This window comes from Microbacterium enclense (genome assembly GCA_038182865.1).
In the GTDB taxonomy this organism is placed as follows: domain Bacteria; phylum Actinomycetota; class Actinomycetes; order Actinomycetales; family Microbacteriaceae; genus Microbacterium; species Microbacterium enclense_B.
Genome location: CP116226.1, coordinates 798,784 through 1,029,469, shown reverse-complemented (window position 1 = coordinate 1,029,469; position 230,686 = coordinate 798,784). Strand labels below are relative to the sequence as shown.

The window sequence follows — 230,686 nt, the reverse complement described above, 5'->3', positions numbered from 1 at the left end:
CTCGACCGGCGATTTCCGCGGCGGAGCGTCCGGCACGCTGTACGGGCTGGGCGACGACGGAGCCCCCACGCAGGCCCTGATCAACGGCGCCCACATCACCAACACCTCGCAGAAGGCGCCCTACGGCACGCAGCACCCCAGCGGCGATGCCCTCAAGATCGAGAAAGGGTTCTTCGCCAAGAACGGCACGCAACTCGACATCTATGTGCAGGACTACTACCCCGACTGGGCCTACAACGGTGGGAAGCGCCCCGGCGACGACCGTACCTACAACCAGGCAGACGGGACGTACACGAACCAGCCCAACGGCATCTGGGACTACCTCGAGGTGGTCGAGTTCGTGACCGAGGCGGTCGCGACGCAGTCGCAATACCCCGACAAGTACGTCTTCATCCCGTTCAACGAGCCCGACGGCGGCAACTGGTACTCCGACTGGACGTTTTTCACCCAGCAGTTCCTGCCCGATTGGAAGGCGGCGGTGGACAAGATCCGGGAGGTGTACGCGCGCCATGGCCTGGGCGACCCCGTCATCGGTGGTCCGGGCGACGCGGCGTGGCGTGCCGACCGCACCGGCGTGTGGCTCGACTATGCGAAGCAGACCGACACGTTGCCGCAGTTCATGATCTGGCACGAGTTGGGCATCGACAACCTCGCGACCTACCGCTCGCACTACGCCGAGTACCGCCAGATGGAGGCCGATCGCGGCATCAGCCCGCGTCAGATCAACATCACCGAGTACGGTCTCCTGCGCGACATGGGCGTTCCGGGCCAGCTGATCCAGTGGTTCTCGATGTTCGAGGACACCAAGGTCGACGCGCAGACCGCGTACTGGAACTACGCGGGCAACTTCTCCGACAACTCCGCCCGCCCCAACGGCGCGAACGCCGGATGGTGGATGTTCACGTGGTACGGCGACCTCGCCGGCAGCAAGACGGTCAAGGTCACCCCGCCGCAGCTGAACGTCGCGGACACCCTGCAGGGCATCGGCGCGATCGACGTCGCCGATAAGAAGGCGACGGTCCTGTACGGCGGTTCGGGTGCCGACACGGTCTCGCTCGACCTCACCGGGCTCGACGCCGGAGTGTTCGGCTCGAAGGTCGACGTCGAGGTCCGCGAGGCACCCCTGTCCGGTGCCGAGGGGCTTGCCGCGACGCCGCGCGTCGTCGCGACGCTCTCCGGAGTCGCCGTCGACGGCGGTGCCCTCCAGGTGAGCGTCCCCAACTATGACCGGTACGCCGGATACCAGGTCGTCGTGACGCCCGAACGGGATGCCGTGTCCGCGACGACGCAGACCTGGTCGACGTCCGTCGAGGCCGAGGACACGGCCCTCACGGGCGCTCAGGTCTTCACCCAGTCGCCCACCGGTAACGGCGGGTGGATGTTCCTGGCTTCGCACGGCCGCGACGTGGGGGCCTTCAACAACGCTTCCTCCCGGGCGGACTGGACCGTGACGGTCCCTCGCGACGGTACGTACCGCTTCCAGGTCATCGGCGCGACGCCCGGCACTCCCGGCCGTCACGCGCTGTTCGTCGACGATGCCGATCCCACGACGGTGCAGTACACCGCCGACCTGGCGCTGAACGACAACAGCAAGTGGAAGTACCGCGGGAGCGCCGAGGTGGAGATCCCCCTGACGCAGGGCACGCACACGCTCTCGCTGCGAGCGAGCGCCGACGGCTCCACCGTGTTGCCGAACTCCGACATCACGCTCGACAAGTTCGTGCTCACCGACGTCACCGACGGCGAGGCGACGGTCTACCCGGCGTCCACGACGCGCCTCGCGGGCACAGCCGCGCTCAACTTCGCCGGCCCCGGTCGTCGCGGGACGGCGGCGGTCGGTGCGGACGGCCGGGCCGACGTCTACGCCACGGCGTTCGAGTCGGGGTACTACGACGTGAAGGTCGATTACGGCACCGCGGGCCCCTCCGACGTCGCCGTCGATCTGAACGGGCGACGCGTCGCCGAGGCGACCGCCGACACCGCGGGCACCTGGTCGACCACCGCGCGCCTGCACCTGTCGGAGGGCATCAACGAGATCGAGGTGACGTCCGCGGCGGGGATCGCGCTGGAGGCGGTGACCACGACCCGCGTCGCCTCGGCGGACTCCGCTGCGGTGAAGGTCGAGGCGGAGTCCGGCACGCGCAACGGCGGTGCGCACGTGGGGTCGTACGACGCCGCGTCGGGCACCAACGTCTCGGGTGGCGAGTTCATCGGCACCCTCGGCAACGGCATCGACAACACGCTCAGCATCCCGCGAGCGACGGGCTTCGATGCGGCCGGCGACTACGACATCGTCGTGAAGTACGCCAACGCCGAGGTGTCGGGTCGCCACGACTACAACCCGCAGGTCGTCGACCGTCGGCTCCAGGTCTCCGAGGCCGGGAACGGGCTCGTGGGCGAGGGGTACTTCCGCTACACGTACGCGTGGAACAGCTTCTGGGAGCGGACGATCCCCGTGACGCTGTCCACGAGCGGCGGGGCCCTCGTGCTCGGCAACGACGGCCCCTGGGCTCCTGACGTCGACTACGTCGTCATCGCCCCGGCACGCCTCGGCTCGCCGACGACGGTTCCGGTCGGCTGACCCCGAACGAAACGGGTGCCCGCGTCCCTCACAGGCGCGGGCACCCGTCGTGCGCGCCTGTGGGTCAACCCAGGAACTCCCGCGCCGCCACCACGAGGTTCTCGACGCCGCGGTCGATCGTCGGCTGCATGACCGGGGCGAAGAACGGGGAGTGGTTGGTGGGGATGTCGCGTTCGATCGTCCCGCCCGCCAGGGCATCCGCGAAGGTCTGCGGGTCCACTCCGCCCCAGAACCAGTAGACGAGGGGGACGCCCGCGTCGCGCGCGAACCACGACACGTCCTCGCTTCCGGTGAACATCCCCGGATCGACGACGCTGTCCTCGCCGAACGCTCGACGGAAGGCCGCGGTCAGGCGGGCCGTGGCATCCGGATCGTTGATGGTCGGCGGCAGGGTGTGGTCCGTCGTGATGGTCGGCGTCTGCTCGGCACCCGAGGCCTGCGCCTCGGCGCGGACGATGCGCTCGACCTTCTCGAGCACGCGCTCGCGCGCGGCGTCGTCGGGGTAGCGCAGGCTCAGCTCGAGCTTGGCCTCGGCCGGGATGATGTTGTTCTTCAGCCCCGCGTGGATCGATCCGACGGTCACGACGGCCACATCGCGTGGGTCGGTCTCGCGCGACACCACGGTCTGCAGGCGCATGACGGTGGCGGCGGCCATGACGACCGGGTCGATGGTCGAGTGCGGGCGCGAGCCGTGGCCGCCGCGGCCGTGCAGGACCACGGTCAGTCCGTCGGATGCCGCCATCTGGGTCCCGGGGCGCACGCCGATCGTTCCGGCGGGCAGGGGCGTGACGTGCTGGCCGAGCACGATGTCGGGCTTCGGGTAGCGGTCGAGGATGCCGTCGTCCAGCATCGCCCGGGCACCGGCGCCGTACTCCTCGGCGGGCTGGAAGACGGCGATCACCGTGCCCGACCACTCGTCGGTGGTCGCGACGAGTCGCTCGAGCGCCCCGATCATCGCGGTGATGTGCATGTCGTGACCGCACGCGTGCATCACGGGGACGGCATTGCCGGCCGGGTCGGTGCCGCGGGCGGTGCTGGCGTAGGCGAGACCCGTCTGCTCCTCGACGGGGAGGCCGTCGGTGTCGGCTCGCAGCCAGACCACCGGGCCCTCGCCGTTGTCGATGCGCGTCACGATGCCCGTGCGGCCCACGCCCTCTTCGACCTCGAGGCCGAGATCGGCGAGGTGGCGTGCGATGACCCCAGCCGTCCGCGTCTCTTGGAACGACAGCTCGGGGTGGGAGTGCAGATCGGTGTACAGGCTCTCGAGGTCGACGCTCATGTCCCGAGCCTAGTTCGCCGTCTCGCCGCGCGCCCCGCGCTCCTCCCCTCCCGCCGCCCTCCGCCGCCCCTCCCGGTGCCGCGACGGCATTGAGTGTCCAAAACACCCGGACGCTTTCCAAAATGGTCCGGGTGTTTTGGACACTCAACGCCACCTCACGGCCCGCAATCCCCGCGGCGCGTGACCTGTAGCGGCGGTATCGGCCCCGGGGCCGATACCGCCCGCGGCGGCGCTACCGGATGCCACGACCCCTGGCAACCCGTCCGGGCCGCTCAGGTGCGGCGGCGAGGCTGGCCGCATGACCGGGACTGAATTCGACTACCTCATCGTCGGCGGCGGCATGGTCGCCGACACCGCCGCCCGCGGCATCCGCGAGATCGACGCCGACGGCTCGATCGGCATCCTGAGCGACGACGTCGACGAGCCCTACACGCGCCCCGCGCTCAGCAAGAAGCTGTGGACCGACGACGAGTTCACCTGGGAGAAGGTGCCGCTCGGCACCGCCGACGACACGGGTGCCGACATCCGCCTGCGCACGCGCGCCACGGCGATCCGCCCCGAGGCACACGAAGTGGATGCCGCCGGCGAGACGTTCTCGTACCGCAAGCTGCTCCTCGCCACGGGAGGAAAGCCCGTGCCCCTGCCGATCGACGACCACTCCGACGGCGAACGCGTGCTCACCTTCCGCACGGCAGAGGACTACCGCCGCTTGCGTTCCCTCGCGGCCGATGTCGAGCGCATCGCCGTCGTCGGTGGCGGCTACATCGGCTCCGAGCTCGCCGCCGCCCTCGTGCAGAACGGCGTCGACACCGTCCTGATCCACACCGGCGCGGTCCTCGGTGACGCCGTCTTCCCCGCCGCCCTCGCCGAGCGTTTCGAGAAGCTGTTCCGCGATGCGGGCGTCGAGATCGTCGCCGGCAGCAAGGTCGCCGGGGGAGAAGCGGATGCCACCGGGGCCCGCCTCGAGCTCGAGAACGGCGACGAGATCCGTGCGGATGCCGTGGTGAGCGGTCTCGGTATCGAGGTCGCCGCGGCGCTCGCCGAGGACGCGGGCATCACCGTCGACGACGGGATCGTCGTCGACGCGCAGCTGCGGACTTCGCTCGACGGGATCTGGGCCGCCGGAGACGTCGCGAGCTACCCCGACCGCCTGCTCGGGCGTCGCCGCGTCGAGCACGTCGACAACGCCAACGAGCAGGGAAAAGCCGCGGGCCGCAACCTCGCGGGTGCCGCCGAGCCGTACACGCATACGCCGTACTACTACTCCGCGGTGTTCGGGATCCGGTATGAAGCGGTCGGAACCCTGGATGCCGACCTCGAGACGATCGAGGACTGGATCGACCCTGAGCGCGGCGTCGTCTACTACCTCGACGACGACCGCGTGGTCGGCGTCCTGTTGTGGAACGTCGAGGACGCGCGCGACGCCGCACGCGCCGTGCTCGCCGAGGCCGACACACTCTCGCGCGCGGACCTCGCGGGGCGTATCCGGTAAACCCCGCATCGGCCGATTCGGTCGGTCGCTATGGTGGTGGTGCGCTGCGTGCCGTCGGCGCGGAACCACGCCAGGAGCACCCATGCCCGAGCCGCTCGAACTTCATCTGACCCTCCCCGCCGGACCGGCCCGCGACGCCGTCGCCACGGCCCTGTCCGAACAGGGCTTCACCGTGAACGCCACGGCGACGGGTTCGCTCGACGTCTCTCGCGGGAGCCTGGGCACGACCCTCGTGGCCGGAGCCTTCGCCGGGCAGGACATGCACGTGCGCTTCGACGTGCACGTGCGAGACACCCCCGAGGGGGCGGTGGCCGAGTTCGTCCACTCCGCCGCGGGCGGATTCTTCAAGGGCGGTGCCGTCGGCGCGGTGAAAGCCGGCGACGTCGTGCGCGAAGCGGCGCACCTCGCGGGCGTCCGTCTCGCGCAGCAGGGTCTCATCGTCGGAGCCGTCCCCGTCCCCCCGGCCCCCGCGGCCGATGCGGGAGTGGCGCCGACGCCGGGAATGGCGCCGACGCCGGGTGCCGCGCCGTCGGAGGGGGTTCCGGCGTACGCCGGGGCGGCATCCATCCCTCCGCCCGTCGACTACGCCAATCGCACGAACGTCGTGGCGATCTTCGCGATCGTCCTCGGGTTCCTCGTCCCGATCGGCGGCATCATCGCCGGCGCCATCGGCCTCGCGCAGGTCAAGCGCACCGGCGAGAAGGGCCGGGGTCTCGCGATCACCGGCATCGTCGTCGGTTCGGTGATGACCGTTCTCGGCACGATCGCCGTCATCGCGTTCATCGCCCTCGTCGTCGTCGGAGGCGCAGCGAGAGAAGCCGCGAACCCGGGAGACGGGGGCGTGTTCGACCCGAACGGGGGTGCTCCCTCGCAGGTGCTCTCGCTCCAGGTCGGCGAATGCCTCGACGACGTCTCGACGGGCATCATCACCACCGACAACCTCGTCGACTGCGACTCTCCGCACACGTACGAAGTGTTCGGCGACGTGGCGGTTCCCGACGGCGCCTTCCCGGGCGAGTCCGCCATCGACACGACGGCACAGCGGTCGTGTGACGAGGCCTTCGCCTCGTACGTGGGCGTCCCCTACGACGAGTCGACCCTCGACTACAGCTACGTCGGCCCCTCCAGCGACACGTGGGACCTGGGCGACCGCCAGATCGCCTGCCTCCTCACCGACCCGGCGGGCGAGACGACCGGGTCGTTGGCGAACTCCGGGCGCTGATCGCGGCGCGCCGGGGGTCTCGCGGACGGGCCCCGCCGGGCGTCTCGCGGACGGGCCCCGCCGGGGGTCTCGCGCTCCGGTCCCGCCGGGTCTCGCGCTCCGGCCCCGCCGGGTCTCGCGCTCCGGCACCGCCGCGCGAGAGGCGCGCGCCGACGCCAGGGTGTCACGCCGGCGGCGCGTCGGCCTGTGGGGCGTCGACCGGTGGCGCTGCCACCGGGGCCGTGGAGCCGCGGTCGACCAGCTCGAACGGCAGCGTGCCCAGGCCCGGAGCGGGGTCCGCTCCGTCGAGCTCGGCGAGGGCCGCCTCGGCCGCGCGCTCACCCTGACCGCGCGCGAACTGATCGACCGTGGTCAGGCCGAACCAGCGGCCGAGCTCGTGCCCGTCGACGCCGATGATCGACACGTCCTCGGGAACCCGGGCGCCGAGCTCGCGAGCGGCGAGGATCGCCCCGATCGCCATCTCGTCCGACGCGGCGAAGATCGCGGTCGGGGGCGTGTCGCCGTGGAGCGCGCGTGTCGCCGCCGCGGAGCCGCCCTCGATGGTGAAGTCGGCGGGCTCGAACACGGCGGCGGCGCCGATGGCATCCATCGTCTCGGTGAAACCGCGCCGACGGAGCGCCGGAACCGATGATCCCGCGTCGATCGTCGGATCGGCGCCGATGTGTGTCACGCGGCGATGGCCGAGGGCGATGAGGTGCTGGGTCGCGAGGCGTCCCACGGCGCGGTCGTCGACGGTGAGCGTCGTCAGCAACGGGTTCGGGCCGCCGATCGAGACCACCGGGACGCCGAGGCTGCGCAGGAGCGACGACTCGGCGGCATCCATCTCGATCGAGATCGTGATGACGGCGTCGATCCGTCGGCGGCGCAGGTGGTCGTCGAAGACGCGACGACGGTCGCCCGGGTCGGCGCTGACGCCGTACAGCGTGATGTCGTAGCCCTCGCGCACCAGGGCGTCGGAGATGCCCGCGAGCACGGTGCTGAAGAACCACCGGTCGAGGAACGGCACGAGCACCCCGACAGCCCGCGCCCGGCCGGTCGCCAGAGTCGACGCGGCGGCCGACACGACGTATCCGAGACGATCGGCCGCGGCCAGCACGCGGTCGCGGGTCGCGGACGAGACCGGGCCGCGTCCGCTCAGAGCCCGCGAGACCGTGGCCGTCGACACGCCCGCCGCCCGGGCGACGTCGTCGATACCGGCCACGGTCTCGCGAATTCCGATCGCGGCGGCTTACGCCGCGGCGATCCAGACGGTCGTATCGGTCGGCAGACGATTGCCGTCGAGCGGACCACTCGCGACGATCACCTCGCCGGCGGGAAGCTCGACGGCGTCGCCGCCGAGGTTCGCGATGACCAGCAGCGAGCCGTTGCGGAACGCCACGACGTCGTCGCCATACGCTTCGAGCCACTCCACGTCGCCGGCGCCGAGGTTGCGGGTGCGGCGTTCGGCGAGCAGCGAACGGTAGAGCGACAGCGTCGAGGCGGGGTCGTCGACCTGCACGTCGCGCGCGAGCGCGGCCCACTCCGCGGGCTGCGGGAGCCACGAATCCCCGGTGCTGTTGAAGCCGTAGGCGGGTGCGTCGGCGGTCCACGGGATCGGCACGCGGCAGCCGTCGCGGCCGTAGCGTTCGCCGTTCGTGCGGAACCACGTCGGGTCCTGGCGCGCGTCGTCGGGGAGGTCGATGACCTCGGGCAGGCCGAGCTCCTCGCCCTGGTACAGGTACGACGAGCCGGGCAGCGCGAGCATGAGCGAGGTCGCGGCGCGGGCGCGGCGCAGACCCTTCACGGGGTCGGGCTGGCCGGGCGACTTCGGGCCGATGCCGGCGCCCTGCGGGTTCTCCGCGGTCAGCGCGAGGCGCGAGGCGTGGCGCACGACGTCGTGGTTCGACAGGACCCACGTGCTCGGGGCGCCGACGGCGCCGTACTCCTCGAGCGACTCGGTGATCACGTCGCGGAGGGCGGCGGCATCCCATTTCGTCTCGAGGTAGTGGAAGTTGAACGCCTGGTGCATCTCGTCGGGACGCACCCACAGCGCGGTCTGCTTCACCGTCGGCAGCCACGCCTCGGCGCACAGCGCGCGGTCGCCGTCGTAGGCGGCGAGCACCTCGTGCCACTCGCGCCAGACGTCGTGCACGCCGGGCTGTCCCCAGTACGGGACCTCCTCGGCGTCGCCGCCCATCGAGCCGCCGTCGGGGTCGGGAGTGAAGTCGGGCAGGCCGTCGGCCTTGATGAGGCCGTGCGCGACGTCGACGCGGAAGCCGTCGACTCCGCGGTCGAGCCAGAAGCGCAGGATGTCGCGGAACTCCGCGCGCACCTCCTCGTTGGTCCAGTCGAAGTCGGGCTGGCTCTCGTCGAAGATGTGCAGGTACCACTGGCCGGGGGTGCCGTCGGCCTCGGTCACGCGCTTCCACATGCCGCCGCCGAACACGCTCTCCCAGTTGTTGGGGGGAAGCTCGCCGTTCTCGCCCGTGCCGTCGCGGAAGATGTATCGCGCCCGCTCCGGGCTGCCGGGGCCGGCCTTCAGCGCCTCCTGGAACCACGCGTGCTGATCGCTGGAGTGGTTCGGGACGAGATCGACGATGACCCGGATGCCGCGCTCGTGCGCGCCCGCGAGCATTTCGTCGAAGTCGGCCAGGGTGCCGAAGATCGGGTCGACGTCGCGGTAATCGGCGACGTCGTACCCCGCGTCCTTCTGCGGCGAGGTCTGGAAGGGGCTGAGCCAGATGGCATCCACTCCCAGCTGCCGCAGGTCGTCGAGGTGGGCGGTGACGCCGGGCAGGTCGCCCAGACCGTCGCCGGACGCGTCGGCGAAGGAGCGCGGGTAGATCTGGTAGATGACGGCGGTGCGCCACCATTCCGAGCCGGGGGCGGACGCGAGTTCGGGTCGCGAGTCCTGCTGCGTGAAAGTCATGCGGGCTACGTTAGTGCAAGCGCTTACAGTCGCGTCAAGCACGTCCTTGCCGCCGTCGCCCGCGGCCGCGCGCCGTCGCCCCCCGCGCGCTGCCCGCTCCCCGCGCGCTGCCCGCTCCCCGCACCCCCCGCGCGCTGCCCGTGCCCGCTCGCGCTCGCGTGACTGCCCCGCGGGCGTTGCCCGCACCCGCTCCCGTGGCTGCCCGTGCGACCGCCCCGCATGGGCTCCTGTGGACGCCCCGCTCGCCCGCCCCGCACGGGCTCCCGCCCGTGAGTGTCCAAAACACCCGGACGGTTCCGAAATCTGTCCGGGTGTTCTGGACACTCAACGGGGGAAGGCGCGAGGGCCGGCGCGCGAGGGCGCGGCTAGGCTGGGGCGGTGCCCGACGCCTCCGCTCTCTCCCACGCTGAATCGCTGATCACGAGCATCCCCGATTACCCCCAGCCGGGCATCGTGTTCCGCGACATCACGCCTCTGCTGACGAATGCCACGGCCCTGCGCACCGTCGTCGAGGCGCTCGTCGAGCCCTTCGCCGGCCGCTTCGACGCCGTCGCCGGGGTCGAAGCTCGAGGCTTCCTGCTCGCGGGGGCCGCGGCGATCGCCGCGAACGTCGGCCTCATGCCGATCCGTAAGGCCGGCAAACTGCCCCGCCCCGCCGCCGCGGTCGAGTACGACCTCGAGTACGGCTCGGCCACCATCGAGATGCACGACGACAACGCCGCGGGCGCGCGGGTCCTCCTGCTCGACGACGTGCTCGCCACCGGTGGCACTCTCGCCGCGGGGCGCGAACTGCTCGAGGCCGTCGGCAGCGAGGTCGTCGGCATCGCGACGCTGCTCGAGATCGATGCCCTCGGCGGCCGCGCGGCGCTCGGCGGCGACGTGCACTCCGTCTTCCACGTCTGATCCGCCGGGGGCGCGTGCTGCTGCACGTCGATCCTCGACGTCGTGGAGCGGGGCTGCTCTGACGTCGAAAAGCGCGGCCGGCGGCGGCAACGCATCTGGGACGTAGATCTGCGTTCGCTTCACGCGGGTCGCCCGCCGGCGTCGATGCCGTCGATCAGGAGCGCTATGCCGGGCTCGAAGTCATCCTCGAGATCGTCGACGCGGAGGGCATCCCCGGCCAGGATGCCGCACAGCGTGGCGTGGTCGGCCTCGTTGATCAGCCCTGTCAGCGCTTCAGCGTAGGCGTGCATGTCAAGCGATCCGCTCGCGAGGCTGCGACGCTGGATGGCCTCGTTGCGGACGAACGCCGCCAGCGACCTGAGCACGAGGAGCGATTGCGGGGCGTCCAGTCCGGCGGGCGCGATCGCACGCAGCCCCACTTCGAGATTCGCGACCTCGTTGGGCAACAGGGGCGCGCCCGTGATGGGCACGTCGAGGAGCCACGGGTGCGCGTCGTAGATGTCGCGAAATGTTCGGCTCCAGGACCGCAGGTCATCGCGCCACTGCCCTGTAGGGTCGCTGCGATTCGGTGCGAGCTGGGCGCGGTCGGCGAGGAGAAGGGTCAGCACGGCTTTCGACGGCACGTACCGGTACAAGGTCATGGGCCCCGTCTCGAGTCGCGCGGCGACCGCACCCATGGACAGCCCCTCGATTCCCTCCGAGTCGGCGATAGCCAAAGCGGCCTCCACCACCCTCTCCACGCTCAGGCCGCGCTGCGGACCGCGGCGGGGCGGATCCATCCTGTGCCACGCCAGGTCAGCCGCGATGAGACGGTCGTCTCGCGGCTCCAGACCATCTGACATCAGAACGACTCCCCTCCAGGTTGCGACGAACAGTTACTGCGTATAACGTACGCTAAATGAACGGCGTACGTCGTACGCAATGAGGAAGAGGTGTGTGACCGATGGCAGATGTCCTGATCTCCGGAGCGAGCGTCGCGGGTCCGGCCGCGGCGGTCGCCTTGACTCGTCTGGGCCACACGGTGACCGTGGTCGAGATCGCACCCGAGCCAAGGACCGGCGGGTATGCCGTCGACTTTCGCGGCAAGGCCCACCTCGACGCCCTCTCGCGCCTCGGCGTGCTCGACGACCTCCGCGAGGTCTCGGTGCCTGCCACCAGGACGTGCTTTCTGGCAGGTCCCGGCACGAGACTGGATCTTCCCGAGGAATTCACCGGCGGCGACCTGAACGTGCTCCGACGCGACCTGACACGCGTGCTGGTGACCCACTCGGGCGACGCCGACTACCGCTACGGCATCTCGATCCGGGAGATCACCGACGACCGAGACCGAATCGGCGTCGAGTTCACCGATGGGGGAACGGGCACGTTCGACGTCGTCATCGGGGCGGACGGCATCCACTCGCGTGTGCGTCGGCTGCTCTTCGGGCCGGAGGAACAGTTCGTCACCTACCAGGGGTACTGCGTCGCCGGTTGGGATCTGCCCAACACTGTCGGCGCCACCCCTGACCTCACTGTGTGGAACGCGCCCGGGAAGGCGCTCGGCGTCAGCCGCGATCCTCAAGACCCCTCGCGTGGGCACGTGTTCGCTGTCTTCGAGGCGCCGTCACTGCCGCGAGAGCTGCGCCACGACCGGCACGCCCAGAACACCTACCTCCGCCACACGCTCTCGCAGGTAGGTCCGCTCGGGCGGCAGCTCACCGAATACCTCCCCGGGGCCTCAGACATCTATCTCGACGCGATCGCCCGGGCAGACGTTACCGCCTGGTCGAAGGGACGTTGTGTCCTCCTCGGCGATGCGGCCGCCGGCGCGACCCTCGGCGGGATGGGCACGGGCACGGCCGTGGTCAGCGCATTGGTGCTGGCCGATCGACTCCAGCACGACGAACCCGCGTCCGCCTTCCGGCGATACGAGGAGCTCGTCCGGCCCTACGCCACGGCCTGCCAGAAGGGCGGCGACACCGCCGGCCGTTTCTTCGCACCCCGATCCCGGCCAGGGATCGCCGCCCGAAACCTGTTCTTCAGTACCCCCGTCGGCCGCCGCATGCTTCTCGGGACCGGCCGCGAGCGGAGCGAAGGCCTGACGCTTACCGCGTCGATTTCCCTCGGCGGCCCCGAGAACCCCGGGCGGTGAGAGCAAGGCGTCGGGTCGGTCCAGATGTGATTGCCGCCATAGTGGTAGCTGTGTACCGGGAGTTCGCATCAAAGGCGCCAGGGGTGCTTTGCACCTGGGAGCGGTCCGGTGACGGTCACGGCTCGACGCAGATCATTCCGGACGGCTGCGTTGACATTGTCTGGTTTCGTGACGGACGGATCGAAGTAGCCGGTCCCGACACAGGATCACGTTCGGTCTCCGTGGATCCGCAGGACATCGTGGGTCTTCGGTTCGCCCCGGCGATGGCGCGGGGATTCCTTGGTGTTCCCGTCGGAGCATTGCTGGATGATCAGCCTCTCCTACGTGACCTGGGAGCACGTTCCCTGCCCGTCGCACGACGGTTGGAGGCCCAGATGACGCAATCCACCCGTGAGCGACGACAGGTGCTGGAAGGCGAAGTAACCCAAGCCGCCCTGCGATTCGACGACCTCACGCGAACCTCCATCGGCCTTATCCGAAGAGAACCGCGGATCAGGGTTGGAGCGCTGGCGGCCGAGTTGGGCGTCAGTGTCCGGCAGCTTCACCGCCGCTTCGTCGAGGAGGTGGGATATGGTCCCAAATTCTTTGCTCGGGTGGTGAGGCTCCGTCGCTTCCTCGCGGTCGTTGAAAGAGAGCGGGACTTGAGCATCGCGTCCTTCATGGCCGGATACGCCAGCCAGTCACATATGAGCGACGAAGTGCGCGAACTGACATCCCTGACCGCCGTCCGATTCGTGGAAGCGTGGGGTGGAGGCAAGAACTTAGCATCAGGGGCATGAGCAAGAGAATCGACATCGCCAGTCGTCACGTCAGCGTGGTCGTGCACGCCGAGCCCTCAGCGGTCTACGACTTCGCCCACGACGTCGTGAACCTGCCGAAGTGGGCCTCGGGGTTGGCGGCCGGTCCGATCAGACGGGTAGACGACAGACTGATCATGACGTCTCCGATGGGTGAGGTGACCGTGCGGTTCACCGAGCAAAACAAGCTCGGCATCTTGGATCACGACGTGACCCTTCCTTCAGGAACCACGGTGAACAACCCCGTCCGCGTGCTCGCACACCCCGAAGGAGCCGAGGTCGTCTTCACAGTTCGTCAGATCGAGCTCACCGAGGATGAGTTCGACCGCGACGTCAGTCTCGTCCTGAAGGACCTCCGCAAGCTCAGGGATCTCGTCGAGTCGAGCACCCCCATCGCGTGACAGAACCCGGCAGCGTCACCGGACATGCCGACTCAGCGAGGGTGCTGAACGTGTTCGCATCGGCTGACCGCCCAGCGACACGTCGCCGCCCCCGGACTGGGACGAGACCGCACGCGCGATCAACGGGCGCTGTCGTCAAAGAGCATCGTCGTCTGCCGCGCTCTCCTGGCCGATAACGTCCGGAGCGCCTCGGCTGTCGAACGCTCCTTGGGACCGGCCGCGAGCGGATCGAAGGCCTGACACTTTCCGGGTCGATCTCGCGCGCCAGCGGCCCCGAGACCCCCGGGCGGTGAGAGCTCGACGTCGGCTCGAGTGGTATGTGGGCTCAGCGTCACCTACCGGCAGGTCACCGGTGAGCGGCGCGTGTTCCTCCATCGCCGCTTAATGGACGCGGTTGCGAAGTCAGGGTGGACGACATAACGACTGTTGTGCGACCCTCGTTTCATGTTTCGAATGGAACTTGGCGCGGCAGTTTCCGGAGTGTGTGAGATCGGATGCTCGTTGGAACCGACGGCGGATCGGCGCGGTCTGGTCTCCCGGTCGGTCGTGCACCTGCGCGATTTGGCGCTGCTCGAGCGACGCCGCAACCGGGCTGAATGGCGCTGCCGAGCCGACAATGTCCGAAGCGCCGCAGTCGCTGAGCGCCTCGGCATGACGCTCGAGGGTGCGGTGCGAGGCGCATCGTCGAACAGCGGTGCTTTCCACGACAAGCAGGTTTGGGCGATTCTGCGGTCGGAGCTCTGGGCCTCCCGCTCAGGTGCTGCTCATGGGTGACCGAGTGCGCGGTGCGGGCACGCGTCGCGTTCCTCACGTTCGCCGAGTCGTGCCTGTCCTCGAGGTGGAAAGCATCGAGACGGCGCGCCGGTACTACGAGGAGATCTTGGGGCTGCGCGTCGTGATGGACCACGGGTGGATTGTGACCCTCGCTGATGCTGGGGATCCTTCAGGCTCTCAGATCAGCCTCATCACTCGTGATGCCACCGCTTCCGTCAACCCAGAGCTGTCTGTGGAGGTCGACGACGTCGACCTCGCGCACTCGGCAGCGATCGCAGCTCACACGCTCGTTGTCCACGAACTGCGCAACGAGCCGTGGGGAGTGCGACGCTTCTTCTTCCGCGACGACGACGGCCACGTGATCAACGTCTTGGCACATCTTCCTTCGGACAGCGCTGCTGACGTCTCGCACCCGGAAGGAAGTGCGTGATGACCGACGAGTCATACGCCGGGCTTACGTAGAAGGCGCCCAGGGAGAGCTCTGCGGGCTCCGGCCCGACGCCGCGTGCGCCGACGGCCCGCGCCCGCACGACCTCTCCTAGCTGCGCGTCAACTCCGCCGCGGGGGCGTCATCTGCGGCCCGGCGCCGGAATGGAGCCGCGAGCGTCGGCAGGATCTCGCGCCGGTGCACGATCAGCAACGTCACCGCGATGACGACCTGCACGGCGGAGAGGACATAGCGCCCCGCCGTGTCGGTGACGAAGAACTGCACGGCGAAGATCGCCGCCAGGGCGACAGCCGACCGCCAGTGGAACCGCAGGGCGATGATCACCGCCACGCCCATGAGAGTCTGTGTGCCGGTGAGCACGAACTCCTCGATCTGTCGCGCATCCAGCGGGAGAGCGGTGTCTCCGCCGCCGAAGAAGTGTGCCAGCGGCAGGGAGCCGACCAGCAGGCTCCACTGGTTGATCTTCGACGCGATCAGGGTGCCGATGGCGGCCGCGCCCCATCCCCGCAGGGCGAACATGACGGCGACGATGAACTCCGGCGCTTCGGATGCCAGGGGCGCGAGCCACTGCACGAGGAAGTAGCTGTCGATACCCAGCGCGGAGCCGGATGCCACGAGCGCTTCGGCGAAGGGTTCGGCGCACGCGAGGATGATCGCCGCGGCCACCACGAAGAGCGCGATCACCGTCCAGCGGCGCGGGCGCTGCGGGAGGTCGGCGATGAGCTTGGCGGGGCCGACGAACTCTTCCTCGTCGTCGCTGTGGGCCTGGCTCGCCCGCCCCAGGTAGAACGCGAACGCCGCGATGAGCAGCAGTCCGAACCAGATGGGGATGCTGCCGACCAGGGGGATCGTGAAGGCGACGACCGCGAGCACGGCGAGGAACCCGACGTCGAGGCGCGATTCTCGGGGGAGCTGCAGGAAGCTCCGGCGGGCCGGATCCCCGCGACGCAGCCCGCGGTTGGCCACCAGCAGCGCGACGATCACCACGAGGGGCCATCCGAACCCGAGGAGCAGCCGGTTCGAGCCGGTCATGTTCGCCGCCGCGAACTGCTCGTAGGCGGCATCGCTGCCCGAACGGAAGGCGTAGTACAGGTCGACGGCATACTCCGGGAGGACCGCGATGAGCGCGAGGATCGCGATCGCGAGGGGGCCGGAGATGTCCTTCTGCGCGGCCTCGGCCGCCCATGCGAGCAGGAAGCTCGCGGCCACGACAGCGGCGCCGAAGATGACGAGATCCAGCACCGGATTCGGGGCGAACCCCAGGATGCGGAAGACGATCGCGGGTGCCGCGATCAGCAGGCACAGGGCGATACGGCGCAGGAGCGCAGGGGGCATGGTGACCTCCGGTCAGTCATGACCGAAGACGGATAGGGGTGTCCTCGGCCGGGCGGGCCGAAGGTCTCGCTCGCCCGGTGGTGGACCCACGCGGGTGGGATGCCGGGCCGTCGCCGTGACGGCCAGTGTGTCGACATCGCCGCGGGCCGATGACCGGCCCGGAGCTACTCCCCTTCGCTGTGAACGAGCCTGGCCGACAGTCGGTGAAGCTGCAAAGCTCCCGCGAGGATTCTGAGCATTTCGGCCTCCCGAACCGCGTCTTTCCGCGGATCGTGAGCGGCTGTCTCCAGGGTTTCGAGCGGCCGAAACGCAGCGTGCGCGTCTGCGTGCGACCTTCCCGGAGACGCGTTTCCTTCCCGCGCCTGACCAATCTCCGATATGTTTCGGTTGCGCGAACCGGCCCGGTTGTTGCGTACACAGAGAATCGGGGCGCATTCGATGGCGAGAGTACCGTTCATACGCGGCGCGACGGTCGGCGTCCTGGTCGTTGTATCGCTCATCTCCTCTCTCATCGTCGCAGCGCCTGCGAATGCCACGCGATTCGGATGGCCGTCCTCGTGGACGAATCCTGCGGGATCCGCTCCGTGGGAGGACTGGAGTTTCAACACCTGCGGGTACGCCACAATCGGCGGTGAATCGGCCGCCCATCTCGGCGCCGACTCACAGGGCTATACCTCAGGGCCTGTGCGTTCTATCGGACACGGCTGGGTGAAGCGCTCCACGGGCAACCGGGGGATCGACTCGATGCTTCACGTCGAGTACCAATCCACGGCGGGTCCCTTCACCGTCATCTACCAGCACACCGTTCCCACCGTCGGCGTCGGAGCCGAAGTGTGGGCCGGAACACAGGTCGGAACTGTTGCAGCATGGGGAGGGAACAGTCATGTCCACGTTTCGTTGATTCCGGGGCCCTATTCCTCCTCGACCTCGAACTACGGATATCGCGGATGCCAGTCTGGAAAGGGCGCTAATCAGGGCCATGTGAATCCGATTCCGTGGCTCGCGGCCAACGGTCCGTCGGAGTCAAACGTCGCTGAGGGAGCATTTGTCGCCTACCAGAACCACGTATATCGAATCGCGGGTGGGGCGCCCATCTACGTCGGTTCGTGGAATGCAGTCGGGGGAGAGCGTCCGGCTCAGGCGTTGACGGATGATCAGTGGAACCGACTGCCCCGTTACCCGAAGGACGGCACGTTCCTGAACAGTGGCGCGACGGGCGCGGTTTTCCGTGTGGCTGGTGGAGCACCTGTGTATGTGGGGTCGTGGGATGCGGTCGGCGGGGCCCAGCCGGTCGTGACGATCGATCAGGCGGCGATCGACAATGCTGATGGTGGTGCCCCGTGGGATCACCTGCGTCGGTACCCCGCTGACGGCACGTTCCTGAACAGTGGCGCGACGGGCGCGGTTTTCCGTGTGGCTGGCGGAGCACCTGTGTATGTGGGGTCGTGGGATGCGGTCGGCGGGGCCCAGCCGGTCGTGACGATCGATCAGGCGGCGATCGACAATGCTGATGGTGGTGCCCCGTGGGATCACCTGCGTCGGTACCCCGCTGATGGCACGCTCGTCAGCAGTGGCGCGACGGGCGAAGTCTTCCGTGTTGCGGGTGGCGCGCCTCTGTACGTTTCGTCGTGGGACGCAGTCGGAGGCCCTCAGCCGGCAGTGACAATCGATCACGCGGCGATCGACAATGCGGACGGCGCTGCCCCGTGGGATCACCTGCGCCGCTATCCCGCGGACGGGACGTTCCTCACAACAGTGGCGGGGCAGGCCTATCGCGTGGTCGGACGAGCCGCGCTTCCTTTGGGCTCGTGGGCCGCCGTGGGCGGCGTCCAACCGTCGACGCTCATCGATGGCGCAGCGATCGCGCGATCAGGCTCGCCCGCGCCCTGGAATCATCTGACATCGGCACCGACGGACGGCAGCGTCGTCATGACGCAACCCAGCGCGAAGTCCTACCGGTTCAGCGCCGGGTACTGGCGGTTGGTCGCAAGGACGCCAGGTGCTGTCGTAATCGGTGATGCCACCACCTTCCCGTCTGCGGTGACCCCGCGGACGCCCACCTTCAGCGGTTCTCTTCGCGTCGGCAGCGTCCTGACCGCCAGCGCCGGTGAGTGGAAGCCAGCACCGGTCACCGTGACGTTCCGTTGGTTGCGCAACGGCACGCCTATCCCTGGAGCCACGGGCAAGACGTATCGCCTTGTCGCCGCAGACGCCGGCACGAAGATTGCGGTCGAGGTCAAAGGCACCGCTCCCGGCCTGCGCTCCGTCGCGGTGTCGAGTGCCGGGAAGTCGATTGCCACGCAGGCGTTCTCCCAAGCTCCTCGACCCGTCGTCTCGGGGAAGATGGCTGTCGGCTCTACCGTGAAGGCGTCCGTGGGAACGTGGTCCCCTGCGCCCACAAAGCTCATGTTCCAGTGGCGGCGTGATGGTGTGACCATCCCGGGAGCGACGGCCTCGTCGTACAAGATCACGACCAGCGATGCGGGGGCACGCCTCACGATGACGGTTGTGGGCACGAAGCCGGGCTTCACGAGGACATCCCGAACGAGTGAGTCCCGGCCGGTCGCCCGTCGGTAGAGCGGCTCCGTCCCCGGATCCGCGTTTACGACTGCAGGCGGGGGCTTAGCGCCCGCCTGCAGCCCGCTCGGTGTCGCGGTCGTCGACGAAGTGCTCGCGTCGCAGCCATTCGCCGAGTCCCGGGAGCGCGAGGTACTCCTCCGGTGCGCGGCGCACGGCGTCATCGTGCTCTCCGTACGCGGCGAAGACGGCGAGCTTTCGGGCCACGGCGTCTGCATCGAGATTCGCCGGCAGCGTGAACACCGGGTATCCCATGGCGTAGCGAACGATCTCACCGTCGATGAGCCCGGCGTCGACGGCCGCGGCGACGAGCCGGCCCACACCGCCGTGGTCGGGATGATCGCCCACGGCACCGGGCTCCAGACCCGGCAGATGCGCGAGCACCGTCGTCGCACTCGACCCGGAGACGAAGGCGGCGATCGTCTCGACGAGGCGCGTGACGGTGAACGTCTGGCCCGTGTCGAGCGTCGTCAGCGTCGGGATGTGTCCGCTGAGAAGGCGGGCGATGGTGCTGTACCCGGTCGCGTACCAGCCGCCGCCCGTGAGCCCCCCGTCGGGCAGGCGCAGGAAGGCCAGCCGGATGCGGTCATCGTCGACGGGCGAGGTCGTGACGACAGTGACGCCGTTCGAGAGAGTCGTCTCTCGATCCGACCACGCCGTCGACGACCCGCGCATCACGTCGTACGCGGCACGGATGCCCGTCTCGCGATCCGCCATGTACGGCGACAAGCCGGTTCCGGCGTCGGAGGCGGTCAGGAAGAGATTCCGCACACCGTGACCGTCCTGGATCGCGCGGTCGATCGTCGGTGTGGCGAAGAGGAGGTCGTCGTCATAGTGCGCCCAGATCCCGGCGACAACGGGCATCGGCATGTTCATCGGCGGGTGAAGAAGTCGAACCGATGGGCGTAGTGGGTCGGCGTCACCACATGGTCAGCGCCCGCGGCGGGCAGCACCGCCCGGTCGAAACGAGGTGCGGCGAGTGCGTCGAGGTCCGGGACGCGTCGACCCGCCATGTCGTTCCACCCCACCACGAGCCATCCGCCCGGCCGCAGGACCGCGGCCGATGCCTCGAGCCCGCGCGCGACCTCGTCGGCGGTGTTCAGCCCCCACCCGAAAACGCCGTTGCACATGACCACATCGAACGTGTCGGGAGGATAGACCGATGCCAGCTCGGTCATCGAGAGGGTGTGATGGTGGCGCCCGGCGATGCGCTGCATCGCGGGATCGACATCGATCGTGTGGTACTCGACGCCGCGGTACAGCCGAGGGTAGGTGCGGGTGTACCAGGCCACGCCGACGTCCAGCACCCGACGGACATCGTCCTGCCCGAGGAACTCGGGGACGATGACATCTTCGAGCAGTACCCGGTCGGGCGTCGCGAGCCGCCAGCGGCCGTTCTTCCACCTCAACTTGCTGTGCAGACGCACGCGGCGGGGGATCAATCGTCTCCAGATGGGGGGCATCAGCTCTCCAGTCGAGTTCTGCCCATGATGGGCCACAATGCGCACGAACGTCGACATTCCCGGCCATTTGACGGCAGATCGGCGCCGGGAGGCGGGGCCGCGCCGCCGGGTCGAGGCCGTCGGGGCGACCGGCTCAGCGCATGACGCTCGCGCCGAGCTCCACCGGGCTGCCCTCGATGTTGCCGACGATCCCGCGGATCACGCCCGTGCCGTCCTCGCGCCGCAGGCCGTCGTACCAGGCCTGCGTCGCGGCCACATCGAACGCGTGCGTCTCATGCGCACGCTTGCGCGCCCGCAGCACGAGGTCGCCCGCCCTCTCGGTGCGGATGCGCTCGTACCGCTTCAGCGAGTCCTCGACGCTGAGCGTGGTCGTGGCGAAGACGATGCCGAGCGCGAAGCTGTCCTCGAGCGCCGAACACGCCCCCTGGCCGATGTCGGGGGCGGTGTTGTGCGCCGCGTCGCCCAGGATCGCGACACGTCCGCGCACCCAGGTGTCGAAGGGATCGATGTCCCAGATCTCGACGCGATTGAGCGACTCGTCGGGATCGATGCCGTCGAGCAGCGCCCGAACGCCGGGGGCGCCCCATGACCCGAACGCGGCCTCGAGAGCCGCCATCCGGTCCTCGACCACGCCCGAGGGGCCGGGCACGTCGACGAAGAAGTAGAAGCGGTCTCCGGCGACGGGCATGACCGCACACCGCTTGCCGTCGCCGACGTACGTCGTCCACTGGTCGAGCGGTCCGATCCGCTCGTCCGCCGCGACGAGGCCGTTGTAGTTCACATACCCCGAATACGTGCGTTCGGGGCGGATGCCGGTGGGCTCGGTGACGTAGTCGCGCACCAGGGAGCGCGCCCCGTCGGCTCCGATGAGCAGGTCGGCGGTATCGGTGGAGCCGTCGGCGAAGGTGGCGGTCACGACCCCGTCGGACTCGGAGACGCCGGTCAGCTGCTTGCCGAGGTGGATGTTCGCCGAGCCGACGGCATCCATCATCAGCTGTTGCAGGTCGGCGCGGGCGACGGGGTACGAGCGTTGGCCGGTCTGCGCGGTGACGGGGGCAAGGCTGAACCGACAGAGCTCCTCACCGGTATGGCCGTCGTAGTAGGCCATGTCGTCCATGCGGCCGCCGAGGGCGGCGATCTGCGGGCCCAGGCCCAGCCAGTTGAGCACCTTCACCCCGTTCGACCACAGCGACAGCGCTGCGCCGACGGGGCGGTTCTCACGCATGCGGTCGTACACGACCACCTCGTGGCCGAGCTTCTGCAACGCGAGGGCCGCGGATGTGCCGCCGACCCCCGCACCGATGACGATGACCTTCATGACGCTCCTCAGCTGCCGCGGTAGGTCGAATAGGCGAACGGGCTCAGCAGCAGCGGCACGTGCAGGTGCGCCTCGCCCGCGACGGTGAAGGCCACCGTGACGACGGGATGGAACGAGGCGACGTCGCGCCCCCGGAAGTAGGCGCCGGTGCCGAAGGTGAGGGCGTAGTCGCCGTCGTCGAGCCGCTCGGGGCCGAGGGCGAGGCGGCCGTCGGCGTCGGTGCTGGCCGCGGCGATCGCGGTGCCGTCCAGACGGGCGAGTGCCACGGCGACACCGGCCGCGGGCGTGCCGGTGGTGGCATCCAGGATGTGGGTCGTGACGTGGGTCATTCGGCGTCCTCCGGTTCGGCGGGCGCGTCGTCTGCGAACGTCGTCCGCAGCCGGAGCAGCGCGATCTCGGCGAGCTGGCGCGTGGCCTCGATGGTCTCGCTGTCGGGGTCGTTGCCGAGGCGGCGCTCGAGCTCCGCGCGCATCTCGCCCGGGGTGCGGCCCGCCGCGCGGATGAGGAAGACGCGACCGAAGCGCTCCTCGTACGCGGCGTTGCCGGCGGCGATCGCGGCGACGTCGTCGTCTGCGGCGGTGCTCATCGATCCCTGTTCGCGACGGGATGCCGCGGCCTCCGCGCCGTCGCCCGACACTTTCGCGCCGATGCGGGGGTGGGCGTGCAGGGCGGCCTCGAGGTCGGCGGGCGACCACGCCGTCGCGAGGTCACCGGCGTAGGCGGCGAGGGCATCGACGCTCGCGTAGGGGCGGCCCGCGACGATCGCGTCGACCCATCCCGGAATGTCGGCCCAGACACGGACGACCGCCGTGGCATCCGCGTCGTCGAGGGCATGGAAGTCGTGCAGGTGCATGCCGGCCAGGCTAGGCGCTCTGCGTTACGGGGCTGTGGCGAGATGTGTCGGCGATGTTGCTGTGGCGAACATCCCAGGGTCGGGCTCGCCGTCGGGAGAACAGGGGATGTCACGAGAACAGGCCATCGTTACCGGCCTCGGCCTATTCTGGTGTCTTCCCCTGTCTTGGTGACGTGACGCCGTCTTGGTGACGCGACGCCGCGGGTGGCGAGCGGCGCCCTGCGTCAGGCGTGCACGATCAGCCAGTGCGCGACCGCGTCGACCTCGCCGGTGTTGTGCAGACGGTGGGGGACCGAGCAGGGGTAGCTGATGGCATCTCCCGCCCGCAGGATCACGCGCTCGGCCTCGAAGTCGATCGTGAGCTCGCCCGCGACGACGGTGCCGACCTCGTAGCCCTCGTGGTGGAAGAGCCCGTCGGCGCCGTGCGCGGCGGCGCCGGGCGGGTAGATCGACTCGAAGTAGTCCACCCCCGGTGAGGTTCCGGGCGTCAAGCGGCGGAAGGACACCCCGCTGTCGAGCACGATGTCCGATGCCTGGCCGGCCCGCTGCAGAGTGAAGCCCGACGGCCCGACGGGTTCGACGGGGCGATCGGATGCCGGATCGAAGGCCGCCACGAGGGGAACGCCGAGGGCGTCGGTGATGGCGATGAGGCGCGAGACGCTCGGCTGCATCACGCCGCGCTCGATCTGCGACACGGCGCTGGGAGAGATGCCGAGGGTCTTCGCGAGCGCACGCGCCGAGATGCCGCGGGCCTGACGGAGGTCACGGACGCGCGCGCCGACGGATGCCGGGGCCTCGGCCGCGGAGCCCGTGCCTGCCGCGTCGGGCTCGACGGCGTCGGCGAGGGGCGGGTGCGGCATGCCCCGAGTCTAGGCAGGCGCGAGGAGTGAAGGAGCGACTTCACATGCTCGTTACAAGAGCGAAACCAGCCGGAGCATGTGAACCCATAACTTCACATCAGAGCTCCACTCCGGCCGCGGACTCCACGTCGTGGCATCCATCGCCCTGAGAGGAATGACATGACATCCACCCCGCTCACCGGCCCCCACGATCTCGTGGAGGCCGCCGGCCACCCCCACGGGGGCGGCAACATGAAGCCCCACTACGACGAGCGTCTCGCCAACGAAGACCTCGCCCCTCTGCGCAAGCAGAAGTGGTCGAGCTACAACATCTTCGCGTTCTGGATGAGCGACGTGCACTCGGTCGGCGGCTACGTCACCGCGGGGTCGCTCTTCGCCCTCGGTCTGCAGTCGTGGCAGGTGCTGGTGGCGCTGATCGCCGGCATCGTCATCGTGCAGGTGTTCGCCAACATGGTCGCCAAGCCCAGTCAGAAGACGGGCGTGCCCTACCCCGTCATCAACCGCGTGGTGTTCGGCATCCGGGGCGCGAACATCCCCGCGATCATCCGCGGCCTCATCGCCATCGCCTGGTACGGCGTGCAGACCTTCCTCGCGGCCGAGTCGCTCAACATCATCTTCCTGAAGTTCGTTCCCGGCTCGGCCGCGCTGCTCGACGTGTCGTTCGCGGGGCTCTCGGCGCTCGGCTGGATCTCGTACGCGATCCTCTGGGTCGCGCAGTTCCTGCTGTTCTGGAACGGCATGGAGGTCATCCGCCGCTTCATCGACTGGGCGGGTCCCGCCGTCTACGTCGTCATGATCGTCCTCGCCGTGTACCTCGTCTCGCAGGCCGGCATCCAGAACATCTCGTTCACCCTCTCCACGACGCAGCTCGACTTCTGGGCATCGATCCCGGTGATGTTCGCCGCGATCGCCCTGGTGGTGTCGTACTTCTCCGGTCCCATGCTCAACTTCGGAGACTTCGCGCGCTACGGCAAGAGCTTCACCGCCGTGAAGAAGGGCAACTTCTGGGGTCTGCCCGTCAATTTCGTGTTCTTCTCGCTGCTGACGGTCATCACCGCCTCGGCCACCGTGCCGGTCTTCGGCTCGCTCATCACCGACCCGATCAAGACGGTCGAGCAGATCGACACGCCCTTCGCGATCCTTCTCGGCGGCCTGACCTTCGTCACCGCGACGGTCGGCATCAACATCGTCGCCAACTTCATCTCGCCCGCCTTCGACTTCTCCAACGTCGCCCCGAAGAAGATCTCGTGGCGTGCGGGCGGCATGATCGCCGCGGTCGGCTCGACGTTCCTCATGCCCTGGAACTGGTACTCCAACGCCGACGCCATCCACTACTCGCTCGGCGTGCTGGGCGCGCTGATCGGCCCCCTCTTCGGCATCCTGATCGCCGGCTACTACATCGCCGCCCGCCAGCGGGTGAAGGTCGACGCGATGTTCACGATGGATGCCAAGGGCCCCTACTGGTACCGCAACGGCTTCAACCCCAACGCGGTGAAGGCCGTCATCGCGGCCGGTGTGCCGACGGTCGCGATCGCGATCTTCCCGAAGCTGTTCGCCGACCTGGGCCTGTTCAACATCTCCGCCATCAGCGACTACAGCTGGTTCATCGGCTGCGGCCTCGGCTACGTGCTGTTCCTGCTCTTCGAGCGTCTCGAGCCCCGCATCCCGACGTTCGACGGCGAGACCGAGGGCATCTCCGACGGCACGGTCGACGACGTGGCCGCTCCCGCGGAGGTCGAGGTCCCCGTGCTCGCGCAGACGGCTCAGGATGCCACGGGCCCGGTGCCGGGCTCCGGGGCATCGACGCAGGCGTGGACCGCGTCTCTCGCGCAGACGGCGCCGGACGCCGTCGTGTCGGAGCCCGCTACCGCGTCGCCGCTCCGCCGGCCGGTCGCCGGGAACCCGCGCGAGGCGCTCGCGTGAGGATCCTCCTGATCAACCCCAACACCTCCCGGGCGATGACCGCGAAGATCGCGGACGCCGCCCGGGGGGTGGCGGGTCCCGACGTCGAGATCGACGCCGTGTGCCCCGCGGCCGGCGCCGCCGCGATCGAGAGCCACACCGATGAGATCGCGGCGGCCGCCGCCGTCGTGGAGCTGGTCGCGGCCGACCGCGACGGGCTCGCTCCCGCCGACGCCTATGTGATCGCGTGCTTCGGCGATCCGGGACTCGATGCGGCACGCGAACTCGTCGAGGCGCCGGTGGTCGGGATCGCAGAGGCGGCGATGCACCTGGCCGCGGTGTCGGGGCGGCACTTCGGCGTCGTCACGACCCTCAGCCGGACCCTCGGTCGCGCTCGCGATCTCGTCGCCCGGTACGGGATGGAGCGCGCGTGCGTCTCGCTCGCTGCGACGGGGATCCCGGTGCTCGACCTCGAAGACACGGAGTCGGCCGCGGTGTCGACCATCGAGCGGTGCGGTGCGGAGGCCGCCGCGGGTGGCGCCGACGTCATCGTGCTCGGCTGTGCCGGTATGGCCGACCTCTGCGCGGAGCTGACCGCACGCGTCGGCGTGCCCGTCGTCGACGGCGTCGCGGCGGCGGTGGGGGTGGCATCCGGGATGGTGCGTATGGGGCTCGGCACGAGCAAACGCGACGAGTACGCCGTGCCTCCCCGGCCGCGGGTCACTCCTCCTCCCCAGACGAGGAATGTCGAGGTGTTTGCATGAATGTTGATGACGGTTACATCGGCGAAACGCGCGGCGCTTAGCGTGAAGGGCATGAGCACACGGATCGCCGCCCGGAAGGTCTTCCTCGACGGCGCCTTCAGTCCCGCCACGGTCGTGATCGAGAGCGGGGTGATCGCCGCGGTCGAACCGTTCGACGCCGCCGCCGACACCGTTCTGCCCGGCGACGCCGTGCTGCTGCCCGGACTCGTCGACTCGCACGTGCACCTCGACGAACCCGGTCGCACCGAGTGGGAGGGCTTCGCGACCGGCACCGCCGCGGCCGCCGCGGGCGGCGTCACGACGATCGTCGACATGCCGCTCAACAGCCTTCCCGTCACCACGACGCCCGAGGCACTGGATGCCAAGCGTGCCGCCGCCGCGGGAAAGCTCGCCGTCGACGTCGCGTACTGGGGTGGCGCCGTTCCCGAGAACCTCGGCTCGCTGCGCGCGCTCGCCGACGCCGGCGTCGTGGGTTTCAAGTGCTTCCTCTCGCCGAGCGGGATCGACGAGTTCGGACACCTCGACGCCGAGCAGCTCGAGCGGTGCCTCGCCGAACTGGCGGAGTTCGACGGCCTGCTCATCGTGCACGCCGAGGATCCCGCGCACCTGCACGCGGACGGCGCTCTCGGACCGCGCTACGAAGACTTCGAGGCCAGCCGCCCGCCGCTGAGTGAGCGCGCGGCGATCCGCCGCGTCATCGAGGCCGCCCGCCGCACGGGAGCGCGGGCGCACATCGTGCACGTCGCCGACGGGGGAGCGCTCGACGACGTGCGAGCCGCCAAGGCGGAGGGTGTGCGCCTCACGGTCGAGACCTGCCCCCACTACCTCACGCTCGATGCGTCGGCCGTGCCCGACGGTGCCGGGGCGTTCAAGTGCTGTCCGCCCATCCGCGGCGGGAACAATCGCGATCTGCTCTGGGCCGGTGTGGTCGACGGAACGATCGACGCGATCGTCAGCGATCACTCGCCCTCGACCGTCGAGTTGAAGGGCAATCCCGACTTCGGCCTGGCCTGGGGCGGGATCGCCGGTCTGCAAACGGGACTCTCGGCGGTGCACACGACCGCTCGCGAGCGCGGCCTGGCGTTCGAGTCGCTGATGCCGCTGCTCACGACCGGCCCGGCGCGCATCGCGGGACTCGAGGGGCTCGGCGTCATCGCCCCCGGGGCTCCCGCCCACCTCGTGGCCTTCGCGCCCGAGGAGCAGTTCGTCGTCGACGCGGCCGCCCTGGAGTACCGCAATCCGGTCTCGCCGTGGCACGGTCAGGTGCTCACGGGTGTCGTGCGAGAGACGTGGTTGCGCGGCCAGTCCGTCTACCGCCGCGGCTCCGCGGTGACCGAGCGCGAGGGTCGAGAGCTGCTGCGCTCGGCCGAGGTGGTGGAGGCATGAGCGCCGCGACCCCGGCACCTGTCGGCCCCGCCGTCCCGATCCTTCAGCCCGGCGTCGGTCCTCTCCCCGGCGACCACTACCTCGCGGCCACCCCCGACACCGTGCTGTGGGGGCGACTGCCCTGCGCCACCGACGCTCCCGCGCTGCGCATCGCCTCGGGCGAGACCGTCACGATCGACACCGTGAGCCACGAGGGCATCCTCGACGACCAGGGCAAGGCTCCCGCCGCGTACTTCGCGGGGCACGGTGTACCGCGCGAACACGTGCTGGACGACGCGATCGAGATTGCGGCCTCCGTCTCACGCGACCCCTCCGTCGACGGGCCCCATGTCGTCGTCGGACCCGTGCACGTCGAGGGCGCGAGGCCGGGTGACCTGCTGAGGATCACCGTCGAGACGCTCGTTCCCCGTGTTCCCTACGGGGTCATCTCGAACCGCCACGGCAAGGGCGCGCTCGTGGGAGAACTGCCCCGCGGCGAGCACAACGTCAGCGTCTTCGCCGCGGTGACCGAGCGCGACGGGGTGCTGCACGGCACTCTGCCCGTCGTCGAGGGCGGGGAGCCGATCGTGTCGTTCCCGCTCGCGCCCTTCCTCGGCACGATGGGCGTCGCGGTCGCGGGCGACGAGCGTCCGCACTCCGTGCCGCCCGGCACGCACGGCGGCAACATCGACATCAACCTGCTCGTCGAGGGGACGACGCTCTTCCTCCCCGTCCAGGTCGAGGGCGCGCTCGCCTACGTCGGCGACCCGCATTTCGCGCAGGGCGACGGCGAGGTCGCCCTCACCGCACTCGAGGCCTCGTTGCGCGCGACGCTGCGCTTCGAGGTGATCCCGGCGGATGCCGCTCGGGCGGCGTTCGGCGAGGTGACCGGACCGCTCGTCCGCACGCCCGACTACCTCGTGCCGACCGGCATGGACCCCGACCTGGATGCCGCGATGCGCGCGTGCGTCCGCTCGTCGCTCGCGCTGCTCGGCGGCCGATGGGGCATGGACGAGCACCTCGCGTACGCCTACCTCAGCGCCGCGACCGACTTCGACATCTCGCAGGTCGTCGATATCGTCTCGGGTGTGCACGCGCGGATCCGCGAGGCGGACTTCGCGGGGATTCCCGCGGTGGAGCCCGAGGTGCTGGCATCGGATGCCCCCGCGGGAGGCACCCCGTGAGCCCTGCGCTGGCCGCCGCGTTGGCGCGGGCGGAGTCCCTCGGACGTGCGGCGCCCCCTCGGGCGTTCGAGGCCCCCGGTCCGCATCGACGCCTCGCGGATCTTCGCCGGTCCTCCGCGCACCCCGCGGCCGCCCACCCCCTCGCAGACGGAGCCACACGATGACGGATGCCACGACCCCGACATCCGACGCCGCGGACGCGCCGACCGCGCCGCGCCCCGAGATCCCCGCCGACCTGCGCGTCGCGTTCGACGCCTACGAGCGCGCCATCGTCGCCAACGACCTCGACGCGCTCGACGCGTTCTTCGCTCCCGGGCCCGACACGCTCCGCGGCGACCCCGCGGGCCTGCTCCTCGGGCACGACGCGATCAGCGGCTTCCGGTCGCTGCGCGGCGGGGTCCCCCCGCGCGACATCACCGAAGTGCACTACCGTCCGCTCGCAACGGCCGGGAACGACCAGAGCGCCGACGGCGATGTCGCGCTGCTCATGTCGGTCTCGCGGTTCCACGGCGGGGGCCGGGGCCTGCAGACGCAGGTGTGGCAGCGCGTCGACGGGCGCTGGCTCATCACCGCCGCACACGTCGCTCCGCGCACACCGCCGCTCGACCGGTCGATCTGGCGCAGCGTCGGCGACCCGTTCCTGCAGGGCGCCTGGGAGGGGCCGCTCGCCGGACTCACCGTCGCGGTCAAAGACCTCTTCGCGATCGCGGGCTTCCGCATCGGCGCGGGCAACCCCTCGTTCCTCGACGGCGCTCGCCCCGAGAAGGTGACGGCCCCGGCGGTCGCCGACCTCCTGCGCGCGGGAGCATCGCTGCGCGGGATCGCCCGCACCGACGAGTTCGCGTACTCGATCGCGGGCGACAACGCCCACTACGGCACCCCGCCCAACGGCGCGGTCGTCGGCGCGCTGCCGGGCGGCTCGTCGAGCGGGCCGGCTTCGGCCGTCGCGGCGGGCCACGCCGACATCGGCCTGGCCACCGACACCGCCGGCTCCATCCGCGTTCCGGCCTCGTATCAGGGGCTGTGGGGGCTGCGCACGACCCACGACCTCGTGCCCCGCCAGGGGATGCTGCCGCTCGCGCAGTCGTTCGACACGATCGGCTGGCTGACCCGCGACGGCGACACCCTGCAGCGCGTCGCCGACTGGTGCCTCAGCTACGACGGGTCGGACTCGACCGAGAACGTCTACGGCGCCTCCGCAGACGACCTCCCGTGGCGTTTCCTCGTGCCCGACGAGATCCTGGCCTGCGCGGAACCGGCGACCCGCGACGCCTTTTCGAGACTGCTGGCCGCTCTCTCGGCGTCCGACGATCCGCCACCGTTCCGCGCCGTGCACACGGGAGACCTGGACGCCGCGTTCGCGGCGTTCCGCACGGTCCAGGGCGCCGAAGCGTGGCGCAACGACGGCGAGTGGCTCGACGCGCACCCCGGGGCGGTGGGTCCGGCCGTCGCCGAGCGCTTCCGCGTCGCCTCGACGATCACGGCCGCCGACGAGGCCGCCGCACGGGCAGAACTCGACCCGATCGCTGCGCACCTGGCCGAGCTGGTCGATGGGGCCGTGCTGATCTTCCCGACGGTTCCCGGTCCGGCGCCGCAACGCACGGCCGACATCGACGCCGTGCGCGCCGCCACCCTGCGCATGACCGCGCCCGCCGCGATCGCGGGCCTTCCCTCGATCTCGGTGCCGTTGCTGACGCTGCCCACCCCGGCCGGCCCCGCGCCGGTCGGCGTCTGCCTCGTCTCTCGCGCGGGCACCGACATCGCGCTCGTCCGTCTCGCCCGTCGTCTCGCCAACCTCTCGGCATCCGTCCGCTCCCGCACCATGGAGACCCCGTGAACACTCACCTGCCCGGCCCCATCGACCCGCCCGCACGTCTGCTGATGGGCCCCGGCCCGATCTCGGCGTACCCGAGCGTGCTCCGCGCGATGGGGGCCCCGCTCGTCGGCCAGTACGACCCGTTCATGACGGCCACGATGACCGAGACGCAGCAGCTGTACCGCGAGGTCTGGGCGACCGACAACGACGCCACGCTGCTCGTGGACGGCACGAGTCGTGCGGGGATCGAGGCGGCGATCCTCTCCCTCGTGCGCCCCGGCGACCGCGTACTCGTCCCCGTCTTCGGCCGCTTCGGACACCTCCTGGCCGAGATCGCGGAGCGCGCTCTCGCCGAGGTGCACACGATCGAGGTCCCGTGGGGCGAGGTGTTCCCGGTCTCGGCGATCCGTGAGGCGGTCGAGCGTGTGAAGCCGCACCTCGTGGCGTGCGTGCAGGGCGACACCTCGACCACGATGCTGCAGCCGCTCGACGAGATCGGCGAGATCTGCCACGCGCACGGCGCGCTCTTCTACACCGACGCCACCGCCTCCCTCGGCGGAAACGCGTTCGAGATGGATGCCTGGGGCCTCGACGCCGCGACCGCCGGCTTGCAGAAGTGCCTCGGCGGACCCTCGGGCTCGGCGCCGATCAGTCTCTCCGACCGCGCCGTCGAGGTGGTGCGCTCGCGTGCGCGCGTCGAGGCGGGGATCCGCGAAGAGGGCGATGCCGTGGCATCCGACTTCATCCGCTCGAACTACTTCGACCTCGCGATGATCCTCGACTACTGGGGACCGCGACGCCTCAACCACCACACCGAGGCGACCACCATGCTCTACGGCGCGCGGGAGTGCGCGCGCGTGCTGCTGCTGGAGGGGCGGGATGCCGTCATCGAACGCCACCGCCTTCACGGTGACGCGATGCTCGCAGGCGTGCAGGGGCTCGGGCTGACGGTCTTCGGCGACGTCGCTCACAAGATGACGAACGTCGTCGCGGTCGAGATCCCGGATGCCGTGATCGGCGATGCCGTACGCGCGGAGCTGCTGAGCGACTTCGGCATCGAGATCGGCACCTCGTTCGGACCTCTCCACGGCCGCGTCTGGCGGATCGGCACCATGGGCTACAACGCCCGGACCGACGCCGTGCTGACGACCCTCGCCGCCCTCGAGGCCGTGCTGCGCCGCCACGGCGCGGCGGTGCCGGCCGGCGGAGGAGTCGAGGCGGCGCAGGACGTCTACGCGGCGGCGCGATCGTGACGCCCGCGGGCCGCGCCTCGTCCGCCCTCGCCCTCGCCCTTGCCCCCGCCTCGGCCTGCTCCGGTGACGTCGGGCGTCTGCACACCGGGGCGCTGGGTGGGCGTGCGTTCGTGGCGGGTCACGCCCCGAGCGCGGTCGCGGGAAGCTCCCGCGCCTCGGCCCGAGAGGGGCGCGCGTGAGCGCCGCCACCCGGCTGCAGGTCGCTCCGGAGCGCATCGCCGCGGCGGCGCGCCGCGTCATGGGCCGGTGCGAGGAACTCGCCCGTGTCACCGCGACCCCGGGCAGCATCACCCGCGTCTACCTCTCGCCCGAGCACGCCCGCGTCAACCGCCTCGCCGCCGAGTGGATGCGCGAGCTCGGCATGACCACGAGGCAAGATGCCGCGGGCAACCAGGTCGGACGCCTCGCACCCGCGGGCGCTCCCGATGCCCCGGCCCTCCTGATGGGTTCGCACCTCGACACGGTCCCGGACGCCGGGCGCTTCGACGGCATCATCGGCGTGCTGATGGCGCTCGAGGTCGTGCGGATGGTCCGGCGCGTCGACGACGAGGGGGTGGCATCCAGTCCCTTCCCCTTCGCGCTCGAAGTCATCGCCTTCAGTGACGAGGAAGGGACGCGCTTCGGCAAGGCGCTCCTCGGATCGTCGGCTGTCGCGGGGCAGTGGGACCCGGCGTGGTGGGAGTTGACGGATGCCGACGGTTCGACGCTGCGTGAAGCGTTCCGCGAGTTCGGCCTCGACCCCGGCCGCGTCGGCGAGGCCGCGCGTCGCCCCGACCAGCTCGTCGCCTACCTCGAGGCGCACATCGAGCAGGGACCCGAACTCGATCGCCGCGGTCAGGCGCTCGCCGCGGTGTCGTCGATCGCGTCGGCGCGGCGATTCCAGCTCGTCGTCGAAGGCGAGGCGCGCCACGCCGGCGGAACGCCCTACGACATGCGACGCGACGCGCTGCTCGGCGCGAGCGAGGCGGCCCTCGCCGTCGAGCGCATCTGCCGCGGCGAGCACCACATCATCGGTACCGTCGGTCAGCTCGAGGCGTTCCCCGGCGCGGTGAACGTCGTTCCCGGCGAAGCGCACTTCTCGCTCGACCTCCGCGGAGAATTCGACGCGACTCGCGACCACACCTGGGACGAGATCGCGCGCGAGCTCGACGCGATCATGGGCCGGCGCGGACTGCGCTGGCAGGCCCGCGAGGTGCACAGCGCGCCGGCGGTGTTCTGCGCACCCCTGCTCCAGGACGTCGTGCGCGCGGGCATCGGCGGTGAGGCCCCGACGCTGTTCAGCCGCGCCGGTCACGACGCGATGTCGGTCGGTGCGATCACCCCGGTCGGCATGCTCTTCCTCCGCAACCCCGACGGCATCAGCCACCACCCCGACGAGGCGGTGGCCGAAGCCGACGTCGCCGTCGGGATCCGCGCGCTCGCCGAGGCCGTGCTGCACCTGGGGGCGGAACCGCTCACGTAGCGTCGCAGGCATGACCGACGACGACGGCAACCCCGCCGTTCTCGTCGAGCACCGGGACCACTGGGCGATCACCACCGCGACCCTGCTGGCCGACGCCCGCGACGCGATCGCGGGGCTCGCGGGCGCCGAGACCGCCGAGCGCGACCGTTGAGCCGACGTCGAACGCGCCCTGAGCGCACCGCAGGGTCGGCAAGGCCGATTACGACGCTTACACGCGCGCGAAGACGGTGTTCTTCGACGACGTGCAGGCCGCGTTCGAGGCGTGGGCGGCGGAGCGCGAGCGGTCCACGCGAGAGTGACTGGCCTCTCGGGCCCCCGGGCGGTGTGGGCGAGAATCGTGGAATGACCGAGGCCCCTGGCATCCTGCACCTGCTCGCCTTCGCGGCCGAGCCCGGCGGCGGCAATCCCGCGGGCGTGGTGCTGGATGCCACGGCTCTCGACGACACGGACATGCAGCGCATCGCCGCCGACCTCGGCCACCCCGAGACGGCGTTCGTGGGGGAGCGAGACGGGCGTCGGGTCGCCGTGCGGTACTTCTCGCCCGACGATGAGGTTCCCTTCTGCGGTCACGCCACCATCGCGACCGCCGTGGCGCTCGCCGAAGCGGAGGGCGTCGGGACGTACACCTTCGACACGCCCGCAGGGCTGGTGGAGGTCGTCACGACGGCCGAGGGCGAGCGCATCGTCGCCGGTTTCACGAGCGTGGCGCCGTACGTCATCGACCTCGAGCACGACGTCGCCGATCGCCTGCTGGGTCTTCTCGGCCTGAGCCGTGACGACCTCGACGACAGGATGCCGCTGGCCCAGTCGTTCGCCGGCAACCTGCATCCGGTGGTCGCCGTCTCCTCGCGGGAGACGTTCGACGCGTTCACCTTCGACGGTCCGCGCGTTCGCGCGCTCCTGGACGAGCGGGGGTGGAAGGGGACCGTGACCGTGGTGCACGTCGACGCTCCGGTGGGCGACGGTGTCGTCATCGAAGCGCGCAACCTCTTCCCGGTCGCCGACATCCTCGAAGACCCCGCGACCGGATCCGCCGCGGCCGCGCTCGGTGCGTACCTGCGCGATCGCGTCGGGGTCCCCGCGCCGTTCGGCTTCACCGTGCGGCAGGGCCGGCACATCGGGCGGCCGAGCGTGCTGGAGGTCGAGGTACCGGCATCCGGTGGTATCGAGGTGCGCGGGACGGCGACGCCGCTCTGACAGCCCCGAGCCACCGGGGCGTGCCCCTCACTCTGCGAGGGCGCCGTCGAACACCCCTCCGCCGACGAGCTCGGCGCTGAAGGGCACCGAGTACGCCATGAGCGCTCCGGCCTGCGCGTCGCGGAAGATGCGCTGGATCGGCGACGACCGCAGGTACGCGCCTCCTCCGCCGAGCGACAGAGCGAGGGCCGCAGCCTTCTTGGCGACCTCGTTCGCGAGCATCTTGCTCTCCATCGCCGCGGGCATGGTCTCGGGGGAGCGGGTGTCGGCGAGCCACGCGGTCCGTTCGGCCAGGAGCTCCGCGGCGGTGACCTCCGCCCACACCAGGCCGGTCTGCTGTCGCGCCCACCCCGCGTCGGCCACGCGCGCGCCCCCGCGCGAACGGGTCGCTACGGCGGCCGCGGCATCCAGCGCGGCCTCGGCGATCCCGATGGACAGGAAGGCGAACCCGACGCTGATGAGGTTGGCGTAGTCCGCCGGCGGCGGGCCGCACCGCCGCGGGGCGGGCAGGGCCGTGCCGTCGAAGAGGATCGTGCGGCTGCGCGTCGCACGCATGCCCATCGTCTCCTCGATGGGCGGGAACGAGACGGTGTCGTCGACGGTGACGCCGAAGAAGCCCGGCTCGCCGTCCACACGGGCATTGAGGAAGAGATGATCGGCGGCCTCGGAGCCCGAGACGAACAGCTTGCGGCCGGTCAGCGTCCATCCGGCCTCCGACGGATCGGCGTCCTGCTGCGAGGCGAGGAAGTGGTTGCCGCCGGCGGGTTCCGAGAGGGCGTTCGAGAACCGTCGACCGGCGCGCAACTCCGCGGCGAAGAACGCCGCCTGCTCGGGCGGCGATGTCGTCACGAGGGCGTGGGCGGCACCGATGTGCATGAGCCAGACGGTCGCGACGGCCGGGTGCGACCGGGACAGGGTGCGCACCACGTGGCCGAGGGTCGCATACGACAGCCCCTCGCCACCGGCCGAACGCGGCAGGAATGCCGCGTCGAGTCCGCTCGCCGACAGAGCGCCGAGGTGGTCGAGGGGGAGCCTGGCCGTCAGGTCGTCGTCGGCCACGGTCGCGGCGAAACCCGCGGCGAGGTCGGAGACGAGGCGCGTCCAGCGCTCTTCGTCGGCGGGGACGGTGACGGGGGAAGGACGACGGATCATGCGGGAACCTTTCGGGGAGGGAGGTCAGGCGGTACGCCGTCGAGCGGAGTGGCGACGGAGCTCCGCACGGGAGGTGAGGACCAGCACGACCAGGGTCACCAGGTAGGGAAGCGTGGCGTAGACCTCGCTGGGCAGCTGCGTGGCGATCGACTGTGCCAGGAGCGAGAACGACTGCAGGAAGCCGAAGAGCAGCGCGCCGAGCGCGATGCCGACCGGTGTCATCCGGCCCATGATGACGATCGCGAGCACGATGTACCCCCGTCCGGCGGTCATGCCCGGCGTGAACGCGCCGATCGAGCCGAGGGCGATCGCCGCTCCTGCCACCCCCGCCAGCGTGCCGCCCAGCAGGAGGGCGCGCTCGCCGACCGCGCGCGGGCGGACGCCGCGGAGGGCGGCGGACACGGGGTCGGAGCCGACCGCGCGTACCTGGATGCCGAAGCGGGTGAATCGCGCCAGTGCCCACGCGAGGACGAGAAGGACCCCTGCGGCGTAGACGACCGGGCTCTGGGTGAACAGCACGGGGCCGATCACGGGGATCTCGCTCAGCGGCCCGAGGTCGACGCGCCCCAGTGTGTCGACGCTGACGTTGGTCGTGCCGGCGGGGATCCATAGCTGGAAGAGGTAGGTCGACAGGCCGAGCCCCAGCATCGTCACCGCCACGCCCACGACGATCTCGTTCGCGCGCAGCGCGTAGACGAGAGCATTCATGCCCGCGGCGAGGACCACGCCGACGACGGCCCCGGCCAGCAGCCCCACCCAGGGGCCGGCCGCGGCGGCGACGAAGACGCCGGCGAGGGCGCCGAGGATCATCATGCCTTCGATGCCGAGGTTCAGCCGGCCCGCCCGTTCCACGAAGCCCTCGCCGATCCCGGCGATCACGAGCGGCGCCGCGAGGGCGAGAGCGCCGACGAGGATGGACACCCACAGGTCGATCGTCATCGTCGTCCGTCCCGGGGCGAGAGAGGCGCCGCGGACGCGGAGTGCTCCGCGAGAGCTTCGGGCGCGGAGTCCGTCGCGAGGAACGGCTCACCCGATGCAGCGGTCGCGGCCGCCGTCTCGGCGGCACTCAGCGCGCCGTCGTCCGGCGCGGGCGCGGGCGCAGGGTGGGCGGGTGCGACCAGCCCGGGACGCGTCGCCGCCACCACCGCGACGCCCAGGAGCAGCACGCCCTTGATGACATCGGCGATCGACGACGGCACCGAGCCTGTCGCCGACTGCATCCCGACCGCACCGACCGCGAGGGCGGAGAAGAACACCGCCGCGGCGGCGATGCCGACGGGGAGAAGGCCACCGAGCAAGGCGACCGCGAGACCCGAGAAGCCCACGCCGCCCGAGACGGAGCCCAGCAGGCGGTCGTTGACGCCGGCGACCTGCATCCATCCGACCACCCCGGCACCCGCGCCCGATACGAGCATCGTCGAGAGGAGGGTGCGCGTCCGGGTCGCGCCGAGACGACGGGCCAGCGCCGGCCGCTCCGCGAAGATGCGCACGCGCATGGCGTGCGCGCTGCGTCGCCACAGCTCGAACACCACCACGGCCACGAGCACCAGCAGCACCCCCACGTGCGCGCGCGTGCCGGGGAGGAGGTCGGGAAGAGCCGCCTCCGCCGGCAGCGTGTCGCTCTGCGGGGTGGCGGTGTTCTCGGGGCTGGCGAGCCAGGTGCGCAGAGACCAGCCCAGCACACCCGCGGCGACGTAGTTCAGCAGCAGCGTGGAGAGGATGACGTCGACGTTCCACCTCGCGGCGAGCCAGGCCGGCAGCAGCGCGAACAGGGCACCGCCTGCTGCCCCGGCCCCCGCTCCCGCGAGCCAGTAGAGCGGCGCGGGTGCGGCGTCGCCGAGCGCCCCACGGATCGCGAAGGTCGCCGCGGTCGCGGCGATCGCGCCGATCACGACCTGCCCCTCCGCGCCGACCGAGAACACCCCCGCCCGTAGCGCCGGTACCAGGGTCAGGGCGACGATCGCGACCGGGACCGCCCCGACCAGCAGCTCGCCGACGCGGTACGGGGAGCTGGACACCCCCTCGACGAGGCCGCGCAGCCCGACGAGCGGGTCGGCACCGGCGAACACGATGAGGGCCATGGCGACGGCCGCGACGACGAGGACGACGGCTGTCGAGAGGGTCAGGGAGCGCAGCCGGGCGCGGTTCACGACGTCGCCTCGTGCTCGTGCCCGCACGCGTCGACCGGGCCCGGCAGCAGGACGTCGACGAAGCGTTGGGTGGCCGCGTCGATGAGGCCGAGCTCGGTGAGGCCGAGGTCGGGGACGACGTACAGACCGACGAACGACAGGATGATGTACGGCGAAGGGATGCGGCATCCCAGTGCATGGGTGGCCGCGTGCCCCGCCGCGAGCGCGGCCGCCGTCTCCTCGAAGGGGGCGTCGCTCATCATCCCGCCGACGGGAAGCGGGACCCGAGCGAGCACCTCGCCGTCGGCGACGGTGACGAAGCCCCCGCCCATCCGCCCCAGCTCTTCGACGGCCAGGCGCATGGACGCGTCGTCGGCGCCGACCACCGAGATGTTCATGTTCGGACAGTTCATCGTGATCGCGATGGCTCCCCGCTGCAGCCCGAACCCGCGGACGAACCCGATTCCGGCGAGCGCCTCCCCGCGGTGACGGTCGACGACGGCGATCTTCAACACGTCCTGTGCGGGGTCGGAGGTCACCTCCCCGTCGGTGGCGGCGAGTTCCGCGACGAAGGCCCGTTTGAAATAGCCGTCGTACATCTCCATCGCCCGCACCTGCACAGGCTCCGGTCCGGCGGGGGCGGGGACGGAGAACAGATCGGTCGGAAGCTCGTCGGGCAGGTGCACCGTGTCGCGCGCCCACTCGGGGATGACGTCGGTGTTGGCGAAGGTCGCTTCGCCCTCTCGCGCGACCACCTCTCCGGCGACCACGACCACGGCGGGACGCACCTCGGCGAGGTCGGGGATGACGAGGACGTCGGCGAGCCGGGAGGGCGCCAGCACCCCGAGCACCTGGTCGAGCCGGTAGTACAGCGCCGGCTGCGTCGTCGCCATCCGGTAGGCCAGCTGCGGATCGACGCCCGCACGGATGACCGCGCGCACGTGGTGGTCGATGTGACCCTCGGTCGAGAGATCGAGCGCGTGCTTGTCGTCGGCGCAGAAGCTCAGGGATCGCAGCGCCGGGGCGATGGCATCCAGGTCGGCGAAGAGGGGGCCGGTGTTGTCGGTCAGCGACGAGCCCATGACCGTGATCCGTGCTCCGAGCCGCACGCGCTCGAGCACCTCGTCGACCGTGCGAGCGTTGTGGTCGTCGCCGATACCCGCCGCAAGGTAGCCCCAGAGAGACGGCCCCGTCTGCGAGGCGGTGTGGCCGGTGAGCCGACGCCCCGCCGCCAGCGCCGCGCGGAACCGTCCGGTCGACAGCTCGCCGAGGTCGAAGGGGTTGCTCTCGCCGAGCGTCACGGTGTCGTCGTCGCGGAGGCGGGCGCGCACGACGTCCTCGGCGATCACCTGTCCGCCGCGCTCGAGATCGGCGGAGGTGGGAGTGGTGGGCGAGACCTGTTCGAAGATGTGCAGCGGAGTGCGCGTGCGGCGCAGCAGGTCCATCCCGTCGGTGCCCCAGACGTTCGCCGCCCCGTTGGGGTCGGTCAGCACCGTCGTGGTTCCGCGCGGCACCGAGAGGCGCGCCAGTTCGCCCGGGGTGAGGTTGGTGTACTCGATGTGCAGGTGGGTGTCGATGAAACCGGGGACGACGTGATGGCCGCGAGCGTCGACCTCTTCCACGGCCTCGCCGGAGCCCACGTGACCCCACGGGGTCAGTGCCGCGATGTGTCGCCCCGCGATGAGCACGTCGCGTTCGAGCCACTCCTCGGTGCCGGGCGACTGGACGAGTCCGCCGCGCACGATGAGGTCGGGGGTATCCAGGCCCGCGGCGACTGCGCGCAGGTGCACGAGTTCGTCGGTGGTGGGGAGCAGATCGGCGTAGGCGGTCATGCGGTGTCCTCGGTGGGATGCGGATCGGGCAGGCCGGCCATCGCCGCGCCGATGCGCGCGGTGCTGGCCTCGGGGGCGGGGAGGTCGGCGACGATGCGCCCGGAGTACAGGACGACGACGCGATCGGCGACGTCGCGGATCTCTTCGAGGTCGTGCGAGGCGAGGAGCACGGCGGAGCCGGCCTCGGCCGCGGCGACGAGACTCTCGCGGACGGCTTGCGCGGCCCGCAGGTCGAGTCCCTGCGAGGGTCCGTAGGCGAGCACGAGGCGAGGAGCCCCCGAGGCGGTTCCCGGCCACGACCGCCCGAGTTCGCGGGCGAGGAGGAGCTTCTGCTGGTTGCCGCCGCTCAGTCCTCCCGCTGCGAGAGCGGGCACGGCGGGGCGCACATCGAACGTGCGCAGGCGTTCCACGGCATCGCCGGGAACGGCCGCGCGGGCGGCGCCCCGGGCGACGTCGTAGACGTCGAGGGTCTGACCCAGCGACAGTGTCGGAACCAGCGCGTCCGAGCGCTCCTCGGGGATCCAGGCGACCCCGGCGGCGAGCACCTCTGCAGCGTCGGGCGCGTCGACGTCCGCGATACGGACGATCCCGGATGCCGGAGCCCGCAGCCCCGCGAGCACCTCGAGCAGCGCATCCTGGCCGCTGCCGGCGACACCGGCCACCCCGACGATCTCGCGCGCACGGACGGTCAGGGTGACGTCGTCGAGTCGGGTGCCCGCGTCGGTCGCCGCGGAGACACCGCGCAGGTCGACGACGACGTCACCGGGCGTGCGCGCGGAGCGGAGGGCGGGGGCCGGCAGCTCGCCGACCATGAGCGCCGCGATCGCGGCAGGTTCGAGACCGCGAGCGGGGCCCGTGTGCACCCGACGTCCGTGCGAGAGCACCGTGACGTCGTCAGCGACCGCCCGTACTTCGTCGAGGCGGTGCGTGATGAGGACGATGGCGGTCCCGAGGTCGCACAGCGATCGCAGGTGATCGAACAGGCCGCCGACCTCGAGGGGACCGAGGCTCGCGGTCGGCTCGTCGAGGATGAGGGTCGTCGCGCCCTCCGCGAGGGCGACGACGATCTCGCCGAGCTGGCGGTGCGCCGGGCTGAGGCGCGCCGTGGGGACGTCGAGGTCGACGCTCACCCCCGCCCGATCGAGGGTCGCGACGAGGTCGGCGCGGGCCGCGCGGCGGCGGAGGAGGCGACGTCGACCCGTGAGGAGGAGGTTCTCGACGAGCGTCAGCTCACCGACCAGGCTGAGTTGCTGCGGGACCAGATCGATGCCGTGCGCCCGACCGTCGGCCCGGTCGCGCGGCGCGTAGGGCCCTCCGCCGAGCGTCAGGGTCCCGGCATCCTGTCTGTCGACGCCCGCGAGGATCTTCGCCAATGTGGACTTGCCCGCACCGTTCTCCCCCACCAGGGCGTGCACGGTACCGGGCCGCACCTCGATGTCGACGTCGTCGAGGGCGCGGACTGCGCCGAAGTGGCGCGAGACCGACCGGGCTACGAGCGTCCGGTCGGTCTCGCGGCGGGGAGTCGTCACGGAACGGTCACGCTTCCGTCCGAGATGCCGTCGACCAGCTCGCCCACCTTCGTGGCCACGTCGGCGGGCACCGCACCGCCGACGGTGTTGATGTCCTGGTAGACGATCCCGCCGTTGGCGAGGGTCGAGGTGACGCTCTTGCCGCCGAACTTCTTCGCCTTCACCTCGTCGACCCAGCCCTTCACGATCGGGTACATGTCGATGTCGACGGTGGAGACATTGGTCTTCAGCGCCTCGGATCCGGCGGCCGGGGATACCCCGACCGACAGCTTCCCGGCTCCGGAGGCGGCGGCGCCGACGCCGGCGGCGATCCCGTCACCGGTGGTGTACACCAGCTGGGCGCCCTGGCTGATCAATCCGGTGGTCGCGGATGCCGCTGCCTCGGCGTCGTCGAAGCTTCCGGCGTACACCACGGGCAGCAGAGACGCCGAGGGGTTCGCCGCGGTCACGCCCTGCTGGAAGAACTGGTCGGTCGCCTTGACGAAGTCGAGTTCCATGCTCTCGACCCGGCCGATCGGGGTGGCCCCGGTGAGACCGGCGATGTAGCCGGAGAGGTATCCGACCTGCGCGGAGTCGTACGTCCAGGTCTCGACGTTGTCGGTGTACTTGTCGAGGATGTCGGGGCCGCCCGAGGCGGTGAAGTGCACGTCGGGGAAGTTCTTGGCGACCGAGAAGATGGCATCGCCCAGCTCGATGCCGTGTCCGATGACAAGGTCCACGCCTTGGCTGGCGAAGTCGGCGACCACCGGTTCGCTGGTCGCCGGGTCGGCCATCCCCTCGCGCAGCTCGTAGGTGATCTCGCCCTCGTCCTGCAGTTTCTGCAGGGCGTCGGCCAGGGCCTGGTTGAAGGCGCCGTCGTTGGCGTTGCCCGGTGTGAGCGCGCCGACGCGGATGACGCCGTCTCCCGCTGAGGCGGGGGCGGAGGAGGATGCCGAGCCCCCGCCGGAGCATCCGGCGAGAGCGAGGGCGCCGGCGGCGAGCACGGCGAGGAGAGCAGGACGGATACGCATGGACGGCCTTTCGGGTCGGGTGATGTCGGGTGCGACGGAGGCGACGGGTGGTCAGGGGCGGGACGAGACGGTGAAGCCGGGGGCGAGCGTTGCGCCGACGAACGCGGCGCTGTCGGGCGACCAGTGCGCGAGCACAGCGCCCGTGGAGAGATCGAAGCACGGGTCGAGGCGCACGATCGGCGCGGGGGAGTCGGGGTGCAGGGCCTCATCGTCGACGCACACCGCGTCGGTGCCGTGCACGTCTCGCACCACTCCCTCCGGCGGCAGCCGGTCGGCTCGGGCGAGGGCGAGCACGGCGGCGGTGGAGAGGAAGCCGCGCAGCTCGGTGTCGTGAGCACACGCGTTCGCCGTCTTGGTGCAGCCGGAGGTCCAGGTCACGGTCCCGTCATCGCCGAGGCGAACCGCGCTCTCCTGGGTGCCGAACGCCTCGTCGCCCTGGCCGACGACCTCGATGCGCAGGCGCAGATCGTCGTGGTCGCGCTCGATGCGGATGTGCTCGGTGTACAGGGGCTCCGACTTCATCCCCTCGACCTCGAAGCCCGTCGGCCAGGCCGCGACGATATCCGCGAGGGGGACGGTGAGCGGCTCGCGCTCCTGCGCGGCTCCCACGGCTGCGCCGCCCGCGCCGACCATCACCGCGCCGGCGACGACGGCGAGGACGACGGCGAGGCGCGATCGGATCACGACGACAGCGCTCCCGCGGTCGGTGCGGCGTGGACCTGAGCCAGTTCGGCTCGAAGGGAGGCCTTGCGGTCATCGTCGGCGAAGGACGCCTCGATCGAGCGCGCCGCGAACCCGAGCAGGTCGGTGTGGTCGAAGCCGTACTGCTGCGCGGTGACCGCCCAGTCCGCCTCGAGGCACGAACCCAGAGGGGCGGGGTCGTCGGTGTTGAGGGTGACCGCGACGCCGGCGGCGAGCAGACGCGGCAGGGGGTGTTCGTCCCACGATCGGTAGATGCCGAGCGTGAGGTTCGAACGCGGGCAGACGCCGAGACTGATGCCGTCCGCCGCGAGACGCGCGAGCAGCGCCGGATCCTCGACCGCCCGCACACCGTGATCGATGCGTTCCGCGTGCAGGAGGTCGAGCGCGTCCCACACGCCGTCCGGGCCGCTGGACTCGCCGGCGTGGACGGTTCGATGCAGGCCGACCGCGCGAGCGCGGTCGAACGCCTCGCGGAACTTCTCTCCCGTGCGCCCGGTCACCATCTCGTCGCCGTCGATCGAGAGGGCGACGACACGGTCGGGGCGGGCGGCCGCGAGGTCGTCGACCGCGTCGACCGCGGAGGCAGCCGACTGCCCGCGCAGCAGCGAGTAGGCGATGCCGACGGCGCACAGGCCATCCTGTTCGGCCTCGTCGAAGCCGGCGGCCAGGGCACGCATGAGCGCGACCTCGCGGCCCCGCCAGGCGTTCCAGTGCGTGGGATTGACGATGACGTCGGAGTAGCGCACCCCGGACGCGCTCTGACGGGCGGCGAAGGAGTACGCCACACGCGCCGCCTGAGCGGGGGTGCGGACGAGCCCGCACTGCCAGTCGAGAAAGCGCAGGAAGCCGCTCAGCCCCGCAGCCCCCGCTCCGATGCCGCCCCCGGTGCTCACCGCGGGGGTGGCGAAGGCGTCGTGGGTGGTGATGTCGAACAGGGACGCGGCGGGACCCGGGAGGTGTTCGTCGTTCTCCTTCGCGAGGAAGAGGATGTCGGCGAGCGCGAACGTGCCCTCGAGGTGGACGTGGACCTCCGCCTTGGGCAGAGCGCGGATCGCCGCCTCGTCGATGCGCGCGGGGGAGGAGTCTCGGGACATGGAACTCTTTCGTTCGGTTGTCTCGCAGGCTAGCCAGGTCGCGGCACTTGTTGACAAGTCGTCGCAGGAGCTTTCGACATCTGTAACTTTGGAGAAATGCTTTGGCATGATCGTGGGGTAATTCACCGTCACGTTCAAATCTGACGTAGTACTTGTTCACAAGGAGACATATGACAACCGAGGACACCCTGTCGTTTCCTCCCGCCGACCTTGCCCTGCTCCGGCAGAGCATCGCTCTCGCCGAACACGCTCGCGAGGCGGGCACCCACCCGTTCGGATCCCTCGTGGCGACTGCGTCGGGAGAGATCGTCAGCTCCGCCGGCAACAATTCGCTCCCCCCGGAGGGCGACCCGACGCAGCACGCCGAGTTGCGCGCCGTGGCGGCGGCCTTCCGTGTGCTCGGACCCGAGGCGATGGCGGGCACGACGCTGTACACGAGCGCGGAGCCCTGCGCGATGTGCGCGGGTGCGGCGTACTGGTGCGGCATCGACCGCGTCGTCTACGCGCTGTCCGAGGAGCGCCTCCTCGTGCTGACCGGCGATCACCCCGAGAACCCGACCTTCTCGTTGCCCTGCCGCGAGGTGTTCGCTCGCGGTCAGCGGCCCATCGAGGTCATCGGTCCGCTGCTCGAAGACGAGGCCGCGCGGGCGCACGAGGGCTTCTGGGGCTGAGCGGTCCCGACGTGCCGCGGGCGATCAGGTGCGCGGTGCGCGCGCCGCCCCTCCCCACGGCGGTCGCACCGTGCGCACGAGCGCGTACGACACCAGGGTCGGGTCGTGGTACTCGCGGCTGTGCAGGAGGCGGCGGCCACTCGCACCGATGCCGATGACCTCCAGCGTCATGACCGGGGTACCCACGGGGCGCTCGAACAGCTCTGCCAGCTCGGCATCGAGTGTCGAGACCCCCGGAGTGGCGACCTCCCAGATGATCGGCTCGCCCCAGACGCGGGCGGCGACGGTGAAGACCGACTCCTCGGGGTCGTCCGGCATCCCGTTCTCCAGCGGCACCACGTCGTCCGCGATCATCGCCACCGTGCCGTCGGCCCGCCACCGCTTGCGGACGGCCAGTGCGGGAGAGGTCGCGCCCAGCTCCATCGCCGCCCCGGACTCGGCCCCGAGTTCGATCTGGTGGATCGAGAGCGTCTCGACCTCGGCCCGGTACCCCAGGCGGTCCAGCAGTTCGGTGTGCTCGAACTGCTCCTCCAGACGCACGCTGAGGCGCAGGGCGATGGGATCGACGGTGGTGACCGAACCCTGGCGGCGCCGCACGATCCCTTGGGCCTCGAGCGCCGCCATCGCGCGGCGCAACTGCTGACGCGTGCACCCCAGTCGGGCGGTCAGGTCGAGCTCCCCGGGGAGGGGCGAACCGGATGCCGCGGCCTCGCGCACGTAGCGGAGCAGACCATGCTGCACCCGCAGGCTTTCCCCCTCGGCGCGGGGCCGGGGCAGGGGCAGGAACGCGGTCACGGCAGCCTTTCGATCGACGGGGGCCGTCGGTCACACGCTAGCGGGTGCCCGCGAGATCGGGGCCCGCGGCCAGACGCCACACGCGGTCGCGAGAGAACGGCAGCTCGTACCCGCGTCGCCCGAGCGCGCGCGAGACGGCGTTGCCGATCGCGGCACCGACGGGGTTGTACGGCGACTCGCTCATCGACTTCGCGCCGAACGGACCCAGGGTGTCGTCGGTCTCGGCGAAGTACACCTCGGTGTCGGGGACGTCGGCGAACTGCGGGACCCGATACGTGCGGAACACGGGATTCTGCACCACGCCGTTCTCGAGCATCACCTCTTCGTAGAGCGCACCGCCGAGGGCTTGGGCGGCACCACCCTCGATCTGACCGCGGCACTGGGCCGGGTTGATGACCACGCCCGCATCGGCGGACTGGATCGACTGCAGCACCTTCACCGTGCCCGTCTCGGGGTCGACAGCCACGCGGGCGGCATGCACGTTGAAGGCGAGCGAACGCAGGTCGCCGAACTCGGCACCGTCGGCGGTGAGTCCGTCGTCGTCGCGGAAGTCCGCGGGCGCCGCCGCGATGATCCGCTCCCACGACACGACCGTGCCCCCGACACGGACCCCGGATGCCACGAGCTCCGCCGCCCCCTCGCCCGCGCCGGTCGTGGCATCCGTTCCCGCCAGTTCTTCGGCGATCGCGACCATCCGCCGCCGCAGCACCGTGCACGCCGCGTGCAGCGCCTTGCCCGCGACGGTCGTGCCGGCCGAGGCGAAGGCCCCGGTGTCGTGGCGGACGGCGTCGGTGTCGGCGGCCCACAACTCGAGGCGTTGGGGGGCCGCGTCGAGCACGGTCGCGGCGATCTGCCGGTGCACCGTGGAGGTGCCGTTGCCGAACTCGGCCGTGCCGACGCGCAGCAGGTAGGTGCCGTCGGGGCGAAGCGTCGCGGTCGTGTGGGCGATGTGCCCGCGCGGAGCCATCGTGGCGATCATCGCCGCGGCCATGCCCTCACCGACGAGCCAGCCGGCAGGGGCGTCCACCCCGTTGCCGCGCCGCAGTGCGTCCTGCGTGAGATCGAGGCACTGGTCGAGGCCGTAGCTGCCCCAGATGAGGTCTTCCTCGTACTTCTCGTCGGTATCGGGGTGCAGGGGGTCGCCCTCGCGGACGGCGTTGATCCGGCGCAGGTCGAAGGGGTCGATGTCGAGCTCCTCTGCCAGCGCGTCCATCGCCGACTCGACGGCGAACACCACCTGACCGAGGCCGTACCCGCGGAAGGCTCCCGAGGGCGGGTTGTTCGTGTAGACCGCCTCCGCGTCGATCCATTTCACCGGGACGCGGTAGAGCGTCGTCGATTCGGCGCACGAGTGGAACAGCACACCGATGGCGTGGTTGCCGTAGGCGCCGGTGTCGCTGAGGACGTCGAGCTTCATCGCGGTGAGGGTGCCGACGGCATCCGATCCGAGGGTGACCCGGACGCGCATCGGATGCCGCAGCGAGGCGCGCACGAACTGGTCGGTGCGCGAGAACTCGTACGCCACCGGGCGCCCGAGCTTCAGCACGGCCAGGGCCGTGAGGTCTTCGGTGAAGATCTCCTGCTTGCCGCCGAAGCCGCCGCCGACGCGCGTGGCGTAGACGCGGATGCGATCGGGCTCGAGGGCGAAGATGTGGGCGAGCTCGTTGCGGGCGAGGAACGGCACCTGGGTGGACGAGCGGATGACGAGGCGTCCGTCGTCGTCGAGCCAGCCGACCGCGCCGTGCGTCTCGAGCGCCGCGTGCGTCACCCGGGCGGAGCGCCACTCGCCCGTGACGGTCGTGTGGCTGGCGGCCAACGCCGCGTCGACGTCACCGCCGAACCCCTCGTGGAAACCGGCGACGACGTTGCGTGCGGCATCCATCACCCGCTCGTCGGGCGTGCGGTCGGGATGCAGCAGGGGAGCGCCGGGTCGCCGCGCGTCCTCGGGGTCGAAGACGGCGGGCAGCACGTCGTACTCGATGCGGATCGCGCGGCATCCGGCATCCGCCGCCTCCGCCGTCTCTCCCACGACGGCGACCACCCGCTGGCCGACGTGGCGGACCACGTCGTCGAGCATGCGGGTGTCGTCGGGATCGTCGGTGCGGTGCTCGTGTCGGCCGCTGGAGTAGCGGATGTCGGGGACGTCTTCGTGCGTGAAGACGGCGACGACACCGGGGATCGCGAGGGCCGCGGTCGTGTCGATCGAGACGATGCGCGCGTGGGCGTGCGGAGAGGTGACGACGCGCAGCACGAGCGGGGGGCCGCCCGGCACGGGCTCGTCGAACGTGAACGGTTCGCGACCCTGGACGATACGCCGCGCGGCCTCGGGGACGACGGAGGTCCCGACGCGCCCGCTTTCCTCTCGCCGGTCCGTTCCGTGATGAGTCGCGCCACACGGTCGCGAGGGGAGGGAATCGGCGCGCACCTCGCGCGTCTCGCCGGGGGAGGGCGCCGCGCAGGCGCCGGTCTCGCGCACCGGCCCCAGCACCGACGCGCGGATCGCCTCGCGGATCGGACGATAGCCCGTGCACCGGCAGAGGTTGCCCTTCATCCGGCGGTCGAGGTCGGGGAGGTCATCGGCGGTGAGAGTGGATGCCGTGACGCTCATGCCGGGAGAGCAGAAGCCGCACTGGAACCCGAAGCCGCCGGCGATGGCCTCCTGTACCGGATGAAGCTCGTCGCCGGGGGCGAGCCCCGCCGCCGTCGTGATCGCACGGCCCTCCAGCCGCATCGCGGGCACGATGCACGAGTGCGTCGGCTCACCGTCGAGCAGCACCGAGCAGGCGCCGCAGTCGCCCGCGTCGCAGCCCTTCTTCACCTCGACGTGACCGCTCTCGCGCAGCAGCGTGCGCGCGCATTGACCCGCGCGGGGCTCGGCCTCGACCAGCACCCCGTTGACTTCGAACTTCACGCGGCTCCCTCTTCGCGGATGGGTACCCGGTGCCGGGCTCCGGAGAACATGGTCGATCCCGCTGTGTGCCGTCGGCCGGACGGCGCGTCCGCGCGTGCTCCTCCGGAGCGCGAGACGTCGACGGCGGCGCGGGAGGCGGCGGTCACGCGGCACCCTCCGCCGGCTGCGGCGCGAACCCCGCGCGCAGGCGCTCGGCGAGCACCATGCTCACCCCTCGCCGCCAGTCGGCGCTGCCGAGCGGGTCGGTGTAGAAGTCGGTGGCGGAGGCCACGGCATCCCGAAGCTCCCCGGCACCCGGCACGCGCGCGAAGCGGAGCACGCGCGGCCGACGCACCGCGGCGGTCACGACGAACACCGCTGCCCCGTCCGGGTCGACGCGTGCCGTCACGACCGCGCCCGATCGGCCGAGTTCGGCGAGGGCGATCTTCTGCAGCCCGACACGCGAGCGCAGCGCGTGGGCGGGCACGTCGAGGGCGCGCACGATCTCTCCGGGCGCGAGCGAGGTCGCCTGATTGTCGATGACCAGCTCGGCCACGGCGATCTCGCGCTCGCCGCCGTCGGGCGTCCAGACGAGGGCCGTGGCATCCAGCGTCGCGAGCATGGCGATCATCGCCCCCGCGGCGAACGCCTGGCAGACGTTGCCGCCCACCGTCGCGGTGTTCCAGATCTTGAACGATGCCAGCAGGGCATCGGCGGAGGGGCGCGCGAGCGCAAGGGAGGTCCACTCCGCGGGCGCTTCGGACTCGGCCCACGCGAGCAGGCGTGCGATGGTGCAGGTGGCGCCGATCCGCAGGCCCGCCGCACTGACCTCGAGGTCGGGCCAGTCGAGGGTCGTGAGGTCGACGAAGCCGGTGGTCGCGGGCTGCGGCTCACTCATGAGCCACGTGCCTCCGGCCATGACGACCTCGCCGGGGGCGAGCGCGAGGTCGGCGCGGGTGCGGGCCGCGCGGTACGAGGTGACGGTGGTGATGTCCATGTCAGCCCGCCAGGATCTGCCCCGACCAGCGGCCGTCGTCGAGCGTGTAGTGCTGGCGCGTGCTCTGCCCGATCGGGTCGCCGCGCCAGAACGTCAGGGTGAGGGGGCGCAGACGGAAGCCGACCCAGCGCGGCGGCGGGTCGAGCGTCGGGTGGGCCGCGTCGAACTCGGCCCACAGGTGCTGGCGAGAGGGAGCGTCGAGATGGGCGTTCTCGCGGGTGTTCAGCCAGGCGAGCAGCTGCAGGTACCGCGACCGTTGGCGGTACACCGCCGCCGCTTCCGCGGTGCTCACCCGCTCGACGATTCCGCGGACGACGAGCTGGCGGCCGACCTCCGGCCACGCCACGGCCATCGCGGCGACCGGGTTCGCTGCGATCTCGGCGACCTTCGCACTGGCCTGGTCGGTGTGGAAGGTCAGGCCCGCGGCATCCCTGTCGCTGACGAGAACGTGACGCAACGACGGGATGCCGTCGAGCCCGATGGTCGAGAGGGCGGCGAGGGGACGCAGCTCGCTGTCGTGCGACGGCAGCCACTGCACCATCAACGCGAGGGGGTCGTCGACGAGCGCGTCGGTCGCGTCGACGTCGGAACCGAAGGTGGTGCCGGCCGTGATCATGGGTGCCTCCGGGATGCTGCGGGTACCGCCGAGCGTAGGCAGCGCGCGTTTCGGCGATGTTGCCGCCATGAACATTCGCCGAAACACACGCTCCGTACACTCCCGGCCATGAGCTCGCTGCCCCTCATCGACGCGTGCCCGAAGCGCATGGAGTACGGCCCCTGCGGCGGGGTCGGCTTCGACGGCTCGTGCGAGATCGACGCCGCCCACCGCTGCGCGTTCCTGCACCGACCGACGGTGCCGTGGACGGGGATCGACCGTGCGTCGGTGCCGGCTCCGTCGCCCCGCACCGCGGCCGCCGCCGACACTCTGGCAACCCTCGGCACGCGCGCGTGGGTCGTGGCCGACCTCCCGGCGCGCGCGGTGAGCGTGGCATCCATCGACGCCTGTGCCGCCGTTCTCGCGGGAGAGGTGGATGCCGTTCTCGCCGGTGACGCGGGGAGCGCACGGGTGCAGTTTCCTCCCGCGTACCGCGCGCACCTGTTGCAGCGACGGGGGCTCGGCGTGTGGAGCGGTTTGAACATGCGCGATCGCAACCGCGTCGCGATCGAGGGGGAGCTCGCCGCGCTCGCCGTCGAGGGAGTGGCCGGGGTGCACTGCGTCACCGGCGACCACACGCGCACGGGCCACCGGCCCGATGCGGCTCCCGTCTTCGACCTCGACTCGACCGAGGCGACGGCTCTCGCGCGGGCCGCAGGGCACGTCGTGTCGGTCGCCGCCTCTCCCGCCGCCCCGCCCGTGGAGCGCCGCGCAGCCCGGTTGCGCGAGAAGCTCGCGGCCGGCGCCGATGTCTGTTTCGTCAACCACGCGGGCGGGGCGGCACCCGTGCGGCGGTTCATCGACGAGGTCGCGACGGAGACGCTGTACATCCCGTGCGTGCCCGTCGTCGTCGATCACGCCTCGGCCGCGTTGCTGGAATCGTTCACGACCCTCGTGCTGCCGGACGGGTTCCTCGACCGGGTACGATCCGCGACCGATCCGCGGGCCGAGGGCATCGCGCTGGCCGTCGCGCTCGCCGAAGAGATGCTCGCGATCCCGGGAGTGGTCGGCGTGAATCTGTCGGGCGGCCGGGAGGGCGCCGAGGAGTCGTTCGCCGAGGCGATGGCCGAGGTCGCCCGCCGCCTGCGCTGACACGCGCCCTGTCGCCGCGGGGCGCTGCGGGCACGCGCCGCGCGGGGCTGGGTGTCCAGCGCCGGGCGCCGCCGGGACGCGCCGCGCGGCGCTGAGTGTCCAGAACACCCGGACGCCCCCGAGGTTGCGTCCGGGTGTTCTGGACACTCAACGCTGGCCCCGCGCGGCTCAGCGCGAGAACGCGCGGGCCTGCTCCGCGGACGCCACCGCCTCGGCCACGGCCCCGGCGACGCGGTCGGTCTGACGCAGCGACAGCGAGTCGGACCGGGGGCGGGTGAAGGCCCCTGCCTCGGTGGTGGCGGTGAACGGGCCGATCGCGAAGAGACGCGCGTGCGGCGTGCCGTCGCGCGCGATCACCCGGCCGTCGGGGTCGACGTCGATGCGGCCGAGAGAGCCGGTGAAGGTGTGGTCGCTCACCTGCACCTCGCGGCCGTGGCGGCTGGCGAGCTCGCGCAGGGCGGGGTTGTCGCTCGCGGCGGCCCCGGTCCCGGGCAGCCACGCGTCGACGAGCGCCCGCGTGACGACCTCTCCACCGACTCGCGGGGACGACGCCACGAACCGTTCACCCTCGACGCGCACCGACACGTCGGGGCCGAGGAAGCGGACGACCCCGGCGTCGGCCAGGGCGAGGATCTCCTCGAGGCGATGCGCGGGCGGACCCGAGGCGACGTAGCTGAAGAAGGTGTGCCACGTGACCGGCAGGTCCACCGCGCGCGACCGGGCGCTCCAGCGGTCGGTCGGGATGTCGGCGAGCGCGAGGAACGACAGCAGGATCGTGAGGAACAGGGCCTGCGAGGTACTGCGCTCGGGCGCGGTGCGCAGGTGCAGATCGTCGACGATGTGCCGACGCACACGCTCGTGCGCCTCGCGCGGATTCGGGAACGTCTGACCGGCGAGCGGCAGATCCAGCGCGGGCACGTCGAAGCGGTCGAGCGGATCGGGCACGACCTCGGCGGCGGCGCGCCGCAGAGCCGCGGTGTCTCCGTCGACCTCGCGCAGCGTCTCTCGGAACCGATCCCAGGGCACGAGCACGCGCTCCGGGTGCCCGGTGAAGAGCTCCCGGTAATGGCCCCACACCAGTTCGCGGGCGATGAGCGGCCACACGTCGTCGAGGAAGTCGACGGGACCGGGTCGCGCCAGCAGGGCGGCGATCGCGGCCGGGGTCAGCACCTCGCGCGCGGGCGCGTCTCCCCGCAGCTCCGACGACACCTTGGAGCGATAGGGCACGCCTCGGCGCGAGCCGAGGTGCAAGCGGGGCTCCTTCCCCGACGGTTCGTACCGCAGCGACCCGTCGGCGGACCGGACGAAGCGGCCGCCGCGCCCCTCGGCCAGCAGCACGATGGCATCCACCGCCGCCAGTCCCATGCCGCGCACGATCACGTCGGCCCCGGGCTCCAGCACCGAGAGGTCGGCGTCGGTGGTGAACGCCGGGGGCACGTAGACGAGGCCCGCGCGTGTGGCGGCCTCGATCAGTTCCACGGTTTCGCCCACCGGTTCGCGACCGTTGTGTCCGAGCGCGTACACGACGACGTCGGCGGGCAGGCGGATGCCGTCGTCGAGGGCCACTTCGTACCCCTCGGGGGTGTCGTCGACCCACTGCACCGTGCCCGATCGCCACTGCACCTCGACTCCCGGCGGGGCGATGGCGACAGTACGTCGCCAGAACCAGTCGAGGTACGTGCTCTGCAGACGACGCGTGGGGAAGCTGTCGCCGCGCAGCGCGTGCAGCTCCGCCTCCAGGTCGGGATCGTCGATCTGCGCGTCGGGGATGCGGCCGTCGCGCACGCGCTCGGCCCACTCGATGAGGGAGGGTCCCGAACGCACGGGACCCGCGATCGTGGAGGTCTCGTCGGTGAAGACGGTGACGTCGCGCGCCATGGAGTTCAGCTTCAGCAGCGGCGACTGGGCGCGGCGCCAGATGCGTCCGGCCCCGGGCGGGTACGGATCGACGAGCGTGATGTTCAGCGGCGAGCTCGCTGTGCGGGTGCGGCGCGCGAGCAGGCGCTCGACGAGCATCACCGCACGCGGTCCCGCGCCGACGATCACGAGGTCGGTCATGACACCGCGACCCGATCCGCAACCGGCGGCAGCCCCAGCAGGTCGTGCAGCGTCGCGCCCTCGTCGTACGAGCGACGGTAGGACCCGCGCTCCTGCAGCAGGGGCACGACGCGGTCGGCGAACTCGTCGAGGCCGTGCGGGGTGACGTGCCCGACGACGGTGAATCCGTCGGTCGCCCGCTCCTGCACGTAGCGGTCGATCTCGGATGCCACGTGCTCCGGCGTCCCGACGAAGGTGTGCTTCGCGGTCAGGCGGATGACGAGCTCGCGGATGCTGAGATGCTCGGCGTCGGCCTGCGCACGCAGCTGGCTGACGCGCGCACGGATCGCGGCGTGGCGGCCCGCGAAGCCCTGGGCGGTCTCGACGCCCGTGTCGGGCTCCACCTCGGGAAGAGGGCCGTCGGCGTCGTATCCGCTGAGGTCGCGGTTCCAGATCTGCTCGAGGTAGGTGATCGCGGTCTGCGGTCGCACCTGGGCGAGGGCGATCTCGCGGGAGCGTTCGCGTGCCTCCTCGGCGGTGTCGCCGAGCACGAAGGTGACCGCGGGGAGGATCTTCAGCGAGTCCTCGTCGCGCCCGTGGGCGGCGAGACGCCCCTTCACGTCGCGGTAGAACTGCTGCGCGTCGGCGAATTCCGTGTGCAGGGAGAAGATGACGTCGGCGTGTTCCGTGGCGAAATCGCGGCCGTCGGGGGAGTCCCCCGCCTGCACGATCACGGGGCGGCCCTGCGGGGAGCGGGGGACGTCGAACACCGCGTCGACGTCGAAGAGGCGACTCTCGTGCCGCACCCGGGCGATGGCGTCCTCGCGCAAGAACGCCCCGGTCTCGGCATCCGCCACGACCGCGTCGTCGCGCCACGACGACCAGAGCGCCTTCGACAGGCTCGCGAACTCCGCGGCCCGCACGTACCGGTCGGCGTGGTCGAGGTAGCCCCCGCGACGGAAGTTCGCTCCGTGGAACGCGTCGGAGCTGGTCACGGCGTTCCATCCGGCGCGGCCGTTCGACAGCAGGTCGAGTGTTCCGAGCTGACGCGCGAGTTCGTACGGCTCGTTGAACGTCGTGTTGAGGGTGCCCACGAGGCCGATGTGCTCGGTCGCCGCGGCCAGCGCGCTGAGGATCGCGAGGGTGTTCGGGCGTCCGGCGACGTCGAGGTCGTGCAGCTGCCCGCGGTGCTCGCGCAGGCGGAGCCCTTCGGCGAGGAAGAGGTAGTCGAAGAGACCGCGCTCGGCGGTTCGCGCGAAGTACGCGAAGGAGTCGAAGTCGATCTGGCTGCCCGCATCCGGATCGGTCCAGACGGTGGTGTTGTTGACCCCCGGGAAGTGGGCGGCGAGGTGGATCTGACGGCGGGTCATGCGCCGACCTCCTGTCGGGCGTACCGACTGGCGCGTCGAGGAAGTCCGAGACGCTCGCGCAGCGTGGGGGCACCGTCGTCGGGGAACAGGATGCCGGCTGCCGCCGCCCGTGGCACGACCCGGTCGACGATCGCGTCGAGGTCGGCCGGGAGGCGCGCGGGGCGCAGGCGCACGCCATCCACCGCGGCGTCGGCGAGCGCGCGGATCTCTTCCACGAGGTCGTCTGCGGTTCCCACGACGACGCGCGCGTCGGTCGTGAGCGCGGCGCGCTCCTCCAACCGTGCCCAGACCGCCGCAGCCTCGTCCGGGGTGTCCTCGACGAGCACGAGCAGATCGGCGAAGACGCGCAGGGGCTCGTCGATCTCGCGCACCGCGTCGGAGGCCTCCGCGAGCTCGTTCCGGATGCCTCCGACCGCCGCCGCGTCGGAGGGCGTGACGAAGACGAGGTCGGCGTGCTGCGCGGCGAACCGGTAGGGCACCGTCTGATGGGCGAGCGCGGTGATCAGCGGCTGCCCCTGCGGGGAGCGCGGCACGATCGAGGCGCCGGTGACGGAGAAGAACTCCCCTTCGAACGAGACCTTGTGCACGCGGTCGCGGTCGAGGAACTTCCCCGAGGTGAGGTCGCGCACGATCGCGTCGTCCTCCCAGGAGTCGGCGAGACGACGGATGACGTCGGCGACCTCGCCGACCTCGCGGAACGCCGCGAGCAGCGCGGGGTCGTCCTCGACGCGCCCCGACGCGGGAAGCCCCGTCGGCCCTTCGGACCGACGGCCGAAGTTGGCGCGTTCCTGGGGCGTCGAGCCGGCGACGAGCCGGACTCCCGCGCGTCCGCGACTGGCGTGGTCGAGGGTCTGGAGTCCCGTGGCGAGATGGAACGGTTCGGGGTGCGTCGTCGTGGCGGTGGGCACGAGCCCCAGCCGGCGCGTGACGGGGGCGAGGAACGAGGCCAAGAGCACCGCGTCGAGGCGCCCGCGAGCGCGGTCGCGGCGGGTCTCGGCATCCGGTTCGACCGACCGACCGCCCAGGCTCAGGGCGTCCTCGATCGTCGCGAGGAGGAGACCCGCGCCGTCGGCCGTGCGAGCGAGATCGCGCCAGTACGCGGGCGACGTCAGCTCGGTCGGCCGGGCCGTGGCCTCGCGCCACGCGGCCGGGTGCCAGCCGGCGCCGTCCAGGGCGACGGCGAGGTGGATGCGGTCGGGCATCGGGGGGATCCTCTCGCGGCGGGGCGGTCCCGCTGAGAGGCCCACTGTGCCGCCGGTGTCGCGACGACACAATCACCGTCGTAACGCAGCGCCGCGAGACGTCATTGTTACGCGGTGGCGCGCTCGGTGGCGCATTCGCGCGTCGAGTGTCCAAGAAACCCGGACGCCGCGTGCCACACGTCGCGCATCTGCCGCTGGGTGTCCCAGAAACCTGGACGCCGTGTGCCACACGCCGCGCATCTGCCGTCGAGTGTCCAAGAAACCCGGACGCCGCGAAAATTCGTCCGGGTGTTTTGGACACTCAGCTGCATGTCGGGCGGGGCGGGGCGGGGCGGGCGGGGCGCGGAGCTGCGACGGACGGGGCGGGGGCGCAACGGCGGCGCGCGAGCGTAGCGGGACGCCCGCTCGCGCGCTCGTTCGTGACGCCCCGCGACGCGTCGTGACAGACCATGACGCATCACGACGGTGCGTTTCTGCCGAGGTGAGGGCGGCGCCGGCATCGTCCTACCTTCGGCTGCACTCCCGTCCCCGCCCAGAGAGGCCCGCCCATGAGCGCTTCCACCGCGACAGCCCCGCGCACGGGCCTCTCCGCCCTGCTCGACGACATCGAGCGCGACGCGCCCGACATCGAGGTACGCCCGCCGTCCCCCGAGACGTCCGCGTTCGCGCACGACGCCGCTACCGCACCGCGTCACGGCGCCGCACCGCAGGGCGGGCCCGCGGTGGCTTTCCCCGCGACCGCGGGCGAGGTCCAGCAGCTCGTGCGCCTCGCCGTCCGTCACGGTGTCAGCATCGTCCCGCGCGGTGCCGGCACGGGCTTGTCGGGCGGCGCCTCGGCGAACGACGACCAGCTCGTCATCGCGACCGACCGGCTCAACCGCATCGTCGAGATCTCGCCCGCCGACGAGGTCGCCGTGGTCGAGCCCGGCGTGCTCAACGCCGCACTCAACGAACGCCTCAGCCCGCTCGGCCTGTTCTACGCTCCCGACCCCGCCAGCTGGCGCATCTCGAGCATCGGCGGCAACATCGCGACCAACGCCGGGGGCCTGCGCTGCGCGAAGTACGGCGTCACCCGCGAGTCGGTGCTCGCCCTCGACGTCGTGCTCGCCGACGGCAGTCTCGTCTCGGTGGGCCATCGCTCGATCAAGGGCGTCGCGGGTCTCGACCTCGTCTCGCTGTTCGTGGGATCGGAGGGGGTGCTCGGCATCGTCGTGCGCGCGACGGTGCGCATCCGCCCACTGCCCGTCGCCCGCCGCACGGTCACGGCGTTCTTCGGCTCCACGGCCGAGGGCGCGGCGGCCATCGGCGCCATCACCGCCTCGCGGGTGCGCCCGAGCGTCATCGAGTTCCTCGACCAGCCCACGCTCGAGGGCATCGACGCGGCGAACGACTCCGGGCTCCGGGCGCGCGGAGCGGCCCTGCTGCTCATCGAGCTCGACGGCTTCGGCATCGACGAACAGACCGCCGAGCTGACGATCGCGCTCGAGGCGGTCGGTGCCCGCGTCCGGGTCGAGAGCGACACGGAGGCCGAGGTGCTGTGGGAACTGCGCCGGTCGGGCCGCCGCCTGGGCGAGGGAACCTGGTTCGTCGGCGGCGACGTCGCCGTGCCGAAGTCGCGTATCGCCGACGTCTTCGCCGTGTTCCCCGACATCGCCGCGCGCTACGGCGTGGCGGTCAGCGCCGTCGCCCACGCCGGCGACGGCAACCTGCATCCCGTGATCACCCTGCCGATCCCCGAGGGTGCTGACCCGACGGTCGTCCCCGCGGTGCTGCACGAGGCCGCCGACGCCCTGGTGCGCGCCGCGCTCTCGGTCGGCGGCACCGTCAGCGGCGAACACGGCATCGGCACGGTCAAGCGCGCCCTCGCCGCCGAAGAGCTCGCGGCGCGTGTGCGCACGGCGCAGCTCGCGATCAAGGACGCGCTCGACCCGGCCGGACTGTTCAACCCCGGAAAAGCCCTGTAACTCTTCCCCACAGCTCGAGGATTCCTATGACCACTCGTTTCCGACGCCTCCTCGGCGTCGCTTCCGCCCTCACCGTCGGCGCCGTCCTGCTCAGCGGGTGTGGCGCGGGGACCTCCGCCGCCCCGGCCGAGAGCTCCACGCCGAAGCCCGGCGGCGACCTCGTCTTCCTCATCGACTCGCTCGGTGCCACCTGGATCCCCAACAACAGCGCGATCTCCAGCTACCAGGGCCAGATCTGGGGCAACCTCACCGACAAGCTCGTCTACGTCGACGCCGAGGGGAACCTCAGCCCGTGGATCGCCGAGAGCTGGGACGAGAACGCCGACAAGACCGAGTTCACCCTCCACCTCAAGGAGGGCGTGACCTTCTCCGACGGCACGCCGCTGGATGCCGCCGCGGTCGTGGCGAACATCGACATCTGGGCGAAGGGGCGGCCCGACGACGGCATCAACCGCATCGGTCTGTTCCCCTCGGCGAACTACGCCGGAGCAGAGGCGGTGGATGCCACGACGGTGAAGGTGTCGTTCTCGGCTCCGACCCTGAGTTTCATCCCGACGCTGGCGTACCACGGCTCGATCCTCATCTCGCCGGCGACCCTTGCTCTGCCCGCCGCCGAGCAAGCCGACCTCACGAAGGACATCGGCAGCGGCCCGTTCGTCGTCGAGAAGGTCGCCGAGGGCGACAGCGTCGTGTTGAAGAAGCGCGACGACTACGACTGGGGTCCCGAGGCCGTCGGCCACGAGGGCGCGGCGTACCTCGACACCATCACGTACAAGCAGGTCGCCGAGCCGACGCTGCGCACCGCGTCGGTGGAATCGGGCCAGGCGCAGGTGGCGTACAACGCCAGCCCGCAAGACCTCGAGGCTCTGAAGCAGGAGGGCCTGACCGTCGAGACGCCCCGCTACCTCGGCTTCGTCAACGGCTACGCCCTCAACACCACCGTCGCCCCCTTCGACGACGTCAAGGTGCGTCAGGCCGTGCAGCACGGCATCGACCGCGACGAGATCCTCTCGACGGTCTACACCCCCGACTGGTTCGCGGCCGAGTCGCTTTTCCAGAGCACCGTGCCCGAGGCCACCGACCACAGCGCCGACTTCGCCTACGACCCCGACAAGGCTGCGGCCCTGCTCGACGAGGCCGGCTGGGTGAAGGGCTCTGACGGGGTGCGGACGAAGAACGGCCAGAAGCTGTCGTTCACGCTCTACCCCAACCCGTACCTGCAGGCCTCGCAGTCGGTCGACGAGCTCGTCGACCAGCAGCTCACGAGCCTCGGGTTCGACGTGAACCTCGAGACGTACGACGTGCCGACCTACGGCCAGAAGGTCATCGGCAACGCGACGATCCCGGCGAACGAGATCACGCGCAGCTTCGTCGACGTCGGAACCGTCGCGGGCGTGCTCACCTCGCAGAAGAAGGGCGACGAGGACTGGTTCAAGGTCGGCACCTCGGATGCCACGCTCAACGACCTGTCGACCAAGATCGCCACGGCCACCGACCGTGACGCCCGCGCGAAGGTCGCCGACGAGCTGCAGGGGTACGTGCTCGACCAGGGCTACTTCGTCCCGCTCACGCAGATCGTGCAGCGCGTCTACGTGCAGGCCCCCGAGGTGAGTGGCGTCAGCTACAACGGCCTCGCCTACGCGTACTACCTGGACACCTGGCTCAACGGCTGACACCGGTCGGGGGAGGGATGCCACGGCATCCGTCCCCCGGTCCCGTTCCCCGAGACGAGAGGAGGAGAGCATGCTCCGCACCTACGGCCGCTTCGCGCTGCGGCGCACCGGCCAGGCCATCGTCGTCGTGCTGCTGGCGTACCTGTTCACGTTCGTCGTGATCAGCATTTTGCCCGGCGACCCGATCACGAGCACCCTGCGCAACCCCGACAACGGCTTCACCGAAGACGACATCGCCCGCATCGTGGCGTACTACGGCCTCGACCAGCCGTGGTGGGTGCAGCTCGGGTCTTCGCTCGGACGCTTCGTGGTGGGCGACCTGGGCGTCTCGCTGCGCTCGAACCTTCCCGTCGGAACCCTCGTGCTCGACGCGCTCGGCTCGACTCTCAGCCTTGCGGCTGCGGCTCTGCTGGTGGCCATCGTGCTCGCCGTTGCGATCGCGTACGGCACGCAGTTCCTTCCCCCGCGCTTCGGCCAGGGCGTGCTGCGCTCGCTGCCCTCGCTGTTCCTGTCGGTCCCGAACTTCGTCATCGGCCTGCTGCTGATCCACGTGTTCGCCTTCGGGCTCGGGCTGTTCAGCATGATCGACACCGAGACGCCCTGGGGCACGTTCTTCGCGGCGGTGGCGCTCGGCATCCCGGTCTCGGCGCAGCTGGCCGAGGTGCTCATCGCCTCGCTCGACCACGAGTCGCGGCAGGAGTACGTCGCCGTGGCCCGCTCGCGCGGCCTCGGGCAGGGGGCGCTGTTCCTCCGCCACCTCGTGAAGCCCTCGGCGCTGCCGACCGTGACCGTGCTCGCACTCATCGTCGGCGAGCTGCTCGGCGGGGCCCTCATCACCGAGGCGATCTTCGGACGGGTGGGTATCGGCACGCTCGTTGAGCAGGCCGTGGCCAGCCAAGACCTTCCCGTTCTGCAGGCGGTGGTCTCGCTCGCCGCGATCGTGTTCGTCGTCGTGAACTTGATCGCCGACCTCGCGTACCCGCTGCTCGACCCGCGGGTGTCGGTCGGCTCGCGCGGGCGCACGGTCGCCGCCCCCGCTGCCGAAGAACCCGCGCCGCTGCTGCGTGAGGAGGTGAGCGTCGTATGACCGCCGCCCTCACGTCTCCGGCGCGCGTCGTGACCGCCCGCGCCCGCGGCATCCGTCTCGCCGTGCCGGTCGGCGTCATCGTCTCGTTCGTGGTCGTCGCCGTGGTCGTGGCCTTCTCGCTCGCGCCCACGCTGTTCACCTCGCAGAACCCGGCGCAGGGCGTGCCGGCCGACAAGCTGCAGCCGCCGAGCGCCGCGCACCTGCTCGGCACCGACCATCTCGGACGCGACCTGTTCGCCCGCATCGTCTACGGCGCGCAATCGTCGGTGACGAGCGCGCTCGTCGCGGTGACGATCGGGGTGGTCGTCGGCGGGCTCATCGGCCTCCTCGCGGGCTTCCTCGGGTCGTGGACCGACACCGTGCTCGCCCGCTTCGTCGACGTGCTGCTGGCGATCCCCGCGTTCCTGCTCGCGGTCGTGATCGTCAGCTCGCTGGGCTTCCAGACCATCAACGCCGCGATCGCCACCGGCGTCTCGGCCGTGGCGGTTTTCGCCCGGGTCATGCGCTCCGAGGTGCTGCGCGTGCGCTCCTCGGTCTTCGTCGAGGCGGCGCGGCTTCAGGGCGGGTCGACGCTGCACGTGCTGTTCCGGCACGTTCTCCCCAACGCCTCGCGCTCGTTGATCCCCCTCGCGGTGCTGCAGTTCGGCCTGTCGATCCTCGTCATCGCGGGCCTGGCGTTCCTCGGCTATGGGGACCCGCCCCCGGCGTCGGACTGGGGTCTGCTCATCTCCGCCGGGAAGGACTACCCCCGCGCTCCCTGGCTCGTGGTCTGGCCGGCGCTGGTCACGGTGGTCACCGTGCTCTCGATCAACCGCATCAGCCGCTGGCTCCGGAGGACGTCATGACCCTCACCCTTCCTTCCCGGGAGGCCGCGCTCGTGGCGGCTCCCTCGCTGTTGCGGGTGGAGGACCTCTCCGTCGCGTACGGCCGCACCCCCGTGGTGCACGAGGTCTCGTTCGCGATTCCCCGCCGCGGCAGCCTCGCCCTCATCGGGGAGTCCGGTTCGGGCAAGTCGACGATCGCGCGGTCGGTGCTGCGGCTCCTTCCGCAGGGCACCGGCACGGCTCGCGGGCGCGTCGTCTTCGACGGCGAAGAGCTGCTGGGGCTGTCGGGGGCGCGCTTCCGGCCGTTCCGCGGCCGCCGCATCGGTTTCGTCCCCCAGGATCCCTCGCACGCGCTCAACCCCGTGCGCACGGTGGGCTCGCAAGCCCACGAGGCCGCCGCACTGGCGGGGATCACGAATGCCGCGGCCCAGCGCGCGGCCATTCTCGACGTCTTCACCCGCGTGGGCCTGCCCGACCCGGGCCGGGTCTACGGCTCGTATCCGCACCAGCTGTCGGGCGGCATGCTCCAGCGCGTGCTCATCGGTCTGGCGGTGCTGCCGAAGCCCGATCTCCTCGTCGCGGATGAGCCCACGAGCGCCCTCGACGTGACCATTCAGAAGCGCATCCTCGACCTGCTCGGCGACCTGCGCGACGAGCTCGGCATCGGCCTGCTCCTCATCACCCACGACCTCGCGATCGCGGCGGAGCGCACCGACGAGATCGTCGTGCTGAAAGACGGGCGCGTGCAGGAGACCGGCGCCACGCGCGATGTCTTCGCCGCGCCCACCTCTGCGTACACGGTGCAGTTGCAGGCCGACGCGCCGGCGCTGAACCCCGACCGTTACCGTCGCGGCGCCGACGAGCGCGGCGTCGATGCGTGGACGATCGACACGACGTCGGCCCGCATCGACGTGCGCGAGGTCTCGAAGAGCTTCGTCGTCGACGGGGCTGAGCGGGCGGCGGTCTCGGGGGTCTCGTTCCGCGTGCCGCCGGGCACGACGCACGCGCTGGTCGGGGAGTCGGGGTCGGGCAAGACGACGACCGTTCGACTTCTGCTGGGGCTCGAGACCGCCGATGCCGGTGAGATCACGGTCGACGGGGTCGCGGTGTCGGGCCGGACGCCGGCGGAGCTCCGTGGCATCCGTCGTCATCTCCAGCTCGTCTACCAGAACCCGTTCACCTCGCTCGATCCCACATGGGCCGTCGGGAGGATCGTGCGCGAGCCTCTCGACCAGTACCGCGTCGGCACGCGCGCCGAGCGCTCGGCCAAGGTCGCCGAGGCCCTGGATGCCGTGGGCCTGCCGCCGCACCTCGCCCGGCGTCGGCCCGATGCGCTGTCGGGCGGCCAGCGCCAGCGCGTGGCCATCGCTCGCGCCCTGGTGCTCGAGCCCGACGTCATCGTGCTCGACGAGCCGACCTCGGCGCTGGATGTGACCGTGCAGGCGGGGGTGTTCGAGGTGCTGCTGCGACTTCAGCGCGAGCGCGGGCTGACCTACCTCTTCGTCTCGCACGACCTCGCCCTCGTACGGCAGATCGCCGACACCGTCTCGGTGCTGAAAGACGGGCGGGTCGTGGAGGCCGGTCGCGTGGCCGACGTGCTGTCGCACCCCCGCGAGGAGTACACGCGCGCTCTCGTCGACGCGATCCCCACCCCCGACCTCCGGAGTCCTCGATGACCCTTCTCGCCCCCACCCGACCCGCGCTCGTCCGGGCCTTCAGCGCACCGAAGGGGTTCGGCGACCAGACCCTGCGCGACCGTCGCCCCGACGCGATCGAGCTGCTCGGCGGCATCCCGGATCCCTCCGTGCTGCCCAGCGTCGAACTGGCCGAGGCCACGGCCCGAGTGCTCGCCGCGCCGGGGGCACCGTCGCTGCAGTACTCGCGCACCGAGGGCATCCCGGCGCTGCGCGAGTGGATCGCCGCCCATGAAGGCGTGCCCGTGGAGCGCGTGCTCGTGACCAACGGCGGGTTCCACGGCCTCGCCATCGCCGTGCAGACCGTGCTCGAGCGCGGCGACCTCGTCGCGGTCGACAACCCGGTGTTCCCCCTGTTCCTGCGGGGGCTCGAGCTCGCCGACGCGCGGGTGCTGCCGGTTCGGGTCGGGGCCGAGGGGCTCGATGTCGACGCGCTCGCGGCCGAGCTCCGGGCCGGCGCCCGCCCCGCGGCGGTGTACACGGTGCCCGAGTTCCACAACCCGTCGCAGTCGTCGCTGCCCACCGCCCGGCGCCGCGAGCTCGTCGACCTCGCCGAGAGATACGGCTTCGTCGTCTTCGCCGACGACCCCTACCGCGAGCTGCGCTTCCACGGCGAGGCCGAGTCGCTCGCGCCGTTCCACGACTCCGACCACGTCATCCACGTCAACACCTTCACGAAGACCCTCGGCCCGGGCCTGCGTCTGGGGTGGGTCGTGCTGCCCGAGCGTCTGGTCCCGGATGCCGTGGCCCTGCGCAGCCGCCAGGACTCGCACTCGTCGACCTTCGTGCAGGCCGTCGTGGCTGAGTTGCTGACGAGCGACGCGGGTCTGTTCGACCGGGTGCTCGGAGGCGCGCGAGAGCTGTACCGCGCGCGGGCCCATGCCCTGGCCGAGGCGCTCTCGGCATCCGGCTTCTTCGACGTCACGGTGCCCGACGGCGGGCTGTTCCTCTGGCCGCGCCTTCGGGACGACCGCGTGGATGCCGACCGGCTCGCCGCCGACGCGAGCGCCGAGGGCGTGGAGTACCAGCGCGGATCGTTCTTCCCCTCCGGCCCGGGGACCGATGCCGACCGGCACCTGCGCCTCGCCTACGGCGACACGTCCGAGGAGCTGCTCCGCGAGGCCGCGGCGCGGCTGGCGCGTGCGGTGGCGCGGCAGCGCTGACCCGCCCGCACGCCCCCTCCCCCTCCGCCACGTGCACGTCGAGTGTCCAAAACACCCGGACGCCTCGAAAAATCGTCCGGGTGTTCTGGACACTCAACTGTGCTTGCGCTCGCGTCAGGCGGGCGTCTCCGGCGCCCACCCGAGCAGCGGGCCCAGCCGGCCCGCGATGTCTTCGAGGATCTGCGCGTAGTCGTCGGGAGCGAACGAGAAGGGCAGCGCGAACGCCACCTCGTCGACCTGCGGAAACGAGCGTGACGACAGCAGCCGCTCGGCGATCTGCTCCGACGTGCCCACGAGGTCTTCGGCGAACAGCATCCCGCGCGGACCCTGGGGGATGCCGACCCGCCCCCGCCGTGATTCCGCGTAGGCCTCGTAGCGCCTCCGCTGGTCCGGCGTCGCCGTGTCGGTGGGCACCACGACGAGCCCTTGCGACACCCGGGCGTTCTCACCGTCGGGGTGCGTGTCGCGATAGAGACGGATCTGCGCGTCCTGCTCGGCGTCGAAGTCGGTCGAGTGCACCGACTGGATGACGCTGCTGGTCAGCAGGTGGAAGCCGTTCTCGGCCGCCCAGGTGGTCGAGGTGGGGCTTCCCGCGCCGTACCAGAGGCGTTCCGCGAGGCCGGGGGAGTGCGGTTCGATGCGCTCGGAGTACTCCTCGATGCCCTCGGTGCCCGCGAACGGACTCACGTGCTCCCCGGCGAGGAAGCGCCGCAGGCGCGTGAGGCGCTCGTAGCCGAAGTCCTCGTGATCGGCGGTGTCGGGGTAGAGAGCGGGGGCGATCTCGTCGAGGCGCCGGGGCGGACCCACCGAGAAACCGGGCTCGAGGCGCCCGCCGGTAAGCACGTCGACGGTCGCGAGGTCTTCCGCGAGGCGCAGCGGGTTCTCCCACCCGAGCGGGATGACGGCCGTGCCGAGCCGGATGCGACTGGTGCGCTGGGATGCCGCGGCGAGCACCGCCACGGGAGAGGAGATGCCGTACTGCAGGTGCCTGTCGCGCAGCCACGCGCTGTCGAAGCCGAGGCGCTCGCCGCGCTCGATGATCGACAACGTCGTCTCGTGCCCGGCCCGCGGGTTCTCGCGGTCGAAGAGGCCGATGGTGAGGAAGCCGAGGGAGCGCAGAGGGCGGGTCACTCCGCCACGCTAACGGCGACGCCCGTCGTGAGGGATCCGGCCGTCACGGTCCGTCATCGCCGGGCGGATTCGGGCGTGGCAGGAGACTCCGGATGCCACGGGCCGGCCGCTCAGACCAGCCGGGGTGCTCTCGAACACGGAGGACGCGGAAACAGAACCGCTATCCGCTCGACGTCGTCTGGAAACACCCCGTCGTTCTACTGGAGTGCATGGACAACGCTTCAGCGCTCGCACCGGTGGATCGTGACCGGGTCTCGACCCGTGTCAGCCTAGCCCTGCTCGGCGTCCGCAGCGACGCCCCCGTGCGCCGCACGGGTGGGGCCGGCCCCAGCGACGACGGCCACTTCGTCGTGGACGGCGAGGGGGCGGCGATCCCCCTCAACCCGAACAGTCCGTACGTGATCACCGCCTCGGGGCGCCTCACGCGCGACGGGGCCGACCTCGGCTTCGACGTCGCCCCGGTCGTCCGCCCGCGGTTCTACGACCTCGAGACCGCCGAGGGCGTGGCCTACGACAAGATCGCGAAGCTGCATGGAAAGAACGTGCTCGCCACGACCGTCGTGCAGACCTGCGTGCGCTACGACGAGAGCGAGCGCTGTCGGTTCTGTGCCATCGAGGCCTCGCTCGAGGCCGGGGCGACGATCGCCGTCAAGACGCCCGCGATGCTCGCCGAGGTGGCGGAGGCCGCGGTGCGGCTCGACGGGGTGACGCACATGGTCATGACCACCGGCACCTCCAACGGGTGGGACCGGGGCGCCAAGCACCTGGCCCGGTGCGTGCGGGCGGTGAAGGCCGCGGTGCCGCAGCTCGAGATCCAGGTGCAGTGCGAGCCGCCCGCCGACCTGCAGGCCATCACCGACCTCTACGACGCGGGCGCCCGCTCCATCGGCATCCATGTCGAATCCATGGACGACGAGGTCCGTCGGCGATGGATGCCGGGAAAATCGCGCGTGAGCATGGACGAGTACCGCGCCGCGTGGCGCGAGGCCGTCCGCGTCTTCGGGTGGAACCAGGTGTCCACCTACCTCATCGTGGGGATGGGGGAGGACCCCGACGAAGCGGTCGAGGGGGCCCGCGAACTCATCGAGATGGGGGTCTACCCCTTCGTCGTCCCCTTCCGCCCGTTGAAGGGCACGCTCGCCACCGACGTCGACAAGGTTCCCGCACCGCATCGGGCGGTCGTCGACGACATCACCTCGCGCGTCGCCGAGCTCATGCACGCGGCGGGCATGCGCGGCGAGGACCAGCGCGCGGGCTGCGCCGCATGCGGCGCGTGCAGCATCCTCAAGACGGCGGGCGCGTGATGTTCGATGTGCCCGTGCTGACCGGGTCGCGCGTGGGTTCGGCGCCGCAGTCGTGGGAGATCCGGATCGCCGACGACGCGCAGACGGCGGCCTATCGCACGATCCGCCGCGAGGTGTTCGTCCACGAGCAGGGGTTGTTCGACGCTCACGACCGAGACGACATCGACGACGACCCGCGCACCGTCGTGCTCGTCGCGACCACCCCGGACGGCGACGTCCTCGGCGGCGTGCGTCTCGCGCCCGCCACGGCCCGCGACATCGGGTGGTGGACGGGAGGCCGGCTCGCGGTGCGCCGCGGTGCCCGGCACGCCGGGGGGATCGGCTCCGCGCTGGTGCGCGCGGCGTGTCGCGAAGCTCTCGCTCACGGCGTCATCCGGTTCGAGGCGACGGTGCAGGAGCGCAACGAGCCGCTGTTCCGCCACCTGGGCTGGGAGAGCTGGGGCTCCACGAGCATCGCCGGAACGCCCCACGTGCGCATGCGCTGGCCCATCGACCGTCTCGCCGCGCTCGTCCGCGCCACGAAGGTCCCACTCGGGGACGTGCTCTCGGGCATTCGTGACGATCACCCCGAGGGGCTCGGCGGGCCGGGCTGGGTCGGTGACGACGGCGCTCTCGTCGCGGGCACCGACGTCGTGGTCGCCACCGACGCGATCCTGCCCGCCCTCATCGACAAAGACCCCGAGTGGGCCGGCTGGTGCGGGGTGCTGGTGAACGTCAACGACCTGTCGGCGATGGGGGCGCGCGCGGTCGGACTCATGGATGCCGTGTCGGCGCCCACGGCGTCGACGGTGCGCCGCATCGTGTCGGGGCTGCGCAGCGCCGCCGTGGCGTGGGGAGTGCCGATCCTCGGCGGCCATACCCAGTGGGGCGGAGCATCGTCCCTGGCGGTGACGGCCCTCGGCCGCGCCACCCATCCCGTGCCCGGGGGTGGGGGGCGCCCGGGGCAGCCGCTCGGTCTCACCGTCGACCTGCACGGGCGGTGGCGCCGGGGATTCGAGGGGCGCCAGTGGGACTCCACCTCGACGCGTACCGGGGAAGAACTGCGCCACCTCGCGGGGCTCGTCCCCGATCACCGTCCCGCCGCCGCGAAAGACGTCAGCATGGCCGGCATCGTCGGCACGACGGCGATGCTCGCCGAGGCCTCGGGTGTCGGCGCACGCATCGATGTCGCCGACATCCCGGCGCCCGACGGCGTGGCCTTCGGTGACTGGCTGACCTGCTTCCCCGGCTTCGGCATGGTCACGGCCGATGCGCCGGACGTGTCGTCACCGCTCGCCGTCACCTCGACCGTCGGCGAGCTCACGGCCGCCACCGGTGTCGTGCTGCGGTGGCCCGACGGTGTCGAGACCACCGTCGTCGAGGCGGGCGCCACGGGGCTCGGCAAGGCGTAACGCAAGCTCATTCCGGCTGAAACCAATCCGAAACAACATGGCGCGAGCCTGGTAGCAGACACGCGCTCCATCCCCGGCTCCACCGACGCGAAGGACACGACCAATGACCACCGACATCGACGCCCAGATCGCCGAGAACATCGCGAAGTCCCTCGGCGAGGTTCCGCACCCCTCGCTCCCCAAGGGCAGCAACATCTACGGCTCGACGAAGCTCTTCCCCGACTTCCAGGCCGAGGACGGCGAGACGTACTTCACGCTCATCCACGGCATCCCGCACGAGTCGTCGGTGAGTTTCGTCGCGATCCTCCAGGCCACCCGCGCCCTGCGCAAGGGCTTCGAGTCGGCGATCTACCTGTACGGCCCCGGGACCCTCGCCGCCACGGCGAACCGCGGCTTCCCGACCACGGGAGATGCGGGCTTCCCGGGTGAGCTCAACATGAACAACTCGCTCGAGACCTTCATCAAGGAGGGCGGCACGGTCTACTGCTGCCGCTTCGGCCTGGCCCTCCACGGCATCCGGGAAGAAGACCTCATCGAAGGCGTCATTCCCGCGCACCCCCTCGATGTGCAGGACGCGCTCATCTACTACGCGCGCAAGGGCGCGATCATCAACTCCACGTACAACCTCTGAGGCTCGCCATGTCGATCACCGTCGCCTCCGTCTCGGCCAACTTCACCCGGGACCTGGAGCAGAACTATGCGCTCATCGCCGACCTGGTGGCCGAGGCGCGAGCCGCGGGAGTGTCGTTCCTGGCCTTCCCCGAGGCCGCGATCGGCGGCTACCTCTCGTCGCTCGGCAACCACGGCGACACGATCAAGACCACCACGCGGTCGATGCCCCCGGCCATCCGTCTCGACGGACCCGAGATCGCCCGGGTGCAGGAGCTCGCCGGCGACATGATCCTCACGATCGGCTTCTGCGAGCTGGCCGACGACGGAGAGACGCGCTACAACGCGGCGGTGTGCCTGGACGGCGAGAACGTCTACGGCTCGTACCGCAAGGTGCACCAGCCGCTGGGCGAGAACATGTCGTACTCGGCGGGAGACACCTACGCGGCGTTCGACACACCGATCGGGCGCGTGGGCATGCAGATCTGCTACGACAAGGCGTTCCCCGAGGCGGCGCGCATGCTCGCCCTCGACGGCGCCGAGATCGTCGTGAGCATGTCGGCCTGGCCCGCGGCCCGTACCGCGACCGCCGAGAACCTGCAGGACGACCGGTGGACCTACCGGTTCAACCAGTTCGACATCGCCCGTGCCCTCGACAACCAGGTGTTCTGGATGGCATCCAACCAGTCGGGCACGTTCGGGTCGTTGCGCTACGTCGGCAACGCGAAGGTCGTCGACCCGGGCGGCAACATCCTCGCCACGACCCTGCTCGGAACCGGGCTCGCGATCGCCGAGATCGACGTCGAGGAGACCTTCCGGGCGATGCGCGGGGGCATGTTCCACCTGCGCGATCGTCGTCCCGACGTCTACGGACCCGTCGCCGAGACGACCGGCGCGCACGTCGAGGGATGGAAGGAGCTGGCCCGTGCCTGAGATGCGTTTCGCGGTGCGCTGGCCCGACGGCGCCGAGTCGTCGCACTACTCGCCGAGCCTCGTCATGCACGACTACCTCGCCGCGGGCGAGAGCTATGGCGTGGCGGACTTCGCCGCGCGGGCGGGCGAGGCACTGGATGCCGCGGGCGAACGCGTGCGCGCCGCATACGGCTTCGCGTGCACCTCGGCCATGGCATCCCGCGACGAGATCGTGCAGACGGCAGCCGCCTACTCCGGCGGCGAGGTCACGGTGCTCCGCATGGAGCCGCCCCTTTCGGCGGTGGCGTCGTGATCCCGGTCGCGCTGCGAGCAGGCGATCACTACCCCGCCGTGATCGTCGGCGGTGGGCAGGCGGGCCTCTCGGTCAGTTGGCACCTCGCGCAGGCGGGCCTGGAGCATGTGGTCATCGAGCGGGAGTCTGCGGCGCACGAGTGGCGTGACGGCCGCTGGGACAACTTCACCCTCGTGACCCCGAACTGGCACTGCCGGCTGCCCGGGTACCCGTACGACGGTCCCGACCCCGACGGGTTCATGACCCGCGACGAGGTGTACGCCTGGGTGCGTGGCTACGCCGACACGTTCGACGTCCCTCTCGCCGAGGGCGTCGAGGTGCAGCGGGTCGACCGCCGCGACGACGGGGTGTTCGTCGTGCAGACCAGCGCGGGGGAGATCACCGCCGACACCGTGACCTCCGCCACCGGGGGATACCACCGACCGATCACCCCGTCCTGGGCCGACGACCTGCCCGAGCGCATCGTGCAGCTGCATTCGCACCACTACCGCAACGCGGGGCAGCTCCCGGGAACCGTTCTCGTCGTCGGCACGGGGCAATCGGGCACCCAGATCGCCGAAGACCTCCACCTCGAGGGGCGCCGGGTGCACCTCGCGGTCGGCCGGGCACCGCGCGTCGCGCGGTTCTACCGGGGGCGCGACTGCATGACGTGGCTCGCCGACATGGGCGTCTACGACGTGCCGGCCGGGGTGCAGGCGGCGGCGAAACGCGCCGCGACCAACCACTACGTCACCGGTCGTGACGGGGGCCGTGACATCGACCTCCGTGCATTCGCCGCACAGGGGATGCGTCTGCACGGGCGCGCAACCGGCATCGCCGACGGAACGCTCGCCTTCGACGACACGCTCGCGGCCAACCTCGACCATGCCGATTCGGTGGCCGAGTCGATCAAGAACGACATCGACGCCTACATCGCCCGCGAGGGGATCGACGCCCCGACGGAGGAGCGCTATCGGCCGGTGTGGACACCCGACGGCGGCCCCACCGCGGTCGACCTCGACGAGATCGACGCCGTCGTCTGGGCCATCGGGTTCCGCGCCGACTGGTCGTGGCTCGGCGAGCTCGACGTGCTCGACGAGGGCGGGCACCCCGTCCACGAGCGGGGAGCGACGGCGGTCCCGGGCTTCTCGTTCGTGGGGCTTCCGTGGCTGCACACGTGGGGGTCGGGACGCTTCCACGCGATCGCGCGGGATGCCGAGCACATCGCCGGCTCGATCATCGCGGCGTCGCGCGATGTCCTCGCGGTGCGCTGAACGGCCACCGCGTACTCTCGGGGAATGGCATCCGTCACGATGGCTGCGGTGGCGGCCCACTTCGGTCGCGACGTCGAGCGCACGCTCGCGAAGCTCCCCGGCATCGTCGGTGACGCCCGCGGACGCGGGGTCGACCTCCTCGTGCTCCCGGATGCCACGATCGGCGGTTACCTTCTCGACCTGCACCACCCCGTCGATGAGGGCGACGGCATCCCGCACGCGGTCGAGATCGACGGGCCCGAGGTGGCGGCGATCGTCGAGCTCGCGGGCGACATGACGGTGTGCTTCGGCATCGCCGAGCGTGCGGTCGAGAACGGCGAGGAACGGCGTTACAACACCGCGGTCTGCGTGACCGGCGACGGGGTGCTCGGCAGCCACCGCAAGGTGCATCTGCCGCTGGGCGAGTCGGAGGTGTACGCGGCCGGCACGGACTTCCGCGCGTTCGACACCCCGGTCGGGCGTCTGGGCATGCTCATCGACTTCGACAAGACGTTCCCCGAGGCGGCCCGCTCGATCGCGCTCGACGGCGCCGAGATCATCGCGTGCCTGAGCGCGTGGCCCGCGAGCGTCACCGACCGCTCCGACCGCATCCGCAACGACCGTCAGGCTCACCTGTTCGACCTCTACGACTGCGCCCGCGCCGCCGAGAATCAGGTCTATCTCGTGTCGTCGAACCAGACCGGCGTACTCGGCGGCCTGCGTTTCCTCGGCCAAGCGAAAGTCGTCGACCCCGCGGGCGAGATCGTCGCCAAGACGTGGGCGAAGGGCGGTCTCGCCGTCGCCGAGGCCGACGTCTCGGCCGATGTCGCCCGCGCCCGACGCTCGCTCAACCACCTCGCGCAGCGCGCCGAGCACGCCTACCGTCTCACCGCTCCGGCATAGACCGGACCTGGAAAGGATGCCGATGCGCATCGCGCAGCTGACCTACTCCACCAAGCCGCGCGGCGGCGTCGTGCACACCCTCGCGCTGGCTGAAGCACTCGCCGCCCGCGGGCACGAGGTCGAGGTCTGGACGCTCGGGCGCGGCGACGACACGGCCTTCTTCCGCCCGGTGGATCCGCGCGTCGACGTGCGGGTCGTGCCGTTTCCCCCGGTCGAGGGCGAGGGGGTGGGCGAGCGCATCGAGCGCTCGATCGAGCTGATGGCCGCGGCCCTCGATGCCGACGCCGACATCGTGCACGCGCAGGACTGCATCTCGGCGAACGCGGCGCTGCGCCGCGGCATTCCCGTCGTGCGCACCATCCACCACCTCGACACGTTCACGACCCCGCAGCTCGTGGCCTGCCACGACCGCGCGGTGGTCGAGCCGGTCGCCCGGCTGTGCGTGTCGGATGCCGTCTCCCGCGAGGTCGAGCAGGGGTACGGCATGCGCCCCGAGGTGATCGCGAACGGCGTGGATGCCGAGCGCTTCACGGCCGCGGTGGACGCCGACGATGCGCGCGCGACCTGGCGGGCCGAGCTCGGCGCCTACGTGCTGGCGCTCGGGGGTATCGAGCCGCGCAAGGGCTCGATCGACCTGCTCGAGGCCTACGCCCGCGTTCGCGATGCGCACCCCCACCTGCGCCTGGTTTTCGGCGGCGGCGAGACGCTCTTCGACTACCGCGAGTACCGCGAGCGGTTCGAGAACCGCGCCGAGGAGCTCGGCATCCAGCCGACGATCCTGGGCCCGGTCGATGACGACGCGCTGCCGGCCCTCGTCGCCGAGGCCCGTGCGCTGGCGTTCGTGTCGACCAAGGAGGGCTTCGGTCTCGCGGCGATGGAGGCGCTCGCCGCCTCGACGCCGGTCGTCGCGCGCGATCTCCCGGTCATCCGAGAGGTGTTCGGCGACACCGTGCTCTACGCTTCGACACCCCGCCAGATCGCCGGTCAGCTCGACGCGGTCCTCCGCGGCGCAGCGGCGACCGACACGGCCGCCGGGCTCGCGCTCGCCCACGCGCACACGTGGGAGCGGGCCGCCGCAGCTCACGAGCAGTTCTACGCGCGGGTTGCGCAGCGGAGCGCGCGGTGACCGAGCGTTCATTCTCGGCGATCCTCGCCGACCGCGCGCGGGCCGACCCCGCCGAGCCGGTCGTGGTCGACACCGAAGGTGTCGTGAACGCGGGGGAGCTGGATGCCGCCGCTTCGGCCGTCGCGCACGAACTCCTCTCCCGCGGTATCCGTCGCGACGACACCGTCGCGGTGTCGCTGCCGAACGGGCGGGACATGGTGATCGCCTGCTTCGGGATCTGGCGGGCGGGTGCGACGCCCCAGCCCCTGTCGACCTCTCTCACCGCGGCGGAGCGCGCCGACCTCGAGGCGATCTCCTCACCCGCAGCTGCCGTGGGCGTGCGGCCGGTGTCGCCCGACGTCGCGTGGGTGCCCGGAGTGCGGATCGAGCCGTGGGCGGGTGACCTCCCCGATGTCGCGGCATCGTGCTGGAAGGCCCCGGCCACCTCGGGATCGACGGGGCGGCCGAAGATCGTGCGGGCGGCGGCGCCGGCGACGCTGGATCCGTCGCGCCCGGTCGCCGCCTTCCTCCCGCGGATCGCGACGCAGATCGTCGCCGGACCGTTGTGGCATTCAGCCGTCTTCACGTATGCGTTCCGGGGTCTGCTCACCGGGCACCGGCTCGTCATCCTGGAGCGCTTCGACGCGCGCGCGTGGGTCGATGCCGTCGAGACGCACGGCGCGACGTGGGGACTGCTCGTGCCGACGATGATGTCGCGCCTGCTGCGCTTGCCCGCCGAGGAGCGGAGTCCCGAGCGCGTCGCGAGCATCGAGAGCGTGCTGCACATGGGGGCGCCGTGTGCCCCGGCGCTCAAGCGTGCCTTCCTCGACTGGCTCGGCCCCGGGCGCGTCGACGAGGTGTACGCGGGCAGCGAGTCGAACGGTCTCACTCGCATCACCGGCACGGAGTGGCTCGATCGTCCCGGCAGCGTGGGGCGGGCCATCGGCGGCACCGAGATCCGTATCCGAGACGACTCCGGCGCCGACCTCCCGGTCGGGCAGCGCGGTCTGGTGTGGATGCGCCGGGGCGACGCGGCAGCGTACTCGTACGTCGGTGCGACCTCCCGCCGCGACGACGAGGGGTGGGACACACTCGGCGACGTGGGGCACCTGGATGCCGAGGGCTACCTCTTCGTGCACGACCGGGCCGACGATCTCATCAACCGTGGCGGTGACAAGATCGCGCCCGCGACCGTCGAGGCGGTGCTCGAGGAGCATCCCGCCGTCGAGGAAGCCGTCGCCTTCGGCGTCGCGGACGATGACCTGGGCCAGGTGGTGCACGCCGCCGTCCGGCTCACCGACCCCGCGGTGTCCCCGTCGGTGATGGCGCATGCGCGGTCGCGCCTGGGCGGCCGCGCCCCCGCCGCGCTGCACGTGTCGTCGACGCCGCTGCGCAACGATGCCGGCAAGGTGCGGCGCTCGGCTCTGGCGGAGCGGTTCGGCCGCTGATCCTCGTCGCGCAGTCGCCTCCGCACGTGGAGGCCGCGATGGTGCCGTGCGTGACGACGAAGTCGCCGACGCGACGACGCGCGAGGCCGGTTCGCCGCGCGCGTCGTCGCCTCATTCGGCGGCGTCGCGGACCAGCGCGGTGTCGACGAACTGTTCGAAACGCACGATGAGTCCGCCGCGAACGACGAAGTGGTGCGCGACGCGGACCGCGAGCGCCTTGCCGGTCGTGCGGTGGGTGGCGGTGTACCGGGCCAGGACGACGACGTTCTCGCCGTCGACGACGTAGGTGTCGTCGTGGGCGGTCCAGCGCTCCCATTCCTGCCCCAGGCGCTCCATGACGTTGGAGGTCACGCCCTCGGGGGTGCGGTAGGTGCCGCCGAGGGGGAAGCCCGCCATCTCGGTCCACTCGACGTCGGGCGCGAGCGTCGCGCGCAGCGCCTCGAGGTCGCCCGCCGCGGAGGCGAGGTACTGACGGCGGACGACGTCGCGCGGTGCCTCTGACACGGTGTTCTCGCTCAGCCCCATGACATCTCTCCCGTGGCGACCTTCGGGCCGATCTGAGCGGCGATCAGCATTCCCGCCGAAGGGTACCGCTCGATGAGGGTCGCGGTCACGGTCGCGCCGTCGGCGGACTCGCCGAGGATCTGCTCGAACGCGCGCAGGTAGTCGCGGGTGTAGGCGATCGCACTCGCGTCGGTCGCGGTGTCGGGCAGGCGGTGGCCGGGCACGACGAAGGCGGGCTGCAAGGTATCCATCTCGTCGAGCAGGTCGATCCACGCGGCGCGCTTCTCGGGGGTGGCGGTGTCGGCCGTCCACACGTGCTCCTGCTGGAAGAGCAGGACGCCGCCGAGGATCGCGCGGTGCTCCGCATTCCACAGGTACTGGCGGTCGGGCAGGATCTCCGACCCGCCGCGCAGTTCGAGGCGCTCGCCGTCAACGACGAGGGCGTTCTCGGTCAGCGGCGAGATCTCCACGAGACGCGTGGGGAGGTTGGTGCCGAGAGCGGCCCAGGCCTTCAGCTTGCCCTCGAACGAGTGCTGGATGTGGTCGATGACGATCGGGGTCGCCACGATCGCGGCATCCGGGAACGCGTCGGCGAGGGCCTCGAGGCCGAAGTAGTAGTCGGGGTCGGCGTGGCTGACGAAGACGGTCGTCAGCTTCTTGCCGGAGTCGAGCACCGCGGCGACGAGGCGGTGCCCGTCGGCGCGGGTGAAGCCGGCGTCGACGAGGACGGCCTCGGTCTCGCCGGTGACGAGGGTGGCGGTCTTGTTCTTCGACCCCGAGGGGAAGTCGAGATCGAGAACGGTGAAGTCCAGAGCCATGGGTTTTCCTTCCGAGCGATGCCGCGATCGCGGCGCATCAGGAAGAACATTAGCTGAGCAGTCAGCTATTCCCGAGCGCCCGAACTTTTTCGACAGCCGCCTCTACGCTGTGAGGATGTCCGCCCCGACCCCCTTCGCCTCCGCCGTGGATGCGGCCTACGACCCCCGCATCCTGCTCTTCGGGCGCCTGCTGGCTGCGGCGAACGGGTTCGAGTACCTGCTCGCGAAGGAGCTCGAGGACGCCACGGGCCTCACGCACCCGATCTTCGAACTGCTCCTCATCGTCGCCCGCGGCGGTGACACGGGCGTCTCGCTCAAGGACATCGCCCAGGCCAAGGTCGTGACCTCGGGCGGCGCGACGCGTCTGGTGCACCGCGGCGTCGAGCAGGGACTGGTCGAACGCCGCGCATCGGAGGAGGACGGCCGGGTGCAGCTCGTGCGCCTGACGCCCCTCGGTGAGCGGACCGTGCGGGAGGCGAGCGCCGTGCACGCGCGGAACATCCAGACGTTCCTGATCGATGCGCTTCCCGAGGGGAGCGATCAGACGTTCGCCGCCGCCGTCCGCGCATTGAGCAAGACGGCATCGGCCGCGCTCCCCGTCATGCCCTGATGGGCCTCAGCGCGCCCTCATCGACGACCTCTCCCGACGTCACCGGCGCGGCGACGGGGCTCACGCGGGGGTGCGCACCGACGCGAAGCGGTTGCGTCGCCGCAGGGCGAAACCGAGCCGCTCGTACGCCGCGATCGCGCCGACGTTGGTCGCCGCCGCGTGCAGGAGCGCGCGATCGCCGCGCTGCTGGATGTGGAAGGCGACGTCGAGCACGAGGCGTGAGGCGAGGCCCTGGCGACGGTGGTCGGCATCCACCGCGACCGCGCTGATCTCGGTCCATCCCGCGGGGTGGAGACGCTCACCGGCCATGGCGACGAGCCGACCTTCTCGACGGATGCCGATGTATCGGCCCAGCTCGTACGTCCGGGGCCGGAACGGGCCGGGCTGGTTGCGTTCGACGATCGCGATCATCTCGGCCGCGTCATCGGCATCCAGTTCGATCGCCTCGTCGTCGGGTCGCGTCTGCAGCGCCGGGGTCTCGACGAGCTGCACGCCCTCGCCGCCGCCGACGTACTCCCATCCCGCGGGGATCTCGCCGTCGTAGCCCGACAGGCCCACGTCGGCGCCCGGGCCGACGAGGTCGCGCAACGCGTCCCAGACGCCGGGTTCGTCCCACGTGCGCACCGCGACGAACGGCGCGACGTCTTCGGGATAGCGGCGTACGAGGTCGCCGCCGATCGCGAACGAGGCGTGGGGGCCGGCGAGCGAATGCCACGCGGCGTTGTCGAGGACGGTGGCGTCGGCGTGCGGGGTGTCGAGGGTCGAGGGGGAGGTCACCGGGTAACTCTGCGCCGCATCGCGCGCGCGAGCAACCGGGGCAGACCCGTCGCGCTGGTTTGTGACGGCGAATGAAGACGAACGTCGGTCGATGACGATCCACGACACCGCGTTTCGTGTCGCTCGCATCCGCCCCCTCCGCGGTCGCATCCTCGGTCCACGGCATCGACGACCACGGTCGAGCCGCCGCCCCGGAGAGGAAGAGAGGACCCCCGCATGAGCCCCATCCCCGCGGCTCGCGCCCTCCTCGTGCGCTACGTCGTCGCTCGACTGGGCCAGGCCGTCCTCGTGCTGTGGGCGGCGTACACGCTGTCGTTCCTCGTGCTGTACGCGCTGCCGAGCGACCCCGTCGCCCTGCTGGCCGGAGGCGACGCCACCGACATCTCGCCGGCGCAGCTCGACGCCCTGCGCCAGCGCTACGGCCTCGATCAGCCGCTGTGGGTGCAGTACCTGCTGCACCTGCGCGGCATCCTGTCGGGCGATCTCGGTGCGTCGATCTCGACGGGCCGCCCCGTCGTCGACGTCATCGGCGAGGCGGTCCCGCCGACCGCACAACTGGCCGGTCTGGCGCTCGTCGTGGCCGTGCTGCTCGGTGCCGGGATCGCGATCGTGGCCACCCTGACCCGCTCGCGACGGCTGTCGGCCTTCCTGCTCGGGCTTCCGCCGCTGGGGGTCGCCGTGCCCTCGTTCTGGCTCGGGCTGGTGCTGATCCAGTGGTTCTCGTTCCAGCTGCCGCTGTTTCCCGCGATGGGCGACAAGGGCTTCGCCTCGCTCGTTCTTCCCGCGATCACCCTCGCGGTCCCGACGAGCGCGGCGATCGCGCAGCTGCTGTCCAAGAGCTTGGCGACCTCGCTCGGCGAGCCCTACATCGACACCGCCTTTGCGAAGGGCGCGGGCCGTGTGCGCGTGCACCTGCGGCACGCGCTGCGCAACGCCGCGCTGCCGGCGCTCACGGTCACGGGACTGGTCGTCGGTCAGCTGCTCTCCGGGACGGTCGTCACCGAGACGGTGTTCTCCCGTCCCGGCATCGGCCGGGTCACCGCGCTCGCGGTGCAGCAGCAGGACGTCCCCGTCGTGCAGGGCGTCGTGCTCTTCGCCGCCGCGGTCTTCGTGCTGACCACGCTCGCCGTCGACCTCGTCTACCCGCTGTTGGACCCGCGGATCGTCCTGAGCGGAGGGTCCGCGCGGCGCTCCCGCCGACGGATCGCGGATGCCGCCGACGCGACGCCGCGCGAACCGATCGATGCCTCCACCACTCCCGTCTCCTCGGAAGGACGGTGACCCCATGTCCGAGACCGTCGCCCTGATCCCCGACCGCACGCAGCGCTCCACCGACACGTCCGCCGTGGACGCGTTCGCCGCCACCGCCGCCGACAGGTTCGACGACGCGGTGATCGCGCGCGGCGCCGGGCCGGCGGCATCCGGTGTCCGGCGTGTGCCCGCCGTGTGGCGCCGCCCCCTCGTCGTCGTCTCGCTCGCGTGGCTGGTGATCGTTGTGGTCGCCGCTGCCTGGCCGACGCTGCTCGCTCCCGGTGATCCCCTCGGCGGGACACCGGCCGACAACCTGCAGCCGCCGTCGGGGGCGCACTGGTTCGGCACCGACCAGCTCGGCCGCGACCTCTACACCCGCGTCGTGCACGGCACCGCCCTGACCGTCTCGGCCGCCGCCATCGCCGTCGGTGTCGGTGTCGTCGCGGGGTCGGTGATCGGTCTGATCAGCGGGTTCGTGGGCGGACGGACGGATGCCGTGCTCATGCGCGTCGCCGACGTGCTGCTGGCGATCCCGGGGCTGCTGCTGTCGCTCGCGATCATCACGGCCCTCGGGTTCGGCACCGTCAACGTGGCGATCGCCGTGGGAATCGCGAGCGTCGCCTCGGTCGCCCGCGTGCTGCGGTCGGAGGTGCTGCGGGTGCGCACCGCGCCGTACATCGAGGCCGCCCGCGCCTCCGGCAACGGCTGGACCTCGGTGCTGCTGAGGCACGTGCTGCCCAACTCCATCGCCCCTGTCGTCGTGCTCGCGGTGCTCGAGTTCGGCACGGCGATCCTGGCCGTCTCGGCACTGAGCTTCCTCGGCTACGGTGCGCCGCCGCCGGCTCCCGAGTGGGGCGCGCTGGTGTCGGGTGGGCGCGACTACCTGCGTACCGCGTGGTGGCTCACGGCCCTCCCGGGTCTGACCATCGCGGTGACGGTGCTCGCCGCCAACCGGCTCTCCCGCGGCCTCGACGGCGAAGGGCGGGCGCGCCGATGAGCCTGCTCGACATCGATGGCCTCGCCGTCGCCTACCGCACCCCGCGCGGTGAGATCGAGGCCGTGCGCGAGGTGAGCCTGTCCGTCGCCGCGGGCGAGACCGTCGCCATCGTGGGGGAGTCCGGTTCGGGGAAGTCCACGACCGTGCACGCGATCATCCGGCTGCTGCCGACCGCGGCACGCGTGAGCGCGGGGACGGTGCGCTTCGAGGGCCGCGATCTCGTCGCGGCATCCGACCGCGAGCTCCGCGCCGTGCGCGGGCGCCGCATCGGCTTCGTCCCGCAGGACCCCACCGTCAGCCTCAACCCCGTCGTGCGCATCGGTGACCAGGTCGCCGAGGTGCTGCGCGTACACGGCCTGGCTGACCGGCGCACGGCCTTCGATCGCGCCATCGAGGCCCTCGAGCGCGCCGGTCTTCCCGACGCGGCCGTGCGGGCTCGGCAGTACCCGCACGAGCTGTCCGGCGGAATGCGTCAGCGCGTGCTCATCGCGATCGCCATCATCGGCGATCCGCCCCTGATCATCGCGGACGAGCCGACCAGCGCGCTCGACGTCACGGTGCAGCGGCAGATCCTCGACCATCTCGACGCCCTCAAGCGCGAACGCGGGGCGAGCCTTCTGCTGATCACTCACGACCTCGGTGTCGCGGCCGATCGCGCCGACCGCATCGTCGTCATGACCGACGGACGCATCGTCGAGCAGGGCACTCCCGTCCACGTGCTCGGTTCTCCCCGGCATCCGTACACCCGTCGCCTGATCGCGGCGGCGCCGAGCCTGAACGTCGACGGGGAGCGGGATGCCACGGCAGAGCCTCGCGCGACGGTGACGGTGCGCGAGCCGGTCGACGCGGCATCCCCCGTGCTCGAGGTCGAGAATCTCGTGAAGGAGTTCGTCCTCCCGGGCGGACGCGCGGTGCAGCGGGCGGTCGACGGCGTGAGCTTCCGTCTCGACCGCGGACGCACGCTCGCCCTCGTCGGTGAGTCGGGGTCGGGCAAGACCACGACCGCGCGGCTCGCGTTGCGCCTGACCGATCCCACCGCCGGGCGCGTGCGTCTCGACGGCGTCGAGGTCACCGCGGTGTCGGGTCGGCCGCTGCGGGAGCTGCGCCGCCGCGTGCAACTCGTGCAGCAGAACCCCTACGCCGCGCTGAATCCGCGGTGGAGCGTCGAGACGATCGTCACCGACCCTCTCCGCGCGTTCGGCATCGGATCGCGGAGCGAGCGCCGCGCTCGCGCCGCCGAACTCCTCGACCTGGTGGCCCTCCCCGCCGCGGCCTTGCGGCGGCGTCCTGCCGACCTCTCGGGCGGGCAGCGACAGCGCGTCGCCATCGCCCGCGCCCTCTCGATCGAGCCGGAGCTGCTCGTGCTGGACGAGCCCGTCTCGGCGCTCGACGTGTCGATCCAGCACCAGATCCTGACCCTTCTCGCCGACATCCAGCGCGAAAGGGGCCTGAGCTACCTCTTCATCTCGCACGACCTCGCCGTGGTGCGTCAGATCGCCCACACCGTCGGCGTGATGCGCCGCGGGCGACTCGTCGAGGTCGGTGACGCCGATCGCGTCTTCGACCACCCCGCCCACGCCTACACCCGGGCGCTCCTGGATGCCATTCCGGGTCGCGCCATCCCCACCCTTTCCGTCTGAGGAGCACCATGACCACCCGACGCAGTACCTTCGTGGCGGCTCTCGCCGTGACCGCCGCCCTCGCCCTCTCGGCGTGCGCGAACACCGCCGCCGCCCCCGGTGACGACGCGGCATCCGCGACCCCCGTCCAGGGGGGCGACCTCACGTTCGCCATCGCGAACGACCCGATCTCGCTCAACCCCTCGAGCACCGGCTCGGGCAACGACACCCTCTACGTGACCCGGCAACTGGTCGACTCCCTGCTGTACCAGAACCCCGAGACGGGCGCCCTCGACCCGTGGCTCGCGACCTCGTACACCGCGAACGCGGACGCGACGGAGTTCACCTTCACGCTCCGTGACGACGTCACCTTCTCCGACGGCACGCCCTTCACCGCCGCGAACGTCAAGGCGACCTTCGACGACATCGTCGCCGCGGGGGCGCTCAGCCAGGCCGTCAGCAACTTCGTGGGGTACGCCGGCACCGATGTGGTCGACGAGCACACCGCCCGCGTGCGCTTCTCGAGCCCGAACGCGGCCTTCCCCAACTCGACCGCCGCGGTGGCCCTCGGCATCGTCGGCGACGCCACCCTCGCCGTCCCCTACGACCAGCGCGCCGACGGCACAGCGGTGGTCGGCACAGGCCCGTTCGTGTTGACGTCCTACACGAAGGACACGGCGACGGTGCTGACGGCTCGCGACGACTACGCCTGGGGCCCCGCAGCTCTCGGCAACGACGGCCGCGCCCGCCTCGACACCGTCACGTTCCAGATCGTCCCCGAGGCGAGCGTGCGCACCGGCAGCCTGACCTCCGACCAGGTCGACGTCGCCGGCAGTGTGCAGCCCAATGACGTGGCCTCGCTCGAGCAGGCCGGCTACCCGCTCGTGTCGCGGGGCAACCCGGGCATCACCTTCGGACTGTCGTTCAACCTCTCGCACCCGGTCGTCGCCGATCTCGCCGTCCGTCAGGCGATCGCGGCGGCCGTCGATGCGCAGACCGTGCGCGACACCGCCCTGAACGACTACTTCGCCGTCGCCACGAGCGCGCTCGCCGCGACCACTCCGGGATACGCCGACGAGAGCGCCGCGTTCGGGTACGACCCCGATCGCGCTGCGGCGCTGCTGGACGGTGCCGGGTGGAAGAGCGGAGCCGACGGCATCCGCGAGAAGGACGGCCAGAAGCTTCACCTGAAGCTGTGGTGGATCACCAACTTCGGACCCAACCAGACGTCGCTCGAGCTCATCCAGCAGCAGCTCAAGGCCGTGGGCGTCGATATCCAGCTGCAGAGCGGTCCGGTGCCCGACTTCCTCGAGGCGCAGAAGAACGGCGACTTCGACCTCGTGTGGGGGAACCTCTCCCGCGCCGACGGTGACGCGCTCCGCACGACCTTCTCGAAGGCCACGACCCGCTATCGCATCGACGACCCGACGCTGGAGGCGCTGCTGCAGGAGCAGTTGTCGTCGAGCGATCCCGCGGCCCGCGACGCGGTGCTCGCCGAGGCGCAGGCGCGCATCGCGAGCCAGGTGTACCAGATCCCGGTGCACGAGCTCACCTCGATCCTCGGGACGCGAGACGCGGTGCACGCCGTGACGCTCGGCGCCGACTCGCGCCTGGACTCGCTCGTGGCCGCCTGGAAGAACGACTGATCGCTACACCGACCTACGAAGGAGCAGTTCATGAGCACCCCACACCCCTTTTCCCTCGGCGTCGCCCTCGACGGCGCGGGGTGGCACCCCTCCGCGTGGCGCGAGCCCTCTTCGCACCCGGCCGACCTCTTCACGGCCGCCTACTGGGTCGATCTCGTCGCGACCGCCGAACGGGCGACGCTCGACTTCGCCACGATCGAGGACTCGCTCGCGCTGCAGTCCGAGCGATTCCTCGTCGGTGATGAGCGCACCGACGAGGTGCGCGGACGCCTCGACGCGGTGCTCATCGCCTCGCGCGTGGCGCCTTCGACCTCGCGCATCGGCCTCATCCCGGTCGCGACCGTGACCCACACCGAGCCGTTCCACGTGTCGAAGGCCATCGCCACGCTCGACTACGTCAGCGAGGGGCGCGCGGGGGTCCAGGTGAAGGTCTCGGCGCGCGCCGACGAAGCGGCCCACGTGGGCCGACGGGCGCACCCGGGTGATGTCCTGGTCGACGACCCGGCGTTCCGCGCGTTCGTCGACGACGCGTTCGAGGAAGCCGCCGACGCCGTCGAGGTGATCCGCCGGCTCTGGGACAGCTGGGAGGACGACGCGGAGATCCGCGATGCCGCGACCGACCGTTTCCTGGATGCCGACAAGGTGCACGCCATCGACTTCGAGGGCCGCTTCTTCTCGGTGCGCGGACCCTCCATCACCCCACGTCCACCGCAGGGGCAGCCGGTCGTCGCCGCCCTGGCGCACGCCGCGGTGCCGTATCGGCTGGCCGCGCGCGCCGCCGACGTCGTCTTCGTCACGCCTGCGGACGCCGTGCACGCACGGGCGATCCTCGACGAGGTGCGCGAGGCGGAGCGCGTGGTCGCTCGCGAGGGCGAGCCGCTGCGCGTCATCGCCGATCTCGTCGTGCTGATCGACACCCCCGGCGGCGAGACGGGACCCGACCGCCTCGCACGCCTCGACGCCCTCGGCCGGCCGCTCGCCTCCGATGCGCGGATCGTCGCGGGCTCGGCATCCACCGTCGCCGACGTCGTCGACGACCTCGCCGCCGCCGGATTCGCCGGGGTGCGGCTCCGCCCGGGCGTTGCGACCGACGATCTCCCCCGTATCGCCGACGACCTCGCGCCCGAGCTGCGTCGTCGCGGTCTCATCGAGCCCACGACGCGCACGACCCTCCGCGGCCGCCTCGGCCTGCCCGAGGGCTTCCCCAGCCGCTACGCCACCCCGGTCGCCTGAGAGGACGAAACCACCATGACCACGCGCAAGCAGATCATCCTCGCCGCCTACGTGGGCGGCGTCAACGAGCACACCGCCTGGGAACACCCGGATGCCGGGAGCCAGATCGACTTCTCGACCTTCCGCCACGTCGCGCAGACCGCCGAACGCGGGCGTTTCGACTACTTCTTCCTCGCCGAGGGGCTCGCGCTCCGCGCCCGCGACGGTCGCATCTTCGACCACGACATCGCGGGACGCCCCGACACCCTGCCGGTGCTGGCTGCGATCGCCGCCGTCACCGAGCATCTCGGTCTCGTCGGCACCCTGAACGCCACGTTCAACGAGCCGTACGAACTCGCCCGCCAGATCGCCAGCCTCGATCACCTCTCGGGCGGACGTGCCGGCTGGAACGTCGTGACCTCGTTCGACGCGTACACGGGAGCGAACTTCCGTCGCGGCGGCTTCCTGCCGCACGCCGAGCGTTACGTCCGCGCCGAGGAGACCGTGGCGACCGTGCGCGAGCTCTGGGACTCGTGGGCCGCCGACGCCATCGCCGCCGACAAGGACTCCGGCGTCTTCCTCCGCGACGGTCGGGCGGGGGAGTTCTCCCACCACGGCAGTCAGTTCGACATCGAGGGCCGCTTCACCGTGCCCCGGAGTCCGCAGGGCCGCCCCGTCATCGTGCAGGCCGGGGTGTCTCCGCAGGGCCGAGACTTCGCGGCATCCACCGCTGACGTCATCTTCTCGCCGTACTCGAAGCTCGCCGAGGGCAAGGCGTTCTCGGCCGACATCGCCGAGCGGGCCGTGAAGTTCGGGCGCGACCCCGAGCACGTGAAGATCCTTCCGTCGGCCGGGTTCGTGCTCGGCGATACCCGCGAAGAGGCGGAGGAGAAGGCGCGGCACATCCTCGAGCAGCAGCTCAGCGACCGCACGATCCAGGTGACCTTCGAGCAGGTGTGGAATCGCGACCTCTCGGGCTACGACCTCGACGGACCCGTGCCCGACATCGATCCCGACCCCGAGGCCCCGACCTTCATCCAGGGGCGCGCGTTCATCTTCCAGGATCGTTTCCAGACCGTGCGCACGTGGCGCGAGCTCGCCGAGCAGCGCGGTCTCACTCTCCGCGGCCTCGCGCACGAGGTCGCCCGCGGCCCGGGCTACGTCGGCACGCCCGAGCAGGTCGCCGACCAGCTCGACACCTTCGTGCAGGAGGGCGGCGCCGACGGCGTCGTGCTCGGCTCGCACGTCGTGCCGTCGGGCCTCGACGAGTTCGTCGACCGCGTGGTTCCCCTGCTGCAGGAGCGCGGATCGCTGCGTACCGAGTACTCCGGTTCCACGCTGCGCGACAATCTGGGCCTCCCCCTGCCGGATGCCGCGACCCACCTGGCTTCGACCCACTGAGGCGGCGGACCATGAGCATCGCGACGACCCCCACCCTCGACCGCGCGCAGTTCGCCCGCGACTGGGAGGACTGGCATCGCGCACACGAGAAGCGGCGCGCCGACCCGCACGGCTTCCTCGCGGTGACGGCGCTGTTCTGGCTCCCGGAGGCGGAGCAGCCCTTCCCGGGCATCCCCGGTCGGTGGCGGACCTCTGACGACGGCCCGGTCGTCGAGCTCGCGACGGGCGAGTCTCTCCGTGTCGAGGGCGCCGAGGTCTCGGGCCGCCACGCGTTCGGGCCCATCCCCGAGCGCGGGGGAGTGACCGTCGGGTTCGACGGGGGCGTGATCGAGGTGGCGCGCCGCGGGGGCCGCGACATCCTCCGCCCCCGTCGGCCCGATTTCCCCTTCCTCCGGTCGTACGCGGGTACGCCCACGTACGTCCCCAACCCGCGGTGGCGGGTGGAGGCGCGGTTCACCCGCTACGCCACACCCCGGTCCCACGAGGTGGGAGCCGCGGTCGACGGTCTCTCGCACGTGTACGAGTCGCCCGGGTACCTCGAGTTCGAGCTGCGGGGCGAGACCTTCCGTCTCGTCGCTTTCCCGGGGCACGTGCCCGGCACGCTGAACGTCCTGTTCACCGACGCCACGAGCGGCCTCACGACCTACGCCGCGAACAGGTCGCTGTCGGTGGCGGAACCGGATGCCGAGGGCCGGACGGTCGTGGACTTCAACCGCGCCGTCAACCTCCCGTGCGCCTACACCGACTTCGCGACCTGCCCGCTGCCACCGGTCGAGAACCGGCTGCCGATCGGCATCGAGGCGGGGGAGAAGACGCCTCTCGCCCGGGCGCACGGCGTCGTCACCGAGAACGGCCTCGAGCCCGAGGGGGCCGCAGCATGAGGTTCCAGCTGCTCGACATCATCCCGTTCTACGCCAACCCGCTCACCGGCGAACAGGTCAGTCCGGCCGATCGCTTCGCGGAGACGGTCGAGGCGGCCGTCCGTGCCGAGGAGCTCGGGTTCGATGCGGTGAGCGTCGGCGAACGCCACGCGGGGCGGTTCCTGTCGTCCTCCCCCACCGTGGTGCTCGGTGCGATCGCGGCGCGGACGTCACGCGTGCGTCTGAACTCGGGAGTCACGGTGCTCTCGGTGCTCGATCCCGTCCGTGTGGCGGAGGACTACGCCACCATCGACCAGCTCTCGCGCGGCCGCGTCGAGCTGACGATCGGCAAGGGCAACGAAGTCGCACAGTTCCCGCTGTTCGGGCTCGAGATCGACGACCAGTGGGAGCTGCTCGCCGAGAAGTACGAGCTGCTCCGGGCGCTCTGGCGCACCGAGAACCTCGACTGGCCGGGCGGGGAGTTCACTCGAGAGCTGCGGGCGACCACGACTCTGCCCCGCCCGTTCGATGGGCCACCGCGCGTGTGGCACGGCTCGGCCACGACGCTGTTCTCGGCCGCGCTCGCCGCGCGCCACGGCGATCCGCTCTTCAGCGCCAACGCGATCCAGCCGCTGCAGAACTACGGCGTGCTCGTCGACCACTACCGCGACGAGTACGCTCGCCACGGTCACGACCCCCGCACCGCGTACGTCGGTGCCGGTGCCGGCGCGCTGTTCCTGGCCGACACGAGTCAGGATGCGGTCGCGCAGTACGGTCCCGTGTACGAGGCGATCGTCGCCGCGACCAACGTCCCCGGCAACAACACCCCGTTCCGCGACATCCATCACGCCGTCGCCGAAGGCCCCGCCCTCGTGGGCACCGCACAGCAGATCATCGACAAGATCGCGACCTTCCACGGACGGCTCGGCCACGACCTGCAGTCGATCAGTCTGCCGACGACGGTGCCCTTCGCACAGCAGCTCGACATCCTCGAGCGTTTCGCGACGGAGGTCATCCCGGTGCTGCGCCGTGAGCTGCCGACGACGCTGTGGACGGGTGCCGATCCGGCGGGGTCGCGACCGGAGGCTGCGGCATCCGGAGCGGTGTCCTTCTCGTCTTACGGTGCGGTCGCTGAGTCGGGAGACGGGGCCGGCATCACGCCGTTGGTGGGCGCGGCGTCCTGAGCGGGTGACCGGTGCGTGGTCGCGAGACGCGAGACTCCATCGGCGTCGCTGACCACGAGCGCGATCTCCTCGGGACGCCACCCGAACTCGTACGCGAGGGGAGTGGTGAGCGCAGCCAGGCCCGCGGGGAGGGAGGTGGCGACCCCGTACCGGACGTCGACCGATGTGGGGTCGCGGTCCCGAGCCGCGGTGCGGAGCTCGTCCACGAGCTCTCGGGCGCGTCCGGGACCGTACGCCGCAGAGACGAGATCCAGATCGGCGACCGTCAGGGTGGTCAAGCTGCGCGACCGCCTCCGCGAGGCCCGTGCCGCGGGCACGATGACCAGAACGATGGCGACCGAGGCGAGCAGCTGCGTGGCCACGGCGGCGAGAAGCGACGGAGCGAAGCTGAACAGCGCCTGGCTCAGCGCGGTGTCGGGGCCCCACACCGTCAGCGTCAGCGCGCGGGCGGCGCAGTAGACGGCGTAGAACCCCATGGCCACGACGAGGAGGCCCGCGGGGAGGGCCGGCAACGCGCCGTTGTGAACGGTGAGCACCGCGCACGCCCCGCACAGCAGAGCGAGCGTCCACAGCAGCACGATCAGTGCCACCGGCGCGGACAGGAGGGCGCAGCCCAGGGCGACGATGACCCCCGCGGTCGCTGTCGCGGCGGCGGCGCAATGAGCTCGACGTTCTCGCACCATCGACACGGCGACGCACATGAGCCCGGCGGCGAGGACCAATGCGGTGGCGGGCGCCACCCCCACGCCCTGGCCGCCGTCGTAGGAGGAGCAGATCACGTACATGACGCCGGCCCCGGACGACATCGCCGCGGATGCCGCGACGACACGAAGGAAGCCGATCCGCGCATCGAACGCACGGCGCTGCGTGAAGGATGCCCCGATGATGACGACCATCGCGGCGAGGGACGTCACGACGACTCCGAGGGACAGCAGCAGCATGACACCCCTTCTGCGGTGACGCGGGTGACGACGGACAGGAGCGCCCCGAGACTCCCGGTGCCGTGGTCCGTTCCTTCGGAGGGCGGCTGCGGCGTGAAGCGAGGAGAAACGGTGAGGGGCCGTGGTGACGAAGGTAGGGCCCCCGCCCGAACCACGCCGCGGCTTGACTTCGCCCCGCCGTTCTGAATCGAAACGAAACGGGTGGCCGATCTGCGCGATCTCGTTGACCGAGCGGGCGTGTTGCCTGTCGTTTCGCCCGGGCGCGCCCGCTGCGCCCGCCGCGGCGATACGGGCGGCATGACGGCGGTGAGTGCTCCGTGGGCGATCGAGCGCGTCGAGTGGGATGACGAGCGCGCCGTGGGTCTGCGTGCGGCGATGGGCGACGAGATCAGCCCGATCGAGGTCTTCCCTCCCGACGTGCGGTTCCCGGCATCCCGGTGCTTCGCCACAGCCCTGCCCGCGGTCGGCTGAGCACCGCGATCGCGTCAGCCCTGCGCCGTCGTCGCCCGCTGACGACCGGAGCGCCCGGCCGCGATCGCGAGCAGGACGAGCGCCGCCACTCCCAACGCGACCGCGGTGAGCGATGAGACGTTCCCGTTCACGGTCTCATCGGTCCACACGCCCCACCGCGCCGGCGGGACGGTGAGCGGGCCACCGTCGAGCACCATCGTCACCACGGGACCGGTCAGCACCACGACCGCAGCGCCGATCAGGCAGGCGACCGCCGCGCGCACCTCGCCGCGGACGGGCAGATACCGCAGCACGGCGGTCACGGCTACGGCGATCAGAAGGCCCCATGCCGTCACCGGCAGCGCGATCGAGATGAACGCATCGGGGTGGCCGGTGGCATCCAGGATCACCCACAGCATGGCGACGAGTCCCGCCCCGTCCGCCATCACGCAGACGAGCGCACCGTGACGGCGTAGCCACCCGGGCGCGAAGGAGCGCACCGCGAGCGGTCCCCAGATGACGAGCACCCCGAACAGCACGCTCACCGCGACGACGGTGAAGAACGTCCCACCGACGGTGAACTGGATGGATGCCAACAGCAGACCCAGGGAGGCGACCGCCGCCCCGAGGGTGGTCCATCCCCCGCGGGCGGTCAGCAGGAGCGGCAATGTGGTGAGCGAGAACGCGAGCATCACGGCCGACGCGACGATCCAGAACCACGACAGCGTGTGCGAGACCGAGAGGTTCACGATGAGGCTCGTCACCAGCGCTGCGGCGTAGAGGCCGAGGGTCGTCCAGGTCAGCGTCGCATGCCAGCGACGATGCGTCCGGGCCGTCTGCGCGTCGAGCCGACTCCGGTTGTCCTCGCTGGCGACGACCAGTTCTCCCTCGCTCACCCCGAGCGCCCGGGCGAGCGGGGTCACCGTGGCGAGGTCGGGATACGAGAGGCCGCGCTCCCATTTCGAGACGGCGGATTCGGTCACGAACACGCGCGTCGCCAGCTGCTTCTGCGTCAGCCCGGCGGCGATGCGGGAGGACGCGACGAACTGTCCGAAGTCTGTCTTGTGGGTCTGGTTCACGTTCTTCAGGGGACCACCCCGACGCGCTCCGCACCAAACCGGGGCCCTCGACCATCTGGCCAGCCCGGAATCACGCGGGAGAATGAGGGTCCTGTCCGGAAGCGACGAGCGTGTCAACGCCCGAACGCGACGGGTGCGATCCGCCGTACGGTGACGACATGGCACCGAATCGACTGTGGCTCGTGCGGCACGGGGAGAGCGAGGGCAACGTCGCCGCGTCGGCGGCCGACCGGGCCGGCGCGCTCGCGATCGACCTGTCGACCCGGGACGCCGACGTTCGGCTCTCCGAGGTGGGAAGGGAGCAGGCGCGAGCGCTGAGTTCCTGGTGGAGGTCGGCGGGAGCGTCGGTCGACGAGTGCTGGGTGTCTCCGTACCTCCGTGCTCGCCAGACGTTGGCGCTCGCCCTCGACGGCGCCGCGGTGCCGGTCGTGGTCGATGAACGCCTCCGCGATCGGGAACTCGGCATCCTGGACCTTCTGACCGCCCGCGGTGTCGAAGAGCTCCATCCCGCCGAGGCGGCGCGTCGTCGCCACCTCGGGAAGTACTTCTATCGCCCGCCAGGCGGCGAATCCTGGGCCGATGTCTCTCTGCGTCTGCGGTCCTTCCTCTCCGACGGCCTCGCGCGGCCGGCGGAGGAGGTTCTCGTCGTGGCTCATGACGCCGTCATCATGCTCGTCCTGTCGGTGCTGCTGCCTCTCGACGAGGCCGAACTCCTCGACTTCGCGGCGAAGAACACCGTGCGAAACGCGTCGGTGACCGAGCTCGTGCGCACCCGGACCGGCTGGGAACTGAAGACCTTCTCGTCCGTCGATCACCTCGCCCGCGAGGGAGCCGACATCACGGTCCACTCGGGAGACGACGATGCCCCGCGGCCCTGAACAGGTCACCCTGGCCCTTCTGCGGGAGTGGGGACTGCCCGATCCGACCGGCTCGAAGAAGTCCCGAGGCCAGGTCGTGGTCGTCGGGGGCTCGCCACGGTCGCCCGGTGCGGTGCTGCTGTGCGCCGAAGCCGCCCTGCGGGTGGGGGCAGGCCGGGTGGGCCTCGCCGTCCCGGCGGACATCGCACCCCACCTGGGTCCGGCGATGCCCGAAGCGGGCGTGTACGTCCTGCCCGCGGGATCGCAGTCGCTCGACGACGCCCTGCGGTCGGGGATCGAGTCCGCCGACGCGGTGCTCCTCGGGCCGGGCTTCGACGATCCGGATGCCACGCACGCCGCGCTCACCGCGGTCGCCGAGGCCGATGTGCGCCGGCTCGTGCTCGACGCGTTCGCCCTCGGCATCCTGCCCGATGTGGACCGTGACACGCTCCCCGCCGACCTCATCATCAACGCGAACGAGGAGGAGGCGGCTCTGCTGCTCGGACAGGAGCTGGGCGAGGATCGCGTCGCGGACATCGCCGAGATCGCTCGTACCTATACGGCGGTCGTGCACTGCTTCGGAACCGTGGCCGCGCCCGACGGGCGGTGCTGGCAGGCCGAGCCGGGAGGCTCCGGGCTGGGCACCGCGGGAAGCGGGGATGTGCTGGCCGGCACGATCACGGGGTTCGCCGCCCTCGGCATGGAGCCCGAACGCGCGGCCGTCTGGGGAGGGTGGACGCACGCCCGCGCGGGCGACCGCCTCACCGACCGGGTCGGCATCGGCTACCTCGCGCGCGATCTGCTCACCGAGCTGACGGCGGTCGTTCACGACAGCTGACTTCCCTTGCGCTTCGACCCGCCCCGCTCCGGGCGCCGGCTCCGCCGTTCGCGCGCCGGGTCGGAAGCCGCCGGGGTGATGCGCGCACGGCGAGGATCAGGTCGGGGCCCTTCGGTGCGGCGGTGACGGCGACGCTCTCGGTCAGAGGTCGTACGCGAAGGCCCGCAGGTCGAGGAACCGCCCCGGCTCCACCTCGACGGGCTGCTCGCGGTCGGTCAGCCGCCGGAAACCGAGCTTGAGGTACAGCGCGTGCGCGCCGAGCATCTCGGACCCGCTGTTCATGACGACACGCCGCGCGCCGCGCTCGCGCGCGAGGGCGATCACGTGGCGGGTGAGGGCGGCTCCGACCCCGCGCCCGCGGGCCGCGGGCGCGACGGCCAACTGCCGGAAGTCCAGCTCTCCTTCGCGGGCCAGCGGTGACAGGCGCTCGCCCGGGCGGGGAACCCACACGGTGCCGACGATCTCGTCGCCGTCGAGGGCCACCCACACCTCGCCCTGGGCGACGCGGCCTTCCACGTCGGCGAGCGACGCGAGATAGCCATCCGTCAGACCCTCGTAGCTGGTGCGATAGGCCTCGGCGGTGACCCGGCCGGCATCGGCGTACTCGTCCGGGGCCACCGGACGGATGGTCAGGGCGTCGTCGGAGCGCGGCGGCTGGTCGGGGGCGAGCGAGGTGGTCATGGCATCCATTCGATCAGGGACGACGCGGCCCGGCCCCGCAGGACCGGGCCGCGCGCGAGGTCAGGACTTCGGCAGTCCGGGCGGGTTGATCTGCGAGGTCTCGATGCCTTCGGACTCGAGATTCCACACCTTCAACACCTCGGCGTACTTTCCATTCCGGATGAGCTCGTTGAGCGCGATCTCGACGGGTTCGATGAGGCCGTTGCCCTTCTTCGTGCCGGCCGCGATGTCGGCCTGCAGCGGCCAGCCGCCGGGGACGATGCCGACGAGCTTGGTCTCGCCCGTCTCCTTCGCCGCCCACGCCGAGGTGGCGTTGGGGCCGAAGGTGGCGTCGGCGCGACCCGACTGCAGAGCGAGCGTCGCCGCGGCGTTGTCGTCGTAGTACTGCAGCTCCGCGGGAGCCTTGCCGGCGGCGGTGAGCTCGTCGTTCCAGCTCAGCAGCACCTTCTCCTGATTGGTGCCGGAGCCGACGACCACCTTCAGGCCCGAGATGTCATCGGCCTTCTCGATGGTCGAGATCGGGCTGTCGGAGCGCACGTAGAAGCCGAGCAGGTCCTGCCGATAGCTAGCGAAGTCGTACAGCTCCTTGCGTTCCTCGGTCACGGTGACGTTCGAGGTGATGAGGTCGTACTTGCCCGACTGGATGCCGAGGGGCCAGTCCGCCCACGCCACCACGACCGGGTTGTACTCCAGGCCCAGACCCTCGGCGATGAGCGAGCCGACGTTCGGCTCCGTCCCGGCGGGAAGGGTCTCGCCGTCGGGCACGTAGCTGAGCGGCGGGACGAACGCGCCGACAGCGACGGTGAGCTTGCCCGGCTCGATCGGCTGGAAGCCGCTGGCCTTCAAGGCCGCGACCGCGTCGGGGATGGCGTCGGTGTGGACCCACTCGATCTCGCCGGTGGAGGCGGATGCCGAGGGCTCGGGGGCGGCGACCGCCTCGGCCGGACGGTTCACGCCGATCGCCACGCCGACGCCGACGACGGCGACGACCGCCGCGGCGATCACGCCGATCGCGATGCCCTGCTTCTTACTGAGTGCCATGCTGTGTCTCCTTGTGAGGGTGGGGATGCTGCGACGACGGGACGCGTCGCGGGGGTTCCGGTTCCTTCGACGGGCTCAGGGACCTGTGCTGCGCGGGTTGTGGGGGAGGTGGCGGAGCCTGTCGAAGCCACCGGGCGCGGGGCGCGTGTCGGAGCCGGGGTGTCAGCCGAGCACCTTCGCGAGGAACTCCCTGGTGCGCGGATGCTGCGGTCGGCTCAACACCTCGTCTGGCGTCCCCTGCTCGACGATGCGTCCCTGGTCGAGGAACACGACGCGATCGGCCACTTCGCGGGCGAATCCGATCTCGTGCGTGACGATCACGAGCGTCGTGCCGCTGCGCGCGAGGTCGCGGATCACGTCGAGCACTTCGCCGACGAGCTCGGGGTCGAGGGCGCTCGTCGGCTCGTCGAACAACAGCACCTGCGGCTTCAGCGCGAGTGCGCGGGCGATGGCGACGCGCTGCTGCTGGCCGCCGGAGAGCTGCCGAGGGTAGGCGTCCGCCTTCTCGGCGAGCCCGACGCGCTCGAGAAGCGCGACGGCCTGCTCGCGCGCCGCCTCCTTGGTGACGCGCTTGAGGGCGAGCGGCGCCTCGGTGATGTTCTCGAGCGCCGTCAGGTGCGGGAAGAGATGGAAGTTCTGGAACACGATGCCGACCTGCGTCCGCCGCCGCAGGATCTCGCGCTCGCGCAACTCGTGGAGCCTGCCGTGGCGCAGCTCGTAGCCGATGAACTCGCCGTCGACCGTGACCGAACCGGCATCCACGGTCTCGAGGTGGTTGATCGTGCGCAGCAGCGTCGATTTGCCCGACCCGCTCGGCCCGAGAAGAGCGACGACTTCTCCGGGCTCCACCGTCAGGTCGATGCCCGAGAGCACCTCGACGCCGTGGAACGACTTGTGGACGTTGTGGATCTCGACCAGCCCGCGGGTGGCGGTGACGGCGGTCATGCTCGGGCCCCCTTCGTCGCGGCGGTGTCGTCGGCGATGGATGCCGGGCCCCCGGCATCCGTCCCTCCCGGTGGTGCGTCGCCGAGACGCGCCCACTGCGTCCTCACCCACCGTCGTGCCCGCTGCACCGGCGTCGGGGGCAAGGCCCGCGCGGATCCCCGGGCGTAGTGCCGTTCGATGTAGTACTGCGCGATGCTCAGGATCGTCGTGATCAGGGTGTACCAGACCACGGCGACCAGCAGCAGCGGGATCACGCGGCTGTTGCGGTTGTAGATGACCTGCACGGCGTAGAACAGCTCGGGGATCGCGATGACGAACACGACCGACGCGCCCTTGACGAGGCCGATGACCTCGTTGGTGGCGTTCGGCACGATCGAGCGCATCGCCTGCGGCAGGATGATGCGGAACAGGCGGCGTGACGCCGGGATGCCGAGGGCCGCCGCCGCCTCGTGCTGGCCGGGGTCGACCGAGACGAGGCCTCCACGGATGATCTCCGCCGAGTAGGCGGCCTGATGGAGGCCGAGGCCCAGGATCGCCGCGGCGAACGCGCTGATCAGCTGGACGGTGGGGAACTCCACGATCCAGAAGTCGGTCGTGAACGGGGTGCCCAGGCCCAGGGTCGGATACAGGTAGCCGAGGTTGTACCAGACGATGATCTGCACCACGAGCGGCACGGAGCGGAAGAACCAGATGTAGCCCCACGCTGCCGAGCTCGCCAGCGGCGACGACGACAGGCGGCCGAGCGCCAGCAGCGTGCCCAGCACGAAGCCCACGATCGCCGAGATGGCGGTGAGCCCGAGGGTGTATCCGATACCGATGAGCACGGGTTCCGAGAAGAAGTACTGCGCGAACGTGCCCCACATGTAGCGGTCGTTGGTGACGAGACTCCAGGCGAACTGCGCGACGACGAACAGCAGCAGGGCACTGAGGATCCACCGCCACCAGTGGCGGGTGGGGACGACGGCGATGGTGCCGAGGTCGACCTTCTCGGCGGTCTGCGGCGAGGCGGCGGGCGCCGGCACGGTGGTGGTCATCTGACATGCTCCTCGGACTCCGGACCGGCGCGGGCCGGTGGGTGACCGAAACGCTATGTCGGGGTCGGGCGGTCGGCGAGGCGCCGTTTCACACGTCGCAACGCTCCGCCACGCCGCGCAACGCATCGCCACGCGGGGTAACACGCTGGTGGTGCGAAGCCACGGGCGCTACCCCGCCCCGACGCATGCCGAGCTCGTCGAAGGGACCGGTGCGCGGGTGCATCCGGGGGCTTCGACGAGCTCAGTCACCTCGTGCTGAGAGCCGGCTCACGCCTCGCGCAGCACCCGCGCGGTCACCCGCGTGCCGAAGTACAGGGCCTCGACCGGAACGCATTCGTCGGCCGCGTGGAACTGCCCGAACACGTCGAAATCGGCGGGCACGCGCAGGGGCACGAAGCCGTAGCCGCGGATGCCGAGCGCGGAGAGATGCTTGTTGTCGGTGCTGGCCGGGAGAAGGTACGGCACCACGGTCCCGTCAGGATCCTCGGCGGTCACGGCATCCTGGAGTACACCCACCAGCGGTGCGTCGACGGGCGCCTCGATCGCCGGGACGGCCCGGTCCCACGCGATCTCGACGTCGGGGCCGACGAGGGCTTCGAGCTCGGCGCGGAGCGTCGCGTCGTCTCCCGGCAGCATGCGGATGTCGAGACGAGCGGATGCCGACGAGGGGATGACGTTCGTCTTGCCGCCCGCGTCGAGCACGGTGGGGGAGACGGTGTGGCGCCTCCCCGCGTCGAGCAGGGAGGCCGCGAATCCGAGGTCGTCGACATCGCCGCCCGCCCGCGCGTAGACGTCGAGGAACCGCTCGAGCGTCGCCGTGCGCACCTCGGGGAAGCGGTGCTCGCCGATCGCGACGACCGCCCGGGCGAGCCGCACCACGGCGTTGTCGGCGGTGGGCCGTGAGCCGTGGGCGGCGTGGCCGCGGGCCGTCAGGGTCGCGGAGGTCACGCCCTTCTCCGCGGTCGCGACGAGATACGCGCGACGGTCGCCCGGCAGGGGAAGCGAGAAGCCGCCGACCTCGCTGATCGCCTCGGTCGCACCGGCGAACAGCTCGGGACGGTTGCGGACGATCCATCGCGCGCCCCAGACGCCCCCGGCCTCCTCGTCGGCGAAGAACGCGAAGATGAGGTCGCGCCGCGGCACGATCCCCTCCCGGCGAAAGGCCCGGGCGACCGCGAGCAGCATCCCCGCGAAGTCCTTCATGTCCACAGCCCCGCGGCCGTACAGGAGGCCGTCGTGGATCTCCGCGCCGAAGGGCGGGTACGTCCAGTTCTCGACCTCGACCGGCACGACGTCGAGGTGGGCGTGGGCGACGAGGGCACCGGCATCCGGATCCGACCCCGCCAGCCGCGCGATCACGCTGGCGCGGCCCGGAACGGGTTCGACGAGGGTCGTCTCGTAGCCGACCTCCTCGAGCTGCGCCTGCACGAACAGCGCCGCGCGTGTCTCGCCGTCGCCGATGGTCGCCGCGTCGCCCGTGTTGACGCTGTCGATGCGGATCAGAGCGCGGACGAACTCGAGGGCTTCGGCCTCGAGTGCCGAGACGGCGGGCACGGGTCAGTGCTGGTGGTCGGGGCGGGCGTCCGCGCCGAGCTTGAAGGCGAGGCGCCCGTGCGCGTAGCCACCGCCGGCCCGGATGGCGGTGGCGACCCACGCCGCCTCGGCGAGCTCGGCCTCGGTGGCCCCGGCCTTCACGGCGTTCTGCGAGTGCCCGTCGATGCAGTACACGCACTGCGTGGTGATCCCCACGGCCAGGGCGATGAGCTCGCGGTACTTCAGCGGGATCGCGCGTCCCTCTTCGGCGAACACGGCCTGATCGAAAGCGGCGAACGCGGCGAGGATGTCGGGCGTCTCGGCCTTGTAGACCTTCGTGTAGGTCTTGTCGGCGGTGCGGTCGAAGTACTCGGACATGTGCTCTCCAGGTCGAAAACGGCGGACGGATGCCTCGCCCCACCGTAACCACCGGCCTCCGGCGTGCGGCGGTGGGCGTCACGCGCGGTCACACGCGTGCGGGCGGCGCCCCGACCCGGGCGAAACTCCTGAGAAATCGGGGCGTGGCGGCTCCCCGGGGTGCGGCAGGGGGCGGTGGCCCCGGAATCTCAGGAGTTTCGCCCACACCAGAGGGCGCACGCGTCCACGCCGACGGCCGGACCGGCTCAGTGCATGACCATCCCGCCGGTGACGTTGATCGCCTGCCCCGTCAGGTAGCCTCCCGCGGGCGAGGCGAGGAAGTGGGTGACGCCGGCGACGTCCTCGGGGATGCCGAGCCGACCCAGGGGGGACTTCGCGCTCCACGCGGCGACGTCGGCCTCCGAACGGGTGTCGGCGCCCATCTCGGTGAGCACGTAGCCGGGGCACACCGCGTTGACGGTGACACCGTGGCATCCCCATTCCTGCGCGCCCGCGCGCGTCAGTGCGACGACCGCGGCCTTCGACGCGGCGTAGTGTCCCTCGCCCCCGCCGCCCTGTTTCGCGGCCATGCTGGCGATGTTGATGATCGTGCCGCTGCGGGCGTCGAGCATCGCGGGTGCGGCCGCCTGCATCGTGACGAGGGTCGCGCGGGCATTGATGTCGAGCACCCGGTCCCAGTCGTCGACGGTGATGTCGAGCAGGGGGACATGCTGGAAGATCCCCGCGCAGTTGACGAGCACATCGACGCCGCCGAGCGTCTCGATCGCCTCGCCGACCGCACGGCGGGTGTCGATCGGGTCACGCAGGTCGACGGCGACGAAAGCGGATGCCGATTGCTCCGCCGGCGCGCGCCGATCCAGCACCACGACCCGGGCGCCGTCGGCGAGGAAGCGGTCGACGATGGCGGCACCGATGCCGCCGGACCCTCCGGTGACGATGACGCGCTGAGACATGGGACTCCTCTCCTGAGGGCCGCGGCGCCCCTCGGCGTCACCGTACGCGGCGACCCGCTCGCGCCCGCGACGGCGCTGTTTCGGCGGCGTAACGGGCAGGCGGCGCTCTTGCGGGCGGGGCAGCGGCGGCACGCGGTTCGCGCGAGACGCGCGCCGGCGTGAGCACGCGGTGCGCCCCGCTGCGACCGTCCTCGTCACACCAGCGCCGCCCACACCTCCGCCGCGTCGATCTCGATCCGTGCGTCCGTGCCGCGGGTCCGCCACGCGTCGCGGTCGAACACGTACGCTCGCTCGACCTCGAAGGAGTAGAGCCGCTTGGTCGGAACGGCCAGCACGGCGGCCACGTCCTCGTCGAGCTCCGCGGCGGGGCCGGCGTCGCGCGGAAGCCGGGTCGAGAGCACGTTCCGCACCGCCGCGGCGTCGGCATCCACCTCCCGCGCGCAGAACGCGAGCTGCACGCCGTCCGCGTCGGCGAGCGCGGCCGACGAGTCGAACACGACCCCGGATGCCACTCCCGAGGCCGCGATCGCCCGGGCGTGCCGCGACGAGCGGTCGGACTCGACGTACATCCCGCGCGGAAGGAGCCGGTACTGCGCGGCCGCGGTCCAGGGACCCTCGGCATCCGCGGTCCCGATGACGACGAAGCGCTGCGCCGCGAGGATCGCGGCCGCGCGCTGTACCGGCGAGTGCATGCCCCCAGCGTGCGGGGGTCGCGAGACGCCGGTGTTTCCGCGGCGTAACGCTTCGGCGCCCCGGTCGGGCGGTCGGCATCCGAGGTCCTACGCTCGGGGCATCGTCACGCAGCCTGCGTCTGGCCGCGCCCGCCCGAGGAGCTTCCGATCGACATCGTCCACCCGGCCATCACCGATCCCCACGTCCGCGCGCACCTCGCGCGTCTCGCCGCGCGAGCGGGAACGATCCCGTCCGGAGCCACCGATGCCGACGGTGACGACACAGCGCGTATCGCCGAGCTGCGGGCGAACCCCTCGTGGGTCCGGCTTCCCGACGATGAGGTCGTCGAATCGATCGACACGGATGCCGACGGCCTCGCGCTCCGCCTCTACCGGCCCCGCGCCGCACACCGGGGGACCCTCGTCTTCGCCCACGGCGGCGGATGGGTCGCGGGCCATCTCGACAACAACGACGCCCTGTGTCGCGCGCTCGCCGCTGCGACCGGAGCCCAGGTGCTCAGCGTCGACTACCGTCTCGCGCCGGAGCATCCGTTCCCGGCGGGACTCGACGATCTCGAGCGCGCCTTCCGTTTCGCGGCCGGGGGAGCCGGCGGGCTGGTCGATCCCGCGCTCCTCGGCGTTGCGGGCCACAGCGCCGGGGGCAACCTCGCCGCCGCCCTCGCCCTGCGTTCGCGGGAGGGCCGGGTTCCCGGCATCCGGTGTCAGGTGCTGCTCTGCCCCGTGCTCGATGCCCCCGACCTCGACCGCCCGAGCTATCGCGCGCACACCGAGAATCTGCCGCTGACCGCGAAGGGCATGCAGTGGTACTGGGGGTTGTACGTGCAGGATGCCGGAGACCCTGCGCCACATCCCGAGCGCGGCGGCGCGGGAGGTCCGGTGCCCGCCGGAGCCGTCGCCGCCGTTCCCGTCGAGGCCGCGCCGCTGCGCGCCCCCGATCTCGCCGGCTCGGCACCCGCGGTGGTCGTGGCGGCGAGCGTCGACCCGCTGTCGGACGAGGCGGAGGAGTACGCCGCGCGGCTCGCGGCATCCGGGGTCCCCGTCGAGTTCGTCCGTCGAGAGGGCGTCCCGCACCTGTTCCTGGTCTTCCCCTCGACGCCCGCTCGCGACGAGGTGCTGGCCGCGATCGCCCCCGCCGTGCGTCGCGCGTTCGCCTAGCGCCCGGCCCGGCGCCCGCTGCCGTCCGTCCTGTCCGTCCGGGCGGGTGCGACGTTGAGCGTCCGAAACACCCGGACGCCGCAGAAATCTGTCCGGGTGTTCTGGACACTCACGCCGCCGTGAGCGCTGGAGGCGACCATGGCACGGCGTCGCTTCGTCGAGTGTCCAGGAAACGCCGTCACGGCCCCGCGCACAACGGCGTTTCCTGGCCGCTCGACTCCACGCACCGCAGGAACCTGCGCGGCACGCGCGCCGTCCGCAAACAACCCGGCACCCGCCTGGAACACCGCGGAAACACGCAATTGTTACCGTGATCAACATGTCGCTTCTGGTCATCAACGCACGGCTCATCACGGTTCCCGCGGGCACCGACGACCCCGGCTACATCGAGCGCGGGTACATGCTCGTTCGCGACGGCCGCATCGCCGCGATCGGTGCGGGCGACCCCGATCCGGGCGTCACCGCCGACGAGATCCTCGACGTCGACGGCAAGTTCGTCGCGCCCGGCTTCGTCTCCTCGCACAGCCACCTCTTCACGAGCGGCTCGCGCGGTCTCGGCGTCGACCAGACGCTCTACGGCTGGTGCACCTCGATGTTCAGCGTGCTCAACAACGCCTCACCCGACCAGATCTACTGGGCGACCCTGCACGGCTCGCTCGACTTCCTCGCCAACGGCGTGACCACGGCCTACAACTTCACCGACCCGCTCCTGCCCTGGGAGCCGATGGTCGACGGCAAGCGCGCCGACGGCGGCGGCATCCTGCGCGACCACGCGTGGCACACCCGGCAGGCCGACGGATGCTACGACGCCGGCCTCCGCTTCGTCGACTCGATCGCGCTGGATGCCACCGTCGGCACCGACGACGAGATCTTCGCCCGGTTCGAGGCATCCCTCGACCACGTCCTCGCGATGGACCCCGACATCGCGCTCGGCGCCTCGATCATGGGTCAGGTGCAGTGGTCGACGAGACCCGACGCCGCCGAGATCGAGGTCGCCGTCATGGACCGCTTCGGGGTCACCAACCAGGCGCACTTCCTCGAGACGTACGAGGCGATCGAGCACCAGCAGACGAAGTTCCAGCTCTACAAGAACGCCGGAGCCCTGCGCCCGGGCATGATGTTCGGCCACTTCATCCAGACGACGCCGGAGATCATCGCGGATGCCGCGGCGGGCGGTGCCAGCATGTCGTGGCAGCCCGCGTCGAACGGGCGTTTGGCGTCGGGCATCGCCCACGTGCCGGAGATGCTCGAGCAGGGCATGAAGGTCGGCATGGGCCTCGACGACCAGGCGTGCACCGACGTCGCGGACCCGTGGCAGAACATGCGCATGGGCATGTTCATGCAGCGCGCGCGCACCCACGATCCGCTGTCGATGATGCCGGAGCGCGTGCTGCGCCTGCACACCCTCGGGGGAGCGGAGATCATGGGCGTCGACGACCGGGTCGGCAGCCTCGAGGTGGGCAAGTTCGCCGACTTCGTGGTGGTCGACCCGCGGTCGCCCGACGTGGGTCCGCTGTGGAACCCGGTGCGCAGCTACGTGCTCGCGTGCGGTCTGCGCAACCTGAAGCAGGTCTACGTCGGCGGCGCGCTCGTGAACGAGGACGGCGTCTCGACCAACCCGCTCGCGGTCGAGGCCTCCCGCGTGCTGCACGAGGAGCTGCCCGCGCTGGCGGAGGAGTTCGGCGTCATCCTCTAGCCCCGCAGCCCCGCGCGCCCGCGGCCCCCGCGCGCCCGCGGCGCTCTCACCCCCGCGACTCCGCGCAGCTTCCCTCAGACTGAGTGTCCAAAACACCCGGACGTGTCGCGGCACCTTCCCGGGTGTTTTGGACACTCACCGAACGAGGACTCGCGCTTCACAGCCCGAACTCGGCCCGCACGTCGGCGATGTCACCCAGCTCGTCGCGGAGCCGGGCGACGAGTTCCCGGCCCTCGGCGATCCACCGGTCGAGGTCGGGCACCTCCTCTTCGAGGTCCCGGTTCTGCCAGTGGTCGTTCCACGCCACGAGCCGGTCCTGCAGCTCGGACGAGAGGGGCAGGACGTCGCGCTCGAACGGGTAGTTGTCCGTGTAGTTCTCCCAGAGGGGGAGGCAGCTGATCCACTCGGGGAAGACGCGGATGAGCCGACGACCGTCTTCGAGCCGTGGCGGTGTGGTGGACGTCAGCGACCGTTCCTGCCAGCTCCAGTGCGCCAAGCGCGCTCGCTGTTCCTCGGTCTCGGGCTCCATGACAGCCACCGTACGCGTCGTCCGCCCGTCGCCGCGCGTGTCCGGTCCCTTCGACGGGCTCAGCGACCTCGGTGGCGGCAGGGCCTCGGTCGTGCGCGGTGGCTGAGCTCGTCGAAGCCTCCGCCCCCGGCCCTACCGCTCTCTCACCCGCAACAACGCCTCACCCGCCGCGGCGATCGCCGCCGCCAGGGCCAGCGACACGGCGATCGTGACGAGAGCGCTCGCGGGGCCTGTCGCATCCAGAGCTGCTCCCGCAATCACACCGCCGATTGGCACGCCGAGCGACATCGCGGCGGTCGGATAGGCGAGGGTTTCGGTCACGCGGCCCTCGGGAGCGCGAGCGGATGCCACGAGGATCCCCGACACCATCACCGGCGACACCGCGAGCCCGAGCAGCAGGATCATCCCGAACAGCACCGGGACGGATCCCTGCGCGACAGGGAGCCCGACCGCGATGATCGCGGCCAGGGCTGCGAAGCCGATGTAGCGTGCCGCGGGCGACAGCTTCCACGAGCGGGCGCCGGTGATGACCGACCCGATCGCGATCGCGACGGCCAGGGCGCTGAAGGCGGGACCCGCGAGCCACGGTTGCTCGCCGACCTCGGCCCAGCCGACGAGGCTCACGTCGAACGCGCCGAACACCCCGCCCAGCGCGACGCAGGCGAGAGCGATGGGGACGACCCCGGCGGGCGGCAGGATCGTCGCGCGCCGCGGTCCCCGCGGCATCGGAGCGGGCTGCGTCCCGCGCTGCGCCGCAAGCCACACGCCCCCGATCACCCCCAACCCGAGCGAGCCGAGCATCGCCACCGCCGGATCGATCGTGGCCGCGACGGCGGTGATGGCCGGCGGACCCGCGATGAACACCATCTGATCGGCGATCGTCTCCAGCGCCAGCGCGGCGGTCCGCTGCGACTCGGGCGCCAGCACCGTCCAGCGTGCGCGCACGGCGGAGGTCAGGTCAGGAGTCGACGCCCCGGTCGCGAATGCGGCGACGAGCCACGTCCAGAACGGTGCCCCCGTGAGCACGAGGGCGAGGAACCCGGATGCCGCGAGCACGAGGCATCCGAGAGACGCCAGGATCACCCGGGCCTGGCCGTGCCGATCCATCCGCGACGACCACAGCGGTGCCGCGATCGCCATGCCGACGACGAGCGGAGCGACGACGAGACCGGCGGAGGCGAAGCTCCCGGTGGTGGCGGACACCAGCAGGATGACGCCCAGGGAGAGGGTCGCCCGGGGGAACCGCGCGAGGATGCCCGCAGCGACGAAGCTCCGCGCTCCCGGCAGGCGTAAGACCTGGCCGTAGGCGCGGACGCCCTTCGCTGGCGCAGCGACCACGCTCACGCGTCACCGCTCGGGACGGTCACGCGGTGTAGTCGAATCGGCTGATCTCCTCGAGCGCCTCGACGACGAACGAGACGCTGTCCTCGAACAGCTTCGCCCCCGCCGCGGCGTTCGCGCCCGTCGGGTCGCCGAGCACACCCGTGGGGCCGAAGTCGTTCGACAGCCACCCGAAGGTGACGGGCTTGGAGTTGAAGCCGATGTGACGGAAGTCCCCGATGTGCGCGGGGACGGTCGCGTGGAACTTCGACGGATCGACCAGCTCGGGGCGCAGGTGCATGATCATGCTCGTCTCGCCGTACCCGGCGTGGATGCCGGTGCCGTGCTCGTCCGGACCGCCGTCGGTGCCGTCGAACGAGGGCACGCGCGCTGCCGGCATGAAGAACGTGCGCAGGCCGAAGCGGCGCCGCAGCTCCCGGTTGGCCACGTTCAGCAGCGCGACGTTGCCGCCGTGGCCGTTCACGAAGACGAGCGTGCGGGCTCGCGTCGTCAGGATCGAGCGGCCGATGTCGACCACCGTCTGCAGCATCGTCTCGGGCGTCAGCCACAGCGTCCCCGGCGCCCACGAGTGCTCGTCGGACTTCGTGATCGACAGGGTCGGCAGCTGCCAGACGTCGAGACCCTGTGCCGCGGCGCGCGCGACGGCGGCCGTCGCGGAGGCCTCGGCGACGATGGCATCCGTCGCCAGGGGGAGGTGCGGACCGTGGTGCTCGATGGCACCGGTGGGAAGCACGAGGATCGAGTCCTCGGTCAGGGCCTCGGCGGCGGCGGGGCCGCTCAGTTCGGCGAGAAGCCGGCTCATCGGATCGCTCCCTTGCGTGCGCCCGTGTACTCGGGGTTGAGCTTGCCGGGGTTCAGCAGGCCCTTCGGGTCGGTCAGGCGGGCGGTCTCGACCGTCTCCTCGACGTGGAAGTCGACGTTCCACTGGTGCGGGTTGTGTACACCGACCCCGAGGGCGTTGAGGTCGGCGATGCCGCGGTAGACATCCTCCTCGCTGACGTAGGGAGCGGCGAGCATCCCGATCGGGTGCTGCTTCGTCGACTCGACGTGCAGCTTCGCGCCGGGGAACACGGCCTCGACGGCGTCGACGTTCTCGCTCAGCGGCATCCCGGCCACCTCGAGGTGGAACACCTCGTGCGGCTGGCTCTTCTGGTACCACTCGATGGGGTGGTTGTAGCTGAGCATCGACAGGCGGATGCTCGCCTGCGGCCCCTCGCGCACCGCCTCGACGCGGCCGCCCGAGCCCTCGATGATCGCGGTCACGGTGTCGATCTGTGCGGCATCCAGGATCACACGAAGGCTCGATCGGCCCTCGGGGATGGCCTCGTCAGCGGGGAGGGATGCCGAGATCTCGGGGCCGTCGCCCGACACGAGCCGCGGCGAGGGGTCGAGGTTGCCGATCGTCTGCAACACCGACAGGGTGCCGGCGAAGTCGGGGAAGCTCGCCCACAGTCCACGCCATTCGCGCAACGGCTCGAGGCGGACGGTCGCGCGGACGATGACGCCGGCGGTGCCGTAGTTGTGCACGTACTTCTGGGCCTCGTCGCCTTCGACGTGGTGGATCTCGGCGCTGCCGTCGGCGTGCACGACGTCGAGCGCCGCGACGAAACCGCGGTCGTTGGAGCCGTGCGCGATCGAGCCGGTGCCGCCGGAGCCGCCGGAGAGGAAGCCGCCGATGGTCGACTGTGCGGTCGAGGGGTACATCCACAGCGCTTGGCCCGCGGCCCACGCGGCCTGCTCGAGCAGCACCATCGGGGTGCCGGCCTCGGCGGTGATGAAGCCGTCGCCCACCTCGACGATGGCCTTGGCGCGGGTGGTGTCGACGACGAGGCCGCCCTGCATGGGGATGCCCTGGCCGTAGTTGCCGGTGCCCTTGCCGCGCACCGTGACGGGCACGCCGTGACGGGATGCCGCGGCGACCGCTGTCGCGATCTGTTCGGCGTCGGCGGCGAACACGACGAGGTCGGCGAGGCCGAGGGGGAGTTTGGCGGCGATGATCGGCGACATCGGCGATCCGTCGACGCTCGCGCGCTCGCGGACGCGGGGCTCGGTGCTGACGGCGGCGGGGCCGAGCAGGTCGAGGAGCTCGTCCTCGAGGGAGAGGACGCGGGTGGCGGTGTCGCTCATGGGGTTTCTCCGGGTGGAACGGGTTGTGGGGAAGGGGGCGGTCCCTTCGACGGGCTCAGGGACCTGGGGTGCGGCGGGGGTGGCTGAGCTCGTCGAAGCCACCGTGCGTGACGTGCGGCCCGGCCCGCACGAGGCGGACCGGGCCGAGGCGCGCGTGCGAGCCTGGCGGGGATCGAGTGGTCGGGTCGGCATGAGCCGATCCGACCACTCGGGTCAGAACGAGATGGAGGTGTCGATGAACTCGTTCGTGTAGAGGTCGTCGGCGGTCTCACCCGACGCCGGCGGGGTGCCGAGGTCGGTGTAGACCTTGGCTGCCTTCGTGTAGAAGTCCGCGAAGCGGGTGTCGTCGAAGTTGCCGTAGGTGGAGTCGGGGCCGTTGCCGACGAGGCCGAGGTCGACCTGCGTCTTCACCGAGTAGTCGGCGACGCCCTGCGTGTAGGTCCAGCCGGTGGCGTACTCGTCGACGAGCTTCAGGATGAGGTCGTTCGCCGCGGACGGGTCCTTGTAGTAGTCGATGCCGGCCTTCTGCAGCACGGGGACGAGCTTCGACAGGCACGGGGACAGCTCATCGAAGGTGTCCTTCTTCACCGACATCGACGACTGGTAGGTCTGCCATCCGGCGTCGTGGATGAGGGCGAACTTCACGGGCTTGCCCCAGGCCGAGACCTCGTTCTCGTAGACGTACGGCTCCGCCGACGCGAAGCCCTGCTGCATGTCCTTACCGCCGGCGGCGACGAAGTTCGACGGGGTGCCGTCGTACGAGCCGTCGAGGATCGAGGCGTTCGCGAGACCGGCGCTCTTGAGGTACTCGATGTACGCCGAGCCGTCGAAGTAGCGCCACACGCCGCCGTTCTTCTCCAGCGCCGGGGCGACGTCCTGGATGGTCTTGACGTCGGGGTAGGTCGCCGGGTCCCACATGACCATCGTCGGGCTGATGTCGAGCGGGGCGAAGACGGCCTTGGTGGGCGTGGTCGCCGACAGCTGGATCGCCTCGTCGGTGCTGACGTAGCCGAGCGTGATCGCGTCGTCCTGGTACATCTGCGCCGAGACGGTCTGGAAGCCGATGGCGGGTCCACCGGCGCGGATCTCGAGGTTGACGCCGGTGTACTCGCCGTCCGCCATGAGCGGGCCGGTGACGGCCTTCGTGTTGGCGTCGATCGTGTAGTCGTCCTTGATCATCTCGTAGAGGTGACCGTGCTCGGCTTCGGGGTTCCAGTCGGTCTGGACGACGATCGTGGAGGGGCAGTCGGCCGACAGGTCGACCGATCCGATCGGCTTGTCGGACGCCGGTGCGGCCTGTTCCGCGGCGCTCCCGGCGCACGAGGTCAGGGTGAGGGCGATCGCGAAGGCGCCGGTGGCGGCGGTGGCGCGAAGGAGGGTGGAGCGCTGCATGCTGGGTCGCTTTCTGTGACGAGTGGAGCTCGGGTGCGGAGATGGTGCAGGTTCACGGGTGTTTCGGGTACGCCGGATGCCGCCCCCGTGCGCCTGAGGCGGCGGGGGTCCGTGGCATCCGGGGGTCGGGTCAGCGCGTGCTGTCGTACCAGCGGCCGACGGCGACCTTCGACAGCCAGCCGAAGAAGGCGAAGATCGCGACACCGAGCAGGCACGCCGCGAGGATGGCGGCGAACAGCTCGGCGCTCTGCAGGCGCGACTGGTAGTTCGAGATGAGCGAGCCGATGCCCGGCTCGCCGCGGCGGAAGAAGTAGTCGCCGACGATCGCGCCGATGACCGAGAGCCCGGCCGAGGTGCGCATGCCGACGAAGATCGAGGGGAGCGCGGCGGGGAGGGTGAGCTTCGTCAGGACCGTCCACTTGTCGGCCTTCTGCAGGCGGAACAGCTCGCGCTGCGACTTGTCGACCGACTGCAGACCGAACAGGGTGTTCGAGACCATCGGGAACAGGGCGATCAGCACGCAGACGATGACGCGGGCGAGGAACTCGTAGCCGAACCAGAAGCCGACCAGCGGCACCAGGGCGAGGATCGGGATGCACTGGAGCATCACGGCGTAGGCGTAGGTCGAGCGCTCGACCCAGCGGGCCAGCGACATCGCGATGGCCCAGCCGATGCCGATCACCATGGCGATCGCGAGGCCCGTGAGGGCGACGCCGGTGGTGCGGAACAGCGCGATCCAGATGTCGGCACCGACCTGCGGGTCGAAGAAGCCCATCGTGAACATCTCGTGCGGCATGGGCATGAGGAAGCCCTTGCCCGAGGCGGCCAGCGCGATCGAGACGCCGTACCAGGCGCCGAGCAAGACGACCAGGACTCCGAGCGGCGGCAGGATCGACGCGGCGCGGGCGCCGAAACCCCGGCGACGCGCGGCCGGGCTCGTGCGCGGCGGGGTGGGCGGAGGAGTGGATGCCGTGGGCTCGGGCGACAGCGCGGCCACCGGCTCTGCAGACGTGGTGCTCATGAGTGTCCTTCCCGAAGGGCGTGGGAGACCTCGCCGACGAGCTTCGCGTACTCGGCCGTGTAGCGGATCTCGGGGTCGCGGGGCATGTCGAAGGGGATGTCGAAGGTGTCGACGAGGTGACCGGGGCGACCCGACATCACGACGACCTTGGTGGAGAGGTAGATGGCCTCGGAGACCGAGTGCGTGATGAAGAGCCCACCGAACTTCTGCTCGACGAAGATCTTCAGTAGCTCGTCGTTCAGGCGTTCGCGGGTGATCTCGTCGAGAGCCCCGAACGGCTCGTCGAACAGGAAGAGTTCGGGGTCGAGGGTGAGGGAGCGTGCGAGCGAGGCGCGCATCTTCATGCCGCCCGACATCTGCTTCGGCAGGTGCTTCTCGAAGCCGTTGAGACCGACGAGGTCGATCGCCCACTGCGCCTTGGGGCCGCGCACCCGCTTGGGCTGCCAGTTGAGCTCGGCCAGCAGCTCGACGTTGGACCGCACGTCGCGCCAGGGCAGGAGCGTGGCGTCTTGGAAGACGTACCCGATGCGGTCGGTGTTGACGGTCGCGGTGCCTTCGCTCGCGGTCTCGAGGCCGGAGGCGATGCGCAGGAGCGTCGACTTGCCGCAGCCCGAGGGGCCGACGACGCTGACGAACTCGCCGGCGCCGACGGTGAGGTCGACGCCGGAGAGGGCGGTGGTGCCGTTGGGGAACGTCATGGCGACGTTGCGGAAATCCAGCAGCGGCGCGGTGGGATCCGCGGTGTCTACGGGAGCAGGGGAGGCCAAGGTCACGGGAGCGCTCACTTTCCGGTCGGGTTACGGTGTCGTCGCGGATGCGGCGGCGCGGACGGGTTCGGTGGTGCGGGGAATCGCCGTCTCGGTCGAGACGGTGGTGCGGCTGACGAGACGGCCGCGGTGGATGACCACGCGATCGGCGCTCGCGAAGGCGACGGCGTCCCCGAGCGAGTCGGCGCGGATCGCGACGAGGTCGGCGCGGGCACCCGGCGCGGGTCCGGCGACGGGAAGCCCCATCACGTCGCGCGCGCCGATCGTCACGGCATCCATGGCCTCGGCGGGAGCGAGGTGCCCCGCCGAGACGAGGAGCGAAGCGGTCTCGAGGTGGTCGCAGCGGCCGACGGGGTTGAAGGGGTCACGGACGTTGTCCGCCCCGGCGGCGACGCGGACGCCCGCGGCCTTGAGGCGGCCGATCGGCGCGATCCCGCGGGGCACGGCGTGCTCGGCATCCCACCCCTGCAGGTACAGGTTGGTGATGGGCAGGGCGATGACGCCGATGTCGGCGACGCGGATCTCTTCGGCCAGCTCGGCGAGGTCGCGGACGGGCATCATGCTGAGGCGTACGCAGTGTCCCGCGGTGCGGGGGCGATGCCACCCGGTCACCGCGCGGGCATATACCGAGAGGGTGTCGGCTCCGGCGAGGCTCTCGTCAGTGTGCAGGTCGATGCCCACGTCGCGACGGCGGGCGAGGGCGATCAGGCGCTCGAGATCGGCGATCGGGTCGTCGGCGAGGTGGGGTGCGCCGCCGACGAGGTCGACGCCCGCGTCGAGCGCCGCGTCGAAGACGTCGTCGGCGATGGTCGGCCCGCCCAGGGCGACGATCTCGATGTCCATGAGGTCGTCGAGCTCTTCGCGCAGGCGCACCATCGCGCGGACGCCCGTGAGCGGGTCGTCGCCGCGCAGGAGGTCGACGTGGGTGCGGACGGACGTGATCCCGGATGCCAGCATCCGCAGCGCCGTGGACCGGGCGCGCCCGAGGGTCTCGTCTTCGTCGAGGTCGACGGCGAACGCGTGCCAGCTCTCGATCGCGCGCTCGAGGTCGCCGAACGGGGGCTGGATGGCATCCCACGATTGCGATTTGTCGAGGTGCGCGTGGGGCTCTGCGCCCGCGGCGGTGACGAGGTAGCCGGTCAGATCGAGCGTCTCACCGTCGGTGTCGGGGAGGGGGCTGCCCGCCGGCACGACCGCCAGCACCTCGTCGCCGTCGAGCGCGATGTCGACGAGCGCGCCCGCGGGGAGGCGCACGCCGCGGAGGGCGGCGATCGAGACGGGTGGAGCGGCAGACACGGGGGCCTCCGAGGAGTCGGGTAGACAGTCGTCGAGACGGGAGCCACGGCATCGGGGCGGGTCGCCGGGGGCGGCCGGCCAGTGTTCGTGTGACGAACATCTGGCGATGATCCGATGCTAGGAACCACGCGTTTCCGCTGTATTTCCTCGGCGTGACCCTCGTGACAAACCTTTCGCCGCGCGCCCGGGGCGCCCCTCCCGCGAGCGCGCGGGGCGACGAGAACAGGGGATCCCACCGGTACAGGCCGTTTCGCCGCGAATCCGCCTGTCTCCGAAAGATCCCCTGTTCTCGTGCTCACCCTCCCTGGGTGAGACCGGTGATCAGGTTGATCGCGACAGCCACCACGAAGGTGCCGAAGAAGTACGACAGCAGACCGTGTCCCATGGCGATGCGGCGCGAGGCGGTCGACGATTGCGTGACGTTGCTCGCGCTGTAGGCCATTCCGATCGAGAAGGCCGTGTAAGCGAAGTCGCTGTAGGCGGGGTCCTCCTCCTGGTCGAAGTCGAAGCGGTAGCGGTCGTCGAGGTAGTACATCCGGGCGTACTTGAAGGCGTAGACGGTGTTGACGAGAGCCCAGGCCGCCACGACGCCGATGACGGCGAGGATGGCGGATGCCGACCCGATGGCATCCTGCTGCTGGCTGCGGATGAGCGCGAACACGACGAGGGCGATGCTCAGGAAGGTCGCCGCGATGATGAGTGCGTCGACCAGCTTGCGAGAGCGGTCCTCGTGCCGCGCGAGGGAGCGTGTGCGCTCGCTGTCGGCGGGCCACGCCCGCGACCACGCCCACGCCAGGAAGACCCCGGACGCGGCCACCCACCCCAGCAGGGGGGCCAGTTCCGGGATGCCGAGGAGCACGGCGACCAGCGCCGTCGCCAGGCCGACCCCCGCGGCGACACCGGCTTTTGGGGCGAGATGAGACATGATGCTCCTTTCCAGGGTGGTACCCGTTCGGTTCAGACGGTCCGGGCGCGCACGAGGGGGACGTACAGTCCCGCCCTCTCGGCGCGCACGGCCGCTAGCGCCCGCGAGGTGGCGTCGAGCTTGACCAGAATGTGTTCCAGGTGTGCTGCGATCGTGCGGGGAGACACCACCAGCGCCCGGGCGATCTCGGCATTGGAGCATCCTTCGATGACGTGCCCCAGGACTTCGAGCTCCCGCGGCGTCAGCCCCCGGAGTCGTTTGGCCGGTGAGAGCACGGCGATCCCGGATGCCACGGTGTCGAGATCCTGCTCGCCGGCCAGCACGGTGACCCGGACGTAGCCGTCTGGCGAGCGGCGTGTGCCGCGCGGCCAGAGGAACGTGGCGTACGTGCGTCCGTCTCCGAGCGCGTCCCGGGCAGCTCCGATGAGCTCGGAGTCTGCGGTGAGGAGGTCATCGTCCGACAGCCCCGGCAGGCGCGCGACGCGCCCGTCCGGCAGGAGGGCCGCGCCCGCGGTGGCGCCGCCCACGAAGACCGCCGAGGCGGCGAGCGACCGGAGAGGGTCTATGCCCGCCGCCAGTTTCGGCACCAGTCGCGCGAGTCGCCGTCGGAGGGTCGGCGGCGGAGGGTCGGCGCGGCGGAACAGCACCGTCACGAAGCCGACGTGCCGACCACCCTCCCCGAAGAGCGCGACCGACAACGCTTCGTGGAACCCGGCGGGAAGCAGGCACTCGGCCCAGCTCTGCAGGTCCGTCGGCGAGGAGGGCAGATCCGAGAGGCTGGTGGGCGGGCGATCACGGTTGGCTCCGGTGATCTCGATATCACGAGCCATCTGGGGTCCGCTGAGGTAGCGCACGCTCGATCGGTCGAGGTCGGTGCTCGCGATGGAGGTGTATCCCTCACCGTCCGGCTCGGCCAGCGCCAGCCAGGCCCCGTCAAACGGGATGTGGTGATGCAGCTCGTCCAGGAGCGCCTGCGCGCGCTCGTGGACGGGCCCCGGGCGTGCCGCGATTTCTGCGAGCCGAAGCGCGCCATCTCCTGTCACGGGGGTCGACCACCTTCGCATCGATCGTGCGTCGGGGAGTCTCCCCGACCTGTGCGTCATGGGGTAGCACGTCAACCCCTGATTTGACCACCGCCTGGCGGGCATCCCGGATCGGTCGATCTGCCGATGGCGTCGCCTTGCGGCCGGGAGTGACATGGAGGTGTCGCGGGGTCGGACGTCGCGCGACTCGTTCGAAGACAGGGCACTCACGGAAGGGAACGGACATGAAAGCAGTCGTGTACGAGGGGCCGCGGCAGGTCACGGTGAAAGATGTCCCGGACGCGCGGATCGAGCGTCCGACCGACGTCCTGGTCCGCATCACCACGACCAACATCTGCGGGTCCGACCTCCACATGTACGAGGGCCGCACGAGCTTCGAGACCGGGCGGTGGTTCGGTCACGAGAACATGGGCGAGGTCATCGCGGTCGGCGACGGCGTCGACAAGGTCACGGTGGGCGAGCACGTCGTGCTCCCGTTCAACGTCGCGTGCGGGCACTGCAAGAACTGCGAGCGGGGCCTCACCAATTACTGCCTCACCGCTCAGCCCGTGCCCGAGTGGGCGGGTGCGGCGTACGGATTCGCCGACATGGGGCCGTGGGCGGGCGGCCAGGCCGAGCTGCTGCGCGTGCCCTGGGGCGACTTCAACTGTCTGCGTCTGGGAGAGGATGCCGAGGAGCGCTCCGCCGACTACGTGATGCTGGCCGACATCTTCCCGACCGGCTACCACGCCACGGAGATGGCGGGAGTGAAGCCGGGGGATCAGACCGTCATCTACGGCGCGGGCCCGGTCGGCCTGATGGCGGCCTTGTCCGCCACGATCAAGGGCGCGAGCAAGGTGATGGTCGTCGACCGGCATCCGGATCGACTCCGACTGGCCGAGTCGATCGGCGCGATTGCGATCGACGATTCGAAGGTCGACCCCGTGCAGGCCGTCCTCGAGCAGACCATGGGTCTCGGCGCCGACAACGGGTGCGAATGCGTCGGCTACCAGGCGCACGATCCGAGCGGCGACGAGCAGCCGAACCTGACCCTCAACCGTCTGGTGCAATCGGTGCGCTTCACGGGGCGGATCGGCACGGTCGGCGTCTTCGTGCCGCAGGACCCGGGCAGTCCCGACGCGTTGGCCAAGGAGGGCCAGATCGCGTTCGACATGGGCCTGCACTGGTTCAAGGGCCAGACCATGGGCACCGGCCAGGCGCCCGTGAAGAAGTACAACCGCCAGTTGCGCGACCTCATCGCCGCGGGGAAGGCGAACCCCTCGTTCATCGTCAGCCACGAGTTGTCACTCGATGAGGCACCGGATGCCTACGAGCACTTCGACAACCGAGACGACGGGTGGACCAAGGTCGTCCTCAAGCCCGGAAAGGCGGCGTGATCATGGCGGGCAAGGCGGCTGCGGCCGTCGGCATCGGGGTCGCGACCGTCGCGGCGGGGCTCGTCGCCCGTTCCCTGGTGAAGAAAGAACGCGAATCGGACGGCGACGGCGCGCATCCCGAAGGGTGGAAGGCGGTGACCATCCTCGGTGAGGCCGAGGACTTCTCCAGCGGCGGGTATCCCGAGCCGTTGAGGCGGCAGGCCGAATCGCTCGAGATCCGTATCGAGCCGGCTCCGGGCGACAAGGGCTTCGAGGTGCACGCCCGGGTGCGGGAGGGGACCGAGCTCGCGGGCGAGGACGATCCCGGCAAGGCGCTTCGCGAAGCCCTCCGCGACGCGAAACAGCTCGTCGAGACGGGCGAGATCCTCCGTTCGACACCGAGGCCGCACGGAGAGCGACCGCCCACCCTGCTCGGGGGCGCGGTCGACAAGGCAGAGGACGAGGCGAAGGGCGAGGGTGTGCTGTGAAGGCTCTGTGTTGGACCGGGGTGAACGAGCTCTCGGTCGAGAACGTCGAGGATCCCGGCATCCTGAATGCGCAGGATGCCATCGTGAAGGTGACGCTCAGTACGACCTGCGGGTCGGATCTGCACCTGCTCGGCGGCTACGTCCCCACGATGCGCGCCGGCGACGTGCTCGGCCACGAGTTCATCGGCGAGATTGTCGAGGTCGGGTCCGCCGTCTCGAAACACAAGGTCGGTGACCGCGTCGTGGTCTGCTCGTTCATCAGCTGCGGGAAGTGCTGGTACTGCCGAAACGAGCTGTACTCCTTGTGCGACAACGGCAACCCCAACGCGGGAATCCCCGAGATGCTCTGGGGGCAGGCCCCTGGCGGCTGCTACGGCTACTCCCATGCTCTCGGTGGCTGGGCCGGCAGCCACGCCGAGTACATCCGCGTGCCCTACGCCGACCAGGGCGCGTTCCCCGTTCCGGAGGGGGTGAGCGACGAGCGGGCGCTGTTCGCCTCGGACGCAGGCCCCACCGGATGGATGGGCGCCGACCTCGGCGGAGTGAAGCCCGGAGACACCGTTGCGGTGTGGGGCGCCGGCGGGGTCGGGCAGATGGCGGCGCGGGCCTCGCTGCTCCTCGGCGCGGAGCGTGTGATCGTGATCGATCGGTTCCAGGAACGGCTCGCTCAGGTGGAGCAGATCATCGGCGCCGAGACCATGAACTACGAAACCAGCGAGGTGACGGCTGAGCTTCGGGAGCTGACCGGCGGCCGAGGGCCCGACGTGTGCATCGAAGCGGTGGGGATGGAAGCCCACCGCGACGGTCCCGATTTCGCGTACGACCAGCTGAAGCAGCAGCTGCGGCTTCAGACGGACAGGCCCACGGCCGTTCGCGAGGCGATCTTCGCCGCCCGCAAGGGCGGCAGCCTCTTCGTGCTCGGCGTGTTCGGGGGCTTCGTCGACAAGTTCCCGTTGGGGGCGGTGATGAACAAGGGCCTGACGCTGCGCTCGGCGCAACAGCACGGGCACCGGTACATCCCGATGCTGCTCGAGCGGATGGCGCGGGACGAGATCCGCACCGAGCACCTCGCCACGTATGTCATGCCCTTGGAGGACGGACCGGAGGGCTACGCGATGTTCAAGAAGAAGACGGACGGGTGCGTCCGGGCGGTCTTCCGGCCCTGACGCCGACCTCCGTCATTCCCGCGAGCGCTCGCCGCCACGAGAACAGGGGATGCCACGGGAACAGGCCATTCCACGCCGGATCGGCCTGTTTTCGCCGAATCCCCTGTTCTGGTGACGGCAGGGCCGCCGCGCGCGTCAGAGCTCGAGCGTGATCCGCTCGCACGCGGCTCGCGAAACGCACACCATCATCGAGCGGTTGGCATCCTGTTCCTCCGGCGACAGCACGGAGTCGCGGTGCTCGACGTCGCCGTCGACGACCGCGACCTCGCACGTGCCGCAGGTGCCGACGCGGCAGCTGGAGGGCACGACCGCGCCCGCCTCTTCGACGACGTCGAGGATCGACCGCTCGGGCGGAACCGTCACGGTGATTCCCGACATCATGAGGTCGACCTCGAAGGGCTCGGCCCACACGGGCGAGCCGAGCACCTTGGCCTCGAAGCGCTCGAGGTGCAGGCTCCCGCGCGGCCAGCCCGCCATCGCCTCCTCGAGGGCCTCGAGCAGACGTGAGGGGCCGCACGAGTACACCACCTCGCGGGCGACGGGGGTGCCGAAGCGCTCCGCGAGGTCGAGACGACGGCCCTCGTCAGCCGCGAAGACCTCGACCCGCTCGCCGTAGCGGGCGACCAGCTCGTCGACGAAGGCCATGGTGCGTCGTGAGCGTCCCGCGTACAGAAGCGTCCAGGCTGCGCCCGCGGCATCGGCCGCCTCGATCATCGGCACGATCGGCGTGATGCCGATCCCCCCGGCGACGAAGACGTACGAGCGCCCGGCGGTGGGAGCGAAGAGGAAGTGGTTCGCCGGTCCGCGCACCCGGAGCGTTTCGCCGACGTGCGCGTTCTCGTGCAGCCATACCGACCCTTCGCGCTCGCGGAGCACGCCGATGCGCCAGGTGCCCCGCTCGCTCGGTGAGCCGCACAGCGAGTACTGCCGCTCGATCCCGGCGGGCAGCACCACGTCGATGTGCGCGCCCGGCGACCAGTGCGGCAGGGTGCCGTTCGCCCGCTCGAGGTCGAGCACCACCACGCCGTCGGCGGCCTCGCGCCGTTGCCGCACGATCGCGTCGAAGGTCACTCCACCGCTCATGAGACTCCCGGGGCCGTGTCGTCCACCGCGTCGGTCGTCGATCCGTGGACGAGTTCTTTGACGATCAGCAGCCGGTAGGGCTCGCCGTCGGGTGAATGCCACCGGTGCGGAGTGCCCGATCGGCAGTAGACGGAGTCACCCACGCTGAGTCGTCGTTCGCCGAACGGACCGAGCGAGATCACGATCGTCCCCTCGAGGACGGTGAGGAACTCGTCTTCCTCGTGCACGTAGTGGTCACCCGGTTCGGCATTCGCGCCGCGGAACTCCAGGGGCTCGAACCGCCGCGGACCCGCGGCGAGAAGGCGGGCGCTGCCCTCGGCGTAGGGGCCGATCAGGCCCTCGTCGGCGAGCACGACCGACGGGCGCACGTCCTGGTCGGTCCGCGGAGGTTCGGATGCCGCGATCAGCTCGACCCGGCTCGTCCCCAGGGCGCGGGCGAGGCGCTCGAGGCTCGCCATGCTCGGACGCGCGAGCCCCCTCTCGAGCTGGCTGAGGAAGGGGTGCGACAGGGCGGCGGCCTCGGCCAGCTGCGTCAGGGTGAGCCCTCGCGCTTTGCGCAGTCCCCGCACGCGCGCTCCGAGCCTCTCGTCACCGGTGGGGGAACGGTCGACCGACGTCGCAGGAGCCATGGTCGTCATCGTCCCACCCTCTCGAACAGCCGCGCGACGATCTCGTCCTCGTCGGCGGTGAGCAGGCGTCCGTCGTCGACGACGATCCGACCGCCCACGATCACGGTGCGCGGGCGTCGTCCGGGTGAGGCCCAGAGGAGCCCTGCCACGGCGTCGGCGACGCCGGCATCCGCCACTCCCGACACCTCCCACAGGCAGAGGTCCGCGGCGGACCCCGGTGTCAGGCGGCCCAGCTCCGGCCGACCCAGCCCGTCCGCCGAACCCGAGGTCGCCAGCGACAGGACCTCGGATGCCGGCAGCTGCGGCCCCACGAGGGCCGAGACCTGCATCGCGAGGCGCGCATCGGCGAGCAGGTGCCCCGCGTCGTTGCTGCCTCCGCCGCTGGTGCCGAGGCCCACGGGGATGCCGGCGTCGAGAAGGCGGCGCACCGGTGCGATGCCCCACCCCATGGGCACGTCGCAGCCGGGTGCGTGCGTGGCGGAGACTCCGGATGCCGCGATCCGCGCGATCTCGTCATCGGTGACGTCGCACAGGTGAGCGAGCGTCACGTCGGGGGCGAGCCAGCCCCAGTCCTCGAGGAGGCCGAGGGGCCGCGAACCGTAGCGCTCGAGGGCGATCTCGACGTCGACGACCTCGTTCGCCTGCGTCCGCCGCCGGAGGCCGTATGCGCGGGCGACCTCGCCCAGCAGGTCGAACGTCTCGCGCGGGTCGCTGTGGACCCCGGCGGGCCCGACGGCGACCTGCAGCATCCCGTCGGCGGAGACGCCGCCGGGCGCGCCGGGCACGAGCGCCTGCACGATGGCCTCGGCCGACGCGGCGGCTTCCTGCGGGTCGTCGCGCGCGGCCCCGCGCACGAACACCAGGCGCGCGCCGAGCTCGGCCGCGGCATCCGCGGCGGCTCGTGCCACGCCGATCGTGTCGGCTCCGCTCGGCCAGGTCAGGTGGTGGTCGGCGACAGTGGTCACCCCGCTCAAGAGGGCTTCGGCGAGTCCCGCGCGCGCGGCCAGACCGGTCAGCTCGGGATCGATCCCCGCGGCGGTGTAGGCCGCCGCCATCGCCGGCAGCCATTCGCGCATCGGGATGCCGCGGGTGCCCGGGAGCGTCCGGAACGCCGTCTGCAGCAGGTGGTGGTGCGCGTTCACGAGACCCGCCGTGACGACGCAGCCCGTGGCATCCACCACGGTGGCCCCGGTCACGTCGGCGCCCTCGACGATCCGTCCGTTCACGCAGGTCACGTCGCCCGTGCGGACGTGTCCGCCGTCATCGACCACGGCGACCGCGTCGCGGATGACCAGAACGCTCACGCGCTCCTCACCGCGCACGACGCTCCTGTCGGCATCTCTCGGACACCGTCGTGCACCCTCGCCCCGAGACCCTCGCGCAGCGGTCGCGCGCCGGCGGCGTTGCGGGATGCCACGATCTCGGCGATCACCGACAGTGCCGTCTCCTCGGGCGTCGAGCCCCCGAGGTCGAGGCCGAGGGGGGAGTGCAGGCGCGAGAGCTCGGCATCGGTCACTCCGGCCGAGCGCAAGAGCACCGCGCGTCGCGCGACGGTGGCACGCGCCCCCATCGCCCCGACGAAACCGACCGGCATCCGCAGGGCCGCGCGCAGCGCCGGCACGTCGAGGCGCTCGTCATGTGTCAGCACGCACACCGCGGTCCGGTCGTCGGGGGCGTCGAGGGTCGCGAGGTAGTCGTGGGGGGAGGCGACGACGAGCTCAGCGGCATCCGGGAAACGTTCCGGGGTGACCAGGAGCGCCCAGTCGTCGCAGACGGTGACAGCGAAGCCCGCGGCGGCACCGAGGCGGCACAGGGCGGCCGCGTGCTCGCCCGCGCCCAGCACGATCAACCGCGGTGGGGCGGGCTTGCGCAGCACCAGCGGCTCCCCGTCGAGGTCGAGACGGAGCACCGCCTCGCGGCCCGCGCGGGCGTCCCCCAAGGCCGCCCGCACGGCGTCGCCCTCGATCGGGTACGCCACGACGTCGACGGCCCCGCCGCACGCGAGGCCCGCCGCGATGGGGGTGACGACGCCGTCGTCGGAGAAACCGAACCGGGCGCGGCGCACCGTTCCCGTCCGCAGCGCGTCGAGGCCGAGCATCACCGCGTCGCTTTCGACGCACCCGCCCGAGATCGATCCGATGACGCGGGCGTCGCGGGTGACCGCGAGGGTGGCGCCCACTCCGCGCGGCGCGCTGCGCACCACGGCGGTGACGGTGACCGCCGCGACCGGGACGTTCGCGTCGAGCAACGGCAGCAGGTCGGCGGCCAGATCGAGCATGGACGCGACGGTAGCCGGGGCGTGTTTCGCGCACGCTACGCTGTCGTGACCATGCCCGCCGCCCCCCTCGAGCCGCCGTGCGGAGTCGTCTTGGCCGCGGGGGCCGGTCGTCGTTTCGGTGGTCCCAAAGCTCTCGCCCGCACCCCCGCGGGTACCCCCTGGATCGCCCTCGCGGTCCGCGCCCTGCGCGAGGGAGGATGCGGTGACATCTTCGTCGCGCTCGGCGCCGGAGCCGACGTCGCGACACCGCTCGTGCCGACCGGGACGACGATCGTGCGCGTCGACGACTGGGAGTCGGGCATGGCGGCGTCCCTCCGTGCGAGCCTCGCGCGGGCGGCATCCGGATCCGCCCCGGCCGCCGTCGTCGTGCCGGTGGACACCCCCGATGTCGCCCCGGCGGCCGTCGCACGCCTGGCTCGCCGCGCCGCGCCCGACGCCCTCGCCCAGGCGGTCTACGGCGATCGGCCCGGGCACCCGGTGCTGCTGGGTCGCGACCATTGGGCGGCCGTGAGCGCCGCCGCCCGCGGCGATATCGGGGCCCGGCCCTACCTGATCGCGCAGAACGCCGAGCTCGTCGAATGCGGCGATCTGTGGTCGGGGGCCGATCGCGACGAGCGCTGATCACGGTCTGATCACGACGCGGATGAATTTTGACGTGGCTATAGACAAAACCCCCTCGAGTGGATAATTTTTCGGAGCCGTCATAATTGCGACGGCGACCAGAGAGCCGGGACGAAGGCGTACCCGATCTGCGCCGGGGAGGGCGCGGGTACGACCATGGGGGTCCCTGCAGTTCAGAGAGGAACGCAGATCACATGCTGAAGAAAATCCTGACCGGTGCGGCCATCGCCGCACTCGCCGTCGGTCTCGGAGCGTGCAGCTCGGAGCGCGCGACCACCGGCGGCGGCGACGCCTCGGGCGGCGGCACCGAGTGCAACGTCGGTATCGCGATGCCCACCCGTAGCCTCGAGCGGTGGATCAACGACGGCGAGCAGCTCCAGAAGAAGCTCACCGACGCTGGCTGCACCGTCGACCTCCAGTACGCCGACAACAAGACCGACCAGCAGATCAGCCAGATCCAGAACCAGATCTCGGGCGGCGCGAAGATCCTCGTGATCGCCGCGATCGACGGTTCGACCCTCGGCCCGGTGCTGCAGGAGGCCAAGGCCCAGAACGCGAAGGTCATCGCGTACGACCGCCTCATCAACGGCAGCGAGAACGTCGACTACTACGCCACGTTCGACAACTACAAGGTCGGCACCCTGCAGGGGCAGTACATCGAGGAGCAGCTGGGGCTGAAGGACGGCAAGGGCCCGTTCAACCTCGAGCCCTTCGCCGGTAGCCCCGACGACAACAACGCGAAGTTCTTCTTCGCCGGCGCGTGGGATGTCCTCAAGCCCTACATCGACAAGGGCCAGCTGGTCGTCCCCAGCGGCAAGTCGCCCGCCAACGACGACGCATGGGCGTCGATCGGCATCCAGGGCTGGGCGTCCGACAAGGCGCAGGCCGAGATGGACAACCGCCTCTCGTCGTTCTACGGCGACGGCAAGAAGGTCAACGTCGTGCTCTCGCCCAACGACAGCCTCGCCATCGGTATCGAGGCGTCGCTGAAGTCGGCCGGCTACACCCCCGGGGCGGACTACCCGATCATCACGGGCCAGGACGCCGACAAGGCCAACGTCAAGGCGATCCTCGACGGCGCCCAGTCGATGACCGTGTGGAAGGACACCCGCGCCCTCGGCGACCGCGTGTTCACGATGATCCAGGAGCTCAAGGACGGCAAGGAGGTCGAGGTCAACGACACCAAGACCTACGACAACGGCAAGAAGGTCGTGCCCTCCTACCTGCTGACCCCCGAGGTCGTCGTCAAGGACGACGTGCAGTCGAAGCTCATCGACTCGGGCTTCCTGAAGGCGTCCGACGTCGGACTCTGATTCACCCCTCGCGGCGGGGCGGGCTTCGGCCCGCCCCGCCGCTCGATCCCTGACGGAGGGACAACCATGACCGAACCGATCCTGCGCATGGCGGGGATCTCGAAGTCGTTCAACGGCATCCCGGCTCTTGCCGACGTCTCGATCGACGTGCACCGCGGCGAGGTCCACGCGATCTGCGGAGAGAACGGCGCCGGGAAGTCCACCCTGATGAAGGTGCTCAGCGGGGTCTACCCGGCCGGCAGCTTCGAGGGCAGCATCACCCTCGAGGGTGAGCAGATGGCGTTCCGCTCGATCAACGACAGCGAAGCCGCCGGCATCGTGATCATCCACCAGGAACTGGCGCTCAGCCCGTACCTGTCGATCGCGGAGAACATCTTCCTCGGCAACGAGAAGGCCCGACGCGGTGTCATCGACTGGAACGCCACGAACACGGCGGCCGCCCAGCTGCTCAAGCGCGTGGGACTCCGCGAGAACCCCGCGACGAAGATCTTCGAGATCGGTGTCGGCAAGCAGCAGCTCGTCGAGATCGCGAAGGCATTGGCGAAGGAGGTCAAGCTCCTCATCCTCGACGAGCCGACCGCAGCCCTGAACGACGACGACTCCGCCCACCTGCTCGACCTCATCGACCAGCTGCGCGACCAGGGCATCACTTGCATCATCATCAGCCACAAGCTGAAGGAGGTGCTCCGCATCGCCGACCGCATCACGATCATCCGCGACGGACGCACCATCGAGACGATGCGTCGCGACGACCCCGAGACCGACGAGGGACGGATCATCCGGGCCATGGTCGGCCGCGACCTCAACAGCCTGTTCCCGCCGCGCGAGCCCGACATCGGCGAAGAACTGTTCCGCGTCGAGAACTGGACCGTCCACCACCCCGTCGACACCGAGCGCGTCGTCATCGACAACGCCTCGTTCACGGTGCGCGCGGGCGAGATCGTCGGTTTCGCGGGCCTGATGGGCGCCGGCCGCACCGAGCTCGCGATGAGCATCTTCGGCCGGATGTACGGCACCGGCATCTCGGGGGAGGTCTACAAGAACGGTCAGCAGATCGACGTCCGCACCGTCGACGCCGCGATCAAGCACGGCATCGCGTACGCCACCGAGGACCGCAAGAAGTACGGCCTCAACCTGATCGGCGACATCCAGGTCAACGTCTCGGCATCCGCGCTGGCCCGTCTCGCCCGCCTCGGCGTGGTCGACCGGTACCGCGAGTACAAGGTCGCCGATTCGTACCGCTACAAGATGAACATCAAGGCGCCCAGCGTCGCGGCGATCACCGGACGGCTGTCCGGCGGGAACCAGCAGAAGGTCGTGCTGTCGAAGTGGATGTTCACCGGTCCCGATGTCCTCATCCTCGACGAGCCGACCCGCGGCATCGACGTCGGGGCGAAGTACGAGATCTACGGCATCATCAACGAACTCGCGGCCCAGGGGAAGGCCGTCATCGTCATCTCGTCGGAGCTGCCCGAGGTCATCGGCCTCTCCGACCGCATCTACACCATCTCCGAGGGACGCATCACGGGCGAGGTCAGCCGTGAAGACGCCACCCAGGAGACGCTCATGCGGCACATGACCGCCGGAAGGAACTGACAGCAATGGCCACCGCATCCACCCAGACGGTCGAAGCGCCGACCCAGCCCGGGCCTCGCCGCCGCGGCATCCTGTCGCGCATCAACTTCCGTCAGTTCGGCATCCTCGCCGCCCTGGTCATCATCATCGTGCTGTTCCAGGTGCTCACCGGCGGACGACTGCTGATGCCCGGAAACGTCAACAACCTCATCCAGCAGAACGCCTACGTGCTGATCCTCGCGATCGGCATGGTCATGGTGATCATCGCCGGCCACATCGACCTGTCGGTGGGCTCGGTGGTCGCCATGGTCGGTGCGATCGCGGCCATCGCGATGAACCAATGGGGCCTGCCCTGGTGGCTGGCGGTCATCCTGTCGCTCGCCGTCGGCGCCGTCGTCGGTGCGTGGCAGGGCTTCTGGGTCGCCTTCGTCGGCATCCCCGCGTTCATCGTGACCCTCGCCGGCATGCTGCTGTTCCGCGGCCTCACGTTGGTGCTGCTGACCGGTGGCACCATCGCCGGTCTGCCCGACGGCTTCACCGCCATCGGCGCCGGCTGGCTGCCTCCGGTGCTGGGTTACGTGGGCGTCTGGGACTCCCTCACCGTCGTGCTCGGTGTCGTCGCCGTCGTCGCGCTCATCGCGCAGCAGCTGCGGACGCGGGCGACGCTGCGCCGCCTCGAGCTGCCCCGCGAGGTCGCGTGGTCGTTCTGGCTGAAGAACGCCATCGCCGCCGTGGCGATCATGGCGGTCGCCTTCACCCTCGCCGCGTACAACGGCACGCCGATCGTGCTGATCATCCTCGCCGTGCTCGTGCTCGCCTACACGTTCGTGCTCAACCGCACGACCTTCGGTCGTCACATCTACGCGATGGGTGGCAACCTCTTCGCCGCGGTGATGAGCGGCGTGAAGACGAAGTGGGTCAACTTCTTCATCTTCGTCAACATGGGTGTGCTCGCCGGTCTCGCCGCGGTCGTCAGCACCGCGCGCGCCGGTGGCGCCGTGGCATCCGCGGGTCAGAACTACGAACTGGATGCCATCGCCGCGGTGTTCATCGGTGGCGCCGCCGTCCAGGGCGGTATCGGGACCGTCATCGGAGCCGTCGTCGGTGGCCTCGTCATGGGCGTGCTGAACATGGGTCTGTCGATCCTGAGCGTGGACGCTGCCTGGCAGATGGCGATCAAGGGCATCGTCCTGCTGCTGGCCGTCGCGTTCGACATCTTCAACAAGCGGCGCAACGGCGGTGCGTGATCGGATGGGGAGCGCGGCCCCGGGGCCCGCTCCCCATCCGTGTCACTGCGTTTCTCGTCCGTACGACTCCGATGGGATGATGGGGGAGGTGCGCCCCTCATGACCCCTGCCGTGTTCGAGCCCGCGACGCCGCTCGCACCCCCGGCCGGTCGTACGACCAACGACCTGATCCGCCAGCAGAACCTCGCGTCCGTGCTGTCGTTGCTCCACTCCCGGGGAGCGCTCTCACGGGCACAACTGGGCGCCACCACCGGTCTCAACCGCTCCACCGTCACCGGTCTCGTGATGGAACTCACCGAGCTAGGACTCGTCCGCGAGGCCCCCGGTGGCGAGCGCACCGGCAAGGTCGGGCGCCCCACCCTCGACATCGAGCCCGAAGACCACGTCGCAGCCCTCAGTGTCCGCGCGGAGCCGCATGCGGTGACCGTCGCCCTCGTCGGTCTCGGCGGCGTCGTGCACGCGCGCCTCCGCCACGACACCGCGAGCGCCCCCTCGCCGCGACGGTTCGTGCAGATCGTCGAATCGTCGGTCGAGGCGATGCGCGCCGACATCGACCGCCACTACCGCGTCGTGGGTGTCGGACTCGCGGTGCCGGGTCTGGTGAACGCCAACGGTTCGGTTCTCGTCTCGCCGACCCTCGGCTGGAAGCGCGAGCCCGTCTCCGCGCGCTTGAGCGACCAGCTCGGGATGCCGGTCACCGCCGGCAACGATGCCAGCATCGGCGCCCTCGCGGAGTCGCGGTTCGGCGTCGGCGTGGGCGTCGGCAACCTCCTCTATCTCGGCGGTGCGATGCACAGCATCGGCGGTGGGCTCATCATCGACGGCACCCTGCTGCGCGGAACCTCGGGCTACGCCGGAGAGCTGGGCCACACGGTCGTCGACCCGCGGGGTCGACGTTGCGTCTGCGGGCGGAAGGGATGCCTCGAAGCCGAGGTCAGCCTCGACCTGCTCGAGCCGCTCCTCGGTCGCCGCAAACTCGACGAAGACGAACTCGACGTCGAACTCGGCGTCGCCCGCAATCCGACCGTGATGTCGGAGGTGACCCGCCAGGTCGAGGTCCTCTCGCTCGCGCTGACGAACTTCGTCAACGCGTTCAGCCCCGAGACCGTCGTGCTCTCGGGCTACCTCGGCGCCCTGCTCTCGGTGAGCCGGGAGCGCCTGGCCGACGCGGTCCGCGTCCACCCCCTCGGGGCCGAGGGCCGCACGATCCGGCTCGAGCGCGCCCACCTCCGCTCGCGTCTCATGCTCATCGGCCCCGCCGAGCTGGCGTTCGCCGACCTGCTGTCGAACCCCGCGGGTTTCCGCGGCTGAGGGGAGCGGCATCCGCACGAACGAGGACGGACGTCGTATCCCGGTCGTTCATGCCGTCGTCGGGCCGGCCGCCTACGGTCATCCCGGGCGTCCGGTCCCGACGGGCACCCGGAAGGTGTTCGTGAACCTCGAAGAGGCCCCCCGCCGGCCGCTGTGGCCGTGGCTGATCGCGCTGGTACTGCTGGTGGGTGGCGGTGGTGCCGTCGTCGCGCAGACGCAGGCGACGGCGCTCGACGTCGAGCGATCCGCCGCGCGCGTCGACCACTGGCGCGCGGCGGCTCCGGCATCCCTCCCGCCTGCCGCACCGACGTCCGCGGCGGCGGACACCGCGGTCGACAGCTCGACGGTGCCGGTGCCCCTGCCCGCGATGATCCTCGTCCCGGATGCGACGTGGACAGAGGCCGTGGCGGCGCGGACCGGCATCCCGCAGCGTGCCCTGCGCGCCTATGCCTCCGCCGCGCTGACCGTCCGAGCGGAGCAGCCCGATTGCGGCCTCGGCTGGAACACGCTCGCGGCCCTCGGCTCGATCGAGTCCGCCCACGGCGCCCACGCCGGCGGCACCCTGGACGCGGAGGGTCATCCCGACCCGCCCATCCGGGGAATCGCTCTCGACGGCACCGCGAGCGCGGCGATCGCCGACACCGACGGGGGCCGATTCGACGGGGATGCCACCTGGGACCGCGCCGTGGGGCCGTTGCAGTTCATCCCGGCGACGTGGGAGCGCTGGGGAGCGGACGCGAACGGCGACGGCGTCGCCGACCCGGACCAGATCGACGACGCCGCCCTCGCGGCGGGGCGCTACCTCTGCGCCTCGGGAGAGATGACGAGCCCCGTCGGCTGGCGACGCGCGGTGTTCTCGTACAACCACCTCGACTCCTACGTCGACGACGTCGCGGCCAGCGCGAACGCGTACGCCGCGCGCTCAGCCGGCTGAGCCGCGACGTCGGCTCAGGCCGGAGGAGCGGACTCCTCGATGAGGTGGAGCTGCGTGCCGTCGGGGTCGATGAGGAAGCCCGCGCGCCGTCCCCACGGGCGGAGCGCGATCGGGCTCAACCGGGGCCACGACGAGTCGCGTTCGGGAACGACGGCCGCGATCGCGGCATGGAGGCCGTCGAGATCGGCGACGCGGACACTGCACATGAACGAACTCGTCGCCGGGTCGAGGTCGGGGAAGGGGAAGAACTCCAAGACGACGGGGCCGCGCTCCACGATCAGCCAGGACGCGTCGCGAAAGCTCTCCTCGAATCCGAAGGAGCCGTAGAACTCCGCCGTCACCGTGAGATCTCGCGACGGCAGATTCGGGACCGCTCGATCACTCATGGGGCGACCCTACGCGGGGTGGGTCGTGGGCGATAGATTGCCGCCATGGCCGAGTTCATCCTGTTCTGCATCCCGGTCGTCATCTACCTGATCGTGCAGTCCCGCCGCGGACATGTCGGTTTCCGGCTCGCCCGGCGCCGTCTCGGTGCGACGTGGGGTCCGGCCTCCGGGTACGGATGGGCAGCGGTGCTCCTCGTCCCGTTGGTGCTCGCCGGGTGGCTCGCGATCGTGCTGATCCCGCTCGAGACCCTCGAAGCGCCCGGTGTGTCGATCGCGCGTCTCACCTCCGTCGGAGCCGCGGTCGGGGTGGTGCTCCGGGCGCTGGGGGAGGAGGTTCTGTTCCGGGGGTTGCTGGGCGGCATCTTCCTCCGCCGGCTCGGCTTCGTCCGAGGAAACCTCCTGCAGGCAGCGGTCTTCCTGCTCCCGCACCTGCCGCTCCTGCTCATCGACGTGCGGACGTGGCCGATCCTCCCCGTCCAGTTCGCGGCGGGATGGCTGCTCGGGTGGTTGCGCCACCGCACCGGGAGCTTCGTGCCCGGCGCCGCGGTCCACGCGGTGAGCAACGTCGTGGCGGGACTTCTCGCGGCCTAGCCCCCGATCACCACGTTCAGCGGCTCCTCGCCCGAGCGGAGGCGGTCGATCTGCCGGCGCACGAGGCGGGCGATACGCGGGTGCATGGCATCCGTCGCTCCACCCACGTGCGGGACGACGAGCGCGCCCTCCAGGCTCCACAGGGGGTGTCCCGCGGGAAGCGGTTCCGGGTCGGTGACGTCGAGCGCCGCGCGGATGCGGCCGCGGCGCACGTGATCGACGAGCGCCTCGGTGTCGACGAGCGGGCCGCGGCCGACGTTGACGACGAGTGCGCCGTCGGGGAGCGCCGACAGGGCAGCATCGTCGACGATGTGGCGGGTCGCGTCGCCACCGGGGAGGGAAGCGATCAGGACGTCGGTCTCGGCGAGCACGTCGTAGAGCTCCCCGAGAGGGAACACCTCGACATCGTCTTGTAGGCGACCGTGCGAGGCGACGGCGCGCAGTTCCACCTCGAAGGGCTTCAGACGCGCGGCGATCGCCCGACCGACGCCGCCGAACCCGAGGAGCGTCACGCGCAGGTCGGCCAGGCCCGGAGCGCCCCCGCCGATCCACTCCCCCCGGTCTTGTGCGCGCACGAAGTCGGGCAGTCGACGCTGTGCCGCCAGAGCGAGGGCGACCGCGAGCTCGGCGGTGGCCGTCTCGTGGACACTCGATGCGTTGGCGAACCGCAGCCCCTCGGGCAGTCGCCCCTCGACGTTGTCGTAGCCGATCGACTGGCTCTGGACCAGGCCGACCTCCACACTCGACAGGGCCTCGATCACCCCGTCCATCGACATGTACGGCGGCACGACCAGGTCGAAGCGCTCGCGCGGGGCGGCATCCTTCATGTCCCAGATCACCACCTCCACCCCGTCCGGGAGCTCGCCGAGGTCATCGCGGAGGCGGGCGTTCGGTACGGACACGGTGAGGGGGATCGCAGTCGTCACCCTTTCACGCTAGTCGGGCGCTCGGCATCGACGGCTCATCCGACACAACGTAGGGGGTCGCTGCGGGAGCCGACCGGTCACGTGTGCACGGGTTCGGTGCGGGCGGACGCTGCTGCGTCCTGTCCCACCGACGGGGATGCGGCGGCGGCCGGACGCCGGCCGATGTGCACGCCGACCGGCACGTCGTACGCGAGGTACTCGTCGAGCAGTTCGTCGGAGTGGCGGGCGAACAGGCGTCGCGAGAGGGCGGCGGCCAGCTTCGTGGCCCCACCGACGAGGCCGGGGATCTGATGGCTGAGCATCCCCTGGCTGACACGCGCGCCGTGATTGAACAGGTGGATCCGCGACAGCGCTTCGCGCCCGCCCCGGTCCACGAGACCGAAGTCGTCGTCGAGGTAGGGGAAGGCCGCGAGTCCCGGATTCTGCGCCGCGGCCTCGGGGCTGAGTCGATCGCTCCAGAGGGTGGCATCCGGAGCCACCGTCGCCAGCTCCGGGCGCCGCGCCAGATCGGACACGATGCCGGTTGCCGCGAGCACGACGTCATAGTGATGGATGCCATGCGGTGTCGTCACGGCGATCTCGGTGCCCGTCCAGGACGCGCTCTCCCACGGCGACGAGGTGAGGAAGCGGAAGTCGTCGAACGCGTGCGCGCGCCACAGGGCGTTCTGCGTAGCGGGCTGGTCGACGGCTGAGAGGTGGACGTTGAACGCCCACTTCTGCGCGTCGGTGAACGTGCCGTAGTTCTCGATGAGACCGGCGAACTCCATCCAGCGGTAGGGGCTCACCTGCGGCATCGCCGCGCGGCGCATGTGCACGTCGACGCTCGCGGCGCCGTGCTCGAGGGCGGTCGCTGCGTTGTCGAAAGCGCCGGTGCCCGCGCCCAGGATGCCGATGCGCAGGCCGGCGAGCGCGTCGAAGTCGATGTCGTCGTGCGTGTGGTGCACGCGGTCGACGGGGAGGGCGTCGAGGATCCCCGGGAGGTGGCGGCCGCCCGCGCCCTCGATGCCGGTGGCGAGGACGACGTGGTGTGCCTCGAGCATCCAGGTGCCGTCGGGTCCCTCGAGGGCGAGCTCGAGCGGACCGTCGCCCGGGATGATCGAGGTCACCCGCGTCGAGGGGATGACAGCGATGGCCGAGACGTCGCGGTACCACTGCAGGAAGCCGTGCCACGCGGCGGTGGGGAAGTACTCGATCGCGTCCCACGCGGCGGGGCCGTACACGGCCTCGAACCAGGCGCGCGGGCTGACCGCGGGGGTGCCCCATGTCGGCCATGCGATGTCTTTGGGGGTGCGCAGCGTGTGCATGCGCGCGTAGGTGGTCCACGGTCCGGCGCCGTCGGCGGGGGCGGCGTCGAGCACGACGACGTCGTCGATCCCGCGGCGGCGGAGACCCCGCGCAAGGACGAGGCCCGCCTGGCCGCCGCCGACGATCACGACGGGGTGCACGCCGTCGCGTTCGTCGACCCACGCGCGACCGTCGCCGGCGCTCAGCGCGGCCTGGTGCGCGGCTTCGCGTTCCAGCGCGGCGAGGCGGGCGGCGGCGTCGGGCAACGGGCTGAGCGCGCTCATTCCGCGTCGATCTCCACGCGCGCACCGAAGGCGTCGTCGAGGCGGTGGTTGTGGTGGTCGGTGACGTTGGTGTCGTCGAGCTCGAGGTTGACGAAGTCCATGCTCGGGTCGGCGAAGAAGGGGCCTGCGTGCCACGTGCCCTTGCGCATCGTGATGGCCGTGCGCGGGGGGATGCGGAAGGCTCGCAGGTCCTCGAGGGCCGGAGCCTCGATGCCGGGAGCGGCGACGGCGATCGTCCACTCGACGTCGCCGACGGCCATGAGCGTCTGTGTCGTCTCGAGGTGACGGGTGACCCGGACGAACTCGGCGGGCTTGTCGTCGAGGTGCATGAGGTAGAAGCGAGGGATGCCGTTCGACACGTCGAGCACGGCCTCTTCGGCGGTGAACGCAGTGCCGTCTTCCATCGGGGTCAGCACGACGCCGTAGGGCTCGAAACCGGCGGGAGTGACGGTCTCGGCGGTGAGGCGATGAGTGGTGAGGGTCTCGGTCATGGCGGCTCGCTTTCGTCGGGTGAGGCGAGCGTACGCTTGTCCAACAAGTTGCGGAGCGACTTGTCCACCAACGTCACCACGTCTTTACGTGCCGGAAACCCTCGCTCAGCTTCTCGCCGATCGTGCCTGCGTCACCGCTGGAGAGCGGCGAGCGCCTCCGCGCGGGGGAGCTCCACGTCGCGGGTGACGGTGTCGTAGTGCCGGATGAGGCCACCCGTCGCGAAGGCGGGCCATCCGGGGTCGCCCGTCTCGGCGAAGCGGATCCAGTCCCCGTGCATGCGTTCGGCGAGGGGCTGGGGTGCCGAGGGTCCGGCGAGTCGTTGGGACGCGGCGTCATCCAGCGCGTCGAAGACGAAACCGATCTCCAGGGCGTGCGCCGCGCGCAGATCGCGCACAGGGCTCTGCCAGCCGAACTCGTAGACGAAGGTGGGTGCGGTGCGGGCGCGCGCGACCTCGACCGCGGGTGCCCGGACGATCGCGTCGGTGAGGACCTGGCCGATGATCTCCCCCACCGACGCATCCGGGAGGGCCCGTCGGTATGCCGCCCATACTCCGCGCGGCAGACGCTTCGCCAGGGCGAGCAGGGCGTAGCTGCGCGGCGTCAGTCTCGCGACCGCCTCCGGGGGATACCAGAGGCGGTACTCGTCGGTGTTCGTGCCGATGATCAGCGGGACGTCAGTGGTGACGATCGCGCGCCGCGGTGTCTCGGGGAGCGTCGCCGTGTCGAGGGTCGCCGTGAAGCCCGGCGCGGCTCGGAGCGGGGTCGATCGCGCGGTCCGTTCGTCGCGAGCCGCGACGAGCCGACCGGGGTCGACGTTCCGCAGGGCAGCTGCGGAGGCGGTCACGCGGAGGGTGCGCGCGATGTCGCGCGTGGGGCGGGCTGCGCGCTTCGGCGTCTCGACGTCGAGCGGACCGGACTGGATGACAGCGCCGGACAGGAGTGGTCGAAGGTCTTCGCGAGCGAGGAGGGCGGCCACGACCGCTCCGCCCGCGGACTCGCCGAAGATCGTGATGCGCGAGGGATCCCCGCCGAATCGGGCGATGTTGCGGTGCGTCCACCGCAGCGCCTCGGCGGCGTCAGCGAGACCGATGTTGCGCGGGGCATCGGGGAGGACGGAGAAGCCTTCTGCGCCGAGTCGATAGTTCGCCGAGACGAAGACCACGCCGTCGCGCGCGAACGGAGTGCCGTCGTACGTGCTGAGGGCGGCGGTACCGCGTTCGAGGGCCCCGCCGTGGAACCACAGCATGACCGCGGCTCCCTCGGCATCCTCGGGTCTCCAGACGTTGACGGTCAGGATGTCGTCGCCGGGGATGATCCGCGAGTCCAGGAGCTGGCCGATGGCGCCGGGATACGGCGATTGGGGCGAGGTGGGTCCCCATTCCGTCGCGTCGCGGACCTGGTCCCACGCCGGGACCGGGACAGGCAGGGAGAAGCGTCGCGGGCCGACCGGTGGCTGTGCGTAGGGGATGCCGAGATAGCGCTCGATGCCCTCTCGGCGGGACCCGCCGACGGGTCCGGTCTGGGTCTGGACGACGGGACGGGTCATGCTTCTTCCTCTCCAGCGGTGATCGGGGGTGGTCTCGCCGTCACCTCGGGTCGACGGCGACGGGGTGGCCCCGCGGGCATGGGCGTTGCGGCACCACGCCCTCCTCAGGACCGCACGCGTCGGATGAGCGCGTTGCGCAGACCGGCGGGGGCGGGCAATTGCACCTCGCGCGACCAGTATCCGATCGCGTCGTCGGCGCCGTACCCGCAGTACGTCATCTCCAACACGGGTGTTCCGGGTTCTGCCGCCAGGATCCGCGCGCGCTCGGCGTCGAGGGCGATCGCATCGATCCACATCGTCTCCCACGCGACCCGGATGCCGTTGGCCTCCTCCGCCAGGTCGAACACCGGTCGTGTGGGGTCGAGGTCTGCCGCCCGGGTGAGCGGCACGAGGTCCTCGGCGAGGGCGTAGGGAGCGCCGTCGACGCGCCACATCTTCCGTGTGCGCAGGACCTCGGTGTCGTCGGGGAGGTCGTCGTAGCGGTCGCCGCCGGGCGCGAGCGTGAGTCGCTCGGCTGCGACGACGTCGAGGGTGGGCTCGTGACCCGCCGCGCGGATCGACAGCGAGTGGTCGAACTGCTCGTCGATGCGCCGGCCGACCCCGGGCAGACGTCGGTTGGGCGACGTGCGAGCGCCCTGCGTGCGATGGACGTACCCGCGTTCCTCGAGGCGGATCAACGCCTCGCGGACCGAGTTGCGGCTCGCGCCGGTGAGCTCGGCCAGACGCGGCTCAGACGGCAGGGTGTCGGCATCCGCGCGCCAGAGGTGCAGGATGCGATCGATCAGCGCGTCCTGATCGGGAGCGGGCTTCTCGGTCACTCCCTCACGCTATCGCGAGGCTGTCGGGGCGAGCGGCCGGGATGCTGTGACGAGGGGAGGGCGTGGGGCCGGGGGAGGAGGGTTCAGAGCGAGGAGTCCTCCGCTCGTCCCTGATCCTTCGCCCGTCACGCTCCACGGGCGCTGGGCGGCACCGCGCGCGGCGAGGGCGTGCAGACAGATCAGGCCGCGGCGCCCACGACGGCTGCGATGGCCGAGGTGAAGAATCCGAGGCCGTCGACACCGGAGCGCATGGCGGCGGCCGTTCCGGGGCCGAAGCCGGGCTCGACCGCGTGCTCGGGGTGCGGCATGAGACCGACGACGTTGCCGCGCTCGTTCGTGAGGCCGGCGATGTCGTCGAGCGAGCCGTTCGGGTTGACGCCGACGTAGCGGAAAGCCACGAGGCCCTCACCGTTGACGCGTTCCAGGGTCTCGGCATCCGCGATGTAGCCGCCGTCGGCGTTCTTCAGCGGGATGACGATCTCGTCGCCCGCGGTGAAGTCGCTGGTCCAGGCGGTGGAGGCGTTCTCGACGCGCAGGCGCTGGTCGCGGCGGATGAACTGCTGGTGGGCGTTGCGGATGAGTCCGCCGGGCAGCAGGTGAGCCTCGACGAGCATCTGGAAGCCGTTGCAGATGCCGAGGACCGGCATGCCCTTGGCGGCGGCGTCCTTGACCTCGGCCATGATGGGCGCGAAGGCCGCTATCGCGCCGGCGCGGAGGTAGTCGCCGTAGCTGAAGCCGCCCGGGAGGACGAGGGCGTCGACGCCCTTCAGGTCGTGTTCGCCGTGCCAGAGGGCGACCGACTCGGCACCCGCGAGGTGGATCGCGCGCTGCGCGTCGCGATCGTCGAGCGAGCCCGGGAAGGTGATGACCCCGATGCGCGCGGTCACTCCACGACCTCGATGTTGACGACGTCTTCGATGACCGCGTTCGAGAGCATCTCGTCGGCGAGCTCGCGCGCGCGGGCCAGGGTGCCCTCGTCGACCTCGCCCTCGACGGTCAGCTCGAAGCGCTTGCCGATGCGCACGTCGGAGAAGCGGTGCTCGCCCAGACGTGACAGGGCACCGGCGACGGCCTTTCCCTGCGGGTCGAGAAGCTCGGCCTTGGGCATGACGTCGACGACGATGGTGGGCACAGCAGCTCCAGATGTCGGGTGGGGTGTGTCGTCCCATTCTACGCAGGGCGCCTCGTCGCGCGGAGGCGGACACTGCGTGACGGCCTCAGGCCTGGCGGCATCACGCGGCGCTCTCCACATCGCCCTCACGAGGAGGCGTGGCCCGTCGTCTCGAGGAGAGGACGCTATCGGCGTCTCCCGCACGTGGGAGCGCTCTCTTGACGGTATGGGAGCGATCCCATACTCTCGACGGAATCGGTGAGAGCGCTCCCACGTCCGAGGCAGGGAGCCGCACACACCTCATCGAGTCGCATCCACCACAAAGGAGTGTCCTGTGAAATCACGCGCCTTGCGCCGTGTCGCCCTCGCCGCGGCCGTCGCCTCCACCTCTGCCCTCGTGCTGGCCGGTTGCTCCGGCGGCGGGGGTGCTGCCGCCGGGAGCAGCGACGAGGAGATCACTCTCACCGTCGCGACGTTCAACGACTTCGGCTACACCGACGAGCTGCTCGCGGCCTACACGGCCGAGCACCCGAACGTGAAGATCGTCCACAACCGCGCGGCGAAGTCCAACGACGCCCGCGCCAACTACTTCCAGAAGCTCGGCAAGTCGGGTCTTGCCGACATCGAGGCCATCGAGGTCGACTGGCTGCCCGAGGTCATGAAGTACTCCGACCTGCTGGCTCCGGTCCCCGACGACCTGAAGGACCGCTGGCTCGACTGGAAGTCCAAGGCCGCCACCGACCCCTCCGGAAACCTGATCGGCTACGGCACCGACATCGGCCCCGAGGCCATCTGCTACCGCGCCGATCTGTTCGAGGCCGCGGGCCTTCCCACCGATCCCGCCGAGGTGGCCGCTGCCCTCACGGGCGACTGGTCGACCTACTTCGCCATGGGCGACACCTACGTCGCCGCGACCGGCAAGCCGTTCTTCGACTCGGCCGGCAGCGTCTACCAGGGCATGATCAACCAGGTCGAGGCGGCGTACGAGAACCCCGAGACGGGCGAGATCACGGCCACGACCAACCCCGACGTCAAGAAGATCTACACCGAGACGCTCGACGCGAGCAAGACGCAGTCGGCCCACTTCGAGCAGTGGTCCACCGACTGGTACGCCGGCATGGCCAACGGGGCGTTCGCAACCCTCTCGTGCCCCGGCTGGATGCTGACGCAGATCGAGGGCAACGCTCCCGAGGTCGCCGGCTGGAAGATCGCCGACGTCTTCCCCAACGGCGGCGGCAACTGGGGAGGGTCGTACCTGACCGTTCCGGCCAACGGCGCGCACGTGGCCGAGGCTCAGGCCCTCGCCGACTGGCTGACCTCCCCCGAGCAGCAGGTGAAGTTCTTCCAGCAGGCGGGTACCTTCCCCAGCCAGGTCGAGGCCCTCAAGGCGCCGGAACTCCTCGACAGCACCAACGCGTACTTCGGTGACGCCCCGATCGGGCAGATCTTCACCAACCGCGCGCAGGCGGTGTCGGTGACCCCCTTCAAGGGCGAGTACTACTTCCAGGTCAACGACGCGATGCAAAAGGCACTCACCCGCGTCGAGAGCAACACACAGGATGCCAAGACCTCGTGGGACCAGTGGGTCTCGCAGGTGGATGCCATCGGCTGATCTCGGTCGTCGCGGGCCGGGCGCCACGCGCGCCCGGCCCGCACCCCCGGAAGGAAACCCATGACCACGACACTGCAGCCGCCCGCGACCCCCGCGTCCTCCGCTCCCGACGGTCCCCCCGCTCGCACCCCCCGACGCGTCGGGTTCGGCTCGACGCTCAGCGCGTGGGATCTGAAGCTCTCGCCCTACCTCTACATCTCGCCCTTCTTCGTCCTCTTCATCGTCACCGGGCTCTTCCCGATCCTGTACACGGGCGTCATCTCGTTCATGGACTGGGATCAGATCCGCGGCTCGGGCACCTTCGTCGGTTTCGACCAGTACGCCTATGTGCTGTCACAGCCGGCCTTCTGGGATGCCCTGCGCAACACCTTCAGCATCTTCGTGCTGTCGACCGTGCCGCAGCTGATCCTCGCGGTCTTCATCGCGGCGATGCTCGATCAGAACATCCGCGCCAAGACCCTGTGGCGCATGGGCGTGCTCGTGCCCTACGTCATGGCACCCGTGGCCGTCGCGCTCATCTTCAGCAACATGTTCGGTGACCAGTACGGCATCATCAACACCCTTCTGGGCCGCATCGGCCTCCCCGGCGTCGGCTGGCACTCCGACGCCTTCGCGAGCCACATCGCGATCGCCACGATGGTCAACTTCCGCTGGACCGGCTACAACACCCTCATCCTGCTCGCCGCGATGCAGGCCGTGCCGCGCGAGTACTACGAGGCCGCGACCGTCGACGGCGCGGGCAAGGTCCGCCAGTTCTTCTCGATCACGCTGCCGAGCCTCAAGCCGACCCTCATCTTCGTCATCATCACCTCGACGATCGGCGGCCTGCAGATCTTCGACGAGCCGCGCATGTTCGACCAGTCGGGCACCGGCGGTTCCGACAACCAGTGGCTCACCATCTCGCTCTACCTCTACAACCTCGGCTGGGGCGAATGGAACTTCGGTCGAGCGGCGGCGCTCGCCTGGATCCTCTTCCTCATCATCCTCGTCATCGGCGCGGTGAACCTCTTCATCAGCCGTTCCCTCGTGCGCGACGAGGGCTCGCGCGACGGCCTGAGCCGTGGCCAGCGCCGCGCCGCCGCTCGCGCCGCGAAGCAGGGCATCGCCGCGGACTCCACCGGAAAGGGTGCCCGTTCATGAGCGTCATCGACACGTCCCCCGTCACGGGGGCCGCCGACCCCGCACCGGCGCGGAAGCGCCCTCGTCCCGTGCGGGGCTCGCGCCCCGGGTGGTTCGTCTACGCCAGCCTCGGCGTCGTCCTGCTCGCGGCCGTCGTACCGTACTACTGGGCGCTGCTCATCGGGTCCGGCGACTCCTCGACGATTCGCAACCCGGAGCTTTCGTGGATCCCCGGCGGCAACTTCTTCGCCAATGCCGCCGACGTCCTGAACAACCCCGCCGTGAACTTCTGGGCGGGGCTGTGGAACTCGATCTTCAGCTCCGCGCTCATCGCGGCATCCGTCGTCTTCTTCTCCACGCTCGCGGGCTGGGCGTTCGCCAAGCTCCGCTTCCGCGGCGGTCCGTGGCTGCTGCTCTTCGTCGTGGCGACGATGGCCGTGCCCACGCAGCTGGGCGTCGTGCCGCTGTACATCCTGTTCAGCGAGCTCGGGTGGACTGGGCAGATCGGCGCGATCATCGTGCCCGCGCTCACCAGCGCCTTCGGGGTGTTCTGGATGACGCAGTATCTGCGCCAAGCCGTGCCCGACGAGCTGATCGAGGCCGCGCGCGTGGACGGGGCGAGCTCCTTCCGCACCTTCCTGACGGTGGGCGTCCCGGCGGCGCGACCGGCCGCGGCCATGCTCGGTCTCTTCACCTTCGTGACCGCGTGGAACAACTTCTTCTGGCCGTTCATCGTGCTCGACCGCCAGAACCCGACGCTGCCCGTGGCCCTCTCGCTGCTGCAGTCGAACTACTTCGTCGACTACTCCGTCGTGCTCGCAGGTGTCCTGCTGTCGACGGTCCCGCTCCTGCTGCTGTTCGTGTTCGCGGGCAAGCAGCTGGTCAGTGGCATCATGCAAGGGGCGGTCAAGGGATGACCCTCGCCCCCACGGAAGGAACCCGAACCATGTCCGTAACCCGAGCCTTTCCCGAGGGCTTCCTCTTCGGAGCCGCGACCGCGGCCTATCAGATCGAGGGAGCGGCGTTCGAGGACGGCCGCACCGCCTCGATCTGGGACGCGTTCGCCCGCGTTCCCGACGCGGTGATCAACGCCGACAACGGCGATGTCGCGTGCGATCACTACCACCGCTACGCGGGTGATGTGCAGCTCATGAAGAGCCTCGGGCTGCAGACCTACCGCTTCTCGACGTCGTGGTCGCGCGTGCGCCCCGACGGCGGGGCGCTGAATCCTGCGGGCGTCGATTTTTACAAGCGCCTCGTCGATGAGCTCCTGGATGCCGGCATCCTCCCGTGGCTCACGCTGTACCACTGGGACCTCCCTCAGGCCCTGCAGGAGAAGGGCGGGTGGACCGTCCGCGAGACGAGCGAGCGGTTCACCGAGTACGCGCTCGACATGCACGACGCGCTCGGCGACCGCGTAAACGTGTGGACGACGCTCAACGAGCCCTGGTGCTCGTCGTTCCTCAGTTACACCGCCGGCGCTCACGCTCCGGGGCACTACTCACAGGCCGAGGGCATGCTCGCCGCGCACCACCTGCTCCTGGGTCACGGACAGACCGTGCGCGAGCTGCGCGCTCGCGACGCGTCGCTCAACCTCGGCCTCACGCTGAACCTGACCGTGGCGGACCCCGTCGACCCGACGAATCCCGCCGACCTCGACGCGGCGCGGCGCATCGACGGGCAGTTCAACCGCTGGTTCCTCGACCCGGTGTTCCGCGCCGAGTACCCGGCGGACGTCATCCGCGACTTCCGCGACACCGATGCGGAGGCGGTTCAGCGCTGGCAGGCAGCCGTGCAGCCGGGCGATCTCGACGTCATCTCGACGCCGATCGACACCCTCGGCGTGAACTACTACCACGGCGAGTACGTCGGCGGCACACCCCCCGTCGTCGCACCTCCCGCGGGCGATGCGCCGACGGTGCGCCCGATCTCTTCGCCGTTCCCGGCTCACGAGAACCTCTACTGGCACGACCGTGGCCTCGACCGCACGAACATGGGCTGGGAGGTGCAGCCCGAAGGGCTCACGCGCCTGCTCCTGCACGTGAGCGAGGAGTATGCGGCCCAGGCCGGGGTGCCCCTCTTCGTCACCGAGAACGGCGCCGCCTACGACGACGAGCTCGTCGTCGAGGCGGACGAGGCTCACGTTCACGACACCGAACGCGTCGAGTTCGTCGAGGCTCATCTCGGTGCGGTCCTGGATGCCGTGGATCAGGGCGTCGACGTCCGTGGCTACTTCTACTGGTCGCTGATGGACAACTTCGAGTGGGCCTGGGGCTACGAGAAGCGTTTCGGGATCGTGTACGTCGACTATCAGACGCAAGAGCGCACGGTGAAGGACTCCGGCCGGCAGTACGCTCGCATCATCGCCGAGCGCGCTCTGGCCGCCGCACCCGCGGTGTAGGCCGCGCGCGAGGGCCCGGAGGAGGGAACGCGATGGAGCTCGCACCCGTGCGGGGCGCCGCCACGATCGAAGAAGTCGCGGCTCGAGCGGGCGTTTCACGCTCGACGGTGTCGCGTGTGGTCAATGGTTCCACCGCGGTCTCTCCCGCCGCTCTCGAGGCGGTGCGTCGCGCGATCGAGGACTTGCAGTACGTCCCCAATCGTGCGGCGCGCTCTCTCGCCAGCCGCCAGACGCGGGCGATCGCGCTGATCATCCCCGAGCAGACCGACCGGTTCTTCGGCGACCCCTTCTTCGCCTCGATCGTGGCGGGGATCAGCGAGGTGGTCGGTGAGTCCGACTACGTCATGAACATGCTCATCGCGAGCGACGACGACAGCACGAAGGCGCTGCGCTATCTCCGCGGCGGGAGCGTCGACGGCGCGATCGTCGCCTCGCACCACACCAGCGACACCTTCCTCGACCGGGTGGGCGAGGTGGTGCCCGTGGTCTACGGCGGTCGTCCGGGACGCGTGCGCACCGACGACTACTACGTCGACGTCGACAACGTCGAGGGTGGCCGCGTCGCCACGCGCTACCTCGTGGATCGGGGCCACCGGCGCATCGGCACGATCTCCGGCCCGCTCGACATGCCCGCCTCCCTCGACCGCCTCCAGGGGTTCCGCGACGAGATGGCGGACGCGGGGCTGGAGCCCGTCGCGATCGAGGACGGCGACTTCACCGAGATGGGCGGGGCCCTCGCGATGAACCGCATCCTGTCGGCGGGCGACCTCCCCGAGGCGCTTTTCGTCGCGAGCGACCTGATGGCCCGGGGGGCTTACACGTCTCTCCGCGACCACGGCCTCGAGGCGGGCCGCGACATCGCCGTGATCGGCTTCGACGACTCTTCCGTGGCGACGACGCTCACCCCGGGACTGACCACGGTGCGCCAGCCCTCGCTCATGCAGGGGCGGCACATGGCATCCGTTCTCCTCGACATCCTCGCCGGGCGTCCGGCGGTGCACGCCACGATCCTGCCGACCGAGATCATCGAGCGCGGGTCGGCCTGATCACTCCCACCGGGCGGTGTCGGGGTCGATGCCGTGCGCGCGGGCGCTCGCCTCGATCGCGTCCCGTAGCCACACCGCGAGCCCGGGGCGGATCGCGTCGTAGTGCGCGGCGAAGCGCGGGTCGGCGGCGTACATCCGTCCGAGGTGCACCTGCATCTGCCTCGTGAGGGGGAAGTACTGCGAGAAGACCTCGCGGTGCCGCTCGACGAGGCTGTCGGCCGCGAGATCGCCGGGCGCGGTGCCGGCGTCGACGGCCGCGCCGAGCTCGGCGTCGAGCGCAGAGACCGACTGCATCACCGCTGCCCAGTCATCGGCAGACCGCGACGCCGACCGTTCGGCGTACTGCTGCCACTGCGGTGAAGCGCCATACGCGTCGCGCGCCTCGCCGGGCCAGCGCGTGTCCCATCCCGGCCCGAAGGTCGCGCGCTGGTCGTCGTCGGAGAGCAGGATGCCGCGTTCCTGGGCCTCGATCATGCGCTCCAGATCCTCGTCGAGTTCCTGCAGCTGGTCGATGCGGTGCGCGAGCTGGGCCCGCTGTACCCGCAGCTGTGCAGCGACGTCACCACCGGGCTCATCGAGAACCGCCCGGATGGCGTCGAGATCCAGCCCGAGCTCGCGGTACACGACGACACGACGGAGGCGTTCGAGATCGTCGTCGGTGTAGAGGCGGTATCCGGCCGCGGAGCGCCCGGCCGGGCGGGCGAGACCGATCTCGTCCCAGTGGTGCAGCGTGCGCACCGTCAGGCCGAGACGTGCGGCGGTCTCGCCCACCGGCATCCCTCGCTCACCCATGAGAGTCATTGTCGTCGCGTCCGATGCCGACCGCCTGAAGGTTCCGCCCCGCGACGGTCGTGGGGTCGAACACTCGCGCGGCGGTGAAGACCACCCGGGCGTTCTCCGGTGTGACGACCTCGACATCGCGGGTGTTCCACGGGGTGTCCCGGGGCTCGGCGGGCCGACCCGCGTCGCGCAGCGAAGCGACGAGCGGGTCGATCTGATCCAGCACGCACGCGAAGCTCACACTCGCGGTCGTCGCCGCGGCGGCGTCGTCGCTCACCGTCAGCAGCACGTCCTGGAACGCCCACCGCCGGAGGTGCGACATCCGACCCGGGATGCCGAAGAGCTCGAAGAATCCGAGGGTCTTCGTCCAGAAGTCGATGGATGCCACGAGGTCGGTGGTCGGGAGGGTGACGAACATCGGCATGCCGTAGATGCCGCGGAACAGCGGGGGTGCGACGGCATCCGGTCCGGGCGGCGGGACGGGGCTGACGTCGAAGGCGTGGAAGGTGTCGTCCATGTCCCCAGGCTCGGCCCTCACGTCGCGTGAGGGTCAAGCCGGGGTGAGAGCCGGGGTGGGAGCGGACTCCTCGCTCCCCCGCGCGCGGGTGAAGAGGGATATGTTGAGCCCGGAAAGAGTGGTCGGTCCGCCGAGATCGCCGCTTCGGGGAGAGGACTCGCCATGCGCCGTGCACCCATCGCCTTCACGGGCGTCCTGTTGATCGGCGTCGTCGCTCTGCTCACCGGGTGCGTGCCGGAGAGCGGCACCCCGACGCCGTCTCCGACGTCGACGACCGTCGTCTCTCCCTCGCCGTCGGCCCCGATCGTTTCGCCGACGCCCTCCACTGCGTCCGCGACCTCGGAATCGACGACGGCGCCGGCCTCGATCCCGGCCTCCTGCGACGACCTCGGTACGGCCGCGACCCGCCAGCAGACGGTCGGCGACCTGACGGCGCAGCACGCCGATGGATTCGTGCGTCCGGCCCCCGCGAATGCGACCACCGAGCTGTCGTGCAACTGGATCCAAGAGGAGGCGGCGGCCGTGCTCCTCCTCATCAGCACCGCCCCTGATGCCGATGTCACCGCCGGCGTCGCCGACCTCGGCGCGCAGGGATACCAGTGCCAGGCGGCCGAGGACTTCGGCGCCCAGTACTGCGTGAAGTCCGGCGGGACCGCCGACACCGAGGACGTCGTGGTCGCGCGCGACGGCGTATGGATCTACCTCGAGACCGTGAACGTCAACGCGCGCGCGTGGCTGTCGGAGATCGCGTCGCAGATCTTCGGCTGAGGGGTCGGTCGTCCGTCAACCGGCGTGCTGCAGGAGATGGGTCTCGGCTGAGGCGGGTCCGCGGCGCCGATGCCGGGGTCACCCGGGATCGGACTCGGCGAGCCGTCGCTCGTGGTCGGCCAGCTCGGACCGGATCTGCTCGATCGCGCGAGGGGTGAAGCGTCTGACCTGCAGGTCGAGGATCGCCATCGCGGCGATCTCGCCGACCCCGAAGGCCGACGCGACCGCGTCGCGCGCGTCATCGGCGTCGCCGGGAACGCCGGCGCACACCCGCAAGAGCTTCTCCGGGTCCTCCAGCACCGCGAGATACGCCCGGAGGATGTCCGCCCGCGTCGTCAGGTCGTCGCGCTCATTCCCCATCCGGTCACCGTACTCGCGTGCCCCTCTCCTCGGCCTCGCCTCGCCCTTGGGGTAACGAGAACAGGGGATGCCACGAGAACAGGCGGCATGCCGCACACTTCGTCCTGTTTTCGTGGCATCCCCTGTTCTCATGGCTGTCCTGCCCGCCTGGGAGCCGGTGCCGGTGGGGGAGTACGCGAGCATCGCGCCCCCTGTGTGACCCTCAGCGCTCCGGGGGCAGCGGCTGCTGGTACACGTCCGGGATGCCGTCGCCGTCGGCATCCACTTCTTCGGCACGCGCGAGCTGCCTGTAGCGCCGGTTGCGTACGAGTAGCACGGCGGAGGCGAGCACGGATGCCACGAGCGAGGCGACCATGATCGCGATCTTCGCGTCGTCGGTGTGGGGCGATCCGCTGGGAAAGCTCAGTTCCGCGATGAGGAGGGACACCGTGAAGCCGATCCCGGCGAGCAGGCCGACGCCGGCGAGGTCGATCCAGGTCAGCGCCGGGTCGAGACGCACCTTCGTGACGAGCGTGAGCAGGCGCACACCGAGCAGGATGCCGAGGGGCTTTCCCAGCACGAGACCGGCGACGACACCGATGGTCACGGGGTCGGTCACCGCTCTGACGAGCCCCTCGCCCCCGCCGACCGCGACTCCCGCGGCGAAGAACGCGAACAGGGGCACGGCGACGCCCGCCGAGAGGGGACGGAATCGGTGCTCGAACTGCTCGGCGAGGTCGATGCCGCGTCCCTCGGGCTGACGACGTGAAGCCGCCACGGGGATGGTGAAGGCGAGCGCGACTCCGGCGATCGTGGCGTGGACGCCCGAGGCGTGCAGGAAGGCCCACGCGGCGAAACCGATCGGCAGCAGCACGACCCACGCCGCCCACCCGTGGCGGGCGAACCAGGCACGACCGAGGTGCGCGATGATCCCGTAGATCGCCACGAGCGCCGCGAAGATCACGAGCGGCACCAGCGAGATGTCGCTCGTGTAGAAGATCGCGATGATCGCGATCGCGATGAGGTCGTCGACCACGGCGAGCGTCAGCAGGAAGATGCGAAGCGGTCCCGGAAGGTGCGACCCCACGAGCGCCAGCACGGCGACGGCGAAGGCGATGTCGGTCGCCGTGGGGATCGCCCAGCCCGCGAGCAGACTCGGCTGCGTGTGGACGATGGCCACATAGATGAGCGCCGGCACGGCGACACCCGCGAAGGCCGCGGTCACCGGCACGATCGCCGTGTTCACCCGTCGGAGGCTTCCGACGACGATCTCGCGCTTGAGCTCGAGACCCACCAGGAAGAAGAAGATCGCGAGCAACCCGTCGGCTGCCCACGCGCCGACGCTCAGCTCGAGATGCCACGGCTCGTAGCCGAAGCGCAGCTCGCGTAGGGCGAAGTACGACTCCGAGGCCGGGGAGTTGGCCCAGACGATCGCGGCGAGGGCCGCGATGACGAGCAGCATGCCGCCGACGGACTCGCGGCGCAGCAGGGTCGTGACGCGGTGGACTTCGGCGGAGCCGGGCCAGCTGGGTGCGCGGACGGTGTCGTGGCTCATGAAGTCTCCAGAGGGATCGATCGACGACATGTCGACCAGACTTCCCGACGCACCTCCTCCAGGATACCGGGGGTCTAGCGGCGGTAGTCGACGTCGGCCAGCGGGATCGGTGCGGGGTTCCGCCCCACCCACGCCACGGCGAGCTCGGTCATCCGTGCGAGGCGGGCCTCATCGTCGGCGCCGTTTCGGACGGCGGAGGCGATCAACCGGACCTCGGCGAGATCGTCGGCGTCGAGAGGTGCCCCCGTTCCGACATGCGTGACGAAGCCGTCGAGCATGCGCGAGAAGTCGGCATCCCGATTCACCCCGCCGTTGTCGAGGATCTCGTGGCCGAGGCGGCCCGCGATGCGGATGACCTCGCCCTGCACGGTGGCCGCAGGCCCCGACGAGGGGACGAGGAGGTCCCACAGCTCCTGATACTGCTGCTGCCAGCGCCCCTCGGGCACCGTGATCGGTGAGACGCCGTCGTGCTGGCGGCGCGCGGCGACCGGAGGGACGCCGAAGAGGCGGTACAGCTCCGCCAGTCCGGCCTCGGTCACGGCGAGCAGGTCGGGGGAGAACCGCGCACGGTGGAACTCGAAGTCCGTGCCGATCCGCGTGACCTCGGCGCGCATTGCGGCGGTGATCGGGCGGCCCGTTTCCTGCAGCAGGCGTGCGACCTCGGAGGTCCGCGCGATCGTCGCGTTCGCGGCGCGCTTCAGCGCCACCTCGAGGGGCGTGAGGCCGTTGTCGTCGACCGCGGCCGGATCCGCTCCGTGCTCGAGGAGCACGCGTACGGTCTCGGGGTGATGATTGCCCGCGGCGGCGTGCAGGGGCGTTCCGCCGAGACGGCGGCGACGCTCGATGTCGGCACCGAGCGAGAGCAGGAGGGGGATCTGTTCCGGCCGGCCTCGGGCCGCGCGGGTGTGGAGCGGGGTCGCGTCGGAGGAGTCGACGGCATCCACGTCCAGGCCCTGGGCGACGAGCCACCGGATGAGACCCTCGGGACAGTCCACGAAACCGATCGCGGTCGACATCGTCGGACCGCCGCGCGCGTCCACCCGGACACGGCCGAACACGGCGATGAGCTCCTCGACGTTCGACGACGCGAGTCGCGCCGCGAAATCCGCCGGCAGAGTCTTGCGCAAGACGGGCATACGTTCCTCCGGCTCAGTCGGCGAGGTCGGCGCGCGTGGGCGGGTCCATGCCCTCGCGCCCCACGGTGATCGCGGCAGCCCGTGCGGCGCGCTCCAGAAGCGCGGGCAGGGTCTCGGCATCGAGTGCACGCACGCTCGCCCGCAGCTCGTCGACGTCGCCGGGGCTGTTCAGGATGCCATCGAGCAGCGCCCCCATGAAGGTGTCGCCCGCGCCGACCGTGTCGACCACGGTGGTCGGGACCGCCGGCACGTCCACGGCGGCGTGGGCGGTGACGCCGAGGGAACCCGCCTCCCCGTCGGTGATCACGGCGAGGCTCGCGCCGAGCGCGACCCAGCGGCGCGCGACGTCGGCGGTCGATGTTCCGGGATAGAGCCACTCGGCGTCCTCGGCGCTCGCCTTGACGACGTCGGAGAGGGCGACGAGCGCTTCGACGCGAGACCGTGCGTCGTCGACGCCACCGGTGAGGGCGGGGCGGATGTTGGGGTCGTAGCTGATGAGCGCCGCGGGGCGGGCGCGTTCTGCCGCGGCGCGGACCTCGTCGGCACCGGGAGCGAGGGTCGCGGCGACCGATCCGGTGTGGAAGATCCTCGCCGCGGGCACCTCGACGGGGGACGGGAGTGCCCAATCGATGTCGAAGTCGTACGTGGCGTCGCCGTTCTCGCCGATCGTCGCGCGGGCTGTCGCGGTGCGCGCGGGGGAGCCGGAGTCGACGAGGACGACTGCGGATGCCGCGAGCCACTCCCGAAGCGCCCGCCCGCGCTCATCGTCGGCGATGCGGGCCACCAGGACGGCGTCGCGCCCGAGGCGTCCGAGTGCCACGGCGACGTTGGCGGGGCTTCCCCCCGGTCGCTCGGACGCCCCCGCGGGGGTGGTCACGATGTCGACGAGCGCTTCGCCGAGCACGGCGACGTCGGGGGTGCGGGGATCGGTGGTCGTCATCGTTGTCCTTCCGAGCGGCGGTCGCCTCGTGCGTCATCTTCGTGCATCAACCGGATCGACGCGAACGCGCGGGGGTCGCCGCTCGCCCGAGCTCGGAGGAGCTGCGCGCGCGACCGAACGCCGAACGCGCGCGCCCCGGGCGGGACGCGCGCGTTCTGGCGAGACAGGGTCAGGCCGAGAGGGCCGCCGGCTGCGTGACGACGAGGCGGTCGCCCTCCCACCCCACGGGCAGAGGGTCGATGATGCCGCCGACGAAGCGGCCGTCCGTGCCGACGTTGCGGAACGCCAGCAGCTGCCAGGCGCCCGCGCGGTCCTGGATCAGGCGCCCGACGTACAGATCGTCATCGGTGAGCGCGGTGGCCGTCGAGATGTCGAACGGGCCGAGCATGCTGTCGGCGGCGACCGCCCACACCGCTCCGCGTGGGTGGCGCGCGCGCACGGCATCCGTCGCCTCAGCGGGCATGCACGAGAACAGCAGCACCGCGCGGCCGTCGACCTCCTCGACCTGGGTCACCTCGAGCTGGCCGAAGCCCTGAGCGGTCGGTTCGCTGACCGGAGCCTGCAGCTCCCACGTCTCGAGGTCAGCGGAGGTCGCGTGCGCGACGACGCCCCGCCCGTTGAGCTCGCCGTGGGTGGCGCGGGCGGTGACGTACATGTGCCAGCCGTTCCCGGCCGGGTCGGCGAACACCCACGGGTCGCGGAAGGCCTCGTCGTGCCAGTCGGTGGTGGCGAGGCGCTCGTAGATCTCACCGTCGGCCTCGAGCACCGGGTTCTCCGGGTTCTTGTGCCAGGTGTACAGATCGTCGCTGGTCGCGTAGCCGATGCGCTGCACGTTGCGGCCGTCTTCGGCAAGGCGCGAGCCCGTGTAGAAGAGGAACCAGGTTCCGTCTTCGCGGCGCACGGTCGAGCCGGTCCAGGTGGCGAGCGCGTCGAAGTCGTCGGCTCCGCCGCGCACGAGGGCGTCGGCGACGCGCTCCCACGACACGAGGTCGCTCGAGACGGCGTGGCCCACCGAGGCGCGGTAGTGGCGGTCTTCCGGGTCGTGCAGCGCGCGCGAGGCGTAGAGGAAGAACAGGTGGTAGCGGTCGCCGTCGTCAGCGAACCAGAAATCCCACACGTAGGAATCGGCGAGGTCGAACACGTCAGGCACTCTCTTTCGGGGCAGCGGTCGGCTGCAGGTCTTCTCGGGTCGGGGGGTCCATGCCCTCGCGCCCCACGGTGATCGCCGCGGCGGCGGCCGCACGGTGCAGCAGGGGAGGAAGGGTCTCGGCATCCAGCGCACGGACGCTCGCGCGCAGCGCGGCGGTGTCGCCCGGGATGTTCAGGATGCCGTCGAGCAGCGTGCCCATGAACGTGTCACCCGCGCCGACGGTGTCGACGACCTGCGCGCGGACCGCGGGGATCTCGACGGTGGTGTGCGCGGTGACGGCGAGGGAGCCGGCATCCCCGTCGGTGATGACGGCGAGCCCCGCGCCGAGGGCGACCCACTCACGAGCGACCTCGACGGGGGCGGTGCCGGGATAGAGCCATTCGGCGTCTTCGGCGCTGGCCTTGACCACGTCGCTGAGCGCGACGAGGGCCTCGACGCGCGCCCGAGCGTCTTGCACCCCGCCCGTGAGGGCCGGGCGGATGTTCGGGTCGTAGCTGATGAGAGTGGTCGGACGCGCTCGTTCTGCGGCAGCGCGTACCTCGTCGGCTCCAGGGGCGAGGGTCGCCGCGACCGAACCGGTGTGGAAGATGCGCGCCGCGGGCACCTCGACGGGCGAGGGGAGGATCCACTCGATGTCGAAGTCGTACGTGGCGTTTCCCCGCTCGTCGATCACCGCACGGGCCGTGGCGGTGCGCTCCGGTGCCCCCGCGGGGTGGAGCGTGACCCCGGATGCCGCGAGCCACGCGCGCAGCAACCGACCGCGGTCGTCCTCGGCGACGCGGGCCACGAGGGTGGTGCCGCGACCGAGCCGGCCGAGCGCGACCGTGACGTTGGCGGGGCTTCCGCCGGGGCGCTCGGCCGCCCCGGCGGAAGTGGTGACGATGTCGATCAGCGCCTCGCCGAGCACGACGACATCGAGCTGTGCGCTCATCCCTTGACGCCGGACGCGGCGATGCTGCTGACGAACGCGCGCTGGAAGACCAGGAACACGATCAGCACGGGCAGGGTGATGAGCGAGGTGTAGGCCATGACCTCGCCCCACGCGGTGTTGAGCTGGAAGAAGTACTGCATGCCGACCATGACCGGTCGCAGATTCTCCTTCTGCACGACCATGAGGGGCCAGAGGTATTGGTTCCATGCGGGCAGGAACGTCAGGATCGCCACCGTGGCGAAGGCGGGGCCCGAGAGCGGCACGATGATGCGGCGGTAGATCGTGAACCAGCTCGCCCCGTCGATGCGCGCCGCTTCGTCGAGCGACGGCGGGATCGTGGAGAAGTACTGCGCGAACAGGAAGATCGAGAAGGCGTTCGCGATGAAGGGCACGATCTGCACCTGGTAGGTGTTCAGCCACCCGAAGTCGTACTTCAGCACGCCGCCCTCCATGACGAGGGTCGGCAACTGGTTGACCCAGTAGACCATCGGCACGGCGATCGTCTCGAAGGGGACGATGAGGGTCGCGATGACGAGCGCGAGCACGACGACCCGGCCCTTCCAGCGCAGGCGCGACAGGGCGAAGCCGGCGAGGGAGTTCACGATCAGCCCGAGTCCGACCGTGAGCACCGTCACGAGGATCGAGTTGAAGAGGAACTGCCCGACGGGCACGCGATCGAAGACGCCGAAGTAGTTGTCGAGGCTGATGTCTCCGGTCGGCAGGAACGCCGCGGGCGAGTTGATGTCGCGGAGGATCTGCGCGTCGGGCTTGAGGCTCGACACGAACATGAACACGAGCGGGAACAGGAAGAACACCGCGAGGATCGACATCGACACGTAGGTGAGGAAGCGGCCGGTGCGGCCCTCCGACGAGCGGGTGCGCACGCGGGCGGGAGCGCTGCGCGGCGCGGCGCTGCGGGGGCGTTCGAGGATGCCGGTCATATCAGTTCTTCTCTCGGGTCAACCAGCGCTGGATGAGGGCGATGATCAGCACGGCGACGAAGAACAGGAGCGAGATCGCGGCGGCGTAGCCGATCTCCTGCTGCTCGTAGCCCTTGCGCACCGCGTGGTACACGACGGTCGACGTCGAGTTGAGGGGTCCGCCCTGGGTCATCACATCGACCTGGACGAAGAGGCCGAGCGCGGCGATCGTGATGGTGACGAGGACGAAGACCATGGTCGGACGAAGGCCCGGCCACGTCACGTGGGCGAACTGGTGCCACCGGCTCGCCCCGTCCATGCGGGCGGCCTCGTAGAGCTCCTCGGGGATGGTCTGAAGGCCCGCGAGCCAGATGATCATGTGGAAGCCGACGGCCTGCCAGATCGAGAGGACGATGATCGCGCCGAGCGCCGTGCTGGGGTCGTTCAGCCAGTCGGCCCCTTTGAGGGCTCCGAAGGTGACGGTGTCGATCATCGAGTTGATGAGGCCGTCGCTCTGGTACATGAAGCGCCAGAGGATCGAGACCACGACGATCGACGTGACGACGGGGATGAAGAACACCACGCGGAAGAACGTGGTGCCCCGGAGGCGCTGGTTGACGAGGATCGCCAGGAGGAGCCCGAGACCCGCCTGCACGGGCACGACCACCAGAGCGAAGAGGAAGGTGTTCAGCGCCGACTGCAGGAACACGGGGTCGGCGGTGAACGCCCGGAAGAAGTTGTCGAGGCCCACGAAGCGCGGTGGGTTCGGCGAGATCAGGCGGGCGTTGGTGAACGACAGCGTGAAGGCCAGCAGCACGGGGACGATGAGGAAGAGGAGGAGCAGGATGCCGGCGGGAGCCATCATCGCCAGGCCCGCCCACGACTCGCGTCCGCGCGAGCTGCGGAAGCGGCGGAGGGATCGGCGCGGCTGCTTCGCCGCGGCGACCGGAGGAGACACGGTCATCAGGTTCTTCTTTCGCGGGTCGCGGTGGGGGCCCGCAAAGGAGCCCCCACCGCTGGGCGCGGCGTTACTTCGCGCCGTAGCCGTCGTTGGACGAGATGTTGGTGTCGATCTCGGTGACCGCGGCATCCAGGGCCGACTGCACGTCGGCGCCGTTCATGATGTCTTTGGCCGCCGTCTCGAACGTGGTCGAGATCACCGCGTAGGCGGGGGTCTCGGGTCGCAGCACGGCGTACTCCTTCGAGAACTCCGCGAACGGGCGCAGCGCCCCGTCGGTGGAGTTGAAGTACTTCGACGCCTCGGTGGCCGCCTCGGTGGCGGGGATCACGAGCTGCTCGTCGGCGAACTGGGTGATGTAGGTGTCGTTGAAGCTGAACTCCAGGTACTGGCGTGCACCGTCGGCGTCGTTGCAGGACGACGAGATGCCCCACTGCCACGAACCGCCACCGATCTTGGGGCCGTTGCCGAGGTCCGGCGGCGGGAGGATCAGCAGGTCGTCGCCGACCGCGTCCACCGCGGCCAGCCCGTTCCACACGCCCGTGTAGCTGAGCGCGACCTTGCCGTCGACGAACTCCTGGTTGCCCACGGTGCCGCCGCTGTTGGCGTAGCCCTTCTTGAACAGGTCCTGGAACCAGGTACCCCACTTCACGGCATCCGGTCCGTTCAGGGCGCCGTCGGCCGACAGCATGGTGTCGCGGTCGATGAGGTCGCCACCGAAGCTCTGCAGGAACGGCGAGTAGGCGTAGGGCCACCACTCGCCCTTGTCCTCGGCGCCGATGTCGATCGGAGTCTCGTACCCCGCCGCCTTGAGGGTCGCCAGGGCGGCGTCGAACTCGGACTCGGTCCAGGGCTGCGCGATGGTCGGAATACGGATGGCGTTGGCATCGAGCACCGACTTGCGCGCGAAGATGCCGAGCGCGGCATCCCAGTAGCCGGCGGAGTAGATCTCGCCGTTGTACTTCCCGACCGCGGTGGGGAGCAGCTTGTCGGTGATGTCGCTGGAGATGTTCAGCGGCTGCAGGTAGTTCGCCCACGCCCAGTTGGGCATGATCGGACCGTCGAGGTCGAGGAGGCAGGGCAGGTCGCCCGATGCCGCCGCCGCGACGATCGCGTCGTTGTACGCGCCCTGCGGGAAGGACTCCGTCTTGACCTCGTATTTGTCCTGGGATGCGTTGAAGTCGCTGATGATCTGTTCGTAGACGGCGAGCTCGGCGGGATTACCGGCCGAGTGCGTCCACATCGTCAGCACGGTGCGACCGTCTTCGGTCGTCGTGCTGCCCTGGCCTGCCTGACCGCATCCGGTGAGCACCAGCGCGGCAGCAACGCCTGTCGCGGCGAGCGGGATGAAGGACTTCTTCATCGTGTTCCTTTCGGTGTACGGCGACATCGCTGTCGCCATCGTGAGGGGACGCCGAGGCGGCGTCAGTCCGTGACCCGGGGTTCCCGCGCGCTGCCGAGGTGCGCGGGAGGGCCGACGGAAGCCCGACGAACGATCGGGCAGTCCATGAGGTGGGGGGAGGCGGTGTCCGCCGCGCGGAGGCCGAGGGCGACCTCCATGGCCCAACGGCCCATGGCCGCGTGGGGGAGCGAGACGGTGGTCAGCGGGGGGTCGAGCTCGGCCGCGACCAGTTGCTGGTCGTCGTAGCCGACGACCGACAGGTCTTCGGGGATCCGGATGCCACGCCGCGGCGCCCACATGACGACGCCGGCCGCGATGCGGTCGTTGAACGCGAAGATGCCGGTGGGGCGCTGCGCCTCGGGCAGGTCGTACAGCTCGGCGATCGCGCGCTGACCGCCGGCGGCCGAGGTCTCAGCGAAGACGTGCAGCGCGGGATCGGGCTCGATGCCGGCCTCGGTGAGCACGTCGAGGTAGCCCCGCAGTCGCAACTCGGCGGCGACCGGGCGGTCGGTGTCGCCGTCGTCGATGTAGGCGATGCGACGGTGCCCCGCGTCGACGAGCTCCTGGGTTGCGGCCCGGCCGCCGGCGTAGTCGTCGGGGACGACGGCGGGGTACCCGCCGCCCTCGGGGCGGCAGTCGAGGAAGACCGTTCCGTCGGGCAGGCCCGCCGGTGCGGGAAGGACGCGATGGTACATCGAGGCGTAGACCATGCTGTCGACGCGGTGGTTCACGAGGGTCGAGATCGCGTCGGACTCGATCTCGGGGTGGCCGTCGGTGTCGACGAGGATCACGAGGCGACCGTTCTCGCGGGCGACCTCTTGTGCTCCGGCGAGCATGCGGCCGGCGAACGGCGTCGTGGCGATGCGGTCGGAGACGAGGCCGATCGTGCCGGTGACACGGGTTCGCAGGCTCCGCGCGATCGGGTTGGGGGAGTAGCCGACCTCGCCGGCGACGCGGCGGACGCGCTCTTTGGTCTCGTCGGAGATGCGCGACTCGGCGCCGTTGAGCACGAGCGAGACGGTCGCGGGTGAGACGCCGGCTGCTTTCGCGACATCTGCGATGCGCACTCGAGCCATGGCTTCACCCTCCATTGGATAATCGATTTATCTTGCTGATAAACCGATTTACCAGCGACCGAGATCAGTGTGCTGTGTTCGGGAGGTCGGTGTCAAGTAACGGTCCGGCAACGACGGTTGCGGCGCGGGTCTCCGGCATCCGGGTCGTGGCGCGAGCGTCGCCGTCGCCGTCGCCGTCGCCGTCGCGGTCGCCGTTGCCGTCGCCGTCGCGGCGCCGGGGGACGGCAGACGTCGCCGGATCGCGGGACGCCGGGGAGGGGCGGTCCGTCGTGCGGAGTGGGGCTGTGACACGCCGGTGGGGGATGGCTCGGGGCGGCGTGTTCGGCCCGGACTCCGCGGGACGGCTCGGTGCCGGGCGTCGTCGGCACCGTCGCCGGATCGCGGGACGCCGGGGAGGGGCGGTCCGTCGTGCGGAGTGGGGCCGTGACACGCCGGTGGGGGATGGCTCGGGGCGGCGTGTTCGGCCCGGACTCCGCGGGGCGGCTCGGGCGTCAGAGGGTCGGCCAGCCCGTCCGACCTCCGCGGGACGGCCCGGGTTCAGGAGCCCGGTACGACGATCACGGCCCGGACTCCGCAGGACGGTCGTTCGGGGTCAGAGAGCCCGCCGACCGCGACGCCGCGCGGACTCAGCGGGGGCGACGCCGCGCGGCGAAGAACGTGACGATGCCCTGGCCGATGAAGTATCCACAGGCCGCGGTGATGAAGTGAGCCACGGTGGGGGCGCCGTTGGCATCCCACCACAGCATGGCTGCCAGGGCGACGGTTCCCACGGCGACCATGAGGATCCCGGAACGGGCGGACGAGCGGGCGGTGGCGGCGGTCATGGTGTCTCCGGGGTCGGCCGAGGGCGGGGATGGCGCCCCGGTCGTCGGACCCGTGCGCGATCCCACGCTACCGTCGGCCGCGAGGGGGCCCTGCCGACACCGCGACGGTCGACGCGGCCGCAGGCGTGTCACCCCCACCGCGTGCGGTCTCGACACGCGCGTGCGGTCGTGCCGCCCCGGCCGGGCGGCCGGTCGGGGCGGTGCAGTCTCGGGATGCCGGTCCTCCGGCGCTCAGGCCGGGTCGCCGCCCAGCGGGCCCACCGCGGGGATCGGGCCGCCGTCGTCGGCACCGGTCTTGCGCGCGCGGGCGATGGCGTTTCCGAGGTGGTAGATCACCAGGGCGGCGACGGATCCGAGCACGATGGCGCCGAGCTGGAACTGTCCGATGTCCATCGTGAAGCCCGCGATCGCGAGCACCAGGGCCACGGCACCCGTGTACTGATTGACGGGGCGCGAGAAATCGACGCGGTTGTCGACCCAGATCTTGATGCCGATGATGCCGATCAATCCGTACAGCGCGGTCGTGACGCCGCCGAGGACTCCGGGCGGGATGGTGTTGAACACCGCACCGACCTTCGGGGAGAGGCTCAGCAGGATCGCGGCGAGGCCGGCGACCCAGTACACCGCCGTGGAGTACACGCGGGTCGCGGCCATGACGCCGATGTTCTCGCCGTAGGTCGTGGTGCCCGAGCCGCCGAACGATCCCGCGAGGGTTGTGGCGACGCCGTCGGCGATGAGGGCGCGACCGGTGGAGCGGTTGGCCGTGGCATCCGTCATCGCCGCGACTCCGCGGACGTGCCCGACGTTCTCGGCCACGAGCACCAGCACGACGGGCAGGAACATCGCAATGACCGACCACGTGCCCGGCGAGGCGAAGTCGGGGAAGTGGAACTCGGGCAGGCCCACCCACGGGGCGGCACCGACGGCGTCGAAGTCGATGAGCTTCTCGCCGGTCGTGACCTGGATCAGCACGGTGGCGACGTAGCCGACGATCACGCCGAGGAAGATCGAGACGCGCCCGAGGAATCCCCGGAACAGCACGCTGAACAGGATGACGGCGACGAGCGTGATGGTGCCGGGGAGGGGCTGCTTCTGGAAGCTGCCCCAGGCGACCGGTGCGAGGTTGAAGCCGATGAGCGCGACGATCGCGCCCGCCACCACCGGCGGCATGACCTTGTCGACCCACCCGAGTCCGACGAACTGCACCACGAAGCCCACCGCGGCGAGCAGGACGCCGACGGCGACGATGCCCGCGAGCGCCGAGCCCGTCCCGGCGGTCGTCGTGGCGGCCGTGATCGGCGCGATGAACGCGAACGACGAGCCGAGGTAGCTGGGCAGCCGGTTCTTCGTCACGAGAAGGAACAGCAGCGTCCCCACGCCCGAGAACAGCAGCGTCGTCGATACCGGGAAGTCGGTGAGCACGGGCACGAGGAAGGTCGCACCGAACATCGCGATGACGTGCTGGAGGCCGATCGCGATCGTGGCGCCCCAGTTGAGGCGCTCGCCGGGGGCGACGACCGCGCCCGGGGCCACGGTGCGGCCGTTTCCGTGCAGCTTCCAGCGGAACATGTGTCTCCTTGGGGGTGTGGTCGGGGGCCCTTCGGCGGGCTCGGGGACCCGAGCTCGGGCTCAGGGGCCGGCGCTCGGGCTCAGGAGCCGGTGCTCACGGCTCGGGGCTCGCCGGGGCGGCGGGACGCGGTGGCTGAGCCTGTCGAAGCCTCCGCGGGCGGATCAGGATGCCGTGAGCAACTGCAGCAGCTCCGCGTAACGCTCGCGGGTGCGCTCGACGATCTCGGCGGGAAGCGCGGGCGGCTCGCCCTGCTTGTCCCAGTTCGCCGCGAGCCAGTCGCGCACGATCTGCTTGTCGAAGCTCGCCATGCGCTCCGCCGGGGTGGCGCCGGTGCGCCAGGCTTCGGCATCCCAGTATCGCGAAGAGTCCGAGGTCAGGACCTCGTCGGCGAGGGTCAGCACCCCGTTCGCATCGAAGCCGAACTCGAACTTCGTGTCGGCGAGGATCAGCCCGTGCGCCTCGGCGGTCGTCGCCGCGCGGCGGTAGATCTCCAGCGACGCGTCGCGCAGCGCCGTCGCCGTCTCGGCGCCGACGATCTCGACGGAACGCTCGAACGTGATGTTCTCGTCGTGCTCGCCCATCGGCGCTTTGAACGCGGGCGTGTACAGCGGTTCCGGCAGGCGGTCGCCGTCGTTCAGGCCCTCGGGGAGACGGATGCCGCAGACCGTGCCCTCGGTGCGGTACTCCGCCCAGCCCGACCCGGTGAGGTAGCCGCGGACGACGCACTCGATCGGCTGCATGTCGAGCGAGCGGACCAGCATGGCGCGGCCGCGGACGGCATCCGGGATCAGCTCCACCGCGCCGCCTGCCACCAGCGCGTGGTCGGCGGCCAGATGATTCGGGATGCCACGCCCCCCGTCGGCGCCGGCGAGCTGGTCGAACCACCACAGGCTCAGCGTCGTCAGGAGCACGCCCTTGTCGGGGATGCCGGGCGAGAGCACGTGGTCGAACGCGCTGACGCGGTCGCTCGCGACCACGAGCAGGTGCGCGGGCGTCGCGTGTTCAGCGGTGTCGGCGGGGACGTAGAGGTCGCGCACCTTGCCGGAATAGACGTGGCGCCAACCGGCGAGATCGGCGGGGGGAGCGGGAGTCACCCGCTCATTATTGCGGGTGCGAGCCCGCCCCACCGGCGCGGATTGTGTCACACGCGGCGTGACGGCGCCCGCCCCTCGGTCCGCGGCGCGGCCCTGAGTACCCTCGATGGAATGACCGAGGCAGCCCCCGACACCACGGTGAGCATCGACCCGCATCTGGGCAGTCGCCACAAGACGATCCGCGGATGGGTGTTCTGGCCCGCCGCTGCGATCGCCCTGGCGTTCATTGCTTTCGCCATGCTCTTCCCGACCGCAGCCGAGGCCACGTTCGGCGCGGTCCAGACCACCATCGTGTCGGCGTTCAACTGGTACTACGTGCTGATCGCGGCGTTCTTCGTCGTGTTCGCCCTCACGATGGGCTTCAGCCGGTTCGGCAACATCACGCTCGGACAGGACGACGACGAGCCCGAGTTCTCCACCATGTCGTGGTTCTCCCTGCTGTTCGCGGCGGGCATGGGCATCGGCCTGGTGTTCTACGGCGTGAGCGAGCCGCTCAGTCACTTCGCCGAACCGCGTCCGGGGGTCTCGGGAACACCGAACCAGCTCGCGCAGCAGGCCATGTCGCAGACCTTCCTGCACTGGGGTGTTCACGCGTGGTCGATCTACGTCGTGATCGGGCTGGCCCTGGCGTACGCGTTCCACCGTCGCCGTCGCCCGCGCACCATCCGGTGGGCCCTCGAACCGATCCTCGGCGCCCGTCTCGTGCAGGGCGCCTGGGGCAACGCGGTGGATGTCGCCGCCCTCGTCGGCACCCTCTTCGGCGTCGCGACGTCGCTGGGTCTCGGCGTCATCCAGATCAGCGCGGGGCTGGAGTACCTCGGCATCGTGTCGCCGTCGGTGATCAGCCAGGCGATCATCGTCGGGATCATCACCGGCTTCGTGCTGTTCTCGGTGCTGTCGGGCGTCGGCAAGGGCATGAAGTGGCTGTCGAACATCAACCTCGTGCTCGCCGGCCTTCTCATGCTGTACCTGCTGTTCGCCGGACCCACCGAGTTCCTCCTGCGCGACGTCGTGCAGTCGATCGGCAACTACATCCAGAACTTCGTCGGCCTCTCCTTCACCACGAGCGCCTACTCGGGTGAGGAGGGCGTGGCCTGGCAGGGCACGTGGACGGCGTTCTACTGGGGCTGGTGGATCTCCTGGGCCCCCTTCGTCGGAATCTTCATCGCCCGCATCTCGCGCGGTCGGACGGTCCGCGAGTTCGTCACCGGCGTCATCTTGGTGCCCACGCTCGTCGGCATCCTGTGGTTCACCGTGCTCGGTGGGACCGCGATCTACGGCGAGCTGACCGGGACGGTCGCGCTGGTGGGCCCCGACGGGTCGGTGAACGTGTCGACCGCGCTCTTCCAGATGCTCGAGAGCGTTCCCGGCACGGTCTTCCTCTCCGTCGGATTCCTCATCCTCATCGGGATCTTCTTCGTGACATCGGCCGATTCGGGCGCGCTCGTGATGGGCATGATCGCCACCGGCGGCGAAGAGGAGCCGAAGCGCTGGGTGCGTATCTTCTTCACCCTCGCGACCTCGCTCATCGCGTTCGCCCTGCTGCTGGCGGGCGGCTTGACCGCCCTGCAGACCGCGGCGATCAGCATCGCCCTGCCGTTCAGTCTCGTGCTGCTCGCGATCTGCTGGGCCACGGTCGTGGCGTTCCGGCGGGAGTTGCGCGCGTACGACAAGGCCGAGCGGGCGCAGCTGCGCGACTCGATCGGCGAGCACTACGGCCTCGAGGTCGAGGAGCCCAATCAGCGCGGGATCTTCGGCATCCCCGTGCGGTGGCGTCCGCGCCGGCCCGCGCCGACCCCGCCCGCTTCGGCGTCGCTCGGCTCCGAGGCGCCATCGTCGCCCGAGTCGTAGGCACCCCGATTACCGACTGAGTGTCCAGAACACCCGGACGCGGCGAAAAACCGTCCGGGTGTTTTGGACACTCGACGCGAGAGCGCGAGGGCGCGCGGGGGCGAGCGCGCGCGGGGGCGAGGGCGCGAGGGCGCGAGGGCGACCCCGATCGTACGGGTGTGCGTGCCCGCGACGCGAGAGCATCACGTCGCGACGCGCGGAGGGCTCGCGAATCCGCACCGATACGCGTATAGTCCACGTGGACTAGTCGATACGGACCATAAGGAGGGCGGATGCCGGAGCCCGCGCGTCTCACGCCGCTCGCCGTCATGATCCTCGCCACCCTGCGCGAGTCCGACATGCACCCGTACGAGCTCATCCGGCTGCTCAAGGAGCGCCGTGACGATCGGCTCGTGTCGCTGCAGAAGGGCACGATCTACCACACGGTCGCGCGCCTCGAGCGCGACGGCCTCCTGGCCGAGGTCGGTGTGGACCGCGATGGCAACCGTCCCGAGCGGACGACCTACACGCTCCTGGATGCCGGCCGCCAGGCGGTCGAGGACTGGGTGCGCGCCGAGCTTCCCCAGGTCGATCGGGCGAGCGACTTCCGCGTCGCGCTGTCCGAGGCCCACAACCTCGAGCGCGACGAGGTCGTCGCCCTGCTCGACCAGCGCCGTGCGCTTCTCGTCGCATCCGCCGACGAACATCGCGCGGGTCTCGAGCGGGCGGCGGGTCGCCGCACCCCCGAACAGTTCCTCGTCGAACTGCAGCGGCAGACAGCTCTTCTCGACGCCGAACTCGCGTGGCAGGACTCCCTGCGCGCGCGCCTCGCCGACCGCTCCCTCGCCTGGGGCGTCGACGAGATCCCCGAACACATCAAGAACAAGCACCGCGTCTCAAAGGAGACAGTCGCATGACCGACGCTCGCGCCGCCACCACGGCATCCACTCGCACCGGGTCTCACAAGACCCCCGAACGCAGCCCCTGGCCCGCCCTCTGGGCGCTGGTCATCGGGTTCTTCATGATCCTGGTCGACACCACGATCGTCTCGGTGGCCAACCCCGCCATCAAGGCCGCCCTCGATCCGAACACGAACAACCTCGACAACGTCGTGTGGGTCACCAGTGCCTACCTGCTGACGTACGCCGTGCCGCTGCTGATCACCGGTCGTCTCGGTGACCGCTTCGGCCCGAAGAACGTCTACCTCACGGGCCTCGCGATCTTCACGCTCGCCTCCCTCGCGTGCGGCCTGGCCCCGACGCTCGAGGTGCTCATCGTCGCCCGTGCCGTGCAGGGGCTCGGGGCCGCCCTGATGACCCCGCAGACCATGGCGGTCATCACCCGCACCTTCCCGCCGCAGAACCGCGGTGCGGCCATAGGGCTGTGGGGCGCCACCGCGGGTGTCGCCACCCTCGTCGGTCCCCTCGCCGGCGGTCTGCTCGTCGACGGTCTCGGGTGGGAGTGGATCTTCTTCATCAACATCCCGGTCGGCATCATCGGCTTCATCGCCGCGCTGGTCCTCGTGCCGCAGCTGCCCCGCACCGCCCACAAGTTCGACATCCTCGGCGTGCTGCTCAGTGCGGTCGGCCTCTTCCTCATCGTCTTCGGTCTCCAGGAGGGCGAGCACTTCTCGTGGGCCGCGTGGATCTGGGCCATGGTCGTCGCCGGCGTGGTGGTCATGGGTGTCTTCGTCTGGACGCAGGCGCGCAACAAGGGAGAGCCGCTCGTGCCGCTCGACCTCTTCCGCGATCGCAACTTCTCGATCGCCAACCTCGCGATCGCCGCGGTGGGCTTCACGGTGACGAGCATGGCCCTGCCGCAGATGTTCTACCTGCAGCTCGCGCGGGGTCTCACCCCGACGGAATCCGCGCTGCTGCTCATCCCCCTCGCCATCCTCTCCGGTGTGCTCGCGCCGTTCGCCGGCAAGCTCCTCGACCGCACCGACCCGCGGTTCCTGCTGGTGCCGGGTCTGCTCCTCGTCGGTGGGTCGCTCGGCTTGTACACCGCGCTCATCCTGAACGACGCGCCGATCTGGGCGTTCCTCATCCCGGCGGCGTTCATGGGTGTCGGCAACGCGGGGATGTGGGGTCCGCTCGCGACCACCGCGACGCGCAACCTCCCGCCGCGGCAGGCGGGTGCCGGCGCCGGCATCTACAACACCACCCGCACCGTCGGGTCGGTGATCGGGTCGGCATCCATCGCGGCCTTCATGCAGGCACGTCTCGAGGCGAACCTGCCGGGGGCTGCGGATGCCGGGGCGAGCTTCGGCTCCGGAACGCTGCCGCCGCAGGTCGTCGGCGGATTCTCGGAGGCCATGGGACAGTCGCTGCTCCTGCCGATCGCGGTCATCGCCGTGGGCCTCGTGGCGGTGCTGTTCATGCGCCGCCCCTCGATGATCCGTCCGCACGGAGCTCCGCGCGACGCCGTTCCGACCGCGCCGACGCAGGCTGCTCCCGCCGCCGCGGGGGAGTAGCCCCGCCGGTCGTCGAGACGCCGTCACTCCCTCGGGGTGGCGGCGTCCGTCGTTTTCCGGCTCGCCCACGGCCGCCACCGCTGTACGCGACAGGGAAGGTCAGATAACGTACCTTTCGTTTCGCGGCCCGCCCCGTCACCGCGAGCGTGAAAGCAGGTGAGTGGCACCCGTGCCCATCGTCGATCTGAGAGGGAGCCCGAGAGGGCGTCGTGCGGCCTTCGCGCAGACGCAGCTTCCCTTCGCTCTCGGCCTCGTCTACGTGGCCGTCGTCGTCGGGATCATCGACTCGTCCCTGCTGGCCACGACGACGTCGATCGCCGGCTTCTCCCTGGGCGTCGCGGCGACCGTGTTGGCGGGCTTCGTCCCGTGGGAGAAGTTCTCTCCCACGTGGCTGCTGGTCGTGGCGGTTCTCGATGTGGTCGCCGTCGCGCTGATTCGAGCGGACGTCGTGCAAGTGCTCCCGGGGGCGACGCTGCTGGCCGTCTTCCCCCTGGTCTGGGCGTCCTATTCCTTCGGTTGGGCCGGCATTTCTCTCGCCGTCGTCGGGTCGGCGTTCATCGTCACCTTTCGCTTCCTTTCCGAGGGGTCCGCGCCGCAGACGGAGGTGGAGTGGGCGAACACGGTCACTCTCCCGTTGGCCATCGTCGCGTTCGCGGTCACGGCCTTCCTCGCGGCGCGGCGGCTGCAGCGCCGCGAGCGGCAGCTGGCGCAGGCGACTCGAGCGCAGCTGAAGGCGCTCTCCGACGCGCACGACGCCGAGGCTCTCGTCTCCGGCGTGCTCGACACCGTGGCCGCGGGCGTGGCGTTCTTCGACGATCAGGGCCGCCTGAAGGTCGCCAACGCGGCCGCTCACGAGATAGCGGAGGCGGCGGGGTTCCGCCTGGACGAGCCGCCGTACGCGGGGGAGGACATCCTCGGCGCAGACAGGGTCACGCGCATTCCGGCCGACGAGCAGTTCATCCCGAAAGCACTGCGCGGCGAGGTGATCCGCGGGCATCTCGCCTGGCTCGGGTCGCCCGAGGCGCAGATGGCGGTCCTTGCCTCCGCGAACCAGCTGCGTCGGCAGGACGGATCCGTGCAGGGGACCGTGGTCGTCGCCTACGACGTCACCGAGCTCGCCGATGCGATCGAGGTGCGCGAGCAGTTCCTGCGCACGGTCTCCCACGAGCTGCGGACCCCGCTGACCGGCGTGACCGGCTTCCTGGCGCTCATCGACGAAGCCATCGGAGACGATGATCCGAAGGTGCGACGCTACATCGACGTCGTCACCCGACGCGCCGACGACCTCCTCGATCGCATCACCGACCTCGTCTCCGCGACAGGCTGCGACCGGGATCTCCGTTTCGGAGAGGTCGACCTCCGGGAGATCGTGGATGCCGCGGCGCGGCGCATCGAGAAGTTGGCCGACGCGGAGTCCTCTTCCGTGCAGATTCTGAGCGCGTGTCGAGCGCGGATCCGCGCGGATCGCGAGCAGCTGGAGAATGCGATCGCGGAGGTTCTGACGAATGCCGTCAAGTTCGGCGAACCCGCTTCCCGGGTCGAGGTGTCCTTCTGCGAGCAGAACGAGCGGGTCCGGATCGCCGTCGCCAACGACGGGCCGGGCCTCTCCTATGGGGAGCAGCGGCGGGTCTTCGACCGCTTCTACCGCACCGCTCATGCACGCTCCCGTGCGGTGCAGGGATTCGGGCTGGGGCTGACTCGCGTGCGTGCCATCGTGAACGCTCACGAGGGGCGCGTCCTCATCGACAGTGAGCCCGGCGGGCGGACGACCGTGACGCTCGATCTTCCGGTCGCGCCCCGCGTGCCGGCGGAGGCGAGCTGACCCAAGGCCGGTGTGCCGGCGCCTCCGGTATCGGGCATCCGCGGAGCCGGTACTCGCGGTGAGCGCGTGTCCGAACCGCACACTCGTGTCGGGTATGCCGCCAGCATGTGCGTAATCGATGTGGACTATGTATGGCCAAAAATGGCCTCGTTTACCCCCAGGTCCTGAGGTCGAGAAGGCTGTGTGGAAATTTTCCCCCCGTATTCATCTATACGTGTGTATAGTCAATCGTGGAGATCGGGATGACTCTCACCCCGTTCGCGTTTCCCCGCATTCCTCGAAGGAGTCATCCGTGACCGCTCCCGCCACCGCCGTTCGCCCTTCTCTCTCGGTGTCGTCATCAACGCCAGCGCGGTCGAGGCGCTGACGAACACCATGTACTTCGTGTCGACCGGCGCGCAGATCGTCGCGGGCCTCCTTATCGCCCGGGCCGGCGTCTCCGCAGCGAAGTAGCGTGAGGCACGTGCCCCGCAGCTATCAGTCCCCCAAGCGACAGGCCGAGGCCGCCGCCACGCGCGCGAACATCGTCGACACGGCGGCCCGGCTCTTCGTCCGCGACGGCTACGTCGCCACCTCGATCAAGGCCATCGCGGCCGAGGCGGGGGTCTCGATCCCGACGGTGCACCTGAACGGCCCGAAGCACGCCCTTCTCATCGCCGCCTTCGAGCGGACCTTCGCGGGCGACGAGGGCCGGCACTCGCTCACCGAGCGTCCCGAGCTCGCGGCCATCATGAGCGAGCCCGACACCGACCTTGCGATCGGCCGGTACGTCGACTTCCTGATCGAGGCCAATCAGCGATCGGCGGCGATCGTGCGGGCTATGCTCGCCGCGGCCGACGGCGACGCCGAGGTGCGCGCTGCCTATCTCGACCTCGAGATGCGCCGCCACCGCGACATGACGATCGCGGCGGGCTGGTTCCTTCAGCGCGACCGCATCCGCATCGACCAGCTCGCTCTCGCGGCCGACGTGCTCGGCCTCCTCACCGGCCCCGACCCGTGGACGCACTTCACCGTCGCCCGCGGGTGGGATATCGACGCCTATCGGTCGTGGCTGACCGCGCAGCTGCTCCACCTCTCCGACAACCTCGCCTGACCCTCCGCCGCACCGGCGGAGGCCGCATCAAGAAAGACCGAGATGACTTCCTCCGCCCTCATCTGCAGCATGCCCGCCGTCGGGCACGTCGGCCCGCTCCTCGTCGTCGCCGCCGAGCTGCAGCGCCGCGGCTGGCGCGTGCGCCTGCTGACCGGTGCCCGGTACCGGTCGATGGTCGAGGCCGCCGGCATCCGGTTCCTGCCTCTGCCGCCCGAGGCCGACACGCTCGACGACATCGGAACGGGCGACGACGTGCGTGAGCGGGGGCTCGCGACGATCAACCGCGGCGTGGAGCGGGCGTTCCTCGACCCGGCAGGCCCCGCGGCGGCCACGCTGGAGCACGTCCTCGCGGAAGAGTCGGCGGACGTCGTGCTGCACGACATGCTCTTCCTGGGGGTGCAGACCCTGTTCGGTCGGCCGCCCTCCCGGCGTCCCCTCACGGTCATGTGCGGCATCACGGCGGCGGGCTTCTCCAGCCGTGACACGCCCCCGTACGGTCTCGGCATCACGCCGCTCCGCCAGCCGGTGCTCAATCGCCTGCGCAACCGGGTCCTGGGGGTGACGGCGAAGACCGTCCTGCGACCGGTGCACCGCTCGCTCGACCTCTTCCTCTCCAGCGTCGGGGCGCCACCGCTCAACGGCGCATTCTTCATGGATGTGCTCTCGCGCAGCGACCTGCTCGCCCAGTTCACCGTCGAGGAGTTCGAGTACCCCCGCAGCGATGCACCCGCGAACCTGCGCTTCTACGGCCCCATGCCCACCGCCTCCAGCCGGCCGACCCCCGCGCCGGCGTGGTTCGCCGACCTCGACCCGGCTCTGCCGCTCGTGCACGTCACGCAGGGCACCGTCGCCAACACCGACTACAGCGAGGTCATCGAGCCGACCCTCACGGCCCTGGCCCACCTGCCGGTGCAGGTGGCGGTGACCACCGGAGGTCGCTCTGTCGACACCCTCCCGCCGCTTCCTTCCAACGCGTTCGCGGCGAGCTACCTGCCCTACGACGAGTTGCTCGCCCGCACGAGCGTCCTCGTGACGAATGGCGGATACGGCGGCCTCCACCACGCCATGCGCCACGGTGTCCCGATCGTCATCGCCGGCGACTCGGAAGACAAGGTCGAGACCTCCGCCCGCGTGCAGCACGCCGGCGTGGGGGTGAACCTGCGGACGGGTCGCCCGACCCCGGATGCCATCCGCGCGGCCGTCCGACGGATCCTCGCCGATCCGCGCTATGCGGCGAACGCCCGGCGCATCGGTGACGCGATCGCGGTCGCGCCGGGCGCCCCCGGCCTCGTCGACGACGTGGAGGCGATGCTCGTCGCGCGCACCTGACGTGCCGCGCGGGGCCGGGGTGGGGGCGGTTCCGAGCCGTCGTGCGGAGTTCGTGGTGAAACGCCGGGGTGGTGGCATCCGGGGTCGGCGTGTCGGGGTGGGACTCCGCCTGACGTGCCGCGGGCGGTTCCGAGCCGTCGTGCGGTGTTCGTGGTGAAACGCCGGGGTGGTGGCATCCGGGGTCGGCGTGTCGGGGTGGAATTCCGCCTGACGGCTCGCGGGGTCACGGCGCCCGGGGTCGTGTCGCTCGCTCCGGCGAAACCCCCGCCGCTAGGCGCGCGGCGGCGCGGTCGAGCCGCGCACGATCAGCTCCGACGGCAGCACCGCCGCTTCGTCGGGCGTCGTGCCGGCCATCGACTGCAGCAGCAGGTCCACCGCCAGGGCGCCGGATCGCGCGATCGGCATCCGCACGGTGGTCAGGCTCGGAGTCACGGCGCCCGCGAGTTCGATGTCGTCGATCCCGACGATGCTGACGTCGTCGGGGCACGCGTGACCGAGCTCGCCCATCCCGGCTTCGAGCCCCAGGGCGACGAGGTCGTTGTAGGCGATCACGGCGGTCGCGCCGCTGGCGACGGCGGCGGCGGCGCTCGCCCGACCGCCCTGGATGGACGCGGCGTGGTTGCTCAGGCGCGTGAGGCGGATGCCGTGCCGCTCGCAGGCTCGGCCGACGGTGTGCGCGCGCTGGTCGTCGGCCCATGAGCCGTGCGGGCCCGAGGCGTAGGCGAGGTGCGCGTGGCCGAGGGCTGCGAGATGCTCGACGGCCTGGCTCGGGCCGCGATCGGCGTCCATGATCACGCAGACGGCGCCGGGGATCAGACGGTTGATGACCACGTGCGGAGTGTCGCCGACGAGCGCGAGCACCTCCGCCTCGGGGAGGCGCGGAGAGCACAGCAGCAGCCCGTCGGCCTTGCCTGCGAGCTCGATGGACTCGCGCTCGCGGCGCAGGTCTTCGTCGGCGTCGTAGAGCACGATGCGGTGTCGCCCGTGCCAGGCCTGGCCTTGGATGGCCTTGAGCAGGGTCGCGTACACGGGGTTCGCGGCATCCGGAACGACGACCGCGATCGTGCGCGCCCCGGTCGGGGTCTGCGGGGTCGCGTAGCCGAGTTCGGCGGCCGCGAGGCGGACGCGCTCGAGCGTCGCGGGGGCGAGGCGGTCGGGTTCGCCGAAGGCACGCGAGGCCGTGGCGATCGAGACGCCGGCGTGCCGGGCCACGTCGGTGAGGGTCGCCGCCATTCCTGCTCCTTCGTGCTGTGAGTCCATCTTCGTCCATGGCGTAGTGAAAACTATTGACAAGTTTGTACAAACACCGCACACTGCTTGTATGCCGATCATCGACGATCTCTCCGAACCGACCGCGCGCATGGGTCGCGACGCCTCGACGTCAGTCGTCCTTCCCGCGGCTCCCGCGTCCGCCGGCATCCTGCACCTCGGCCTCGGCAGCTTCCACCGCGCGCATCAGGCGGTCTACACCGCCGCCGCTCTCCGCGCCGAGGGCGGCGATTGGGGGATCGTCGGCGTCGCCTCGCGGTCTCGCCGGATCGTCGACGCCCTGCACGCGCAGGATCATCTCTACGCCGTCGCCACGATCTCGCCCGAGGGGACGACCCTCGACATCCCCGGCGCCCACACCGACTCCTACGTCGCCGCGGACGACCCGGGCCGCGTCGTCCGCGACCTCGCCGACCCGTCGATCCGCGTGGTGACGCTCACGGTCACCGAGAACGGCTACAGCTTCTCGTCATCGACCCAGCACCTCGACGTCACCGACCCGCGCGTGCAGGCCGACCTCCGCGGCGGCGCACCGAGCTCGACCATCGGTCAGCTCGCTCGCGGTCTGCAGGCGCGCGCCGCCGCCGGCGGGGCCCCCGTCTCGATCCTCAGCTGCGACAACCTGCTCTCCAACGGCTCGCACACCGAGAAGCTCGTCCGCGAGTTCCTCCAGGAGCTTCCGGATGCCGAGGCCGCCGACGTCCTGACCTACCTCGACCGCGCGGTGACCTTCCCCTCGAGCATGGTCGACCGCATCGTCCCCGCGACCACCGCCGAGCTCACCGACCGCGTGGCGGCGCTGCTGGGCGTCCGCGACGACGCTCCCGTCCCCGCCGAGCCCTTCACGATGTGGGCGATCGAAGACCGCTTCGCCGCGGGCCGGCCCGCCTGGGAGGCCGGTGGTGCCGTGTTCACCGACGAAGTCGGCGCCTACGAACAGCTGAAGGTGCGTCTGCTCAACGGCACCCACTCGCTCATCGCCTACCTGGGAGCACTGCGGGGCGTTCCCACGATCCCGGATGCCATCGCCCTCGCCGACGTCGAAGCCGCCGCCGCGGCGGTTCTGCGCGGCGAGTACGAGCCCTCGGTCACCGCTCCGGCCGGTGTCGACATCGAGCAGTACGAGCGCGACCTGTTCTCCCGCTGGGCGAACAGCGCGCTCGGCCACCGCACGAGCCAGGTCGGGTCCGACGGGTCGGTCAAGCTCGGGCAGCGCATCCCCGGACCCGTCGCCCACGCCTTCGCCCGCGGCGAGTTCCCGCACCTGATCGCGCTGACGGTGGCCGGGTACCTGGTCTGCATCGCCCCTCCCGCGGGGTTCGACCCCGGCCCGCACGCCGAGGCCATGAGCGATCCCGCTCGTGAGCGTCTCACGGCCGTGCCGACCCGGAATGGGCGCGACCTGGCACACCGCGCCATCGTTGATCTGCGACTGTTCGGCGACGACGTCGCGCATCGCACCGCGTTCATCGACCGGGTCGGCGACCTCGTCGACAGGATCGTGCAGCGCGGCGTCGAGAGCGCGATCGCCGACAGCCTCGCTGCGGCCGGCAGCCTGGCCCGCCCCACCCCCTGACCACCTCGGCGCCCCACACGGCGCGACAACAGAAGGAGACGCGATGAAGCTCCTCGCGATCCACGGCGCAGAAGACATCCGCTGGGAAGACCGACCGACCCCCGAACCCGGAGAGGGTGAGGTGCGCCTGCGCGTGCGTTACGTCGGCATCTGCGGGTCGGACCTGCACTACTACTCCCACGGCAAGAACGGCGAGTATGCCGTCCGTGAGCCCCTCACTCCCGGCCACGAGCTCTCGGCCGAGGTCGACCTCGACCCGTCGGGGCGCCTCGCGCCGGGAACCCCCGTCACCGTGCATCCTGCCCGCTTCGGCCCCTCGGTTCCCGGTCTCGAGGACCGTCCCCACCTGCGCGCCGGCGGAGATTACCTCGGCAGCGCCGCAGGTTTTCCGCACCGTCAGGGCGGGGCGTCTGAGTTCCTCCTCGTCGAGGAGCACATGGTGCGCGTGCTGCCCGAGGGCCTCTCCCTGGAGCGCGCGGCCCTCGCCGAGCCGCTCGCCGTCGCAATCCACGCCGTGGGCCTCGCGGGCGACCTGACCGGGAAGCGTGCTCTCGTCATCGGCGCGGGTCCCATCGGTCTGCTCGTTGCCGCCGCCGCCGTGAATGCGGGCGCCGCCGTCGTGGGCGCCAGCGACGTGCGCCCCGAGCCCCTGGAACGAGCGCGGGCGCTCGGCGCCACCGAGACGTTCCTCGTCGGCACCGACGCGATCGACCCCGAGTCGTTCGACGTCGTTCTCGAGTGCTCCGGCGTGGGTGTCGCCCTCACCCAGGCCGTCCGCGCCGCCCGCCGCGCCGGCACCGTCGTGCAGGTCGGCATGCTCCCCGACGCCGAGATCGGGGTGAACCTCGCCCCGATGCTCGCCAAGGAGCTCACCCTGCGCGGCGCGTTCCGGTTCTCGACCGAGATCGACGACGCGATCGCGCTCCTCGCGTCGACCGACGCCCTCGACGCCGTCGTCTCGCACGTGATCCCCGCCACCGACGCGGTCGCCGCGTTCGCCACGGCGCGGGACTCCTCAGCATCCGCCAAGGTCCTCCTGTCCCTGTAACACCTGCACCCGTCATCACTACAAAGGAGTAATCCGATGAGCAGCTCTTCCGCCCCCGGCGTCGACGCCTCGACGTCGCCGCCCGTCGCCAAACGATCCGTCGGCGACCTCGCCCGCGCCGCCGTCTCGGGCTGGCTCGGCACCGCGCTGGAGTTCATGGACTTCCAGCTCTATTCGCTGGCCGCCGCCCTCGTCTTCAGCCAGATCTTCTTCGCCGGCGGCGACGCCGCGATGGCGGTCGTGCTCGCGATGGCGACCTACGGCGTGGGCTACGTGGCCCGCCCGGTCGGCGCGTTCTTCTTCGCCCGCATCGGCGACAAGATCGGCCGCAAGCAGGTGCTGTTCTACACGATCCTGCTGATGGGAGCGGCGACGACCCTCATCGGCGTGCTGCCGACCTACGACCAGGTCGGCATCCTGGCCCCGATCCTCCTCGTGATCCTCCGCCTCGCCCAGGGCTTCGGTGCGGGCGCTGAGATCTCCGGTGCGGGCGTCATGCTCGCCGAGTACGCCCCCGACAACCGTCGCGGCGTCGTCGCCTCGCTCGTCGCGCTGGGTACCAACTGCGGCACGCTGTTCGCCTCCGGTATCTGGGCGATCCTGCTCGCCGTGATGATGGAGAGCGACGTCATCGCGTGGGGCTGGCGCATTCCCTTCATCGGCAGCGCCGTCATCATGCTCTTCGCCCTCTGGGTCCGCTTCAACCTCAAGGAGAGCCCGGTCTTCGAGGAGCGCACCGACGTCGTCGACGGCAAGGCGCTCTCGCGCGCCGAGCTGCAGAAGGTGGCCACCGAGACCAACGACATCCGCACCCTGGAGTCGCTGCAGAAGAAGCCGCTCAAGGCTGTGCTCGTATCGTTCTTCCTGCGCTTCGGCCAGGCCGGCAACTCCGGCATCGTGCAGACCTACCTGATCTCGTTCATCACGATCACCCTCGCCATCTCCAAGGAGGTCGGTCCCGAGATCGTCATCGTCTCGTCGCTGATCGGCTTCATCACCATCCCCGTCGTGGGCTTCTTGGGCGACAAGTTCGGCCGCCGCCGCATGTACATCGTCATGTCGTCGCTGTCGCTGCTGCTGATCGTCCCGACCCTGCTGTTGATCAACTCGCGCGACGTCGCCTGGATCTTCGTCGGCTATGCGCTGATCCACAACATCTCGGTGCTGGGTCTGGCATCCATGGAGAACATCTCGATCCCCGAGATCTTCGGTGCCCGCAACCGCTACACCCTCACCGCCGTGGTCCGCGAGATCGCCGCCATCGTCGCCACGGGCATCGGTCCGGTCGTGGCCGCCGCCTGGGTGGCCGCGGCCACCGGCAGCATCGTGCCGATCATGGTGCTGATGGGCGTGTTCACCGCCTCGGCGCTGGTCGCCGCGATCGTCGCTCCCGAGTGGACCGGTCGCGACCTGACCGACCCGCGCGCGGCGATGTGATCCCGCGGGGCTCGACGCCCCGCACCCCTCCCCGGGCGGGCTCGTGACGGCGAGTCCGCCCGGCATCCTCTCCTCCGGGCGGCGCCGGTCCGACCCGCGCCCTCCCTCTCGACCAGAAAGTTCCCCATGAGCATCGCCTCCGTCGACGTCATCGTCACGAGCCCCGGCCGCAACTTCGTCACCCTGAAGGTCACCACCAGCGACGGCATCGTCGGATGGGGGGATGCCACCCTCAACGGCCGCGAGCTGTCGGTGGCCTCCTACCTCTCCGATCACCTCGCCTCGATGCTGATCGGCCGCGACGAGGACCGCATCGAAGACACCTGGCAATACCTCTACCGGGGTGCGTACTGGCGCCGCGGGCCGGTGACGATGGCCGCGATCGCCGCGGTCGACATGGCGCTGTGGGACATCAAGGCCAAGAAGGCCGGGATGCCGCTGTACCAGCTGCTGGGTGGGGCGAGCCGTGACGGCGTGCGCGTCTACGCACACGCCTCGGGCACCGATTTCGAAGCCCTGTCGAACGCCATCACCGGATACCGCGAGCTCGGCTTCACCGCCGTGCGCGTACAGACGGGTGTTCCCGGCCTCGGCCAGATCTACGGCGTCTCGTCCACGGGTCCCGGCGTGCGGTACGACTACGAACCGGCGAAGCGTTCGGGTGACCGCCCGTCCGAGGAGACGTGGGACACCCGCCAGTACCTCAACCACATGCCCGGGGTGTTCGCGAAGATCCGCGAGGAGTTCGGTACCGACCTGCGCATCCTCCACGACGGCCACCACCGCATGACCCCGATCGAGGCCGCGCGCTTCGCCAAAGACGTCGAGCCCTATGACCTGTTCTGGCTCGAAGACGCCACTCCCGGCGAGGACCAGACGGCGCTGCGCCTCATCCGTCAGCACTCCACGACCCCGCTCGCGATCGGCGAGGTCTTCAACACGGTCTACGACTACCAGACGCTCATCACCGAGCGCCTGATCGACTACGTCCGCTCGGCCGTCACCCACACCGGTGGCATCACCGCGATGAAGAAGCTGCTCGACTTCGCCGCGATCTACGGCATCCGCTCCGGCATCCACGGGCCCACCGACATCTCGCCCGTCGGGATGGCCGCAGCGCTCCACCTCGATCTCGCGATCCACAACTTCGGCATCCAGGAGTACATGCCGCACAACGAGCAGACGCTCGAGGTGTTCCAGACGAGCTTCACCTTCGACAAGGGCTTCCTGCACCCGGGCGACCAGCCGGGTCTCGGCGTCGAGCTCGACGAGGAGGCCGCGGGTGCGTTCGAGTACACCAAGGCCTACCTGCCCGTGAACCGCCTGCTCGACGGGACCGTCCATGACTGGTGAGCTCCCCGCCCGCACGTTGGCCTCGAAGCTCGTCGTCGTCGCCCGGGCCTCCGCAGCGTCGGACTACGCGCCGGTGCTCGCCGCCCTCGCCGAGGGGGGCGTGCAGAGCGTCGAGTTGACGCTGACGACGCCCGGAACCTTCGACGCCTTCGCGGCCCTGCGGGCCTCGTTCGACGGCGATCTCGGCATCGGCACGGTCACGACCCTGGATCAGCTCGAGCGCGCGATCGAGGTCGGTGCCGACTATGTCGTCACTCCCATCACCTCTTCCGCACTCGTCGAGCGGGCCGTGAGGGCCGGCATCCCGATCATCCCCGGTGGCCTGACGCCGACCGAGCTGTTCGCGTCGTGGTCGGCGGGCGCATCGGCCGTGAAGGTCTTCCCGGCCGGGCAGGTCGGCCCGGGCTACCTGAAAGACCTGCGCGGACCGTTCCCCGACATCGCGGTCGTCCCTTCGGGAGGAGTGGATGCCGACGGTGCGGCCGCGTGGCTCGCCGCGGGCGCCGTGGCGGTCAGCGTGGGCGGACCGCTGCTCGGTGACGCGTTCCGGGGCGGTGACCTCGGCGCGCTGCGCGAGCGGGCGAAGCGGTTCGTGGAGGTGTGCGGGTCGTGACCCGCGTCGTCACCCTCGGCGAGACCATGGCGCTCGCGCGCACCACCGAGATCGGTTCTCTTCGCCACGCGGCGGGACTCGCGCTCGGGATCGGCGGGGCCGAGAGCAACGTCGCCGTCGGGCTCCAGCGCCTCGGTGTCGACACGTCGTGGCTCGGCCGCGTCGGTGACGACCCCCTCGGCGAGCGGATCGCGCGCGAGCTGCGCGGGGAGGGACTCGACGTGCGCGCGGTGGTCGACGGCGGGGCGCCCACGGGCCTCATGATCAAGGAACGCCCGTCCGCGGCATCCACGGCGGTCCACTACTACCGACGCGGCTCGGCGGGGTCGCGGCTGGTGGCCGACGACGTGCCGGCCGGGTGGATCGAGGACGCAGCGCTGCTGCACGTCACCGGCATCACTCCGCTGCTGTCCGACAGCGCGCGCGAGACCGTGCTCGCGGTCGTCGAGCGCGCACGCGCCGCCGACGTGCCGGTGAGCTTCGACATCAACTACCGCTCGGCGCTGGCCGCTCCCGAGGTCGCGGGACCGGTGCTGCGCGAGATCGCCGAGCGCGCGACGCTCGTGTTCGGGGGCGTGGAGGAGCTCGACCTCCTGGGACCGGATGCCGCGGCGGCCCTTCTCGCGGCCGGCGTGGCGCAGGTGATCGTCAAGCGCGGGCCGGCGGGTGCCGCGGTCTTCTCGCTCGCCGACGTGACCGAGGCGCCCGGCTTCGTCATCGAGCCGCTCGACACCGTGGGCGCGGGTGACGCGTTCGTGGCCGGGTATCTCAGCGCCTGGCTCGACGATCTGTCCGCCGGGGACGCCCTCGTGCGCGGCAACGCGTGCGGAGCGATGGCCTGCCTCGTCCCCGGCGACTGGGAGGCCGCGCCGTCGCGTCGCGACCTCGAACGCTTCCTTACCGGTGGCGGCGACCCCGTACGGCGGTGACCGGCGCCGGGCGGGGACGCCGGGGCCCGCCTGTCAGGGCGTGATCGCGTCGACGAAGACCCGTGCCTCGTCGATCAGCGCTTCCCACGCCGCCGGTCCGGCATCCATCGGCACTTCCACCCACTCCCGCAGTGGACGTCCGCGCATGATCATGGGCCCCGCGCTACCCGCGGCGAGGAGGTCTCCCGCGCGCTGCTCCGACAGCTTCACGACGAGTGAGCCGTTGTGCACGACGAACGCGTAGACCTTCGCGCGGACGCGGAGCCCCTCGGTCCCGAACATGCGCCCGATGTCGATGTCGGGCAGCGCGCACTGGCGCACGGCGATCGGGTCGAAGATCTCGTGCGCGCGGGCCATGGCATCCCGGTCCACCATGACGAGAGGCTAGCGGGGAGGAATGCCGAGGGCGAGGGCCCGCCCGGGGAGGTTCGCCCGCGTCTCCTCTTCGCACTTCCGGCGCGCCGGGGCAGGCGCGCCCGGCGGTCGGGTTCGGGACGCCGGCGGGGGAGACGGCCCCGGTGTCAGCCCTCGACGACGCGGAGCGCGATGTCGGTTCGGTACTGGCCGCCCTCGAGGCCGATGCGCTCGAGGCCGGCGTAGGCCGCGGTGCGCGCCTCGCGGAAGGTCGACCCGAGCGCGACGACGCTGAGCACGCGCCCGCCGGTGGCGACGAAATGCCCGTCCGGTGCGGCGGTCGCGGCGTGCGCGAGGTGGACGCCGTCGACCTCCTCGGCCTCGTCGATGCCGCTCAGCGCGCGACCGGTGATCGGTGCCTCGGGGTATCCCTCGCTCGCGAGCACGACTGTGACGGCGGCGGCCTCGGCGAAAGCGGGACGCGGGCGGTCCTCGAGAGTGCCCGAGGCCGCGGCGAGCAGCAGCTCCGACAGGGGGTCGAGGAGGCGGGGGAGCACGACCTGGGTCTCGGGGTCGCCGAAACGCGCGTTGAACTCGATGACTTTGATGCCCTGGGCGGTGAGGATCAGCCCGGCGTAGAGGAGCCCGATGAACGGCGTGCCCTCGGCATCCATCTCCCGGATCACGGGCTCGGCGATCTCGCGCGTGACCTGGTCGACGAACTCCGCCTCGCTGCCGAAGCGCTCGTCGAGCCACGGCAGGGGGGAGTACGCGCCCATGCCGCCGGTGTTCGGGCCCTCGTCGCCGTCGCGGAGGCGCTTGAAGTCCTGAGCGGGGCTCAGCGGCAGCACGCGGTCGCCGTCGCTGAGGAAGAACAGCGACACTTCGGGGCCGGAGAGGAACTCCTCGACCAGCACCGCGCCCGTGGTCAGGTACGTCGTGGCGTGCGCGATCGCGGCCTCGCGGTCGGAGGTCACGATGACCCCCTTGCCCGCCGCCAGCCCATCGGCCTTGACCACGTACGGGGCGCCGTACTCGTCGAGCGCCGCCTCCACGGTGGGGAGGTCGGCCGCGCGCACCGCACGACCGGTGGGGACGCGGGCGGCATCCATGATGCGCTTCGCGAACGTCTTCGATCCCTCGAGCTGGGCCGCGGCCTTGCCGGGACCGAACACCGGGATGCCGTGCTCGCGCAGCGCGTCGGCGACGCCGGCGACCAGGGGCGCCTCGGGGCCGACGATGACGAGGTCGACCGCCTCGTCCTTCGCGAAGGTGAGAACGGCCGCGGGGTCGTTCGCGTCGAGGGCGACGAGGTGCGCATCGCGTGCGATTCCGGCGTTGCCGGGGGCGGCGAAGATCGCGTGCGATGCCTCTTCGGAGCGCAGGGCGAGGATGATGGCGTGCTCGCGCGCGCCCGAACCGAGGACCAGGATTCTCACGCGGCCAGCCTACCGAGCGCCGGGTGGCGACTTCGAAGCGGGACGTTCGGGGGGAGGAGGGCGTCGCCAGGCCCCGAATCCGCTGATTCTCCAGCGGATTGCGTCGCCGAGCGCGCGGGCCACCGGGCGGCGGCCCGCGAGTACCGTGGATGCCATGCCCCCACGCCGAATCGAGACCGGTGACGGCCGGGCCGCCCTCGAGGCGGTGGCCGTCGGCGACGCCCCGCGCGCGGTGACGGCGACCGCCGTGCGGTACCTGCTGCAACTGCTCGTCGAGAAGGCGCCGGGCAACTCCGTCGAGATGCGCGTCCCGCCCTTCGGGGCCGTGCAGGTGCTCGAAGGCCCCCGCCACACCCGCGGGACCCCGCCCAACGTCGTCGAGACCGACGCCGCGACCTGGGTCGCCGTCGCCACCGGTCGGGAACGGTGGATGGATGCCGTCGCCGCCGGCCGCATCACCGCGTCGGGTGTCCGGGCCGACCTGAGCGCGCTGCTGCCGCTGCGGCCGTAGGGTCCCGGCCCGCGGTGACCGAGGGAGGGCCCGCCGGCACCGCGTCCGTCGGGCGTGCGCCCGTGGGGTCGGGACCGAACCCGCGGCACCGGCGCCGCGTCGGCCCGGCGTCCGCCCGTGGGGCCGGGGCTCAACACGCGGCACCGGGCCCGTCCGGCGTCCGCCCGTGGGGTCGGCGCCGGACCCGCGGCCTGCCCTCGCCGTCGAGACACCGCAACCCGCCGACGACGAGGCGGTGGGACAATGGACCCATGGCCGAACAGCCCGACCCCGAACGCCCCTCCTTCGCACGTGACGACTTCTCGCGTGACGACTTCTCGCGTGACGACCTGTCGCGTGACGACATCGAGACGGTCACGGTGCGTCGCGCCCCGAAGTACGGTGTCTTCCTGGCTGCGGGGGCGTTCGTGGGCATCCTGGTCGCCCTCATCCTGACGTTCGCGATCGGCGACGCCGGCGTGAGCCCCTACACGCAGGTCGTGTATTCGCAGCTCCAGGTCTTCGGCTTCACGGCGCTGATCTGCGTCGTGGTGGGCATCACCGCCGGAGCGATCGTCGCCCTGATCTTCGAGCGCGTGCTCGGAGGCCGCACGCGCCAGGTGATCGTCGATCACGAGCAGCACGGGGTCTGACTCAGGCCAGCTCCGCGATGATCGGGTGAATCGCGGAGTCGAACGCGGCGACGTCGCCACGGAGGCCATCGGTCACCGCCACGGTGAGTGAGCCGATCCACCACACACCGCGCTGCGTCAGCGGCAGGATCTGCACGTTCAGCTCGAACGAGTGCGCGCGCCGACCGACCACGCGCTCGTGCGCGGCGATCGCGCTGGCGTACGCCCGATACGACACCCCCGGGCGCGCGGCCGCTTCACGTGAGTACCGCTGGTGCGCGTGGTGCGCGAAGTCGAGCGCGTCGTCGGCGAAGGGGGTCATCGCCTCGCGCAGCGCGTCGGCGCCTTCGATGGGGAGCGTGGCGAGCCCGTCGAAGTCGTCGACGAGCTCCAGGGGCCCGGGGGAGGGATGTGCCTGCGGCTCGACGGTCATCGCCCAGTACGCGCGCCACTCTCGCTCGAGCTGCGCTTGCGCGGCATCCGTTCTCTGTGCGGGGGCGGTCGGCGGGATCCGACGGAGGTGCGGCAGCTCTTCCGGTGAGCGGATGCCGAGAACCTGACGCACGTACAGCGCGACGAGCACCGGCGACCCCGCGTCTTCGCGGATCACCCACTCCGGTTGTCCGCCCGTCATGGCGTCATTGTAGGGACGCGCGCCGCCCCGGGCGATGGGCCTTGCGTCGGCGGCATCCATGGGGCGGGACGCGACCGCTTGATGCTCGCGGTGGTCGTGATGAGCGGAGGATGAGGGGCGGGCGGAGGACGCGGGGCGCCGAGGTGTCCTCCCTTCGTCCCTGATCCTCCGCTCATCACGCCGCAGTCCCGGAAGAGGCGTTGAGCACTCCTCCTGCACATCGACGACTCCCGACCACCGATCCCCGATCGGGCCCGAACGCTCCCTCGAGCGCGGCGCGGTCCAGGACCCTGAACGCATGTCGTCCCTTTCGCGTGACCCCGTCGAGTTCGTCCGTCGAGGAGGCGGCGTCCTGCGCAGCGTGCGCCTTCGAGACGAGGGAATGTCCTGGCGCGCCGTGGCCACGGCTGTCGAGGAGGGGCGGCTCCTCCGGATCCGCCGCTCGTGGCTCGCACTGCCCGACGCGCCCCCGTCTCTCCGCGAGGCCGCGCGGGCGGGTGTCGTCCTCTCCTGCCTCAGCGCCGCCGAGCACCTGGGGCTGTGGGTCGCCCACCCGCGCGGCACTCACGTGGCTGCGCCGCCGAAGGCCGGCCGGGTGGAAGTCGTCGAGGGCACGCGCGTGCACCGGTCTCGTCCGGTGGTGCCGCGGCATCCGGACGATCTCGTGGATGCCATCGAGAACGTGCTGGTTCTCGTCGCGACGTGCGTGCCGCGCGAGGAAGCGCTCGTCGTGTGGGAATCGGCGGTGAACAAAGATCTCGTGTCGACGGAGTCGCTGGCACGGCTGGCCCTGCCGGGGCGGGCTCGATCGGTGCTGGCTGACGTGCAGCCTTTCGCGGATTCGGGTCTCGAGACCCTCGTGATCCTCCGCCTCCGGTGGATGAAGATCCGCCTCCTGCCGCAGGCCTTCCTGCACGGTCATCGCGTCGACCTTCTCATCGGCGAGCGGCTCGTCATCCAGATCGACGGCGCGCATCACGTGGGAGCACAACGGACGGAAGACATCCGGCACGACGCTGTGCTCGCGCTTCACGGGTATCACGTCATCCGCGTCGGGTATCGCCAGGTCATCGAAGACTGGCCGAGCGTGCAGTTCTTCATCTCACGTGCCGTCGCGCAGGGCCTCCACCTCGCGCGAGACCGATGAAGCTCGCGCGAGGATGCCGCTCCCACGGCGGTCTCGCGCCGCAGGGGTGGGGCCTCGCAGCCGTTCGTGTGCGGGGAGGAGGACACGGGACGAGCGGAGGACGCGTGGCGACGAGGCGTCCTCCCTTCGCCCCTCTTCCTCCACTGGTCACGGGCGGTGGGGCGCGCTTTGCGGCGAAGCGCGGGCGTCGCGCTTCGAGGGTGGGCTGTTTGCGTGCCCAGCGGAGGATGAGGGACGGGCGGAGGACGCATAGCACCGAGGCGTCCTCCCTTCGTCCCCGGTCCTCCCTTCGCCCCGCCCACCGGCCGGTGGCAGCCGCTGGGCGCAGCGCGCGACACCCGGGCGCGCCCACCCCGGGTACTCTGGTCGAGTGGCCTCAGCTCCCCACGAAAACCCCTATTCCGCCGCCGGCGTCGACACTGCCGCCGGAGACCTCGCCGTCGAACTGATGAAGTCGGCCGTGCGCCGCACCCACGGGCCGGAAGTCCTCGGTGGTGTGGGCGGGTTCGCCGGCCTCTTCGATGCGTCGGCGCTGCGCGACTACGCCAAGCCCCTGCTCGCGACGAGCACCGACGGCGTCGGCACGAAGGTCGCGATCGCGCAGGCGATCGACAAACACGACACGATCGGCGAAGACCTCGTCGGCATGGTCGTCGACGACATCGTCGTGGTCGGCGCGCGTCCGCTCTTCATGACCGACTACATCGCCTGCGGCAAGGTCGTGCCGCAGCGGATCGCCGACATCGTCGCGGGGATCGCGCGCGGTTGTGCCCTGACCGGCACGGCGCTCGTCGGCGGCGAGACCGCCGAGCACCCCGGCCTGCTCGGCATCGACGACTACGACGTCGCGGGAGCTGCGACCGGCGTCGTCGAGGCCGACCGCGTCCTCGGCGCCGACCGCGTCCGCCCGGGCGACGTCGTCCTCGCCCTCGCCTCGAGCGGCCTGCACTCCAACGGCTACTCGCTCGTGCGCCACATCATCACCGGCGCGGGCATCGCGTACGGCTCCGCGTCAGCCGACCTCGGCGGAACGTGGGGCGAGGCGCTGCTCGAGCCCACGCGACTGTACACCTCGCCCCTGCTGCGCCTGCTCGGCGACGACGCCACCGCCCACGGCATCCATTCGCTCAGCCACGTGACCGGCGGCGGGATCGCCGCGAACCTCGCGCGCGTGCTGCCGCAGAACACGTGGGTCGACGTCGACCGCTCGACCTGGAGCCCCTCTCCGGTGTTCCGCGTGCTGGCCGACATCGGCGGACTCGAGCTCACCGCGACCGAGGGCACGTGGAACCTCGGCATCGGCTTCCTCGCCGTCGTCTCGCCCGAGATCGCGGATGCCGCGACCTCGGCGCTCACGGCCGACGGCATCGCCACGTGGCAGGTCGGCGTCGTCCGCGACGACGCGCGCCCCGAGGGCGACTACGAACAGGGCGCGAAGGGCGTCGACGGAGGCGCCGTGCGCCTGGTCGGAACCTACGCGGATGCCGGGTCCCCGGCGAACGGAGCGAAGTAACACCCCATGTGCGGCATCGTCGGCATGGCCGGGCAGGGCCCGGTCAACCAGGAGATCTACGACGCGCTCCTCCTTCTCCAGCACCGGGGACAGGACTCCACGGGCATCGCCACCGCCGAGGCGAGCGGCGTCTTCCACATCCACAAGGCCCGCGGCCAGGTGCGGGAAGCGTTCCGCACGCGCGACATGCGCGCGCTGCTCGGCGACATCGGCCTCGGGCACGTGCGCTACGCGACGAAGGGCACCGCGTCGAACGAAGAAGAGGCGCAGCCCTTCTACGTCAACGCGCCGTACGGCATCGTGCTCGTGCACAACGGCAATCTCACCAACACGCGTGAGCTGACCACAGAGCTCTTCCACAAAGACCGTCGTCACCTCAACACCAGCAGCGACACCGAACTGCTCGTGAACATCCTCGGATCCGAGCTGCAGTCCGAGATCACCGGCCCCGACCTCGACCCCGCCCAGGTGTTCCGCGCCGTCGCGCGCGTGCATGAGCGCGTCGAGGGATCGTATGCGTCCATCGCCCTGATCGCCGGGTACGGGCTCCTCGCCTTCCGCGACCCGTTCGGCATCCGTCCCCTCATCCTCGGCAAGCGTCCCGCGGCGCAGGTGCCCGGTGGCGAGCCGCGTGACGAGTGGGTCGTGGCATCCGAGTCCCTCGTCCTCGAGAACGCCGGCTTCGAGGTCGTCCGCGACCTCGATCCCGGTGAGGCCGTGTTCATCACCCTCGACGGAACGCTCCACGCACAGCAGTGCGCCACGGAGACGATGCTCGCGCCGTGCTCGTTCGAGTACGTCTACCTCGCGCGGCCCGACTCTGTCATGAACGGCGTCTCGGTGTACGAGACGCGCCTGCGCATGGGCGAGCGCCTCGCGGACACGGTGGCGAAGTACACGCCCGCGGGCTCGATCGACGTCGTCATGCCCATCCCCGACTCCGCGCGCCCCGCCGCGATGCAGGTGGCTCGCAAGCTCGGCATCGAGTACCGCGAGGGCTTCTACAAGAACCGGTACGTCGGCCGCACGTTCATCATGCCGGGCCAGGCGGTGCGCAAGAAGAGCGTCCGCCAGAAGCTCAACGCGATGTCGACGGAGTTCCAGGGTAAGAACGTGCTGTTGGTCGACGACTCGATCGTCCGCGGCACGACGAGCCGCGAGATCATCCAGATGGCTCGGGATGCCGGGGCCAAGAGCGTCACCTTCGCGTCGGCCGCTCCTCCCGTGCGGTACCCCCACGTCTACGGCATCAACATGCCCTCGCGTCACGAGCTGGTGGCCCACGGCCGGACCATCCCCGAGATCGCCGAAGAACTCGGCTGCGATTACCTCGTCTACCAGGAGGTCGACGACCTGAAGGCCGCGATCATGGAGGGCACCGACCTGGTCGACCTCGACATGAGCTGCTTCGACGGTCGTTACGTCACGGGCACCGTGTCGGAGGAGTACCTCGCCTGGGTCGAGGGCAGCCAAGAGTCTTGAGTCCACGCCGCGCGGGGACCGTCGCGCTGGCCGCGGCAGCCATCGTGCTGCTCGCGTTGACCCTGCGCATCGCGGTCGCGTCGCTCTCGCCGTTGCTGGTGGTCATCGAGCGCGACTTCGAGCTGCCGGCCGCGATCGTCGGCCTGATCGGCATGGCGCCGCCCGTGGCGTTCGCCGTCTCGGGGTTCGTCACCCCGGCGATCGAGAGGCGGGTCGGGCTCGAGCGCACCGTCCTCGTGGCCGCGACCCTCGCCGCCACCATGCTGGCCCTGCGGGCGGCGGCGGTGGATGCCATCACCCTCCTCGCCGCGACCGCGGGGATCTTCGCGGCGGTCGGGGTGGCCAACGTTCTCCTGCCCGCGGTGGTGAAGAAGTACTTCCCCGCGCGTATCGGCCTGATGACCACGACGTACACGACGACGATGGCCATCGCGACGTTCACCCCGCCCCTGGTGGCGGTTCCCCTTGCCGACAGCGTCGGGTGGCGCGGTTCCTTCACGCTGTGGGCCGCCGTGGCCGTGGTCGCGGTGGTGCCCTGGGTCGCCATGAGCCTCCGGGCCCGCGCTGCGCGCGCTGACATCATCGAGCGGCCGAAGACGTCCGTGCTGTCGCGGGTCGTGCGGGTGCCCCAGACATGGGCGCTGGCCGTCACGTTCGCGGTGAACTCTTCGGTCGCCTACGGGCTTTTCGCGTGGCTCCCGCCCCTGGTGATGGGAGTCGCGGGTGTGGATGCGGCCGAGGCCGGCGGACTGCTCGCCCTGTTCTCGTTCATGGGGCTGCCGGTGTCGCTCGTCGTGCCGCTGCTCGTGGCGCGTGCGCGCAGCGTCGCGCCGTTCTACGTCGTCGCTGTCGCGAGCGGGCTGGCCGGGGTGGCGGGTCTGCTCTTCGCCCCCACGATCGCGACGACGCTGTGGGTGGTGCTCATCGGCATCCCGCCCCTGCTGTTCCCGATGGCGCTCGTGCTGTTCGGACTGCGGACGCGGTCGCACGATACCGCGGTCGCGCTCAGCGGCTTCGTGCAGAGCGTCGGTTACGGACTCGCCGCGCTGATGCCGCTGGCCATCGGCGTCACCCATGAGGTGACGGGCGGCTGGACGGCAGGCCTCGTGCTGCTCGGGGTCGTCGTCGCGTGCGCGATCCCCGCGGGAGTCGTCGTCGCGCGGTCGGAGACCATCGAGGATGCCTGGGAACGCCGCACCGGCGCCGCCTGGTGAGAGGGCGCGCGACAACGTCGTGAGCCGGACCGGCTCACGGGAAGACGGTCAGGCCTTCTCGTCCTCGTACTCGTCGTTGTACTGGTCTGCCCACTTGTCGACGTACGCGTCGTCACCCGGTTCGGGTGCGCCGAGTTCGCGCTCGAGCGCTGCGTAGTTCACCGAATAGGTGTCGTACTTCAGCTCACGGGCGATCTTGGTGTGCTTCGCCTTCTGACGGCCACGCCCCATGCGAGACCCCCTCACGATCGACATCGCAGGCCGTGCTCAGGGCCCTGCGTATTGCGGTTCCGGACCGAGCCGGTAAGAGTAACACCCAGGATATCACGGTGCCCTCGGCCCCCGACCGTCATGGGTGCGGACGCGGGGTCCGGGCGGCGGAAGGAGAGCGGCATGAGTGATCACGAAGCGCAGGCAGTGGCATCCGGAGTCGTCATCGCGGGCGTGGTCCCCGGGCAGTCGCCGCGGGTGATCACCGAGGCGGCGCGGTACGCCGCGCTCTCGGGCGTCGAACTCATCGTGGCCCACGTCGACACCACGCGGTTCGTCGCCTTCGAGGACCCCGACGGGTACGTGAACGCGGCGACGCTCGATGTGGCGGGCGAGGTCGCCCGCGCCGCGCTGGCGGAGGTCGAGAGCGCCGCGGCCGTCGCGTTGGCCGGCCACCGCGTGACGTGGAGCGTGCGCCAGCTCATCGGCGACCCGGCGCTCTCGCTCATCCAGCTCGCGGACGACGTCGGCGCGTCGCTCCTGGTGGTCGGCACGCGCAAGCGGGGGCTGGGGGAGTCGTTGCGCGAGTTCCTGACCGGCTCGGTCGCCGCTCGGCTCTCCCACCGGCAGCGCCGGCCGGTGCTGGTCGTTCCGCTGGGAGAGCCGGTCGGTGCTCACGAGGAGCTGCCCTGGGAGTAGCGTCAGCCGCGCATGGCTCGGGCGACGGCGTCGGAGGCCTGGCGCAGCGCCGCCTCGATCTCGTCGACTCCGGATGCCGCGAGCTCCCCGCCCCGGGCGACGTGCGAGCGGAGCTCGGAGCGCACGCGACCGCGGAATTCGGTGATGGCGGCGTCCGCGCGGTGCAGCTGTTCGCGCGTGCGCGATCGTGCGTCATCGGGCGGCGCCGCCGCGGCCTGCTCACGCTCCTCGCGCGATGCGGCGGCGAGGTCGGCGCGCAGGCTCCGCATGGCATCCCGCACGCTGCCGCGTACCTCGTCGGCGATCAGGCGCACGCTGTCGGCGAGGTCGGCCTGGATGCCTTCGAGATCCCCGGTGCGCGAGGCGACCTCGGCGCGTCCGGCATCCGTGATCTCGTACACGGTCTTGCGGCCGTCGACGGTCTTGGTGACCAGGCCCTCGTCCTCGAGCTTGGCGAGGCGGGGATAGATCGTCCCGGCGGACGGGGAATACGTGCCACCGGTGCGGTCGGACAGGGCCTGCATGAGGTCGTACCCGTGGCGAGGCGACTCGTCGAGCAGGCTCAGGATGTACAGGCGCAGACCGCCGTGGGAGAAGACGGGGCTCATCACCACTCCTCTTCGGTCGCGAGTTCTTCGGGGCGCAGGCCGGAGATGCCGCGGCGGAGCACGGTGATCTCGCCCGAGACGGTGTTGGCGCGCACATCGACGAACGATCCGGCGAGAGTTCCCGTCGACCCGTTGTAGCTCGTCGGGCCCGACCCCGAGCGCACGTGTCCGTCGATCTGCACCCGGCCGCTCACCGAGCGGGAGACGTAGGTGGCGGGAAGGCCGCGGTCGAGACGGATCGTGGCGGCGCCGTTGACCGAGTTCAGCGCGATCGCCTGGACGGGGCCCGTCGCGTCGACGAGCATCGCCCCCGAGACGGTGTCGATCGAGGCTTTCGTCACCTCTCCGGTGACGGTGATGTCGCCGGAGACGCTGTTCGCGCTGAGGGCGCCCTCGAGCTCGCGCACCTGCACGTCACCCGAGACGGCGTTGACGTTGACGTCGCCCACGAGACCGTCGACCATGATGTCGCCCGACACGGTGTTGAGCTTGGCGTCGGTGCGCAGACCCGACACGAGTGCGCTCGCGCTCACGACGCCCAGGGTCAGGGCCACCGCGCGGGGCACGGCGACGCTCACCTCGGCCTTGGGGCCGCCGGCGCCGAAGTTGCGGAACACCTCGAGGAAGTTGTCCCACCGCAGCTGGGGGTGGTCGATCTCGACGCGGCCGTCGACCATCTCGATGCGCAGGTCTTTGACGGTCACGCCGTGGACCTCGATGCGCGCGGTCGGCTCGTCGTGGGCGATGACGTCGACCTGACCTCCGACGAGGCCGATCTTGACCTCGCGCAGCGACTCCAGGTCGATGACCCGCGTTTCGCCGGGGTGGACGATCCATTTCTCCATGGGTGGGCTCCTCTCTCGCGATATATCGCGTTAGAGGACAGTATCGAGATATATCGCGTTCGTGTCAAGGTGTCGGAGTGCGCGGGCCGAGGGGAGGAGATGCAGAGAGGGGAGGAGGAACGGCAGCCGAGGCATCCTCCGCTCCCCGTTTCTCCTCCCCTCGCCGGGGCCTGCCGGCGGGCGGCGCCTCGCCCGGGCCCCGCGCGCGAGCGGCGCCGCGGCCGGGCCTCCCCGCGCGGGCGGCGCCTCGCCCGAAGGGGGCGTGGTGACGAGGCGCAGACACGGAAGGCGCGGGAGCGAGGAGCGCGGCCGGGAAAAGCGGATGCCACGTGCTCGATGAGCACGTGGCATCCGGGGCGGGCGAACCCGCCGGGGGGAGAGGGGACGCGCACCCGAAACGCGTCGTCCTCGGAGGGGTCTGTCAGACGGGCTTGCGTCCGCTGATCAAGCGGAACAGCAGCACGATGAGGGCGATGAGGCCGACGATGATCGCGATCCACAGCAGGAAGCTGGCGGCCTGGCTGAGACCGCTCACGATGGCGATCACGATCGCGGCGACGATGATGATGATGAGGAAGATGTTCATGGGGGGCTCCTTGCAATTCGCCGCGCCGAACGCGGCACCGGGCGAGTGGTGATTCAACGGTGTCACTTGCGGCGTATCCGCGCAGGGGGTTGACGTTCCTGGAAATCGGCTGATAGCCGCGCGTGCTGTCAACCCGCAGTCTGGTCGGCGCCGGTCGTCGTAGCGTCGGTTTCCCGACGGAAGGAGACGGCCATGCCCCAGGGGCGAGGATCCAACAGTCTGAAAGACCCGGAACTCTACGAGGAATTGCGCAAACAGGGCGACTCGAAGGAGGAGGCCGCGCGCATCTCGAACGCGGCCGCCGCGCAAGGGCGCGGCGCGGTCGGGGAGAAGGGCGGCCACGCCGAGAACTACGAAGACCGCACCGTCGACGAGTTGAAGAAGCGCGCGAAGGAGCTCGGTATCACCGGCTACTCGGGCAAGAAGAAGGCGGAGCTGATCGACCTGCTCCGCAACCACTGACGTATGCCGCGTCTCATCCGCGTTCGCCCCTACGAAGACCCGGGCTATCGCCGCGTGCGGTCGGGATCGGGCTACCGCTTCGTCGATCACACCGGGGCCGCGGTTCCCGAAGGTGACGCGGAACGGGCGCGGGGTCTGGTGATCCCGCCCGCGTGGCGCGAGGTGTGGATCGCGAAGGAGCCCAACGCGCACATCCAGGCGGTGGGCACGGACGAAGCCGGTCGTCGGCAGTACACGTATCACGCCGACTGGTCGAAGAGGCAGGACAAGGGCAAGTTCGCGCGCGCCCTGCAGCTCGCCGAGGCGCTGCCGCGGGCCCGCGCCCGGGTCACGCAGTCGCTGCGTCGCAGCGACATCGACCGCGAGCGGGTGCTGGCGGTGTCGTTCCGCTTCCTCGACCTCGTGGCGCCCCGCGTGGGCAATGCGCGGTACTTCGTCACGAACGGCAGTCGAGGTCTCACGACCCTCCAGCGGCGCGACGCGACGGTCGAGGGCGACCTCATCCGCCTGTCTTTCCCGGCGAAGAGCGGCAAGCGCGCCGACCTGCGCGTGCACGATGCCGAGTTGGCATCCCTCGTCGAAGAGCTCGCCCTCGGGCGTTCGCGTGCCGCTCTGCTCAGCTACAGACGCGGCCGTCGGCGCGTGCCGCTGACGCCCGGCGACGTGAACGCCTACGTCCGCTCGCTCACCGGCGGGCCGTTCAGCGCGAAAGACTTCCGGACCCTCCGCGGGACGATCCTCGCGGCCGAGTCGCTCGCCACCGTCGGCGCTGTCGGCGGCAAGAACGAGCGCAAGAAGGCCGAGGTGGCCGCGGTGCGCGCGACCGCCGAGGCGCTCGGCAACACTCCGGCCGTCGCGCGCTCGAGCTACATCGACCCCCGCGTGTTCTCGCTCTATCGCAAGGGCCGCACGATGGAGTTGGGCGGATCGAAGGATGCCGCGATCAGGCGGCTGATCCTCGGGGAGTGATCGCGTCGACGACGTCGGGGAGCTCGGGGACGGGGACGACGACGACGTCCTGGATCTTCCCGTCGAGCGCGACGCAGCCATCCCGGGCGCTCTCGACGTCGAGCAGCGCGACTCTGCGCCGGCGGGGGACGACGAACGCCTCGATGTGGAAGACGTGACCCTCGTCGCGCACGCGACTCCCCGCCGCGGCGACCCAGGGCAGACCCGCGAGGTACTGGTCCACCCGGTCGACGAGGGGATGCGGGTGGGCGTCGTCGAAGGTCGTCGCGCGGGCGTCCATGAGGTCGATCACGGCGGCGCGCAGGTTGCTCACCCCGTCGTGCACGATGCTGCCCGCGATGAAGATCGCCGCAGCGGCATCCATCCACCACCATCCGATCCCGATGCCGAGCACACCCACGATCGTGCCGACCGACGTCATCCAGTCGGCCTTGTTCATGTCGGCGTCGGCGTAGAGCACCTTGTCGTGCAGCTCGCGCGCGAGGCCGAGCTTCATGCGTCCCACGATCACCGGGGGGACCGCCGTGACCGCCATCACGGCGACCATCAGCCAGCCCAGCCAGATGGTCGCCCCGAAGAGATTCACGGTGCCGATCGTGGGGTGCTCACCCGTCACCAGGCCGATGCCGGAATCGATGATCAAGAACGCCCCCATCGCGGTGAGGGCGACAGCGGCGACGAGGTGTCCGACCGCGACCGAACGGTGGAACCCGTAGGGGTGACGCACGGTCGGGCGGCGGCGGGCGAGGCGGACCGCGATGAGGAACGCGATCGGCGGGATGAACGACAGCAGGTCCTCGATCCACGCGGCCTTCATCGCCTGGGAGTTGCCGAGCACGAGGAACACGAGGGTCGCGGTCACCACGAGGAACGCGAGGGTGATCCACTCCAGGCGGATCGCGCGACGGAGCACGTGTGCCTGACGCTCGGGCAGCTCGGTGCGGCCGAAGCGCGCGGTCTCAGGACTCATCGGCCGACACCGTGCGTGGAGGCTTCGTCGGTCAAGAAGGTCTCGAGGCGCGAGACGAAGGCGTTCTCGCCGAGCGGCACGAGCATGACGATCTTCGCCGTCGATCCATCCTCGAGCGTGACCTCGCCGTAGGGGCGGGTCATGCCGGCCTTGTTCGTCCACGGCGTCTGGTCGGTGAGGCCGCCCGCGACGACGTCGAGGTCATCGTTCTCCAGGCCCCGGACGAGTGCTTCCTCCGAGCCGACGGTCCATTCCACCCGGGCGTCCAGCGTCTCGGCGAAGTCGGTGAGCGTGTCGACCTCGCTGCCGCTGGGCTCGTCGCCGTCGACGCGGACGAAGTCGCCGTGGGGGGAGACGCCGGCGCGCAGCACGCCGCCTTCGACGTGATCGAGGGTGCCCTGCGGGTCGCTGGGAATCCGGATGCCGCACCCGCCGAGGACGAGGGCGCACAGGGTGACCGCGACGGCGGTCACCGTTCTCGATCTGGTCATGATGCGGACCTTCCCTTGCAGCCTCCGGTGACGGGGACGCGGGGATTCTGCGCCGCCGGGGCCGGTGCTGTCGCGGGGGTTGCGTCACCCGCGTCGCGCTCGTAGAGCTCCGTGCGGCGATGCCCGGGCTGAGTGTCCACGACGCCCGGACGTCTCGAGAGATCGTCCGGGTGTCGTGGACACCCGAGCGGCTTTCCTTGGGGTGCGGCGGCGTAGGGTGGCGCGGTGAGCATGTGGCGTGACGTGGTCCTCGTCGCCGTCGGCGGAGCGATCGGCACGGCTGCGCGCGCCGGCCTCACGCTGGCGTTCGGCGACGATCTCGGGCCCGCCCTCGTGCCGCTCATCAACATCGCCGGCGCGTTCGCCATCGGCATCCTGTTCGGATGGAGGGCTCGGATGCCGGAGTCCTCCCGCGCGCAGCGGACGCAGCTGTTCCTCGGAACCGGTGTGCTCGGCGGCTTCACGACGTACAGCGCGCTCGCCGTGGAGTCCGCGGATCTCGCGCTGCTGTGGTGGGGGGTGGCGACGGTGCTCGTCGGCACGGCGGCGGCCTGGTTCGGGGTGAGGATCGGGCGCGGGAGTCTCCCGCGCCGCTGACGCTTGTCTGCGTCCAGAGAAAATGGTACAAATGTGCCACTTCCTGGCGCAGCTGTGCTGCGCCGTGACCCCGACCCGGAGGTTCGACGATGAACACCGCCCCGAAGATCGTCACGCTCGGCGCGCATGTCCTCGACACGATCGTGCAGCCCGTCGACGCCATCCCCGACGGGCAGGGCTCGTTGCTGGTCGATGAGATCGTCATGTCGGCCGCGGGACCCGCCGGCGGTACCGCGCTCGTCCTCGCGAAGCTCGGCGCCCGCGTCGTCACCAGCGGGTCGGTCGGCGACGACGTGACCGGGCGGGTGCTGGTGGGACTCCTGGCCGACGCCGGCGTCGACGTGGGCAACCTGCGAACGGGGGAGCTGCCGACGTCGGCGTCGGTGCTGCCCATCCGCTCCGACGGTTCGCGCCCCGCGCTGCACGTCGTCGGGGCCAACGCGCTCGCCGCGGACATCGTGCCCTGGGACGCCATCGCGGCCGCCGACCACGTCCACATCGGCGCCCCCGAGCTCCTCGGCCCCGAGAACGTCATCGAGATCCTCGACGACGCGCGCGATCACGGGGCGACGACCTCCCTCGACTTCCTCATCGGCGGCGAGCCCGCGTTCTACGCTCTCATCGAGCCGCTTCTCGCGCACACCGACTACGTGTTGCCGAACGCCGAGCAGGCGCTCGGGTGGACCGCGGCCGTTGACCTGCACGCGGCGGCCCGAGCCCTGGCGGCGGCGGGTGCTCGAGTGGTCGCGATCACCGACGGTGGTCGCGACATCGTCCTCGTCGAGGCGGGGGAGCTCACCGAGATCCCGATCGTCCCCTCCGAGCCCGTCGACACCAGTGGGGGCGGCGACGCCTTCTCCGCCGGTTTCGTGTTCGCGAAGCTCCGCGGGCGTTCGTCGCTGGAGGCCGCGCGGTTCGGCTCGGCGACCGCCGCCCAGGTGGTCGCGGGGGTCGGGACGTCGCACGGCACGTACGATGCGGCATCCATCGAGGCGACCCTGGCGCGAGTCGCCCGATGATCTATGTGCGCGACGCGGTCGCGGCCGCGTGCCGAGCTCTGGCCGACGAGGGGCTGGTCAAGAGCACGGCCGGAAACGTCAGCGTGCGGGTGGGCGACGCGATCGCGATCACCGCCACCGGAGTGGTGTTCGCCGAGGCGGTGGCCGACGACATCGTGATCGTTCATCCCGACGGGATGATCGCGGGAGCGCTCGCCCCGAGCTCGGAGCTCGCGCTGCACCGCGCCGCCTACGCCGACGACGCGGTGGGCGCGGTCGTGCATACGCACGCGCCCGCGGCGGTGGCGCTCTCTCTCGTCGCCGACCGTCTGCCCTGCGTGCACTATCAGCAGCTCTCGCTCGGCGGGGAGGTCGCCGTCGTACCGTTCGCGGTCTTCGGATCGGCAGAGTTGGCCGCCGCCACCGGCGACGCCCTCGCCGCCGCGAACGCCGTGATCCTCGCCCACCACGGCGCCGTCACCACCGGCCGCGATCTCGCCGGTGCCATCGCGAACACCGCTCTGCTGGAATGGGCGTGCGACATCTACCTCCGCGCACGGGCGGTGGGGGAGCCGGCCGAACTCACCCCGGCTCAGCAGGCGGACGTCATCGCCGCCGCCGTCGCGACGGGATACGGACAGAAGCACGAGGTCTGACATGAACGCCGCCACGGCCGCCACCTCCTTCGATTCGCTGAGTCCGCTCGACGGGCGAGTCGTCGGCCGCTTCGCGATCCACGATGCCGACGGCGTGGGCGCCGCCGTCGCCCGAGCCCGCCGCGCGAGCCGCGGGTGGGTGGCGCTCGGCTTCGACGGCCGGCGTCGCGTGCTGCGGGCGTGGCGGCGCGACATCGTGGCGCACCTCGACGACCTCATCGCCCTCGTGCGCGCCGAGACGGGCAAGCCCACGGGCGACGCGCGGCTCGAGATCATGCTCGCGCTCGACCACCTCGCGTGGGCCGCGTCGAACGCGCGCCGGACGCTGCGCCGTCGCCGCGTGGCATCCGGGATCCTCATGGTCAATCAGGCGTCCAGCGTGGGATACGTGCCCTACGGGGTCGTGGGCGTGATCGGGCCGTGGAACTATCCCGTCTTCACGCCGATGGGATCACTCGCCTACGCTCTCGCCGCGGGCAACACGGTGGTCTTCAAGCCCAGTGAGTACACGCCCGGGGTCGGCTCGTGGCTGCGATCCGCGTTCGTCCGGGCCGGTGGACCCGCCGACGCGTTCACCGTGGTCACCGGCCTCGGCGACACCGGCGCCGCCCTGTGCCGAGCGGGGGTCGACAAGATCGCCTTCACCGGTTCGACCGCGACGGGAAAGGCCGTCATGGCGGCGTGTGCCGAGACCCTCACCCCGGTCGTGATCGAGGCGGGCGGCAAGGACGCCCTGCTCGTGGACGAGGATGCCGACCTCTCCGCGGCGGCCGAGGCGGCGGTGTGGGGTGCCTACTCGAACGCGGGGCAGACGTGCATCGGCATCGAGCGCGTCTACGCGCACGAGAAGATCTACGACCGCTTCGTCGATGCCGTCGCCGAGCGCACCCGCGAGCTGCGCGCCGGGACGGACGCCGAGGCACGCGTGGGGCCGCTCACGATGCCGCGCCAAGCGGATGTCGTGCGCGCGCACGTGGCCGACGCGCTCGATCACGGCGGCACGCTGCGCGTGGGGAGCGCCCCCGGCGCGGGCACGACGATCCCGCCCGTGCTGCTGACGGGTGTCGACGAGCGGTCGCGGGCGGTGCGCGAGGAGACGTTCGGTCCCACGCTCGTGGTCAACCGCGTGGCCTCCATGGACGAAGCCGTCGAGAAGGCCAATGCCGTGCGCTACGGCCTGTCGGGCGCGGTGTTCTCGAAGAGGCGCGGCACCGAGTTGGCCCTGCGTCTGCGCGGCGGGATGATCGCGATCAACTCCGTGATCTCGTTCGCGGCCGTGCCCGCGCTGCCGTTCGGCGGGGTGGGCGATTCCGGCTTCGGGCGGATCCACGGGGCCGACGGCCTCCGTGAGTTCGCGTCCGCGAAGGCGCTCACACGCCAGCGTTTCCGCCTGTTGACGCTCACGACCATGAGGCGCACCGCGAAGACCGACCGGCTCGTCGACCGGATCATCCGCCTGCTGTACGGGTGAGGCGGAGAGGCCTCGCCGGAAAGCCCGTCACCGCACCGAGCGCACGCGCATGATGAGGATCGAGCCCAGGAGCCCCGCGACCCCGCTCGCGAGGAACAGTCCCGCGAACCCGCCGAAGAGGACGACGGCACCGGCGCCGAGCAGCGGCCCGAAGGCCTGGGGGCCGGCGAGGGCGATGTTCATGATCCCGACGTCCTTCCCCCGTGTCTCGGCCGAGGGGAGCACCTGGGTCGCCAGGGCCTGGTCGACGGCGAAGAAGCACCCCTGACCGAGACCCAGCAGCACGGCCCCCACGACCGCTGTCGCCTCGGCGGGCGCCACGGCGAGGAGAAGCGCCGCCACCGCCTGTGCCGCCCCGGACGCGAGGACGAAGACCCGTCGACGCCCCACGACGTCGCTGAGCTTTCCGAGGGCCACGGATGCCACGATCGTGACGACCATGTAGATGACGGTGGTGAACACCAGGAACCCGGTCGGGTCGGCCACGCGCAGCGCGAACGTGAAGAAGTACAGCAGCATCGTCGTGGCGATCGCGTTGCCGAGGTTGATGAGCACGCGGCTGGCGACGGTCCACGCGAAGTCGGGGTGCCGACGCGGGTCGACCCAGATCGATGACACGATGCCGCGGAGCGTCAGCGGTCCGAGTCGCGCGGCCTCCGCGTCGGTCAGCGGGACATCGTGCAGTCGCAGCAGGAACGGCACCGCGAGGACCACGGCGCAGACCGCCAGCGACAGATAGCCCGACGCGGTCGTCGTGAACACCGCCGTCACCAGCACCATCCCGAGCAGGATGCCGAGGGCGTTCGGCGCCGAGATCCACCCGGAGACGAGCCCGCGTTGATTCTCGGGCACGCGGTCGGCCATCACCGCCGTGAGCGCGGCCGAGGCCATGCAGAATCCGATCATCGTCACGGTCCACAGCACGACGGTGCCGAGTGTCTCGGTCTGGAGGCCGAGGAGGCCGAGCCCCGCACCCACCACGAGCACGCCGCCGAGGATCCAGGGGCGACGGCGCCCGAACCGCGACCGGGTGCGGTCGCTGAGCGCGCCGACGATCGGATACGCCACGACGACGAACGCTCCCGCGACCGCGCTGACGAGCCCGTACGCGACGAGTGAGCTCAGCCACTGCTCCGACGTGTGCTGCGCGGCGATCTGAAGGGGGAGCAGCACCTGTACCGGGACGAGCTGCGCCATCCACAGGCCCAGCCACACCCCCGCGAAGGCCGCGATCCAGCCGGCCCGCACCGGTCGGGTCGGCTCGGCATAGGCCGTGAGCATCGGCGGCTGCGTCTCGGCGTTCACCGGTGGTCGCCCGCGCGTGTGGGGGCCAGGGTCGACTGGGCCCAGCGTCCCGCTTCGGCGACGGCTTCGCGGGCGTCACGGAGGGCGCCGCAGGCGTTGAAGAAGCCATGGATCTGCCCGGTGTGGGTGACCAGCGTCGTCGGCACTCCGGCCGCCTCGAGGCGCGCGGCGTAATCGACGCCCTCGTCGCGCAGGACGTCGAAGCCCGAGACGGCGACGTAGGCGGGAGCGACGCCGGCGAGGTCATCGGTGAGGATCGGCGAGACGAGGGGATCATCGGCGCTGCCTCCCCCGCTGAGGTAGTGCGCGGCGTACCAGTCCATCTGCGTCTCGGTCAGGAAGAACCCGTCGCGGAAGAGGGCGTACGAGCGCCGCTTCCGTGAGAGGTCGGTCACGGGGCAGAAGAGGATCTGGAACGCGGGTGCTCCCGCATCGTCGTCACGCGCGACGTTCGAGATGATCGCGGCGAGGTTTCCTCCGGCGCTCTCTCCGCCGACCCCGACGGTGCCGGGAGTTCCGCCCCAGCGTGCGGCGTTGTCGCGCGTCCACCGGAACGCGTCGACCGCGTCGTTCATACCGCGCGGGAACGGGAACTCCGGAGCGAGACGGTAGTCGACCGAGACCACCGTCATTCCCGTCGTCACTGCGAGCGTCCGGCAGACGGCGTCCCCGCTGTCGATCGAGCCCAGCACCCATCCGCCGCCGTGGAAGTACACGACGGTGCCACGGGCGGGGCGGTCGAGGCGCGCGCGATAGACCCGGCCCCTCACGGCGCCGTCGCGGGTGGGGATCGAGATGTCTTCGCGCTGCGCGAGTCGCGTGCCGCTGGCGAACGTCCAGGCTTCGCGTTCGATGTGGGCGCGTGCGTCGGGGAGCGGCAGCTCTTCGAAACGAGCTCCCGGGGAGCTGTTCATGACCTTCAACGAGGTCTGGACGGCCGGGTGCAGCGCGTTGCCGTCGATCGTGACGGGGGCACCGGCCGCGGCGCGGAGAACGGCCGGGGGGAGAGAGCCGAGGGCTCGAGCGCCGACGCGCAGGAGGCGGTCGGAAAAGCGGGGGCGGATCATCGCGGGTGAACCCTTCTGTCGAACACGGCGTCGTGTCGACTATCGGGTCACTTTATTGCACAGAAGTACAGTTTTGTGTGACGAAGTCGTGAACTTCATCGGCTTCGAGGTGACACCTGGGTATTTACCTGTACATTTGTGCCGACTAGGCGGGCGGTCTCTCGAGCGCCGATGTGGCGGCGAGGGTCACGAAGCCGACGAGCACGGCGCGCAGCGCGTGCGCCAGAGACTGGTACTGAACGACCTCGGAACGAGCGATGCGATGAAGAGCGAAGCCGTCGATCACGGCGACGACCGCCGCGGCGGCGTGCGGATCGGTCACGCCGTTGGTGCGCAGCACCGCCGCAGCGAGCGAGCGCGTCTCGTCGAGGATGCGCTCGACGTGCACGCGCAGCGCCGGGTGCCGCGACGCGAAGAGATAGATCTCGAACTGCGCGACCGTGTGGTCCGCCGACTGCTGACGGACGATCTCGACGAACTCGTCGATCGCGGCGCCGGGACGGTTCTCCCCGTTCTCGAGGAGCGCACGGAACTGCTGCAGGCGCTCGAACTCCGCCGCCATGGCGTGGGCGACGGCTTCGCCGATCATGTCGTCGAGCGAGGCGAAGAAGTAGGTCGTGGAGGAGTGCGGCACCCCGGCTGCCGCGGCCACGGAACGGTGGGTCACTCCCGAGATCCCGCGCTCGGCGATGATCGCGAGTGTCGCCTCCAGCAGCAGTTCGCGCCGCGCACGACCCCTTGCGCGCATCGACCTGTTCGTCGTCTCGCTCACCGAGTCCTCCTCGCCGACCCGACCGGTCGGCATCGCATCAGAAACGGAGCAAGCCTATGACCGCGTCCCCGCTCGAGCCCGATCCCCCGGTCGATGTCGTCGTCGTCGGCGCCGGGCTGTCGGGCCTCACCGCGGCGCGTCGCATGCGTCAATACGGTCTGTCGGTCCGCGTGCTCGAGGCGGCGAGCCGTGTGGGCGGGCGTGTGCACTCCGCCCGCGTCGACGGCGTGCACGTCGACCTCGGGGGAACGTTCGTCGGACCGGGGCAGGACCGCGTCATCGCCCTGGCAGACGAGATGGGGGTGTCCCGGTCCCGAACGTTCGGCGCGGGGCAGAACGTGCTCCGCTGGCGCGGCCAGCGTCGTCGCTACCGGGGAACGGTGCCCCCGATGGGCGCGAGTCTGCTCGACGTGGGCCGTGTGCAGCTGATGATCGATCGCCTCGCCCGCACGGTGCCGTGCGGTGATCCGGCGGCCGCACCCCGCGCGAGCGAGTGGGATGCCGAGAGCCTCGGCTCGTGGCTGCGTCGCAGTCACGCGTCGGCGGCCGCGCGCGATCTGATCGCGATCGCGGGACGGACCACCTGGGGGTGCGAACCCGACGAGATCTCGCTGCTGCACGCGTTGCACTACATCCATCAGGCCGGCGGACTGTCGTCGATGCTCGACACCGAGGGTGGGGCGCAAGAGGAGCACTTCGTCGAAGGCTCGCACGAGATCGCCCTGCGCATCGCCGCCGAGCTCGGCGACGACGTGTGGCTCGACGCGCCCGTCAAACGCATCGAGACGACCGCTGACGCGGTGATCGTCGGGGCGAGGGGCGAGAGCGTTCGCGCGCGCTGCGTCGTGGTGGCCGTGCCGCCCGCCGTGCGCGGGCGGATCACCTTCTCGCCTGGCCTCCCGGCTCGACACGCCCAGATGGTCCAACGCTGGCCGGCCGGCGTGCTGTCGAAGGCGTACGCGGTGTACGAGAGGCCCTTCTGGCGCGACCAGGACCTGTCGGGTCAGGGGATCTCCGACACCGGACCCGTCTTCATCACCTTCGATGCGGGCCCCGAGACCGGCGATGGTCCTGGCATCCTGCTCGGGTTCATCGGGGGCGTGTACGCGCGCGAGTGGGACGATCTCCCGCTCGCCGAGCGGCGAGCCCGAGCCCTGTCGTCTTTCGCCGACCTGTTCGGCTCTCGCGCGCTGGATGCCACCGGCTACATCGACCAGCGCTGGGGGGCCGACCCGTGGGTCGGGGGTGGGCCCACCGCCGCGCCGGGCCCCGGGGCGGTCGTCCCCTATGCCGCCACCCTCGCCATCCCGGCGGGTCGTGTCCTGTGGGCCGGTACCGAGACGGCCGACCGGTGGACGGGCTTCATGGATGGGGCGGTCCGCGCCGGGGAACGCGCCGCGCTCCAGGCGCGCGGGCTCGTCGCGGTCGGAACCCCGGGGTCGACCGCAACGGTTTCATCCGCATCTCGACAGACGGGAGTCGCCTCATGACCTGGCGCCGCGAGTACAGCCACCTCACCACCGCATCGGCCGATGCGGTCTGGAAACGATGGACGACTCCCGAGGACTGGGCGGTCGACGATCCCGATCTGCGTCGTGCCGAGTTCGCCGTGCCGGCGCGGGTGGGGGCGAAGGGGCGAGTGGTCAACCACGGCACGCCCGGGCAGACGTTCACGTTCACGGAGCTGCAGCCGGGCGTGGCGATGAACTTCCGCATCCCCTTGCCGGGTGCTGTGCTGACCTTCCCCCACCGCATGCGGCAGACCCCGAACGGCCTGTCGGTGACGCACGGGGTGGAGATCTCCGGCCCCCTCGCGGCGGTGTTCGGTCGCCTCGTGGGCCGCAAGATCGCGGCCGGGCTGCCCGCCGTCGTGCGGTTGGTCACCACGAACGCGCTCTCCGACATGGCGGCCGAGGGGTGAAGGAGCCGTCGTGTCGATCCTGATGACGCTGACGGCGGCGGCGATGTGGGTCAACACCGCACCGATCCGTCGCGCGCTCGCCCGCGACGATTACCTCGTCACCTTGTCGCCCGATCGTCGGCCCGTCGACCCACCCCCGCATCTTCGCCGCACGGGTCGGGTCGTCGTGACGCGGCGGGAGGGGCTCTCGGTCATCCGGTACGAGCCGGCCACGCGCACCCCCGGGCTCGAGCTGATGTACCTGCCGGGCGGCGGGCTCGTGAACCCGCTCGTCGCCGAGCACTGGTGGATCGTCGCGCGCCTCGCCCGCGCCACGGGGGCGGCGGTCACCGTCGTGAACTACCCCCTCGCGCCCGAGCACGACGCAGCGGACACCGCGGCCTTCATCGACGCCGAGTACGAGCGCCTCGCGCAGCGATCGGGCTTGTCGCGGCTCATCGTCGCGGGTGATTCAGCGGGCGGCACGCTCGCCCTGGGGCTCACCGCCCGCGCCGATCGCCGCCCCGACGCTCTGGTGCTCTTCTCCCCCTGGCTCGACCTCGAACTCGCGCACCCGGGGATCGCGAGCCGAATGCGCCGTGACCCCTCGCTGAGAGTGCCGGGACTCCGAGCCGCGGCGGACGCGTGGGCGAACGGCCGCTCGCTCCGAGATCCCGGGCTCAACCCCATCCGTGCCGATCTCTCGAGCCTCCCGCCGACGGTGATCTTCCAGGGCGGCCGTGACATCTTCTTCGACGACACGATGTCCTTCTTCGCGCGCGCACGGGCGGCGGGTGCCCCGGTGCGCGTGGTGGCCGCCCCCGATGGCTTTCACGTCTACGTGGGCGCGTTCTGGACGGTCGAGGCCCGCGCCGCGTACGCGCTGGTCGGCGAGATCGCCCGAGATCCGTCACGGGTGGTGACGTAGTAGGACAAATGTGCAAGAATCTCGCCCAGGGTGACGACGGTGCGCCCGGGACCAGGAGACACGATGGCTGCGCGATACGACCTCGCGAAGGTGAAGCTCGGCACGCTCATGACCGACCCCGACGCGGAGAGCATCATCCTCGACGTCATTCCCGACCTCAAGAAGAGCCCGACGTACCTCGTCGCCCGCACGCTGACCGCGAGCGCGGCGCTGCAGCTGGCCGCCGCGCAGCTCGGGGCGGAGAAGGCCGCAGAGCTGCGTCGCCGCGTGGAGGCGCTCGAGGCCTGAGGCCCGACCTCACCAGGCGGTCCCGCATCACCCGCTTCGCCGCACGGGGCACGCGCATCTCCACCCTCATCGTCGAGCATGCGACGCTCCAGCACGTCGACCTGCGAGAAGCGGACCTCGGTGGTGTCGCGGGGCTGGGAGCCCTCCGCGGGGCGACGATCTCTCTCTCCCCCCCCGGGGGGCAGCTCCCGCAGCCGGCCCCCGTGCTCGCGGCCGACCGGGGTATCGCCGTCAGCGACTGATCGCTCCATCCGTTCGATGTCGGAGACCCGGTCTCGCGTCGAAGGGCGGGTCGAGTGGTTCCCTCCTCCGTCCACGCCTCGGAGGCGGTGCTCGCCGACCTCCTCGGCGTAGATTGACGCACGTGACTCCGCTCGTCTTCGCCGCCGTCGCCCTGGCCGGGGGAGCCGGTGCGGCCGCGCGGTACCTCCTCGACGTCGCCATCCGTCGGCGTACGGGGGAGAGGTTTCCGTGGGGGATTCTCGTCGTCAACCTCTCCGGTGCGTTGGCGCTCGGCATCCTGAGTCCGCTCCCCGCCGACGAAGCCTGGCGGTGGATCGTCGGCACGGGCCTGCTCGGCGGCTATACGACCTTCAGCGCCGTGGCGGTGACGACGGCGCTGCTCGCCGACGAAGGGCGTGCGCGCGCTGCCACCATTTACGCGGTCGTGTCGTTCGTGGGCTCAGTCCTGGCGGCGGCCGTCGGTCTGACCCTGGGCTCGCTGCTCTGACGCCGCCCTTCTCGGAAGGCACATGGGATACTGAGGCTCGATACACCTCTGTATCGACAGCGCACCCGAGAGGTCCTTCGTGTCGTATCTGGCCGTCCTGAGCCTGAAGAACCGCGCCCTCATCGCGCTCGTCACGATCGTCGCGGCGATCTTCGGCGGGCTCGCGCTGACAAGCCTCAAGCAAGAGCTCATCCCCTCGATCGAGTTCCCTCAGCTCGCGGTCGTCACCACCTACCCGGGTGCCTCGCCCGAGGTCGTGGAGGCCGACGTGTCGACGCCGATCGAGAACGCGATCCGCGGTGTCGACGGGCTCGAGTCCACCACGGCGACGAGCACGACGAACTCCTCCATCGTGTCCGCGTCGTTCACCTACGGCACCGACCTGGCCGCCGCGCAGCAGAAGATCCTCGCCGCGATCGCACGCATCAACGATCAGCTGCCCGAGTCGGCCGACACCACGGTCGCGTCGGCGAGCATCGACGACTTCCCCGTGATCCAGCTCGCCGTCACCGGGTTCAGCGACGCGCAAGCGACCCAGTCCACGCTCGAGACGAGCATCGTCCCCGACATCGAAGACATCGAGGGCGTGAACGGTGCCCAGATCGTCGGCGGCACGGGGCAGCGGGTGACCATCACGCCCGACACCGGCAAGCTCTCCGAGCGCGGTTACACCCAGCAGTCGATCACCGATGCCCTCGATGCCAACGGCGTGCTCTTCCCCGGCGGGGCGATCACCGAGGGCGACCAGACACTCACCGTGCAGACCGGCGCGAAGATCACCAGCGTCGACGAGATCGCCGCCCTTCCTCTCGTCCCCTCTGACGCCGCGCAGCTCCGCGCCGGGGCGACCACGATCGGCGACGTCGCCACGGTGGCGCAGCAGGCCGACCCGACCACGACCCTGTCGCGCGTCGACGGTCAGCCGGCGCTGACGATCGCCGTCACGAAGCTCCCGGCCGCGAACACCGTCGACGTCTCGCGCGGGGTGCTCGCGGCGCTACCGACCCTCGAGTCCGCCCTCGGCAACGGCGCGACCTTCACGGTCGTGTTCGACCAGGCGCCGTTCGTCGAGCAGTCGATCGAGGCGCTCGCGCAGGAGGGGCTGTTGGGCCTCGTCTTCGCGGTCGTCGTGATCCTCATCTTCCTGATGTCGGTGCGTTCGACCCTGGTCACCGCGATCTCGATCCCCACGAGCGTGCTCATCACGTTCGTCGGTCTCCAGGCGTTCGGCTACTCGCTCAACATCCTCACGCTCGGCGCCCTCACGATCGCGATCGGACGCGTCGTCGACGACTCGATCGTCGTGATCGAGAACATCAAGCGGCACTACGTGCGCGACGCGGAGAAGATCCCCACGATCGTGCGCGCGGTGCGCGAGGTCGCGGCCGCCATCACGGCATCCACGATCACCTCCGTCGCGGTGTTCCTGCCGATCGCCTTCGTGGGTGATGTCACCGGCGAGCTGTTCCGCCCCTTCTCGCTCACCGTCACGATCGCGATGGCCGCCTCGCTCCTGGTGTCGCTGACGATCGTGCCCGTGCTGGCGTCGTGGTTCCTGAAGCCCGGGAAGGTGATCCGGGATGCCGAGGGCACCCCGATCGATCCCGAAGCCCCCGGCGCGCCGCCCTCCCGCCTGCAGAAGGGCTACGTGCCCGTGCTGCGGTGGACGCTGAAGCACTCGTGGGTCACGCTGACCCTCGCCGTGCTGGTGCTCGGCGGAACGCTGGCCTCGGTGCCGCTGCTGAAGACCGACTTCCTCGGCGACTCCGGCCAGAACACCTTCACCGTGACACAGAAGATCGGCTCGGCTCCGAGCCTGGATGCCGAGGATGCCGCGGCGCAGAAGGTCGAGGCCGTGTTGCTCGACACCCCCGGTGTCGAGACCGTCCAGACCTCGATCGGGTCGAGTGGATCGGCGCTGCGCGACGCGTTCTCCGGCGGGGGATCGGGGATCACCTACTCCATCACGTCGCAGGCGGGGGTCGACCAGGTCGACCTGCGCGAACGCGTGCGCACCGAGCTCGACGCGCTCACGGATGCCGGTGAGATCGAGGTCGCCGCCTCGGGGGGAGGCCTCGGGTCCACCGACATCACCGTCGACGTCACGGCCCCCGACGGCCAGACCCTGCAGCAGGCCAACGACGCCGTGGTCTCGGGGCTCCAGGGTCGTGACGGGATCGGACAGGTCACGAGCAGCCTCTCGGCCTCGCTCCCGTACGTCTCGGTCCGCGTGGATCGCGCCGCCGCCGCCGAACGCGGCCTGTCCGAGCGCACCGTCGGTGCCCTCGTGTCGAACACGATGCAGCCGCGCCAGGCCGGCACGGTCGAGATCGACGGTCGCGGGGTCACGGTGTACGTCGCCGCGAGCAACCCGCCCACCACGGTCGACGCCCTGCGCGCTCTCGAGATCCCGACCGCGACCGGCACCGTCCGCCTCGACGAGATCGCCACGGTCGACGAGAGTCAGACGCCTCCCTCGATCACCACCGCCCGGGGTCTGCGCACCGCGACGGTGACCGTGACCCCCACCACCGACGACCTCGGCAGCTCCTCGTCGAGCGTGAACACCGCGCTCGCCGACGTGCAGCTGCCGGAGGGGGCGACGGCGAAAGTCGGCGGTGCCGTGACCGACCAGCAGGATGCCTTCGGGCAGCTGGGACTCGCGCTGCTGGCGGCGATCCTGATCGTCTACGTCGTGATGGTGGCCACGTTCAAGTCGCTCCGCCAGCCGCTGGAGCTTCTCGTGTCGGTGCCGTTCGCCGCGACCGGGGCGATCCTCCTGCTCCTCGTCACGGGCGTGCCCCTGGGAGTGGCCGGAATGATCGGGGCGCTCATGCTGGTCGGCATCGTGGTGACCAATGCGATCGTGCTCATCGACCTCGTGAACCAGTACCGGGCGAGGGGGCTCAGCGTGTACGAGGCCACCATCGTCGGTGGTTCACGCCGTCTGCGTCCGATCCTCATGACCGCGCTCGCGGCGATCTTCGCGCTCGTGCCGATGGCGTTGGGCATCACCGGGCACGGCGGCTTCATCTCTCAGCCGCTGGCCGTCGTGGTGATCGGCGGACTGGTGTCGTCGACGTTCCTGACCCTGCTGGTGCTTCCGACGCTCTACAACCTCGTGGAGGGAGCCCGAGAGCGTCGCCTCGCGCGGCGCGCTGCACGCTCATCGGACGACGACGGCGCACCGGAGGTCGCGGCTGCGGAGGAGCACCCGCTGAGCCGACGAGAGCTCCGCGACTGGCACTGAGCCGGGCGAGGCGTGGCCTCGACACGCGAGCGCGAAGCGGATCCGCCGCGGCCGATGCGCGGGGGCCGTGTTCGTCGGCGTGGCCGAGAACGGCGCGGGTCGGAATCGGCAGCAGGGGGAGCGATCCGACGAGGCGTACGGAGAGGGGGCGACGCGGGCGACGAGACGCCCCGTGCGCCGGGGTGGTGGTCGACGCCGACGCGGACGCCGGCGCCTCGACCGCTCGGGTGGCGGCGCCGGCAACGGCGTGCGTGAAGATCCCCGACCACCCGAACATGGCGGCGAAGGCGATCACCTCGAAGAGCGCGAGGTTGATGGTGGCCGTCACGAAGAGCCAGGCCCCCGCGAAGAGGAAGACGAAGACCAGGACGGTCGACACCGCGAGACGGCGGCCCAGGCGGTGCAGCAGCACGGGCGTGGTGATCAGCAGGGCCGCGAAGCCGAGGACCATCATGCCCGCGACCTTGTCGTGCAGGTCCTTGTTGCTGTTGAGGGGGACGCAGCCCACGAGCGCCAGGTTGACCCCGATCACGGTGAGGCACAGGAAAGCGACCGACGCCGCTCCCCGTCGCCCGGCCCCGCGGCCCAGGCGGCGCAGATCGCGACGCACGCGCACCGCGTAGACGACCACGAGCACCCCGCCGAGTTTCAGAGTGCTGTTGAACAGGGCACCCGAGACATCGTGGAACGTTCCCAGCTGGCTGAAGTGCAACTGCCACCAGAGCGGATCGGTCGTGGTCACGATCGACGCGAGGATGCCGCCGACGAGCACGACCAGGACCAGGGCGGCCAGGTGCATCGTCGACAGGGCGTCCGCGCGTCGCGCCAGTCGGCGCACGGTGGCGACGACAGCTCGCGGAGACGAGAAGGGGAGGGCGGAAGGAACGGTTTGGCGGACCGCGATGCTCATTTTGGGGTGCTTTCCCTGGGGACGGACCGAAAGTCCCCCAGCACCGCGAGACCCCCGGCCCCCGTCGGCTTAATCGGGTGAACCGAGAATCGCCTTGCTTATGATTCCCGGCGTCGACGGAATCCGTCAGCATGATGCTAACTTTTCTCACGCCCGAAAGGGAAAGTCTTGTTCTTCAAATACCCCAGGTCGCACGGTAAAAATGTGTCCCCCATAAGGGGGACAATTTCGCTGGTTATGCGCTAAAGCGAATTCCCCATTCGCGTCGAATAGCGCTATCGGGTGCCAAAGCGGAGACATCGATACCGGACGCGAATGCATTGGCCGGAGCCGTCATCGGCTCGATCGCGACAGCGAGCGACTGCCCCGGATAGCGGTCGGTCGTGAACACCTGCGCCCACCCGAATCCCTCGTCCTGCCACATCTGCAGGCGCCGGCCGTCCGGGGCGGTGAGGGTGTGGTGCGCACGGCCCTCGGCATCCCGGTCCAGCCCCCGGTAGCCGTTGTCGAGCGAGGCGTCTCCCAGGCGCCGGCCGCCGCGCAAGTCGGTGTGCTCGTCCACGGGCACCTCGTCGACGGGGATGTTGCGCTCGTCGAGCACGAGGGTCGTCGTACCCGTGGAGTGGATCACGAGATCCTCGGTCGGCACGCCGCCGATGCAGAGGTACGGGTGCACGCCGAGCGCGACGGGCGCGGTGGTCGCCCCGATGTTCTCGATGTCGTGCGTGACGTGGAGCCCGTCTGCGCGGAGGGCGAAAGTCACGCGCGTGCGCAGGTGGAACGGGTAGCCGGTCTGCGGCACGACGTCCGCGCCCAGCACGAGTCGCTCGTCGGTCTGCTCGATCGGCTGGTACGTCCCGAAGCGCAGCAGCCCGTGGCTGGCGTTGCCGAACTTCGGCTCGCTGATCGCGAGCTGCTGATCGACGCCGTCGAAGGTGTACTTGCCGTCCCGGATACGGTTCGGCCACGGTACGAGCACGACACCGGATGCCGCGGGCGTCGGGACGTCGTCGGGGTACCGCGGCACGAGGTCGACACCGTCGACGGTGAGGGCGCGCAGCGCGGCCCCGACCTGGGCGATCTCGGCGGAGGAGCGCGGGCCGCGCAGGTGGAAGCGGTGGCCGGTGGGGTCGGCGGTCATGACGAGGCCTTTCTCGGGCGGGGCGGACGCTGCAGCCAGGGGCGCAGCAGACGGGTGACCCACGGGAGAACCGCGTAGGTCATGACGGGGGTGAGCATGAGGGTCGTGGCGAGGACGCGCAGCACGAGGGGGATCTCCGCGAAGCCGGGCACGAAGCCCAGCAACCACGACGCGAGGAGATTCGTCGGGAAGAAGCCGACCCAGATCGTCACGGCCTGCTTCCACCGCGCGGGTGCGGGCGGCACCGGCTGTTGAATCGGTGAGGTCGTGGCATCCGTGGGCTCGAGGACCGAACCGAACGAGGCGTCGAACCAGCCCTCGATGCCCGTGCGCCGTTCGACCCGCTCCTCCCGGGCGAAAGGGCGACCGGAGTCGAGCCACCACTGCCGCTGCGTCGACGTCTCCCACCCCTCGAGCGTGACGATGTCGCGGAACCGGTACAGCATGTACCAGAGGTCGCTGTCTTCTCCCGCGCGGACCCAGCCCGAGCCGAGGAAGCCGGGGAAGGCGGTCGCGAGGTCGGTGCCGGCCTGCATCCAGGAGGTCGCTTCGGCGGTGCGCGTCGGGTCGATGCGCCGCTCGATCGCCACCGTGATGGGGTGGGCGTCGGTGTCTGCCATGCGTCCATCTTCGTGGAGGAGCGCGCGTGTGCCGCCGTCCGCGCGCCACGAGAACAGGAGATCGCGCGAGAACCGGGCGATGGACGCTGGTTCGGTCCTGTTCTCGTGGCATCCCCTGTTCTCGCGTGGCGTGGCGCGCGAGAACGGGTGGGCGAACGTGCTCCCAGACCTGGGCGGGTCCGTGGGCCGGGCTGGCACGAGAACAGGGGATCGCGCGAGAACAGGGCGATGGGTGCTGGTTCGGGCCTGTTTCGGTGGCATCCCCTGTTCTGGTGGCGCGGTGGGGTCGGTGTTTTGGGGGCGGCGCGGGGGGCTGCGGGGGAGGGGGGGTGCGATGAGAACAGGGAATCGGTGAGAACAGGGAATCGGTGAGAACAGGGAATCGGTGAGAACAGGCCGCCCGTCGCCGATTCGGCCTGTCGCGGTGGGATCCCCTGTTCTCGTGGCGTGAGACATGGATGCCATTCACAGGCGCGACCTGTACCGTTATCGGGTCGGCTCTGGACACCGCGTGTGATGCGCGGATGGGTTTGTGAGTCCAAGGGGCCGATGGACAGGACGCGATCGCGGCCTCGACCATCATCAGTGAATGGCCCCCGGCCGACGATAGTCCGGGTTTTGCACCGCCGTGCGGTGTTGCTGTCTCGCGTGAAACAGAACCCAGAAGGACATTGTCATGCCCAAGAACAAGAAGCCCGCCGGCGGTCGACCCGCCAAGAACTTCGAGCCGCGCTACGCCGCGCAGACCTCGTTCCAAGACCGCAAGCGTCGACCCGGTGCCGAGGCTCCCGCCAAGCCCGGCAGCAAGAGCCCGAACCACCGCGGGTACCGCCCCGAGGCAGAGGCCGCACCCGCGAAGGGGCGCTGGAGCGCGCAGGAACGTGCCGGTCGCGACGAAGCCCGCGGCATCCGCCACTCGTCTCGCGACGACCGCTTCGGCCGTTCGGATCGGGATGCCACGCCCGGCCGCCGCGACGACCGTCCCGCGCGGTCGTTCGACGATCGTCCGCGTCGCGAGTCCGGCGACCGCCCGGCTCGCTCGTTCGACCGGAACGATCGTCCCGCACGGTCGTTCGACCGTGACGCCCGCGCCCCGCGGGGCGAGCGTGTGGATCGCGACAACCGCCGCACGTTCGGCGACGCCCGTCCGTCCTTCCGCGACGAGCGTCCCCGACGTGACAGCGCCGAGCGCCCCGCCCGCTCCTTCGACCGTGATGAGCGTCCGCGTCGTTCGTTCGATGAGCGTCCCGCGCGGTCGTTCGAGCGTCGTGATGAGCGTCCGGCGCGTGGCGATGACCGTCCCGCGCGGTCGTTCGATCGCAGCGACCGTCCCGCCCGCTCCTTCGACCGTGATGAGCGTCCGCGTCGTTCGTTCGATGAGCGTCCCGCGCGGTCGTTCGAGCGTCGTGATGAGCGTCCGGCGCGTGGCGATGACCGTCCCGCGCGGTCGTTCGACCGCAGCGACCGTCCCGCCCGCTCCTTCGATCGCAGCGACCGTCCGGCCCGTTCCTTCGAGGACCGCCCGCGCCGCACCGACGGCCCGAGCCGTTCCGACTGGAACGCCACCCCGAAGCGCTCCGCCGAGCACGAACAGCGCGTCGACGTGGTGCACGAGCGCCTGCAGGCCGAGGCGGTCGACGCCGCGACCGTGACCGGTGCCGGCTTCGCCGAGCTGGGCCTGGGCGACAACATCGTCCGCGCCCTCGCCGGTCTGGGGGCCGCGAGCCCCTTCCCGATCCAGGCCGCCACCGTCGCGCCCATCCTCGAGGGTCGCGACGTCCTCGCCCGCGGCCGCACCGGCTCGGGCAAGACCATCGCCTTCGGCGCCCCGCTCGTCGAGAGCATCCTGCGCGCCCAGGCCGGTCAGCGTCGCGAGTTCGGTCGCGCCCCGAAGGCGCTCATCCTCGCCCCCACCCGCGAGCTCGCTCTGCAGATCGACCGCACCGTGCAGACCATCGCCCGCAGCGTCGGCCTGTTCACCACGCAGATCTACGGCGGTGTGCCGCAGGCACGCCAGGTCGGTGCGCTGAAGAAGGGCGTCGACATCATCATCGGCACCCCCGGCCGCATCGAAGACCTGCTGAACCAGGGCAAGCTCGACCTCTCGCAGGTGCAGGTCGCCGTGCTCGACGAGGCCGACCACATGTGCGAGCTCGGCTTCCTCGAGCCGGTGCAGCGCATCCTCCGCGCCACCGCTCAGGGCAGCCAGAAGCTGCTCTTCTCCGCCACGCTCGACCGTGAGGTCGCCGCCCTCGTCGACGAGTTCCTCGTCGAGCCGGCCGTCTACGAGGTCGCCGGCGAGGACCAGGACTCGAGCACGATCGAGCACCGCGTGCTCGTGATCGAGCACCGCGACAAGGCGCAGATCCTCGACTCTCTCGTCGACCGCGAGGGGAAGACGCTCGTCTTCGCCCGCACGCGCGCCTACGCCGAGATGCTCGCCGAGCAGTTCGATGAGGCGGGGATCGCGGCGGTCGCTCTGCACGGTGACCTCAACCAGCAGAAGCGCACCCGCAACCTCGAGAAGCTCACCTCGGGTCGTGTCAACGTGCTCGTCGCCACCGATGTCGCCGCTCGTGGCATCCACGTCGACGACATCGATCTGGTGATCCAGGCCGATGCTCCCGACGAGTACAAGACGTACCTGCACCGTTCGGGCCGTACCGGCCGCGCGGGCCGCAGCGGCACCGTGGTGACCCTCATCACGCGCCAGCGTCAGCGTCGGATGACCGAGCTGCTCGACCGCGCCGAGATCGACGCGCCGTTCGAGCAGGCGCGGCTGGGCGACGACCTGATCGAAGAGATCTCGGGTCGCCAGCTGGCCGACGTCACGTCGTAAGCCTCTCCGTGCTCGAAACCCCCGTCGCGTCTCGCGGCGGGGGTTTCGGCGTTCAGAACAGGGTCGGCTCGCTCGCCGGCGCGACGCGCGGTCTCGTGGATGCCGCGACCCCGGTGCCGCGGACGGGGCCGAGGCTGCTGGCGGGCGGGGTGCGCGCGGCAAGTCCCGGCTGCGGACGGCCGCGGGGGTGATCGTCTTCGTCCCACCCGTCGAGGCGATGCATCCGCAGAAGCGGCCGCATGCGTTTGCCGAGCCACGTGCGATACGCCTTCGGTGCGGAGACCGAGACACCCGGATACAGACCCCGATACGACGACACGAGGTGCGGGTGCTCCCTCTCGAGCCACTGCAGGAACCACTGCTTCGCACCCGGGCGCAGGTGCAGCGCTCCGTAGACGACGCGCGCGGCGCCCGCGGCGCGGATGCGGGCCAGGGCGTCGTCGAGAACGGCGACCGAATCGGTCAGGTGCGGCAGGATCGGCATGAGGAAGACCGTCACGCGGAACCCCGCCGCTGTCGCCGCCCGCACGGTCTCCAGGCGGGCGTCGGCACTCGGCGTCCCGGGCTCGATCGAGTGCTGCAGGGTGTCGTCGAAGACCGCGATCGACATCGCGAGCGACACTTTCACCTGCTGGGCGGCGTCGGTGAGCAGCGGGAGGTCGCGCCGCAAGAGGGTGCCTTTGGTCAGGACAGAGAAGGGCGTCCGGGTCTCGGTCAGCGCCCCGATGATGCCGGGCATGAGTCGGTAGCGGCCCTCGGCCCGCTGGTACGGGTCGGTGTTCGTGCCGAGCATCACGGGCTCCCGAGCCCACGACCCGCGTTGCAGCTCGGTGCGCAGCACCTCGGCGACATTGACCTTCACGACGATCTGCGAGTCGAAGTCAGCGCCGTAGTCGAGGTCGAGGTACTCGTGGGTCTTCCGCGCGAAGCAGTACGAGCAGGCGTGCGTGCAGCCCCGATACGGGTTCACGGTCCAGTCGAACGGCATGGCTGACATGCCGGGCACCCGGTTCAGGGCGCTCTTGCACAGCACCTCGTGAAAGGTCATCCCCGCGAACTCCGGGGTGGTCACCGATCGGACGAGCCCGTCCATACGCTCCATGCCGGGAAGCGCGGCGGTGTCGTCCACGCCCAGTTGCTGTCCCTGCCACCTCATGCACTCAGTCGAACACACGTTCTATTATTTGGCAAGAATGGAAGGCGGTTCGTCGTACTTCTCACCCCAGCGCGGCTCGTACGACGCGCCGTGGTGGACCTCGACGTGATCGGGCCCCTCGCCACCACGCGCACCCAAGAGCAGTCGGGTGAGGGCCGCACCCGACGAGAGCAGGTCGTCGAGCGCCGTCTTCAGGTCGGCGTCGGTCACCGCGGCCCCGTCACCCCGCACCGCGGCGATCAGGACGGTGCGTCGGAGGAGCTCTTTCGCGAAGGAGCCCGTGGTTCCCTCGGCGCGGGCGGCAGCGGCATCCAGAGCCTCATCCGACAGCGGCAGGTCGGCCGCGTACCGCCGGAACAGGCGTCGGCGTGCGTCGAGTCCGGGAAGGGGGATCTCGACGCCGAGGTCGACGCGGCCGGGACGCGCGGCCAGCGCCTCCTCGAGGATGTGGACGTGGTTGGTCGTCATGACGAAGGCCACGTCGGCGTCGGCCTCGAGCCCGTCGAGCGCATCCAGCACCTCGAAGAGGATCGGCTGGGGCGAGTACCCGCGGTCGGCGGCGACGAGGTCGATGTCTTCCAGCACCACGAGCGACGGCGGGAACGTGCGGGCGATCTCGGCTGCGGCCGCGATGAACCGGATGCTGGAGCCTGTCAGCACGACGGCAGTGGTCTCGGGTGTGAGGGAGAGGAGATGGCGCACCGTGAGCGTCTTGCCGGTGCCCGGCGGCCCGTACAGCAGAACCCCGCGCTTGAGGTGCTGGCCGGCGGCGCGCAGCGTGTCGCGGTGCTCGCCCACCCCGACGACATGGCCGACCACCCGCTCGAGCACGCCGTCCTCGAGCACGATGTCGTCGGCCCGCACCTCGGGGCGCTCGAGGAACGTCGCGCCGGCATCCGAGCCGTACTCGGTCGGTACGAAGGAGAGCACGCGGCCCCGGAGCACGCTCTTGTCGACCATCAGTCGGCGCAGCTCAGCGATGACGGCCGTCGCGGCGTCCTGGTCGGGACTCAGCACCTCGAGCCGCGCGGTCGACTCGCCGTGGCGCGGCGACGCGCCTCGCTGCACGATCGCGACAGGCTGCCCTCCGACGTGCAACAGACGCACGCCGAACGAGACGACGCGTCGCTCGGTACCCGGCCCCGTCGCGCGCATCTCGGAGGAGACGGGTCCGGGGGAGAAGTGGGCGTAGGCATTGCTGATGAGATCGGCGACCGATGAGTGGAACCGTTGCTCCCCTCCCGTGACGCCCAGGAGCGTCCCCCCGCTTCGCGTCATCAGGTCGTCGAGTGCGATGTCGGCATCGACCAGACGGTGCGCGGGCACCGCTTCGGTCAGGACCGGTACCGAGGCGGCATCCACGCCCAGGTGCTCGCCGATCGCGACGCCGAGGGGCGTGCGGTCCGTGGCCGCCTCTGTCGCGGTGAGCCGTTCGACACGCTTGAGGTATCGGCCGACGACCCGCATCAGCTCGTGATCATCGTCGTCGAGCATTGTCGTTTCCTCTCCCGGGGGGGCGTGCCGCATCCTCCCCAGCGTGGCTGCGGCGACGTCACCACGCAACCGAGGATTCGCCGAGCGAGGTGCGCTCCGACTCGACCCCGATGAGGACCCGAGGGACAATGGGACGAATGAGCCCCACCGAACCGACGTTCCCGACCCGTCGCGCCGCGCGCGCGGAGGCCGAGCGTCAGGCGACGGCGGCTCTTGCGATCCCCGAGGCCGCGCCCACGCGCAGCCGACGCGCGACGTACCAGGAACCGCCCACGCAGGGCCGATCCGAGACCCGTCGCCCGCGCGAGCGCCGAGGCCCCGCCATCCCGGGCCGCGCGCTCCTCGGCACTGCGCTGCTGCGACGCCGCGTCGCCGTGGCCGTCGCGGGAGTGGCGGTGATCGCGGCCTGCGCCACCGCCGTGGGTCTCGCCGCCGGGGGAGCCGGACGAAATGCCACGGGCTCGGTCAACGCGGCCGCGCCCGACGCGGTGGCCGTCGCCCAGGGGCCGCCGGCCGTTCCGGCCGAAGGCCTCCCCGTGCCTCAGCTCGCCGCGGCCCCCGCCGCCGCGACGCCGTGCGACAACCCGGCGTTCACGGCCGCCCTGGCGTCGAAGGACGACGGTGCGGCGATCGCCGCAGCCGGAGGCGGGGGCGCGTTCCGTGACGCCGTGGCATCCGGTATCGCCCCCTGTGTGTCGCTGAGCGATCCGACGCACCAATGGGTCGTCGTGAACAAGAAGAGGCCGTACGACCCCGTTGACTGGCGCCCTGACGACCTCGTCATGCCCGACGGCGTGCGAGCACTGGAGCAGAGTGCGATGCGGTCGTCGGCGGCGAACGCCCTGTCGACCCTCGTGCGGGCGGCCGACGACGCCGGAGCGGGTGAGATCGGGTACCTCAGCGCCTTCCGTTCGTACTCCACGCAGCAGGAGACCTACGCCGGACGTGTCGCGGTAGGCGGAGTCGAGGCCGCAGACCGCGAGAGCGCCCGGGCGGGGTTCAGCGAGCACCAGTCGGGTCTCGCCGTCGACATCGTGCCGTGTCGAGGCTCGTGCGGAACGCTCGACGACGTCGCCGGCTCGTCGCAGGGCGCATGGGTCCGCGATCACGCGTGGGAGTACGGCTTCGTCACCCGCTACGTCGAGGGTCGCGAGGACGTGTCGGGGTACGAGCCCGAGGCCTGGCACCTGCGCTACATCGGTCCCGAACTCGCGCAGGCGTACCACGACGGCGGCTACACGACCCTCGAGGAGTTCTTCGGTCTGCCGGCTGCGCCCACCTATTGAGACCCGGGTTCCTCAGTTCACGACGCCGTTGCTGCAGGTCTGCTGCGCGGCGGTCGACCCGGTGATCGACTCGGGAAGTGCAACGGCTCCCGTCGTCGGGTCGACTGTTCCCGGTTCGATCTCGGGGGTCTCGGCGGGCGTCGCCGTCTCGCCCGGGGTGGGCTGGGCGACGACGCCGTCGTTGGCCCCGACATCGCCCGTGACCTCGATGCCCTGATTCGCCGCGAGGGCGTCCCACAGCACCTGCGCCGCGGAGTAGTTCGGCTCCACACGATCGGCGTCCGTGCTGGCCTCGACGGTGGGGTACTGCACGAACACGATGTCGTCGAAGGGCACGTCTTTGACCGCCGACGCAATCTGCACGAGCGTGAGCGGATTGGTGAGACTCTGCGTCGGCGTGACATTGCGCAGACCCGTGGATGCCAGCCGGAACACCGTCGCGGGGTTCGACAGCACCTCCTCGCTGACGAGTTTGCGGGCCAGGCGTGACATGTACTGCTGCTGGTTGCTGATGCGGGCGAGGTCGCTTCCGCCGACGCCGTAGCGCGTGCGCAAGAACTGCAGGGCCTCGTATCCCTGGATCGTGCGCGGGCCGGCGGGCCAGTCGATCGCGGTGTACTCGTCGCGCATGGGGCTGGCGAGACAGATCTCGACGCCGCCGATCGCGTTCGTGATCTCGATCACTCCGCCGAAGGTCACCATCGCGCCGAACTGCACGGACTGCCCGCTCATGTCGGAGATCGCCGTCATCACGCACGAGAGGCCGCCGTAGGAGTAGATCTCGTTGATCTGCACGTAGCCGCCGCCCCATCGGTCCCCGTCCGGGGTGTCGCACGCGGGCGCCTCGAAGAGCAGGTCGCGCGGGAACGACACGACCGTGACCCGGCGCGGGGCGTCGGAGATGTGCAGCAGGATGTTGACGTCGTTCAGCTGGCCCTCGGCATCCGGGCCCTCGCAGCGCTCGCCGAAGAGCGCATTCAGGTTCTCTTCGCAGGCGTCGATACCGACCACCATCATGTTGACACCGCCCTCGAGCTGACCGAGGTCGGGCGGGACGGGCGGCTGGTTCTCGACGACCACGGCTTCGGCGACGTAGTCCGAGGTCAGATCGGCGGCGGTGTACGCCGCGACGCCGGCGACGGCGACGAGCACGACCGTGACGGCGACAGCGAGGACTTTGGCGAGCTGGCTCAAAGGATGAGGGGAGCGCAGCTGAGCGTGTTGCGCGACGGTGCGACGGCGCCGGGGCATGGATTCTCCTCGATTTTTCCCGAGTCTAGGGCGACGGATGCCACAGCCCCGGGCGCGCGGGAACGGCCGTGTCGGCGGGTCAGAACGGCCGCAGCACCACGAACACCACGACCGACACCACCCAGAACGCCGTCACGAACACCGTGTCGCGTCGACGCCACGGGACGAGGTGCCGTTCCGTGCGGTCGGGGTGCGCGCCGAAGGCGCGGGCATCCATCGCCAGGGCGACGCGTTCGGCGTGACGGATCGCCCCGGCCAGCAGCGGGACGACGTACCCGGCCCACCTCGCCGGCGCGGACACCACCCCGCCGCGGGCGCCGCGCACCCGGTGCGCCTGGCGGATGACGGCGAGCTCGTGTCCGAAACGCGGGACGAAACGGATGGCGGCGAGGGCCGCGTACCCGATCCGGTACGGCAGACGCAGCTGCTGCACGAGTGCGCGCACGAGATCGGTCCCCTCGGTCGTCAGACCACCGATGAAGGCGAGAGCCATGATCGCGGCGAGACGCAGACCTGTGGCCAGACCGATCTTCAGCGCTCCCACGGTCAGCGCCCACCCGCCGAGGCGGACGACCTCGGGTGTCCCGGCCACGCGGGCCGGATCGATCCAGAGCGCGAAACCCAGGCTGACGATCACCACGGCGACCGGGATCAGGGCGAACAGGATGCCGGCTGCCCGGGGCGTGAGACGCGCGCCGAGCAGCAGGAGGGCGTAGGCGAGTGCGAGGAACACCAGGGGGGTCGAGAGGTCCCGCACGAAGACGAGCGCGATCATCGCGGGTGCGGGGGCGGCGAACTTCGCGAGCGGGTTGAGCACCGAGAGGAACCGGGGCGCGCGCGCCGCGGCGGGGGTGGCCGTCGCGATCGCGGCGGTCACGCGCGCACCTCGGGAAGGTCGCGGAGACGGGCAACCGTCGAGAGCCCCGGGATCCCCGAGAACGCCTCGCGCAGCGGCGGGGGCCGAAGCCCCACGCGGTCGATCAGGGCCTCGTCGGCGAACACCTCGGCGACGGGGCCGTCGGCCGCGAGGCGTCCGTCGTCGACGACGAGCACGCGGTCGGCGTGCTCGGCGACCACCTGCATGTCGTGGGTCACGATGAGGATCGTCGTGCCCCCCGCGCGCAGATCGTCCAGGAGCGAGAGCAGTTCGTCGGCGCGCGCGCGATCCTGCCCGAAGGTCGGTTCGTCGAGCACGAGCAGCTCCGCGCCCCCGACGAGGGCGGTGCCCACCGACAGGCGGCGCTTCTGCCCGCCCGAGAGCAGGAACGGGTGCACTCCGGCCTTGTCGGCGAGGCCGAAGCGGGCCAGCAGGTCGTCGGTGCGACGCCGCACCTCGTCGCCGTCGAGACGCTGTCGCCGCAGGCCGTGCGCGATCTCGTCGAACACCGTCGTGGCGATGAACTGGTGCTCGGGGTTCTGGAAGACGAATCCCACGTGCCGCGCGAGCACCCGCGGGTCTGCTCGGCGCACGTCGAGACCGTCGACGCGGACGGCACCACGCGGGGGCCGCAGCACCCCCGCGATCGCCTGCACCAGTGTCGTCTTGCCCGCGCCGTTCGCCCCCACGACGGCGACGAACTCGCCCCGGGCGATCTCGAGGTCGATGCCGTGCAGCACCGGCGTTCGCCCGCGCGACAGTCGAAGCCCCTCGATGCGGACGAGAGGATCACCGGCACGTCGACCCGGCACCCGCGGGACGGATGCCACCACCCGAGGCGCGGCCCCTTCCAGGGCCGCGTGCAGTTCGGCGGGGGTGAGCGGAAGCCGGTCGAACGTGAAGCCGAGGCGCCGGAGGCGAAGTGCTGCGAGCGTCGCCGTGGGCAGCCAGACCCCGAGCGCGTGGAGGTCGGCGGCGCGCCCGCGCAGCACGGCGTCGATGGACCCGTCGGCGACGAGGCATCCGCTCGCGTCCAGCACGATCACGCGGTCGACGAGCCCGACCGCCGCGTCGAGATTGTGCTCGACGAGGACGATCGCGCGATCGCCCTCGTCGACGACGTCGCGCAGCGCCGCGTACACGTCATCGACGCCGCGCGGATCGAGGTTGGCGGTGGGCTCGTCGAGGACGAGCACCGGCGATCCCATCGCGAGAGCGCACGCGATGGCGAGACGCTGCCGACCGCCGCCCGACAGCACGTCGGGGGACTCGTGCCGCCGGTCCCACAATCCCACCCGTCGAAGCGCCGACTCGGCGCGGGCGAGCACCGCCTCGACGGGGAGCTTCAGGTTCTCGGGGCCGAAAGCGACCTCATCGAGGAGGGTGCCGGTGATGAGCTGGGCGTCGGGATCCTGGAAGACCATTCCCACCGTGGTCGCGAGCTCGGCGACGGCGGCGGTGGCCGCATCCGTTCCGCCCACGCGGATATCGCCCTCGACGGTGGCGGGGACCGCGTGCGGGATGAGGCCGTTCATCGCGAGAGCGAGCGTCGACTTGCCCGAACCGCTCGGGCCGAGGAGCAGCACGACCTCGCCGGGACGGACGTCGAAGCTCACCTCCGACGGGGTCGCGACGGCGGCCTCGAGGTGCGTGATCGACACCGCGCGCAGGCTCAGCAGCGCGTCGGTGTCACCTGCTGCGGGCGCGGCGACGGGGTGGGGGCGAGTTGTCACGGGTGCATCCTCGGGAGCGCGTACGCCCCAACTTAGCCGACCCTAACTCGCGGGGCTCGCGCTCATCTCGGCGTCGAGAGACCGCGGGCGACGCCCGCACCGCGCAGACCGGAGCCGATGCCGAGGCCGACGGCGGTCCACACCACCGGACCGAGGATGCTGATCACCACCGCGGCGACCCGGGCGACGGGGGCGAGGCTCGCGATGTCGCCCGCGAACCACACCGGCACAGCGATCACGATGCCGACGATGACCGCCGAGATGAAGAAGCGTGCCGCCGCCCAGACGCGGTACCGAGTGAGGGCGGCGACCCCCTCCTGGATGCCGCCGATGAGCAGCGCCGTCCCGAGGAAGCGGAAGGTCCACTGCGGGGCCATCGCGCTGGCGACGAGGGCCGCGAGCACGTGGGTGACGAGCGCGACCCAGGCGCGGCGAACCACCTGCTGGGCGATGATCCCCGGCAGCACGTGCGACCCGAGCACGAGACCGTACGCCCAGGGCGCTCCCGCGAGCACCGCGAGGGTCAGCCATCCGGCTGCCCCGCCGAGAATCCCCGTTCCCACCCCGATCGCCGCGCAGACCAGCAGCACGCGAGTGGAGAGAACGGATGCCGGGGCCATGGGGCCAGCGTAACGGCGGCACCGGCGAGCCGGCGTCTTCCGTTCCGGCCCCTCACGTCTTCGGTGCCGAGTGTCCGAGAAACCCGGAGGGCGGCGGCATCCTCTCCGGGTTTCTTGGACACTCGATCGGTGAGGGGGCGAGTCGCCGCAACGCGAACCACGAAGGGGCGGCTCGGGCGCGCAAGTCAGCGCCGGCGGCGCGGCGTGAGGCGGACCGCGGGCAGGGGAGGGGCGGGGATGCGCTCGGAGCCGTGGTCGATGACCTGGCCGAAGCGCGGCGACTGCGCCTCCCACGCTCCGCGGGCCTCGACGATCTCGTCGTGCGTGCGGCCGACGAAGTTCCACCACATGACGATGTCGGCCTCGAAGGGCTCGCCGCCGAGAAGGAACACGCGGGCGCCCTCGGCGCTCACGAGCTCGACATGATCGCGGCCCTTACCGAGGTACAGGAGGCGGCTGTGATCGACATGGGCCGTACCGTCGACGTCGGCCGACACGGGCTCGGAGCGCCGTGCAGCGTCGGCATCGACGGCCTCCATTCCGGTCTCCACATCCGCGGAACCGATCATGCCGTACAGCGCATATTCCCATTCGGGTCGGAGGGGGATCCGCACGCGGACACTCGCGGGAAGCCGGACCTCGGCGCCCACGATCGGCGTGTGGACGGTCGCCGGCGAGCGCACAGAACCCAGCTCGCCCATCACGACGACGGCGTCCGCCCCGTCGGCGAGGTCGAGGACGGGAAGGTCCTCGTGGCGCTCGAACGCCGGGCCGCCGTGCCGTCGGGATTCGGGCAGCGCCACCCAGAGCTGCAGGGCGTCCAGCGCGACCGGCCCGTCTCCGAGCGAGTACTCCGAGTGCGCGATGCCCTCGCCGCTGGTCATGAGGTTGAGCGCGCCCGGACGCACCACGACGTCGCTGCCCACGGCATCCCGATGCCGCACCTCGCCGATGATCGGCCACGTCACCGTCTGCAGCCCGATGTGCGGATGCGGTTCGACGCGCATCGTCGTCTCCTGCGGACCGAAGCGGTCGAGGAAGCACCACGCCCCGACCATCGGCAGCGCACGGTGTGGCAGCGTGCGGTGCACCTCCATGCCGCGGACGCCGCCCAGCGGCACCTCGCGAGCCTCGACGACGAGGGCGCGCGGACCGTCGCAGGCGACGGGACCCTCGGATGCCGGCGGCGCGACGTCGAGTCGGGTCATGCCGGTTCGCTGGGGTCGGCCGAATCCGCCGCGTCACTGTCGGCGGGCCACTCGATCACGAGGCCGGGCACGTCGTGCTCGCGCAGGTAGTGCGCGACGAAGGGGCAGGACGGGATGATGCTGTCACCGCGGCGGGCGAGATCGGCGAGCGCCTCGCTCGCGAGGGTGGAGCCGAGGCCCCGACCCTTGAACGTGGGGTCGACCTCGGTGTGCGGGAGCACGACCCGGTCGGGACCGGCGGGGCGGAACTCGAGGAACCCGCCCAGCTCTTCGCCCACATGGATCTCGTAGCGGTGGGCGTCGTCGTTGCGGGTCACGGTCACTGCGTCGGTCATGGCGCCTCCTGTCGTCGGTCTCTCCAGCAACGTAGGCGGGGCCCGGGGTGTTCCGCCATCCCCGTCGTCCGCACGCGCGACCTGGTAGCGGGCCCCGGGCGGCGTCGAGCACGGTCGCGGCCCGTGCGAAACTCCTGAGAAATCGACGCGCCGGGCCCGGACAGAGCGGGGGGAGGGGGAGTCGAGGCGAAAACTCAGGAGTTTCGCCCGCCGCCCGGCCCGCCGGCCCGCCGCCGCCCGCCGCCCCGCCGCTCACCGCACCGTTCACGCCGCTCACCGCATGAGGAGGGGATGCCACGGTGCCGGGGCACGGCATCCGTTTAGCCTTCCCGAGTCCGCAGCGCCGCGAACAGGAGACAACATGAGCGCTTCCGTCGACGACGACATCGTCACCGACCCGAAACTTCCCCCCGTCGCCGTCCCACCCGACAAGCTCCGCAGTACGTGGACTCCCGCGAAGATCGCGCTGTGGGTCGCGATCGCGCTGCTGGGCGCTCTCGGCTGGACGATGCTCGCGATCATCCGCGGCGAGACGGTGAACGCGATCTGGTTCGTGTTCGCCGCGGTCTGCACGTACCTCATCGGTTACCGCTTCTACTCGAAGGTCATCGAGCGCTACATCGTGCGGCCTGACGACCGGCGGGCCACCCCGGGCGAGCGCAAGCACGACGGCAAGGACTACGTGCCGACCGACCGACGCGTGCTGTACGGCCACCACTTCGCCGCCATCGCTGGCGCCGGTCCGCTGGTCGGTCCCGTCCTCGCGGCCCAGATGGGTTACCTCCCCGGCACGATCTGGATCATCGTCGGCGTCATCCTCGCGGGCGCCGTGCAGGACTACCTCGTGCTGTTCTTCTCGATGCGCCGCGGGGGCCGCACGATCGGTCAGATGGCGCGCGACGAGCTCGGGAAGATCGGCGGCACCGCCGCGATCCTGGCGAGCCTGCTCATCATGCTGATCATCGTGGCGATCCTCGCCCTGGTCGTGGTCAACGCCCTCGGCGAGAGCCCGTGGGGCGTGTTCAGCGTGTCGATGACCATCCCGATCGCGCTGTTCATGGGTCTGTACCTGCGCTACATCCGCCCGGGCCGCATCACCGAGATCTCGATCATCGGCTTCGTCCTCCTCATCGCCGCGATCGTCGCGGGCGGCTGGGTCGCCTCGACCGAGTGGGGCTACGCGGCCTTCCACCTCGACCGCTCCGTCATCGCATGGGGCATCATCGTCTACGGCTTCGTTGCCGCGGTCCTGCCCGTCTGGCTGCTGCTCGCCCCGCGCGACTACCTGTCGACGTTCATGAAGGTCGGCGTCATCGTGATGCTCGCCGGCGCCATCGTTCTCGTGCGTCCCGAGATCTCGGTCCCCGCGTTCAGCGAGTTCGCCGGTGGGCAGACCGGACCGGTGTTCAGCGGACCGATCTTCCCGTTCCTCTTCGTCACGATCGCGTGCGGCGCCCTCAGCGGCTTCCACGCGCTCATCGCCTCGGGCACCACGCCCAAGCTCGTCGAGAAGGAGCGCCAGACGCGCTTCATCGGGTACGGCGGCATGCTCATGGAGTCGTTCGTCGCGATCATGGCGCTGGTTGCGGCTCTGTCGATCGACCGCGGGATCTACTTCGCGATGAACGCCTCCCCGGCCGCCACGCTCGGCACCGTCGAGGGGGCTGTCGCCTTCGTCAACGGCCTGGGACTCGCCGGAGTCAACCTCACGCCCGACATGCTGACGACCACCGCCGCGGCGGTGGGCGAGAGCTCGATCGTCTCGCGCACGGGTGGCGCTCCGACGCTCGCGCTCGGTCTCGCGCACATCATGCAACAGGCCCTCGGCGGTCAGGCGATGATGGCGTTCTGGTACCACTTCGCCATCATGTTCGAGGCGCTCTTCATCCTGACGGCGGTGGATGCCGGTACCCGCGTCGCCCGCTTCATGCTCCAGGACTCGATCGGCACCGTGATCCCCAAGTTCAAGGACCTGTCGTGGCGACCGGGCGTCTGGATCTGCACCGCTGTCATGGTCGCCGGATGGGGCTCGATCCTGATCCTCGGCGTGACCGACCCGCTGGGCGGCATCAACACGTTCTTCCCCCTGTTCGGCATCGCCAACCAGTTGCTCGCCGCGATCTCGCTCGCCGTGGTCCTCGCGATCGTCGCCAAGCGCGGACGCGCGTACTTCCGCTGGCTGTGGATCGTGGCCCTGCCGCTCGCCTTCGCCGCGGTCGTCACGATCACCGCATCGATGTACAAGATCTTCTCGCCGGTCCCGGCGGTGGGGTACTGGGCCAACCACATCGCTTTCCGCGACGCGCTGGCGGCGGGCAAGACCGAGTTCGGCACCGCGAAGACCGTCGCCGCCATGGAGGCGGTCGTGCGCAACACCTTCGTGCAGGGGGTGCTGTCGATCGTGTTCGTCACGCTCGCGATCATCGTCATCGTGATGGCCGTGGTCGTCACGATCAAGGCCCTGCGCGCCGGAGGGGGCGAGAACCTCGAAGACACTCCCGTGCCGTCGCGTCGCTTCGCCCCGGCCGGGTTCCTCGCCACCAAGGCCGAGCGCGAGATCGAGAAGGAATGGGAGGCTCTCCCGGCCGACCACCCCGATCGTCCGACCGCGTCGGCGCACCACTGAGGTCGTCATGAGCGAATCGGATGCCACGGCCCTCACCCGCGCGGAAGCGCGTTCGGCCCTCACACGCCTGGGTGCGAGCCTCGCGCGGGTGGGTCGTGGCATCCGGTGGTACGTCACGACGCTCATGGGTGACCGCGCCTACGACGTGTACGTCGCGCATCATCGGGCGCATCACCCGGGCGAAGCGCCGCTGACCGAGCGGCAGTTCTGGCGGCAGCGGGCGGCGGAGCAAGACCGCAATCCCGGCGCCCGCTGCTGCTGACTAGGCTGCGACCATGCTCGACGCACCGTTGCTCGCCGGGGCCGCGGGGGTCGTCGTCGGTGCGGCGTCGACCCTCGCGCTCGTCTTCGCGCGCCGCTTCGCGTTGGCTCCGCGAGACCTCGGCAGCGACGCCGAGCGCGCGACGCACCGGACCCTTCATCTCGCCGCGGCCGCGGCATCCGCTCTCCGGGGCGGGCGCGACGAACCGGATGCCGCCCGCGCGGCCAAGCACCTGAGGGCGCTGCTGGCGGCCGACGCCGTCGCGATCGTCGAGACCGGCGCGGACCGCGTCGCGCTGGACGGCGCCGACGCCCTCTCAGCGTCGGCACGCCGGATCGCGGCCCGCGTGCAGGAGACCGGGCGTCGCCAGGTGTTCACGGAGGCCGACGGTGACGCGGTGGGGGCGCCGATCGTCGTCGACGGGCGTGTGTGGGGAGCGATCGTGGCGTTCGCGTCGCCCGTGCGCGGACCCCTCGTGCGAGCGACCGGCGACGTCGCCGAGTGGTGCGCGGCGCAGCTCGAGCTCGCGGGCCTCGACGCCTCGCGCGCCGCGCTCGCCGAGGCGGAGCTTCGCGCGCTGCGCGCGCAGATCAGTCCGCACTTCATCTACAACGCGCTGACGGCGATCGCGTCGTTCATCTCGACCGACCCTCCCCGCGCCCGCGACCTCGTCGTCGAGTTCGCCGACTTCACCCGGTACTCGTTCCGGCGCCAGGGGGAGTTCACGACCCTCGCCGAGGAACTGCGCAGCATCCACTCGTATCTCGAGCTCGAGCGTGCGCGCTTCGGCGACCGTCTGTCGGTTCGTCTGCGGATCGCCCCCGAGACGCTCGCGACCGTCATCCCGTTCCTGTCGGTGCAGCCGCTCGTCGAGAACGCCGTGCGACACGGGCTCGAGCCGGGCGAGCGCGGCGGGATCATCACGGTCACCGCGATCGACGACGGCACGCACACCGAGGTCGTGGTCGACGATGACGGCGTCGGCATGGATCCCGACGAGCTCGCGACCCTGCTCGACCTCGATGCGGCCTCCACGCACGTCGGCCTGCGCAACGTCGACGCGCGCCTTCGCCAGCTCTACGGACCGGCGGGCGGCCTGATCGTCGAGACGAATCTCGGCTCTGGCACGGCCGTGCGCTTGCGCGTGCCCAAGTCGCAGCCGCAGCACGAGACGGTGCACCCGTGAGCGTCGAGGTGCTCGTCGCCGACGACGAGGCTCCCGCGCGCGCCGAACTGGTCGCGCTGCTTTCGGGTGATCCGCGCGTGTCGGCGGTGCACGCCGCAGCGAACGGGGCTGAGGCCCTGCGCGTGCTGGAGCGCGCCGAGATCGCGGTGGCGTTCCTCGATATCCACATGCCCGGGCTCTCCGGCTTCGACCTCGCCGCCGCGTTCTCGCGCCTGCGCGACCGGCCCGCGATCGTCTTCGTCACCGCCGACGACGCCGGCGCGGTGAAGGCCTTCGATCTCGAGGCCGTCGACTACGTGCTCAAGCCGGTGCGAGTCGAGCGCCTCCACCGGGCGCTCGGGCGCGCGTTGGTGGCGGGCACCGCGACCGAGACGGACGACGACGAGACGATCCCGGTCACCGTCGGGTCGACCACGCGGCTCGTGCGGCGCGGCGAGATCCGCTGGGTGCAGGCGAACGGCGACTATTCGCGCCTGTACACCCCGACCTCCGAGCATCTGGTGCGTGTGCCCCTCTCCGACCTCGCTGACCGCTGGGCGCACGCGGGCTTCGTGCGGGTGCACCGCTCGTACCTCGTTCACCGGGATGCCATCGTCGAGGTGCGCCTGTCGGGCGCGGCGCCCACGGTGGTGCTGAGCGAGATCGAGCTCCCGGTGAGCCGTCGGCTGGTGCCGTCGGTGCGCGACGCGCTACTGCGCTGAGTCGTCGCGGCCGCCGCGCGGGTCAGTGACGCGCGCGGTGGCGGCGGACGGCGGCGCGATTCGCGCAGCGCACCGAGCAGTACTTCTGCCGGCCGTTGCGCGTGACGTCGACGACGACGTTCACGCAGGGCTCGGCGGCGCAGCGGCCGAGCCGATCCTGACCGCGGGTGACGAGGTGCAGGGCCGTTCCCACCGAGATGACGGCGGCGAGGACGCGGGGAAGAGCGTCGTCCTCGTCGCGGTAGTGGAGGTGCCAGCCCTCGCCGTTGTGGTTGGTGAGGCGGGGGTAGGCCGTGACGCGGGCCATCCGCTCGTTCAACAGTTCTGCGCGCGCGTCGGGGTCGGTCTCGTCGACCACGACCAGCCAGTCGTCGATGACGTCCCGCGTCCGCTCGTAGTCGTCGGATGCGACGGGGAAGGTCATCGACATGCCCAGGTCGCGAGCCCGCTGCTCGACACCATCCCGATCGGCGGGCCACTCGTTGGCGAGCGAGGCGGCGAGCAGGACCGCGTACTCTCCGTAAGGGTTGAGATGCACAACGCCATTACAGCACGCTGGCAGCATGACCGCCCCCGAGACCCTGTCGACGCCCCTCGCTGCACCCGTCCACGAACATGCGTGGGTGACCGAATCCGCACACCTGACCAGCGAGGGTCGCATCCGCTACGTGCGGTGCACGGGATGCCGCGCCCGCCGCGTCGACCTCGACCCGGCCTCGGCGACGCCTCCCGTCCCGCTCTCGCGCGAGGTCTGAGCCGGGGAACGGACGTCGACGCCGACCGCCCCGGATGCCACGATGGGAGGCCATGACCGACGAGACGCCGCGCCTTCCTCGCGTGCGGGTCACGGCATCCCGAACCGGCCGGGTGCCACGCCCCGCCACGCGCGGCTTCGCGCTGCCGGGGCGCACCCCCGACGAAGCGGACGACGTGTTCTCGCGCGGCCTGGTGCGCGCACAGTTGCGGCTCGCGATCGGCTGCGTCGCCGCGTTCCTCGTCGTGGCCGCGGCGCTCGCCGTGGTCATCGCCGCGCTTCCGGTGCTGGGCGATCCTGTGCTGATCGGAGTACCGCTGTCGTGGCTCGCCCACGCGTACGGGTTCTATCCGCTCATCCTCGTCTTCGCGCTCATCTTCGTGCGCGCGGCGGCGCGCAACGAACGCCGATACCGCCACCTCGCCGAGTCGCCGGGGCCCGACGCGTGAACCCCGTGTTCGACCTCACCGCGGTGGGGCTGCTCGTCGCGGTGACCGCCGTGCTCGGCTTCTCCGGCGTGCGCCTGTCGCGGACGACGAGCGATTTCTTCGTCGCCTCCCGCAGCGTCGGCAGCGTCTGGAACGCCTCGGCGATCAGCGGCGAATACCTCTCTGCGGGCACGTTCCTCGGGCTCGCCGGACTGGTCCTCCTCTCGGGCGCGGAGGGATTCTGGTTCCCCATCGGCTACGCGGCGGGGTACCTGCTCGTGCTCCTCTTCGTCGCGGCGCCCCTGCGTCGCAGCGGCGCGTACACGATTCCCGACTTCGTCGAGGCGCGCCTCGAGTCGCGCACGGCCCGCCGCGTGACGAGCGTCGTCGTGCTCGTCATCGGGTGGCTGTACATCGTGCCCCAACTCCACGGGGCGACCCTCGCGCTCGGCGTCGTGGCGGACGTCCCGCCCTGGACGGGGGCGGTCGTGGTCGCGACCCTCGTCGCGGGAATCGTCGCGGCGGGAGGGATGCGCGCGATCACCGCGGTCCAGGCGTTCCAGTACTGGTTGAAGCTCACCGCGCTCCTCGTTCCCGCGATCTTCCTGCTGGCCGTGCTGTCGCAGGGCGATCGGGAGTTCGACCCCGTCACGGTCTTCCCGGCCGAGTTCGGACCGGGGGCGGTCGACACCTACGCCACGGTGTCGCTGCTCCTGGCTCTGCTGCTCGGCACGATCGGACTCCCGCACGTGCTCGTGCGGTTCTACACCAGCCCCGACGGCGGGTCCGCGCGGCGGACGACCGTCGTCGTGATCGTGCTGATCGGCGCGTTCTACGCCGTGTCGTCGACGATGGGGCTGATCGCGCGGGTGGTGGCACCCGACCTCGCGGTCCGCGGCCTGGCCGACACCGTCGTCCTCGCGCTGCCCTCGCGCCTGCTGCCGGGCCTGGTGGGAGAACTGCTGACGGCCCTCATCGTGGCCGGAGCCTTCGCGGCCTTCCTCGCGACCTCGTCGGGGCTCGTCGTCTCTCTGGCGGGGGTGGTCAGCCAGGACGTGTTCGGGGGCGGCGTCCGCTCGTTCCGTCTCTCCGCGGTGCTGTGCACCGTGGTCCCCCTCGCGGTGGCGCTGCTCACGGAACCCGCGGGACTCGTCTCCAGCGTCGGTGCGGTCTTCGTGTTCGCGGCGTCGACCCTGTCGCCGGTGCTCCTGCTGGGCGTGTGGTGGCCGCGGCTGACGTCGCGAGGAGCGGTCGCCGGCATGATCGTGGGTGCCGTCTCGTGCGGGGTCGCGTTCGTCGGCGGGGGGATGACACAGGATGCCGGAGCCTGGGCGGCTGTCTTCGCCCAGCCCGCGGCATGGACGATCCCGTTGACCACGGCGGTGATCGTCGCGGTGTCGCTCGGCGACCGCGCGGGTGTGCCGTTCCGCGTCGAGCGGTATCTGGCGCGCCTGCACACCCCCGACTCGTGAGCCGTCGGGCCGTCGCCGCCTCGGAGCGGCCGCAGCCAGATCGTGACGAGGCGGCGGCGTCGAGCCCGGTGCCGGGCGAGCGCGGGCGGGGGTGACCGCCTAGGGTGGGGGCGTGTCCACCCCCTCTGCCGCTGAGACCGCGATCGGCGCCGCGCTGGGCCGGGTCGTGCGCTCCGCCCGGACGGAGCGGGGCTTGTCGATGCGGGCCCTCGCCGCGGCGGCCGAGATCAGCCAGCCGTTCCTCAGCCAGATCGAGAGCGGTCAGACGATGCCGTCCGTCGTCACGCTGTTCCGCCTCGCGAAAGGGCTCGGCATCTCTCCGTCCGAGTTGCTTCCCTCGGTGGCGGATCCCGAGCCCATCTACCTCACGCGAGGCGCCGACGCGACGCGGGTGCGTGTGAGGGAGTCGGATGAGCGCGCGACGAGCCGTGTCCTCTCCTCGGGGAGCGCGCGCGGCGCGAACGTGCAGGAGTACCGTCTCGTCGGGCCCTACACGGGCGACTGGTTCGAGTCCGACGGCGAGATCACCTCCTACGTCATCGACGGCGCGATCACCGCCACGATCGAGGGGCGCGGCGAGTGGGAGCTGGGCCCCGGCGACGCGCTGTGGCATCCGGGGGCGCTCCGTAACCGCTGGGAGATCCGCGGTGACGGGACGGCGACCGTGCTGCTCGTCTACGCGACCGTCTGAGCGGAAACATGATCGTCACGCGATAGCCACGAGCTATCAAAGTTAGCTGCCTACGATCAGGGTGTGCCCCGGTCAATCCTGCTCGTGCCCGACATCGTCGTGACGATGGACGACGCCCTCGCGGTCCTCTCGGATGCCGCGGTGCTCGTCACCGGCGCCACGATCGCGGCGGTCGGGCCCGCCGCCGACCTCGCCGTGGCCCACCCCGACGCCGAGCGCGTCGATCTTCCGGGACGCCTCCTCATGCCGGGCCTCGTCAACGCCCACCATCATTCGGGCATGCTGCGCGGCACCGCCGAGCATCTCCCGGTCTGGGAGTGGCTGCGCCTGCACATCGACCCGATGCATCGGGTGCTCCGCCCCGACGAGGCGGAGGCTGCCGCGTGGCTCTGCTACGCCGAGGGACTGCTCTCGGGCACCACCACGGTGGTCGACATGTGGCGGTACATGGACGGAGCCGTCCGGGCCGCGACCGCTCTCGGCAACCGCGTCGTCACCGTGAACTACGTCGGCGCCCACCCGGACTTCGACTACTTCGACACCCTCGACGACAACGAGCGGATACTGCGCCAGCACACCGGCGCGGCGAACGGCCGCGTGATGCCGTGGGTGGGCCTGGAGCACCCGTTCTACGCCGATGCGGCCGGCCAGCGCCGGGCCGTCGAGCTGGCGCGCGAATACGACACCGGTCTGTACACCCACTGCAGCGAGTCGGAGCTCGAGCTCGCGGACTTCGCGCAACGCCACGGGACGCGCCCCATGTTCGCCCTCGAGCAGCTGGGGTTCTTCGACGCGCCGCGCACGATGATCGCGCACGCCGTCTGGCTCGACGAGGCCGAGGTCGACCTCATCGCCGCCCGCGGCGTCGGCGTCTCGCACAACCCGGTGTCCAACATGAAGCTCGCCAGCGGTATGGCGCCCGTCACCGAGATGCTCGCGGCCGGCGTGAACGTGGGTCTGGGTACCGACGGCGAGAAGGAGAACAACAACCTCGACATGTTCGAGGAGATGAAGATCGCCTCCCTCCTCGGCAAGCTCCGCACGATGGATGCCGCGGCGATGGACTCATGGGACGTGCTGCGGATGGCCACGCGCGGCGGCGCGGCGGCCATCGGCCGTGGTGGAGAGCTCGGTGCGATCACGGTCGGGCGCAAAGCCGACATGGTGGCGGTACGCACCGACACCCCGCGGATGACGCCGCTGCTGCCGGCGGGCGGATACGCGAACATCCACCACAATCTCGTGCACGCCGTCCGCGGCTCCGACGTCGACCTCACCATGGTCGACGGTGACATCGTCGTCCGCGACGGGCGGTTGGTCGGCGCCGACCTCGCCGAGATTATCGACCGCGTCCGCGCGCTCGTCCCGGGCCTCTTCGCCCGCCGCTCGGCCTGGCTGGCCGCGCAGGACGACCCCGCCGGACTCTTCCACGGGTGACGGGAGCAGCATGACCACGGACCTCTCCCCGGCGCCGCTGCGTGCACGGGTGAACGCGTTCCTCGCCGACGATCCCGGGCGTCTGCTCATCGGGGGTTGCTGGACGCACGCGGCGTCCGGCGAGCGCTTCGCCACGAGCGACCCGGCGACGGGGCGGACCATCGCCGAAGTCGCCCGCGGTCGCGAGGCCGACGTCGCCGTCGCCGTCCGGGCGGCCCGCGCGGCGCTCGAGGGGGAGTGGGGGCGGATGCGCCCGGCCGACCGCGGCGCTCTCCTGTGGCGGATCGCCGACCTCATGCAGGAGCACCTCGACGACCTCGCCGAGCTCGAGACGCTCGACCAGGGCAAGAACCTCCGCACCTCCCGCTTCGGTGAGGTGCCCGCGGCGATCAACCAGTTCCGCTACTACGCGGGCTGGCCGACGAAGATCCTCGGCGAGACGATCCCCACCTCGCTCAGCCGGACCCCTCCCGACAAGGAGGTCTTCGCCTACACGCGCCGCGAGCCCGTCGGCGTGGTCGCCGCGATCGTGCCGTGGAACTCCCCGCTGATCATGACCGCGATGAAGCTCGCCCCGGCTCTCGCGGCCGGGTGCACGATCGTGCTCAAGCCCGCCGAGAACACGCCCCTCAGCGCCCTGTACCTCGCTCGACTCCTGCAGGAAGCCGGGCTCCCCGACGGTGTCGTGAACGTCGTCACGGGGTTCGGCGGCGAGGCCGGGCAGGCCCTCGCGGAGGCCCCGGGTGTCGACAAGCTCGCCTTCACCGGGTCGCCCGCGGTCGGCAAGCGGCTCGTGGCCGCGGCATCCGGGAGCCTCAAGCGCCTCACTCTCGAGCTCGGTGGCAAGTCGCCCGCGATCGTCCTGCCGGACGCCGACCTGGGCGCGGCCGTCGAAGGGATCTCGCGCGGCATCTTCGACAACGGGGGTCAGGTGTGCGTCGCGAGCGCCCGCGTGTACGCGCACCGAGACGTGTACCGCGACGTCGTCGACGGTATGGCCGCGTTCGGTGCGGGGCTGCGCCTCGGCCACGGCCTCGACGCGGCGACGGATCTCGGCCCTCTCGTCAGCGAGGCGCAGGCCGCGCGGGTGGCGGCGTACATCGACGAGGGGCGTGCCGAGGGCGCCGAGGTCGTCACCGGGGGCGAGCGCAGCGGGCCGGCGGGCACGTTCTACTCCCCGACGGTGGTCACCGGGGTCCGACCCGACATGCGCCTGATGCGCGAGGAGATCTTCGGACCCGTCGCCGTCGTGACGCCGTTCGACGACGTCGACGAGGTCGTCGGCTGGGCCAACGACTCGCCCTACGGTCTCGCAGCCAGCGTGTGGACGCAGGGTCTCAGCGAGGCGCACCGCACCGCCGCGCGCCTGCAGGCGGGGACGGTGTGGGTCAACTGCCACTCCTTCCTCGGTCCCGAGCTTCCCAAGGGTGGGCACAAAGAGTCGGGATGGGGCTACGAGAACGGGCCGCAGGGCCTGGAGAACTACCTGGAGACCAAGACGGTGGTGATGGTGATCTGATGAGCGAGAAAACACGCATCGCGCTGGGCGTCTTCGAGATGATGAACCCCAGCAACGGGATGCCGACCTGGACCGACCCGCGCGGCCGCGGCGACGACTGGGATCGGTTGGAGTACTGGGTCGATCTCGCACGGATGCTGGATGCCGCCGGCTTCGACTTCCTCTTCTTCGCCGACACCTATGGCTACGCCACGCTCGACGGCGTGATGCCCGATGAGGTCGCCGCCCACGGCATCCAGTTCCCGGCGCTCGACCCCATGCTCGCGATCGCCGCCCTGGCGCGCGAGACCGAGACGCTCGGCTTCGTCGTCACCTCGCCCACGATCGTGGAGAAGCCGTACGGCACCGCCCGCCGCTTCGCGACGCTCGACCGCCTGACCGGCGGACGCATCGGCTGGAACGTCGTGACCGGCAGCTCGCAGGCCACCACCGACGAGCTGTTCGGGGTCACGGCGCAGCTGACGCACGACCAGCGCTACGACGCCGCCGACGACTTCCTCGACACGTGCCTGCACCACTGGGAGCACAGCTGGGACGACGACGCCGAGGTACGCGATCGCGCCCGGGGCGTGTACGCCGACCCGTCGAAGCTGCACCGCGTCGAGGTCGACGGCGTCTACCAGCACTCGCGCGGGGTGTTCGCGGTCCCGCCGACACCCCAGCGCTCGCCGATGCTCTTCCAGGCCGGCACCTCCGACCGGGGGCGCGCCTACGCCGCGCGCAACGCGGAGGCCGTGTTCATCCAGGGCCAGTCCATCGCCTCCGCCGCCGCCCACGTCGCCGACATCCGGGAGCAGGCCGTGCGGCAGGGGCGTCGCCCGGACGACGTGAAGGTCGTCACGGGTATGACCGTGACCGTCGCCCCGACCCGCGCCGAGGCCCTCGCATCACGCGCCGAGTACGAGGCGCTGCTCACGCGGGCCGATGCCGCCGTGATGTTCGCCGGGATCACGGGCCTGGACCTGACCGGCCTCGACCCCGACACGCGCGTCGTCGACCTGAGGACCGACCTCGGACAGACGCTCGTGCAGCGGTACGCGCGGCAGAACCCCGACATGAAGGTCGGCGAGATCCTCGACGCGTTCCGCACCAAGGCGATCCGCGGTTTCCAGGTGACGGGAGCGCCGGACGAGGTCGCCGACGAGATCGAGGCGATCGTCGACGGCTCCGGCATCGACGGCATCATGCTCGAGCCGACCTTCGGCGGGCCCGACGCCTACCGGGCGTTCATCGACCTCGTGCTGCCGATCCTCGTCGCGCGCGGCCGGGCGACGGTGCCTCCCGGCGCGACGCTGCGCGAGCACCTCACGGGCGCTCCGCGACTGGCATCCACCCATCGTGCGCACGCGCTGCGTGCCGCAGAACTCGTGCGCTGAGCCGGCCACCGCGGACGCCGCACGGATGACCATCGACTCGAGAGGAAGAAACGGATGAGAGCGGATGCCGTGGAGGCCGTGCTGCGCGGACTGAAACGCGCGGGCGTGAGCGTGGCGACGTACCTGCCCGACTCGCTGCTGAAAGAGCTGTATCCGGCGTTGGATGCGGATGCCGACATCCGCACCATTCCGGTGACGAACGAGGGAGAGGGCGCCGCGATCGCGGGAGGGGTCTTCCTCTCCGGCAAACGCGCGGTGCTCGTGATGGAGAATTCCGGCCTGCGCGCCGCGACCGAGCACCTCGCCCGGATGGGCCTGGGAGCCGGCATCCCGGTCGTGATGATCATGAGCTACCGCGGGGAGATGGGCGAGAACAACTGGTGGGCCATCCCGCACGGGATCACCATGGAGCCGCTGCTCCAGGCCCTGCGTACCCCCTACACGATCGTGCGCACGGTGGAGGAGATCGAGACCGCCATCGTCCGCGCGTACGAGACCGCCTACGCGTCGTACTACCACGCCGCCATCGTCCTCGGAGGAGACCTGGTCCGATGAGCTATTCCCGCTTCCACGCCATGCGTCTGCTCGGCGACCGCCTGCGCGACGAGCTCGTCATCCTCTCTCTCGGCGGTGCGGTCGACGAGTGGTACAACGCCGCCCCGCACATGCGCGAGGCCTCGCTGTTCCAACAGCAGCTCGGCTGTGTCACCCCCGAAGCGTTCGGCCTGGCCGTCGGCCTCCCGCACCGCCGGATCGTCTCGCTCGACACCGACGGTGGACTGCTGTTCAATCTCGGCATCCTCACCACCCTCGGCAACGAGCGCCCCCACAATCTCTTCATCGTCGTGTGGGACAACGAGCAATACCAGTCCATCGGCGGGCCCGCCACCCACACCGCCAAGGGGCGCGTCGACCTCGCCGCGATCGCCCGCGGCGCCGGCGTCGACAAGGCCTTCACCGCCGAGACCCTGGAGGAGTTCGACGCGCACTGCGCGGCGGGCCTCGCCGCCTCCGAGCCCTACCTCGTCGTCGCCAAGACCGACGGCATCCTGGAGCCTGGCATCAAGCGGAAGCACTCGGACGGCCGCGAAGACAAGTACATCTTCGTCCGCCACGTCGAGGCCTCCGAGGGCATCACCATCATGGGACCCAGCGAGCACAACTGATGCCGGTCGCTCGCATCCCCGCGCCCCGCTACGACGCGATCGTGGTGGGGGCGGGCGCGGCCGGGTGCGTGATCGCCGCGCGACTGTCGGAGGATCCGGCGGTGCGGGTCCTCCTCGTCGAGGCGGGGCCCGACGGGCGGACGGATGCCGCGATCGTCGACGCCGCGCACTGGGACGCCCTCCTCGGGGGGACGTACGACTACGCCTATCGCTCGGCGCCCGCGGAGGCCGTGCTCGACCGCTCGCTCGCCATGCCCCGCGGGCGGGTGCTCGGAGGCTCGTCGTCGACCAACGCGATGCTCTGGTACCGGGGTCATCCCGACGACTACGACGAGTGGGCCGCGCGCGGCGCGGACGGCTGGTCGTACGCCGACCTGCTGCCGTTCTTCCGCCGGTCGGAGGCTCGCGCGGGCGGCGATCCCGTGCACCGGGGTACGAGCGGCCCCATGCGGGTGGGGCCGCTCGCCGCGGTGCACCCGATCGCCCATGCGCTCCTCGGCGCCGCGGTCGAGCGGGGCCTTCCCGCGCTCGACGACGCGAACGCCGGCGCGAACGAGGGCGCCGTCTTCGCCGACTACAACGCGGTCGTGGGTGACGACGGCGCGTTCGAACGGTGGTCCGTCGTGCGTGCCTACCTCGACCCGGCGCTCGGGCGCCCGAACCTCGATGTCCTGGTGGGCAGCCGCGTTCACGGCGTCGTGCTCGAGGGCGAGGTGGTTCGCGGCATCCGGCACGTCGTCGACGGCGATCTCATC

215 protein-coding genes and 1 pseudogene (2 of these 216 running past the window's edge) are annotated in these 230,686 nt (G+C 70.9%); 113 read left to right on the top strand and 103 right to left on the bottom strand.

Going from position 1 to position 230,686, the window contains the following annotated elements:
- Positions 1–2,581, top strand: the 3' portion of a protein-coding gene (locus tag PIR02_04770; protein WZH37980.1) for a hypothetical protein. Its footprint begins 122 nt before the window's first position; only the last 2,581 of its 2,703 coding nucleotides appear in the window; the start codon falls outside the window, past its left edge; its stop codon occupies positions 2,579–2,581.
- Between the two features lie 64 nt (positions 2,582–2,645).
- On the opposite strand, the gene PIR02_04765 is transcribed toward PIR02_04770, so the two are convergent.
- Positions 2,646–3,860, bottom strand: coding sequence for an amidohydrolase (locus PIR02_04765; GenBank protein ID WZH37979.1), 1,215 nt, complete (start codon positions 3,858–3,860; stop codon positions 2,646–2,648).
- 298 nt (positions 3,861–4,158) lie between these two features.
- Here PIR02_04765 and PIR02_04760 point away from each other — a divergent pair, with 298 nt between their 5' ends.
- Both PIR02_04760 and PIR02_04755 read left to right on the top strand, forming a co-directional pair.
- Complete coding sequence (locus PIR02_04760) at positions 4,159–5,352, top strand: FAD-dependent oxidoreductase (GenBank protein ID WZH37978.1); 1,194 nt, start codon at positions 4,159–4,161, stop codon at positions 5,350–5,352.
- Positions 5,353–5,434: 82 nt separating this feature from the next.
- Positions 5,435–6,574 carry a septum formation family protein gene (locus PIR02_04755; GenBank protein ID WZH37977.1) on the top strand — a complete coding sequence of 380 codons (1,140 nt, stop codon included), beginning with the start codon at positions 5,435–5,437 and terminating at the stop codon, positions 6,572–6,574.
- Positions 6,575–6,737: 163 nt separating this feature from the next.
- Here PIR02_04755 and PIR02_04750 read toward each other — a convergent pair whose 3' ends face one another.
- Positions 6,738–7,775, bottom strand: a complete 1,038-nt coding sequence (locus PIR02_04750) for a LacI family DNA-binding transcriptional regulator (protein ID WZH37976.1) — start codon at positions 7,773–7,775, stop codon at positions 6,738–6,740.
- Between the two features lie 27 nt (positions 7,776–7,802).
- Positions 7,803–9,482 carry a glycoside hydrolase family 13 protein gene (locus PIR02_04745; protein ID WZH37975.1) on the bottom strand — a complete coding sequence of 560 codons (1,680 nt, stop codon included), beginning with the start codon at positions 9,480–9,482 and terminating at the stop codon, positions 7,803–7,805.
- A gap of 378 nt (positions 9,483–9,860) precedes the next feature.
- Between PIR02_04745 and PIR02_04740 the strand changes: the two genes are divergently transcribed.
- On the top strand, positions 9,861–10,385 hold the full coding sequence (locus PIR02_04740) for an adenine phosphoribosyltransferase (protein WZH37974.1): 525 nt from the start codon (positions 9,861–9,863) through the stop codon (positions 10,383–10,385).
- Positions 10,386–10,504: 119 nt separating this feature from the next.
- Here PIR02_04740 and PIR02_04735 read toward each other — a convergent pair whose 3' ends face one another.
- Positions 10,505–11,164, bottom strand: coding sequence for a TetR/AcrR family transcriptional regulator C-terminal domain-containing protein (locus PIR02_04735; protein ID WZH37973.1), 660 nt, complete (start codon positions 11,162–11,164; stop codon positions 10,505–10,507).
- Between the two features lie 164 nt (positions 11,165–11,328).
- On the opposite strand from PIR02_04735, the gene PIR02_04730 reads away from it, so the two are divergent.
- From PIR02_04730 to PIR02_04710, 5 genes are all read left to right on the top strand, one after another.
- Positions 11,329–12,516, top strand: coding sequence for an FAD-dependent monooxygenase (locus PIR02_04730; GenBank protein WZH37972.1), 1,188 nt, complete (start codon positions 11,329–11,331; stop codon positions 12,514–12,516).
- A gap of 50 nt (positions 12,517–12,566) precedes the next feature.
- The gene (locus tag PIR02_04725) at positions 12,567–13,295 is read left to right on the top strand and encodes a helix-turn-helix domain-containing protein (GenBank protein ID WZH37971.1); all 729 of its coding nucleotides are present in this window, start codon (positions 12,567–12,569) and stop codon (positions 13,293–13,295) included.
- Positions 13,292–13,714 carry an SRPBCC family protein gene (locus PIR02_04720; GenBank protein WZH37970.1) on the top strand — a complete coding sequence of 141 codons (423 nt, stop codon included), beginning with the start codon at positions 13,292–13,294 and terminating at the stop codon, positions 13,712–13,714. Before PIR02_04725 ends, PIR02_04720 begins: the two co-directional genes overlap by 4 nt.
- Before the next feature lie 453 nt (positions 13,715–14,167).
- Positions 14,168–14,488: a GNAT family protein gene (locus tag PIR02_04715; protein WZH37969.1), complete on the top strand. Its 321-nt coding sequence runs from the start codon at positions 14,168–14,170 to the stop codon at positions 14,486–14,488.
- 49 nt (positions 14,489–14,537) lie between these two features.
- On the top strand, positions 14,538–14,918 hold the full coding sequence (locus PIR02_04710) for a VOC family protein (protein WZH37968.1): 381 nt from the start codon (positions 14,538–14,540) through the stop codon (positions 14,916–14,918).
- Positions 14,919–15,026: 108 nt separating this feature from the next.
- Here the strand turns inward: PIR02_04710 and PIR02_04705 are convergent, their stop codons facing one another.
- Positions 15,027–16,271 carry a sodium:proton exchanger gene (locus PIR02_04705; GenBank protein WZH37967.1) on the bottom strand — a complete coding sequence of 415 codons (1,245 nt, stop codon included), beginning with the start codon at positions 16,269–16,271 and terminating at the stop codon, positions 15,027–15,029.
- A 708-nt stretch (positions 16,272–16,979) separates the two neighbouring features.
- On the opposite strand from PIR02_04705, the gene PIR02_04700 reads away from it, so the two are divergent.
- The gene (locus PIR02_04700) at positions 16,980–18,848 is read left to right on the top strand and encodes a hypothetical protein (protein ID WZH37966.1); all 1,869 of its coding nucleotides are present in this window, start codon (positions 16,980–16,982) and stop codon (positions 18,846–18,848) included.
- Positions 18,849–18,893: 45 nt separating this feature from the next.
- Here the strand turns inward: PIR02_04700 and PIR02_04695 are convergent, their stop codons facing one another.
- From PIR02_04695 to PIR02_04670, 6 genes are all read right to left on the bottom strand, one after another.
- Complete coding sequence (locus PIR02_04695) at positions 18,894–19,712, bottom strand: PIG-L family deacetylase (GenBank protein WZH37965.1); 819 nt, start codon at positions 19,710–19,712, stop codon at positions 18,894–18,896.
- Positions 19,713–19,720: 8 nt separating this feature from the next.
- Entirely contained in the window at positions 19,721–20,311 is a 591-nt protein-coding gene (locus tag PIR02_04690) for a class I SAM-dependent methyltransferase (protein WZH37964.1), read from the bottom strand.
- A gap of 133 nt (positions 20,312–20,444) precedes the next feature.
- The gene (gene hpxO / locus PIR02_04685) at positions 20,445–21,629 is read right to left on the bottom strand and encodes an FAD-dependent urate hydroxylase HpxO (protein ID WZH37963.1); all 1,185 of its coding nucleotides are present in this window, start codon (positions 21,627–21,629) and stop codon (positions 20,445–20,447) included.
- Positions 21,630–21,637: 8 nt separating this feature from the next.
- Positions 21,638–21,958, bottom strand: coding sequence for a hydroxyisourate hydrolase (uraH, locus tag PIR02_04680; GenBank protein ID WZH37962.1), 321 nt, complete (start codon positions 21,956–21,958; stop codon positions 21,638–21,640).
- Entirely contained in the window at positions 21,955–22,482 is a 528-nt protein-coding gene (uraD, locus tag PIR02_04675) for a 2-oxo-4-hydroxy-4-carboxy-5-ureidoimidazoline decarboxylase (GenBank protein ID WZH37961.1), read from the bottom strand. The genes uraH and uraD overlap by 4 nt, the downstream gene beginning before the upstream one ends.
- Positions 22,483–22,706: 224 nt before the next feature.
- Positions 22,707–23,342 (bottom strand): XRE family transcriptional regulator, encoded by a 636-nt coding sequence (locus PIR02_04670; GenBank protein ID WZH37960.1) that lies wholly within the window; start codon positions 23,340–23,342, stop codon positions 22,707–22,709.
- Positions 23,343–23,501: 159 nt separating this feature from the next.
- Here PIR02_04670 and PIR02_04665 point away from each other — a divergent pair, with 159 nt between their 5' ends.
- The 9 genes from PIR02_04665 (at position 23,502) to PIR02_04625 (ending at position 34,285) form a co-directional block, all read left to right on the top strand.
- Positions 23,502–25,265: an NCS1 family nucleobase:cation symporter-1 gene (locus tag PIR02_04665; protein ID WZH37959.1), complete on the top strand. Its 1,764-nt coding sequence runs from the start codon at positions 23,502–23,504 to the stop codon at positions 25,263–25,265.
- A complete protein-coding gene (locus PIR02_04660; protein ID WZH37958.1) occupies positions 25,262–26,008 on the top strand; it encodes an aspartate/glutamate racemase family protein in 747 nt (248 codons plus the stop codon). The genes PIR02_04665 and PIR02_04660 overlap by 4 nt, the downstream gene beginning before the upstream one ends.
- A 51-nt stretch (positions 26,009–26,059) precedes the next feature.
- Entirely contained in the window at positions 26,060–27,394 is a 1,335-nt protein-coding gene (allB, locus tag PIR02_04655; protein WZH37957.1) for an allantoinase AllB, read from the top strand.
- A complete protein-coding gene (locus tag PIR02_04650) occupies positions 27,391–28,557 on the top strand; it encodes an acetamidase/formamidase family protein (protein ID WZH37956.1) in 1,167 nt (388 codons plus the stop codon). The genes allB and PIR02_04650 overlap by 4 nt, the downstream gene beginning before the upstream one ends.
- A gap of 160 nt (positions 28,558–28,717) precedes the next feature.
- Positions 28,718–30,394 (top strand): DUF3225 domain-containing protein, encoded by a 1,677-nt coding sequence (locus PIR02_04645; GenBank protein WZH37955.1) that lies wholly within the window; start codon positions 28,718–28,720, stop codon positions 30,392–30,394.
- Entirely contained in the window at positions 30,391–31,626 is a 1,236-nt protein-coding gene (locus PIR02_04640; GenBank protein ID WZH37954.1) for an alanine--glyoxylate aminotransferase family protein, read from the top strand. The genes PIR02_04645 and PIR02_04640 overlap by 4 nt, the downstream gene beginning before the upstream one ends.
- Before the next feature lie 175 nt (positions 31,627–31,801).
- A complete protein-coding gene (locus tag PIR02_04635) occupies positions 31,802–33,088 on the top strand; it encodes an allantoate amidohydrolase (protein WZH37953.1) in 1,287 nt (428 codons plus the stop codon).
- Between the two features lie 10 nt (positions 33,089–33,098).
- Entirely contained in the window at positions 33,099–33,239 is a 141-nt protein-coding gene (locus PIR02_04630) for a hypothetical protein (protein ID WZH37952.1), read from the top strand.
- A 191-nt stretch (positions 33,240–33,430) separates the two neighbouring features.
- A complete protein-coding gene (locus PIR02_04625) occupies positions 33,431–34,285 on the top strand; it encodes a PhzF family phenazine biosynthesis isomerase (protein WZH37951.1) in 855 nt (284 codons plus the stop codon).
- Between the two features lie 27 nt (positions 34,286–34,312).
- Here PIR02_04625 and PIR02_04620 read toward each other — a convergent pair whose 3' ends face one another.
- From PIR02_04620 to add, 8 genes are read right to left on the bottom strand one after another with little or no spacing between them, the layout of a single operon-like run.
- Positions 34,313–35,437: an acyl-CoA/acyl-ACP dehydrogenase gene (locus tag PIR02_04620; protein ID WZH37950.1), complete on the bottom strand. Its 1,125-nt coding sequence runs from the start codon at positions 35,435–35,437 to the stop codon at positions 34,313–34,315.
- Between the two features lie 24 nt (positions 35,438–35,461).
- A complete protein-coding gene (locus PIR02_04615) occupies positions 35,462–36,376 on the bottom strand; it encodes an ABC transporter permease (GenBank protein WZH37949.1) in 915 nt (304 codons plus the stop codon).
- A complete protein-coding gene (locus tag PIR02_04610) occupies positions 36,373–37,587 on the bottom strand; it encodes a hypothetical protein (GenBank protein ID WZH37948.1) in 1,215 nt (404 codons plus the stop codon). The genes PIR02_04615 and PIR02_04610 overlap by 4 nt, the downstream gene beginning before the upstream one ends.
- Entirely contained in the window at positions 37,584–39,398 is a 1,815-nt protein-coding gene (locus tag PIR02_04605; GenBank protein ID WZH37947.1) for an adenine deaminase C-terminal domain-containing protein, read from the bottom strand. Before PIR02_04605 ends, PIR02_04610 begins: the two co-directional genes overlap by 4 nt.
- The gene (locus tag PIR02_04600; GenBank protein ID WZH37946.1) at positions 39,395–40,927 is read right to left on the bottom strand and encodes an ATP-binding cassette domain-containing protein; all 1,533 of its coding nucleotides are present in this window, start codon (positions 40,925–40,927) and stop codon (positions 39,395–39,397) included. The genes PIR02_04605 and PIR02_04600 overlap by 4 nt, the downstream gene beginning before the upstream one ends.
- Positions 40,924–41,937 carry a BMP family ABC transporter substrate-binding protein gene (locus PIR02_04595; protein ID WZH37945.1) on the bottom strand — a complete coding sequence of 338 codons (1,014 nt, stop codon included), beginning with the start codon at positions 41,935–41,937 and terminating at the stop codon, positions 40,924–40,926. The genes PIR02_04600 and PIR02_04595 overlap by 4 nt, the downstream gene beginning before the upstream one ends.
- Positions 41,938–41,988: 51 nt before the next feature.
- Positions 41,989–42,621: a hypothetical protein gene (locus PIR02_04590; protein ID WZH37944.1), complete on the bottom strand. Its 633-nt coding sequence runs from the start codon at positions 42,619–42,621 to the stop codon at positions 41,989–41,991.
- On the bottom strand, positions 42,618–43,733 hold the full coding sequence (gene add, locus PIR02_04585; GenBank protein ID WZH37943.1) for an adenosine deaminase: 1,116 nt from the start codon (positions 43,731–43,733) through the stop codon (positions 42,618–42,620). Before add ends, PIR02_04590 begins: the two co-directional genes overlap by 4 nt.
- A gap of 170 nt (positions 43,734–43,903) precedes the next feature.
- Between add and PIR02_04580 the strand changes: the two genes are divergently transcribed.
- Positions 43,904–44,404 (top strand): nucleoside deaminase, encoded by a 501-nt coding sequence (locus PIR02_04580; GenBank protein ID WZH37942.1) that lies wholly within the window; start codon positions 43,904–43,906, stop codon positions 44,402–44,404.
- Positions 44,405–44,428: 24 nt separating this feature from the next.
- Here PIR02_04580 and PIR02_04575 read toward each other — a convergent pair whose 3' ends face one another.
- The 5 genes from PIR02_04575 to PIR02_04555 are packed head-to-tail and all read right to left on the bottom strand — an operon-like array spanning position 44,429 to position 49,702.
- Complete coding sequence (locus PIR02_04575) at positions 44,429–45,199, bottom strand: GntR family transcriptional regulator (GenBank protein ID WZH37941.1); 771 nt, start codon at positions 45,197–45,199, stop codon at positions 44,429–44,431.
- Positions 45,200–45,236: 37 nt separating this feature from the next.
- Positions 45,237–48,110 (bottom strand): molybdopterin-dependent oxidoreductase, encoded by a 2,874-nt coding sequence (locus PIR02_04570; protein ID WZH37940.1) that lies wholly within the window; start codon positions 48,108–48,110, stop codon positions 45,237–45,239.
- A complete protein-coding gene (locus PIR02_04565) occupies positions 48,107–48,256 on the bottom strand; it encodes a hypothetical protein (GenBank protein WZH37939.1) in 150 nt (49 codons plus the stop codon). Before PIR02_04565 ends, PIR02_04570 begins: the two co-directional genes overlap by 4 nt.
- Positions 48,253–49,086, bottom strand: coding sequence for an FAD binding domain-containing protein (locus PIR02_04560; GenBank protein WZH37938.1), 834 nt, complete (start codon positions 49,084–49,086; stop codon positions 48,253–48,255). Before PIR02_04560 ends, PIR02_04565 begins: the two co-directional genes overlap by 4 nt.
- A gap of 1 nt (position 49,087) precedes the next feature.
- On the bottom strand, positions 49,088–49,702 hold the full coding sequence (locus PIR02_04555; protein ID WZH37937.1) for a pyridoxamine 5'-phosphate oxidase family protein: 615 nt from the start codon (positions 49,700–49,702) through the stop codon (positions 49,088–49,090).
- A gap of 108 nt (positions 49,703–49,810) precedes the next feature.
- Between PIR02_04555 and PIR02_04550 the strand changes: the two genes are divergently transcribed.
- The gene (locus tag PIR02_04550; GenBank protein ID WZH37936.1) at positions 49,811–50,833 is read left to right on the top strand and encodes a methylenetetrahydrofolate reductase C-terminal domain-containing protein; all 1,023 of its coding nucleotides are present in this window, start codon (positions 49,811–49,813) and stop codon (positions 50,831–50,833) included.
- Positions 50,834–51,001: 168 nt separating this feature from the next.
- Here the strand turns inward: PIR02_04550 and PIR02_04545 are convergent, their stop codons facing one another.
- From PIR02_04545 to PIR02_04535, 3 genes are read right to left on the bottom strand one after another with little or no spacing between them, the layout of a single operon-like run.
- Positions 51,002–52,891, bottom strand: coding sequence for an FAD/NAD(P)-binding protein (locus tag PIR02_04545; GenBank protein ID WZH37935.1), 1,890 nt, complete (start codon positions 52,889–52,891; stop codon positions 51,002–51,004).
- Complete coding sequence (locus PIR02_04540) at positions 52,888–54,240, bottom strand: NtaA/DmoA family FMN-dependent monooxygenase (protein WZH37934.1); 1,353 nt, start codon at positions 54,238–54,240, stop codon at positions 52,888–52,890. Before PIR02_04540 ends, PIR02_04545 begins: the two co-directional genes overlap by 4 nt.
- Complete coding sequence (locus PIR02_04535; GenBank protein ID WZH37933.1) at positions 54,237–55,442, bottom strand: LLM class flavin-dependent oxidoreductase; 1,206 nt, start codon at positions 55,440–55,442, stop codon at positions 54,237–54,239. The genes PIR02_04540 and PIR02_04535 overlap by 4 nt, the downstream gene beginning before the upstream one ends.
- Positions 55,443–55,990: 548 nt before the next feature.
- Here PIR02_04535 and PIR02_04530 point away from each other — a divergent pair.
- The 6 genes from PIR02_04530 (at position 55,991) to PIR02_04505 (ending at position 63,847) form a co-directional block, all read left to right on the top strand.
- Positions 55,991–57,406, top strand: coding sequence for an FAD-linked oxidase C-terminal domain-containing protein (locus tag PIR02_04530; GenBank protein ID WZH37932.1), 1,416 nt, complete (start codon positions 55,991–55,993; stop codon positions 57,404–57,406).
- Positions 57,407–57,432: 26 nt separating this feature from the next.
- Entirely contained in the window at positions 57,433–59,079 is a 1,647-nt protein-coding gene (locus PIR02_04525) for an ABC transporter substrate-binding protein (GenBank protein ID WZH37931.1), read from the top strand.
- Between the two features lie 70 nt (positions 59,080–59,149).
- Positions 59,150–60,166 (top strand): ABC transporter permease, encoded by a 1,017-nt coding sequence (locus PIR02_04520; protein ID WZH37930.1) that lies wholly within the window; start codon positions 59,150–59,152, stop codon positions 60,164–60,166.
- On the top strand, positions 60,163–61,011 hold the full coding sequence (locus tag PIR02_04515) for an ABC transporter permease (GenBank protein ID WZH37929.1): 849 nt from the start codon (positions 60,163–60,165) through the stop codon (positions 61,009–61,011). The genes PIR02_04520 and PIR02_04515 overlap by 4 nt, the downstream gene beginning before the upstream one ends.
- Positions 61,008–62,666, top strand: a complete 1,659-nt coding sequence (locus PIR02_04510) for an ABC transporter ATP-binding protein (protein ID WZH37928.1) — start codon at positions 61,008–61,010, stop codon at positions 62,664–62,666. Before PIR02_04515 ends, PIR02_04510 begins: the two co-directional genes overlap by 4 nt.
- Positions 62,663–63,847 carry a PLP-dependent aminotransferase family protein gene (locus tag PIR02_04505; protein WZH37927.1) on the top strand — a complete coding sequence of 395 codons (1,185 nt, stop codon included), beginning with the start codon at positions 62,663–62,665 and terminating at the stop codon, positions 63,845–63,847. The genes PIR02_04510 and PIR02_04505 overlap by 4 nt, the downstream gene beginning before the upstream one ends.
- Before the next feature lie 114 nt (positions 63,848–63,961).
- Here PIR02_04505 and PIR02_04500 read toward each other — a convergent pair whose 3' ends face one another.
- A complete protein-coding gene (locus tag PIR02_04500) occupies positions 63,962–64,978 on the bottom strand; it encodes an LLM class flavin-dependent oxidoreductase (GenBank protein WZH37926.1) in 1,017 nt (338 codons plus the stop codon).
- A gap of 209 nt (positions 64,979–65,187) precedes the next feature.
- On the opposite strand from PIR02_04500, the gene PIR02_04495 reads away from it, so the two are divergent.
- The 9 genes from PIR02_04495 to PIR02_04455 all read left to right on the top strand — a co-directional run bounded on the left by PIR02_04495 (position 65,188) and on the right by PIR02_04455 (position 74,195).
- Positions 65,188–66,282, top strand: a complete 1,095-nt coding sequence (locus PIR02_04495; protein ID WZH37925.1) for an MSMEG_0568 family radical SAM protein — start codon at positions 65,188–65,190, stop codon at positions 66,280–66,282.
- Complete coding sequence (locus tag PIR02_04490; protein ID WZH37924.1) at positions 66,243–67,673, top strand: GNAT family N-acetyltransferase; 1,431 nt, start codon at positions 66,243–66,245, stop codon at positions 67,671–67,673. The genes PIR02_04495 and PIR02_04490 overlap by 40 nt, the downstream gene beginning before the upstream one ends.
- Before the next feature lie 103 nt (positions 67,674–67,776).
- Positions 67,777–68,304, top strand: coding sequence for an MSMEG_0572 family nitrogen starvation response protein (locus PIR02_04485; GenBank protein ID WZH37923.1), 528 nt, complete (start codon positions 67,777–67,779; stop codon positions 68,302–68,304).
- 8 nt (positions 68,305–68,312) lie between these two features.
- Positions 68,313–69,215: a carbon-nitrogen hydrolase family protein gene (locus PIR02_04480; GenBank protein ID WZH37922.1), complete on the top strand. Its 903-nt coding sequence runs from the start codon at positions 68,313–68,315 to the stop codon at positions 69,213–69,215.
- Position 69,216: 1 nt separating this feature from the next.
- Positions 69,217–69,507: an MSMEG_0570 family nitrogen starvation response protein gene (locus PIR02_04475; protein WZH39080.1), complete on the top strand. Its 291-nt coding sequence runs from the start codon at positions 69,217–69,219 to the stop codon at positions 69,505–69,507.
- A complete protein-coding gene (locus PIR02_04470) occupies positions 69,504–70,760 on the top strand; it encodes an MSMEG_0569 family flavin-dependent oxidoreductase (protein ID WZH37921.1) in 1,257 nt (418 codons plus the stop codon). Before PIR02_04475 ends, PIR02_04470 begins: the two co-directional genes overlap by 4 nt.
- A gap of 24 nt (positions 70,761–70,784) precedes the next feature.
- Positions 70,785–71,642 carry a carbon-nitrogen hydrolase family protein gene (locus tag PIR02_04465; protein WZH37920.1) on the top strand — a complete coding sequence of 286 codons (858 nt, stop codon included), beginning with the start codon at positions 70,785–70,787 and terminating at the stop codon, positions 71,640–71,642.
- 16 nt (positions 71,643–71,658) lie between these two features.
- Entirely contained in the window at positions 71,659–72,768 is a 1,110-nt protein-coding gene (locus PIR02_04460; protein WZH37919.1) for an MSMEG_0565 family glycosyltransferase, read from the top strand.
- Positions 72,765–74,195 (top strand): AMP-binding protein, encoded by a 1,431-nt coding sequence (locus PIR02_04455; GenBank protein WZH37918.1) that lies wholly within the window; start codon positions 72,765–72,767, stop codon positions 74,193–74,195. The genes PIR02_04460 and PIR02_04455 overlap by 4 nt, the downstream gene beginning before the upstream one ends.
- A gap of 111 nt (positions 74,196–74,306) precedes the next feature.
- Here the strand turns inward: PIR02_04455 and PIR02_04450 are convergent, their stop codons facing one another.
- Both PIR02_04450 and PIR02_04445 read right to left on the bottom strand, forming a co-directional pair.
- On the bottom strand, positions 74,307–74,720 hold the full coding sequence (locus PIR02_04450; protein ID WZH37917.1) for a nuclear transport factor 2 family protein: 414 nt from the start codon (positions 74,718–74,720) through the stop codon (positions 74,307–74,309).
- Complete coding sequence (locus PIR02_04445; protein WZH37916.1) at positions 74,711–75,517, bottom strand: MBL fold metallo-hydrolase; 807 nt, start codon at positions 75,515–75,517, stop codon at positions 74,711–74,713. The genes PIR02_04450 and PIR02_04445 overlap by 10 nt, the downstream gene beginning before the upstream one ends.
- A gap of 115 nt (positions 75,518–75,632) precedes the next feature.
- Between PIR02_04445 and PIR02_04440 the strand changes: the two genes are divergently transcribed.
- Complete coding sequence (locus PIR02_04440; GenBank protein ID WZH37915.1) at positions 75,633–76,127, top strand: MarR family winged helix-turn-helix transcriptional regulator; 495 nt, start codon at positions 75,633–75,635, stop codon at positions 76,125–76,127.
- Between the two features lie 60 nt (positions 76,128–76,187).
- On the opposite strand, the gene PIR02_04435 is transcribed toward PIR02_04440, so the two are convergent.
- Entirely contained in the window at positions 76,188–76,904 is a 717-nt protein-coding gene (locus PIR02_04435; GenBank protein WZH37914.1) for a GNAT family N-acetyltransferase, read from the bottom strand.
- A gap of 216 nt (positions 76,905–77,120) precedes the next feature.
- Between PIR02_04435 and PIR02_04430 the strand changes: the two genes are divergently transcribed.
- The 8 genes from PIR02_04430 to PIR02_04395 are packed head-to-tail and all read left to right on the top strand — an operon-like array spanning position 77,121 to position 87,074.
- The gene (locus tag PIR02_04430; GenBank protein WZH37913.1) at positions 77,121–78,185 is read left to right on the top strand and encodes an ABC transporter permease; all 1,065 of its coding nucleotides are present in this window, start codon (positions 77,121–77,123) and stop codon (positions 78,183–78,185) included.
- A gap of 4 nt (positions 78,186–78,189) precedes the next feature.
- Positions 78,190–79,152, top strand: coding sequence for an ABC transporter permease (locus PIR02_04425; GenBank protein ID WZH37912.1), 963 nt, complete (start codon positions 78,190–78,192; stop codon positions 79,150–79,152).
- Positions 79,149–80,792, top strand: a complete 1,644-nt coding sequence (locus PIR02_04420; GenBank protein ID WZH37911.1) for an ABC transporter ATP-binding protein — start codon at positions 79,149–79,151, stop codon at positions 80,790–80,792. The genes PIR02_04425 and PIR02_04420 overlap by 4 nt, the downstream gene beginning before the upstream one ends.
- Positions 80,793–80,800: 8 nt before the next feature.
- Positions 80,801–82,417 (top strand): ABC transporter substrate-binding protein, encoded by a 1,617-nt coding sequence (locus PIR02_04415; GenBank protein ID WZH37910.1) that lies wholly within the window; start codon positions 80,801–80,803, stop codon positions 82,415–82,417.
- A gap of 30 nt (positions 82,418–82,447) precedes the next feature.
- Positions 82,448–83,650, top strand: coding sequence for an LLM class flavin-dependent oxidoreductase (locus PIR02_04410; GenBank protein ID WZH37909.1), 1,203 nt, complete (start codon positions 82,448–82,450; stop codon positions 83,648–83,650).
- 15 nt (positions 83,651–83,665) lie between these two features.
- Positions 83,666–85,030 carry an NtaA/DmoA family FMN-dependent monooxygenase gene (locus tag PIR02_04405; protein WZH37908.1) on the top strand — a complete coding sequence of 455 codons (1,365 nt, stop codon included), beginning with the start codon at positions 83,666–83,668 and terminating at the stop codon, positions 85,028–85,030.
- Positions 85,031–85,041: 11 nt separating this feature from the next.
- Positions 85,042–85,911, top strand: a complete 870-nt coding sequence (locus PIR02_04400; protein WZH37907.1) for a DUF1684 domain-containing protein — start codon at positions 85,042–85,044, stop codon at positions 85,909–85,911.
- Positions 85,908–87,074, top strand: a complete 1,167-nt coding sequence (locus PIR02_04395) for an LLM class flavin-dependent oxidoreductase (protein WZH37906.1) — start codon at positions 85,908–85,910, stop codon at positions 87,072–87,074. Before PIR02_04400 ends, PIR02_04395 begins: the two co-directional genes overlap by 4 nt.
- Here the strand turns inward: PIR02_04395 and PIR02_04390 are convergent.
- Positions 87,008–88,015, bottom strand: coding sequence for a hypothetical protein (locus tag PIR02_04390; protein ID WZH37905.1), 1,008 nt, complete (start codon positions 88,013–88,015; stop codon positions 87,008–87,010). The two genes, PIR02_04395 and PIR02_04390, sit on opposite strands and share 67 nt — an antisense overlap.
- Positions 88,016–88,312: 297 nt before the next feature.
- Between PIR02_04390 and PIR02_04385 the strand changes: the two genes are divergently transcribed.
- A complete protein-coding gene (locus PIR02_04385) occupies positions 88,313–88,486 on the top strand; it encodes a hypothetical protein (protein ID WZH37904.1) in 174 nt (57 codons plus the stop codon).
- A 14-nt stretch (positions 88,487–88,500) separates the two neighbouring features.
- Here the strand turns inward: PIR02_04385 and PIR02_04380 are convergent, their stop codons facing one another.
- Complete coding sequence (locus tag PIR02_04380; GenBank protein WZH37903.1) at positions 88,501–89,544, bottom strand: helix-turn-helix transcriptional regulator; 1,044 nt, start codon at positions 89,542–89,544, stop codon at positions 88,501–88,503.
- A gap of 158 nt (positions 89,545–89,702) precedes the next feature.
- Between PIR02_04380 and PIR02_04375 the strand changes: the two genes are divergently transcribed.
- Together PIR02_04375 and PIR02_04370 are read left to right on the top strand one after the other, a co-directional pair.
- Positions 89,703–90,422, top strand: a complete 720-nt coding sequence (locus PIR02_04375; protein ID WZH37902.1) for a histidine phosphatase family protein — start codon at positions 89,703–89,705, stop codon at positions 90,420–90,422.
- Positions 90,406–91,239: an NAD(P)H-hydrate dehydratase gene (locus PIR02_04370; protein WZH37901.1), complete on the top strand. Its 834-nt coding sequence runs from the start codon at positions 90,406–90,408 to the stop codon at positions 91,237–91,239. The genes PIR02_04375 and PIR02_04370 overlap by 17 nt, the downstream gene beginning before the upstream one ends.
- Positions 91,240–91,380: 141 nt before the next feature.
- Here PIR02_04370 and PIR02_04365 read toward each other — a convergent pair whose 3' ends face one another.
- The 8 genes from PIR02_04365 to PIR02_04330 all read right to left on the bottom strand — a co-directional run bounded on the left by PIR02_04365 (position 91,381) and on the right by PIR02_04330 (position 98,496).
- Positions 91,381–91,920, bottom strand: a complete 540-nt coding sequence (locus PIR02_04365) for a GNAT family N-acetyltransferase (GenBank protein WZH37900.1) — start codon at positions 91,918–91,920, stop codon at positions 91,381–91,383.
- A 60-nt stretch (positions 91,921–91,980) separates the two neighbouring features.
- Positions 91,981–92,961, bottom strand: coding sequence for an ABC transporter substrate-binding protein (locus tag PIR02_04360; protein ID WZH37899.1), 981 nt, complete (start codon positions 92,959–92,961; stop codon positions 91,981–91,983).
- Positions 92,962–93,123: 162 nt separating this feature from the next.
- Complete coding sequence (locus tag PIR02_04355) at positions 93,124–93,906, bottom strand: amino acid ABC transporter ATP-binding protein (GenBank protein ID WZH37898.1); 783 nt, start codon at positions 93,904–93,906, stop codon at positions 93,124–93,126.
- Complete coding sequence (locus tag PIR02_04350) at positions 93,903–94,940, bottom strand: amino acid ABC transporter permease (protein WZH37897.1); 1,038 nt, start codon at positions 94,938–94,940, stop codon at positions 93,903–93,905. The genes PIR02_04355 and PIR02_04350 overlap by 4 nt, the downstream gene beginning before the upstream one ends.
- Before the next feature lie 267 nt (positions 94,941–95,207).
- Positions 95,208–96,494, bottom strand: coding sequence for a M20/M25/M40 family metallo-hydrolase (locus PIR02_04345; protein WZH37896.1), 1,287 nt, complete (start codon positions 96,492–96,494; stop codon positions 95,208–95,210).
- Positions 96,495–96,497: 3 nt separating this feature from the next.
- Entirely contained in the window at positions 96,498–96,851 is a 354-nt protein-coding gene (locus PIR02_04340; protein WZH37895.1) for a carboxymuconolactone decarboxylase family protein, read from the bottom strand.
- A gap of 245 nt (positions 96,852–97,096) precedes the next feature.
- The gene (locus PIR02_04335) at positions 97,097–97,804 is read right to left on the bottom strand and encodes an SDR family oxidoreductase (GenBank protein WZH37894.1); all 708 of its coding nucleotides are present in this window, start codon (positions 97,802–97,804) and stop codon (positions 97,097–97,099) included.
- A gap of 194 nt (positions 97,805–97,998) precedes the next feature.
- Positions 97,999–98,496, bottom strand: coding sequence for a pyridoxamine 5'-phosphate oxidase family protein (locus tag PIR02_04330; protein WZH37893.1), 498 nt, complete (start codon positions 98,494–98,496; stop codon positions 97,999–98,001).
- 333 nt (positions 98,497–98,829) lie between these two features.
- Between PIR02_04330 and PIR02_04325 the strand changes: the two genes are divergently transcribed.
- A complete protein-coding gene (locus PIR02_04325; GenBank protein WZH39079.1) occupies positions 98,830–99,651 on the top strand; it encodes an alpha/beta hydrolase in 822 nt (273 codons plus the stop codon).
- Between the two features lie 319 nt (positions 99,652–99,970).
- Positions 99,971–101,347, top strand: a complete 1,377-nt coding sequence (locus PIR02_04320) for an amidohydrolase family protein (GenBank protein WZH37892.1) — start codon at positions 99,971–99,973, stop codon at positions 101,345–101,347.
- A gap of 157 nt (positions 101,348–101,504) precedes the next feature.
- Here the strand turns inward: PIR02_04320 and PIR02_04315 are convergent, their stop codons facing one another.
- The 10 genes from PIR02_04315 to PIR02_04270 all read right to left on the bottom strand — a co-directional run bounded on the left by PIR02_04315 (position 101,505) and on the right by PIR02_04270 (position 111,788).
- Positions 101,505–101,876: a hypothetical protein gene (locus tag PIR02_04315; protein WZH37891.1), complete on the bottom strand. Its 372-nt coding sequence runs from the start codon at positions 101,874–101,876 to the stop codon at positions 101,505–101,507.
- Positions 101,877–102,008: 132 nt separating this feature from the next.
- A complete protein-coding gene (locus PIR02_04310) occupies positions 102,009–103,220 on the bottom strand; it encodes an MFS transporter (protein ID WZH37890.1) in 1,212 nt (403 codons plus the stop codon).
- A 19-nt stretch (positions 103,221–103,239) separates the two neighbouring features.
- Positions 103,240–104,019 (bottom strand): creatininase family protein, encoded by a 780-nt coding sequence (locus PIR02_04305; protein WZH37889.1) that lies wholly within the window; start codon positions 104,017–104,019, stop codon positions 103,240–103,242.
- Complete coding sequence (locus PIR02_04300; protein ID WZH37888.1) at positions 104,016–105,344, bottom strand: FAD-binding oxidoreductase; 1,329 nt, start codon at positions 105,342–105,344, stop codon at positions 104,016–104,018. Before PIR02_04300 ends, PIR02_04305 begins: the two co-directional genes overlap by 4 nt.
- 213 nt (positions 105,345–105,557) lie before the next feature.
- The gene (locus PIR02_04295; GenBank protein WZH37887.1) at positions 105,558–106,736 is read right to left on the bottom strand and encodes an ABC transporter substrate-binding protein; all 1,179 of its coding nucleotides are present in this window, start codon (positions 106,734–106,736) and stop codon (positions 105,558–105,560) included.
- Between the two features lie 130 nt (positions 106,737–106,866).
- A complete protein-coding gene (locus tag PIR02_04290; GenBank protein ID WZH37886.1) occupies positions 106,867–107,757 on the bottom strand; it encodes an ABC transporter permease in 891 nt (296 codons plus the stop codon).
- Complete coding sequence (locus PIR02_04285) at positions 107,754–108,530, bottom strand: ABC transporter ATP-binding protein (GenBank protein WZH37885.1); 777 nt, start codon at positions 108,528–108,530, stop codon at positions 107,754–107,756. The genes PIR02_04290 and PIR02_04285 overlap by 4 nt, the downstream gene beginning before the upstream one ends.
- Positions 108,531–108,554: 24 nt before the next feature.
- Positions 108,555–109,820, bottom strand: coding sequence for an amidohydrolase family protein (locus PIR02_04280; GenBank protein ID WZH37884.1), 1,266 nt, complete (start codon positions 109,818–109,820; stop codon positions 108,555–108,557).
- A gap of 295 nt (positions 109,821–110,115) precedes the next feature.
- Positions 110,116–110,745 (bottom strand): DUF1345 domain-containing protein, encoded by a 630-nt coding sequence (locus PIR02_04275; protein ID WZH37883.1) that lies wholly within the window; start codon positions 110,743–110,745, stop codon positions 110,116–110,118.
- Between the two features lie 32 nt (positions 110,746–110,777).
- Entirely contained in the window at positions 110,778–111,788 is a 1,011-nt protein-coding gene (locus PIR02_04270) for a helix-turn-helix transcriptional regulator (protein ID WZH37882.1), read from the bottom strand.
- A 224-nt stretch (positions 111,789–112,012) separates the two neighbouring features.
- Between PIR02_04270 and PIR02_04265 the strand changes: the two genes are divergently transcribed.
- The 3 genes from PIR02_04265 to PIR02_04255 are packed head-to-tail and all read left to right on the top strand — an operon-like array spanning position 112,013 to position 114,797.
- Positions 112,013–113,164, top strand: a complete 1,152-nt coding sequence (locus PIR02_04265; protein WZH37881.1) for a glutathione-independent formaldehyde dehydrogenase — start codon at positions 112,013–112,015, stop codon at positions 113,162–113,164.
- On the top strand, positions 113,161–113,631 hold the full coding sequence (locus PIR02_04260) for a hypothetical protein (protein ID WZH37880.1): 471 nt from the start codon (positions 113,161–113,163) through the stop codon (positions 113,629–113,631). Before PIR02_04265 ends, PIR02_04260 begins: the two co-directional genes overlap by 4 nt.
- Positions 113,628–114,797 (top strand): glutathione-dependent formaldehyde dehydrogenase, encoded by a 1,170-nt coding sequence (locus PIR02_04255; protein WZH37879.1) that lies wholly within the window; start codon positions 113,628–113,630, stop codon positions 114,795–114,797. Before PIR02_04260 ends, PIR02_04255 begins: the two co-directional genes overlap by 4 nt.
- 135 nt (positions 114,798–114,932) lie before the next feature.
- Here PIR02_04255 and PIR02_04250 read toward each other — a convergent pair whose 3' ends face one another.
- The 4 genes from PIR02_04250 to PIR02_04235 are packed head-to-tail and all read right to left on the bottom strand — an operon-like array spanning position 114,933 to position 118,787.
- Positions 114,933–115,880 (bottom strand): PDR/VanB family oxidoreductase, encoded by a 948-nt coding sequence (locus PIR02_04250; GenBank protein WZH37878.1) that lies wholly within the window; start codon positions 115,878–115,880, stop codon positions 114,933–114,935.
- Positions 115,877–116,518, bottom strand: coding sequence for a helix-turn-helix domain-containing protein (locus PIR02_04245; protein WZH37877.1), 642 nt, complete (start codon positions 116,516–116,518; stop codon positions 115,877–115,879). Before PIR02_04245 ends, PIR02_04250 begins: the two co-directional genes overlap by 4 nt.
- Positions 116,515–117,813, bottom strand: a complete 1,299-nt coding sequence (locus tag PIR02_04240; protein ID WZH37876.1) for an amidohydrolase family protein — start codon at positions 117,811–117,813, stop codon at positions 116,515–116,517. Before PIR02_04240 ends, PIR02_04245 begins: the two co-directional genes overlap by 4 nt.
- Entirely contained in the window at positions 117,810–118,787 is a 978-nt protein-coding gene (locus tag PIR02_04235; GenBank protein WZH37875.1) for an XdhC/CoxI family protein, read from the bottom strand. Before PIR02_04235 ends, PIR02_04240 begins: the two co-directional genes overlap by 4 nt.
- A gap of 51 nt (positions 118,788–118,838) precedes the next feature.
- On the opposite strand from PIR02_04235, the gene PIR02_04230 reads away from it, so the two are divergent.
- The 6 genes from PIR02_04230 (at position 118,839) to PIR02_04205 (ending at position 125,788) form a co-directional block, all read left to right on the top strand.
- On the top strand, positions 118,839–119,408 hold the full coding sequence (locus PIR02_04230) for an NTP transferase domain-containing protein (GenBank protein ID WZH37874.1): 570 nt from the start codon (positions 118,839–118,841) through the stop codon (positions 119,406–119,408).
- A gap of 194 nt (positions 119,409–119,602) precedes the next feature.
- Entirely contained in the window at positions 119,603–120,721 is a 1,119-nt protein-coding gene (gene chvE / locus PIR02_04225; protein ID WZH37873.1) for a sugar ABC transporter substrate-binding protein, read from the top strand.
- A 66-nt stretch (positions 120,722–120,787) separates the two neighbouring features.
- Entirely contained in the window at positions 120,788–122,317 is a 1,530-nt protein-coding gene (gguA, locus tag PIR02_04220) for a sugar ABC transporter ATP-binding protein (protein WZH37872.1), read from the top strand.
- A 5-nt stretch (positions 122,318–122,322) separates the two neighbouring features.
- The gene (gene gguB / locus PIR02_04215) at positions 122,323–123,543 is read left to right on the top strand and encodes a sugar ABC transporter permease (protein ID WZH37871.1); all 1,221 of its coding nucleotides are present in this window, start codon (positions 122,323–122,325) and stop codon (positions 123,541–123,543) included.
- Positions 123,544–123,642: 99 nt separating this feature from the next.
- A complete protein-coding gene (locus PIR02_04210; GenBank protein WZH37870.1) occupies positions 123,643–124,854 on the top strand; it encodes an ROK family transcriptional regulator in 1,212 nt (403 codons plus the stop codon).
- Positions 124,855–124,975: 121 nt separating this feature from the next.
- Complete coding sequence (locus tag PIR02_04205; GenBank protein WZH37869.1) at positions 124,976–125,788, top strand: lytic murein transglycosylase; 813 nt, start codon at positions 124,976–124,978, stop codon at positions 125,786–125,788.
- Positions 125,789–125,802: 14 nt separating this feature from the next.
- Here the strand turns inward: PIR02_04205 and PIR02_04200 are convergent, their stop codons facing one another.
- Entirely contained in the window at positions 125,803–126,174 is a 372-nt protein-coding gene (locus PIR02_04200) for a bleomycin resistance protein (protein ID WZH37868.1), read from the bottom strand.
- A 45-nt stretch (positions 126,175–126,219) separates the two neighbouring features.
- On the opposite strand from PIR02_04200, the gene PIR02_04195 reads away from it, so the two are divergent.
- A complete protein-coding gene (locus tag PIR02_04195; protein ID WZH37867.1) occupies positions 126,220–126,765 on the top strand; it encodes a CPBP family intramembrane metalloprotease in 546 nt (181 codons plus the stop codon).
- Here PIR02_04195 and PIR02_04190 read toward each other — a convergent pair.
- The 7 genes from PIR02_04190 to purS all read right to left on the bottom strand — a co-directional run bounded on the left by PIR02_04190 (position 126,762) and on the right by purS (position 133,247).
- Entirely contained in the window at positions 126,762–127,691 is a 930-nt protein-coding gene (locus PIR02_04190; GenBank protein WZH37866.1) for an NAD(P)-dependent oxidoreductase, read from the bottom strand. The genes PIR02_04195 and PIR02_04190 overlap by 4 nt on opposite strands.
- 77 nt (positions 127,692–127,768) lie before the next feature.
- Positions 127,769–129,259 carry an NAD(P)/FAD-dependent oxidoreductase gene (locus PIR02_04185; GenBank protein ID WZH37865.1) on the bottom strand — a complete coding sequence of 497 codons (1,491 nt, stop codon included), beginning with the start codon at positions 129,257–129,259 and terminating at the stop codon, positions 127,769–127,771.
- Positions 129,256–129,750: an ureidoglycolate lyase gene (locus PIR02_04180; protein WZH37864.1), complete on the bottom strand. Its 495-nt coding sequence runs from the start codon at positions 129,748–129,750 to the stop codon at positions 129,256–129,258. Before PIR02_04180 ends, PIR02_04185 begins: the two co-directional genes overlap by 4 nt.
- A 131-nt stretch (positions 129,751–129,881) precedes the next feature.
- Positions 129,882–131,297, bottom strand: coding sequence for a carboxylesterase family protein (locus tag PIR02_04175; GenBank protein ID WZH37863.1), 1,416 nt, complete (start codon positions 131,295–131,297; stop codon positions 129,882–129,884).
- A gap of 104 nt (positions 131,298–131,401) precedes the next feature.
- Positions 131,402–132,115 (bottom strand): GntR family transcriptional regulator, encoded by a 714-nt coding sequence (locus PIR02_04170; GenBank protein ID WZH37862.1) that lies wholly within the window; start codon positions 132,113–132,115, stop codon positions 131,402–131,404.
- A gap of 179 nt (positions 132,116–132,294) precedes the next feature.
- Positions 132,295–133,002 (bottom strand): phosphoribosylformylglycinamidine synthase subunit PurQ, encoded by a 708-nt coding sequence (gene purQ / locus PIR02_04165; protein WZH37861.1) that lies wholly within the window; start codon positions 133,000–133,002, stop codon positions 132,295–132,297.
- Entirely contained in the window at positions 132,999–133,247 is a 249-nt protein-coding gene (gene purS, locus PIR02_04160; GenBank protein ID WZH37860.1) for a phosphoribosylformylglycinamidine synthase subunit PurS, read from the bottom strand. Before purS ends, purQ begins: the two co-directional genes overlap by 4 nt.
- Positions 133,248–133,560: 313 nt before the next feature.
- Between purS and PIR02_04155 the strand changes: the two genes are divergently transcribed.
- The 5 genes from PIR02_04155 to PIR02_04135 are packed head-to-tail and all read left to right on the top strand — an operon-like array spanning position 133,561 to position 139,404.
- Positions 133,561–134,838 (top strand): extracellular solute-binding protein, encoded by a 1,278-nt coding sequence (locus PIR02_04155; GenBank protein ID WZH37859.1) that lies wholly within the window; start codon positions 133,561–133,563, stop codon positions 134,836–134,838.
- Positions 134,839–134,898: 60 nt separating this feature from the next.
- Complete coding sequence (locus PIR02_04150; protein ID WZH37858.1) at positions 134,899–135,978, top strand: sugar ABC transporter permease; 1,080 nt, start codon at positions 134,899–134,901, stop codon at positions 135,976–135,978.
- Positions 135,975–136,874: a carbohydrate ABC transporter permease gene (locus PIR02_04145; GenBank protein WZH37857.1), complete on the top strand. Its 900-nt coding sequence runs from the start codon at positions 135,975–135,977 to the stop codon at positions 136,872–136,874. Before PIR02_04150 ends, PIR02_04145 begins: the two co-directional genes overlap by 4 nt.
- Before the next feature lie 29 nt (positions 136,875–136,903).
- A complete protein-coding gene (locus PIR02_04140) occupies positions 136,904–138,358 on the top strand; it encodes a GH1 family beta-glucosidase (GenBank protein WZH37856.1) in 1,455 nt (484 codons plus the stop codon).
- A gap of 32 nt (positions 138,359–138,390) precedes the next feature.
- Positions 138,391–139,404: a LacI family DNA-binding transcriptional regulator gene (locus PIR02_04135; GenBank protein ID WZH37855.1), complete on the top strand. Its 1,014-nt coding sequence runs from the start codon at positions 138,391–138,393 to the stop codon at positions 139,402–139,404.
- Here the strand turns inward: PIR02_04135 and PIR02_04130 are convergent, their stop codons facing one another.
- Both PIR02_04130 and PIR02_04125 read right to left on the bottom strand, forming a co-directional pair.
- Positions 139,405–140,196: a MerR family transcriptional regulator gene (locus PIR02_04130; protein ID WZH37854.1), complete on the bottom strand. Its 792-nt coding sequence runs from the start codon at positions 140,194–140,196 to the stop codon at positions 139,405–139,407. It lies immediately after the preceding gene.
- Complete coding sequence (locus tag PIR02_04125) at positions 140,189–140,701, bottom strand: VOC family protein (protein WZH37853.1); 513 nt, start codon at positions 140,699–140,701, stop codon at positions 140,189–140,191. The genes PIR02_04130 and PIR02_04125 overlap by 8 nt, the downstream gene beginning before the upstream one ends.
- A gap of 162 nt (positions 140,702–140,863) precedes the next feature.
- Here PIR02_04125 and PIR02_04120 point away from each other — a divergent pair, with 162 nt between their 5' ends.
- Positions 140,864–141,469, top strand: a complete 606-nt coding sequence (locus PIR02_04120; GenBank protein WZH37852.1) for a hypothetical protein — start codon at positions 140,864–140,866, stop codon at positions 141,467–141,469.
- A gap of 78 nt (positions 141,470–141,547) precedes the next feature.
- On the opposite strand, the gene PIR02_04115 is transcribed toward PIR02_04120, so the two are convergent.
- The 13 genes from PIR02_04115 to PIR02_04055 form a co-directional block, all read right to left on the bottom strand.
- Entirely contained in the window at positions 141,548–141,829 is a 282-nt protein-coding gene (locus tag PIR02_04115) for a hypothetical protein (protein WZH37851.1), read from the bottom strand.
- Positions 141,830–142,031: 202 nt separating this feature from the next.
- Positions 142,032–143,363: a Na+/H+ antiporter NhaA gene (gene nhaA / locus PIR02_04110; GenBank protein WZH37850.1), complete on the bottom strand. Its 1,332-nt coding sequence runs from the start codon at positions 143,361–143,363 to the stop codon at positions 142,032–142,034.
- A gap of 74 nt (positions 143,364–143,437) precedes the next feature.
- A complete protein-coding gene (locus PIR02_04105; protein WZH37849.1) occupies positions 143,438–144,499 on the bottom strand; it encodes an ankyrin repeat domain-containing protein in 1,062 nt (353 codons plus the stop codon).
- A gap of 13 nt (positions 144,500–144,512) precedes the next feature.
- A complete protein-coding gene (locus PIR02_04100) occupies positions 144,513–145,439 on the bottom strand; it encodes a carbohydrate kinase (GenBank protein WZH37848.1) in 927 nt (308 codons plus the stop codon).
- 169 nt (positions 145,440–145,608) lie between these two features.
- Complete coding sequence (locus PIR02_04095) at positions 145,609–146,580, bottom strand: glycoside hydrolase family 68 protein (GenBank protein WZH37847.1); 972 nt, start codon at positions 146,578–146,580, stop codon at positions 145,609–145,611.
- A gap of 1 nt (position 146,581) precedes the next feature.
- Complete coding sequence (locus PIR02_04090) at positions 146,582–147,520, bottom strand: carbohydrate kinase (protein ID WZH37846.1); 939 nt, start codon at positions 147,518–147,520, stop codon at positions 146,582–146,584.
- Positions 147,517–148,461, bottom strand: coding sequence for a carbohydrate ABC transporter permease (locus PIR02_04085; GenBank protein WZH37845.1), 945 nt, complete (start codon positions 148,459–148,461; stop codon positions 147,517–147,519). The genes PIR02_04090 and PIR02_04085 overlap by 4 nt, the downstream gene beginning before the upstream one ends.
- A gap of 1 nt (position 148,462) precedes the next feature.
- Entirely contained in the window at positions 148,463–149,404 is a 942-nt protein-coding gene (locus PIR02_04080) for a sugar ABC transporter permease (GenBank protein WZH37844.1), read from the bottom strand.
- 64 nt (positions 149,405–149,468) lie between these two features.
- Positions 149,469–150,761: an extracellular solute-binding protein gene (locus PIR02_04075; protein ID WZH37843.1), complete on the bottom strand. Its 1,293-nt coding sequence runs from the start codon at positions 150,759–150,761 to the stop codon at positions 149,469–149,471.
- A 62-nt stretch (positions 150,762–150,823) separates the two neighbouring features.
- Complete coding sequence (locus tag PIR02_04070; protein WZH37842.1) at positions 150,824–151,876, bottom strand: LacI family DNA-binding transcriptional regulator; 1,053 nt, start codon at positions 151,874–151,876, stop codon at positions 150,824–150,826.
- A 626-nt stretch (positions 151,877–152,502) separates the two neighbouring features.
- Entirely contained in the window at positions 152,503–152,700 is a 198-nt protein-coding gene (locus PIR02_04065) for a hypothetical protein (GenBank protein WZH37841.1), read from the bottom strand.
- Between the two features lie 231 nt (positions 152,701–152,931).
- Positions 152,932–154,269, bottom strand: coding sequence for a solute carrier family 23 protein (locus tag PIR02_04060; protein ID WZH37840.1), 1,338 nt, complete (start codon positions 154,267–154,269; stop codon positions 152,932–152,934).
- A 162-nt stretch (positions 154,270–154,431) separates the two neighbouring features.
- On the bottom strand, positions 154,432–155,364 hold the full coding sequence (locus PIR02_04055) for a phosphoribosylaminoimidazolesuccinocarboxamide synthase (protein ID WZH37839.1): 933 nt from the start codon (positions 155,362–155,364) through the stop codon (positions 154,432–154,434).
- Positions 155,365–155,475: 111 nt separating this feature from the next.
- Here PIR02_04055 and PIR02_04050 point away from each other — a divergent pair, with 111 nt between their 5' ends.
- The 6 genes from PIR02_04050 (at position 155,476) to PIR02_04025 (ending at position 163,911) form a co-directional block, all read left to right on the top strand.
- On the top strand, positions 155,476–157,215 hold the full coding sequence (locus PIR02_04050; protein WZH37838.1) for a BCCT family transporter: 1,740 nt from the start codon (positions 155,476–155,478) through the stop codon (positions 157,213–157,215).
- 272 nt (positions 157,216–157,487) lie between these two features.
- Positions 157,488–158,111 (top strand): PadR family transcriptional regulator, encoded by a 624-nt coding sequence (locus PIR02_04045; GenBank protein ID WZH37837.1) that lies wholly within the window; start codon positions 157,488–157,490, stop codon positions 158,109–158,111.
- Entirely contained in the window at positions 158,108–159,667 is a 1,560-nt protein-coding gene (locus PIR02_04040; protein ID WZH37836.1) for an MFS transporter, read from the top strand. The genes PIR02_04045 and PIR02_04040 overlap by 4 nt, the downstream gene beginning before the upstream one ends.
- Before the next feature lie 160 nt (positions 159,668–159,827).
- Positions 159,828–161,489 (top strand): HAMP domain-containing sensor histidine kinase, encoded by a 1,662-nt coding sequence (locus PIR02_04035; protein ID WZH37835.1) that lies wholly within the window; start codon positions 159,828–159,830, stop codon positions 161,487–161,489.
- A 454-nt stretch (positions 161,490–161,943) separates the two neighbouring features.
- Entirely contained in the window at positions 161,944–162,582 is a 639-nt protein-coding gene (locus tag PIR02_04030) for a helix-turn-helix domain containing protein (protein WZH37834.1), read from the top strand.
- A gap of 42 nt (positions 162,583–162,624) precedes the next feature.
- On the top strand, positions 162,625–163,911 hold the full coding sequence (locus PIR02_04025; GenBank protein ID WZH37833.1) for a glycosyltransferase: 1,287 nt from the start codon (positions 162,625–162,627) through the stop codon (positions 163,909–163,911).
- 270 nt (positions 163,912–164,181) lie between these two features.
- On the opposite strand, the gene PIR02_04020 is transcribed toward PIR02_04025, so the two are convergent.
- Positions 164,182–165,144 (bottom strand): LacI family DNA-binding transcriptional regulator, encoded by a 963-nt coding sequence (locus PIR02_04020; GenBank protein WZH37832.1) that lies wholly within the window; start codon positions 165,142–165,144, stop codon positions 164,182–164,184.
- Between the two features lie 88 nt (positions 165,145–165,232).
- Here PIR02_04020 and PIR02_04015 point away from each other — a divergent pair, with 88 nt between their 5' ends.
- The 6 genes from PIR02_04015 to PIR02_03990 all read left to right on the top strand — a co-directional run bounded on the left by PIR02_04015 (position 165,233) and on the right by PIR02_03990 (position 172,136).
- Positions 165,233–166,756, top strand: coding sequence for a mannitol dehydrogenase family protein (locus PIR02_04015; GenBank protein ID WZH37831.1), 1,524 nt, complete (start codon positions 165,233–165,235; stop codon positions 166,754–166,756).
- A 43-nt stretch (positions 166,757–166,799) separates the two neighbouring features.
- Positions 166,800–167,804: an L-idonate 5-dehydrogenase gene (locus PIR02_04010; protein WZH37830.1), complete on the top strand. Its 1,005-nt coding sequence runs from the start codon at positions 166,800–166,802 to the stop codon at positions 167,802–167,804.
- Positions 167,805–167,840: 36 nt separating this feature from the next.
- Complete coding sequence (locus PIR02_04005; GenBank protein WZH37829.1) at positions 167,841–169,241, top strand: MFS transporter; 1,401 nt, start codon at positions 167,841–167,843, stop codon at positions 169,239–169,241.
- A gap of 126 nt (positions 169,242–169,367) precedes the next feature.
- Positions 169,368–170,594, top strand: coding sequence for a D-galactonate dehydratase family protein (locus tag PIR02_04000; protein ID WZH37828.1), 1,227 nt, complete (start codon positions 169,368–169,370; stop codon positions 170,592–170,594).
- Positions 170,584–171,207 (top strand): bifunctional 4-hydroxy-2-oxoglutarate aldolase/2-dehydro-3-deoxy-phosphogluconate aldolase, encoded by a 624-nt coding sequence (locus tag PIR02_03995; protein ID WZH37827.1) that lies wholly within the window; start codon positions 170,584–170,586, stop codon positions 171,205–171,207. The genes PIR02_04000 and PIR02_03995 overlap by 11 nt, the downstream gene beginning before the upstream one ends.
- Complete coding sequence (locus PIR02_03990) at positions 171,204–172,136, top strand: sugar kinase (GenBank protein ID WZH37826.1); 933 nt, start codon at positions 171,204–171,206, stop codon at positions 172,134–172,136. Before PIR02_03995 ends, PIR02_03990 begins: the two co-directional genes overlap by 4 nt.
- Positions 172,137–172,169: 33 nt before the next feature.
- Here the strand turns inward: PIR02_03990 and PIR02_03985 are convergent, their stop codons facing one another.
- Entirely contained in the window at positions 172,170–172,511 is a 342-nt protein-coding gene (locus PIR02_03985; protein WZH37825.1) for a TfoX/Sxy family protein, read from the bottom strand.
- A gap of 146 nt (positions 172,512–172,657) precedes the next feature.
- On the bottom strand, positions 172,658–173,929 hold the full coding sequence (gene purD, locus PIR02_03980) for a phosphoribosylamine--glycine ligase (GenBank protein WZH37824.1): 1,272 nt from the start codon (positions 173,927–173,929) through the stop codon (positions 172,658–172,660).
- A 154-nt stretch (positions 173,930–174,083) separates the two neighbouring features.
- Here purD and PIR02_03975 point away from each other — a divergent pair, with 154 nt between their 5' ends.
- Together PIR02_03975 and PIR02_03970 are read left to right on the top strand one after the other, a co-directional pair.
- Entirely contained in the window at positions 174,084–174,440 is a 357-nt protein-coding gene (locus tag PIR02_03975; protein WZH37823.1) for a sterol carrier family protein, read from the top strand.
- 251 nt (positions 174,441–174,691) lie between these two features.
- Positions 174,692–175,072, top strand: a complete 381-nt coding sequence (locus PIR02_03970; GenBank protein WZH37822.1) for a potassium transporter Trk — start codon at positions 174,692–174,694, stop codon at positions 175,070–175,072.
- Position 175,073: 1 nt separating this feature from the next.
- Here the strand turns inward: PIR02_03970 and PIR02_03965 are convergent, their stop codons facing one another.
- Positions 175,074–175,685 carry a zinc-binding alcohol dehydrogenase gene (locus PIR02_03965; protein ID WZH37821.1) on the bottom strand — a complete coding sequence of 204 codons (612 nt, stop codon included), beginning with the start codon at positions 175,683–175,685 and terminating at the stop codon, positions 175,074–175,076.
- Between the two features lie 298 nt (positions 175,686–175,983).
- Between PIR02_03965 and PIR02_03960 the strand changes: the two genes are divergently transcribed.
- The 4 genes from PIR02_03960 (at position 175,984) to PIR02_03945 (ending at position 181,041) form a co-directional block, all read left to right on the top strand.
- Positions 175,984–176,832, top strand: coding sequence for a DUF559 domain-containing protein (locus PIR02_03960; protein WZH37820.1), 849 nt, complete (start codon positions 175,984–175,986; stop codon positions 176,830–176,832).
- Between the two features lie 370 nt (positions 176,833–177,202).
- A complete protein-coding gene (gene purM, locus PIR02_03955; GenBank protein ID WZH37819.1) occupies positions 177,203–178,345 on the top strand; it encodes a phosphoribosylformylglycinamidine cyclo-ligase in 1,143 nt (380 codons plus the stop codon).
- 6 nt (positions 178,346–178,351) lie between these two features.
- Positions 178,352–179,827, top strand: coding sequence for an amidophosphoribosyltransferase (purF, locus tag PIR02_03950; GenBank protein WZH37818.1), 1,476 nt, complete (start codon positions 178,352–178,354; stop codon positions 179,825–179,827).
- Entirely contained in the window at positions 179,824–181,041 is a 1,218-nt protein-coding gene (locus PIR02_03945) for an MFS transporter (protein WZH37817.1), read from the top strand. Before purF ends, PIR02_03945 begins: the two co-directional genes overlap by 4 nt.
- A 48-nt stretch (positions 181,042–181,089) precedes the next feature.
- Here the strand turns inward: PIR02_03945 and PIR02_03940 are convergent, their stop codons facing one another.
- Positions 181,090–181,272, bottom strand: a complete 183-nt coding sequence (locus PIR02_03940; GenBank protein WZH37816.1) for a DUF3073 domain-containing protein — start codon at positions 181,270–181,272, stop codon at positions 181,090–181,092.
- Positions 181,273–181,434: 162 nt separating this feature from the next.
- Between PIR02_03940 and PIR02_03935 the strand changes: the two genes are divergently transcribed.
- Entirely contained in the window at positions 181,435–181,950 is a 516-nt protein-coding gene (locus PIR02_03935; GenBank protein WZH37815.1) for a universal stress protein, read from the top strand.
- A 2-nt stretch (positions 181,951–181,952) separates the two neighbouring features.
- Here the strand turns inward: PIR02_03935 and PIR02_03930 are convergent, their stop codons facing one another.
- The 3 genes from PIR02_03930 to PIR02_03920 all read right to left on the bottom strand — a co-directional run bounded on the left by PIR02_03930 (position 181,953) and on the right by PIR02_03920 (position 183,989).
- Entirely contained in the window at positions 181,953–182,558 is a 606-nt protein-coding gene (locus PIR02_03930) for a PadR family transcriptional regulator (protein ID WZH37814.1), read from the bottom strand.
- The gene (locus PIR02_03925) at positions 182,558–183,403 is read right to left on the bottom strand and encodes a DUF4097 family beta strand repeat-containing protein (GenBank protein WZH37813.1); all 846 of its coding nucleotides are present in this window, start codon (positions 183,401–183,403) and stop codon (positions 182,558–182,560) included. The genes PIR02_03930 and PIR02_03925 overlap by 1 nt, the downstream gene beginning before the upstream one ends.
- A gap of 421 nt (positions 183,404–183,824) precedes the next feature.
- On the bottom strand, positions 183,825–183,989 hold the full coding sequence (locus tag PIR02_03920; protein ID WZH37812.1) for a hypothetical protein: 165 nt from the start codon (positions 183,987–183,989) through the stop codon (positions 183,825–183,827).
- Between the two features lie 192 nt (positions 183,990–184,181).
- On the opposite strand from PIR02_03920, the gene PIR02_03915 reads away from it, so the two are divergent.
- Together PIR02_03915 and PIR02_03910 are read left to right on the top strand one after the other, a co-directional pair.
- On the top strand, positions 184,182–184,451 hold the full coding sequence (locus tag PIR02_03915; protein WZH37811.1) for a Rho termination factor N-terminal domain-containing protein: 270 nt from the start codon (positions 184,182–184,184) through the stop codon (positions 184,449–184,451).
- A 3-nt stretch (positions 184,452–184,454) separates the two neighbouring features.
- Positions 184,455–185,420, top strand: coding sequence for a DNA topoisomerase IB (locus tag PIR02_03910; protein ID WZH37810.1), 966 nt, complete (start codon positions 184,455–184,457; stop codon positions 185,418–185,420).
- On the opposite strand, the gene PIR02_03905 is transcribed toward PIR02_03910, so the two are convergent.
- Together PIR02_03905 and PIR02_03900 are read right to left on the bottom strand one after the other, a co-directional pair.
- Positions 185,395–186,390, bottom strand: coding sequence for a cation diffusion facilitator family transporter (locus PIR02_03905; protein ID WZH37809.1), 996 nt, complete (start codon positions 186,388–186,390; stop codon positions 185,395–185,397). The genes PIR02_03910 and PIR02_03905 overlap by 26 nt on opposite strands.
- Positions 186,387–186,881: a hypothetical protein gene (locus PIR02_03900; GenBank protein ID WZH37808.1), complete on the bottom strand. Its 495-nt coding sequence runs from the start codon at positions 186,879–186,881 to the stop codon at positions 186,387–186,389. Before PIR02_03900 ends, PIR02_03905 begins: the two co-directional genes overlap by 4 nt.
- Positions 186,882–187,112: 231 nt before the next feature.
- Here PIR02_03900 and PIR02_03895 point away from each other — a divergent pair, with 231 nt between their 5' ends.
- The 4 genes from PIR02_03895 to PIR02_03880 all read left to right on the top strand — a co-directional run bounded on the left by PIR02_03895 (position 187,113) and on the right by PIR02_03880 (position 190,603).
- Positions 187,113–187,478: a CrcB family protein gene (locus PIR02_03895; protein WZH39078.1), complete on the top strand. Its 366-nt coding sequence runs from the start codon at positions 187,113–187,115 to the stop codon at positions 187,476–187,478.
- A gap of 89 nt (positions 187,479–187,567) precedes the next feature.
- Positions 187,568–188,497, top strand: a complete 930-nt coding sequence (locus tag PIR02_03890; protein ID WZH37807.1) for a carbohydrate kinase family protein — start codon at positions 187,568–187,570, stop codon at positions 188,495–188,497.
- A complete protein-coding gene (locus PIR02_03885) occupies positions 188,494–189,132 on the top strand; it encodes a class II aldolase/adducin family protein (protein ID WZH37806.1) in 639 nt (212 codons plus the stop codon). Before PIR02_03890 ends, PIR02_03885 begins: the two co-directional genes overlap by 4 nt.
- Before the next feature lies 1 nt (position 189,133).
- Positions 189,134–190,603, top strand: coding sequence for an aldehyde dehydrogenase family protein (locus tag PIR02_03880; GenBank protein WZH37805.1), 1,470 nt, complete (start codon positions 189,134–189,136; stop codon positions 190,601–190,603).
- A gap of 27 nt (positions 190,604–190,630) precedes the next feature.
- On the opposite strand, the gene PIR02_03875 is transcribed toward PIR02_03880, so the two are convergent.
- The 3 genes from PIR02_03875 to PIR02_03865 all read right to left on the bottom strand — a co-directional run bounded on the left by PIR02_03875 (position 190,631) and on the right by PIR02_03865 (position 193,747).
- On the bottom strand, positions 190,631–191,908 hold the full coding sequence (locus tag PIR02_03875; protein WZH37804.1) for an MFS transporter: 1,278 nt from the start codon (positions 191,906–191,908) through the stop codon (positions 190,631–190,633).
- Entirely contained in the window at positions 191,905–192,975 is a 1,071-nt protein-coding gene (locus tag PIR02_03870) for an alpha/beta hydrolase (protein ID WZH37803.1), read from the bottom strand. The genes PIR02_03875 and PIR02_03870 overlap by 4 nt, the downstream gene beginning before the upstream one ends.
- Before the next feature lie 145 nt (positions 192,976–193,120).
- Complete coding sequence (locus tag PIR02_03865; protein WZH37802.1) at positions 193,121–193,747, bottom strand: TetR family transcriptional regulator; 627 nt, start codon at positions 193,745–193,747, stop codon at positions 193,121–193,123.
- A gap of 56 nt (positions 193,748–193,803) precedes the next feature.
- On the opposite strand from PIR02_03865, the gene PIR02_03860 reads away from it, so the two are divergent.
- The 6 genes from PIR02_03860 to PIR02_03835 all read left to right on the top strand — a co-directional run bounded on the left by PIR02_03860 (position 193,804) and on the right by PIR02_03835 (position 200,843).
- Positions 193,804–195,237: an FAD-dependent oxidoreductase gene (locus PIR02_03860; protein ID WZH37801.1), complete on the top strand. Its 1,434-nt coding sequence runs from the start codon at positions 193,804–193,806 to the stop codon at positions 195,235–195,237.
- Entirely contained in the window at positions 195,234–195,668 is a 435-nt protein-coding gene (locus PIR02_03855; GenBank protein WZH37800.1) for a hypothetical protein, read from the top strand. The genes PIR02_03860 and PIR02_03855 overlap by 4 nt, the downstream gene beginning before the upstream one ends.
- A gap of 10 nt (positions 195,669–195,678) precedes the next feature.
- Positions 195,679–196,575 carry an alpha/beta hydrolase fold domain-containing protein gene (locus tag PIR02_03850; GenBank protein ID WZH37799.1) on the top strand — a complete coding sequence of 299 codons (897 nt, stop codon included), beginning with the start codon at positions 195,679–195,681 and terminating at the stop codon, positions 196,573–196,575.
- A gap of 63 nt (positions 196,576–196,638) precedes the next feature.
- A complete protein-coding gene (locus PIR02_03845) occupies positions 196,639–196,863 on the top strand; it encodes a hypothetical protein (GenBank protein ID WZH37798.1) in 225 nt (74 codons plus the stop codon).
- 364 nt (positions 196,864–197,227) lie between these two features.
- A complete protein-coding gene (crcB, locus tag PIR02_03840; protein WZH37797.1) occupies positions 197,228–197,593 on the top strand; it encodes a fluoride efflux transporter CrcB in 366 nt (121 codons plus the stop codon).
- 79 nt (positions 197,594–197,672) lie between these two features.
- Complete coding sequence (locus tag PIR02_03835) at positions 197,673–200,843, top strand: efflux RND transporter permease subunit (GenBank protein WZH37796.1); 3,171 nt, start codon at positions 197,673–197,675, stop codon at positions 200,841–200,843.
- A gap of 265 nt (positions 200,844–201,108) precedes the next feature.
- Here the strand turns inward: PIR02_03835 and PIR02_03830 are convergent.
- The 3 genes and pseudogenes from PIR02_03830 to PIR02_03820 all read right to left on the bottom strand — a co-directional run bounded on the left by PIR02_03830 (position 201,109) and on the right by PIR02_03820 (position 203,514).
- Positions 201,109–201,642, bottom strand: a pseudogene (locus PIR02_03830) (DUF998 domain-containing protein).
- Between the two features lie 346 nt (positions 201,643–201,988).
- Positions 201,989–202,894: an aldose 1-epimerase family protein gene (locus PIR02_03825; protein ID WZH37795.1), complete on the bottom strand. Its 906-nt coding sequence runs from the start codon at positions 202,892–202,894 to the stop codon at positions 201,989–201,991.
- Entirely contained in the window at positions 202,891–203,514 is a 624-nt protein-coding gene (locus tag PIR02_03820) for an antibiotic biosynthesis monooxygenase (protein ID WZH37794.1), read from the bottom strand. The genes PIR02_03825 and PIR02_03820 overlap by 4 nt, the downstream gene beginning before the upstream one ends.
- Positions 203,515–204,190: 676 nt before the next feature.
- Between PIR02_03820 and PIR02_03815 the strand changes: the two genes are divergently transcribed.
- Positions 204,191–206,353 carry a DEAD/DEAH box helicase gene (locus PIR02_03815; protein ID WZH37793.1) on the top strand — a complete coding sequence of 721 codons (2,163 nt, stop codon included), beginning with the start codon at positions 204,191–204,193 and terminating at the stop codon, positions 206,351–206,353.
- A 52-nt stretch (positions 206,354–206,405) separates the two neighbouring features.
- Here PIR02_03815 and PIR02_03810 read toward each other — a convergent pair whose 3' ends face one another.
- Positions 206,406–207,509 (bottom strand): Rv2578c family radical SAM protein, encoded by a 1,104-nt coding sequence (locus PIR02_03810; protein ID WZH37792.1) that lies wholly within the window; start codon positions 207,507–207,509, stop codon positions 206,406–206,408.
- A gap of 24 nt (positions 207,510–207,533) precedes the next feature.
- Positions 207,534–209,003, bottom strand: coding sequence for an ATP-binding protein (locus PIR02_03805; GenBank protein WZH37791.1), 1,470 nt, complete (start codon positions 209,001–209,003; stop codon positions 207,534–207,536).
- A 137-nt stretch (positions 209,004–209,140) separates the two neighbouring features.
- Here PIR02_03805 and PIR02_03800 point away from each other — a divergent pair, with 137 nt between their 5' ends.
- Positions 209,141–210,289, top strand: a complete 1,149-nt coding sequence (locus PIR02_03800) for a M15 family metallopeptidase (GenBank protein ID WZH37790.1) — start codon at positions 209,141–209,143, stop codon at positions 210,287–210,289.
- A 12-nt stretch (positions 210,290–210,301) separates the two neighbouring features.
- Here the strand turns inward: PIR02_03800 and PIR02_03795 are convergent, their stop codons facing one another.
- The 6 genes from PIR02_03795 to PIR02_03770 all read right to left on the bottom strand — a co-directional run bounded on the left by PIR02_03795 (position 210,302) and on the right by PIR02_03770 (position 216,313).
- On the bottom strand, positions 210,302–211,540 hold the full coding sequence (locus tag PIR02_03795; protein WZH37789.1) for an LCP family protein: 1,239 nt from the start codon (positions 211,538–211,540) through the stop codon (positions 210,302–210,304).
- A 79-nt stretch (positions 211,541–211,619) separates the two neighbouring features.
- Entirely contained in the window at positions 211,620–212,405 is a 786-nt protein-coding gene (locus PIR02_03790; GenBank protein WZH39077.1) for an energy-coupling factor transporter transmembrane component T, read from the bottom strand.
- 8 nt (positions 212,406–212,413) lie between these two features.
- Positions 212,414–214,150: an energy-coupling factor transporter ATPase gene (locus tag PIR02_03785; GenBank protein ID WZH37788.1), complete on the bottom strand. Its 1,737-nt coding sequence runs from the start codon at positions 214,148–214,150 to the stop codon at positions 212,414–212,416.
- Positions 214,151–214,212: 62 nt separating this feature from the next.
- Positions 214,213–214,770, bottom strand: a complete 558-nt coding sequence (locus PIR02_03780; protein WZH37787.1) for an ECF transporter S component — start codon at positions 214,768–214,770, stop codon at positions 214,213–214,215.
- Positions 214,771–214,955: 185 nt separating this feature from the next.
- A complete protein-coding gene (locus PIR02_03775; protein ID WZH37786.1) occupies positions 214,956–215,978 on the bottom strand; it encodes a pirin family protein in 1,023 nt (340 codons plus the stop codon).
- Positions 215,975–216,313: a GNAT family N-acetyltransferase gene (locus PIR02_03770; protein ID WZH37785.1), complete on the bottom strand. Its 339-nt coding sequence runs from the start codon at positions 216,311–216,313 to the stop codon at positions 215,975–215,977. The genes PIR02_03775 and PIR02_03770 overlap by 4 nt, the downstream gene beginning before the upstream one ends.
- A 361-nt stretch (positions 216,314–216,674) precedes the next feature.
- On the opposite strand from PIR02_03770, the gene PIR02_03765 reads away from it, so the two are divergent.
- From PIR02_03765 to PIR02_03750, 4 genes are read left to right on the top strand one after another with little or no spacing between them, the layout of a single operon-like run.
- Positions 216,675–218,939, top strand: coding sequence for a carbon starvation CstA family protein (locus PIR02_03765; GenBank protein ID WZH37784.1), 2,265 nt, complete (start codon positions 216,675–216,677; stop codon positions 218,937–218,939).
- A gap of 7 nt (positions 218,940–218,946) precedes the next feature.
- A complete protein-coding gene (locus tag PIR02_03760; protein WZH37783.1) occupies positions 218,947–219,201 on the top strand; it encodes a YbdD/YjiX family protein in 255 nt (84 codons plus the stop codon).
- Between the two features lie 13 nt (positions 219,202–219,214).
- A complete protein-coding gene (locus PIR02_03755; GenBank protein ID WZH37782.1) occupies positions 219,215–220,387 on the top strand; it encodes a histidine kinase in 1,173 nt (390 codons plus the stop codon).
- On the top strand, positions 220,384–221,088 hold the full coding sequence (locus PIR02_03750) for a LytTR family DNA-binding domain-containing protein (GenBank protein WZH37781.1): 705 nt from the start codon (positions 220,384–220,386) through the stop codon (positions 221,086–221,088). Before PIR02_03755 ends, PIR02_03750 begins: the two co-directional genes overlap by 4 nt.
- Positions 221,089–221,110: 22 nt before the next feature.
- Here PIR02_03750 and PIR02_03745 read toward each other — a convergent pair whose 3' ends face one another.
- Entirely contained in the window at positions 221,111–221,626 is a 516-nt protein-coding gene (locus PIR02_03745) for a CGNR zinc finger domain-containing protein (protein ID WZH37780.1), read from the bottom strand.
- Positions 221,627–221,651: 25 nt separating this feature from the next.
- On the opposite strand from PIR02_03745, the gene PIR02_03740 reads away from it, so the two are divergent.
- The 10 genes from PIR02_03740 to PIR02_03695 form a co-directional block, all read left to right on the top strand.
- Positions 221,652–221,843, top strand: coding sequence for a hypothetical protein (locus tag PIR02_03740; protein WZH37779.1), 192 nt, complete (start codon positions 221,652–221,654; stop codon positions 221,841–221,843).
- 52 nt (positions 221,844–221,895) lie between these two features.
- Positions 221,896–222,291, top strand: coding sequence for a heavy metal transporter (locus PIR02_03735; GenBank protein WZH37778.1), 396 nt, complete (start codon positions 221,896–221,898; stop codon positions 222,289–222,291).
- Positions 222,288–223,742: a cation acetate symporter gene (locus PIR02_03730; GenBank protein WZH37777.1), complete on the top strand. Its 1,455-nt coding sequence runs from the start codon at positions 222,288–222,290 to the stop codon at positions 223,740–223,742. The genes PIR02_03735 and PIR02_03730 overlap by 4 nt, the downstream gene beginning before the upstream one ends.
- Before the next feature lie 112 nt (positions 223,743–223,854).
- Entirely contained in the window at positions 223,855–224,433 is a 579-nt protein-coding gene (locus PIR02_03725) for a helix-turn-helix domain-containing protein (GenBank protein WZH37776.1), read from the top strand.
- A 63-nt stretch (positions 224,434–224,496) separates the two neighbouring features.
- Complete coding sequence (locus tag PIR02_03720) at positions 224,497–225,870, top strand: amidohydrolase (protein ID WZH37775.1); 1,374 nt, start codon at positions 224,497–224,499, stop codon at positions 225,868–225,870.
- Between the two features lie 10 nt (positions 225,871–225,880).
- Positions 225,881–227,389 (top strand): aldehyde dehydrogenase family protein, encoded by a 1,509-nt coding sequence (locus tag PIR02_03715; protein WZH37774.1) that lies wholly within the window; start codon positions 225,881–225,883, stop codon positions 227,387–227,389.
- The gene (locus PIR02_03710) at positions 227,389–228,765 is read left to right on the top strand and encodes an NtaA/DmoA family FMN-dependent monooxygenase (GenBank protein WZH37773.1); all 1,377 of its coding nucleotides are present in this window, start codon (positions 227,389–227,391) and stop codon (positions 228,763–228,765) included. The genes PIR02_03715 and PIR02_03710 overlap by 1 nt, the downstream gene beginning before the upstream one ends.
- Before the next feature lie 54 nt (positions 228,766–228,819).
- Entirely contained in the window at positions 228,820–229,320 is a 501-nt protein-coding gene (locus tag PIR02_03705; GenBank protein WZH37772.1) for a thiamine pyrophosphate-binding protein, read from the top strand.
- Entirely contained in the window at positions 229,317–229,931 is a 615-nt protein-coding gene (locus PIR02_03700) for a thiamine pyrophosphate-dependent enzyme (GenBank protein ID WZH37771.1), read from the top strand. Before PIR02_03705 ends, PIR02_03700 begins: the two co-directional genes overlap by 4 nt.
- A protein-coding gene (locus tag PIR02_03695) for an FAD-dependent oxidoreductase (GenBank protein WZH37770.1) crosses the window boundary here: on the top strand, positions 229,931–230,686 show its start. It continues 813 nt past the right edge of the window; only the first 756 of its 1,569 coding nucleotides appear in the window; its start codon is at positions 229,931–229,933; its stop codon lies beyond the right edge, outside the window. The genes PIR02_03700 and PIR02_03695 overlap by 1 nt, the downstream gene beginning before the upstream one ends.

Coding starts and splice junctions, on each gene's coding strand:
- PIR02_04765 (WZH37979.1), bottom strand. CDS start 3,860: ATGAGCGTCGACCTCGAGAGCCTGTACACCGATCTGCACTCCCACCCC.
- PIR02_04760 (WZH37978.1), top strand. CDS start 4,159: ATGACCGGGACTGAATTCGACTACCTCATCGTCGGCGGCGGCATGGTC.
- PIR02_04755 (WZH37977.1), top strand. CDS start 5,435: ATGCCCGAGCCGCTCGAACTTCATCTGACCCTCCCCGCCGGACCGGCC.
- PIR02_04745 (WZH37975.1), bottom strand. CDS start 9,482: ATGACTTTCACGCAGCAGGACTCGCGACCCGAACTCGCGTCCGCCCCC.
- PIR02_04735 (WZH37973.1), bottom strand. CDS start 11,164: ATGGATCCGCCCCGCCGCGGTCCGCAGCGCGGCCTGAGCGTGGAGAGG.
- PIR02_04730 (WZH37972.1), top strand. CDS start 11,329: ATGGCAGATGTCCTGATCTCCGGAGCGAGCGTCGCGGGTCCGGCCGCG.
- PIR02_04720 (WZH37970.1), top strand. CDS start 13,292: ATGAGCAAGAGAATCGACATCGCCAGTCGTCACGTCAGCGTGGTCGTG.
- PIR02_04715 (WZH37969.1), top strand. CDS start 14,168: ATGGAACTTGGCGCGGCAGTTTCCGGAGTGTGTGAGATCGGATGCTCG.
- PIR02_04705 (WZH37967.1), bottom strand. CDS start 16,271: ATGCCCCCTGCGCTCCTGCGCCGTATCGCCCTGTGCCTGCTGATCGCG.
- PIR02_04695 (WZH37965.1), bottom strand. CDS start 19,712: ATGCCCGTTGTCGCCGGGATCTGGGCGCACTATGACGACGACCTCCTC.
- PIR02_04690 (WZH37964.1), bottom strand. CDS start 20,311: ATGCCCCCCATCTGGAGACGATTGATCCCCCGCCGCGTGCGTCTGCAC.
- hpxO (WZH37963.1), bottom strand. CDS start 21,629: ATGAAGGTCATCGTCATCGGTGCGGGGGTCGGCGGCACATCCGCGGCC.
- uraH (WZH37962.1), bottom strand. CDS start 21,958: ATGACCCACGTCACGACCCACATCCTGGATGCCACCACCGGCACGCCC.
- uraD (WZH37961.1), bottom strand. CDS start 22,482: ATGCACCTGCACGACTTCCATGCCCTCGACGACGCGGATGCCACGGCG.
- PIR02_04670 (WZH37960.1), bottom strand. CDS start 23,342: ATGCCGCACCCGCCCCTCGCCGACGCCGTCGAGCCCGACGCGGCAGGC.
- PIR02_04665 (WZH37959.1), top strand. CDS start 23,502: ATGACATCCACCCCGCTCACCGGCCCCCACGATCTCGTGGAGGCCGCC.
- allB (WZH37957.1), top strand. CDS start 26,060: ATGAGCACACGGATCGCCGCCCGGAAGGTCTTCCTCGACGGCGCCTTC.
- PIR02_04650 (WZH37956.1), top strand. CDS start 27,391: ATGAGCGCCGCGACCCCGGCACCTGTCGGCCCCGCCGTCCCGATCCTT.
- PIR02_04645 (WZH37955.1), top strand. CDS start 28,718: ATGACGGATGCCACGACCCCGACATCCGACGCCGCGGACGCGCCGACC.
- PIR02_04630 (WZH37952.1), top strand. CDS start 33,099: ATGACCGACGACGACGGCAACCCCGCCGTTCTCGTCGAGCACCGGGAC.
- PIR02_04625 (WZH37951.1), top strand. CDS start 33,431: ATGACCGAGGCCCCTGGCATCCTGCACCTGCTCGCCTTCGCGGCCGAG.
- PIR02_04620 (WZH37950.1), bottom strand. CDS start 35,437: ATGATCCGTCGTCCTTCCCCCGTCACCGTCCCCGCCGACGAAGAGCGC.
- PIR02_04615 (WZH37949.1), bottom strand. CDS start 36,376: ATGACGATCGACCTGTGGGTGTCCATCCTCGTCGGCGCTCTCGCCCTC.
- PIR02_04605 (WZH37947.1), bottom strand. CDS start 39,398: ATGACCGCCTACGCCGATCTGCTCCCCACCACCGACGAACTCGTGCAC.
- PIR02_04595 (WZH37945.1), bottom strand. CDS start 41,937: ATGCGTATCCGTCCTGCTCTCCTCGCCGTGCTCGCCGCCGGCGCCCTC.
- add (WZH37943.1), bottom strand. CDS start 43,733: ATGTCCCGAGACTCCTCCCCCGCGCGCATCGACGAGGCGGCGATCCGC.
- PIR02_04580 (WZH37942.1), top strand. CDS start 43,904: ATGACAACCGAGGACACCCTGTCGTTTCCTCCCGCCGACCTTGCCCTG.
- PIR02_04560 (WZH37938.1), bottom strand. CDS start 49,086: ATGGACATCACCACCGTCACCTCGTACCGCGCGGCCCGCACCCGCGCC.
- PIR02_04555 (WZH37937.1), bottom strand. CDS start 49,702: ATGATCACGGCCGGCACCACCTTCGGTTCCGACGTCGACGCGACCGAC.
- PIR02_04550 (WZH37936.1), top strand. CDS start 49,811: ATGAGCTCGCTGCCCCTCATCGACGCGTGCCCGAAGCGCATGGAGTAC.
- PIR02_04545 (WZH37935.1), bottom strand. CDS start 52,891: ATGACCGACCTCGTGATCGTCGGCGCGGGACCGCGTGCGGTGATGCTC.
- PIR02_04540 (WZH37934.1), bottom strand. CDS start 54,240: ATGACCCGCCGTCAGATCCACCTCGCCGCCCACTTCCCGGGGGTCAAC.
- PIR02_04535 (WZH37933.1), bottom strand. CDS start 55,442: ATGCCCGACCGCATCCACCTCGCCGTCGCCCTGGACGGCGCCGGCTGG.
- PIR02_04530 (WZH37932.1), top strand. CDS start 55,991: ATGAGCGCTTCCACCGCGACAGCCCCGCGCACGGGCCTCTCCGCCCTG.
- PIR02_04525 (WZH37931.1), top strand. CDS start 57,433: ATGACCACTCGTTTCCGACGCCTCCTCGGCGTCGCTTCCGCCCTCACC.
- PIR02_04520 (WZH37930.1), top strand. CDS start 59,150: ATGCTCCGCACCTACGGCCGCTTCGCGCTGCGGCGCACCGGCCAGGCC.
- PIR02_04515 (WZH37929.1), top strand. CDS start 60,163: ATGACCGCCGCCCTCACGTCTCCGGCGCGCGTCGTGACCGCCCGCGCC.
- PIR02_04510 (WZH37928.1), top strand. CDS start 61,008: ATGACCCTCACCCTTCCTTCCCGGGAGGCCGCGCTCGTGGCGGCTCCC.
- PIR02_04505 (WZH37927.1), top strand. CDS start 62,663: ATGACCCTTCTCGCCCCCACCCGACCCGCGCTCGTCCGGGCCTTCAGC.
- PIR02_04495 (WZH37925.1), top strand. CDS start 65,188: ATGGACAACGCTTCAGCGCTCGCACCGGTGGATCGTGACCGGGTCTCG.
- PIR02_04490 (WZH37924.1), top strand. CDS start 66,243: ATGCGGCGCGTGCAGCATCCTCAAGACGGCGGGCGCGTGATGTTCGAT.
- PIR02_04485 (WZH37923.1), top strand. CDS start 67,777: ATGACCACCGACATCGACGCCCAGATCGCCGAGAACATCGCGAAGTCC.
- PIR02_04480 (WZH37922.1), top strand. CDS start 68,313: ATGTCGATCACCGTCGCCTCCGTCTCGGCCAACTTCACCCGGGACCTG.
- PIR02_04475 (WZH39080.1), top strand. CDS start 69,217: ATGCGTTTCGCGGTGCGCTGGCCCGACGGCGCCGAGTCGTCGCACTAC.
- PIR02_04465 (WZH37920.1), top strand. CDS start 70,785: ATGGCATCCGTCACGATGGCTGCGGTGGCGGCCCACTTCGGTCGCGAC.
- PIR02_04460 (WZH37919.1), top strand. CDS start 71,659: ATGCCGATGCGCATCGCGCAGCTGACCTACTCCACCAAGCCGCGCGGC.
- PIR02_04450 (WZH37917.1), bottom strand. CDS start 74,720: ATGGGGCTGAGCGAGAACACCGTGTCAGAGGCACCGCGCGACGTCGTC.
- PIR02_04445 (WZH37916.1), bottom strand. CDS start 75,517: ATGGCTCTGGACTTCACCGTTCTCGATCTCGACTTCCCCTCGGGGTCG.
- PIR02_04440 (WZH37915.1), top strand. CDS start 75,633: ATGTCCGCCCCGACCCCCTTCGCCTCCGCCGTGGATGCGGCCTACGAC.
- PIR02_04430 (WZH37913.1), top strand. CDS start 77,121: ATGAGCCCCATCCCCGCGGCTCGCGCCCTCCTCGTGCGCTACGTCGTC.
- PIR02_04425 (WZH37912.1), top strand. CDS start 78,190: ATGTCCGAGACCGTCGCCCTGATCCCCGACCGCACGCAGCGCTCCACC.
- PIR02_04420 (WZH37911.1), top strand. CDS start 79,149: ATGAGCCTGCTCGACATCGATGGCCTCGCCGTCGCCTACCGCACCCCG.
- PIR02_04415 (WZH37910.1), top strand. CDS start 80,801: ATGACCACCCGACGCAGTACCTTCGTGGCGGCTCTCGCCGTGACCGCC.
- PIR02_04410 (WZH37909.1), top strand. CDS start 82,448: ATGAGCACCCCACACCCCTTTTCCCTCGGCGTCGCCCTCGACGGCGCG.
- PIR02_04405 (WZH37908.1), top strand. CDS start 83,666: ATGACCACGCGCAAGCAGATCATCCTCGCCGCCTACGTGGGCGGCGTC.
- PIR02_04400 (WZH37907.1), top strand. CDS start 85,042: ATGAGCATCGCGACGACCCCCACCCTCGACCGCGCGCAGTTCGCCCGC.
- PIR02_04395 (WZH37906.1), top strand. CDS start 85,908: ATGAGGTTCCAGCTGCTCGACATCATCCCGTTCTACGCCAACCCGCTC.
- PIR02_04390 (WZH37905.1), bottom strand. CDS start 88,015: ATGCTGCTGCTGTCCCTCGGAGTCGTCGTGACGTCCCTCGCCGCGATG.
- PIR02_04385 (WZH37904.1), top strand. CDS start 88,313: ATGACGGCGGTGAGTGCTCCGTGGGCGATCGAGCGCGTCGAGTGGGAT.
- PIR02_04375 (WZH37902.1), top strand. CDS start 89,703: ATGGCACCGAATCGACTGTGGCTCGTGCGGCACGGGGAGAGCGAGGGC.
- PIR02_04370 (WZH37901.1), top strand. CDS start 90,406: ATGCCCCGCGGCCCTGAACAGGTCACCCTGGCCCTTCTGCGGGAGTGG.
- PIR02_04365 (WZH37900.1), bottom strand. CDS start 91,920: ATGACCACCTCGCTCGCCCCCGACCAGCCGCCGCGCTCCGACGACGCC.
- PIR02_04360 (WZH37899.1), bottom strand. CDS start 92,961: ATGGCACTCAGTAAGAAGCAGGGCATCGCGATCGGCGTGATCGCCGCG.
- PIR02_04355 (WZH37898.1), bottom strand. CDS start 93,906: ATGACCGCCGTCACCGCCACCCGCGGGCTGGTCGAGATCCACAACGTC.
- PIR02_04350 (WZH37897.1), bottom strand. CDS start 94,940: ATGACCACCACCGTGCCGGCGCCCGCCGCCTCGCCGCAGACCGCCGAG.
- PIR02_04340 (WZH37895.1), bottom strand. CDS start 96,851: ATGTCCGAGTACTTCGACCGCACCGCCGACAAGACCTACACGAAGGTC.
- PIR02_04335 (WZH37894.1), bottom strand. CDS start 97,804: ATGTCTCAGCGCGTCATCGTCACCGGAGGGTCCGGCGGCATCGGTGCC.
- PIR02_04330 (WZH37893.1), bottom strand. CDS start 98,496: ATGCACTCGCCGGTACAGCGCGCGGCCGCGATCCTCGCGGCGCAGCGC.
- PIR02_04320 (WZH37892.1), top strand. CDS start 99,971: ATGTCGCTTCTGGTCATCAACGCACGGCTCATCACGGTTCCCGCGGGC.
- PIR02_04315 (WZH37891.1), bottom strand. CDS start 101,876: ATGGAGCCCGAGACCGAGGAACAGCGAGCGCGCTTGGCGCACTGGAGC.
- PIR02_04305 (WZH37889.1), bottom strand. CDS start 104,019: ATGAGCCGGCTTCTCGCCGAACTGAGCGGCCCCGCCGCCGCCGAGGCC.
- PIR02_04300 (WZH37888.1), bottom strand. CDS start 105,344: ATGAGCGACACCGCCACCCGCGTCCTCTCCCTCGAGGACGAGCTCCTC.
- PIR02_04295 (WZH37887.1), bottom strand. CDS start 106,736: ATGCAGCGCTCCACCCTCCTTCGCGCCACCGCCGCCACCGGCGCCTTC.
- PIR02_04290 (WZH37886.1), bottom strand. CDS start 107,757: ATGAGCACCACGTCTGCAGAGCCGGTGGCCGCGCTGTCGCCCGAGCCC.
- PIR02_04275 (WZH37883.1), bottom strand. CDS start 110,745: ATGTCTCATCTCGCCCCAAAAGCCGGTGTCGCCGCGGGGGTCGGCCTG.
- PIR02_04265 (WZH37881.1), top strand. CDS start 112,013: ATGAAAGCAGTCGTGTACGAGGGGCCGCGGCAGGTCACGGTGAAAGAT.
- PIR02_04250 (WZH37878.1), bottom strand. CDS start 115,880: ATGAGCGGTGGAGTGACCTTCGACGCGATCGTGCGGCAACGGCGCGAG.
- PIR02_04245 (WZH37877.1), bottom strand. CDS start 116,518: ATGACGACCATGGCTCCTGCGACGTCGGTCGACCGTTCCCCCACCGGT.
- PIR02_04235 (WZH37875.1), bottom strand. CDS start 118,787: ATGCTCGATCTGGCCGCCGACCTGCTGCCGTTGCTCGACGCGAACGTC.
- PIR02_04230 (WZH37874.1), top strand. CDS start 118,839: ATGCCCGCCGCCCCCCTCGAGCCGCCGTGCGGAGTCGTCTTGGCCGCG.
- chvE (WZH37873.1), top strand. CDS start 119,603: ATGCTGAAGAAAATCCTGACCGGTGCGGCCATCGCCGCACTCGCCGTC.
- gguA (WZH37872.1), top strand. CDS start 120,788: ATGACCGAACCGATCCTGCGCATGGCGGGGATCTCGAAGTCGTTCAAC.
- gguB (WZH37871.1), top strand. CDS start 122,323: ATGGCCACCGCATCCACCCAGACGGTCGAAGCGCCGACCCAGCCCGGG.
- PIR02_04210 (WZH37870.1), top strand. CDS start 123,643: ATGACCCCTGCCGTGTTCGAGCCCGCGACGCCGCTCGCACCCCCGGCC.
- PIR02_04200 (WZH37868.1), bottom strand. CDS start 126,174: ATGAGTGATCGAGCGGTCCCGAATCTGCCGTCGCGAGATCTCACGGTG.
- PIR02_04195 (WZH37867.1), top strand. CDS start 126,220: ATGGCCGAGTTCATCCTGTTCTGCATCCCGGTCGTCATCTACCTGATC.
- PIR02_04185 (WZH37865.1), bottom strand. CDS start 129,259: ATGAGCGCGCTCAGCCCGTTGCCCGACGCCGCCGCCCGCCTCGCCGCG.
- PIR02_04180 (WZH37864.1), bottom strand. CDS start 129,750: ATGACCGAGACCCTCACCACTCATCGCCTCACCGCCGAGACCGTCACT.
- PIR02_04175 (WZH37863.1), bottom strand. CDS start 131,297: ATGACCCGTCCCGTCGTCCAGACCCAGACCGGACCCGTCGGCGGGTCC.
- PIR02_04150 (WZH37858.1), top strand. CDS start 134,899: ATGACCACGACACTGCAGCCGCCCGCGACCCCCGCGTCCTCCGCTCCC.
- PIR02_04145 (WZH37857.1), top strand. CDS start 135,975: ATGAGCGTCATCGACACGTCCCCCGTCACGGGGGCCGCCGACCCCGCA.
- PIR02_04140 (WZH37856.1), top strand. CDS start 136,904: ATGTCCGTAACCCGAGCCTTTCCCGAGGGCTTCCTCTTCGGAGCCGCG.
- PIR02_04135 (WZH37855.1), top strand. CDS start 138,391: ATGGAGCTCGCACCCGTGCGGGGCGCCGCCACGATCGAAGAAGTCGCG.
- PIR02_04130 (WZH37854.1), bottom strand. CDS start 140,196: ATGGGTGAGCGAGGGATGCCGGTGGGCGAGACCGCCGCACGTCTCGGC.
- PIR02_04125 (WZH37853.1), bottom strand. CDS start 140,701: ATGGACGACACCTTCCACGCCTTCGACGTCAGCCCCGTCCCGCCGCCC.
- PIR02_04120 (WZH37852.1), top strand. CDS start 140,864: ATGCGCCGTGCACCCATCGCCTTCACGGGCGTCCTGTTGATCGGCGTC.
- PIR02_04115 (WZH37851.1), bottom strand. CDS start 141,829: ATGGGGAATGAGCGCGACGACCTGACGACGCGGGCGGACATCCTCCGG.
- nhaA (WZH37850.1), bottom strand. CDS start 143,363: ATGAGCCACGACACCGTCCGCGCACCCAGCTGGCCCGGCTCCGCCGAA.
- PIR02_04105 (WZH37849.1), bottom strand. CDS start 144,499: ATGCCCGTCTTGCGCAAGACTCTGCCGGCGGATTTCGCGGCGCGACTC.
- PIR02_04100 (WZH37848.1), bottom strand. CDS start 145,439: ATGACGACCACCGATCCCCGCACCCCCGACGTCGCCGTGCTCGGCGAA.
- PIR02_04090 (WZH37846.1), bottom strand. CDS start 147,520: ATGAGCGCACAGCTCGATGTCGTCGTGCTCGGCGAGGCGCTGATCGAC.
- PIR02_04085 (WZH37845.1), bottom strand. CDS start 148,461: ATGACCGGCATCCTCGAACGCCCCCGCAGCGCCGCGCCGCGCAGCGCT.
- PIR02_04080 (WZH37844.1), bottom strand. CDS start 149,404: ATGACCGTGTCTCCTCCGGTCGCCGCGGCGAAGCAGCCGCGCCGATCC.
- PIR02_04075 (WZH37843.1), bottom strand. CDS start 150,761: ATGAAGAAGTCCTTCATCCCGCTCGCCGCGACAGGCGTTGCTGCCGCG.
- PIR02_04070 (WZH37842.1), bottom strand. CDS start 151,876: ATGGCTCGAGTGCGCATCGCAGATGTCGCGAAAGCAGCCGGCGTCTCA.
- PIR02_04065 (WZH37841.1), bottom strand. CDS start 152,700: ATGACCGCCGCCACCGCCCGCTCGTCCGCCCGTTCCGGGATCCTCATG.
- PIR02_04060 (WZH37840.1), bottom strand. CDS start 154,269: ATGTTCCGCTGGAAGCTGCACGGAAACGGCCGCACCGTGGCCCCGGGC.
- PIR02_04050 (WZH37838.1), top strand. CDS start 155,476: ATGACCGAGGCAGCCCCCGACACCACGGTGAGCATCGACCCGCATCTG.
- PIR02_04045 (WZH37837.1), top strand. CDS start 157,488: ATGCCGGAGCCCGCGCGTCTCACGCCGCTCGCCGTCATGATCCTCGCC.
- PIR02_04040 (WZH37836.1), top strand. CDS start 158,108: ATGACCGACGCTCGCGCCGCCACCACGGCATCCACTCGCACCGGGTCT.
- PIR02_04025 (WZH37833.1), top strand. CDS start 162,625: ATGACTTCCTCCGCCCTCATCTGCAGCATGCCCGCCGTCGGGCACGTC.
- PIR02_04020 (WZH37832.1), bottom strand. CDS start 165,144: ATGGCGGCGACCCTCACCGACGTGGCCCGGCACGCCGGCGTCTCGATC.
- PIR02_04015 (WZH37831.1), top strand. CDS start 165,233: ATGCCGATCATCGACGATCTCTCCGAACCGACCGCGCGCATGGGTCGC.
- PIR02_04010 (WZH37830.1), top strand. CDS start 166,800: ATGAAGCTCCTCGCGATCCACGGCGCAGAAGACATCCGCTGGGAAGAC.
- PIR02_04005 (WZH37829.1), top strand. CDS start 167,841: ATGAGCAGCTCTTCCGCCCCCGGCGTCGACGCCTCGACGTCGCCGCCC.
- PIR02_04000 (WZH37828.1), top strand. CDS start 169,368: ATGAGCATCGCCTCCGTCGACGTCATCGTCACGAGCCCCGGCCGCAAC.
- PIR02_03995 (WZH37827.1), top strand. CDS start 170,584: ATGACTGGTGAGCTCCCCGCCCGCACGTTGGCCTCGAAGCTCGTCGTC.
- PIR02_03985 (WZH37825.1), bottom strand. CDS start 172,511: ATGGTGGACCGGGATGCCATGGCCCGCGCGCACGAGATCTTCGACCCG.
- PIR02_03975 (WZH37823.1), top strand. CDS start 174,084: ATGCCCCCACGCCGAATCGAGACCGGTGACGGCCGGGCCGCCCTCGAG.
- PIR02_03970 (WZH37822.1), top strand. CDS start 174,692: ATGGCCGAACAGCCCGACCCCGAACGCCCCTCCTTCGCACGTGACGAC.
- PIR02_03965 (WZH37821.1), bottom strand. CDS start 175,685: ATGACGGGCGGACAACCGGAGTGGGTGATCCGCGAAGACGCGGGGTCG.
- PIR02_03960 (WZH37820.1), top strand. CDS start 175,984: ATGTCGTCCCTTTCGCGTGACCCCGTCGAGTTCGTCCGTCGAGGAGGC.
- purF (WZH37818.1), top strand. CDS start 178,352: ATGTGCGGCATCGTCGGCATGGCCGGGCAGGGCCCGGTCAACCAGGAG.
- PIR02_03940 (WZH37816.1), bottom strand. CDS start 181,272: ATGGGGCGTGGCCGTCAGAAGGCGAAGCACACCAAGATCGCCCGTGAG.
- PIR02_03935 (WZH37815.1), top strand. CDS start 181,435: ATGAGTGATCACGAAGCGCAGGCAGTGGCATCCGGAGTCGTCATCGCG.
- PIR02_03930 (WZH37814.1), bottom strand. CDS start 182,558: ATGAGCCCCGTCTTCTCCCACGGCGGTCTGCGCCTGTACATCCTGAGC.
- PIR02_03925 (WZH37813.1), bottom strand. CDS start 183,403: ATGGAGAAATGGATCGTCCACCCCGGCGAAACGCGGGTCATCGACCTG.
- PIR02_03920 (WZH37812.1), bottom strand. CDS start 183,989: ATGAACATCTTCCTCATCATCATCATCGTCGCCGCGATCGTGATCGCC.
- PIR02_03915 (WZH37811.1), top strand. CDS start 184,182: ATGCCCCAGGGGCGAGGATCCAACAGTCTGAAAGACCCGGAACTCTAC.
- PIR02_03910 (WZH37810.1), top strand. CDS start 184,455: ATGCCGCGTCTCATCCGCGTTCGCCCCTACGAAGACCCGGGCTATCGC.
- PIR02_03905 (WZH37809.1), bottom strand. CDS start 186,390: ATGAGTCCTGAGACCGCGCGCTTCGGCCGCACCGAGCTGCCCGAGCGT.
- PIR02_03900 (WZH37808.1), bottom strand. CDS start 186,881: ATGACCAGATCGAGAACGGTGACCGCCGTCGCGGTCACCCTGTGCGCC.
- PIR02_03895 (WZH39078.1), top strand. CDS start 187,113: ATGTGGCGTGACGTGGTCCTCGTCGCCGTCGGCGGAGCGATCGGCACG.
- PIR02_03890 (WZH37807.1), top strand. CDS start 187,568: ATGAACACCGCCCCGAAGATCGTCACGCTCGGCGCGCATGTCCTCGAC.
- PIR02_03885 (WZH37806.1), top strand. CDS start 188,494: ATGATCTATGTGCGCGACGCGGTCGCGGCCGCGTGCCGAGCTCTGGCC.
- PIR02_03880 (WZH37805.1), top strand. CDS start 189,134: ATGAACGCCGCCACGGCCGCCACCTCCTTCGATTCGCTGAGTCCGCTC.
- PIR02_03870 (WZH37803.1), bottom strand. CDS start 192,975: ATGATCCGCCCCCGCTTTTCCGACCGCCTCCTGCGCGTCGGCGCTCGA.
- PIR02_03860 (WZH37801.1), top strand. CDS start 193,804: ATGACCGCGTCCCCGCTCGAGCCCGATCCCCCGGTCGATGTCGTCGTC.
- PIR02_03855 (WZH37800.1), top strand. CDS start 195,234: ATGACCTGGCGCCGCGAGTACAGCCACCTCACCACCGCATCGGCCGAT.
- PIR02_03845 (WZH37798.1), top strand. CDS start 196,639: ATGGCTGCGCGATACGACCTCGCGAAGGTGAAGCTCGGCACGCTCATG.
- PIR02_03825 (WZH37795.1), bottom strand. CDS start 202,894: ATGACCGCCGACCCCACCGGCCACCGCTTCCACCTGCGCGGCCCGCGC.
- PIR02_03820 (WZH37794.1), bottom strand. CDS start 203,514: ATGGCAGACACCGACGCCCACCCCATCACGGTGGCGATCGAGCGGCGC.
- PIR02_03815 (WZH37793.1), top strand. CDS start 204,191: ATGCCCAAGAACAAGAAGCCCGCCGGCGGTCGACCCGCCAAGAACTTC.
- PIR02_03810 (WZH37792.1), bottom strand. CDS start 207,509: ATGAGGTGGCAGGGACAGCAACTGGGCGTGGACGACACCGCCGCGCTT.
- PIR02_03805 (WZH37791.1), bottom strand. CDS start 209,003: ATGCTCGACGACGATGATCACGAGCTGATGCGGGTCGTCGGCCGATAC.
- PIR02_03800 (WZH37790.1), top strand. CDS start 209,141: ATGAGCCCCACCGAACCGACGTTCCCGACCCGTCGCGCCGCGCGCGCG.
- PIR02_03795 (WZH37789.1), bottom strand. CDS start 211,540: ATGCCCCGGCGCCGTCGCACCGTCGCGCAACACGCTCAGCTGCGCTCC.
- PIR02_03780 (WZH37787.1), bottom strand. CDS start 214,770: ATGGCCCCGGCATCCGTTCTCTCCACTCGCGTGCTGCTGGTCTGCGCG.
- PIR02_03775 (WZH37786.1), bottom strand. CDS start 215,978: ATGACCCGACTCGACGTCGCGCCGCCGGCATCCGAGGGTCCCGTCGCC.
- PIR02_03770 (WZH37785.1), bottom strand. CDS start 216,313: ATGACCGACGCAGTGACCGTGACCCGCAACGACGACGCCCACCGCTAC.
- PIR02_03765 (WZH37784.1), top strand. CDS start 216,675: ATGAGCGCTTCCGTCGACGACGACATCGTCACCGACCCGAAACTTCCC.
- PIR02_03760 (WZH37783.1), top strand. CDS start 218,947: ATGAGCGAATCGGATGCCACGGCCCTCACCCGCGCGGAAGCGCGTTCG.
- PIR02_03755 (WZH37782.1), top strand. CDS start 219,215: ATGCTCGACGCACCGTTGCTCGCCGGGGCCGCGGGGGTCGTCGTCGGT.
- PIR02_03740 (WZH37779.1), top strand. CDS start 221,652: ATGACCGCCCCCGAGACCCTGTCGACGCCCCTCGCTGCACCCGTCCAC.
- PIR02_03735 (WZH37778.1), top strand. CDS start 221,896: ATGACCGACGAGACGCCGCGCCTTCCTCGCGTGCGGGTCACGGCATCC.
- PIR02_03715 (WZH37774.1), top strand. CDS start 225,881: ATGACCACGGACCTCTCCCCGGCGCCGCTGCGTGCACGGGTGAACGCG.
- PIR02_03710 (WZH37773.1), top strand. CDS start 227,389: ATGAGCGAGAAAACACGCATCGCGCTGGGCGTCTTCGAGATGATGAAC.
- PIR02_03705 (WZH37772.1), top strand. CDS start 228,820: ATGAGAGCGGATGCCGTGGAGGCCGTGCTGCGCGGACTGAAACGCGCG.
- PIR02_03700 (WZH37771.1), top strand. CDS start 229,317: ATGAGCTATTCCCGCTTCCACGCCATGCGTCTGCTCGGCGACCGCCTG.